This window comes from Prauserella salsuginis (genome assembly GCF_024648885.1).
GTDB classification, from domain to species: domain Bacteria; phylum Actinomycetota; class Actinomycetes; order Mycobacteriales; family Pseudonocardiaceae; genus Prauserella; species Prauserella salsuginis.
Genome location: NZ_JANBBF010000013.1, coordinates 113930 through 344615, shown reverse-complemented (window position 1 = coordinate 344615; position 230686 = coordinate 113930). Strand labels below are relative to the sequence as shown.

The 230686-nt window shown below is 69.2% G+C and carries 224 protein-coding genes, 4 tRNA genes and 1 pseudogene (2 of these 229 cut by a window edge); 74 read left to right on the top strand and 155 right to left on the bottom strand.

What is annotated here, in order from left to right:
- Positions 1–832, top strand: the 3' portion of a protein-coding gene (locus tag LY40_RS21995) for an acyl-CoA synthetase (RefSeq protein WP_183784998.1). It extends 599 nt beyond the left edge of the window; 832 of the gene's 1431 nt are visible here — the last part of the coding sequence; its start codon lies beyond the left edge, outside the window; its stop codon occupies positions 830–832.
- Positions 825–2168 (top strand): carboxyl transferase domain-containing protein, encoded by a 1344-nt coding sequence (locus tag LY40_RS21990; RefSeq protein WP_258938003.1) that lies wholly within the window; start codon positions 825–827, stop codon positions 2166–2168. Before LY40_RS21995 ends, LY40_RS21990 begins: the two co-directional genes overlap by 8 nt.
- A gap of 202 nt (positions 2169–2370) precedes the next feature.
- Here the strand turns inward: LY40_RS21990 and tsaE are convergent, their stop codons facing one another.
- The 5 genes from tsaE to glmS all read right to left on the bottom strand — a co-directional run bounded on the left by tsaE (position 2371) and on the right by glmS (position 8525).
- Positions 2371–2826, bottom strand: a complete 456-nt coding sequence (gene tsaE, locus LY40_RS21985; protein ID WP_372497713.1) for a tRNA (adenosine(37)-N6)-threonylcarbamoyltransferase complex ATPase subunit type 1 TsaE — start codon at positions 2824–2826, stop codon at positions 2371–2373.
- On the bottom strand, positions 2823–3830 hold the full coding sequence (locus LY40_RS21980) for an alpha/beta fold hydrolase (protein WP_258938002.1): 1008 nt from the start codon (positions 3828–3830) through the stop codon (positions 2823–2825). The genes tsaE and LY40_RS21980 overlap by 4 nt, the downstream gene beginning before the upstream one ends.
- Complete coding sequence (alr, locus tag LY40_RS21975; protein WP_183779562.1) at positions 3827–4957, bottom strand: alanine racemase; 1131 nt, start codon at positions 4955–4957, stop codon at positions 3827–3829. The genes LY40_RS21980 and alr overlap by 4 nt, the downstream gene beginning before the upstream one ends.
- A 224-nt stretch (positions 4958–5181) precedes the next feature.
- Positions 5182–6654 (bottom strand): NAD(P)H-hydrate dehydratase, encoded by a 1473-nt coding sequence (locus LY40_RS21970; protein ID WP_258938001.1) that lies wholly within the window; start codon positions 6652–6654, stop codon positions 5182–5184.
- Positions 6655–6659: 5 nt separating this feature from the next.
- Positions 6660–8525 carry a glutamine--fructose-6-phosphate transaminase (isomerizing) gene (gene glmS, locus LY40_RS21965; RefSeq protein ID WP_258938000.1) on the bottom strand — a complete coding sequence of 622 codons (1866 nt, stop codon included), beginning with the start codon at positions 8523–8525 and terminating at the stop codon, positions 6660–6662.
- Positions 8526–8748: 223 nt separating this feature from the next.
- On the opposite strand from glmS, the gene LY40_RS21960 reads away from it, so the two are divergent.
- Positions 8749–9585, top strand: a complete 837-nt coding sequence (locus LY40_RS21960; protein WP_183779568.1) for a dienelactone hydrolase family protein — start codon at positions 8749–8751, stop codon at positions 9583–9585.
- A 6-nt stretch (positions 9586–9591) separates the two neighbouring features.
- Here LY40_RS21960 and LY40_RS21955 read toward each other — a convergent pair whose 3' ends face one another.
- The 16 genes from LY40_RS21955 to eccCa all read right to left on the bottom strand — a co-directional run bounded on the left by LY40_RS21955 (position 9592) and on the right by eccCa (position 30907).
- Positions 9592–10731: a beta-ketoacyl synthase N-terminal-like domain-containing protein gene (locus LY40_RS21955; protein ID WP_258937999.1), complete on the bottom strand. Its 1140-nt coding sequence runs from the start codon at positions 10729–10731 to the stop codon at positions 9592–9594.
- The gene (locus LY40_RS21950; protein ID WP_258937998.1) at positions 10728–11966 is read right to left on the bottom strand and encodes a beta-ketoacyl-[acyl-carrier-protein] synthase family protein; all 1239 of its coding nucleotides are present in this window, start codon (positions 11964–11966) and stop codon (positions 10728–10730) included. Before LY40_RS21950 ends, LY40_RS21955 begins: the two co-directional genes overlap by 4 nt.
- A 2-nt stretch (positions 11967–11968) precedes the next feature.
- Entirely contained in the window at positions 11969–12256 is a 288-nt protein-coding gene (locus tag LY40_RS21945; RefSeq protein ID WP_183779575.1) for an acyl carrier protein, read from the bottom strand.
- A gap of 11 nt (positions 12257–12267) precedes the next feature.
- On the bottom strand, positions 12268–12792 hold the full coding sequence (locus LY40_RS21940; protein WP_258937997.1) for a hypothetical protein: 525 nt from the start codon (positions 12790–12792) through the stop codon (positions 12268–12270).
- Between the two features lie 81 nt (positions 12793–12873).
- Entirely contained in the window at positions 12874–15336 is a 2463-nt protein-coding gene (locus LY40_RS21935) for a WXG100 family type VII secretion target (protein ID WP_258937996.1), read from the bottom strand.
- On the bottom strand, positions 15333–15695 hold the full coding sequence (locus LY40_RS21930) for a hypothetical protein (protein ID WP_183779582.1): 363 nt from the start codon (positions 15693–15695) through the stop codon (positions 15333–15335). The genes LY40_RS21935 and LY40_RS21930 overlap by 4 nt, the downstream gene beginning before the upstream one ends.
- Positions 15696–16091: 396 nt before the next feature.
- Entirely contained in the window at positions 16092–16550 is a 459-nt protein-coding gene (locus LY40_RS21925; RefSeq protein WP_258937995.1) for a hypothetical protein, read from the bottom strand.
- Between the two features lie 32 nt (positions 16551–16582).
- Positions 16583–19570 carry a hypothetical protein gene (locus LY40_RS21920; protein ID WP_258938065.1) on the bottom strand — a complete coding sequence of 996 codons (2988 nt, stop codon included), beginning with the start codon at positions 19568–19570 and terminating at the stop codon, positions 16583–16585.
- A gap of 1 nt (position 19571) precedes the next feature.
- Positions 19572–19877 (bottom strand): WXG100 family type VII secretion target, encoded by a 306-nt coding sequence (locus LY40_RS21915; RefSeq protein WP_183779590.1) that lies wholly within the window; start codon positions 19875–19877, stop codon positions 19572–19574.
- 328 nt (positions 19878–20205) lie between these two features.
- Positions 20206–21549 carry a phosphoglucosamine mutase gene (gene glmM, locus LY40_RS21910; protein WP_258937994.1) on the bottom strand — a complete coding sequence of 448 codons (1344 nt, stop codon included), beginning with the start codon at positions 21547–21549 and terminating at the stop codon, positions 20206–20208.
- 574 nt (positions 21550–22123) lie between these two features.
- On the bottom strand, positions 22124–22594 hold the full coding sequence (gene rpsI, locus LY40_RS21905) for a 30S ribosomal protein S9 (RefSeq protein WP_183779594.1): 471 nt from the start codon (positions 22592–22594) through the stop codon (positions 22124–22126).
- 14 nt (positions 22595–22608) lie between these two features.
- Complete coding sequence (gene rplM / locus LY40_RS21900) at positions 22609–23061, bottom strand: 50S ribosomal protein L13 (protein ID WP_183779596.1); 453 nt, start codon at positions 23059–23061, stop codon at positions 22609–22611.
- Between the two features lie 557 nt (positions 23062–23618).
- Positions 23619–23906 carry a WXG100 family type VII secretion target gene (locus tag LY40_RS21895; RefSeq protein WP_183779598.1) on the bottom strand — a complete coding sequence of 96 codons (288 nt, stop codon included), beginning with the start codon at positions 23904–23906 and terminating at the stop codon, positions 23619–23621.
- A 62-nt stretch (positions 23907–23968) separates the two neighbouring features.
- Complete coding sequence (locus LY40_RS21890) at positions 23969–24286, bottom strand: WXG100 family type VII secretion target (RefSeq protein WP_183779600.1); 318 nt, start codon at positions 24284–24286, stop codon at positions 23969–23971.
- A 374-nt stretch (positions 24287–24660) separates the two neighbouring features.
- Positions 24661–26832: a type VII secretion-associated protein gene (locus LY40_RS21885; protein WP_258937993.1), complete on the bottom strand. Its 2172-nt coding sequence runs from the start codon at positions 26830–26832 to the stop codon at positions 24661–24663.
- A gap of 52 nt (positions 26833–26884) precedes the next feature.
- Entirely contained in the window at positions 26885–30907 is a 4023-nt protein-coding gene (gene eccCa / locus LY40_RS21880; RefSeq protein WP_183779604.1) for a type VII secretion protein EccCa, read from the bottom strand.
- A 283-nt stretch (positions 30908–31190) separates the two neighbouring features.
- On the opposite strand from eccCa, the gene eccD reads away from it, so the two are divergent.
- Both eccD and LY40_RS21870 read left to right on the top strand, forming a co-directional pair.
- Complete coding sequence (eccD, locus tag LY40_RS21875; protein WP_183779606.1) at positions 31191–32585, top strand: type VII secretion integral membrane protein EccD; 1395 nt, start codon at positions 31191–31193, stop codon at positions 32583–32585.
- Positions 32586–32775: 190 nt separating this feature from the next.
- Complete coding sequence (locus LY40_RS21870; RefSeq protein ID WP_258937992.1) at positions 32776–34419, top strand: S8 family serine peptidase; 1644 nt, start codon at positions 32776–32778, stop codon at positions 34417–34419.
- A 696-nt stretch (positions 34420–35115) separates the two neighbouring features.
- Here LY40_RS21870 and eccB read toward each other — a convergent pair.
- Entirely contained in the window at positions 35116–36759 is a 1644-nt protein-coding gene (gene eccB, locus LY40_RS21865) for a type VII secretion protein EccB (RefSeq protein WP_183779610.1), read from the bottom strand.
- 827 nt (positions 36760–37586) lie between these two features.
- Here eccB and eccE point away from each other — a divergent pair.
- A complete protein-coding gene (eccE, locus tag LY40_RS21860) occupies positions 37587–38798 on the top strand; it encodes a type VII secretion protein EccE (RefSeq protein WP_183779612.1) in 1212 nt (403 codons plus the stop codon).
- Positions 38795–39514: a hypothetical protein gene (locus LY40_RS21855; RefSeq protein WP_258937991.1), complete on the top strand. Its 720-nt coding sequence runs from the start codon at positions 38795–38797 to the stop codon at positions 39512–39514. Before eccE ends, LY40_RS21855 begins: the two co-directional genes overlap by 4 nt.
- Positions 39515–39713: 199 nt before the next feature.
- Here the strand turns inward: LY40_RS21855 and truA are convergent, their stop codons facing one another.
- From truA to rpsL, 37 genes are all read right to left on the bottom strand, one after another.
- Entirely contained in the window at positions 39714–40541 is an 828-nt protein-coding gene (gene truA, locus LY40_RS21850; protein WP_258937990.1) for a tRNA pseudouridine(38-40) synthase TruA, read from the bottom strand.
- Positions 40542–40612: 71 nt separating this feature from the next.
- Positions 40613–41179 carry a 50S ribosomal protein L17 gene (rplQ, locus tag LY40_RS21845; RefSeq protein ID WP_258937989.1) on the bottom strand — a complete coding sequence of 189 codons (567 nt, stop codon included), beginning with the start codon at positions 41177–41179 and terminating at the stop codon, positions 40613–40615.
- 68 nt (positions 41180–41247) lie between these two features.
- Positions 41248–42327 (bottom strand): DNA-directed RNA polymerase subunit alpha, encoded by a 1080-nt coding sequence (locus LY40_RS21840; RefSeq protein WP_183779618.1) that lies wholly within the window; start codon positions 42325–42327, stop codon positions 41248–41250.
- 91 nt (positions 42328–42418) lie between these two features.
- The gene (rpsD, locus tag LY40_RS21835; RefSeq protein WP_183646118.1) at positions 42419–43024 is read right to left on the bottom strand and encodes a 30S ribosomal protein S4; all 606 of its coding nucleotides are present in this window, start codon (positions 43022–43024) and stop codon (positions 42419–42421) included.
- A 23-nt stretch (positions 43025–43047) separates the two neighbouring features.
- The gene (gene rpsK, locus LY40_RS21830; protein WP_030532865.1) at positions 43048–43446 is read right to left on the bottom strand and encodes a 30S ribosomal protein S11; all 399 of its coding nucleotides are present in this window, start codon (positions 43444–43446) and stop codon (positions 43048–43050) included.
- A 15-nt stretch (positions 43447–43461) separates the two neighbouring features.
- Complete coding sequence (locus LY40_RS21825) at positions 43462–43653, bottom strand: hypothetical protein (RefSeq protein ID WP_183651247.1); 192 nt, start codon at positions 43651–43653, stop codon at positions 43462–43464.
- On the bottom strand, positions 43653–44030 hold the full coding sequence (rpsM, locus tag LY40_RS21820) for a 30S ribosomal protein S13 (RefSeq protein WP_183779619.1): 378 nt from the start codon (positions 44028–44030) through the stop codon (positions 43653–43655). The genes LY40_RS21825 and rpsM overlap by 1 nt, the downstream gene beginning before the upstream one ends.
- Positions 44031–44276: 246 nt before the next feature.
- Complete coding sequence (gene rpmJ, locus LY40_RS21815) at positions 44277–44390, bottom strand: 50S ribosomal protein L36 (protein WP_005453284.1); 114 nt, start codon at positions 44388–44390, stop codon at positions 44277–44279.
- A 79-nt stretch (positions 44391–44469) separates the two neighbouring features.
- Complete coding sequence (infA, locus tag LY40_RS21810) at positions 44470–44691, bottom strand: translation initiation factor IF-1 (RefSeq protein ID WP_030532868.1); 222 nt, start codon at positions 44689–44691, stop codon at positions 44470–44472.
- Positions 44692–45126: 435 nt separating this feature from the next.
- Positions 45127–45927 (bottom strand): type I methionyl aminopeptidase, encoded by an 801-nt coding sequence (map, locus tag LY40_RS21805; protein ID WP_228726200.1) that lies wholly within the window; start codon positions 45925–45927, stop codon positions 45127–45129.
- Positions 45928–45956: 29 nt separating this feature from the next.
- Positions 45957–46511, bottom strand: coding sequence for an adenylate kinase (locus tag LY40_RS21800; RefSeq protein ID WP_183779621.1), 555 nt, complete (start codon positions 46509–46511; stop codon positions 45957–45959).
- Complete coding sequence (gene secY, locus LY40_RS21795) at positions 46508–47815, bottom strand: preprotein translocase subunit SecY (RefSeq protein WP_183779623.1); 1308 nt, start codon at positions 47813–47815, stop codon at positions 46508–46510. The genes LY40_RS21800 and secY overlap by 4 nt, the downstream gene beginning before the upstream one ends.
- A gap of 590 nt (positions 47816–48405) precedes the next feature.
- On the bottom strand, positions 48406–48849 hold the full coding sequence (gene rplO / locus LY40_RS21790) for a 50S ribosomal protein L15 (protein WP_183779625.1): 444 nt from the start codon (positions 48847–48849) through the stop codon (positions 48406–48408).
- Entirely contained in the window at positions 48846–49031 is a 186-nt protein-coding gene (gene rpmD, locus LY40_RS21785) for a 50S ribosomal protein L30 (RefSeq protein WP_183779627.1), read from the bottom strand. Before rpmD ends, rplO begins: the two co-directional genes overlap by 4 nt.
- Position 49032: 1 nt before the next feature.
- Positions 49033–49674, bottom strand: a complete 642-nt coding sequence (gene rpsE, locus LY40_RS21780) for a 30S ribosomal protein S5 (protein WP_183779629.1) — start codon at positions 49672–49674, stop codon at positions 49033–49035.
- A gap of 34 nt (positions 49675–49708) precedes the next feature.
- The gene (gene rplR / locus LY40_RS21775; protein WP_183779632.1) at positions 49709–50107 is read right to left on the bottom strand and encodes a 50S ribosomal protein L18; all 399 of its coding nucleotides are present in this window, start codon (positions 50105–50107) and stop codon (positions 49709–49711) included.
- A 2-nt stretch (positions 50108–50109) separates the two neighbouring features.
- Entirely contained in the window at positions 50110–50649 is a 540-nt protein-coding gene (gene rplF, locus LY40_RS21770) for a 50S ribosomal protein L6 (protein WP_183779634.1), read from the bottom strand.
- Positions 50650–50665: 16 nt separating this feature from the next.
- Entirely contained in the window at positions 50666–51064 is a 399-nt protein-coding gene (gene rpsH / locus LY40_RS21765; RefSeq protein WP_183779636.1) for a 30S ribosomal protein S8, read from the bottom strand.
- A 79-nt stretch (positions 51065–51143) separates the two neighbouring features.
- A complete protein-coding gene (locus LY40_RS21760; RefSeq protein WP_183646137.1) occupies positions 51144–51329 on the bottom strand; it encodes a type Z 30S ribosomal protein S14 in 186 nt (61 codons plus the stop codon).
- Positions 51330–51332: 3 nt separating this feature from the next.
- On the bottom strand, positions 51333–51902 hold the full coding sequence (gene rplE / locus LY40_RS21755; protein ID WP_183779638.1) for a 50S ribosomal protein L5: 570 nt from the start codon (positions 51900–51902) through the stop codon (positions 51333–51335).
- Positions 51902–52216: a 50S ribosomal protein L24 gene (gene rplX, locus LY40_RS21750; RefSeq protein ID WP_183646142.1), complete on the bottom strand. Its 315-nt coding sequence runs from the start codon at positions 52214–52216 to the stop codon at positions 51902–51904. Before rplX ends, rplE begins: the two co-directional genes overlap by 1 nt.
- Positions 52217–52585 (bottom strand): 50S ribosomal protein L14, encoded by a 369-nt coding sequence (gene rplN, locus LY40_RS21745; protein ID WP_183779640.1) that lies wholly within the window; start codon positions 52583–52585, stop codon positions 52217–52219.
- A gap of 81 nt (positions 52586–52666) precedes the next feature.
- Entirely contained in the window at positions 52667–52948 is a 282-nt protein-coding gene (gene rpsQ / locus LY40_RS21740; RefSeq protein WP_030532882.1) for a 30S ribosomal protein S17, read from the bottom strand.
- Positions 52945–53196, bottom strand: a complete 252-nt coding sequence (rpmC, locus tag LY40_RS21735) for a 50S ribosomal protein L29 (protein ID WP_030532883.1) — start codon at positions 53194–53196, stop codon at positions 52945–52947. Before rpmC ends, rpsQ begins: the two co-directional genes overlap by 4 nt.
- Positions 53196–53615 (bottom strand): 50S ribosomal protein L16, encoded by a 420-nt coding sequence (gene rplP, locus LY40_RS21730; RefSeq protein WP_183779642.1) that lies wholly within the window; start codon positions 53613–53615, stop codon positions 53196–53198. Before rplP ends, rpmC begins: the two co-directional genes overlap by 1 nt.
- A 3-nt stretch (positions 53616–53618) precedes the next feature.
- Positions 53619–54455 carry a 30S ribosomal protein S3 gene (gene rpsC, locus LY40_RS21725; RefSeq protein ID WP_183779644.1) on the bottom strand — a complete coding sequence of 279 codons (837 nt, stop codon included), beginning with the start codon at positions 54453–54455 and terminating at the stop codon, positions 53619–53621.
- Positions 54455–54865 carry a 50S ribosomal protein L22 gene (gene rplV, locus LY40_RS21720; protein WP_183646167.1) on the bottom strand — a complete coding sequence of 137 codons (411 nt, stop codon included), beginning with the start codon at positions 54863–54865 and terminating at the stop codon, positions 54455–54457. The genes rpsC and rplV overlap by 1 nt, the downstream gene beginning before the upstream one ends.
- Positions 54866–54895: 30 nt before the next feature.
- Positions 54896–55177, bottom strand: coding sequence for a 30S ribosomal protein S19 (gene rpsS, locus LY40_RS21715; protein ID WP_075849106.1), 282 nt, complete (start codon positions 55175–55177; stop codon positions 54896–54898).
- A gap of 18 nt (positions 55178–55195) precedes the next feature.
- Positions 55196–56032 (bottom strand): 50S ribosomal protein L2, encoded by an 837-nt coding sequence (gene rplB, locus LY40_RS21710; RefSeq protein WP_183779646.1) that lies wholly within the window; start codon positions 56030–56032, stop codon positions 55196–55198.
- A gap of 14 nt (positions 56033–56046) precedes the next feature.
- Complete coding sequence (rplW, locus tag LY40_RS21705) at positions 56047–56355, bottom strand: 50S ribosomal protein L23 (RefSeq protein WP_183646171.1); 309 nt, start codon at positions 56353–56355, stop codon at positions 56047–56049.
- Entirely contained in the window at positions 56352–57044 is a 693-nt protein-coding gene (gene rplD, locus LY40_RS21700) for a 50S ribosomal protein L4 (protein WP_183779648.1), read from the bottom strand. The genes rplW and rplD overlap by 4 nt, the downstream gene beginning before the upstream one ends.
- A complete protein-coding gene (gene rplC / locus LY40_RS21695; protein WP_183779650.1) occupies positions 57041–57697 on the bottom strand; it encodes a 50S ribosomal protein L3 in 657 nt (218 codons plus the stop codon). The genes rplD and rplC overlap by 4 nt, the downstream gene beginning before the upstream one ends.
- A 31-nt stretch (positions 57698–57728) precedes the next feature.
- Positions 57729–58034, bottom strand: coding sequence for a 30S ribosomal protein S10 (gene rpsJ / locus LY40_RS21690; protein WP_028848712.1), 306 nt, complete (start codon positions 58032–58034; stop codon positions 57729–57731).
- Positions 58035–58404: 370 nt separating this feature from the next.
- Positions 58405–59598, bottom strand: coding sequence for an elongation factor Tu (gene tuf, locus LY40_RS21685; RefSeq protein WP_183779652.1), 1194 nt, complete (start codon positions 59596–59598; stop codon positions 58405–58407).
- A 126-nt stretch (positions 59599–59724) separates the two neighbouring features.
- Complete coding sequence (fusA, locus tag LY40_RS21680) at positions 59725–61824, bottom strand: elongation factor G (RefSeq protein ID WP_183779662.1); 2100 nt, start codon at positions 61822–61824, stop codon at positions 59725–59727.
- An 89-nt stretch (positions 61825–61913) separates the two neighbouring features.
- Positions 61914–62384: a 30S ribosomal protein S7 gene (gene rpsG, locus LY40_RS21675; protein ID WP_183779664.1), complete on the bottom strand. Its 471-nt coding sequence runs from the start codon at positions 62382–62384 to the stop codon at positions 61914–61916.
- Positions 62384–62758, bottom strand: coding sequence for a 30S ribosomal protein S12 (gene rpsL, locus LY40_RS21670; protein ID WP_030532894.1), 375 nt, complete (start codon positions 62756–62758; stop codon positions 62384–62386). The genes rpsG and rpsL overlap by 1 nt, the downstream gene beginning before the upstream one ends.
- Before the next feature lie 532 nt (positions 62759–63290).
- On the opposite strand from rpsL, the gene LY40_RS21665 reads away from it, so the two are divergent.
- The 7 genes from LY40_RS21665 to LY40_RS21635 all read left to right on the top strand — a co-directional run bounded on the left by LY40_RS21665 (position 63291) and on the right by LY40_RS21635 (position 69670).
- The gene (locus LY40_RS21665; RefSeq protein ID WP_258937988.1) at positions 63291–63962 is read left to right on the top strand and encodes a hypothetical protein; all 672 of its coding nucleotides are present in this window, start codon (positions 63291–63293) and stop codon (positions 63960–63962) included.
- A 137-nt stretch (positions 63963–64099) separates the two neighbouring features.
- Complete coding sequence (locus LY40_RS21660) at positions 64100–64435, top strand: type VII secretion target (protein ID WP_183779667.1); 336 nt, start codon at positions 64100–64102, stop codon at positions 64433–64435.
- An 11-nt stretch (positions 64436–64446) separates the two neighbouring features.
- Positions 64447–65598 carry a hypothetical protein gene (locus LY40_RS21655; protein ID WP_183779669.1) on the top strand — a complete coding sequence of 384 codons (1152 nt, stop codon included), beginning with the start codon at positions 64447–64449 and terminating at the stop codon, positions 65596–65598.
- A 264-nt stretch (positions 65599–65862) separates the two neighbouring features.
- Positions 65863–66444, top strand: a complete 582-nt coding sequence (locus LY40_RS21650; RefSeq protein WP_258937987.1) for a YbaB/EbfC family nucleoid-associated protein — start codon at positions 65863–65865, stop codon at positions 66442–66444.
- 380 nt (positions 66445–66824) lie between these two features.
- Entirely contained in the window at positions 66825–67145 is a 321-nt protein-coding gene (locus LY40_RS21645; RefSeq protein ID WP_183779673.1) for an ESX-1 secretion-associated protein, read from the top strand.
- Positions 67146–67147: 2 nt separating this feature from the next.
- Positions 67148–68260 (top strand): WXG100 family type VII secretion target, encoded by a 1113-nt coding sequence (locus tag LY40_RS21640; protein WP_183779675.1) that lies wholly within the window; start codon positions 67148–67150, stop codon positions 68258–68260.
- 3 nt (positions 68261–68263) lie between these two features.
- A complete protein-coding gene (locus LY40_RS21635) occupies positions 68264–69670 on the top strand; it encodes a hypothetical protein (protein ID WP_258937986.1) in 1407 nt (468 codons plus the stop codon).
- Between the two features lie 13 nt (positions 69671–69683).
- Here LY40_RS21635 and LY40_RS21630 read toward each other — a convergent pair whose 3' ends face one another.
- Positions 69684–70364: a haloacid dehalogenase type II gene (locus tag LY40_RS21630; protein ID WP_258937985.1), complete on the bottom strand. Its 681-nt coding sequence runs from the start codon at positions 70362–70364 to the stop codon at positions 69684–69686.
- Positions 70365–70438: 74 nt separating this feature from the next.
- On the opposite strand from LY40_RS21630, the gene LY40_RS21625 reads away from it, so the two are divergent.
- Positions 70439–70978: a CGNR zinc finger domain-containing protein gene (locus LY40_RS21625; RefSeq protein ID WP_183779685.1), complete on the top strand. Its 540-nt coding sequence runs from the start codon at positions 70439–70441 to the stop codon at positions 70976–70978.
- 205 nt (positions 70979–71183) lie between these two features.
- Here LY40_RS21625 and LY40_RS21620 read toward each other — a convergent pair whose 3' ends face one another.
- From LY40_RS21620 to rplJ, 15 genes are all read right to left on the bottom strand, one after another.
- Positions 71184–75095, bottom strand: coding sequence for a DNA-directed RNA polymerase subunit beta' (locus tag LY40_RS21620; protein WP_183779687.1), 3912 nt, complete (start codon positions 75093–75095; stop codon positions 71184–71186).
- 115 nt (positions 75096–75210) lie between these two features.
- Positions 75211–78705: a DNA-directed RNA polymerase subunit beta gene (gene rpoB, locus LY40_RS21615; RefSeq protein ID WP_183779690.1), complete on the bottom strand. Its 3495-nt coding sequence runs from the start codon at positions 78703–78705 to the stop codon at positions 75211–75213.
- Between the two features lie 385 nt (positions 78706–79090).
- Positions 79091–80323: a hypothetical protein gene (locus LY40_RS21610; protein WP_258937984.1), complete on the bottom strand. Its 1233-nt coding sequence runs from the start codon at positions 80321–80323 to the stop codon at positions 79091–79093.
- A gap of 55 nt (positions 80324–80378) precedes the next feature.
- Positions 80379–81245: an Rv1363c family protein gene (locus tag LY40_RS21605; RefSeq protein WP_258937983.1), complete on the bottom strand. Its 867-nt coding sequence runs from the start codon at positions 81243–81245 to the stop codon at positions 80379–80381.
- A 54-nt stretch (positions 81246–81299) separates the two neighbouring features.
- Entirely contained in the window at positions 81300–82562 is a 1263-nt protein-coding gene (locus tag LY40_RS21600) for an MlaD family protein (protein ID WP_183779696.1), read from the bottom strand.
- Positions 82562–83734 (bottom strand): MCE family protein, encoded by a 1173-nt coding sequence (locus LY40_RS21595; RefSeq protein WP_183785006.1) that lies wholly within the window; start codon positions 83732–83734, stop codon positions 82562–82564. The genes LY40_RS21600 and LY40_RS21595 overlap by 1 nt, the downstream gene beginning before the upstream one ends.
- A 38-nt stretch (positions 83735–83772) precedes the next feature.
- Complete coding sequence (locus LY40_RS21590; protein ID WP_258937982.1) at positions 83773–84957, bottom strand: MCE family protein; 1185 nt, start codon at positions 84955–84957, stop codon at positions 83773–83775.
- Positions 84954–85940: an MCE family protein gene (locus tag LY40_RS21585; protein ID WP_183779700.1), complete on the bottom strand. Its 987-nt coding sequence runs from the start codon at positions 85938–85940 to the stop codon at positions 84954–84956. Before LY40_RS21585 ends, LY40_RS21590 begins: the two co-directional genes overlap by 4 nt.
- Complete coding sequence (locus tag LY40_RS21580) at positions 85937–87025, bottom strand: MCE family protein (protein ID WP_183779702.1); 1089 nt, start codon at positions 87023–87025, stop codon at positions 85937–85939. Before LY40_RS21580 ends, LY40_RS21585 begins: the two co-directional genes overlap by 4 nt.
- Positions 87025–88401: an MCE family protein gene (locus LY40_RS21575; RefSeq protein WP_183779704.1), complete on the bottom strand. Its 1377-nt coding sequence runs from the start codon at positions 88399–88401 to the stop codon at positions 87025–87027. The genes LY40_RS21580 and LY40_RS21575 overlap by 1 nt, the downstream gene beginning before the upstream one ends.
- On the bottom strand, positions 88398–89237 hold the full coding sequence (locus LY40_RS21570; RefSeq protein WP_183779707.1) for an MlaE family ABC transporter permease: 840 nt from the start codon (positions 89235–89237) through the stop codon (positions 88398–88400). The genes LY40_RS21575 and LY40_RS21570 overlap by 4 nt, the downstream gene beginning before the upstream one ends.
- Positions 89238–89240: 3 nt before the next feature.
- Positions 89241–89993 carry an MlaE family ABC transporter permease gene (locus tag LY40_RS21565; protein ID WP_221212993.1) on the bottom strand — a complete coding sequence of 251 codons (753 nt, stop codon included), beginning with the start codon at positions 89991–89993 and terminating at the stop codon, positions 89241–89243.
- 32 nt (positions 89994–90025) lie between these two features.
- Positions 90026–91180, bottom strand: coding sequence for an ABC transporter ATP-binding protein (locus LY40_RS21560; protein WP_258937981.1), 1155 nt, complete (start codon positions 91178–91180; stop codon positions 90026–90028).
- Between the two features lie 463 nt (positions 91181–91643).
- Positions 91644–92036: a 50S ribosomal protein L7/L12 gene (rplL, locus tag LY40_RS21555; RefSeq protein WP_183779727.1), complete on the bottom strand. Its 393-nt coding sequence runs from the start codon at positions 92034–92036 to the stop codon at positions 91644–91646.
- A 51-nt stretch (positions 92037–92087) separates the two neighbouring features.
- A complete protein-coding gene (rplJ, locus tag LY40_RS21550) occupies positions 92088–92633 on the bottom strand; it encodes a 50S ribosomal protein L10 (RefSeq protein WP_183779730.1) in 546 nt (181 codons plus the stop codon).
- Between the two features lie 320 nt (positions 92634–92953).
- On the opposite strand from rplJ, the gene LY40_RS21545 reads away from it, so the two are divergent.
- A complete protein-coding gene (locus LY40_RS21545; protein WP_308216679.1) occupies positions 92954–94273 on the top strand; it encodes a hypothetical protein in 1320 nt (439 codons plus the stop codon).
- A 226-nt stretch (positions 94274–94499) separates the two neighbouring features.
- On the opposite strand, the gene rplA is transcribed toward LY40_RS21545, so the two are convergent.
- From rplA to LY40_RS21520, 5 genes are all read right to left on the bottom strand, one after another.
- Positions 94500–95222 carry a 50S ribosomal protein L1 gene (rplA, locus tag LY40_RS21540; protein WP_183779733.1) on the bottom strand — a complete coding sequence of 241 codons (723 nt, stop codon included), beginning with the start codon at positions 95220–95222 and terminating at the stop codon, positions 94500–94502.
- Positions 95223–95312: 90 nt separating this feature from the next.
- Positions 95313–95747: a 50S ribosomal protein L11 gene (gene rplK / locus LY40_RS21535; RefSeq protein WP_183779736.1), complete on the bottom strand. Its 435-nt coding sequence runs from the start codon at positions 95745–95747 to the stop codon at positions 95313–95315.
- Between the two features lie 88 nt (positions 95748–95835).
- On the bottom strand, positions 95836–96759 hold the full coding sequence (gene nusG, locus LY40_RS21530) for a transcription termination/antitermination protein NusG (RefSeq protein WP_258937980.1): 924 nt from the start codon (positions 96757–96759) through the stop codon (positions 95836–95838).
- Between the two features lie 81 nt (positions 96760–96840).
- Positions 96841–97275 (bottom strand): preprotein translocase subunit SecE, encoded by a 435-nt coding sequence (gene secE, locus LY40_RS21525; RefSeq protein ID WP_258937979.1) that lies wholly within the window; start codon positions 97273–97275, stop codon positions 96841–96843.
- A gap of 34 nt (positions 97276–97309) precedes the next feature.
- Positions 97310–97382: transfer RNA gene (locus LY40_RS21520), tRNA-Trp, on the bottom strand.
- A 217-nt stretch (positions 97383–97599) separates the two neighbouring features.
- Here LY40_RS21520 and LY40_RS21515 point away from each other — a divergent pair.
- The 4 genes from LY40_RS21515 (at position 97600) to LY40_RS21500 (ending at position 101382) form a co-directional block, all read left to right on the top strand.
- On the top strand, positions 97600–98832 hold the full coding sequence (locus tag LY40_RS21515) for a pyridoxal phosphate-dependent aminotransferase (RefSeq protein WP_258937978.1): 1233 nt from the start codon (positions 97600–97602) through the stop codon (positions 98830–98832).
- Positions 98833–99008: 176 nt separating this feature from the next.
- Entirely contained in the window at positions 99009–99908 is a 900-nt protein-coding gene (locus tag LY40_RS21510; protein ID WP_258937977.1) for a hypothetical protein, read from the top strand.
- A gap of 170 nt (positions 99909–100078) precedes the next feature.
- The gene (locus tag LY40_RS21505) at positions 100079–100429 is read left to right on the top strand and encodes a GntR family transcriptional regulator (protein WP_258937976.1); all 351 of its coding nucleotides are present in this window, start codon (positions 100079–100081) and stop codon (positions 100427–100429) included.
- Positions 100426–101382: a DUF1648 domain-containing protein gene (locus LY40_RS21500; RefSeq protein WP_258937975.1), complete on the top strand. Its 957-nt coding sequence runs from the start codon at positions 100426–100428 to the stop codon at positions 101380–101382. The genes LY40_RS21505 and LY40_RS21500 overlap by 4 nt, the downstream gene beginning before the upstream one ends.
- Positions 101383–101387: 5 nt before the next feature.
- Here LY40_RS21500 and LY40_RS21495 read toward each other — a convergent pair whose 3' ends face one another.
- The 7 genes from LY40_RS21495 to LY40_RS21465 all read right to left on the bottom strand — a co-directional run bounded on the left by LY40_RS21495 (position 101388) and on the right by LY40_RS21465 (position 107543).
- Positions 101388–101786 carry a MaoC family dehydratase gene (locus tag LY40_RS21495; RefSeq protein WP_183779754.1) on the bottom strand — a complete coding sequence of 133 codons (399 nt, stop codon included), beginning with the start codon at positions 101784–101786 and terminating at the stop codon, positions 101388–101390.
- Positions 101783–102232, bottom strand: a complete 450-nt coding sequence (locus LY40_RS21490) for an FAS1-like dehydratase domain-containing protein (protein WP_183779757.1) — start codon at positions 102230–102232, stop codon at positions 101783–101785. Before LY40_RS21490 ends, LY40_RS21495 begins: the two co-directional genes overlap by 4 nt.
- A gap of 194 nt (positions 102233–102426) precedes the next feature.
- On the bottom strand, positions 102427–103521 hold the full coding sequence (locus tag LY40_RS21485; RefSeq protein WP_258937974.1) for a S1 family peptidase: 1095 nt from the start codon (positions 103519–103521) through the stop codon (positions 102427–102429).
- 249 nt (positions 103522–103770) lie between these two features.
- Positions 103771–103938 (bottom strand): 50S ribosomal protein L33, encoded by a 168-nt coding sequence (gene rpmG, locus LY40_RS21480; protein WP_075848953.1) that lies wholly within the window; start codon positions 103936–103938, stop codon positions 103771–103773.
- A 54-nt stretch (positions 103939–103992) separates the two neighbouring features.
- A tRNA-Met gene (locus LY40_RS21475) sits at positions 103993–104066 on the bottom strand.
- Positions 104067–104276: 210 nt separating this feature from the next.
- Positions 104277–104348 (bottom strand) — tRNA-Thr (locus LY40_RS21470).
- A gap of 357 nt (positions 104349–104705) precedes the next feature.
- A complete protein-coding gene (locus LY40_RS21465) occupies positions 104706–107543 on the bottom strand; it encodes an EAL domain-containing protein (protein WP_258937973.1) in 2838 nt (945 codons plus the stop codon).
- Between the two features lie 292 nt (positions 107544–107835).
- On the opposite strand from LY40_RS21465, the gene LY40_RS21460 reads away from it, so the two are divergent.
- From LY40_RS21460 to LY40_RS21450, 3 genes are all read left to right on the top strand, one after another.
- Complete coding sequence (locus LY40_RS21460; RefSeq protein ID WP_258937972.1) at positions 107836–108867, top strand: GNAT family N-acetyltransferase; 1032 nt, start codon at positions 107836–107838, stop codon at positions 108865–108867.
- Between the two features lie 328 nt (positions 108868–109195).
- Positions 109196–110956 (top strand): aa3-type cytochrome oxidase subunit I, encoded by a 1761-nt coding sequence (ctaD, locus tag LY40_RS21455; protein ID WP_443687892.1) that lies wholly within the window; start codon positions 109196–109198, stop codon positions 110954–110956.
- A gap of 180 nt (positions 110957–111136) precedes the next feature.
- Complete coding sequence (locus LY40_RS21450; protein ID WP_258937971.1) at positions 111137–111622, top strand: DUF309 domain-containing protein; 486 nt, start codon at positions 111137–111139, stop codon at positions 111620–111622.
- 139 nt (positions 111623–111761) lie between these two features.
- On the opposite strand, the gene LY40_RS21445 is transcribed toward LY40_RS21450, so the two are convergent.
- The 7 genes from LY40_RS21445 to LY40_RS21415 all read right to left on the bottom strand — a co-directional run bounded on the left by LY40_RS21445 (position 111762) and on the right by LY40_RS21415 (position 119373).
- Positions 111762–112466, bottom strand: a complete 705-nt coding sequence (locus LY40_RS21445; RefSeq protein ID WP_183779760.1) for a tyrosine-protein phosphatase — start codon at positions 112464–112466, stop codon at positions 111762–111764.
- Positions 112467–112754: 288 nt separating this feature from the next.
- The gene (gene fdhA / locus LY40_RS21440) at positions 112755–113972 is read right to left on the bottom strand and encodes a formaldehyde dehydrogenase, glutathione-independent (RefSeq protein ID WP_183779763.1); all 1218 of its coding nucleotides are present in this window, start codon (positions 113970–113972) and stop codon (positions 112755–112757) included.
- Between the two features lie 288 nt (positions 113973–114260).
- Complete coding sequence (locus LY40_RS21435) at positions 114261–115463, bottom strand: MFS transporter (protein WP_258937970.1); 1203 nt, start codon at positions 115461–115463, stop codon at positions 114261–114263.
- A gap of 369 nt (positions 115464–115832) precedes the next feature.
- A complete protein-coding gene (locus LY40_RS21430) occupies positions 115833–116690 on the bottom strand; it encodes a LysR family transcriptional regulator (RefSeq protein WP_258937969.1) in 858 nt (285 codons plus the stop codon).
- A gap of 20 nt (positions 116691–116710) precedes the next feature.
- Positions 116711–117466: an SDR family oxidoreductase gene (locus LY40_RS21425; protein ID WP_183779771.1), complete on the bottom strand. Its 756-nt coding sequence runs from the start codon at positions 117464–117466 to the stop codon at positions 116711–116713.
- Positions 117467–117649: 183 nt separating this feature from the next.
- Positions 117650–118873, bottom strand: a complete 1224-nt coding sequence (locus LY40_RS21420; protein WP_183779774.1) for an MSCRAMM family protein — start codon at positions 118871–118873, stop codon at positions 117650–117652.
- Positions 118870–119373, bottom strand: a complete 504-nt coding sequence (locus tag LY40_RS21415; protein ID WP_183779778.1) for a carboxypeptidase-like regulatory domain-containing protein — start codon at positions 119371–119373, stop codon at positions 118870–118872. The genes LY40_RS21420 and LY40_RS21415 overlap by 4 nt, the downstream gene beginning before the upstream one ends.
- Positions 119374–119902: 529 nt before the next feature.
- Between LY40_RS21415 and LY40_RS21410 the strand changes: the two genes are divergently transcribed.
- Positions 119903–120562 (top strand): TetR/AcrR family transcriptional regulator, encoded by a 660-nt coding sequence (locus LY40_RS21410; RefSeq protein WP_258937968.1) that lies wholly within the window; start codon positions 119903–119905, stop codon positions 120560–120562.
- Positions 120563–120630: 68 nt separating this feature from the next.
- Here LY40_RS21410 and LY40_RS21405 read toward each other — a convergent pair whose 3' ends face one another.
- The 4 genes from LY40_RS21405 to LY40_RS21390 all read right to left on the bottom strand — a co-directional run bounded on the left by LY40_RS21405 (position 120631) and on the right by LY40_RS21390 (position 123787).
- Positions 120631–121002 carry an iron chaperone gene (locus tag LY40_RS21405; RefSeq protein ID WP_183779781.1) on the bottom strand — a complete coding sequence of 124 codons (372 nt, stop codon included), beginning with the start codon at positions 121000–121002 and terminating at the stop codon, positions 120631–120633.
- Between the two features lie 125 nt (positions 121003–121127).
- Positions 121128–121940, bottom strand: a complete 813-nt coding sequence (locus LY40_RS21400; protein WP_258937967.1) for a glucose 1-dehydrogenase — start codon at positions 121938–121940, stop codon at positions 121128–121130.
- A 78-nt stretch (positions 121941–122018) separates the two neighbouring features.
- Complete coding sequence (locus tag LY40_RS21395; RefSeq protein WP_258937966.1) at positions 122019–122861, bottom strand: helix-turn-helix transcriptional regulator; 843 nt, start codon at positions 122859–122861, stop codon at positions 122019–122021.
- A gap of 143 nt (positions 122862–123004) precedes the next feature.
- On the bottom strand, positions 123005–123787 hold the full coding sequence (locus LY40_RS21390) for an SDR family oxidoreductase (RefSeq protein WP_183779789.1): 783 nt from the start codon (positions 123785–123787) through the stop codon (positions 123005–123007).
- Positions 123788–123900: 113 nt separating this feature from the next.
- Here LY40_RS21390 and LY40_RS21385 point away from each other — a divergent pair, with 113 nt between their 5' ends.
- Positions 123901–124251: a MerR family transcriptional regulator gene (locus tag LY40_RS21385; protein WP_183785024.1), complete on the top strand. Its 351-nt coding sequence runs from the start codon at positions 123901–123903 to the stop codon at positions 124249–124251.
- A 256-nt stretch (positions 124252–124507) separates the two neighbouring features.
- A complete protein-coding gene (locus LY40_RS21380) occupies positions 124508–125140 on the top strand; it encodes an HNH endonuclease family protein (RefSeq protein WP_183779792.1) in 633 nt (210 codons plus the stop codon).
- 103 nt (positions 125141–125243) lie between these two features.
- Here LY40_RS21380 and LY40_RS21375 read toward each other — a convergent pair whose 3' ends face one another.
- Positions 125244–126023 carry an aminotransferase class IV family protein gene (locus tag LY40_RS21375; RefSeq protein WP_258937965.1) on the bottom strand — a complete coding sequence of 260 codons (780 nt, stop codon included), beginning with the start codon at positions 126021–126023 and terminating at the stop codon, positions 125244–125246.
- 583 nt (positions 126024–126606) lie between these two features.
- On the opposite strand from LY40_RS21375, the gene LY40_RS21370 reads away from it, so the two are divergent.
- Positions 126607–127806, top strand: coding sequence for a pentapeptide repeat-containing protein (locus LY40_RS21370; RefSeq protein ID WP_258937964.1), 1200 nt, complete (start codon positions 126607–126609; stop codon positions 127804–127806).
- A 287-nt stretch (positions 127807–128093) separates the two neighbouring features.
- On the opposite strand, the gene LY40_RS21365 is transcribed toward LY40_RS21370, so the two are convergent.
- Positions 128094–128615 (bottom strand): rRNA adenine N-6-methyltransferase family protein, encoded by a 522-nt coding sequence (locus tag LY40_RS21365; RefSeq protein ID WP_258937963.1) that lies wholly within the window; start codon positions 128613–128615, stop codon positions 128094–128096.
- Positions 128612–129691: an NsdA family TPR-like regulatory protein gene (locus LY40_RS21360; protein WP_258937962.1), complete on the bottom strand. Its 1080-nt coding sequence runs from the start codon at positions 129689–129691 to the stop codon at positions 128612–128614. The genes LY40_RS21365 and LY40_RS21360 overlap by 4 nt, the downstream gene beginning before the upstream one ends.
- A gap of 299 nt (positions 129692–129990) precedes the next feature.
- On the opposite strand from LY40_RS21360, the gene LY40_RS21355 reads away from it, so the two are divergent.
- Positions 129991–130200: a hypothetical protein gene (locus LY40_RS21355; RefSeq protein ID WP_258937961.1), complete on the top strand. Its 210-nt coding sequence runs from the start codon at positions 129991–129993 to the stop codon at positions 130198–130200.
- Here the strand turns inward: LY40_RS21355 and LY40_RS21350 are convergent.
- Positions 130197–130547: a GntR family transcriptional regulator gene (locus LY40_RS21350; RefSeq protein WP_258937960.1), complete on the bottom strand. Its 351-nt coding sequence runs from the start codon at positions 130545–130547 to the stop codon at positions 130197–130199. The genes LY40_RS21355 and LY40_RS21350 overlap by 4 nt on opposite strands.
- A 211-nt stretch (positions 130548–130758) precedes the next feature.
- On the opposite strand from LY40_RS21350, the gene LY40_RS21345 reads away from it, so the two are divergent.
- The 3 genes from LY40_RS21345 to LY40_RS21335 are packed head-to-tail and all read left to right on the top strand — an operon-like array spanning position 130759 to position 131749.
- Positions 130759–131028, top strand: coding sequence for a hypothetical protein (locus tag LY40_RS21345; RefSeq protein ID WP_258937959.1), 270 nt, complete (start codon positions 130759–130761; stop codon positions 131026–131028).
- 23 nt (positions 131029–131051) lie between these two features.
- Positions 131052–131273 (top strand): hypothetical protein, encoded by a 222-nt coding sequence (locus tag LY40_RS21340; RefSeq protein ID WP_258937958.1) that lies wholly within the window; start codon positions 131052–131054, stop codon positions 131271–131273.
- Positions 131273–131749: a hypothetical protein gene (locus LY40_RS21335; protein ID WP_258937957.1), complete on the top strand. Its 477-nt coding sequence runs from the start codon at positions 131273–131275 to the stop codon at positions 131747–131749. Before LY40_RS21340 ends, LY40_RS21335 begins: the two co-directional genes overlap by 1 nt.
- On the opposite strand, the gene LY40_RS21330 is transcribed toward LY40_RS21335, so the two are convergent.
- The 4 genes from LY40_RS21330 to LY40_RS21315 are packed head-to-tail and all read right to left on the bottom strand — an operon-like array spanning position 131701 to position 137682.
- A complete protein-coding gene (locus tag LY40_RS21330) occupies positions 131701–132285 on the bottom strand; it encodes a hypothetical protein (protein ID WP_258937956.1) in 585 nt (194 codons plus the stop codon). The two genes, LY40_RS21335 and LY40_RS21330, sit on opposite strands and share 49 nt — an antisense overlap.
- A gap of 2 nt (positions 132286–132287) precedes the next feature.
- The gene (locus tag LY40_RS21325) at positions 132288–134507 is read right to left on the bottom strand and encodes a site-specific integrase (RefSeq protein WP_258937955.1); all 2220 of its coding nucleotides are present in this window, start codon (positions 134505–134507) and stop codon (positions 132288–132290) included.
- Positions 134501–136222 (bottom strand): hypothetical protein, encoded by a 1722-nt coding sequence (locus LY40_RS21320; protein WP_258937954.1) that lies wholly within the window; start codon positions 136220–136222, stop codon positions 134501–134503. Before LY40_RS21320 ends, LY40_RS21325 begins: the two co-directional genes overlap by 7 nt.
- The gene (locus LY40_RS21315; RefSeq protein ID WP_258937953.1) at positions 136222–137682 is read right to left on the bottom strand and encodes a site-specific integrase; all 1461 of its coding nucleotides are present in this window, start codon (positions 137680–137682) and stop codon (positions 136222–136224) included. The genes LY40_RS21320 and LY40_RS21315 overlap by 1 nt, the downstream gene beginning before the upstream one ends.
- 108 nt (positions 137683–137790) lie before the next feature.
- On the opposite strand from LY40_RS21315, the gene LY40_RS21310 reads away from it, so the two are divergent.
- The 14 genes from LY40_RS21310 (at position 137791) to LY40_RS21245 (ending at position 148749) form a co-directional block, all read left to right on the top strand.
- A complete protein-coding gene (locus LY40_RS21310) occupies positions 137791–138219 on the top strand; it encodes a hypothetical protein (protein ID WP_258937952.1) in 429 nt (142 codons plus the stop codon).
- A complete protein-coding gene (locus LY40_RS21305) occupies positions 138219–139418 on the top strand; it encodes a DUF4097 family beta strand repeat-containing protein (protein WP_258937951.1) in 1200 nt (399 codons plus the stop codon). The genes LY40_RS21310 and LY40_RS21305 overlap by 1 nt, the downstream gene beginning before the upstream one ends.
- 42 nt (positions 139419–139460) lie before the next feature.
- A complete protein-coding gene (locus tag LY40_RS21300) occupies positions 139461–139721 on the top strand; it encodes a hypothetical protein (protein ID WP_258937950.1) in 261 nt (86 codons plus the stop codon).
- A gap of 13 nt (positions 139722–139734) precedes the next feature.
- The gene (locus LY40_RS21295) at positions 139735–139923 is read left to right on the top strand and encodes a hypothetical protein (RefSeq protein ID WP_258937949.1); all 189 of its coding nucleotides are present in this window, start codon (positions 139735–139737) and stop codon (positions 139921–139923) included.
- Complete coding sequence (locus LY40_RS21290) at positions 139920–140309, top strand: hypothetical protein (RefSeq protein ID WP_258937948.1); 390 nt, start codon at positions 139920–139922, stop codon at positions 140307–140309. Before LY40_RS21295 ends, LY40_RS21290 begins: the two co-directional genes overlap by 4 nt.
- Positions 140309–140563, top strand: coding sequence for a hypothetical protein (locus LY40_RS21285; RefSeq protein ID WP_258937947.1), 255 nt, complete (start codon positions 140309–140311; stop codon positions 140561–140563). Before LY40_RS21290 ends, LY40_RS21285 begins: the two co-directional genes overlap by 1 nt.
- Positions 140550–140849 (top strand): hypothetical protein, encoded by a 300-nt coding sequence (locus LY40_RS21280; protein ID WP_258937946.1) that lies wholly within the window; start codon positions 140550–140552, stop codon positions 140847–140849. The genes LY40_RS21285 and LY40_RS21280 overlap by 14 nt, the downstream gene beginning before the upstream one ends.
- Entirely contained in the window at positions 140846–141157 is a 312-nt protein-coding gene (locus tag LY40_RS21275) for a hypothetical protein (protein ID WP_258937945.1), read from the top strand. The genes LY40_RS21280 and LY40_RS21275 overlap by 4 nt, the downstream gene beginning before the upstream one ends.
- Complete coding sequence (locus LY40_RS21270) at positions 141157–142296, top strand: hypothetical protein (protein ID WP_258937944.1); 1140 nt, start codon at positions 141157–141159, stop codon at positions 142294–142296. The genes LY40_RS21275 and LY40_RS21270 overlap by 1 nt, the downstream gene beginning before the upstream one ends.
- Positions 142293–144488, top strand: coding sequence for a zonular occludens toxin domain-containing protein (locus LY40_RS21265; RefSeq protein ID WP_258937943.1), 2196 nt, complete (start codon positions 142293–142295; stop codon positions 144486–144488). Before LY40_RS21270 ends, LY40_RS21265 begins: the two co-directional genes overlap by 4 nt.
- A gap of 316 nt (positions 144489–144804) precedes the next feature.
- Positions 144805–145680 (top strand): bifunctional DNA primase/polymerase, encoded by an 876-nt coding sequence (locus tag LY40_RS21260; RefSeq protein WP_258937942.1) that lies wholly within the window; start codon positions 144805–144807, stop codon positions 145678–145680.
- Entirely contained in the window at positions 145680–146993 is a 1314-nt protein-coding gene (locus tag LY40_RS21255; protein WP_258937941.1) for a DUF3987 domain-containing protein, read from the top strand. The genes LY40_RS21260 and LY40_RS21255 overlap by 1 nt, the downstream gene beginning before the upstream one ends.
- A gap of 204 nt (positions 146994–147197) precedes the next feature.
- A complete protein-coding gene (locus LY40_RS21250) occupies positions 147198–147383 on the top strand; it encodes a helix-turn-helix transcriptional regulator (protein WP_258937940.1) in 186 nt (61 codons plus the stop codon).
- Positions 147384–147465: 82 nt separating this feature from the next.
- Positions 147466–148749 (top strand): tyrosine-type recombinase/integrase, encoded by a 1284-nt coding sequence (locus tag LY40_RS21245; RefSeq protein ID WP_258937939.1) that lies wholly within the window; start codon positions 147466–147468, stop codon positions 148747–148749.
- A 121-nt stretch (positions 148750–148870) separates the two neighbouring features.
- Here the strand turns inward: LY40_RS21245 and LY40_RS21240 are convergent.
- Positions 148871–148952: transfer RNA gene (locus LY40_RS21240), tRNA-Tyr, on the bottom strand.
- Positions 148953–149160: 208 nt separating this feature from the next.
- On the bottom strand, positions 149161–150051 hold the full coding sequence (locus LY40_RS21235; protein WP_183779804.1) for a LysR family transcriptional regulator: 891 nt from the start codon (positions 150049–150051) through the stop codon (positions 149161–149163).
- 242 nt (positions 150052–150293) lie between these two features.
- Between LY40_RS21235 and LY40_RS21230 the strand changes: the two genes are divergently transcribed.
- From LY40_RS21230 to rfbA, 5 genes are all read left to right on the top strand, one after another.
- Positions 150294–151544 (top strand): FAD-dependent oxidoreductase, encoded by a 1251-nt coding sequence (locus tag LY40_RS21230; RefSeq protein WP_258937938.1) that lies wholly within the window; start codon positions 150294–150296, stop codon positions 151542–151544.
- Positions 151545–151620: 76 nt separating this feature from the next.
- Positions 151621–152859 carry an MFS transporter gene (locus tag LY40_RS21225; protein ID WP_228725966.1) on the top strand — a complete coding sequence of 413 codons (1239 nt, stop codon included), beginning with the start codon at positions 151621–151623 and terminating at the stop codon, positions 152857–152859.
- Positions 152860–153232: 373 nt separating this feature from the next.
- Positions 153233–153724 carry a YajQ family cyclic di-GMP-binding protein gene (locus LY40_RS21220; RefSeq protein ID WP_183779809.1) on the top strand — a complete coding sequence of 164 codons (492 nt, stop codon included), beginning with the start codon at positions 153233–153235 and terminating at the stop codon, positions 153722–153724.
- Between the two features lie 381 nt (positions 153725–154105).
- Positions 154106–155260, top strand: a complete 1155-nt coding sequence (locus tag LY40_RS21215; protein WP_258938055.1) for a sialidase family protein — start codon at positions 154106–154108, stop codon at positions 155258–155260.
- Between the two features lie 61 nt (positions 155261–155321).
- Positions 155322–156203, top strand: coding sequence for a glucose-1-phosphate thymidylyltransferase RfbA (gene rfbA / locus LY40_RS21210; RefSeq protein WP_183779811.1), 882 nt, complete (start codon positions 155322–155324; stop codon positions 156201–156203).
- A gap of 221 nt (positions 156204–156424) precedes the next feature.
- On the opposite strand, the gene htpX is transcribed toward rfbA, so the two are convergent.
- A complete protein-coding gene (gene htpX, locus LY40_RS21205) occupies positions 156425–157285 on the bottom strand; it encodes a zinc metalloprotease HtpX (RefSeq protein ID WP_183779814.1) in 861 nt (286 codons plus the stop codon).
- A 225-nt stretch (positions 157286–157510) separates the two neighbouring features.
- Between htpX and LY40_RS21200 the strand changes: the two genes are divergently transcribed.
- The 5 genes from LY40_RS21200 to LY40_RS21180 all read left to right on the top strand — a co-directional run bounded on the left by LY40_RS21200 (position 157511) and on the right by LY40_RS21180 (position 161697).
- Positions 157511–158542 (top strand): metal ABC transporter solute-binding protein, Zn/Mn family, encoded by a 1032-nt coding sequence (locus tag LY40_RS21200; protein WP_258937937.1) that lies wholly within the window; start codon positions 157511–157513, stop codon positions 158540–158542.
- 74 nt (positions 158543–158616) lie between these two features.
- Positions 158617–159345 carry a metal ABC transporter ATP-binding protein gene (locus tag LY40_RS21195; protein ID WP_258938054.1) on the top strand — a complete coding sequence of 243 codons (729 nt, stop codon included), beginning with the start codon at positions 158617–158619 and terminating at the stop codon, positions 159343–159345.
- Positions 159346–159353: 8 nt separating this feature from the next.
- Positions 159354–160280, top strand: a complete 927-nt coding sequence (locus LY40_RS21190; RefSeq protein ID WP_258937936.1) for a metal ABC transporter permease — start codon at positions 159354–159356, stop codon at positions 160278–160280.
- Positions 160267–161133, top strand: a complete 867-nt coding sequence (locus LY40_RS21185; protein ID WP_258937935.1) for a metal ABC transporter permease — start codon at positions 160267–160269, stop codon at positions 161131–161133. Before LY40_RS21190 ends, LY40_RS21185 begins: the two co-directional genes overlap by 14 nt.
- 150 nt (positions 161134–161283) lie before the next feature.
- Positions 161284–161697, top strand: a complete 414-nt coding sequence (locus LY40_RS21180; protein ID WP_258937934.1) for a VOC family protein — start codon at positions 161284–161286, stop codon at positions 161695–161697.
- Between the two features lie 365 nt (positions 161698–162062).
- Here LY40_RS21180 and LY40_RS21175 read toward each other — a convergent pair whose 3' ends face one another.
- Positions 162063–163016 carry a dimethylarginine dimethylaminohydrolase family protein gene (locus LY40_RS21175; RefSeq protein WP_372497724.1) on the bottom strand — a complete coding sequence of 318 codons (954 nt, stop codon included), beginning with the start codon at positions 163014–163016 and terminating at the stop codon, positions 162063–162065.
- Between the two features lie 127 nt (positions 163017–163143).
- On the opposite strand from LY40_RS21175, the gene LY40_RS21170 reads away from it, so the two are divergent.
- The 4 genes from LY40_RS21170 to LY40_RS21155 all read left to right on the top strand — a co-directional run bounded on the left by LY40_RS21170 (position 163144) and on the right by LY40_RS21155 (position 168263).
- A complete protein-coding gene (locus tag LY40_RS21170) occupies positions 163144–163590 on the top strand; it encodes an Lrp/AsnC family transcriptional regulator (RefSeq protein WP_183646356.1) in 447 nt (148 codons plus the stop codon).
- A 180-nt stretch (positions 163591–163770) separates the two neighbouring features.
- The gene (locus LY40_RS21165; RefSeq protein WP_183779830.1) at positions 163771–165687 is read left to right on the top strand and encodes a 2-oxoacid:acceptor oxidoreductase subunit alpha; all 1917 of its coding nucleotides are present in this window, start codon (positions 163771–163773) and stop codon (positions 165685–165687) included.
- Complete coding sequence (locus LY40_RS21160) at positions 165684–166748, top strand: 2-oxoacid:ferredoxin oxidoreductase subunit beta (protein ID WP_183779832.1); 1065 nt, start codon at positions 165684–165686, stop codon at positions 166746–166748. The genes LY40_RS21165 and LY40_RS21160 overlap by 4 nt, the downstream gene beginning before the upstream one ends.
- A 156-nt stretch (positions 166749–166904) precedes the next feature.
- Positions 166905–168263, top strand: coding sequence for an NAD(P)/FAD-dependent oxidoreductase (locus LY40_RS21155; RefSeq protein ID WP_258937932.1), 1359 nt, complete (start codon positions 166905–166907; stop codon positions 168261–168263).
- On the opposite strand, the gene LY40_RS21150 is transcribed toward LY40_RS21155, so the two are convergent.
- The 20 genes and pseudogenes from LY40_RS21150 to LY40_RS21055 form a co-directional block, all read right to left on the bottom strand.
- Positions 168260–169123, bottom strand: a complete 864-nt coding sequence (locus tag LY40_RS21150; protein ID WP_183779837.1) for an SDR family oxidoreductase — start codon at positions 169121–169123, stop codon at positions 168260–168262. The two genes, LY40_RS21155 and LY40_RS21150, sit on opposite strands and share 4 nt — an antisense overlap.
- A gap of 522 nt (positions 169124–169645) precedes the next feature.
- Positions 169646–169846 (bottom strand): annotated as a pseudogene (locus LY40_RS26590) (sunset domain-containing protein); the annotation flags it as partial.
- A 2063-nt stretch (positions 169847–171909) separates the two neighbouring features.
- The gene (locus LY40_RS21140) at positions 171910–172938 is read right to left on the bottom strand and encodes a polyprenyl synthetase family protein (RefSeq protein WP_183779840.1); all 1029 of its coding nucleotides are present in this window, start codon (positions 172936–172938) and stop codon (positions 171910–171912) included.
- Between the two features lie 174 nt (positions 172939–173112).
- Positions 173113–174687: an NADH-quinone oxidoreductase subunit NuoN gene (gene nuoN / locus LY40_RS21135; protein WP_183785031.1), complete on the bottom strand. Its 1575-nt coding sequence runs from the start codon at positions 174685–174687 to the stop codon at positions 173113–173115.
- A gap of 6 nt (positions 174688–174693) precedes the next feature.
- Positions 174694–176241 carry an NADH-quinone oxidoreductase subunit M gene (locus LY40_RS21130; protein ID WP_258937931.1) on the bottom strand — a complete coding sequence of 516 codons (1548 nt, stop codon included), beginning with the start codon at positions 176239–176241 and terminating at the stop codon, positions 174694–174696.
- Complete coding sequence (gene nuoL / locus LY40_RS21125; protein ID WP_183779846.1) at positions 176238–178136, bottom strand: NADH-quinone oxidoreductase subunit L; 1899 nt, start codon at positions 178134–178136, stop codon at positions 176238–176240. Before nuoL ends, LY40_RS21130 begins: the two co-directional genes overlap by 4 nt.
- An 18-nt stretch (positions 178137–178154) precedes the next feature.
- Positions 178155–178454: an NADH-quinone oxidoreductase subunit NuoK gene (gene nuoK, locus LY40_RS21120; RefSeq protein WP_183779849.1), complete on the bottom strand. Its 300-nt coding sequence runs from the start codon at positions 178452–178454 to the stop codon at positions 178155–178157.
- A complete protein-coding gene (locus tag LY40_RS21115) occupies positions 178451–179371 on the bottom strand; it encodes an NADH-quinone oxidoreductase subunit J (protein WP_258937930.1) in 921 nt (306 codons plus the stop codon). The genes nuoK and LY40_RS21115 overlap by 4 nt, the downstream gene beginning before the upstream one ends.
- Positions 179368–179934, bottom strand: a complete 567-nt coding sequence (gene nuoI / locus LY40_RS21110) for an NADH-quinone oxidoreductase subunit NuoI (protein ID WP_183779855.1) — start codon at positions 179932–179934, stop codon at positions 179368–179370. Before nuoI ends, LY40_RS21115 begins: the two co-directional genes overlap by 4 nt.
- Positions 179921–181303, bottom strand: coding sequence for an NADH-quinone oxidoreductase subunit NuoH (gene nuoH / locus LY40_RS21105; protein ID WP_183779858.1), 1383 nt, complete (start codon positions 181301–181303; stop codon positions 179921–179923). Before nuoH ends, nuoI begins: the two co-directional genes overlap by 14 nt.
- The gene (locus tag LY40_RS21100; protein ID WP_258937929.1) at positions 181303–183777 is read right to left on the bottom strand and encodes an NADH-quinone oxidoreductase subunit G; all 2475 of its coding nucleotides are present in this window, start codon (positions 183775–183777) and stop codon (positions 181303–181305) included. The genes nuoH and LY40_RS21100 overlap by 1 nt, the downstream gene beginning before the upstream one ends.
- On the bottom strand, positions 183774–185126 hold the full coding sequence (nuoF, locus tag LY40_RS21095; protein WP_183779864.1) for an NADH-quinone oxidoreductase subunit NuoF: 1353 nt from the start codon (positions 185124–185126) through the stop codon (positions 183774–183776). The genes LY40_RS21100 and nuoF overlap by 4 nt, the downstream gene beginning before the upstream one ends.
- A 73-nt stretch (positions 185127–185199) precedes the next feature.
- Complete coding sequence (gene nuoE / locus LY40_RS21090) at positions 185200–185964, bottom strand: NADH-quinone oxidoreductase subunit NuoE (protein WP_183779867.1); 765 nt, start codon at positions 185962–185964, stop codon at positions 185200–185202.
- Positions 185961–187334 carry an NADH-quinone oxidoreductase subunit D gene (locus tag LY40_RS21085; RefSeq protein WP_183779869.1) on the bottom strand — a complete coding sequence of 458 codons (1374 nt, stop codon included), beginning with the start codon at positions 187332–187334 and terminating at the stop codon, positions 185961–185963. The genes nuoE and LY40_RS21085 overlap by 4 nt, the downstream gene beginning before the upstream one ends.
- Positions 187335–187446: 112 nt before the next feature.
- Positions 187447–188205, bottom strand: coding sequence for an NADH-quinone oxidoreductase subunit C (locus LY40_RS21080; RefSeq protein WP_183779871.1), 759 nt, complete (start codon positions 188203–188205; stop codon positions 187447–187449).
- Positions 188206–188214: 9 nt separating this feature from the next.
- The gene (locus tag LY40_RS21075) at positions 188215–188763 is read right to left on the bottom strand and encodes a NuoB/complex I 20 kDa subunit family protein (RefSeq protein WP_183779873.1); all 549 of its coding nucleotides are present in this window, start codon (positions 188761–188763) and stop codon (positions 188215–188217) included.
- A gap of 6 nt (positions 188764–188769) precedes the next feature.
- The gene (locus tag LY40_RS21070) at positions 188770–189177 is read right to left on the bottom strand and encodes an NADH-quinone oxidoreductase subunit A (protein ID WP_258938053.1); all 408 of its coding nucleotides are present in this window, start codon (positions 189175–189177) and stop codon (positions 188770–188772) included.
- 558 nt (positions 189178–189735) lie between these two features.
- Complete coding sequence (locus LY40_RS21065; RefSeq protein WP_183779878.1) at positions 189736–191007, bottom strand: geranylgeranyl reductase family protein; 1272 nt, start codon at positions 191005–191007, stop codon at positions 189736–189738.
- Positions 191008–191315: 308 nt separating this feature from the next.
- Positions 191316–192029, bottom strand: a complete 714-nt coding sequence (locus LY40_RS21060; RefSeq protein ID WP_183779880.1) for a class I SAM-dependent methyltransferase — start codon at positions 192027–192029, stop codon at positions 191316–191318.
- A gap of 168 nt (positions 192030–192197) precedes the next feature.
- Positions 192198–192803, bottom strand: a complete 606-nt coding sequence (locus tag LY40_RS21055; RefSeq protein WP_183779883.1) for a QsdR family transcriptional regulator — start codon at positions 192801–192803, stop codon at positions 192198–192200.
- A gap of 123 nt (positions 192804–192926) precedes the next feature.
- On the opposite strand from LY40_RS21055, the gene LY40_RS21050 reads away from it, so the two are divergent.
- Together LY40_RS21050 and LY40_RS21045 are read left to right on the top strand one after the other, a co-directional pair.
- The gene (locus LY40_RS21050) at positions 192927–193895 is read left to right on the top strand and encodes a phosphotriesterase family protein (protein ID WP_258937928.1); all 969 of its coding nucleotides are present in this window, start codon (positions 192927–192929) and stop codon (positions 193893–193895) included.
- A gap of 114 nt (positions 193896–194009) precedes the next feature.
- Positions 194010–195548: a class I adenylate-forming enzyme family protein gene (locus LY40_RS21045; protein WP_258937927.1), complete on the top strand. Its 1539-nt coding sequence runs from the start codon at positions 194010–194012 to the stop codon at positions 195546–195548.
- Between the two features lie 59 nt (positions 195549–195607).
- Here LY40_RS21045 and LY40_RS21040 read toward each other — a convergent pair whose 3' ends face one another.
- The 6 genes from LY40_RS21040 to LY40_RS21015 form a co-directional block, all read right to left on the bottom strand.
- Entirely contained in the window at positions 195608–196345 is a 738-nt protein-coding gene (locus tag LY40_RS21040) for an ESX secretion-associated protein EspG (RefSeq protein WP_258937926.1), read from the bottom strand.
- 6 nt (positions 196346–196351) lie between these two features.
- Entirely contained in the window at positions 196352–197764 is a 1413-nt protein-coding gene (locus LY40_RS21035; protein ID WP_258937925.1) for a hypothetical protein, read from the bottom strand.
- Positions 197765–197844: 80 nt separating this feature from the next.
- The gene (locus LY40_RS21030) at positions 197845–198492 is read right to left on the bottom strand and encodes a DUF3558 domain-containing protein (protein WP_258937924.1); all 648 of its coding nucleotides are present in this window, start codon (positions 198490–198492) and stop codon (positions 197845–197847) included.
- Positions 198489–198983, bottom strand: a complete 495-nt coding sequence (locus LY40_RS21025) for a hypothetical protein (RefSeq protein ID WP_258937923.1) — start codon at positions 198981–198983, stop codon at positions 198489–198491. Before LY40_RS21025 ends, LY40_RS21030 begins: the two co-directional genes overlap by 4 nt.
- A gap of 224 nt (positions 198984–199207) precedes the next feature.
- The gene (locus tag LY40_RS21020; RefSeq protein ID WP_258937922.1) at positions 199208–200359 is read right to left on the bottom strand and encodes a glycosyltransferase; all 1152 of its coding nucleotides are present in this window, start codon (positions 200357–200359) and stop codon (positions 199208–199210) included.
- A 25-nt stretch (positions 200360–200384) separates the two neighbouring features.
- The gene (locus tag LY40_RS21015; RefSeq protein ID WP_183779903.1) at positions 200385–201503 is read right to left on the bottom strand and encodes a glycosyltransferase family 4 protein; all 1119 of its coding nucleotides are present in this window, start codon (positions 201501–201503) and stop codon (positions 200385–200387) included.
- 319 nt (positions 201504–201822) lie between these two features.
- On the opposite strand from LY40_RS21015, the gene LY40_RS21010 reads away from it, so the two are divergent.
- Positions 201823–202650, top strand: a complete 828-nt coding sequence (locus LY40_RS21010) for an inositol monophosphatase family protein (RefSeq protein WP_258937921.1) — start codon at positions 201823–201825, stop codon at positions 202648–202650.
- A gap of 99 nt (positions 202651–202749) precedes the next feature.
- On the opposite strand, the gene LY40_RS21005 is transcribed toward LY40_RS21010, so the two are convergent.
- On the bottom strand, positions 202750–203220 hold the full coding sequence (locus tag LY40_RS21005; RefSeq protein ID WP_258937920.1) for a DUF3592 domain-containing protein: 471 nt from the start codon (positions 203218–203220) through the stop codon (positions 202750–202752).
- A 250-nt stretch (positions 203221–203470) separates the two neighbouring features.
- Entirely contained in the window at positions 203471–205177 is a 1707-nt protein-coding gene (gene menD / locus LY40_RS21000) for a 2-succinyl-5-enolpyruvyl-6-hydroxy-3-cyclohexene-1-carboxylic-acid synthase (protein WP_183779909.1), read from the bottom strand.
- Between the two features lie 48 nt (positions 205178–205225).
- Between menD and LY40_RS20995 the strand changes: the two genes are divergently transcribed.
- From LY40_RS20995 to LY40_RS20975, 5 genes are all read left to right on the top strand, one after another.
- Positions 205226–206149: a 1,4-dihydroxy-2-naphthoyl-CoA synthase gene (locus LY40_RS20995; protein WP_183779912.1), complete on the top strand. Its 924-nt coding sequence runs from the start codon at positions 205226–205228 to the stop codon at positions 206147–206149.
- Between the two features lie 78 nt (positions 206150–206227).
- Positions 206228–207466, top strand: coding sequence for an AMP-binding protein (locus tag LY40_RS20990; protein WP_258937919.1), 1239 nt, complete (start codon positions 206228–206230; stop codon positions 207464–207466).
- Between the two features lie 328 nt (positions 207467–207794).
- Entirely contained in the window at positions 207795–208667 is an 873-nt protein-coding gene (locus tag LY40_RS20985) for a 1,4-dihydroxy-2-naphthoate polyprenyltransferase (RefSeq protein WP_258937918.1), read from the top strand.
- Positions 208668–209049: 382 nt separating this feature from the next.
- Positions 209050–209478, top strand: coding sequence for an STAS domain-containing protein (locus tag LY40_RS20980; RefSeq protein ID WP_258937917.1), 429 nt, complete (start codon positions 209050–209052; stop codon positions 209476–209478).
- Positions 209475–210212: a GAF and ANTAR domain-containing protein gene (locus LY40_RS20975; protein ID WP_183779919.1), complete on the top strand. Its 738-nt coding sequence runs from the start codon at positions 209475–209477 to the stop codon at positions 210210–210212. The genes LY40_RS20980 and LY40_RS20975 overlap by 4 nt, the downstream gene beginning before the upstream one ends.
- 147 nt (positions 210213–210359) lie before the next feature.
- Here the strand turns inward: LY40_RS20975 and mbp1 are convergent, their stop codons facing one another.
- The 3 genes from mbp1 to LY40_RS20960 form a co-directional block, all read right to left on the bottom strand.
- The gene (gene mbp1 / locus LY40_RS20970) at positions 210360–210608 is read right to left on the bottom strand and encodes a microaggregate-binding protein 1 (protein ID WP_183779921.1); all 249 of its coding nucleotides are present in this window, start codon (positions 210606–210608) and stop codon (positions 210360–210362) included.
- Positions 210609–210757: 149 nt separating this feature from the next.
- Entirely contained in the window at positions 210758–210967 is a 210-nt protein-coding gene (locus LY40_RS20965) for a DUF2795 domain-containing protein (protein WP_183779923.1), read from the bottom strand.
- A gap of 521 nt (positions 210968–211488) precedes the next feature.
- A complete protein-coding gene (locus tag LY40_RS20960; protein WP_258937916.1) occupies positions 211489–211965 on the bottom strand; it encodes a DUF6292 family protein in 477 nt (158 codons plus the stop codon).
- A 578-nt stretch (positions 211966–212543) separates the two neighbouring features.
- Between LY40_RS20960 and LY40_RS20955 the strand changes: the two genes are divergently transcribed.
- Positions 212544–213578, top strand: coding sequence for a baeRF2 domain-containing protein (locus LY40_RS20955; RefSeq protein ID WP_258937915.1), 1035 nt, complete (start codon positions 212544–212546; stop codon positions 213576–213578).
- Between the two features lie 43 nt (positions 213579–213621).
- Positions 213622–214038, top strand: coding sequence for a CBS domain-containing protein (locus LY40_RS20950; protein ID WP_183779930.1), 417 nt, complete (start codon positions 213622–213624; stop codon positions 214036–214038).
- 60 nt (positions 214039–214098) lie between these two features.
- On the opposite strand, the gene cds1 is transcribed toward LY40_RS20950, so the two are convergent.
- From cds1 to LY40_RS20935, 3 genes are read right to left on the bottom strand one after another with little or no spacing between them, the layout of a single operon-like run.
- Positions 214099–215175 carry an L-cysteine desulfhydrase Cds1 gene (gene cds1, locus LY40_RS20945; protein WP_258937914.1) on the bottom strand — a complete coding sequence of 359 codons (1077 nt, stop codon included), beginning with the start codon at positions 215173–215175 and terminating at the stop codon, positions 214099–214101.
- On the bottom strand, positions 215172–215789 hold the full coding sequence (locus tag LY40_RS20940; protein WP_183779933.1) for a DUF4229 domain-containing protein: 618 nt from the start codon (positions 215787–215789) through the stop codon (positions 215172–215174). Before LY40_RS20940 ends, cds1 begins: the two co-directional genes overlap by 4 nt.
- Positions 215790–215792: 3 nt before the next feature.
- Entirely contained in the window at positions 215793–216269 is a 477-nt protein-coding gene (locus LY40_RS20935; protein ID WP_183779936.1) for an Lrp/AsnC family transcriptional regulator, read from the bottom strand.
- A 214-nt stretch (positions 216270–216483) separates the two neighbouring features.
- On the opposite strand from LY40_RS20935, the gene LY40_RS20930 reads away from it, so the two are divergent.
- The gene (locus LY40_RS20930; protein ID WP_183779939.1) at positions 216484–216693 is read left to right on the top strand and encodes a BldC family transcriptional regulator; all 210 of its coding nucleotides are present in this window, start codon (positions 216484–216486) and stop codon (positions 216691–216693) included.
- A gap of 110 nt (positions 216694–216803) precedes the next feature.
- A complete protein-coding gene (locus LY40_RS20925) occupies positions 216804–217013 on the top strand; it encodes a hypothetical protein (RefSeq protein WP_183779942.1) in 210 nt (69 codons plus the stop codon).
- Between the two features lie 135 nt (positions 217014–217148).
- Here the strand turns inward: LY40_RS20925 and LY40_RS20920 are convergent, their stop codons facing one another.
- The 10 genes from LY40_RS20920 to LY40_RS20875 all read right to left on the bottom strand — a co-directional run bounded on the left by LY40_RS20920 (position 217149) and on the right by LY40_RS20875 (position 227167).
- Positions 217149–218624, bottom strand: a complete 1476-nt coding sequence (locus tag LY40_RS20920) for a MinD/ParA family ATP-binding protein (RefSeq protein WP_372497725.1) — start codon at positions 218622–218624, stop codon at positions 217149–217151.
- A gap of 300 nt (positions 218625–218924) precedes the next feature.
- Entirely contained in the window at positions 218925–219917 is a 993-nt protein-coding gene (gene ccsB, locus LY40_RS20915; RefSeq protein ID WP_258937913.1) for a c-type cytochrome biogenesis protein CcsB, read from the bottom strand.
- A 12-nt stretch (positions 219918–219929) separates the two neighbouring features.
- Entirely contained in the window at positions 219930–221690 is a 1761-nt protein-coding gene (resB, locus tag LY40_RS20910; RefSeq protein ID WP_258937912.1) for a cytochrome c biogenesis protein ResB, read from the bottom strand.
- Positions 221687–222445 carry a cytochrome c biogenesis CcdA family protein gene (locus LY40_RS20905; RefSeq protein WP_183785039.1) on the bottom strand — a complete coding sequence of 253 codons (759 nt, stop codon included), beginning with the start codon at positions 222443–222445 and terminating at the stop codon, positions 221687–221689. The genes resB and LY40_RS20905 overlap by 4 nt, the downstream gene beginning before the upstream one ends.
- A 320-nt stretch (positions 222446–222765) precedes the next feature.
- The gene (locus LY40_RS20900; RefSeq protein ID WP_183779948.1) at positions 222766–223386 is read right to left on the bottom strand and encodes a TlpA disulfide reductase family protein; all 621 of its coding nucleotides are present in this window, start codon (positions 223384–223386) and stop codon (positions 222766–222768) included.
- Positions 223383–224012 (bottom strand): histidine phosphatase family protein, encoded by a 630-nt coding sequence (locus LY40_RS20895; protein WP_183779951.1) that lies wholly within the window; start codon positions 224010–224012, stop codon positions 223383–223385. The genes LY40_RS20900 and LY40_RS20895 overlap by 4 nt, the downstream gene beginning before the upstream one ends.
- Entirely contained in the window at positions 224009–225331 is a 1323-nt protein-coding gene (gene hemL, locus LY40_RS20890) for a glutamate-1-semialdehyde 2,1-aminomutase (RefSeq protein WP_183779954.1), read from the bottom strand. The genes LY40_RS20895 and hemL overlap by 4 nt, the downstream gene beginning before the upstream one ends.
- A 156-nt stretch (positions 225332–225487) precedes the next feature.
- Positions 225488–225988 carry a hypothetical protein gene (locus LY40_RS20885; protein WP_183779957.1) on the bottom strand — a complete coding sequence of 167 codons (501 nt, stop codon included), beginning with the start codon at positions 225986–225988 and terminating at the stop codon, positions 225488–225490.
- Positions 225981–226652 carry a transport-regulating membrane protein Mce1N gene (gene mce1N / locus LY40_RS20880; protein WP_258937911.1) on the bottom strand — a complete coding sequence of 224 codons (672 nt, stop codon included), beginning with the start codon at positions 226650–226652 and terminating at the stop codon, positions 225981–225983. Before mce1N ends, LY40_RS20885 begins: the two co-directional genes overlap by 8 nt.
- Positions 226649–227167 carry a hypothetical protein gene (locus tag LY40_RS20875; RefSeq protein WP_183779960.1) on the bottom strand — a complete coding sequence of 173 codons (519 nt, stop codon included), beginning with the start codon at positions 227165–227167 and terminating at the stop codon, positions 226649–226651. Before LY40_RS20875 ends, mce1N begins: the two co-directional genes overlap by 4 nt.
- Before the next feature lie 136 nt (positions 227168–227303).
- Between LY40_RS20875 and LY40_RS20870 the strand changes: the two genes are divergently transcribed.
- Entirely contained in the window at positions 227304–227984 is a 681-nt protein-coding gene (locus tag LY40_RS20870) for a TetR/AcrR family transcriptional regulator (RefSeq protein WP_258937910.1), read from the top strand.
- Positions 227981–228805 carry a class I SAM-dependent methyltransferase gene (locus tag LY40_RS20865; protein WP_258937909.1) on the top strand — a complete coding sequence of 275 codons (825 nt, stop codon included), beginning with the start codon at positions 227981–227983 and terminating at the stop codon, positions 228803–228805. The genes LY40_RS20870 and LY40_RS20865 overlap by 4 nt, the downstream gene beginning before the upstream one ends.
- A gap of 97 nt (positions 228806–228902) precedes the next feature.
- On the opposite strand, the gene hemB is transcribed toward LY40_RS20865, so the two are convergent.
- Positions 228903–229883 carry a porphobilinogen synthase gene (hemB, locus tag LY40_RS20860; RefSeq protein ID WP_183779971.1) on the bottom strand — a complete coding sequence of 327 codons (981 nt, stop codon included), beginning with the start codon at positions 229881–229883 and terminating at the stop codon, positions 228903–228905.
- A gap of 102 nt (positions 229884–229985) precedes the next feature.
- Here hemB and LY40_RS20855 point away from each other — a divergent pair, with 102 nt between their 5' ends.
- Positions 229986–230686 carry the 5' portion of a M20 family metallopeptidase gene (locus LY40_RS20855; RefSeq protein ID WP_258937908.1) on the top strand. The gene runs 424 nt beyond the window's last position, so only the first 701 of its 1125 coding nucleotides appear in the window; the start codon lies at positions 229986–229988; the stop codon falls past the right edge of the window.

Below are 230686 nucleotides of genomic sequence, written 5' to 3'. Positions count from 1 at the left end.
GTGGCACCTCGGCACGTTCTCCACGGCAGCCCTCACCGACGCGCTGGCAGGCGGTGCCACGATGATGTTCGGCGTCCCCACGATGTACCACCGGATCGCCGACGAACTCGACGCCGATCCGGCGCTGGCCGGGGCGCTGCGCGGTGCCCGGCTGCTCGTGTCCGGGTCCGCCGCGCTGCCGGTGCACGACCAGCAGCGCATCCACGCCGTAACGGGCCAGCGGGTCGTCGAGCGCTACGGCATGTCCGAAACGCTGATGAACACCAGCGTGCGCGCCGACGGCGAGCGCAAACCGGGCACGGTCGGTGTGCCGCTGCGCGGCGTGGAGCTCCGGCTCGTCGACGAGTCCGGCACGCCGATCGGGACCTGGGACGGCGAGACCGTCGGCGAGATCGAGGTGCGCGGGCCGAACCTGTTCACCGAGTACCTCAACCGTCCCGACGCCACGGCCGAGGCCTTCCACGACTCGTGGTTCCGCACCGGCGACATGGCCGTCCGCGACGCCGACGGCTACGTGAAGATCGTGGGACGCAAGGGAACCGACATCATCAAGTCCGGTGGTTACAAGATCGGCGCGGGCGAGATCGAGAACGCGCTCATCGAACATCCCGGTGTCGCCGAGGCGGCCGTGACCGGCGAGGCGGACGACGACCTCGGCGAGCGGATCGTGGCATGGGTCGTACCGGCGGGCACCGCGCCGACCGAGGCGGAGCTCGCCGACCACGTGGCACGGCTGCTGACGCCGCACAAGCGGCCGCGGGTGGTGCGGTTCCTCGACCAGTTGCCGCGCAACGACATGGGCAAGTTGATGAAGCGGTCCCTCCATGGCTGACCTGCCCGATTCCGGCCGCGAGGTGATCGGGCTCGTCGCCTCGGCGTTCACCGAACTGCCCGGCACCGACGGCACACCTCCCGCGGAGGTGGACGGGCCCATCGGCTGGCCGGGCTACCACGCGGCATGCGACCGCGCCCGGCAGCGGACCGGCGAGCGCGAGTCGGTCGTGGCGGGCACCGGCGTGATCGACGGGACCGAGGCCGTGCTGATCGCGTTCGACTTCGGCTTCCTCGGCGGTTCGATCGGCCGGCGGACGGGCGACCGCATCGAGGCGGCGTTCGCCTGTGCCCGCAGGACGGGGCTGCCGGTGGTGTCACTGATCGCCACCGGCGGCAGCCGGATGCAGGAGGGCATGCGCGCTCTGACCCAGCTGCAGCGCATCGCGAGACAGGCGGCGTTGACGCGCGGCGAGGGCCTGCCGCAGGTCGCCGTCCTGCGTAACCCAACGACCGGCGGCGGATGGGCGACGCTGGGTGCCGGTGCCGACGTCGCGCTGGCTGTCGGCGGCGCACAGGTCGGCTTCGCGGGGTCCCGCGTGCGGCCGCCCGGTGATGCCGGCGCCTACACCGCGGAGGGACAGTTCGCCGCGGGACACGTCGACCAGATCGTCGAACCGCAGCTGCTGCGCGAGCGGCTCGGGAGGTGGCTGCGGCTGCTCACCGCACCGTCCGCGGAACCGCCGCCCCCGCCTCGCGCGCTGGCAGCGCAGGTGGCATCGGTGGAGCCGCCCACCACCGGCTGGGACGCGGTGCTCCGCGCACGATCGGCCGACCGCCCGGCTGCTCGGTCCTATGTGGAGGACTACTTCGACTGGCGCGAGGACATCCGCGGCGACCGAAGCGGCGGCGTCGACGACGGGGTGCTGTGCGGTTTCGGCCACCGCGACGGCGCCACGGTGGCGTACGCCGCCCAGTGCGGCACGGCGACCACTCCCGCCGGATTCCGCACCGCGGCACGACTGGTGCGGCTCGCCGACCGGCTGGGCATCCCCGTGCTGACGCTCGTCGACACGCCGGGCGCGGCCAACGACTCCGAGGCCGAACGCGCCGGTGCGGGCCCCGCGATCGCCGAGCTGTTCACGGCGGTGGCGTCGGCGACGGTGCCGGTGACGACTCTCGTGATCGGCGAGGGCGGTTCCGGCGGAGCGCTCGCGTTCGCGGCCGCCGACCGCATGTGGATCACCCCCGACGCCTACTTCTCGGTCACATCCCCCGAGGCCGCCGCACGGATCCTCAAACGCGACGCCGACGACGTCCCCGAGACCGCCGACCAGCTGCGCCTGCGCCCGCAGGACCTCGTCGACCTCGGCATCGCCCGCGGCATCGTCGACTGAGCACCCGGAGTCGACAACACGGCGGTTGTTCGCCTGCATCTCGAGGTCCGAGTGCAGAACACGCGCGAGGACACAGCCGCGCCCAGCGCGTGGTTGAAGGGTGGTGGTCGGACGACGGGCGGGAGCAGAACACACGGGTCCGAATGCAGGACACGCGGTGCCGAGTGCAGAACACGCGGGTCTGAGTGCAGGACACGCGGGGTCAGAGGAGGGTGTCGGAGCGGGTCTTCCAGGTTCCGTGGGGTTCGAGGGTGACGGTGCGGGTGTCGTCGGGGTGGCGTTCGATCCGGACGACGAGGCGGTCCTCCGACAGCGGTTCGGCCAACCCTTCGCCCCATTCCACGACGACGGCGGAGGATTCGAGTTCCGCGTCGAGATCGAGGTCGTCCAGTTCGGACAGATCGCCGCCGAGGCGGTAGGCGTCGACGTGTACGAGCGCGATCCCGTCGCCGGGAGCGGGGTGCACGCGCGCCAGCACGAACGTCGGGGAACTGACCCGACCGGAAACGCCCATGCCGTCGGCGATTCCGCGTGTCATCGTCGTCTTCCCCGCACCGAGCGGGCCCGCCAGCAGCACGAGATCCCCCGCGCGCAGCTGCCGTCCCAACGACCGTCCGAATCGGATCGCATCGTCGGCGGTCCTCAGTTCGATGGTCACCGGCGCCACCACCTCGACTTCCGTTTCGCCTGTCCCTGCCCCGTAACACCGGCGCACTGCTGCACCAGGTCGATCACGTGGCTGTTCACCTCGTCCGGCTGTTCCAGCTGCAGCATGTGGCCGGCGCCGGGCAGTCGCAGCAGCGAGGCGTCCGGCAGCTCGGCGACGATGCGCTCGGTGTGCGAGTACGGCGTGATGCGGTCGGCGTCCCCGCCGACGACGAGCGTGTGCACGTGTTTCAGCCCGGCCAGCGCGGCGTACCGGTTGTGGGTGCCGAACGTGTCGGCGAAGCCGGCCAGCTGTTTCACCGACGACACCGCCAGCATCTCCTGCATGAACGACACGACAGCGGAGGGCACGTCGTGCTTGCCGAACGCGAGGTGCCGCACCGCGGTGCGGGTCAGCTGACCGCCAGCGGCGCGCACGAACTCGACGATCCCCGGCTGCCATCCGGCGAGCTCGCCGACACTGCGCGTGAGCGGATTCTTCCGCGACAGCAACGATCTCGGCAATCCGTGACTGCCGACCTCACCGGCGGCGGTGGCCAGCAGTGCGACGCCGCGGACCTGCGAGGCGAACAGTTCCGGAGCCTGTTGGGCGAGCTCCATGATCACCATGCCGCCCATCGAATGTCCCATCAGGACGATCGGCTCGCGGGGCGCGACGGTGCGGATCACGACGTGCAGATCGGCGGCGAGCTGTTCGATCGTGCTGGAGTCGGGGTCGGCGGGACCGGATTCGCCGTGCCCGCGGTGGTCGTAGTACACCTGGCGCACGTGCGGCCGGTCGAGTGCGGTGAGCGCGGCCCGCTGGAAATGCCAGCTGCGCCGCGAGAGCGCGAACCCGTGGACGCCCACCACGGCCAGCTCCGCGTCGCCACCGGAAGGCGTGACCTCCTCGACGATCAACGGCGTGCCGTCCTCGGCGGCGACTCTCGAGACCCTGCCGTCACCCGGCGAACCCAGCACGCCCCCGGGGTCGTGCTGGCCGGCGTCCGCGGTCACGAATCCGCTCCCGTGTACGCGCGCTGCACGCGCGGCCGGTACATGCCGGTGACGATCTCGTAGTCGATGGTCCCGATCTTGTCCGCCCATTCGCGCGCGGTCGGGCCGCCCTCCGAACCGGTGCCGAACAGCACGACGTCAGTGCCGACCTGCGGTTCGTCGTCGCCGCAGTCGACCACGACCTGGTCCATGCACACCCGGCCGACGACGGGCCGCCTGCGCCCGCCGAGCCACACGTCCATCCGGCCCGACAGCGTGCGCGGCACGCCGTCGGCGTAGCCGACGGGCACGAGCGCGACGGTCGTGTCCCGGTCGGCGGTCCAGGTGAGGCCGTACGACACCGATTCCCCGGCCGCGATGCGCTTGGTCAGCACGACGTGCGAGGAGAACGTCATCGCCGGGGTGAGCTGTTCCTGCTGCGGCACGGGGTTGAGGCCGTAGATCGCGATGCCGGGGCGGACGAGGTCGAAGTGCAGGTCCGGACGGGTGAGCGTGGCCGCGGAGTTCGCCAGGTGCCGCAACGGGTTCAGGCCCGCCTCGCGCGCGAGGGCGTAGGCGTCGGCGAACCGCTGGGCCTGCCGGTCGATCGACGGGTGGCCGGGTTCGTCGGCCGCGGCCAGATGCGACCACACGGCGACCACGTCGATGCCCGGCTCCCCCGCTGCGGACTTCACCAGCGCGGGCCACAGTTCGGCGGGGCAGCCGTTGCGCGAGAGCCCTGTGTCGATCTTCAGGTGCACCCGCGCCCGCCTGCCCGTACTCGCGGCGGCGTCGGCCACCCGCGCGAGTTCGGCCACCGACGACACCGACACGTCGATGTCCGCCTCCAGCGCGGGGGTGAAGTCGGTGTCGACGGCCTCGAGCCAACTGAACAGCGGCGCGTCGATCCCGGCCTCGCGCAGGGCGACCGCCTCGGCCATCGAGCACGCACCCAGCCAGGTCGCGCCGCCGCGCAGAGCCGCACGAGCGACCTGTTCGGCGCCGTGGCCGTAGCCGTCGGCCTTGACGATCGCCATCGTCTCGGCGCCCGACCCTGCGGCGCGCGACGAGAGCAGCGCGACGTTGCGGCGGATCGCGTCGAGGTCCACGGTCGCCAGCGCCCGCGCCGGCCGGGTGTGTGCGGTCATGAGTTTCCTGTGCTGCTGTCGAGGGCCGCCGAGGGGCGGCGGGCTGTCGTCCGGAGTGTGCTGTTGCCGGTCAGGGTCGCTGCCCCCGGGTCACTGCTTGTCGGTCACTGCTTGTCGGGTCACTGCTTGTCGGGTCACTGCTGTCGAATGCCGGGTCACGAGTTCGGGACTGCTCGTTCGAGGGTGCGGGCGCGTGGCTGCGGACCGGGGGGCGTCGCCGCGGTTCACGCGTTGCGCGAGCCATCGTCGCACAGTGCGCGTACCTGCCGGATCGCCTCCGGCACGGCCATGAGCACCTGCGATGCCGAGGTCGGGGCGCCTGCCGCCGCGATCTCCCCCGCGCGGGCGTGGACGTCGGCGGCCGCGCCCGCGGCCAGCCACGGGTCGAGCCCCGCCGCGAGCAGTCCGCCGAGGATGCCGGAGAGCACGTCGCCGGACCCCGCGGTCGCGAGCCAGGCACCGCGTGGCCGGTTGACGAGCACCCGCCCTTCGGGCGCGGCGACGAGAGTGCAGTGGCCTTTCAGGAGCACGACGGCGTCGAACCGGCGGGCCGCGTCACGGGCGGCGGCCACGCGGTCGGCGCCGGGGCGGTCGCCGGTCAGGCGGGCGAACTCGCCGTCGTGCGGGGTGAGCACCAGCGGCGTGCCGGGGTCGCGGGCGTCGAGGACCTCGGGGCGCGTGGCGATGAGCGTGATCGCGTCGGCGTCGGCGCACACGGGCACGCCCTGTCCGAGGACGTGGGCGAGGACGTCGGAGCCGTCGCGTCCAGTGCCGAGGCCCGGCCCCGCCGACCACGCCTGCACCCGTCCCGCGTCGCCCACCGACCCGGTCGCGACGACCTCCGGCCACCATGAGCGCACCTCGTCGGCGGCAGGCCCGGCATAGCGCACCATGCCCGACGTCGCCCGCACGGCGGCGCCCGCGGCGAGAACCGCCGCGCCGGGATAGGTCGCCGAACCCGCGGCGATACCCGCCACGCCCTGGGTGTACTTGTCGTCGGCCGGTGCCGGCGCCGGCCAGGCCGCGGCGACGTCGGCGAGGTCGAGCTGCCACAGGTCGGGAGCGCGGCCGTGCTCGGCGCCCAGGGGCAGGCCGAGGTCGACGAGCGTGACGTCGCCGCACCGCCGGGGGTTGAGCACGTGCACGGGTTTGCGCGCGCCGAACGTGACCGTGGCGGTGGCCTGCACGGCGGGCCCGTCGACGGCCCCGGTGTCGGGGTCGACGCCGCTGGGCAGGTCGACGGCGAGCACAGGTGCGGTGACCCGGTCGAACACGTCGGCGGCCGCGGGCCGCAACGGGCCGCGCGCGGAGATGCCGACGACGCCGTCGACCACCAGGTCGGCCCGTTCGATCCACTGTGGAACGTCCGATTCGGACACCACGCGGCCACCGGAACGGCGCAACGCGGCCAGTCCAGCCGCGTGCGCCTTCTCCGGGGCCAGCAGCACCGCACCGACGCCCACGCCCCGCTTGCGCAGGAACGCACCCGCCCACAACGCGTCGCCGCCGTTGTTGCCAGCCCCCACGACCAGCAGCACGCGGCGGCCCGCAATGCCGCCCGTGTGCTCGGTGAGCATCGCGGCGGCCCGCAGCGCGACGGCGTGCGCGGCACGGCGCATGAGCGCGCCGTCGGGCGTGCGGGCGAGCACCTCGTCCTCGGCCTCCCGCACCCCGGCGGTGGTCCACACGCCGCGCACGGCGGCTACTCCACCGTCACGGACTTGGCGAGGTTGCGCGGCTTGTCCACGTCGAAACCCCGGGTCCGCGCGATCTCGGCCGCCAGCACCTGCAGCGGCACGGTCGACACCAGCGGCTGCAGCAGCGTCGACACGGCGGGCACCTCGATGAGTTCGTCGGCGAACGGGCGCACCGTCTCGTCGCCCTCCTCGGCGATGACGATGGTGCGGGCGCCGCGGGCCTGGATCTCGCTGATGTTCGACACCAGCTTCGCGTGCAGCACCGCGCGGCCCCGCGGCGACGGCATCACCACGACGACCGGCAGGTCCTTCTCGACCAGCGCGATCGGACCGTGTTTGAGCTCGCCCGCGGCGAAGCCCTCCGCGTGCATGTACGCGAGTTCCTTGAGCTTGAGCGCGCCTTCGAGCGCCACCGGGTAGCCGACATGCCTGCCCAGGAACAGCACGGCTTTCGACTCGGCTAGCCGCGCACCCAGGTCGCGCACCTGGCCGACGGTCGTGAGCACCTGCTCGACCGCCTTCGGCATGGCTTCCAGTTCGGCGAACTCGCGGCCCACCTCGTCGGGGAACTTGGTGCCGCGGGCCTGCGCGAGCGCGAGGCCGACGAGGTAGTTGGCCGCGATCTGCGCGAGGAACGCCTTCGTCGACGCGACGCCGATCTCCGGCCCCGCGTGCGTGTACAGCACGGCGTCCGACTCACGCGGGATCTGCGCCCCGTTGGTGTTGCAGACCGCCAGCACCCGCGCCTTCTGCTCCCGCGCGTGGCGGACGGCCTCGAGGGTGTCCATCGTCTCGCCGGACTGGGAGACCGCCACGACGAGCGTGTCGCGGTCCAGCACCGGGTCGCGATAGCGGAACTCGCTGGCCAGCTCCACCTCGACGGGCAGCCGGCACCAGTGCTCGATCGCGTACTTGGCGACCAGCCCCGAGTGGTACGCCGACCCGCAGGCGATGACGAACACCTTGTCGATGTCGCGCAGATCCTGGTCGGACATGCGCTGCTCGTCGAGGACGACCCGGCCGCCGGAGAAGTGACCGCGCAGCGAATTGGCGAGCGCCTCGGGCTGCTCCTCGATCTCCTTGAGCATGAAGTACTCGTGGCCGCCCTTCTCGGCGGCCGACAGGTCCCAGTCGACCGTGAACGGCTTGCCCTCGGCGAGCTCGCCGTCGAAGTCGCTGACCTGGTAGCCCTCGCGGTTGATCGTCACGAGCTGGTCCTGGCCGAGCTCGACGGCCTCGCGGGTGTGCTCGATGAACGCGGCGACGTCGGAGGCCACGAACGTCTCGCCCTCGCCGACGCCCACCACCAACGGCGACGACCGGCGCGCCGCGACGATCTGGTCCGGGTGGTCGGCGTGCGTCACCACCAGCGTGAAGGCGCCTTCGAGCCTGCGGCACACCGCGCGGACGCTGGCCGGCAGGTCACCGGCGGTGTCCGGGTCCTTCTCGTAGGCACGCGCGATGAGGTGCGCGGCCGTTTCGGTGTCGGTGTCGCTCTCCAGCTCGACCCCGTCGGCCTCGAGCTCGGCGCGGAGCTGGGCGAAGTTCTCGATGATGCCGTTGTGCACCACCGCGACGCGTTCGGCCGCGTCCCGGTGCGGGTGCGAGTTGCGGTCCACCGGTGGGCCGTGCGTGGCCCAGCGCGTGTGGCCCATCCCGGACGTGCCCTCGAACCTCGGCCGGCCCGCCTCGTCCAGCGCGGCCTCCAGGTTCGCGAGCCTGCCCGCCTTCCGCTCGACCGTCAGGCCACCCGTCCCGTCCAGGACGGCGACGCCCGCCGAGTCGTAGCCGCGGTACTCCATGCGTCGCAGCCCACCGAGCACCACATCCAGTGCGTCCCGGTGCCCGACGTATCCGACGATTCCACACACGCCCTCCAGCGTATCGACACGACACAGCGACGCCCTCCCGGCCGCATCCGACGGGCGTGGTGGCGGCACGGCGGGTGTGCCCCGAAGGGCACCTTCGGGGCGTTGAGTGCCCAAAAGGCGCCCTTCGGGGCATGAACACCGCGATGCCCCGGCCGTGACAATGCGGATCGCGGACCTGTGTCGGCCGTCTCGTCACCGCAGGTTGTCGAGTAATCTGCGCGGCATGGCCAAGGCGAAGCAGTTGCTCGAGGACCTCACCTTCCCGGGACCGCACCACGTGCTGCGCGGTGACCTGGCTCTGGTCGGGTTGCCGGGCGTCGTCTACACGCCGAAGGAGGGCCGCGGACTGCCGGCCGTCGCGTTCGGTCACGGGTGGCTGCAGCCGACCGGCCAGTACCGCGAGCTGCTGCGGCACCTGGCGAGCTGGGGCATCGTCGCGGCCGCACCGTCGACCCAGGGTGGGCCGCTGCCGTCGCACCGGCTGCTGGGCGACGACCTGCTGTCGACGTTGGAAATGATCACCAACGTGCGGCTCGGACCGGGTGCGATCAGCGTCGACCCGGAGAAGGTGGGCGTCGGCGGACACTCGACGGGCGGCGGCTCCGCGGTGTTGACGGCCGCGAAGGAACCGGAGGTCCGCGCGGTCGGCACGTTCGCACCCGCCCAGACGATCCCGTCGGCGTCGACCGCGGCCCAGCAGGTGCGATGCCCCGGACTGCACCTGGCGGCCGAGGACGACCTCGTCGCACCCTCCCTGGGCAATGCCGAGGCCATCGCCCGCGCCTGGGCCGGTCCGGTGCAGCTGCGGACCATGCCGAAGACGTCACACCTGGCCATCACCGAGGGCATGCACTGGAGCAGGCTGCTCGTGCACGGCAAGCCCAACCGGGCGGCGCAACGCACGGTGCGAGCACTGCTGACGGCGTTCTTCCTGACCCACCTGACCGGCACCGACACGTACCGGCCGCTGCTCGACGAGAGCGTGAAGGCCGCCAAGATCGTCGACCTCGAGGAGCAGGACGCCGGTTCCGACAAGGCCGTGACGGCGAAGGCGCGCTGACCCCGGTCAGTACACGCGCAGAAGTCCGCAGCCGACCGTGCCGTCCTCGTCGACGGCGGTCACGAGTGCCACGCCGGGGCGATCAAGCAGGAGCGTGACCTGGAACGGGCCGGCCGCGGCGCCCGTGTCACCGAGGATCTCGCCCGGATCGCGCACGTCGGCCCGAGCGGCGGTGCGTGCGACGGCGTCGCGTTCGGCTCCCGCGAGCGGGCCCGGTGGTCCGGACACGGCGACCGCGCCCACGTCGCCCCCGGTCAGACCCGCGCGATCGAGCGTGCGGCGGATGCAAGCGTCGAGCGCCGCCGCGGGATCGTCGTCGACGTCCACCCGCGTGTCGACGCCCAGCAGTTCGGCCAGCGGGGTGCGGCCGCCGGCCCCGTTCGCGTCGTGGTGGTTCGCGTCCTGGTGGTGCGCGTCGCGGTGGTGTGCGTCCTGGTGGTGTGCGCCGTCACCGGAGGCCGCCAAGGGGTCGTCGGCCGCGGGTTCGAGGAGCAGGACGGCACCGCCCTCTCCCAGTGGGCGGCGGCCTGCGGCAGCGGGCGTCCGCTGGTCGGCGAGCCACTGGCGGGCGGGTCCGTACTCCTCGACGGCGCCGCACAGCACGGCGTCCGCGCGGCCGGTGGCGAGCAGCCGCGCGCCGTAGCGAAGGGTCGACAACCCGGACATGCGGCCGCCCGCGATCGTCGTGTTCGGCCCGGTGAGGCCGTGCCAGATAGCCGTCTGGCCCGCGGCACTGTTCATCAGCGCGAACGGCATGAGCGCCGGGTTGACGCGGTACGGTTTGGAACGTGTCAGCGATTCGCGCGTGAAGTCGAGCTGTGTCTGCGCGCTCCCCGACGTCGTCCCCAGCACCACTCCGGTGACGCTGCCTTCCGGAACTGCGTGGGCGCGCTGCCCGGCAGTGAGCGGCTCCGCCGCGACGGCGACGGCGATGCCGCTGCACCGGTCCATCGACGAGGTGCCCTTCGGTCCGAGGGCCTCGGTGACGTCGAAGTCCGCGGCCACGTGGGCTTCGCCGGGCACCGGATCGCCCACCGGAGTAGGCGGGGGTCTGCGGGCAGGGTCGCCGTACGCCGCGCGATGGGCGGCGGCGCCGATGCCGCACGCCGAGATCGCCGACCACGCCGTGATCACCGCGCCGGTCATGCGGGCCTGCCCAGCACGAGCACGGCGTTGTTGCCGCCGAACGCGAGTGCGTTGTTCTGCACTATGCGCAGCTCGGCCTCCACGGATGTGTTGGGGACGCAGTCGACGGCGCACTCCGGGTCGGTCTCGGTGTGGTTGATCGTCGGCGGGATGAAACCGCGGTCGATGCCGAGTGCGCACGCCACCGCGGCGAGCGCACTCGCCGCACCCATCGTGTGACCGAGCATCGACTTGACCGACACGGTGGGCGGAACGTCACCGTCGGCGCCGAAGACGCCGTGGATCGCACCGCACTCGGTGGCGTCGTTGGCCTTGGTGCCGGTGCCGTGGGCGGAGATCAGGTCGACGTCGCCCGGCGCGACGCCGGCGTCCTCGAGTGCCAGCGCCATGCAGCGGGCGACGCTCTCGCCGTGCGGGGCGACCTGGTGGTGGGCGTCGCAGTTGAGGCCGTAACCGAGGACCTCCGCGTAGATCCGGGCGCCGCGGGCGAGCGCGTCCTCACGGGGTTCGAGCAGCAGCACGGCGCCGCCTTCGCCGGTGTGGATGCCGCGGCGGTCGACGTCGAACGGCCGGCAGCGCTCGGGGTCCACCGCGCCGAGGCGGTAGAAGCCGGTGAACGTCATACGGCACAGCGCGTCGGCGCCGCCGCAGAGGGCGTAGTCGACCTCGCCGGTGCGGATCGCGTCGACCCCGCCGCCGATGGCGTAGTTACCCGCGGCGCACGCGGTGGCGACGGTCGACGTCTCGACGTCGGCGAGCCCCAGGTCACGGGCGACGCCGGTGGCGAGGCGGCTCGCGGGCACGCGGCGCGCGGCGGCCGGGTCGGTGGCCGCGGGGCCGTCGTGGACGAACGCGGCGGCGAGCCGTTCGCCGTCGTCGGAACCACCGTCGGTGGTGCCGATGGACACGAGACCGCGCCGGTCGCGCAGGTCGTCCTCACCGATCCCCGCGTCGTCGACCGCCATCCTGGCCGAGGCGATCGCGAACTGTGCCGCCCTGCCCGCTTCCGCAACGGGTATCCGCCGCAGCCACTGCTCCGGGTCGAACCCGACGACCTCACAGCCGGTGGCGTGGGCGAACCCCGTGGTGTCGAACGCCTCGATCGGCCGCGCCCCGCTGCGGCCCTCCCGCAGCGCACGCGCGTAGGCGTCGGCGCCGGTGCCGATGGACGACACGACACCGACGCCCGTCACGACCACGCGGCGCCGCTCGGCCCGCGAACCCGAACCGGTCACGCCTACGCGCCGGCGACGTCGCCGAGCACGTCGTACACGCCCTGCAGATGCACCAGCCGGTCCAGCTCGTCCTCGTCGATCTCCACGTCGAACTCGATCTCCAGGTGCGACAACAACTCGATCAGCTTCATCGAGTCCGCGCCCAGGTCATCGACGAACCGGTCCTCGAGACCCACCGCATCCGGCTCGGTCTCCAGCACCCGGCACACCAACGCCTTGATCTCCCCTGCACGTTCGCGGACCACAGGATTCGCCACGGCCGGCACACCGGCACTCTCGTCGACATTCATGTCGGGGACGCTCATTTCAGGTAGGTCTCGTTGGAGAAGTCCTCGTCATCCTCGTCATAGGCAGGCGAGGCCCTGCGCACCGGTTGTGCCTGCGGTGCCGACGGTGCGGCCGGCTCCGCCTGCGGAGGTGCCGGGTGCTGGGTGGACCGCTCCGCAGCGTACGTCGGCCGCTCCGCCGTGTAGTTCGGCCGCTCCGCCGTGTAGTTCGGCCGCTCCGCCGTGTAGTTCGGCCGCTCCGCGGGGTAGGCAGCCCGGTCCGTGGCGACCTCCTCGTCCTCGACGTCGAACTGCAGCACGTGTTCCTCGTCCTCCCGCGAGCGCCCGGTGTCGAAACCGCTGTTCGCGCGCTGGCGTTTCGCCAGCTCGATGAGGTGTTTCGCCGACCGCTCGGCGACCTCGCCGCGCCGCGCGAGGTTCTCCGACGCGCGCTGCTTCGCCTCGGCCGCCTTGCGCTCGCGCAGCGCCTGCCGGTCGGCCAGTTCCCGGTTGATCTGGTCGAACCGGGCGAGCGCGGCCGCCGCCCTGCCCTCAGCCATGAGCCTCTCCCGCTGTCATGTCCTCACCTGCCGCCGTGTCACACGCCGCCTGTCGCAGCACACTCACTTGTCGCAGCGCACTCACTTGTCGTAGCGCACGGCGGGCGGGTCGTCGCCGATCGTGCCGGTGATGGCCTGCGGGGACTCCGAGCCGTCGAACAGGCCACCGTCGATGCGGTAGCTCGACGTCCGCTCCTGGCCGCCGCCCTGACCACCGGCGCCGGCGCCGCCCATCGGCGCACCCATCATGCCGCCGCCCATACCGCCGCGGCCACCGCCCGCTCCACCACCGGCGTCACCGCCCGAGGGGGCGGCGGCTGCCGCGGGCGCCCCGCTCGCGGGAGGTGCGGTCGTGCCGCTCGTGCGGGAACCCTCGTCCAGCGGCTGCTGCGGCTCGCCCTCTGCCGAGAACCCGCCGCCACCTCCGCCGCCGACCGAGCCGGCACCGGCGCCGATGGAACCGGCACCCGCGCCGATCGAATCCGAACCGCCCACGCCGCCGGCGCCCACACCGCCGGCGCCTGCTCCGGCTCCCGCGGCGGTGTCGCCGAGGTCACCCGAGATCGACGAGGACGGCGTGAAGTCGCCGGACAGCGAGCCGATCCCGCCGCCGGAACCGTCGTCGAGCCCGTCGAGCGTGTAGGTCGTCGGCTCGCCCTCGCCGTCGTCGACCGTGACCAGCGTCGGGCCGCCGGGGACGTCGGGCCGCTCGGCGACGATCTTCATGTCGCCGTCCTCGATGCGGATCTTGCCGTCCGGGTCGGGCCGGTACACCTTGTCGCCCGCTGCCCCGTCACCGGCGCCGCCGGTGCCCTTCGGACCGAAGTCGCCAGGCTCACCGGTACCGGCCGCGTTGTCGTCAGCGCCGAAGTCGAGCTGGTAGTCCTTCAGCGGGCCCTCGCCGCCGTCGACGGAGATCTCCATCCTGCCGTCTTCGTCGGGCTCGGTGATCTCGAGCTTGTTGTCGCCCTCTTCGACCGTGAGCTTGTCGCGGTCGCCGCCCGGCGTGCCGAGCAAGCTGTCGGGCTCGCCGTCGGTGTCGAGGTCCGCCTGCGGCGTCGTCACGTCCGTGTCGCTGCCGTCGGAGTTGCCGGGGCCGCCGGTGCCGGGGCCCGGCGTCTCGAACTCCGGCATCTCCGGCGATTCGGGGGTCGGGACCTCCGGGGTCGGCGTGGCGGGGGCCCCGCCGCCACCGCCCGACGCGCCACCGCCCGGCGCGCCGCCACCTCCGCCCGGGGTGGACACGCCCGGGCCCGGGGTCGGCACGTTCGGCGTCCCCGCTCCGCCTCCCGGAGTGCCGGCGCCCGCTCCGGGGGTTCCGACGCCCGCGTCGACACCCGGTTGCTGGCCGCCCGGTTGCTGGCCGCCCGGCTGTGCGGGAAAGCCGTTCTCGTACTCACCGAGGTATTCGTTCAGCGTGCCGTAGGCCTGGTCGACGGCTTCCTTCGTCGAATCGCACAGCGACTTGAACGACGCGTACAAGTTCTCGTACAGGTCGACGTTCCACGATTCGCGGATCCACGTCTTGGTCTCGGTGATGACGAGTTCCTTGTTCTCGTCGTTGAGGCCGCAGTCGTCCGCGCGGATCGTGGATTCGAGGTTGGAGCCGCACACCGAGTCGACCCACGCGGCTACCTCGAGTACCTGGTCCTGGTTGTCGAAGTCGCCGCGGGCGAGCTTCATGACTTTCCGTGCGACGTCGGGCGTGGCCTGGCCGACCGTCGGGGTGTAGAGCTGAATGACCTGTTCGGCCTTGTACTTGACCGTGTCGAACACCGTGCGGACGGCGGTCTCGATCACCTCGGATGCCCCCGACAGGTGCTCGATCAGCTCATTCGAGTTCGGCTCGATGTCCTCGCTGTAGCGCTGGTACGACGCGTTCGCCGCGTCGCCGGTCCAGTCGCGGTACAGCGAGTTGAGGTCCTGCTGGGTGCTCTTCTGCAGTTCCTGCAACGTGCCGTGTGCTTTGCGCAGCTGCTCGGCGTCGTCGAGGAACTTCTGGAAGTCGATGCCACCCTGTTCCCAGTAGCGCTCGCGGATGTCCGAGGCGTAGTCGAGCGGACCGTCGATGTGCTGCGAGTCGGCCGGGGCCTCCGCGTCGATCGGCAGGAACTTGTGGAACGTGTCGAGCGCGTCCTTGGCCAGTTCGAGCAGTTCGTCGGAGGTGGTGATGCTCGTCGTCGACGAGGACGACGACCCGGGTGGCTGGGCCTGGTCGAGTTCGCCGCTGTTGTCCTCGAGCTTCGACTCGATCTGACGGCCCCGGTAGCTGCCCTCCTCCGATTCCTCGCGCGCCCGCTCGTAGGGGTCCTTGTCGCTGTCGTAGCCGTCGTAGTTGCCCCACGAGCCGCCGCCGTAGGGGTCGCCGCCGTAGCCCCCGGGGTACGGGTGAGGAGTGACGTTGTACTTCTCGTAGTAGTCCTCGGCGGCATCGTTACCGTCGCCGCTCATGGAGTAGCGGCCGAGAACCGCCTGTTTGGTGTCGGCGGAGACGTACGGATCGTCGAGGATCTCCTTCGTCTCCTCCCAGGTGTACTCGCTCACAGTCCACTCCCCGCCTGGTTGGCCGCCTGCGCCTGCGATTCCTCGGCCGCGCCGTACTGCTGCCCGGCGGCACCGACTGTGCTCGCGAACGACGTCAGCGCGCCGCACATGGCCTGCGCCGCCTCGCCGATCGTCTGAAAGCCCGTGGTGTAGTCACCGCTGAAATCCGTGTGCGCCTTGCCGAATCCGCCCTCGCCGACGTTCGACGTGCCGACGTCGGAAACCTCCTCCTGCGCACTCGCCGCGGCATCGCTGATGCGCGTGGCCTGGTTCGACATCGAACCCTGGTCGGCCGTGTAGCCGTCCGGCGCATTGACCCCGCTCACCGTCGACACCCCCTGGAAATCATCTGTGGTCATCTGCCGCATAGGACGCGAGAAGTACCGGATCGGTGCCGTCGCATCTGCACACGAAATGTACCGGCTTGGGAAGATCGGAGGAACGCGAAACAGCCGCTACCACCCGGAGAGGAACAGCGCCGGCGAATGGTGTGGACGACGCGGGCGGTGTGGGGTGCGCAGGCCGGGTTGGTGACCGGTGCAATGGTGATGCGCTGCGGCGTCGGTGGTGGTGTCGACGGCTGCGGGGTTGACGAGGGCAGGTGGGTGGTGGTCCTGGTGGAGAAACGGCGGCGGCCGACCGGACCGTGGTGATCCGGACGACCGCCGCCGTGCGTGCTGTCGTCAGCGCGTGGTGTCAGCGCGTGGTGTCAGCCGGGTAAGCGCGGCAGGCGGGCACATCGCCTGTGCGGGCCACTAGACGAACCAGTCGCGATTGGCGAAGTCCTCGTCGTCGTCCTCGTCGGTCCGGGGACGAGCGGGAGGCCGGGCCGGTTGGGTGGACTGCTGCGGAGGTTCCGCGACCGGCGGCTGCGGAGTCGGTGCGGTGGGCTGCGCAGGTGCCGGGTCGACCGGCGCCTCCTCCAGCTCGTCGCCGGCAGGACCGAAGTCCATCGTGCGACCGCCCCCGTCGTCCCGCCGCTGCAACCACTCGTTCTTCGAGTTCGGATCCTCGCGGGCTTCCTTGTTGGCGGCGGCCTGTTCATCCAACTCTTTGCAACGCTCCAGGCTTTCCTGCCGCCGCTGCTCGGCCGCTTCAATGATCTCGCGTTCCTGCCGCTCCGCACGCTCACTGATCTCGGCAGATGCCGCTTCGAATTCCGCGCGATTCTCGGCGAGCGCCTCTAGCAGCTCGGGACTTGCGCTCTCGGTCATCGTCGACTGCCTCCTGGTCTATCAGTGTGCCGTTACCGGCTGAACGACACGGCGGACTCGACGCCGTCGCCGATCGTGCCGCTGATGTGATTCCCGGCCACGGCCTCGCCGAACAGATCGCTGACGGCGTTGAGGATGAACTGGCTCTGCCGTTCCTCGTCGCCGCCACCGCCGCCACCTCCGGCGCCGCCCATGCCTCCGCCCATCATGCCGCCGCCCATACCGGCACCACCGGAGCCGCCACCGCGGTCGCCGGAGCCACCAGGGCCGCCGTTGTCGCCGTTGTCGCCGTCACCGGATGCGGCCGCGGAGTCGCCGCTCGGACTGTCACCCATGTCTGCGTCACCGAGGCTGCTGCCGTCCGCCTCGCCGGCACCGCCGCCGAGTGCGTCGTCACCCAGGGATGATCCGAGGCTGGATGCGGGTGCGGTGGAGTCGTCGGGACCGCTCGCGCCGCCGGCGTCACCGTTCGCGTCCGGCTGGTCGGCCGTTCCTGCTGGGCCTGCCTGTGCCGCATCACCGGCTGCAGATCCGGACGCACCACCGTCAGCCGAGTCCATACCGTCGGGCATCGCCGCGGGCCCACCTGCGGTTGGGTCGGAAGCCGCACCGGCCTGCATCGCTTCGCTGCCTGCGTCGACAGCCCCGCCTCCACCTTCGGCGGCGAGGTCTCCTGCCGCCTGCGCCGCGCCGGTGGAACCACCGTCGAGTCCGGGTTCCTGGCCGCCGGCCGCCGGGTCCATGCGTGCGTTCTGGGCCAACATGTCGGTGTCGCCCGGGGCGTCCCCTGCCGGACACAACCGGTCACCACCTGCCTCGGACCCGGCCGTCTCGTCCTCACCGAGGGTGTAGGTGGTCGGCTCGCCCTTGCCGTCGTCGACGGTCACCTTGGTCGGCCCATCGGGTCCGTCGGGCTGCTCGGCCACGATCTCGGTGTCGCCGTCCTGGATGCGGATCTTGCCGTCCTCGTCCGGCGTGTAGACCTTCTCGTCCCGGCCGCCGCCCTGGGCGCCACCGGCCCCGTCACCGGCGCCCTGCGGACCGAAATCCTGCCGACCCTGTTCACCAGGGTTCTGTCCCTGGCTGACACCCGGACCCTGGCCTTGTCCTCCGGATCCCTGGCCGAGCCCCTGATTCTGGCCGCCGGCCGGTGCCGGGCCGCCGTCGGCCGGCCCACCCGGCTGGGCACCTCCGGACGCGTCCTCACCGTTGCCAAAGTCGAGCTTGTAGTCCTTGAGCTGCCCGTTGCCGTCGTCGACGGAGATCCCCATCTCGCCGTTGGCGTCGGGCTCGGCGAACTCGAACTTCTTGTCGCCCTGTTCGACCGTCAACGTGTCGCGCTCGGCAGCGTCCTTGACTGCCTCACCGGTCGCCGGGTCGATCGGGTAAGGCTCGCCGGTCTCCGGGTCGGTTTCGAGCTTGCCGCCCGTGACAAGGTTCTTCCCGTCACCCGCTTCGCCCGGTTTCGGCTGACCGTTCCCGCCCTGACCTGCTTCCCCCTGCGCCTGCTCACCGGCGACAGGGCCACCCCCACCGTCCATTTGAGGCGGCGTGAAACTGCCACCGGCATTGCCTCCACCCCCTCCGGGAGGAGTGGAAGTTCCACCTCCGCCACCTCCAGGCTGCTGATTACCAGCACCACCTGGATCCGTGATGGCCTGAGCGCCAGACCCCTTGCCATCGCCACCCGGGCCACGCTGGCCGGTAAACGCGCCTTCCAGGTCCTTACCAAGCTGCTGAATCAGGGTGGAGTAGTTCTTCTGGATCGCCTTGCCGGCATTACGCCCCTGGTCGTGAAATCCCTTTACCTTCTTGTCGTAACCATTGGCGAAATCCAGAAGCTTCTGCTTCGTATCAGCTTGGGCCTGCTTGATCTTGTCACGTTCCGCGTAGATATTCTCTTCGGTGATCTGGTCGGCGACAACGTAACCGAGTATGGACCCAACCGGCCCAAGCGCCCCTTGAAGCAGCGAAAACGGGCTCGTCAAGAAGTCGCCGATATGGTCCCACATGCTCTTGTTTTCCATCTCCTGGATGGCATTATTGAGCTCGCGCAGGGCGTTGGGAATCTCCTCGTGCGCCTTGATCAGGTCCGCAACCTGTTGCTGGGTGAGACCGGTGATTTTTCCATCACCGTAGACCTGCAGGACGGCCTTGGCATACTCGACTACGTTTTTCTTGTTGTCACCACTTACCGTCTTGATGTTCTCCGGCGCGCGACCCAAGGCTTCCGAGAGCTTGTCGGCGTTGTCGACGATCGCCTTGTTCTGCTGTTGCGCCGCCTGCTTGGCATCGCCGGTCCAGTCCTGGGTACCCTGCCCCCACGCCGTGTCGAGCGACTCCTTCGCCTCGTCAATCGCACTTGAAGCGGTTCCCAGCATGTTCGCGTCCTGACCGAACGCACCGAAGTTCATGCCGCGGAACTCGTCAAGACCCGCGCGAATCTGCTGCGGCGAGCCACCGGTGTGGGTGTACTGACCACTGCCGGGGCCTGAATTCTTGTCCTCAGTCAGGTCTGATTCGACATACTCCGGCTTCTCATTACCCTGACCATCCCCAAGATTCAGCTGCTTTACTTGTTTGTAAAGCGGATGAAAGTTGTCAAAGAGCTTGATTGCCGGATCAACCTCGCCAATGATCTCGTCCGAAGTCTTGAAGCCGCCTTCGTCCAGGTTCTTTTTAGCGTCCTTGATTTTTCCCTTGTTGACGTCGTCAAGACTCTTACGGGCGTTCATAAGGTTCTCGAGCGGAGCCTCTCCGCCCTCTTTGATGTCTTCCGCGTCGTATCCGTACTTGCTCGAATACTTGTCGATCTCCTGATGACTGACCATGCCCGCGTTGGATAGAGCCATCAACATTTGACCACGCTGCTGCGATGAAATGTCTGGATCATCGAGCAGAGTTTTCATCTCTTTCAGCTCTGCGTCTGTGAAAACCGAGTTGGCCATTTGCTGGACTGCCTTGCCGCGAGCTTCGTCACCTCGCAGTCCACTCAGCGCAATAGAGGCCTCGCGGTCCATTTCAGACCCCCTTCTTCGCGATCGACTCGGCGCTGACAGCCTCACCGTCTTCGTACGACTTCGCGGCCTTGCTGAGTTTGTCGCCCAAGTCCCCTACTTGTTCGCCGTACTTTTTGACCGCGGTTTGATACTGCTCAATGGCATCCGCATACTTCTCGGCCGTCTCCGACCAGAGGTTGCCAATCTGTGATTCACCGACTCCGGCTTCGATCTTTTTTCCGGCTTCGCCGAGACCTTTTCCTTCTTGGGTGTAGTTCTTACCCACCTGTCCCAGTTTGCCCGGGTCTACCTTGTGTCCACCGGCCATCGGTTCCTCCCCCTGTTGCGTGGTCGTGCGGGTCGAGCTTGCTCCTCACGGTTCAGACGCAACACGATGACGTCCAGTGCCGTTACAGATGCACAGCGAAACATACCGAATCGGCCGGGTCCACGACACGAGAACAACCACACCAGCCGTGCATGACCTGCACCGCAGGGCCCGACAGCCGGGGAGCGGGTGAGCTCCGGGAGCAGTGCAGCGAGTTGCACGCCCCGGCCAACCGCCAATCGACGTTCAGCCCAGGGTTACGGCACCCGACTACCGCCGGTCGACCGCCCCCGGTCGACCGGCGTCCAGTGATCGGTGTCGGCCGCCTTCACGCCACGGCGGCGACGACTCCCGCCAGCCGGTCGGCGGCGGCCTGCGCCGTGGCCTCGGCCTTCGCCTCGACCATCACCCGCACCAGCTGCTCGGTTCCCGACGGGCGCAGCAGCACGCGCCCCTCCTCGCCCAGCTCGTCGGTCACCGCCTCGACGGCGTCCTTCACGGCCTGCGACGCCGCCACCGCGGCCTTGTCGGCCACCCGGACGTTCACCAGCACCTGCGGCAACCGTTCCATCACCGCCGCCAGCTCCGCCATCGGCTTGCCCGTAGCCGCGGCCCTGCTCATCAGCCGCAACGCCGTCAGCAGCCCGTCACCCGTCGTCGCGTGCGCAGGCAGCACCACGTGCCCCGACTGCTCCCCACCGAGTGCGAACCCGCCGGCCCGCAGCTCCTCGAGCACGTACCGGTCGCCGACGGCCGCCGTGCGCAGCGCGATGTCGTGTTCCTTCATCGCCAGGTGCAGGCCCAGGTTGCTCATCACCGTCGCCACGAGCGTCGTGTGCGCCAACTCGCCGCGTTCTGCCATGTCCAGCGCGAGCACCGCCAGGATCTGGTCGCCGTCCACCAGCCGGCCCGCGGCGTCCACGGCCAGGCACCGGTCGGCGTCGCCGTCGTGCGCGATCCCCAGGTCCGCACCGCAGGCGACGACCGCCTCCTGCAGCCGCTCCGGATGCGTCGAACCGCATCCGTCGTTGATGTTCAGCCCGTCCGGCTCGGCGTTGATCGCCACCACGTCGGCGCCGGCCTTCCGGTACGCCTCCGGTGCCGCCGTCGACGCCGCGCCGTTCGCACAGTCCACGACCACCTTCAGGCCCGACAGCGCGTGCGGCGTCGCCGCCACCAGGTGCGACACGTACCGCTGCACCGCGTCGTCGACGTCGACCACCCGGCCGATCTCCGACCCCGTCGGGCGCACCCGGCCGGGACCGTCGCCCGCGAGGGCCGCCTCGATCTCGTCCTCGATGCTGTCCGGCAGCTTGTGCCCACCCTCGCCGAACAGCTTCACGCCGTTGTCCGGCATCGGGTTGTGCGACGCCGAGATCATGACGCCGAAATCCGCACCCAGGTCGCCCACGAGGAACGCCACGGCCGGAGTCGGCAGCACACCGACCCGCAGCACGTCCGCACCCGCCGACGCGAGGCCGGCAGCCACCGCCGCCTCCAGCATCTCGCCACTCGCGCGCGGATCCCGCCCCACAACAGCCACCGGGCGGTGGGACCGGTCGTGCGCAGCCAACACACCCGCGGCTGCAGCCGCTACCGACATCGCCAACTCCGGTGTCAGCTCACCGTTCGCGAGACCACGCACACCATCGGTGCCGAACAGGCGGGCCATACGTTCCTCCAACTGCCAGTTTCTCGCGTCTCACGACGCTCCCGAGCCCACGGTGGGCACTGCGCGCCGCGCCGACAACTTAGCGACACACGCGCGGGCGATACCGGCGGGTCGCCGATAGCGCTACCGCCGGTGCCCGCACGACGACGTTCCGCACCTCACCCGGCACTCAAACCCGCCGACACTCCGTCGATCGGCAGGCCGAGCCGAACCGGACACCGCGCCGCCACCGACACACCCGCAAGCCGCCGCACCGACACCCCGGCGCACCGGTCACCCCGGCGCACCGGTCACGATCGGCAACCGGCGACGATCGGCAACCGGAGATGCCCGAATGCGCGGTCGAGCGCCGGCGTCGACGGAAGCGCTCCAGGCGCGACACGCACCCGGAGGACGCAACACGCTCCGGAGGCCGCAACACGGCCCCCGGGAAACGCGACACGGCCCCCGGAAAGCGCAACACGCGCCACTCCGGTGCGGACACGCGAAAGCGCCCACCCGTATATCGGATGGGCGCTTTCGCGTGTTGCCGCGCGCGCATGTGACGCACGCGACCGGAAACCTTCGCCGTAGGTCAGCGCTTGGAGTACTGCGGCGCCTTACGGGCCTTCTTGAGGCCGTACTTCTTACGCTCCGTCGAACGCGCGTCACGCGTGAGGAAGCCGGCCTTCTTCAGCGCCGGACGGTCGTCGGCGTCGATCTCGGCGAGCGCACGGGCGATGGCCAGGCGCAGCGCACCGGCCTGACCCGACGGGCCGCCGCCACGCAGGTTCGCGGAGATGTCGAACGACTCCGGCTTCTCGACCGTGACCAGCGGCTCACGGATGAGCTGCTGGTGCACCTTGTTCGGGAAGTAGTCCTCAAGCGGCTTGCCGTTGAGCTTGAACTGGCCGCTGCCGGGCACGAGGCGCACCCGGACGACGGCCTCCTTGCGCCGGCCGACCGTTTGCGCGGTGCCACCGGCGGCACGAGACGGCTTCGGCGCGGCCGGCGTCTCGCTCATCACAGCCGCTTCGGTGGCGGCCTCGGTCTCGGTGCTGGTCACAGGCTGTTCCTCACTCACTTGGTCACCTGAGCGATCTTGGTGATCTCGTGCGGCTGCGGGTTCTGCGCGGCGTGCGGGTGGTTCGGGCCGGCGTACACCTTCAGCTTCTTACCCATGGCACGGCCGAGCTTGTTCTTCGGCAGCATGCCCTTGATGGTCTTCTCGAGCAGGCGCTCCGGCTTGTGGTCCAGCAGCTCGCCGAACGACTGCTTGCGCATGCCGCCCGGGTAGCCACTGTGGCGGTACGCGAACTTCTGCTCGCGCTTGTTGCCGGTGAGGGCGACCTTCTCGGCGTTCACGATGATGACGAAGTCACCCGTGTCCACGTGAGGAGCGTAGGTCGGCTTGTGCTTGCCGCGCAGCAGCGTGGCAACCTCGGTCGCGAGCCGGCCGAGCACGACGTCCTGGGCGTCGATCACGTGCCAGGCACGGGTGACATCGCCGGGCTTAGGGCTGTACGTGGGCAAGGGTCTACCTCGTCGTCAAGATTGCTTGTGGGTACGTGCGGGCTGGGCGCAAACACTCGGCGCGCGCACAGACTACGAAGATACCCGGTCGCTTCGGAGCGCATGGAAGCGGGGTCGGGTCGGCCGGTCATCTTAATGTCGGCGGCCCCGCACGCCGAGGAGGCCGCACCGGCGCGTCGACATCCGGCGCCGACGCATTTTACGTACCACCGCCGGGCCGAGTGAAGCCCCTGTGGCACCTCAACTACGCCGACCCGACCACACCCCTCGACGGCACGCCGGCGCGTGACTGTATTCCGCCCGTCGACCCGCCGGCCACACTTCGACGGCACGACAGCGATGGGAAGACCTGAGGCCCTCCCGCTGGCCCACCACCCTCGACGGCACGCCGACGCGGGGCTGTGTTCGATGCCCCGAAGGCGCACTCGGGCACGCGCCACGCAGCCGATTCCGGAGCCGGTGGCACGCCCACCTCCTCCGGACATGAGAAAGCGGGCCCGGCGTCAGCGCCGGACCCGCCTCAACACAGCGTCGTCAGCTGCTCGGCCGAAGCCGTCTCAGCCGAACATGCCCTTGATGCCCTGCTCCGTACCCTGGTACGAGTCGGCGATCTGCGGCAGCGCGGTGGCGATCTGCGCGAGAACCTGCTTCAGCTCGTCGAGCGAGTTGTTCCAGTTCTGCTGCAGCTCCTGCCATGCCGCCATGGCGTCACCTTCCCACTCGCTGGTGAGCGGGGCCAGGTTGCTCTTCAGCTGCTCGAACAGGGCCTCCAGCTCCGAGCCGGTGGACTTGCAGTCCTCGGCTGCCGTCTGGATTGTTGCGTAATCAACCTTGATTCCGGCCATGGTCTTCTTCCCTCCAGAGAAAGTTTAAGAAATGCGGTGGATCAGGATGTGGGAGCGTCTGCTCAGAGGCCGCCGAGAACGTTGCCGATGTTGCTGATGGCGGAGTTCTGCTCCTCTTCAGCCTGCTGGTACTTGTGACCGGACTGCTGGAGCAGGTCCGCGATGTCCTGCAGCGCCTGGTTCAGCTTGTGGTTCTTCTCGTCGAACGCGGCCATCACGTTCTGGAACGCACCGGCTGCCTCGCCCTGCCAGCCGGCCGACGTGGCCTCGATGTTCGAACGCAGCTTCTGCATGTTGGCGTCCATCTGCCCCTTGGTCTCGGACACGTCCTGGAACGCCTTCTGGAACTGCTCCGGTGTACCTGCAAAACCGCCAGCCATTGGGAATGACCCCCTTCGTAAGTGGTTCGGTCGAGTACTTCCTCGTTCGTACTGACCCTACGACGAAGACCCTGCCACGATCGGTTCCACGATGTCCCACCGGACTGGGAAGTAGTTGCTCCCGTAAACGCAACTGGTTGGAACCAGCAGGAACCGGTCGTGTTTTCGCAGGTCAGAACCATACGTACGGTCATTTGCATTCGTTTTCGAAGGGCCTGCGACCACGGACGGGTTACCGGCGGAGGATCGATTCCCGGGTTCTCCGGCCGTGGTTTGCGAATGCGACAACGCTGATTCGCAAACGCGACTCCCGCAGTTTGCGAACGAGACTCCCGCAGCCGCAGTGCAAGGCCCCTGCAGGCCGCCATCGGGCGTCAGTTGGTGAACTCCAACGTGCCGACGATCTGGTTGCAGCCCGATTCGAGCCGCTGCTTCATCTCCACGACGCGGCATCCGATGCTGACCTGCGCCCTGCCGTTGGCCTGGACGTACCACTTGATGACCACGCCCTCGGACGGGAACTCCTCGTAGTAGATGGTGTCCTTGTCCGCATAGGTGTGGTGCTGGCGGAAATTGCGGTACTTGCCGGGGCTCTGCGCGTTCGCCTGGTCGGCGTCGGCCCGCAGCGTGTCGTAGAGCTGCCGATGCTGCTCGCCCGCATCGAAGTCCTGCTCGATCTGCTGGACGACGACCCGGTCCGAGCCGTCCGAGCCCTCCGGAGCGAACGCGACCCTCGCGCGCTGGGTGTCCTCGAGGACCTTCTCCCAGCCCTCGGGGGCCACGAACGAGTAGGAGAACCGCGCGATCTCCGTACCGGGCGGCCGGTCGTCCCGCAGGAAGAAGAACCAGCCCGCCGCACCGGCCACGAGCACTGTGAAGACGGCGGCCGTCGACCACACCAGCCCGCGACGTTTCCGCTTCGGCCGGCCCTCACCGTCACCGCCGTCGGCGGTCTGCGGGCCCGGCTGCTGGCCGAAACCCTGCGACGGCTGCTGACCGAATGGGCCGTACGGCGCCGACTGCTGGTGCTGACCACCCGGTTGCGGCTGCTGCCCGCTCGGTTGCTGGTGCGGCAGCGGCCCGCTCGGCGGATACGCCTGCGGACGTCCCGGTGCCTGATGGTTCGGTCCCGGCGCTGCGGACGGGTTCGCAGCCGACCGTGCCTGCGGGCCCTGCTGGCCACCGACCTGCTGGTTCGGACCTGCCGGATGTGGTGCCTGCGGATTCGGTCCGCCGTGCCAGCCCTGCGACCGGCCGGCCTGCCGCCCCGGCGCGCCCCGCGGTACCTGCCCCGCTTGGCCGGAACCCACCGGTCCCGAAGCCGGCCTGCCCTGCACGGCCCGGTCCGCCTCGTCCCGGCCGACGACCGTCGTGGTCTCACTGCCACGGCCCGGCAGCGCACCCGGCACGGCGCCGCCGCGGTCGGGGATCACCTGCACCGCCCGCAGCGCACCGCGAGCCACTACCGTTTCCGGCTGGTCGAGCGTCGTCGGCACCACGCCCGTGCGTTCGTGCACCAGCCGGGACATCATCGGGATCCGGCTCGACCCGCCCACCAGGAAGATCGCCGTCAGCTGCTTGGCCCGCAGCTTCGCATCCTCGATCGTCGCGAGCGTCAACTCGACCGCCCTGCCGAGCGGCGAGGCGATCAGTTCCTCGAGCTGCTCACGCGTGACGTGCGCGTCGGCGAACGGCGGGGGCATCGGCACGTCGGTGTAGGCGTGACGCGACAGCGTCTCCTTCGCGCCACGGATGTCCTGCCGGAGCACCCGTCTGCGCCTGCGATCCGCCAGCTCACGGCCCTGCACCAGCTCGTCCCACGCCTCACGGTCCGCTGCGGGCACGAGCGACCCGACGTGCTCGAGCAACGCCTGGTCGATGTCCGCACCACCGAACCCCGGATCACCGCGAGTCGCGAGCACCTCGAACGCCGTCCGCCGCTGCTGCGACTCCGTCCTGCGCACCACGCTGACGTCGATCGTGCCGCCGCCGAAGTCCAACACGGCCAGCGTGTCACCGGGCGTGCCCGTGAACGCGACGGTCTTCTCCGGGTTCTCGCCCTTCGCGGGCGTGTAGGTCGCCGCGTGGAACACCGCGGCCGCCACCGGTTCCGGCACGAGCGCCACCTCGTGACCCAGCCCGGACGCCGCCTGCCGCAGCAGTCGCGTGCGCACCGCGCCCCAGTCGGCGGGATGGGTCAGCACGAGCAGGTCGACATCGGCGTTCGCCGCGAGTCTGCGCGCCTCGCCCACCGCCCGCGACAGCACCGTGCGGACCACGTCGACGACCGGCAGCACCGTGTCGCCCAGCAGCAGTTCGCCTTCGTCGATGCGCCGCTTCGGGGTCGGCTCGAATCGCGCGGGGTCGACCGCGGCCTGGCGTTCCGCCTCCTGCCCGACGAACAGCGTGCCGTCGCTGTGCGCGTACACCGCGGACGGCATGAGCGGCTGGCCGTCGATCACGACGACCTGCGGCTGCCGTTCGCCGATCGCGGCCACCACACAGGTGCTGGACGTGCCGAAATCGATCGCGACGCGAAAAGTCACCGGCCGCCTCCGATGTCAGAGGCGACCGGTGACCGGTCCGACATCGCGGTGATCACTCGGGATTGATCCACGAGACGTGCATGAGCTGCTTGCCCACCTTGCGGCTGACCAGGTTGCCGCGGCCCGGAGGCATCGGCCCGGCCTTGACGTTGCCGAGCAGCTGGCCCTCGTCCTTGGAACCGTTCATGACGATGCCAGGCATCGCCAGCTCCTTGAGCTTGCCGAGGATCGGGTCCATACCGGTCCGCGCAGCACCACCGGTGCGGCGGGCGACGATCATGTGCAGGCCGACGTCCTTCGCCTGGGCCAGGTACTCGCCCAGCGGCCGCAGCGGGTTGTTCTGCTGCGTCGCCACAAGGTCGTAGTCGTCGACGACCACGAACAGCTCCGGCCCCTGCCACCACGAACGGTCCCTGAGCTGCTGCGGCGTGACGTCCGGGCCGGGCAGCCGCTTCTGCATCGACCCGGTGACCTCCTTGACGATGCCTTCGAGCTGGTTGGCCGAGACCACGTACGACAGCACCTGGTCGCCCTCGACGAACCCGAGCATCGTGCGCCGGTAGTCGACGAGGATCAGCACCGCTTCCTTCGGCGTGTACCGGTCGGTGATGCCGCGGACGATCTGCCGCAGCAGGTTCGTCTTGCCGGACTCGCCGTCGGCGTAGGCCAGGAAGTGCGGATCCGCGTCGAAGTCGAGGTACACGGGCGCCAGCTCGTCCTCGTTGACACCGATCGGCACCAGCTTCGAGTCGCGGCGGTTGTCCATCGCCAGCACGTCCTCGTACGGCATGAGCTCCGGCAGCAGCCGCACCTGCGGCGCGTGCGGGCCGTGCCACGCGGCGTTGATCTTCGCGACGGCGTCGCTCACACCCTCACCGATGGTCTCGTCGTCGCTCGACCCGTCGATCCGCGGCAGTCCACCGAGGAAGTGCAGCTTGTCGCGGGTCAGACCACGACCCGGCCTTCCTGCGGGGATGTTCACCGCGGTGCGGCGGTCGATGTCGGACTCCGTCGGGTCACCCAGTCGCAGCTCGAACCGCGTACCGAGCATGTCCTTGATCGCCGGGCGGATGTCGGCCCACCGGTTCGAGGCGATGACCACGTGAACGCCGTAGGCCAGGCCCTGCACCGCGAGCTTCGTGATCTGCGGTTCCAGCTCCTCGAAGTCGTCCCGCAGGGCACGCCAGCCGTCGACGACGAGGAACGCGTCGCCGAAGGCGTCCTGATCCGCGGTGATGTCACCCCGGCGCTTGCGGTTGCGGAAGTCGGCCATCGAGTCGACCTGCATTTCGCCGAACCGCGACTCGCGCTCGTTGGCGAGCGTCGTCAGCTCCGCGACGATCCGGCGGGCCTTGTCCGGATCCCGCCTCGCCACGGCGACACCGCCGACGTGCGGCAGGCCGTCCAGCGAGGCGAGCGTGCCGCCGCCGAGGTCGATCGCGTAGAACTGCGCCTCCTGCGGCGTGTGCGTCAGCGCCATCGACATGATCAGCGTCCGCAGCAGCGTCGACTTGCCCGACTGCGGGCCGCCGACGATCGCGCCGTGGCCCGCGGCACCGGAGAAGTCCGCCCACATCGGGTCGCGCCGCTGCTCGTAGGGACGGTCGACGATGCCCAGCGGCACCTGCAGCTTGCCGTTGCCGAAGAACCCGACCGGGGACAGGCCGCGTTCCTCGGTGGGGTTGAGGTTCGGCAGCAACGTGTCGAGCGAGTTCGGCTCGGTCAGCGGCGGCAGCCACACCTCGTGAGCGGGCGGGCCCTGGCCGACGAGCCTGCCGACGATGACGTCGAGCTCACTCGGCTCCACGGCCTCCTCGGACTCGGGCTGCTGCGGTTCCGGTTCCGGCTCCGGTTCGGGTTCCGGTTCCTTGGGCAGTTCGATGTAGTCCGGCACGAACAGCTGCGGCCGCTTGTCGGCGCGCACGACCTTCGCGCCCGGCGCCGCGGCCTTGATGCCGGCGGGCCGGTACGGACCGGACACGTACGAGGCCTTGAACCGTTCGAGCGTCGACGTGTCGTACTTGAGGTAACCGCCGCCGGGCACCGACGGCAGCTCGAACGCGTCCGGCACACCGATCGCGGCGCGTGATTCCGCGGCCGAGAACGTCTTCAGGCCGATCCGGTACGACAGGTGCGAGTCCAGACCACGCAGCTTGCCCTCCTCGAGGCGCTGCGAGGCCAGCAGCATGTGCATCTGCAGCGACCGGCCCAACCGGCCGATTGCGACGAACAGCTCGATGAAGTCGGGCTTCTCGCTCAGCAGCTCGGAGAACTCGTCGACGACGATGAACAGCGCGGGCAGCGGATCGAGGTCGGCACCGTTCTCGCGGGCCTTCTCGTACTCCCAGACGTTCTTGAAGTTGCCGCCGTTCTTGAGCGCCTCCTGCCGGCGGTTCATCTCACCGGCCAGCGCGTCCTTCATACGGTCGACCAGCGTGACCTCGTCGGCGAGGTTGGTGATGACCGCCGACACGTGCGGTGCCTTGTCCAGACCGAGGAACGTCGCACCACCCTTGAAGTCGACGAGCACGAAGTTCAGCGACGTCGACGAGTGTGTGGCCAGCATGCCCAGCACGAGGGTGCGGAGGAACTCGGACTTACCGGAACCGGTCGCACCGATGCACAGGCCGTGCGGGCCCATGCCCTCCATCGCGGCTTCCTTGATGTCCAGCTCGACCGCCTGGCCCATCTCGCCGACGCCGAACGGCACGCGGTAACGGTCGCGCACCGGGCGCGGCCGCCACGCCTGCTGCACGTCGAACGTCATCGGGTCGCCGGGAATACCCAGCAGTTCGAGCAGCGACGGGTTGGACAGCAGCGGCTGTTCCTCACCGTCCTCGGCGGCCGCCGTGCCGATGCGGTACGGCGACAGCTTCCGCGCGAGCGCCTCGGTCTCGACGAGGCTGAGCGTGTCGGGCGCGCCGAACCACTCGACACCGCCCGCGCTGCGTGCACCGAGCCGCTCGGGCTCGGCGACCAGGCGCAGACCACGGCGGGCGGCGAGGTTGCCGATCGTGTCGGACAGGTCGACCAGCGTGACGCCGACCAGGCCCTCCTCCAGCAGGATCCGCTCCTCGCCGGTGACGTCGGCGTCGTCGAGCACGATCACGATGTGGGGCTGGTCCGGTGGCGGCGTGGCGTTGCGCGAGAACCGCTGCCGGTCGCGCAGCTCCTCCTCCAGCCACTGCTCGATCTGCGCGAGCGAACCGGCCATCATGCGCAGCTGGCCGATGCCGTCCGACAGCGTCGGGTGCTGGCTGTGGGGCAGCCACTTGGCCCACTCCCACTCCGCCTTCGACCGACCGGTCGACGCGACCGCGATGAGCACGTCCTCCGGGCTGTGGAACGTGACGAGCTGCGCCAGCGCCGCACGCGTCAGCCCGCGGACGAGCTCGCGCTCCCCCTGCACGCCGACGGCCGCGAACCCGCGCAGGGTGATCTGCGTCGGCAGGTCCGGGACGATCGAGTGCGCCCGCACGAATCGGCGCAGCGCCAGCGTGGCGATCGGCTCCAGCTCGTCGACGGGGCCGGTCTGCGGCGGCACCAGGCGCGTCGCCAGCCGGTGCGCGCTGCGGCCGACCCGCAGGTGAAGGAAGTCCTGGTCGTTCTGCCTGCGCTCCCACATCCGGCGCGTGGCCGCCATCGACCACAGCGTCTGCGGATCCGGGTGCACCCACTCCAGCGAGGCGCGCTGCTCCTCCATCGCCTCGCGGGCGCGTTCGCGCATCTGGCCGAGGTACCGCAGGTAGTCCTTGCGGTCCTCGTTCATCTCGGCCTTCTTCTGGCCGCCTCCCCCTTTGCCGCCACCTGCGAACATGCCGACCATCGACATGATCATCATCATCGGCATCATCAGCATGAACGGGCTCGGCGCCTGCCCCTCCTGCAGCCGCGGCACCATGATCAGGCCGACCATGCCGAGCATCGCCACGATCATGACGACCGGCAGGATCTTCATCATGATGTTGCCCGGAATTGCGCGGGGCACCTCTGGCGGCGGCTCGAGATGGACCTCGCCGCCCGGCGGGCGGGGCGCAGCAAGACGTGGCGACCGCTTGAACTGCAGCGTGCTCACCGAAAAGACCCCTCTTCAACTCGGCTGATCAAGTCGCCGTGCGACCGGCCACGAGCTGGCCGAGACCACACGGTAGCGAACGAGAGCAACCGGCGATCCACAGACCGGCGAAGTCACTGCCGCCTGGAGCGAATCCGTCCCATCGCGGCGCCGGGTGCGCTAGAAACGGCACACATCCGCAGCTGCGCGTGAGGTAGCCGTAGTCGTCCGGGCGGGCGAACGGTAAGTTCCCGTGCGCGGTATAAGTACCGGGTCAGCGAACATCCAAGTAGGGGGACAACAGGTGGCAACGGGCACGACCGTATTCAGCCGGGTCACGGTGGTCGCACCGAGCACCCGCATCGACGTCGCACTGCCGGCCGACGTGGCCGTTGCGGACCTGATGCCGATGCTGCTGGAGATGGCCAAGGAGGTCTCTCCCGACGGCGGCGCTCGGCACGGCGGCTGGGCGCTGGCCAAGCTGGGCGACGCACCGCTCGATCCGAGCCGCACGCTCGCCTCTCTCGGTGTCGTCGACGGCGAGCTGCTGCAGCTGCGCAAGCGCAACGAGAACCCTCCGCCACCGCTCTACGACGACGTCGTCGACGCCATCGCCGAGGCCGACCCGGACGGCTTCCGGCCGTGGAGCAAGGAAACCGCCCGCAAGATCGGCCACGCCGCGGGCGGCCTGTCGGCCGTGCTCGCCGCGCTGGCGCTGTTCCTCGGCGGCATCGGCGGCTACGCGCTGTTCGCCGCGATCGCAGGCGGTGTGCTGGCCGTCGCGTGCGTCGCGCTGGGCGCCACCCTGGTCCGCGCCTACCAGGCCATCTCGACGGGCGTGCTGATCTCCGCCGCGGGCGGCCTGCCGATGGCGTTCGTCGCCGGGTTCTTCATCGTTCCGCTGGACGTCTCGGTCCGGCCGAACCTGCTGCTGGGCAGCGCGCTCGTGGTCGTGGTCGCCGCCGCCTCGATCATGATCATGGGCACGGGCCTGACGACCTTCATCGCCGCCGCGACCGCCGGCGTGTTCGGTGTCCTCTCGTTCCTCGTCGCCACGCTCGTCGACCACCCGGCGCCCGGCATCGCCGCCGGCACGGCCGCCGTGGCGCTCGGCTGCATCTCCATGCTCCCCCGCGCGACGATCTGGCTCGCGAAGCTGCCGCTGCCGACCGTTCCCGGCACGGCCGACGAGCTCAAGGAAGACTCCGAGATCCCGGACTACTCCGACATCGAGCAGCGCACCAGCTCCGCGCACAACTACATGACGGGCCTGCTCGTCGGCTGCGGTGCCGTCACCGCGCTCGCGGCGATGCTCACCGCGACCTCCGGCGACATCTGGGGCATTCTCACCGGTGCCGTGGCCACGGTCGTGCTGCTGCTGCGCGCCCGCACCTACGCCAACGGCGCACAGGCCGTCGCGCTGCTGGTCACCGGCATGGTCTCCGCCGCAGGCATCCTCATCGGCTGGCTGCAGGGCGCGGAGCCGTTCGACCAGCTGCTGTGGGCGACCGTGGCGTTCGCCGTGATCGCCGCGGGTTCGGTCGTGCTGGGTGTCGTGATCCCCAACCAGCGGTTCTCGCCGCCGGTGCGGCGCACGGTCGACATCCTGGAGGCCATCTGCATCGCGGCGGTACTGCCGCTGGCGCTGGCGGTCATGGGCCTGTACTCGTTCTTCCGCCACCTCGATCTACTCGGCTGACACCGGTGCGGGCGCCGGCCGCCCGCACCGGCACGCCGAACAGGTGCAGCCACAGCGACACGTGCAGGCACGGAAACAGACGTCAAGGGGGTTTCGGGTGCGTTCGGTCGGTCCACACGTCACCGGGTCGAGACCAGCGGGCCGGGTCGGCACCGGTTCCCGGACCGGATCGGCGCGCCGGATCTCGGCGATGCTGCTCACCGCGGCCATCGGCGCCACGACGGCGCTCGTCCCGGCACTGCCCGCGGCCGCCCAGGCCGACAGCTGGTCTCCCCCGCCCGACACCAATCTCCCGCCCGTCGGTTCGCTGAAACTCGACGGTCCGAATGAGACCTACACACGCAACACCGAGTGTGTGCAGGCCGCCGAACTCGAAGAGGCCGACCGCCTCCGGCAGGCACCGTGGGGCCAGCTGTACCTGCGCCTCGAGGAGGCCCACCGCATCCTGGCCGCCGAGGGCAAGCAGCCGGGCGACGGACAGACGGTGACCGTGATCGACACCGGTGTCGAGGACGGCCACCCGTACCTGGCGGGCCCCGACGGCAACAGCAGGGTCAACGGCGTCGGCGAATACGTCCTGAAGGACGGCGGTCCCGGTGTCGTCGACTGCGACGGCCACGGCACCGAGGTCGCAGGCATCATCGGCGCGAACACCCCACCGGACATCGGATTCCAGGGCGTCGCACCGCACGTGCAGATCAACGCGATCCGCCAGTCCAGCCAGTACTACGAGAAGAGCGAGGAGCCGGAGCAGCCCGAACCGGGCGGCGACGGCGGCGGCGACGGTGGTGACGGCGCCGGCGGCGGCCAGGACGGCGGTGACGGCGGCGCAGGCGGTGACGGCGGCGCAGGCGGTGACGGCGGCGGTGGTGACGCCGGTGGCCAGGACGGTGGCGGCGGTGACGCCGGCACCGGCGAGTCGTCGGCCACGGGGACGTCACAGCGGCAGGCCGACAGCGACGAGGGCGCCGGCACACTCGCCACACTCGCGGCCGCGATCATCAAGGCAGCCGACACGGCGCCCGGCAGCGTCATGAACGTGTCGATCAACAACTGCCAGCCGTACTCGGAGAACATCGACGTCGAGAACCAGAAGCTCCAGGCTGCGGTGAAGTACGCGCACAAGGAGAAGGACGTCGTCGTCGTGAGCGCGGCGGGCAACGTCGGCGAGAACTGCCAGCAGAACACCGACTCGGACCCCAGCAAGCTCAACTCGGTCGTCTCGCCGCCGGTGTTCGCCGACCACGTGCTGTCGGTGGCCGCGACCGGCGAGGAAGGCACCGCGCCGTTCAGCATGAACGGCCCGTGGGTCGGCGTCGCCGCGCCCGGCACGAAGATCATCTCCCTGGACCCGGCGGAGGACTCGGACCGCATCGTCAACCAGACGATCGACCCCAGTGGCAATGCGGCCCCGATCGAAGGCACGAGCTTCGCGGCACCGTACGTCTCGGGACTGGCCGTCCTGGTGCGGCAGATGTACCCCGACCTCAACGCCACCCAGGTCATGGAGCGCATCAAGTACACCGCGCACCACCCGGCCACGCCCGACGGCCACGATCAGTACATCGGCGACGGCGTCATCGACCCCGTCGCCGCACTGACCGCCGACGTGCCCACTGAGATGGGCATCCAGCCGATCCAACAGCAGCCGCTGCCCGACGACCTGCCGCCCGCGAACGTGCCCAACTGGACACCGTTCGCCGTGGCCGTCACCGGCTCCGCCGGCGCACTGGTGGCCCTCGGCGTGACGATGTTCGTCGTGCACACCGTGCGGCGCAGGCAGAAGACTGCCGCCCCGTCGGCCAAGGCGCCGTCCTCCGGCTCACCCGGCTGATCCACCAGGGCCTGCCGAACCGGCCGGCCGTGACCACCCGAGCATCCGGCCCGGGCCGCCCCACGTGCGGCCCGGGCCGCTGACTGTGACGAGCCACGTGCCACCGGCTCCCGGATGCGGCGCCGTCGGACACGTCCGAAGCTGCCGGCCCGCGTCCGGCCGTTATCGGGCTCTTCCGGTGTGCCTGGCTTTTCCGGTCTGTGGCGGGCTTTTCCGGTCTGTGGCGCGCTTTTCCGGTCTGTGCCGGGCTCATCGGGGCCGTGCCGGCTCGTGTGCGCCGTGCCGGCGCGTCCTGCCTGCCGGGCTGTCCAGCCCCCGCGACCCGCCCCAGACCTACCTGTGCCTCTCGCCGCCTCCTAGGCGTGCCAAGCACTTCCGGGACGTTCCGGGCCCCATCTCACGCCGCTGGCCCGTTTCCCGCCCCTGGAGGGCGCCTGGGACGCCTCCGCGGCACCGGACGTGACCCGGAAGCCGCCTCCCGCGCTTGCGAGGCATCTCGGCACGCCGAGGTGCTCGCGCTGCCCCACCCTCCGGGCCGCGAGCCCGTCCGGACCGAACCCGATACGACACGACCGTGGCCCCGCGGCTCGGCGAAGCGAGCTCACGGGGCCACGATCACAGCGCCGACATCACGGGGCCGACGACACAGGGCCGACGTCACAGAGCCGACGTCACAGGGCCTTGGACGAGATCAGGTCAGCCGCCTGCGGCGGCCGCTCCGTTCTCGACTCCGGGCGTCCGCACCTGCACCGAGTCGTACGTCTGGCGCACGTCCTGGTAGTTCAGCGAAGAGCCCGCGGGCAGCATCTTCAGGATCGTCTCCGGTGCCGCCTTGAACATGTTCCCGGACAGGCCGAGCCACTCGGCCGTCGTCACGTCCGGGATGCTGTAGCGGATACCGCGGTCGGAGACCAACTGCAGCGGCCCGCCGTCGAACGTCTCCTGCGTGGTCGCCGCGCGGACGACCGCCGCGTGCCCCGGCTGCATGTAGAACTGGTCGACCTGGTTGTAGCCGTCGGGCGCCGGGGTGCTGACGTCGATCGGGTTCGCCCCGTTCGGCAGCGGCGAGGTGTTGTGCACGTACAGCCTCGTGACCGAGTCCCGGGCACGGCCCTCACCCTCGACGCTCCAGCCGAGGCAGGTGTGCGGGGTCAGCTCCTGGTCGACGACCTCCAGGTCACCGGTCACCGGCAGGTGGTCGAGCTCGAGCCAGCCCTGGTCACCCTCGGCCACCTTGGGCGCGCTGGCGATCCCACCGGGCCCGACGCGCCGCGCCGTCGCGGCGTTCTCATCGGCGGCGAGGAGGACGCTGGCCGCACCCTCGTTGATCTCCTGGACGCCCTGCTGCAGCACGACGTAGTAGGTCGTCGAACCCGCGTCCTGGACCTCGAGGACCGATCCGATCCGCGCCGAAGCCACGTCGAAGTCCTGCGGCGAGCTGCCCGCGCCGGGGACGTCGGGGGCGATCAGCTCACCCGACGCGTTCGGGATCGCTTCCAGCAGGCTCGGCGACATGTTGCGGATGCCGTCCTCGCTCAGTCCGAACGCGTTCACGATGGGGTCGTTGGGTGCCATGTTGACCGGCGCCTTCACCGCGTCGCCCTGACCGGCCTGGGTGTCCGCCTGCCGGTAGATCAGGTAGACGGTGCCGTCGTCGCCCTTCGAGGCCTTGGCGAGGATGGCCTGGTTTCGCGGCAGTTCGTCGCGTGAGGAGCCACCGGACTCACCCGCGAGCACCTGGCTCTTGACCACGGCTTCCTGCCGCGCGGTCTGATCGGGCAGCGAACTGTCGTAGTTCAGGTTGTCGCAGACGGCCCACTGCTGGCCGATCGCCTGCTCACCGGTCGGCAGCAGGGGTGGACCGTCCGGAATGCCCCGCAGTCGTTCGCGGCCGATGTCGACCAGCTGCGTGTCGGGCACGACCTGCGGTTCGAGGTCACCGGGTTCGGGCGCCTGCGGCAGCTGTCCCCCGCCTTCGCCGCCCTCGCTGCCCTGCTGGGCCTGAGCCATGCTCAGCAGCTTCGCCGACGCGACGTTGAACGTCGGGATGAGCCGCTTGTCACCGCCCTGCGCCTGATGCACCACGTAGACCTGGCCGGACTGCTCACTGATGACGATGCCGCTGTCGGGCACCTTCGGCGCCGGCTTGAAAATGCCGAACACGAGGAAACCGAGGCAGCCGAGCGCGCCGAGGACGACGCCGACCGTCGTGGCACGTCCATGGGTCCGCATCGGGTCGTGCAGCATGACCGGGTCCTTGCGCACCAGCGCCGACTGCATCCTCCGCAGCACGAACCGGTACGCCTGAACCTGTGACTTTGTTGTCGGTGTTGACGGCATTCTCGCCCCACTGCCTCCCCATCGCGATACGGTCCCGCAGGATAGCCGTGCAGGACCGGCTGGTGTTGGTTTCTACCAACACCCGCTAGTCTGCGACTCCCCGGGATGGCTGTTTCCGCTGCGTGACCGTCACACGCGTCCCGCAGCGGACAAACCAGGCTTCGCCTGCGGCCGACCGGGCACACGCGAGGGACAAGAGGGGAAGAAGCCAGCGGATGTCCGTCACCACTCCACGTTCATCGGGCCCGCCTCCGGGAGGGAGGCCGCAGGGCCCGGGACCGCAGCGCCCGCAGGGACCCGGAGGTCCCGGACGGCCCGGCCCGGGCGGACCCGGTGGACCCGGCGGTCCCGGCAGGCCCGGTCCAGGGGGGCCCGGTGCGCCTGCGGGCCCGAACCGGCCGGCAGGTCCCGGCGGACCGGGGGCTCCAGCGGGCCCCGGTGGGCCCGGTAAGCCGGGTCCAGGACGGCCCGGTCCCGGTGGCCCCGGCGGACCTGGCGGCCCCGGCGGGCCGAACGGCCCGGGTGGTCCCGGTGGACCGCCCAAGCCGAGCGGCCCTGCGGGTCCCGGTGGCAGTCCCCAGGGGCCCGGCGGCCCCGGGGGTCCCGACAAGGGCCCCGGCCCCGGTGGCCCGAACGGCCCGGCGGGTCCCGGTGGGCCGAAGGGCCCCGGTGGCGGCGGGCCGGGTGGCCCCGGCGGTCCCGGTGGGCCGGGGGGTCCCGGTGGGCCCAGCGGTCCGCACGGTTCCGGCGGCCCCGAACCGACACCGCCGGAACCGCCGAAGCCTCCGGAACCGCAGCCCCGGAACGCACCGCCCGCCCGCAAGCGGATGCTCGGTGCGAGCCTCGGCCCACTGCCGGTGATGAACATCGTGCTGATCGAGGTCGGGCTCGCCATCGGGCTGGTCCTGGTGGCGATCAACGAGTCGCTGCTGTGGGTCGGCGCCGGTGTCCTCGGCGTGACGGTCGTCCTGGCACTGCTGCGCTGGCACGGCCAGTGGTTCACGCAGTGGGCCGGCCTGACGTCGCGGTACACGTTCCGCTCGCGCGCCAGGACGGCGACACCGCCGCCTCCGAAGTCCATCGAAACGGTGGCCGACGAGGAGGAGACGGTCATCGGCGACGACGACGTCCGCGTCAACCTGCTGCGGCTGGCGATTCCCGGCCTGGTCGTGGCACACGGCAACGACCACGAGCACTCCGACGTCGGCCTCGCCTGGCACGACGGCACCTGGACGGCGGTGCTGCTCGTCGAACCGACGCCGGCGCTGATCACGCAGGCGGGCGGCGCGCCCAGCCTGCCGCTGTCGGCGCTCGCACCGTGTCTCGAAGACCGCGGTGTGGTGCTCGACTCCATCCAGATGACGTGGCACTGCTACCCGGGCAGCGCCGCACTGCCCTCCGACTCGCCCGCCCTCAGCTCGTACATGGAGGTCCTCGGCCCGCTCCCCGCGGCGGCGCGGCGGACGACGTGGATCTCGCTGCGGCTGGACCCGAAGCGGTGCGCCGCCGCCGTCCAGGAGCGTGGCGGCGGTGTCGTCGGTGCGCACCGCGCCCTGATGGGTGCGCTCTCGCGTGTTCGCAACGCCCTGGAGTCGAACGGGGTGCCCACCCGCCCGTTGGACGCCGACGAGCTGCTCCGCGCCGGCATCTCCGCCGCCGAGCTCACCGGCGTCGTGGGCTCGGGCCAGAAGGTGTCGCTCAAGGAGAAGTGGACGGGCGTCACGGCCGCGGGCATCGGCCACGCCAGCTACGCCATCACCGGCTGGCCCAAGGGCAAGGTCACGCAGAACCTGAACGCCCTGACCAGTGTGCGCGCGCTGTCGTCCACGGTCGGCATGGCGATCTCGCCCGCCGAGGACGAAGGCAAGGTCACCCTGCGCGGCATCGTCCGCGTCAGCGCCCGCAACCCGCGTGAGCTCGACGCCGCCGACCAGCGGCTCGGCACCCTGGCGGACAAGGTCGGCGTCTCGCTGACCCCGCTGCGCGGAAAGCAGACCGACGGACTGGCGGCGACGATCCCGCTGGGAGGCACCGCATGACCCGGCTTCAGGACCCCACCAAGGTCGACGGGGTCGCACCCGAGTTCGTCGCGGACCCGGCGCTGCTCGACGCCGTGAGCCCGTCCGGTGACCGCGGCGGCATCATCCTCGGCTCCGGCCTGCAGGGCGAGCCGCTGACGGTCTCCGCGCTGCGATCGGTGCCCACGCGCATCGTGGTGGTCGGCGGGCTTTACCTGGCGCGGCAGGTGGCGATGCGCGCGATGGCCGTCGGTGCGTGGTGCATCGTCGCCACGGGCCGGCCCGCCGCGTGGCACGTGCTGCAGCAGGCCGCGGGCACGCAGCGGGACGGCCAGCCGTCGCCGCTGGTGCAGATCCGCAGGCTCTCGCCCGTCGAACTGCCACGGCCGTCGGAGGACGCACCGCTGCTGGTCGTCAACGACGGCGGGCCCACACCGCAGGACCTGTTCCCGCCGCGTTCGCCGTGGCAGACGACGGTGTACGTGCTGCCGTACCTGCACCCGCAGGCCACGGCGGTCGCCAACGGCGCCGATCTGGTGCTGATGCAGCGATTGCCCGCGGGACAGGCAGACCTGGCCGCGCAGATCTGGCGACTGCCGCAGCAGATGACCCGTCAGCTGACGACGTTGAAGGACGACCAGGTGGTGGCCCTCGGCCGGAACCTGTGGCGCCCGCTGCGACTCGTCACGACGAACAAGGAGCAGGCGATCCTCGGCCCCATCCGCCGAGGCGACTGACAGCCCGCCGACCACCCTTGGGCGCACTCGTCGAGTGCCCCCAAGGGCACCTTGGTCGCACTCAACGCAACGAATCTTCCCCTCATGCGCCCCGGTCGGCCCGCCCCGCGGTCCCCGTCCTACGAAGCCCGCGGCCCTGTGCGAGGGGACGTTCTGTCGCACTCAACGCAACCAAAGTGCCCTTGGGGGCCTTTTCGCGTCAGAGGGCGTCGCGAACGTTGCGGGTCTGCTCGGCGCGGGCGGCGAGCTCGTCGTCCGGCGGGTAGTCGATCGCGACGAGCGTCAACCCGTGGGCAGGCGCCACCGAGCTGGCGCGCACCCGGCTGTCCAGCACCCGGTGCGGCCAGTCGACGTCGCGCCTGCCGTCACCGACCATCAGCACAGCCCCGACGAGGCTGCGCACCATGGAGTGGCAGAACGCATCGGCCGACACCTCGGCGTGCACGTCGTACTCACCGACGCGACGCCACGTGAACCGCTGCAGCTCCCGCACCGTCGTCGCGCCCTCACGCTGCTTGCAGTAGGCGGCGAAGTCCTGCAGCCCCAGCAACGCCTGAGAAGCCTCCTGCAGGGCGTCGACGTCCAGCGGGCGGTTCCAGGCCAGCGTGTCCTTGCGGCGCAGCGGATCGACGCCCCACGGCGCGTCGGACACCTGGTAGCGGTAGTGCCTCCGGACGGCGGAGAACCGGGCATCGAAACCGTCCGGGGCGGGAGCGACCTCGAGCACGCGCACGTCCGGCGGCAGCAGCCGATTCCACCGGTGGCGCATGCGGTCCAGGTCGGGCAGCCCGCGCTTGTCCACGGTGAGCCTGCGCGACGTCGGCTGCCCCTCGTAGGGCTCCACGTCGACGTGCACGACCTGCCTCGCCGCGTGCACGCCGGCGTCCGTCCGGCCCGCGACGACCACCGACCGCGGCACCGCCGCGCCGGGCGGCTGCGTCGCCAGCGCCTCCTCCAGCGACCCCTGCACGGTGCGCCTGCCGGGCTGCCGAGCCCACCCGGAGAAGTCCGTGCCGTCGTAGGCCACCTCGAGGCGCAGACGAACGAGCCCGCCCTCCCCAGTGGGAACGGCGGGCTCGTTCGATGCGTGACTGCCTGTCAGGCTTCGTCCTTCTTCTCGGCCTCGGCCTTGTCGTCGGACTCGGCGGCCGGGCTGTCGGCCGAATCTGCCGAGTCAGCCGAATCGGCGGAGTCGGCGCTGTCGGCGGAGTCCGCGGACTCGGCGCTCTCAGCGGACTCGGCCTCTGCCGCCTTCTCGTCGGCCGCGAACTTCGTGCCGCGAGCCTTCTCGGCCTCCGAGGTCACGGTCTTCTCCGCCACCAGTTCGATGACCGCCATCGGGGCGTTGTCGCCCTTGCGCGGCAGCGTCTTGGTGATGCGGACGTAACCGCCGTTGCGCTCGGAGAAGTGCGGGCCGATCTCGTCGATCAGCTTGTGCACGACGTCCTTGTTGCGGATGGTCCGCATGATCTGACGCCGGTTGTGCACGTCGCCGCGCTTGGCCTTCGTGATCAGCTTCTCCGCGAGCGGCCGGACACGCCTGGCCTTGGCCTCGGTGGTCGTGATCTTGCCGTGCTCGAACAGCGACGTGGCCAGGTTCGCCAACATCAGCCGCTCATGCGACGGCGATCCACCGAGACGGCGTCCCTTGGTGGGGGTGGGCATCGGTTCTCCTCGTTAGCTCTCAGCCGTGGGACCCGGTGGCCGGCGCGCGCCGGCCACCGTCGTGGGTCCTACAACTGCTCCGTCTCTGCGTAGTCCTGGCCATCGTCGTGGCCATCGTCGGACAGACCACCGGGGACGCCGACGGACATGTCGTCGCCCCAGCCCTCGCCGTCGTCGTAATTGGCGGCCGCGGTCGTCGGGTCGAACCCGGGCGGGCTGTCCTTGAGCGCGAGGCCGAGACCGACGAGCTTCATCTTCACCTCGTCGATCGACTTCGCACCGAAGTTGCGGATATCGAGCAGGTCGGCCTCGCTGCGCGAGACCAGCTCGCCGACCGTGTGAATTCCCTCGCGCTTGAGGCAGTTGTAGGACCGCACCGTCAGGTCCAGGTCCTCGATCGGCATCGCGTAGGCGGCGATGGTGTCCGCCTCCTGCGGCGACGGGCCGATCTCGATGCCCTCCGCGTCGACGTTCAGCTCCCGAGCGAGGCCGAACAGCTCGACGAGCGTCTTGCCCGCCGACGCGACGGCGTCCCGCGGCGTGATCGACGGTTTCGTCTCCACGTCCAGGATCAGCTTGTCGAAGTCGGTCCGCTGCTCGACACGCGTGGCCTCGACCTTGTACGTCACCTTCAGCACCGGCGAGTAGATCGAGTCGACCGGGATCCGGCCGATCTCGGCACCAGCCTGCTTGTTCTGCAGCGCGGGCACGTAGCCACGGCCACGCTCGACGACGAGCTCGACCTCGAGCTTGCCCTTGTCGTTCAGCCAGCCGATGTGCAGATCCGGGTTGTGCACGGTCACCCCGGCCGGCGGCACGATGTCCGCCGCGGTGACCTCACCCGGGCCCTGCTTGCGCAGGTACATGGTGACGGGCTCGTCCTCCTCGGAGGACACCACGAGCTCCTTGAGGTTCAGGATGATCTCGGTGACATCCTCCTTCACCCCCGGAACGGTGGTGAACTCGTGCAGGACGCCGTCGATGCGGATGCTCGTGATAGCAGCACCCGGGATCGACGACAGCAACGTACGCCGGAGCGAGTTGCCGAGCGTGTAGCCGAAGCCCGGCTCGAGCGGCTCGATGGTGAACCGGGACCGGGTCTCGTTGACCGTCTCTTCGCTCAGAGCCGGCCGCTGGGAAATCAGCACTGTTCCTTGTCCTTTCCTGCCGGCGCCCGCCATATGACGCCGAAAGGGATGGCGGAGCGGCGGCGCGGATCTGCCGCGCCGCCGCCGGCGATCACTTCGAGTAGTACTCGACGATCAGCTGTTCCTGCACGGGGATCTCGATCTGCGCCCGCTCCGGGAGCTGGTGCACGAGAATCCGCAGCGTCGACGGCACGACCTGCAGCCAGGCCGGGATCGGACGCTCGCCCAGGGCCTCCTTGGCGGCCACGAACGGCAGCATCTTCGCGGACTTCGGCCGCACGTCGATGATGTCGAACTTGGAAACCCGGTAGCTGGGCACGTTCACGTTCTTGCCGTTGACCGTGAAGTGGCCGTGGCCCACGAGCTGACGGGCCTGGCGGCGCGTACGGGCGATGCCCGCGCGGTACACGACGTTGTCCAGCCGCGACTCGCAGATCTGCAGCAGGTTCTCGCCGGTCTTACCGGAACGCCGTGCGGCTTCCTCGTAGTAGCGGCGGAACTGGCGCTCGAGCACGCCGTAGGTGTGGCGGGCCTTCTGCTTCTCCTGCAGCTGAAGCAGGTACTCGCTCTCCTTGACCCGGCCGCGGCCGTGCTGGCCCGGCGGGTAGGGACGACGTTCGAAGGCCTGGTCGCCGCCGATGAGGTCGGTCTTGAGACGACGCGACAGACGCGTCGCGGGGCCGGTGTAACGAGCCATTTGTGTCTACTCCTCCCCGTTCCTCAGACCCGACGACGCTTCGGCGGGCGGCAGCCGTTGTGCGGCTGCGGGGTCACGTCCTGGATGGTGCCGACCTCGAGGCCGGCGGCCTGCAGCGAACGGATCGCGGTCTCGCGGCCCGAGCCCGGGCCCTTCACGAACACGTCGACCTTCTTCATGCCGTGTTCGGCGGCCTTGCGGGCCGCGTTCTCGGCGGCCATCTGGGCGGCGAACGGCGTGGACTTACGCGAGCCCTTGAAGCCGACGTGACCGGACGAAGCCCACGAGATCACAGCACCGTTCGGGTCGGTGATCGAAATGATCGTGTTGTTGAACGTGCTCTTGATGTGAGCATGCCCGTGGGCAACATTTTTCTTCTCTTTGCGGCGCACCTTCTTGGCGCCGCCACTGCGGGGTGGCATTGGGTGATCTCCTCGTTAGCGCGAGTGCTTCTCGTCGGCGGCCGCGGCGGCTTCCTGCTGCCCGCGCCGGATGATCGTTCCGGCGTCGGAGTACAGCTCGCGCAGCGCCATCGGACGGGCGTACAGCGACTTCGGCGACGTCGCGTGGTTGCGACGCGAGCCGACGCCCGCGCGCATCGCGCGCCGCTTGGTCCGTACGACGGTCATCAGCGGCCCGCCTTCTTCTTGCCTGCGACCGTCTTCTTCGGGCCCTTGCGCGTACGCGCGTTGGTCTTGGTGCGCTGTCCGCGGACCGGCAGGCCACGGCGCCAGCGGAGACCCTCGTAGCACCCGATCTCGATCTTCCGACGGATGTCGGCGTTCACCTCGCGGCGGAGGTCACCCTCGACCCTGAAGTTCTCTTCGATGTGGTCACGCAGCTTCACCAGGTCGTCGTCGCCGAGGTCCTTGACCCGGGTGTCCGGGTTCAGATCCGTCGCGACGGCGATCTGCTTGGCGCTGGTACGGCCGATGCCGTAGATATAGGTCAGCGCGATCTCCAGCCGCTTCTCGCGGGGGAGATCGACGCCAGCGAGTCGTGCCATTGGCGCTTGTGCTCCTTCTGATTCGTCTTCAGGTCTTCTCCCCGACCACTTCCGGGACGACTCGCGTCTCCACCCGCTCTCGCGGGCGGTGTCCCGGCCCCGGCCTGAAGTCCGGGGGTCGGCCCTGTCCGGCTCGTCGCCGGACAGGGCAGGTTCGGGGAGGCTGTGGCCGTCACAGTGTTCCTGTGACGTGCCAGTGCTCTGATGTCACAGTGTCAGGTCACTGTCGACAAGTGGACGAGCTGCTCAGCCCTGCCGCTGCTTGTGCCGCAGGTTGTCGCAGATCACCATGATCCGGCCGTGCCGCCGGACCACCTGGCACTTGTCGCAGATTCGCTTGACGCTCGGCTTGACCTTCACGTCTCCTGCTTTCGTCGTGTCGAATAACCGCGCGCCCTACCGGGGAGGGCACCTCAGGCATCCGCCACGCCCTCCGTGATCACTTGTAGCGGTAGACGATGCGACCACGAGACAGGTCGTAGGGCGACAGCTCCACGACCACCTTGTCTTCAGGCAGGATGCGGATGTAGTGCTGCCGCATCTTGCCGCTGATATGGGCCAGGACCTTGTGGCCGTTCTCCAACTCGACACGGAACATCGCGTTGGGGAGCGGCTCGATCACGCGGCCTTCTACCTCAATGGCCCCGTCTTTCTTCGCCATGTACTCCGCAATTCGTGATTGGTTGAGCGATGGTGCTTACCTGGACTGACGCACGCTCCACGCTGCGTCCGAACACGTCGAGTGGCCGGGAGGATTCCGGAACCGGAAATCCGCACCTGCCCCTGTCGGGCGTCGGAGAACAGCATGGAAGGCACGCCAGCTGTACAGTCTACGCACCTCGTGTCACGACTCCCAAACCGGGGCCGGTTGTGATAGGTGCGTGCGGCAAGTGTGCGCCGCGTGAGTGAACCCCCACCCGGCCGGGGGAGGCTGCACGCCCGGCCGGTTTGCGCATCGTCCGGATCGTGCTTCGTCCGGATTATTCGTGCTCCGGGGCGTTCGTGCTCCGGGGCATCCGGGACGTCGCCACCGAACCGCGACGAGCACCGAGCCGGGAAGACCACCGGCCAGGTACGGCCACGAAGTGCAGCTCGGCTATTCGGCCGAAGCGGACTCCGGAGCCGTGAGCACCCACGGGCCGTCCTCGGTGACCGCCACGGTGTGTTCCCAGTGAGCCGCGCGGGAACCGTCGTCGGTGATGACGGTCCAGCCGTCGTCGAGCTCCACCGTGCCACCGGAGCCACCGGTCAACATCGGCTCGATCGCCAGGGTGACCCCCGGGCGGAGCTCGGGCCCGCGGCCCGGTTTGCCGACGTTCGGCAAGAACGGCTCCATGTGCATCTCGCGGCCGATGCCGTGCCCGCCGTACTCCTCGATCATGCCGTACTCGATCCCGTCGTCGAGGATCTTGCCCAGCGCCTCCATCTCGATGGCGTGCGAGATGTCGGTGAGTCGCGACCCCGGCAGGGCCGCGTCGATCCCGGCCTGCATCGCGGCCTTCGTCGCCGCCGACAGCTTCCCGTCGGGCTCGCTCACCTCGCCGACGGAGATCGTCACGGCCGAATCGCCGTGCCAGCCCTCGAGGATGGCGCCGCAGTCCACCGACAGCAGATCACCATCCGCGAGGACCAGCTCCGACGACGGGATGCCGTGCACGATCTGGTCGTTCACCGACGCACAGATCGACCCCGGGAAACCGTGGTAACCCTTGAACGAGGGAACGGCGTCGGCATCCCGGATCAGCTGCTCGGCCAGAGCGTCGAGCTCGAGCGTGCTCACCCCCGGCTTGGCCGCGTCGGTGACGGCCGCCAGAGTGCGCGAGACGATGAGGCCGGCCGCGCGCATGGCCTCCAGCTCACCACGCGACTTCGTCTCGATCGAACCGCCGCGGCGCATCCACCGCGGCATCCGCAGGCCGAGCAGGTTCACGAGCTCTTGCCGAGCGCGTCCAGCACGCGCTGCGAAACCTCGTCGACATCACCGATGCCGTTCACGGTCACCAGGATGTCGGCGTAGTACTCGAGCAGCGGCGCCGTCTCCTCGCGGTAGATCTCCTGGCGCCGGCGGATGATCTCCTCGGTGTCGTCGCTGCGGCCACGGGCCAGCAGGCGCTCGACCAGTTCGTCCTCGCTGACCTTCAGCTCGATCACGTTGTCCAGCGCCGTGTTCTGCGCCCCGAGCATCTCGCCCAGCACGTCGGCCTGCTTGGTGTTGCGCGGGAAACCGTCGAGCAGGAAACCGGCCTTGGCGTCCGGCTCCTCCAGCCGTTCGCGCACCATCTCGTTGGTCACCGAGTCGGGGACGAGCTCGCCGGCGTCCATGTACCGCTTCGCCTCGAGACCCAGCGGCGTCTCGTTGCCGACGTTGGCGCGGAACAGATCACCTGTCGAGATGTGCGGAACGCCCAGTCGCTCGGAGAGAGAGACCGCTTGCGTCCCCTTGCCCGCTCCGGGAGGACCCACAAGGAGCACACGCGTCATCGGAGGAACCCTTCGTAGTTGCGCTGCATGAGCTGGCTTTCGATCTGCTTCACCGTGTCCAGTCCGACACCGACCATGATCAGAACCGCGGTACCGCCGAGCGGGAAGTTCTGGTTCTGGCCTTCGCCGGTGAGGGACAGGAAGAAGTTCGGCAGGATTGCCACGATGCCAAGGTAGATCGATCCGGGCAACGTGATCCTGCTCAGCACGAAGCGCAAGTACTCGGCGGTCGGCCTACCCGGACGGATACCCGGGATGAAGCCGCCGAACTTCTTCATCTCCTCGGCGCGATCGTCAACGTTGAAGGTGATCGTGATGTAGAAGTACGTGAAGAAGATGATCAGAGCGAAGTACAGCACCATGTGCAGCCAGCTGCTCTGATCACTCAGGTACGTCTGGATGAACTGCGTGAAGCCGCCCGGGTTCTGCGGGTCGCCGGTGAGGTTCACCAGCAGGTCCGGCAGGTACAGCAGCGACGAGCCGAAGATCACCGGAATGACACCGGCCTGGTTGACCTTGATCGGCAGATAGGTCGACGTGCCCCCGTACATCCGCCTGCCGACCATGCGCTTGGCGTACTGCACCGGGATCCGGCGCTGTCCCTGCTCGACGAAGACGACGCTCGCGATGATCACCAGCGCCAGCAGGCAGACGAACGCGAACACCGCAGGCGAGTTCTGGTTCAGGATGTTGGCGCCCTCGGCCGGGATCTGCGCCGCGATGTTCAGGAAGATCAGCAGCGACATACCGTTGCCGACACCGCGTTCGGTGATCAGCTCACCGAGCCACATCATCATGGCCGTACCGGCGGTCATCGTCAGGACCGTGATGGCCAACGTAGCGACGCCGCCGTCGGGGAAGATCGACTCGGTGCAGTTCGGGAACATCCCGCCGCGCTCTGCCAGCGCGATGACGCCGGTGGCCTGGAGGATGGCCAGCGCGATCGTCAGGTAGCGCGTGTACTGCGTCAGCTTGCCCTGACCGGACTGGCCCTCCTTCTTCAGCTCCTCGAAGTGCGGAATGACCACCGTGAGTAGCTGCACGATGATGCTCGCCGTGATGTACGGCATGATGCCCGTCGCGAAGACGGAGAGCTGAAGGAGCGCACCGCCGCTGAACAGGTTCAGCAGCGTGAAGAAACTCTGACCCTCGACCTGCGCCTGACAAGCCTGAACGCTGTTGTACGAGACGCCAGGTGCTGGAATGACCGCACCGAGCCGGTACACGGCCACGATCATCAACGTGAACAGGATCTTCTTGCGCAGGTCCGGCGTGGCGAGAGCCGAGCGGAAGGCGCTGAGCACGCGGGGGACCTCCTCAGGCGTCGCCGGCGGTTCCGGCGAACGGCTTGGCCGACGGTCTCGGACGCCGGCGGGACGACTCACTTCGCTGGCGGACTGGCCAGACGGACGCTTGAAGACAGGGGACGTCCCCAGGCGCCTCGACGACTCTAACAGCCGCTCAGGCTGGCGATTCACCGAGTTGCCGAACTGACCGCAGGCTACCTACGGAAGTTGCGCAGCGGTCCCGCCCGGCGCCGTCGACGCGACGAACGCCACACCGCGCCGCCCGCCGGGCCTCTCGCCGCCTGCCGTCTCCCGACCTACACCGCGGCCGCACGCGCCCTGCCGCGCCCCACTCACTGGGTCCCTCTCACTGAGTGCCGGTCACTCAGCCCCGCGTGTTCGGTCCGCACGCGCCAGGATTCCCGCACGCACGCGGACACCTCGTCACCGCGCGCACGTATACGCACGACGCCGACCGCACTCACACCCGCGGGCCGTCGCCGCCCCGCCACGCCGAGCGTCGGCATGGCACATGCACAACCGGCGCACACACAACAGCGGCCCGCCCGGCTGTTGCCGGACGGGCCGCTGCCGCGAACCTTCGAGCGTCAGAGCGTGGTGGCCGAGCCACCCGCGGCCTCGAGCTTCTCCTTCGCGCTCTTGGAGAACGCGTCGGCCGAAACCTCGAGCTTGACGCCGTCGACGTCACCGTTGCCGAGGACCTTGACCAGGTGGCCCTTGCGGACGAGGCCGCTGCCGACGAGCTCGTCCTTGCCCACCTTGCCGCCGTCGGCGAACACGCGGGCGATGTCGCCCACGTTCACCGGCTGGTACTCGGTACGGAAGCGGTTCTTGAAGCCACGCAGCTTCGGGAGCCGCATCTGGATGGGCATCTGCCCACCCTCGAAGCCGGCGGGCACGTTCTTCCGGGCCTTGGTGCCCTTCGTACCGCGACCGGCGGTCTTGCCCTTCGAACCCTCACCACGGCCGACACGCATCTTCTCGCGCTTGGCGCCGGGGGCGGGCTTCAGGTCATGGATCTTGATGGTCATGAGTTGACCTCCTCCACGCTCACCAGGTGCCGCACCGTGCGAACCAGGCCGCGAACGTCGGGAGTGTCCTCACGTACCACGGACTGGCGGATCTTCCGCAGTCCCAGGGTACGCAGGGTCTCCCGGTGGTTCTGCCGCGTGCCGATCGTACTCTTGATCTGGGTGACCTTCAGCTGCGCCATCTCAGACCTCCTGACCCGCACGCTGGCGCAGCATCCGCGCCGGCGCGACGTCCTCGAGCGGCAGACCGCGACGGGCCGCCACCTCTTCCGGACGGGACAGACCCTTCAGCGCGGCCACGGTCGCGTGCACGATGTTGATCGCGTTGTCGGAGCCCAGCGACTTCGACAGCACGTCGTGCACACCCGCGCACTCCAGCACGGCACGCACCGGGCCACCGGCGATGACACCGGTACCGGCGGAGGCCGGACGGAGCAGCACCACGCCGGCGGCGTCCTCACCCTGAACCGGGTGCGGGATGGTGCCGCCGATGCGGGGCACGCGGAAGAAGTTCTTCTTGGCCTCCTCGACACCCTTGGCGATCGCCGAGGGCACCTCCTTGGCCTTGCCGTAGCCGACGCCGACCTGACCGTCGCCGTCACCGACCACGACCAGAGCGGTGAAGCTGAAGCGACGACCGCCCTTGACGACCTTGGCCACGCGGTTGATCGCTACGACGCGCTCGAGGTGCGGGTTCTTGTCCTGGGCCGCCCCGCCACGGCCACCGTCACGACGGTCCCTGCGGTCCCGGCCGCCACCGCGCTCGCGGTTCTGCTGCTCGCCGGGCCCGCCCTGGCCGCCGGATTGCCGCGTACGTCCCGGCATCAGGCGTTCCTTCCGTTCTCGAACTTGTTCACCATCAGAATTCCAACCCCGCTTCGCGAGCGGCGTCGGCCAGCGCCGCGATCCGGCCGTGGTAGGCGTTGCCGCCCCGGTCGAACACCGCGGACTCGACACCCGCGTTCTTGGCGCGGGAGGCCACCAGCTCGCCGACCTTGGCGGCCTTGGCCTTCTTGTCGCCCTCGACGGCGGCCACGTCGGCCTCGAGCGTCGACGCCGAGGCCATGGTGTGGCCCGTCACGTCGTCGATCAGCTGCACGTAGATGTGCCGGGAGGAACGCTTCACCGACAGCCGCGGACGCTCCGCGGTGCCGAAGATCTTCTTGCGCAGCCGGTTGTGCCGGCGAGCCTTGCTCACGCGGCGACGGGTCGAGACGTCCTTGCCGATCGGCCTGCGCTTCGTAACCGTTTCGCTCATGATCACTTACCCGTCTTTCCGACCTTGCGACGGATGCGCTCACCCTCGTAGCGCAGGCCCTTGCCCTTGTACGGGTCCGGACGCCGCAGCTTGCGGATGACCGCAGCGGTCTGGCCGACCTTCTGCTTGTCGATGCCGGCCACCGAGAACTTCGTCGGGCTCTCCACGCTGAACGTGATGCCCTCCGGAGCCTTGATCAGTACCGGGTGGCTATAGCCGAGGGCGAACTCGAGGTCCGAGCCCTTGGCCTGCACGCGGTAACCGACCCCGTGGATCTCCATCTTCCGCTCGTAGCCTTCGCTGACGCCGACGACCAGGTTGTTCACCAGCGTCCGCGTGAGGCCGTGCAGTGACCGGTTCTCACGCTCGTCGTCCGGGCGCTTCACCACGATCGCGCTGTCCTCGTCGCGCTCGACGACGATCGGCTCCGGCACGGTGTGCTCAAGGGTGCCCTTCGGGCCCTTCACCGACACGTGCTGGCCGTCGATGTTCACCTCGACCCCGGAGGGGACGGTGATCGGCAGCTTTCCAATGCGTGACATTGCCTTGTCCCCTCCCTTACCAGACGTAGGCGAGGACTTCGCCGCCCACGCCGTTGCGCATGGCCTGACGGTCGGTCTGGAGGCCGCCGGACGTCGAGATGATCGCGACGCCGAGGCCGCCGAGAACCTTCGGCAGGTTGTTGGATTTCGCGTACACACGCAGACCCGGCTTCGACACGCGGCGAAGGCCGGCGATGCTGCGTTCACGGTTCGGCCCGAACTTGAGGTTCACGACGAGGTTCTTGTGCTTCTCGCCGGGCTCGGTGCTGTAGTCCGCGATGTAGCCCTCACGCTTGAGGATCTCGGAGATGTTCTCCTTGATCTTCGAGTGCGGGAGCGTCACCTCGTCGTGGTGCGCCGAGTTCGCGTTCCGCAGACGTGTCAGGAAGTCTGCGATCGGGTCGGTCATCGTCATGGTGACCTGTCAACCTTTCTCGCCCTGGTTCCCCGGCGCGGCCGGGGCCTGTGGCGAAGTGGGAGTTATCGGGGCGCCTTCACCAGCTGGACTTGCTCACGCCGGGAAGCTGTCCCGCGTGCGCCATTTCCCGCAGGCAGATACGGCAGAGGCCGAACTTGCGGTAGACCGAGTGCGGCCGGCCGCAACGCTGGCAACGGGTGTAGGCCCGCACCTTGAACTTCGGCTTCCGAGCGGCCTTGGCGATGAGGGACTTCTTAGCCATGGCTCACGCCTCCTTAAAGGGGAAGCCGAGCTTGCGGAGCAGCGCACGGCCTTCGTCGTCGTTGTTGGCGGTGGTTACGACCGTGACGTCCATGCCGCGCGGGCGGTCGATGGAGTCGGGGTCGATCTCGTGGAACATCGACTGCTCCGACAGGCCGAACGTGTAGTTGCCGTGCCCGTCGAACTGCTTGCTCGACAGTCCGCGGAAGTCGCGGATACGCGGCAGCGCGATGTTGAGCAGCCGGTCCAGGAACTCCCACATGCGGTCGCCGCGCAGCGTCACGCGCGCACCGATCGGCATGCCCTCACGCAGCTTGAACTGCGCGATGGACTTGCGGGCCTTGCGCACCTCGGGCTTCTGCCCGGTGATGGCGGCCAGGTCACGCACGGCGCCTTCGATGAGCTTGCTGTCGCGGGCGGCGTCGCCGACGCCCATGTTCACGACGACCTTCGTGACACCGGGAATCTGGTGCACGTTCTTGAGGTCGAACTCCGCGCGCAGCTGGCCCGCGATCTCCTCGCGGTAGCGGACCTTGAGCCGCGGGGTCGGGTATGTCGTCTCTGCGGTCGTCATCAGATGTCCTTGCCCGTCTTACGCGAGATCCGAACCTTCTTGCCGTCCTCGTCGAAGCGGTAGCCGACCCGGGTCGGGTTGCCGTCGGAGTCCACGACCATCACGTTCGACACGTGGATCGGGGCCTCCTGGGTGACGATGCCGCCGGACTCGGCACCACGCTGGTTCTGGGAGATCCGCGTGTGCTTCTTGATCCGGTTCACGCCCTCGACGAGGACCTTGCTGCGCTCCGGGTCGGCCTTGATGACCTTGCCCTTCGCACCCTTGTCCTTGCCCGCGACGACGAGAACGGTGTCGCCCTTCTTGACCTTCATTCAGAGCACCTCCGGCGCCAGCGAGATGATCTTCATGAACTTGCGGTCGCGCAGCTCGCGACCGACCGGTCCGAAGATGCGCGTGCCTCGCGGCTCGTTGTCGTTCTTGATGAGCACCGCGGCGTTCTCGTCGAAGCGGATGTAGGAGCCGTCGGGGCGACGCCTCTCCTTCGCTGTACGGACGATGACCGCCTTGACGACGTCACCACGCTTCACATTGGCGCCCGGGATGGCGTCCTTGACGGTGGCGACGATGACGTCGCCGAGGCCCGCGTAGCGCCGCCCCGAGCCACCGAGCACGCGGATGGTCAGGATCTCCTTGGCACCCGTGTTGTCGGCGACTCGCAGTCGCGACTCCTGCTGGATCACGTCAACTCCTGTATGTCGCGCCGGTTCTCGGGGGTTGATACCGAGCCTGGCGGAACGAATGGGGCTGCTTCTGCCCCCTGATTACTTGGCCTTCTCGCGGATCTCGACCAGCCGGTACCGCTTCGTGGCGGACAGCGGGCGGGTCTCCATCACGATGACGCGGTCGCCCACGCCGGCCGTGTTCTGCTCGTCGTGCGCCTTGACCTTCTTGGTCGAGCGCATGACCTTGCCGTACAGCGGGTGCTTCTTGCGGTCCTCGAGCTCCACGACAATCGTCTTGTCCATCTTGTCGGACACGACCAGGCCCTCACGGACCTTCCGGTAGTTCCGACCGGAGTCAGCCTTCTGTACCGGCTCGCTCATGCGGCACCTTCACTCTCGTCAGTCTCGTCAGGCGCGATCGAGAGACCGAGCTCGCGCTCACGCATCACGGTGTAGATGCGCGCGATGTCCGCGCGGACCGTGCGAAGCCTGCGGTTGTTGTCGAGCTGGCCGGTCGCCATCTGGAACCGGAGGTTGAACAGTTCCTCCTTGGATTCCTTCAGACGCAGCACGAGCTCTTCCGCAGTAAGCTCACGCAGCTCCGACGCAGCAACTCCAGCTGCCGCCATCAGAACTCACCACCTTCACGGCTCACGATCCTGCACTTCATCGGCAACTTGTGGATCGCGCGGCGCATGGCCTCACGGGCCACGGCCTCGTTCGGAAAGCTCATCTCGAACATCACGCGGCCCGGCTTGACGTTGGCGACCCACCACTCGGGCGAACCCTTACCGGAACCCATGCGGGTCTCGGCCGGCTTCTTCGTGAGCGGACGGTCCGGGAAGATGTTGATCCAGATCTTCCCGCCACGCTTGATGTGGCGCGTCATGGCGATACGAGCGGACTCGATCTGCCGGTTCGTCACGTAGGCGTGCTCGAGCGCCTGGATGCCGTAGTCACCGAAGGTGACCTTCGTGCCGCCCTTGGCGGCACCCTTGCGCTTCGGCGCGTGCTGCTTACGGTGCTTGACCTTGCGTGGGATGAGCACGCCTCAGCCCTCCGTCTTCTCTGCAGCGTCCGGCGAAGCCACCTCGGGGGCGCTTGCGGACGCGACGTCTGTGTCGGCCTTGGCGGCACGGCCGGCCTCGGTCGACGTCGGCGTGGTACCGGAGGCACCACCACGACGCCGCTGCGGACGCTCGCGGCGCGGCTGGCGCTCGGCCGCCGCGGCGGCGTCACGCTCGGCCTTGGCCTTCAGTCCGCCGACGAGCTCGCCCTTGTAGATCCAGACCTTCACGCCGATGCGACCGAACGTCGTCTTGGCCTCGAAGAAGCCGTAGTCGATGTCGGCACGCAGCGTGTGCAGCGGGACCCGGCCGTCGCGGTAGTGCTCGGAGCGGGACATCTCGGCGCCGCCGAGACGACCGCTGCACTGCACGCGAATGCCCTTGACCTGCGGCGACCGCATGGACGTCTGGATCGCCTTGCGCATGGCACGCCGGAACGCGACACGGTTGGACAGCTGCTCCGCGATGCCCTGCGCAACCAGCTGGGCGTCGGCCTCGGAGTTCTTCACCTCGAGGATGTTGAGCTGCACCTGCTTGCCGGTCAGCTTCTCCAGCGAACCGCGGATGCGGTCGGCCTCGGCGCCGCGGCGGCCGATGACGATGCCCGGCCGCGCGGTGTGGATGTCGACGCGGACCCGGTCACGGGTGCGCTCGATCTCCACCTTGGAGATGCCCGCCCGCTCCATGCCCGTGGACAGGAGCTTGCGGATCTTGACGTCCTCGGCCACGTAGTCCGAGTACTGCTTGTCGGCGTACCAGCGAGACTTCCAGTCCGTGGTGATCCCGAGCCGGAAGCCGTGCGGGTTGATCTTCTGGCCCACTACCGGCCACCTGCCTTCTTGCTCTTCTTCGCCTCAGGACGGGACTCGACCTCGACGGTGATGTGGCTCGTCCGCTTGCGGATCCGGAACGCCCGCCCCTGGGCGCGCGGCTGGATACGCTTGAGCGTCGGACCGTCATCCGCGTAGGCGTTCTTCACCCACAGCGTGTCGGGGTCCAGGTCGAGGTTGTTCTCGGCGTTGGCCATCGCGCTCGCGAGGACCTTGGACAGCTGGTACGCCGCGGCCTGCGGCGAGTACTTCAGCGTCGTCAGAGCGTCGTTCGCGTTCTGACCCTTGATCAGCTCGATCACCCGGCGCACCTTGGTCGGCGAGTCCCGGACGAAGCGAGCCCGCGCGAAAGCCGTCGGCAGGGTCTCCTGCTCGGCTACCGCGTCGTTACGCGCGTTCATCGTTACTTCCTTCTCTTAAGGTGCGCTGCTTCAGCGGCGACGAGATTTGCGGTCGTCCTTGACGTGACCCTTGAAGGTCCGCGTCGGGGCGAACTCGCCCAGCTTGTGGCCGACCATGGCCTCGGTGACGAAAACCGGAACGTGCTTGCGGCCGTCGTGCACCGCGAGCGTGTGGCCCAGCATGTCCGGAATGATCGTGGACCGGCGGGACCAGGTCTTGATCACGGTCTTCTTGCCCGACTCGTTGAGCGCGTCCACCTTCTTGAGCAGGTGGTCGTCCACGAAGGGGCCCTTTTTCAGGCTACGCGGCATGTTCTTCTACCTCCCTGCTCAGCGCTTCTTCTTGCCGGTCTTCCGGCGGCGGACGATCATCTTGTCGCTTTCCTTGCGACGGCGGGTGCGGCCTTCCGGCCTGCCGTTCGGGTTCACCGGGTGGCGACCACCGGAGCTCTTACCCTCACCACCACCGTGCGGGTGGTCGATCGGGTTCATGACGACACCACGCACCGTCGGGCGCTTGCCACGCCAGCGGTTGCGGCCCGCCTTGCCCCAGCTGATGTTGGAGTGCTCGGAGTTGCCGACCTCGCCGACCGTGGCGCGGTTACGCACGTCCACGTTGCGGATCTCGCCCGAAGGCATCCGCAGCTGGGCGTACGGGCCGTCCTTGGCGACGAGCTGCACGCGGGCGCCTGCCGAACGCGCGATCTTCGCGCCGCCACCGGGGCGGAGCTCGATCGCGTGCACCACGGTGCCGACCGGGATGTTCCGGAGCGGCAGGTTGTTGCCCGGCTTGATGTCGGCCGACGGGCCGTTCTCCACCGTGTGGCCCTGCTTCAGCTTGTCCGGCGCGATGATGTAGCGCTTCTCGCCGTCCGCGTAGTGCAGGAGCGCGATACGAGCCGTCCGGTTGGGGTCGTACTCGATGTGCGCGACCTTGGCGGGGATGCCGTCCTTGTCGTTGCGACGGAAGTCGATGATCCGGTAGGCGCGCTTGTGGCCACCGCCCTTGTGACGGGTGGTGATCTTGCCGCCGGAGTTACGACCACCGGTCTTCGTCACCGGCTTGACCAGCGACTTCTCCGGCGTCGACCGAGTGATCTCGGAGAAGTCGGCCACGCTCGAGCCGCGACGGCCCGGAGTGGTCGGCTTGTGCTTACGGATACCCATGTCTACTCAGTCCCTTACGCGCCTGCGCCGAAGATCTCGATCGGCTTGCTCTCGGGCGACAGCGTGACGATCGCGCGCTTGGTGTCCTTGCGCTTGCCGAAGCCGTAGCGGGTGCGCTTGCGCTTGCCCTGCCGGTTGATCGTGTTCACGCTGATCACCTTGACGCCGAAGACCTTCTCGACCGCGATCTTGATCTGGGTCTTGTTGGCGTCCGGGCGGACCACGAACGTGTACTTGTTGTCCTCGAGCAGCCCGTAGGACTTCTCGGAGATCACCGGCGCGATGAGGATGTCACGCGGGTCGGGGATGGCCACCGAGCTCACTGCTGGTCACTCCCTTCCGAGACCTCGCCGGAGGTCGCCGTCGCCTTCGCGCCCTTGCCCTTGACCGGGCCGGCGAGGAAGGCGTCCAGCGCCGCCTTGCTGAAGACCACGTCGTCGTTGACCAGCACGTCGTAGGTGTTGAGCTGGTCCGCCGTGATCAGGTGGACGTTCTCGAGGTTGCGGGCCGACAGCCACTGCGTTTCCTCGTCGCGGTGCAGGACCACGAGGACGCGCTTGCCGCTCGTCAGCGCGGCCAGCGTCTTCTTGGCCTCCTTGGTCGACGGCGTGTCACCGTCGATCAGGGCGGTCACCGCGTGGACCTGGTCGTTGCGCGCCCGGTCCGACAGGGCACCGCGCAGCGCGGCGACCTTCATCTTCTTCGGGGTGCGCTGCGCGTAGTCACGCGGCGTCGGACCGTGGACGGTGCCACCGCCGGTGAACTGCGGCGCGCGCTCCGAACCCTGACGCGCACGGCCGGTGCCCTTCTGGCGGTACGGCTTGCGGCCACCGCCGGACACCTCGCCACGCGTCTTCGTGTCGTGCGTGCCCTGCCGGGCAGCGGCCAGCTGAGCCACCACGACCTGGTGCATCAGCGGGATGTTCGCCTGGACGTCGAAGATCTCCGCGGGCAGCTCGACGGAGCCGTCTGCCTTTCCGGCCGGGGTCTTCACCTCGATCGTCGCGGTCATGCGGTCACACCACCCTTCGCGGCGCTACGGACGAAGAGAAGGCCGCCCCTGGGGCCGGGAACCGCGCCCTTGATCAGCAGCAGACCGTCGTCGGCACGCACCTGGTGGACCTTGAGGCCCTGGGTGGTGACGCGGTTGCTGCCCATCCGGCCGGACATGCGGACACCCTTGAACACACGGCCCGGCGTGGCGCAGCCGCCGATGGCGCCCGGCTTGCGGTGCGTCGCCTGGTTACCGTGGCTGGCGCCCTGGCCCGAGAAGCCGTGGCGCTTCATGGTGCCGGCGAAGCCCTTGCCCTTCGTCGTGCCGGTGATGTCGACGACCGCGCCGTCCTCGAACACCTCGGCGGTCAGTTCCTGACCGACCTCGTAGGTGTCCGCGTCGGACGTGCGCAGCTCGGCGACGTGACGCCGCGGCGTCACACCGGCCTTGTCGAAGTGGCCCGTCTCCGGCTTGTTGACCTTGCGCGGGTCGATGGCGCCGTAGGCCAGCTGCACGGCCGAGTAGCCGTCCTTCTCCTGATTGCGCACCTGCGTCACGAGGTTCGGCCCGGTCTGCACGACGGTCACCGGGACGACCCGGTTGTTCTCGTCGAAGACCTGCGTCATGCCGAGCTTCGTGCCCAGAATGCCCTTCACTTGCCTGTCAGACATGAGTCTCTTATCTCCGCCGCTCGCCCAACGCTTACTGGATGTTCACGTCGACACTGGCCGGCAGGTCGATGCGCATGAGCGCGTCGACCGTCTTCGGCGTCGGGTCCACGATGTCGATCAGCCGCTTGTGCGTGCGCATCTCGAAGTGCTCGCGCGAATCCTTGTACTTGTGCGGCGAGCGGATGACGCAGTAAACGTTCTTCTCAGTGGGCAGCGGCACCGGCCCAACCACGGAGGCGCCGGTGCGCGTGACCGTCTCGACGATCTTGCGCGCACTCGAGTCGATCGCCTCGTGGTCGTAGGCCTTGAGCCGGATGCGGATCTTCTGTCCCGCCATGGTGGCAGCTCGTTCCTTCGTCTCGTGCCGCTTGTCTGAAGCCTCGCAAGGTCCTTATCGGACCCAGTTGGAGGTTTCCGCACGTCAACGATCCGGCCTCCGGTCCACGCGGTCGGGCGTGTCGCCCTTGTCGCGCAGACGGATCCCGCAGGATCATTGTTGTGCCCTAGGTCTTTGCTCTATGAAGTGATCACTGCCGGAAAGGCAGGCGGATCACTCCCGACTCACATTCGACTACTGCCGCTGTGAGCCCAGGACGCTCGCGCCGGGGCGGCCGATTCCCGTGTACTCGTAGAATCGGCCGCCCCGCGTCGAGCAACCTAAATAGGATGCCATACCGAAATATGGCTCCCGCACCCGGGGGTGCGAATTACTTGTTGATCTTGGTGACCTGGCCGGCGCCGACGGTACGGCCACCCTCACGGATGGCGAACCGCAGACCCTCGTCCATGGCGATCGGCTGGATCAGGCTGACCGAGATCTCGGTGTTGTCGCCCGGCATGACCATCTCGGTGCCCTCGGGGAGGGTCACGACGCCGGTCACGTCGGTCGTCCGGAAGTAGAACTGCGGACGGTAGTTGTTGAAGAACGGCGTGTGACGGCCACCCTCGTCCTTGGACAGGATGTAGACCGAGCCCTCGAACTCCGTGTGCGGGGTCGTGGTGCCCGGCTTGACGATGACCTGGCCACGCTCGACGTCCTCACGCTTGATACCGCGCAGGAGCAGCGCCGCGTTGTCACCGGCCTGGCCGGCGTCGAGCAGCTTGTTGAACATCTCGATCGAGGTCACCGTGGTCTTGGTGGCCTTCTCGCGGATGCCGACGATCTCGACGTCCTCGTTGAGCTTGATCTCGCCACGCTCGATACGGCCGGTGACGACCGTGCCGCGGCCGGTGATCGTGAAGACGTCCTCGACCGGCATCAGGAACGGCTTGTCGACCTCACGCTCCGGGTCCGGGATGTTGTCGTCGACGGCGTTCATCAGCTCGATGACGGCGTCGGACCACTGCTCGTCGCCCTCGAGCGCCTTCAGGCCCGAGACCTTCACGACCGGGGCGTCGTCGCCCGGGAACTCCTGCTCGGAGAGCAGCTCACGGACCTCCATCTCGACGAGCTCGAGGATCTCCTCGTCGTCGACCATGTCGGCCTTGTTCAGCGCCACGACGATGTAGGGCACACCGACCTGACGGGCGAGCAGCACGTGCTCACGCGTCTGCGGCATCGGGCCGTCGGTGGCGGCGACCACGAGGATCGCACCGTCCATCTGGGCGGCACCCGTGATCATGTTCTTCACGTAGTCGGCGTGACCCGGGGCGTCGACGTGCGCGTAGTGACGCTTCTCGGTCTCGTACTCGACGTGCGAGATGTTGATCGTAATACCGCGCTGCTTCTCTTCCGGCGCGTTGTCGATCTGGTCGAACGCACGCGACTGGTTGAGCTCCGGGTAGCGCTCGTGCAGCACCTTGGTGATCGCCGCGGTCAGCGTGGTCTTGCCGTGGTCAACGTGACCGATGGTCCCGATGTTGACGTGCGGCTTGCTCCGCTCGAACTTCGCCTTCGCCACTGGAATGTCCTCCTGGACTGTACTTGCTCGCTCCCGGCGTGGCTGCGCCGATTGCGACTCGATCTGGTCGGTTGTGCGGACCGTAGGGGAGGCCCCTTTTCCGCCCGCTTTGGGTGCTGGTGGGAGTTACTCCCCTGTCGCCTTGGCGATGATCTCCTTCGCGACGTTCGACGGAACCTCGGCGTAGGAGTCAAAGACCATCGTGTAGTTGGCACGACCCTGGGTCTTCGACCGCAGGTCGCCCACGTACCCGAACATCTCCGACAGCGGCACGAGCGCCTTGACGACGCGCGTGCCAGACCGCTCCTCCATGGCCTGGACCTGGCCACGGCGGGAGTTCAAGTCACCGATGACGTCACCCATGTAGTCCTCGGGTGTGGTGACCTCGACGGCCATCATCGGTTCCAGCAGTACCGGGTTCGCCTGCCGCGCGGCGTCCTTGAGAGCCACGGAGCCGGCGACCTTGAAGGCCATCTCCGAAGAGTCGACCTCGTGGTACGCACCGTCCAACAAGGTGAGCTTCAACCCGACGAGCGGGTAGCCGGCCAGCACGCCGTACTGCATGGCGTCCTGCGCGCCCTCGTCCACGGACGGGATGTACTCCCGCGGGATGCGGCCACCGGTCACCTGGTTGTCGAATTCGTAGAGAGCACCATCGCCGGTGGTCAGCGGCTCGAGCTTGACGATCACCCGCGCGAACTGACCGGAACCACCGGTCTGCTTCTTGTGGGTGTACTCGAACTTGTCCACCGTCTTGCGGATGGTCTCACGGTAAGCGACCTGCGGCTTACCGATGTTCGCCTCGACCTTGAAGTCGCTCTTCATCCGGTTGACGAGGACCTCGAGGTGGAGCTCGCCCATGCCCTCGATGATCGTCTGACCGGTCTCGTCGTCCTGGCTGACCCGGAAGGTCGGGTCCTCCTCCGCGAGCTTCTGGATCGCGGTCGAGAGCTTCTCCTGGTCGGACTTCGTCTTCGGCTCGATCGCGACCTTGATGACCGGCTCCGGGAAGGTCATCGACTCGAGCACGATCGGGTTCTGCGGGTCCGCCAGGGTGTCACCGGTGGTGGTGTCCTTCAGGCCCTGAACCGCGTAGATGTGGCCGGCCTGCGCGTCGTCGACCGGGTTCTCCTTGTTGGAGTGCATCTGGAAGATCTTCCCGATGCGTTCCTTGCGCTCCCGCGTCGCGTTCATGACCTGGGTGCCGGAGCCGACCTTGCCGGAGTACACGCGGATGTAGGTCAGCTTGCCGTAGAACGGGTGGACCGCGATCTTCGACACCAGCGCCGCGAACGGCTCCTGCGTCGACGGCTTGCGCTCGGCGGGCGTCTCGCCGTCGAGCAGCGTGCCCTGAACCGGCGGCACGTCGAACGGCGACGGCAGGTAGTTGACGACCGCGTCGAGCATGGGCTGCACGCCCTTGTTCTTGAACGCGGAGCCTGCGAGCACCGGGAAGGCCTCGCGGGCGATCGTCAGCGTGCGGATACCCGCACGGATCTCGGCCTCGGTCAGCTCCTCGCCGCCGAAGTACTTCTCGAGCAGCTCCTCGTCGGACTCGGCGACCTGCTCGATCAGCTTCTCGCGGTACTCCGCGGCACGATCGGCCAGGTCGGCCGGGATGTCCTCGATCTCGTACTGCTCGCCCTTCTTGACGTCACCACGCCAGGTCAGAGCCTTCATGGTGACGAGGTCGACGACGCCCTCGAAGTCCGACTCCGCACCAATCGGCAGCTGCAGCACGAGCGGCTTCGCGCCGAGGCGGTCCTCGATCGTGCCGACGGTGAAGTAGAAGTCGGCGCCCAGCTTGTCCATCTTGTTGACGAAGCAGATGCGCGGGACCTCGTACTTGTCCGCCTGACGCCAGACCTGCTCGGACTGGGGCTCGACACCCTCCTTGCCGTCGAACACGGCGACCGCGCCGTCGAGCACGCGGAGGCTGCGCTCCACCTCGACGGTGAAGTCGACGTGGCCCGGGGTGTCGATGATGTTGATCTGGTAGTCGCCCCAGAACGTGGTGGTGGCAGCCGAGGTGATGGTGATACCCCGGTTCTGCTCCTCCTCCATCCAGTCCATCGTCGACGCACCGTCGTGGGTCTCACCGAGCTTGTAGTTGATCCCCGTGTAGAACAGGATCCGCTCGGTAGCGGTGGTCTTACCGGCGTCAATGTGGGCCATGATGCCGATGTTGCGGACCTTCTTCAGGTCGGTCAGCACGTCACGTGCCACTTGAATGTTCCCCTGTCTCAAGCGTGGGGCCCGGCACTGGCTCGATCATTCACGTCGACCGGGCGTCGGTTTGCTTCAGTGGTGGCGATTCACCAGCGGTAGTGCGCGAAGGCCTTGTTGGACTCGGCCATCTTGTGCGTGTCCTCGCGGCGCTTCACGCTGGCACCGAGGCCGTTGCTCGCGTCGAGCAGCTCGTTCTGCAGGCGCTCGACCATCGTCTTCTCACGGCGCTGGCGCGAGTACGTGACCATCCAGCGGAGCGCAAGGGTCGTCGAGCGACCGGGCTTGACCTCGATGGGCACCTGGTACGTGGCACCACCGACACGACGGCTCTTCACCTCGAGGGAAGGCTTCACGTTGTCGAGGGCGCGCTTCAGCGTGACGACCGGGTCGGTGCCGGTCTTCTCGCGAGCGCCTTCCAGGGCGCCGTACACGATGCGCTCGGCCAGCGAGCGCTTGCCGTCGGTCAGCACCTTGTTGATCAGCTGCGTGACGAGCGGCGATGCGTAGACCGGGTCAGCGATCAGCGGCCGCTTCGGGGCCGGACCCTTGCGGGGCATTAGCTCTTCTCCTTCTTAGCGCCGTACCGGCTGCGCGCCTGCTTACGGTTCTTCACGCCCTGCGTGTCGAGCGAACCGCGGACGATCTTGTAGCGGACACCGGGGAGGTCCTTCACACGACCACCACGCACGAGCACCATCGAGTGCTCCTGCAGGTTGTGGCCCTCGCCCGGGATGTAGGCGGTGACCTCGATGCCGCTGGTCAGCCGGACACGCGCGACCTTGCGGAGCGCGGAGTTCGGCTTCTTCGGCGTGGTGGTGTAGACGCGGGTGCACACGCCGCGCCGCTGCGGGCTCCCCTTGAGCGCCGCGGTCTTCTGCTTGGCAGCCTTGTCCTGGCGGCCCTTACGGACCAGCTGCTGGATCGTGGGCAATGGACCAGCTTTCTCTCGCGTCTGTAAAAGCTTCTGCAGCTTTACTGTGGCTCTGTCTGTGTGTGGCTCTGTCTCCCCGGTCCCCGCGGTCGGGCGTGTCGGCCCGCATCAGGGTCATGATGACCCGTGAACTCCCGTCGAGGTTTCCGGAGTTACGACTTCCGGAGCTCCGATCCACCGTTGTGCTGCAGAGTGCTGCTGACGCGGTCCGGACATGAAAATCCGGCCCGTGAGCACTTCGGCGCACGGAGCAGCCCGGCAGCGTGCCGGGCACAGATGTCAAAGATACCCGCCCGTGCCGACAGCGACGACTCGGGGGTCCCTAACGGCCCCGGCGGCCGGCTACGACGGCGGTGGTCATCGGGTACGGTACCGCGATCACCGCTCGGGTCGGCGTGAGATTCGTGTACGCGCAGACGCGGAGATGCCGACGCTCAGCTTAACGCGACAGGCCGCCGGTTTCGAGCATCTCGGGCCGATCCGCGCGCCGGCACGGGCGGAACGCATCGGAACCGAGGGGAGTCTCAGGGGCATGCATCCGGCGACGTTGATGATCATTCTACTGGGGCTGTGCGCCGTGGGCGCGGTCGTCGCGTTCGCCGTTTCCCGGCGGAACGCGGGCAAGAAAAAGGTCAGCAGGGAGGAGTTCGCCCGCCGAATCGGGGCGGTCGAGCACTACTACGACCAGGGAACTCGGCCCAGCTTCGGCGTCTTCCCGGAGAAGGACCGCGTGACCGGCAAGCCGTTCACCTACGCGGTGGAGTTCCCGTATGCGGGCTACCCCGTCGTCGCAGCCGAGTGGCGCACGGGTGGGGCCAACGTTCAGATGCGATACACCGGCAACATCCAGGTGCCGAGCGGTCTGCCCGCCGACGCCCCGTACCTCATGATCGGCGAGTACATGCGCTACGGGGTCGACCCGGAAACCGGCGGCAGGCTGCCGGCACTGAAAGGGTTCGCCGACGAGCGGCTGCGGGTGCTGTGTCCCGACGAGGCGTTCGCCCGCCGGATCGTCACACCCGAACTCGCCGCGATCTTCACCGCGAACCGGCGCAGTCGCATGATGCCGCGGGTCACGTTCGAGGGCGGCGTGATCCACACGCTGGCCGCGCAGCGGCTCGACCCCGACGGACTGTTCCGGAACGCCGAACTGCTCACCCAGATCGCGCGACTCCTCGCCGCGCAACAGCAACCACCCCGCTGAACGCCGCCCGGCCAGGAACGGCCGTCGCGGCCGTGCCCGCGACCGTCCGAGGCGGGCACGGCCGACGAATTTCCATCCCGAGGGAACCGTTCGCCGGACACGGCGGTCGAAACGGTCAGAGTTTCCAGGAGGCGGGTATGACGGGATTCAACGTCGAGATCGAAGCCCTCGAGGGCTACGGCAACAACCTCAAGTCGTTCAAGGACCAGGCCAGCACCTTCGAAGAGCTCACCGGCCGCGCCGATGTCGGCGATGAGTCGTGGGGCGTCGTCGGAATCATGACGAAGGGCAAGTACGACGAGGCCCTCGCCGAACTGAAGAACCTGATCGACGCGCTCAAGACGGGCCTCGACACGACGTCGGAGAAGATCTCCACGGCCGCGAAGGCGTATCGCGATAACGACGATCAGCACGTCGTGACCCTCGGCGACTACCAGGGCAGCATCGACACGACCGACACCCCGCGGGTCTGAGGAGGACGGCCATGACCGAGGTCAACGACGTCGCAGGCGACATCAGCCTGAACGCGGACAAGGAATCGGGGTTCGGCGACTACGCGATGGACGTCGCCAAGAACACTCCCGGTGTCGAGACCGCCATCAAGGGCGTCGACACCGTCAGCAACTACTGGCAGGGCCTTCCCGACGACCCGGACGCGGCCGACGTCATGCTGCACGGGGCCAACTGCGCCACCGACACGGCGGCGTTCATCGCCGAGTGCGGCACCGAGGCGGCGACTGCGGTGCTCGACCCGGTCGGCTGGCTGGTCGGCCACGGCCTGGACTTCCTGCTGAACCTGATCACGCCGCTGCAGGACGCACTGCACGCCGTCACCGGCGACGGCCCCGCGCTCGAGAAGGCTGCACAGGACTTCCAGGGCATCGGTGACGGACTCGTCGAGTACGCGGACGAGTTCCGGCGGGTCGCCGACGAGGCCCTGGCCGACTGGAACGGTGACGCGGCCGGCGCGGCGAAGAACGCGCTCGCCGACTTCTCCAAGGGCATCGACGGCGTGTCGACCAGCGCGGGCGGCGTCGTGGAGATCCTGAAGCTGTCCTCGATGCTCATGAAGGTCATCGAGGAGGTCATCAAGGCCATCATCACCGAGATCGTCAGCTGGCTCATCGCACTGTGGGTGCCCGCACTCGCGGCCGCGGTGCCGACGGCGGGTGCCTCGACGGCGGCGGCAGGCGCGGCCACGGCGCCGAAGGCGGCCGCCACGATCTCGAAGGTGACCTCGAAGCTGGGCAAGCTGGGCAAGATCCTCGACGACATCTTCGCGTTCTTCCAGAAGTTCGGGTCGACGATGGTCAAGCTGGGCAAGCGGCTCGGCGTCAAACCGAACACCCTCGCGGGCAAGGCCGACGAACTCGCCGAGATCACCACGAACGCCGGCAAGATCGGGAAGATCGCCGCCGAGGCAGGCAAGGCGGGAGCCGGCAAGCTGGCGCAGGAGACCATCGGTATCGACCCGACGAGCCCTCCCGGCGACGATCCGCTCCAGGCTGCCAAGCTCGTCAACGACCACTACGGCAAGCTCACCGACAACACGCAGGGTCTGAAGGAAGCCGCAGACGGCTCGAACACGGGCAGTGGCGCGTCGGCCGAGGAGACCGAGGACAACCTGCGCATGTGACGTCCGCACCACCACGGCCGTCCTCCCCCGACCTTCCGGCGCGCGCTGCGCACCCCACGGCGGTGGAAGGACGGCCGTCTCGCGTCCCGGCCACGACGGTGTCGCGGGCGTACGCTCCGTCCGTGCCCGCCGGCCGGTCGGGCACGATGTGCCCGGGCCACCCCGCTCACGAGCGGCATACCGGGGAAGATGGAACCTGCCGCCCCGGATGAGGCGTCCCATCCCGTAGTCGCCGTCCACACCTTTCGTCGAGGGAGAAGCAACGTGTCAGCTGAGTTCGACCGGCTCGTCGCGGAGTTCGAGAAGTTCCAGTCGAAGATGAAGCACGTCGACCAGCAGATGGCCGGCGTCGCAGACATGCAGAGCGAACTGGCCGAGCTCGAGGCGACGGCCTCGAACGCCGACCGTTCGGTCACCGTCGTCGCCGGTCCGGGCGGTGCGATCAAGGATCTGCAGCTCACCGACAAGGCGATGAACCAGCCGCCGCAGGCGCTCGCGGCCGCCATCAAGTCGACCCTCTCCGAGGCCGTCGCCGAGGCCGCGCGCAAGCAGGCGGGCATCGTCGACAACCACATGGGCGGCATGGGCATCAACGCCACCGACCAGGTCATCGAGACCCAGGCGGAGGCATTCGGCATCCCGGCCGAGGAGCTGCGCCAGCGCATGGCCGAGGAGCAGCCGGTGCGCAAGGAGGTTCCGGTCGAGGAGGAGTACCAGGAGGACTACTCCCGCCAGAGCGTCTTCGGCGAAGAGGACGACGGCCGCGCCGCTCCCCCGCCCGCATCAGGCGGCGGTTCGGCGGGCGACGAGTTCCTCAAGAACCTGTTCGACGAGGACGACCGCTGAGCCGACCTCGCCCACGGCGAGATCGGCAACCGGATCGGCATCGACAACCCACGGCTCCCGGCCCACCGCTCGTGACGACGGCCGGGAATCGCCACCACCCTTTCGAGGCGGCGCTCGCAGCTGGCGGGCGCCGCCCTTTCGGCGTTCACGCCGTCAGCGGCTGACGCATATTCGTCCCGCGGCACGGTCCGGTAGGTGCGGGTGGGTGTCGGCGTACACACTCCTCCGTCCGGCCGACGAGCACCACACGTCCGAGGTCTGCACCGCCGATGGGCACGGTCGGCTGTCGCGTCCGAGACCGAAACGGCATCATGTCCTGGCAGACGCGCGCCGAGCCGCCGCAGGCGCCGCGCGCGACGGCAGGCAACGAGGAGGGGGCCATGAGCGGCTTCGACGTCAATGCGGACGAACTGGATACCTATGCCGGAAAGCTGGGCGGTCAGCGGCAGACCGCGAACCAGATCTCCGGCCTCGTCGACAAAGCCGATGTCTCGAACGAGTCCTGGGGCGTCGTCGGCATCTTCGTCTTCGACAACTACAAGGAGATGCTCGGCGATCTCAAAGACCTGTTCACCAGCCTCGACGAGGGTTTCGCGTCCGGTGAGGACAAGTTCAAGAACGCGGCCAAGGGCTATCGCGACAAGGAGCAGGCCGTGAAGGAACTCCTGGACACGTTCGACATCGACATGGGGGGCAAGTAGCCATGGCGGAGGAGAAGACCGAGGCCGGCGGCGTCGAAATCACGACCGGCGACAAGAGTGTGGGCAAGACGGCGCTCGAGTCCACCCCGTTCGTCGGCGGAGCGCTCAAGACCTTCGAAGCGGGCGGCAAGCTCACCGACGGTGCGGACCCTTCCGAGATCGGCGGGTTGCTCTCCGAGGGCACGAGCTTCATCTCCTCGTGCACCGGCGCGGCGTCGATCGCAGCTGATCCGATCGGCTGGCTGGTCGGGCAGGGCCTGGATTTCCTCATCTCCGTCTGCCAGCCGATCCAGGACGCCATCCACATGGTCAGCGGCGACGGCCCCGCGCTGCAGCAGGCGGCCGACAACTTCAAGGCCATCGGCGAAGGCGTCCAGAAGCTGAGCGACAAGTTCAGTGAGGAACTGAAATCGTCGCTGCAGAACTGGGGCGGCGAGGCATCCGAGGCGGCGGGCACCAAGCTCGCCGACTTCGCCAAGGGCATCGACGGTGTCGCCGGTCAGGCGGGCGACCTCTCGTCGATGCTCCAGATGTCCAGCATGGTGATGACGGTCATCGAGGAGTTCATCAAGGCCATCCTGACGGAGCTGATCACCTGGCTGATCATGATCTGGGTTCCGGCACTCGCTGCCGCGGTGCCCACCGCGGGCGCCTCCACCGCCGCCGCGGGAACGGCCACCGGGGTCCGTGCGGCGAGCACGGGCAGCCGGGTGTCCCGCATGGTCCAGAAGCTGAAGGACGTGCTGAACAAGGTCATGGACTTCCTGCGCAGGATGCGGACCAGGATGGGCAACCTCAAGCAGGGCGTTCGCCAGGCGATGGACCATCGGAGGATGCGGAGCGGTCTGGCCGACCTGGCGGTCAGAGACGGTAGCGCCGGTGCCCGGGAGAAACTACTGAGCAGCAACGGCCTGGTCGGGGAACAACTGCAACAGGGCTTGGGCAGGTCCATGTGGGAAGCGGGCACGGATTCGCTCAAAGACCAGGTCGGAATGGGTCCGAACGGCAAGGGCAAGCTGGTCGGCAATCTCGGCAAGATCGCCGGAGCCGCTGAGGGTGAGGGAATCGGCGAAGACCAGTCGAAGAGCGAGACCGAAGACCACCTGGACATCTGAGGCATGGAAACTCTGCTCAAAATGTGGCCGCTGCTGCTCGGCCTGGCGGCCATCGGCTTCGGCGGCCAGTACCTCGCCACGCGAAAGGACCGGCGGAAGGACGACGTCCACGTCGCCGCACTCCGGGAGATGGCCGCGCCGCTGAACGGCGCCGTGCTGACCCGCGGCCAGGCCGACGGCTGGTCGGCCGCGCTATGGCCGCCGTTCGAGATGACGACCCGTGGTCTGCGCCGGTTCTCGGTGCGGCGCAAGCCGCGATTCGACGTTGCCGTGGAGTTCACCCGCGGCCCGTGGCGGGTGCGCATCAGCGAGGCGTCGATACGCCAGCGGTCGGCCAGCCGCCACGTCAACACGCACTACGAGCACCGCATCGACATCGTTACGGCCGACCTCCCACCTCTCAAGGTCGCCGAGCGGCGGGACACGGACTTGATGGGCAAGCCGCTGGACCCGAACAGCGAGGTAGCCCTGCTCGGCGCCCCGATCATCAAGGAACCGCCTGCCACGGTCGCCCAGCGGCAGGATCATTGGGTTCAGGCCGCGATCTCCGCCCCGGCGAACCAACACCTCGCCGCGTTCACCAGTGACCACGCCGCGGCAGCACGGATGCTGAACGCCCATGCCACGTCGTGGCTGCTCGACCGGCAGCGCAGGCAACCGCACAGATACACGTTCGAATCCGGCCTGCTCTATACCACGTCACCCGGCCGCATCGATCCCTTCGAGGCCACCGAGACCGTCAACACGATGCTCGGACTCCTCGACTGCATCCCGGGAGCGGCACCTGCCGGGGCCGTGGCCGGGGCAGTGACCGGGGCGATGCCTGCTCAGGCGGATCATGCGACAACCGTGCAGGCTCAGGTCGAGGGCGAGAACCACCTGATCGCCGAACCCCCGCCGTCGGCGGCCGAAGTCGACGAACAGAAGTCCTCGCAGATCTCCACCCTGGGCTTCATCGGCATCGCGATCGCCGGGGTGGCGCTGCTGCTCGGACTGTTCGGCTACGGCAGCGTGAACCTGATCAACGGCGTCGCCACGGCGGCCGGACTGACCAAGAGCGTCGACGTGCGCGTCATCTCGGAGCTCGAATGGACCTCCGCCCAGGACCGCAAATCTCCGAACGCCGTCGGCGAGTACACGGTCGAGGGCCGGACACACCAGGTCGGCCTGGGCGGCGGCGAGGTCGGCGACGTAATCGAGGGACACTTCCCGGCACTACCGATCGACTGGGTCGGATTCCCCGACGAACCGATGACGGGCTGGGGGCCGTTCTGGTCCATCGTGGTCGGCCTGGTCTGCTTCGCCTTCCTGGTGCTGCCGTTCATCCTCGCCCGCGGCTCGTCGGCGCAGCCACAGGTCTCCTCCGCACCTCGGGATCCGACACAAGAGCCCACGACGCGACCGGAATGATCGGCCGCCCTGATCACGTGCCGAGCGCCGCGGCGAGTTCGTGGAGTCCACCGAATTCGCCATCGAGGACGTCGGTCTCCGCGGGCGGATCGCCCACCGGACGCGCGACGTAGGCCGTGCGCATGCCGACGGCCCGTGCTGCTCGAAGGTCCCACGCGTGCGCGGCGACCATCAGCACACGCTCCGGCAGGCGGGCCACCACGTCGACAGCCATGCGATAGACCTCCGCCGCCGGCTTGTACGTCCCGGCCTCGTCGGCCGACAGCACCTGATGCCACTGCAATCCGGCATCGGCACTCAGCCACAGCAATGTCGAACGGTCCGCATTGGACAGTCCGATGACCGGCTTTCGCGACGCGATCCGGACCAGCGCGTCGACCGAGTCCGCCCACGGCGTCAGGCTACGGCTTGCCTGAGCCAACCGGTCGACGAGCGCACCATCGGCGATGTTCGCGTCGCCGGCCACCCGTTCGGCCGCTTCTCGATCCAGGGCGGCACTGCTCGCATAGCCACGCTTACCGGCAACGATCCGGTGCTGTTCGCCCTCGATGTGCCGCTGCCACGTCGCCAGCAGCTCGGCGACCCGGTCGTCTCCCGCGTCCGGAACCGCTTCGCGGATCGCTCGCCGGATCCCTCCCGGTTCGTCGACCAACGTGCCCAGCACGTCGAAGACCACCGCATCGACATCCTCCATGCCACCCTCCCACCGTCACCGCTTCAACTGGTGACGATTTTGCGTTCCCCCGCGTCACCGGTCAAGATGGTGACGTGCACTTCTCCTTCGTCAGCGGCGATCCGGCACTCGACCTGGCGGCGACCATCGGGTATCGGCGGACGGAACCCGTCGACCTCGTGCAAGGCCCTGCTGACCTGGAACGATGGGTGCGCGCCTGCGAGGAACTCCCGGCGGAGATCGCGGCAGACCTGGAGAGTTTCGACGCGGCAATCACCTTGCGCGAGGCGGTGTACAGCCTGGCACTCGCACGCACCCGCGGTCATCCGTTCGACCCCGGCGACGTGGAGGTGCTCAATGCCGCCGCGAACGGACCGGCGCTGGCTCTCGAACTGGTCAACGACGGCATGTGCATCACCGGTGGCATCCGTGCTGCGCTGGCCCACGTCGCCCGCAGCGGCATCACCGTGCTCGCCGACGCCACGACTCCGATCAAGGAATGCGCGCGCCCCGAGTGCACCCGCCTCTACCTGGACCGCTCCCGCGGTGCGCGGCGCACCTGGTGCGGCATGGCCGAATGCGGCAACCGCGTCAAGGCCGCCGCCTACCGCGCCCGGCGACGCGCGGCGGGATAGCGCCATCAGCGCGTCCCTGCCGGACGCGACCGTAGCCCGACTGGCTGTGTTTCGGCGTGGACGCCCCTCGCCTGCGACAGCACCGCTGACCAACCGTGCGAACGAAAACAGCCGCGTACGGGAAGGCCGCCACAAGAGAATCGGCCCCACAACAAGAGAAACGGCCCCCGGTCCGATGTGGACCGAGGGCCGTTCTCGCTACTGCTTACCGGAAGTCGCGACCGAAGTCGTAGTCGTCCAGCGGCACCGCGGCACCGGTACCCGTACCGAACACGTCCGGGGTGTAGTAGCCGTCGTCGTAGGACGGGATCGCGTACGCCGCGACCCGGGCCTCCTCGGTCGGCTGCACCTGGATGTTGCGGTACTTGTTGATGCCCGTACCGGCCGGGATCAACTTACCGATGATCACGTTCTCCTTCAGGCCGACCAGGGAGTCGCTACGGCCGTTGATCGCCGCGTCGGTCAGGACCCGCGTGGTCTCCTGGAACGACGCCGCCGACAGCCACGAGTCCGTGGTCAGCGAGGCCTTCGTGATACCCATCAACACCGGGCGACCCGAGGCCGGCTCGCCGCCCTCGGCCACCGCCTGCCGGTTGGTCTGCTCGAAGCGCGTGCGCTCCGGCAGCTCGCCCGGCAGGAACTCGGTGGCACCCGAGTCGATGATCGTCACGCGGCGCAGCATCTGCCGCACGATGACCTCGATGTGCTTGTCGTGGATGCCCACGCCCTGCGCCCGGTAGACCTTCTGCACCTCTTCGACGAGGTGCATCTGCGCCTCGCGCGGGCCCATCACGCGGAGCACCTCGTGCGGGTCCGGCGTGCCCTCGAGCAGCGGCTGGCCGACACCGACGTGGTCGCCGTCGGCGAGCGGACCGTTCGGGCCGACGGCGAGGCGCTGACGCTTCGACAGCTTGTCGAAGACGATCTCCTCGCTGCCGTCGTCCGGCACGAGCGTGATCTTCCAGAACCGCTCGCTCTCCTCGATGCGCACCCGGCCGTCGACGTCGGCGATCGGCGCCTTGCCCTTCGGGACACGGGCCTCGAACAGCTCCGTGACACGCGGCAGACCGGTCGTGATGTCGTCACCGGCGACACCACCCTGGTGGAACGTACGCATCGTCAGCTGCGTACCCGGCTCACCGATCGACTGGGCGGCGACGATGCCGACGGCCTCGCCGACGTCCACCAGCTTGCCGGTGGCCATCGAACGGCCGTAGCAGGTCGCGCACACACCGACCGACGACTCACAGGTCAGCACGCTGCGCACCTTGACCTTGGTGATGCCGCTGGCGATCAGCTTCTCGATCGCCGGGTCGCCGAGGTCGTCGCCCGCGTTGAGCACCACGTTGCCGGAGGCGTCCACCGCGTCGGCGGCGAGGCTACGGGCGTAGGCGCTCGTCTCGACGTTCTGCCCGCGCACGATGCGGCCGTCGCCGAGGTCCTCACCGACGACCATGTTGATGCCGCGGTTCGTGCCGCAGTCGACCTCGCGGACGATGACGTCCTGCGAGACGTCCACCAGCCGACGGGTCAGGTAGCCCGAGTCGGCCGTACGGAGGGCCGTGTCGGCCAGACCCTTACGGGCACCGTGCGTGGCGATGAAGTACTCCGCCACCGACAGGCCCTCACGGAAGTTGGCCTTGATCGGGCGCGGGATGTACTCACCCTTCGGGTTGGACACCAGACCACGCATACCGGCCAGCGACCGGACCTGCGTCATGTTGCCCGCCGCACCGGACTTCACGATCATCGAGATCGGGTTGTCGTCCGGGAAGTGGTCCTCCATGACCTTGGCGACGTCCTCGGTCGCCTGGCCCCACACCTTGACGAGCTCGTTGTTGCGCTCGGAGTGCGAGAGCTGACCGCGCTGGTAGCGCTTCTCCACCTGGGCGGCCTTCGACTCGAAGTCGTCCAGGATCTCCTTCTTCTCCGGCGGCACGAGCACGTCGGAGATGGCGACCGTGACGCCCGAGCGCGTGGCCCAGTGGAAGCCGGCGTCCTTGAGCCGGTCCAGGGTCTGCGCCACCTGCGTCATGGAGTACCGCTCGGCGAGGTCGTTGACGATCGCACCCTGGCGCTTCTTCGCCAGCGGCTCGTTGACGAACGGGTAATCCGCGGGGAGCAGGTCGTTGAACATGACCCGGCCCAGCGTCGTCTCGGCCAGCCACGACTGACCGGGCTCCCAGCCCGCCTCGCGCAGCTTCGGCTCGTCCTCGCGGGAGGGCTGCCGGTCCGTCACACGGATCTTGATCGGCGCGTGCAGGCCCAGCTGCTGCATGTCGAAGGCCATGATCGCCTCGGCCTCGGAGGAGTACGCGTTGCCCGCACCGGTCGCGTTCTCGTCGAGACGGGTGAGGTGGAACAGGCCCGTGACCATGTCCAGTCGCGGCATCGCCAGCGGACGACCCGAGGCAGGCGACAGGATGTTGTTCGCCGACAGCATCAGCACGCGCGCCTCGGCCTGCGCCTCCGCGGACAGCGGAAGGTGCACGGCCATCTGGTCACCGTCGAAGTCGGCGTTGAACGCCTCGCAGACCAGCGGGTGCAGCTGGATGGCCTTGCCTTCCACCAGCTGCGGCTCGAAGGCCTGGATACCGAGACGGTGCAGCGTCGGAGCACGGTTCAGCAGAACGGGGTGGCCACTGATGACCTCTTCCAGCACGTCCCACACGGCCGGCTTCGACCGCTCCACCATGCGCTTCGCCGACTTGATGTTCTGCGCGTGGTTGAGGTCCACCAGCCGCTTCATGACGAACGGCTTGAACAGCTCGAGCGCCATGTCCTTCGGCAGACCGCACTGGTGCAGCTTCAGCTGCGGGCCGACGATGATGACCGAACGGCCCGAGTAGTCGACGCGCTTACCGAGCAGGTTCTGCCGGAAACGGCCCTGCTTGCCCTTGAGCAGGTCGGACAGCGATTTCAGCGGCCGGTTACCGGGACCGGTCACCGGGCGACCGCGACGGCCGTTGTCGAACAGCGCGTCGACGGACTCCTGCAGCATCCGCTTCTCGTTGTTGACGATGATCTCGGGCGCGCCGAGGTCGATCAGTCGCTTGAGGCGGTTGTTGCGGTTGATGACCCGGCGGTACAGGTCGTTCAGGTCGGACGTGGCGAAGCGGCCACCGTCGAGCTGCACCATCGGGCGCAGTTCCGGCGGGATCACCGGCACCGCGTCGAGCACCATGCCGCGCGGGTCGTTGCCCGTGGCCTGGAAGGCCGCGACGACCTTCAGCCGCTTGAGGGCACGCAGCTTCTTCTGGCCCTTGCCGCCGCGGATGACCTCGCGCAGCGACTCGGCCTCGGCGTCGACGTCGAAGTCCTCGGCCAGCTTCTGGATGGCCTCGGCGCCCATGCCGCCGGTGAAGTACTCGCCGTAGCGGTCGATGAGCTCGCGGTAGAGCAGCTCGTCGACGATCAGCTGCCGCGGCTCGAGCTTGGTGAAGGTGTTCCAGACCTCCTCGAGGCGGTCCAGCTCGCGCTGAGCCTTGTCGCGGAGCTGGCGCATCTCACGCTCGCCGCCCTCCTTGACCTTGCGCTTGACGTCGGACTTCGCGCCCTCGTTCTCCAGCTCGGCCAGGTCGGCTTCCAGCTTCTGCGCGCGCTCCTCGATGTCGGAGTCGCGCTTGGCCTCGATGTTCTTGCGCTCCACGCCGATCTCGCTCTCGAGCGTCGGCATGTCGTTGTGGCGCAGCTCCGTGTTCACGCTCGTGATCACGTACGCCGCGAAGTAGATGATCTTCTCGAGGTCCTTCGGCGCCAGGTCCAGCAGGTAGCCCAGCCGGGAGGGAACGCCCTTGAAGTACCAGATGTGCGTGACCGGGGCGGCCAGCTCGATGTGGCCCATGCGCTCACGCCGCACCTTGGCGCGGGTCACCTCGACGCCGCAGCGCTCACAGATGATGCCCTTGAAGCGCACGCGCTTGTACTTGCCGCAGTAGCACTCCCAGTCCCGGGTCGGGCCGAAGATCTTCTCGCAGAAGAGCCCGTCCTTCTCCGGCTTGAGGGTGCGGTAGTTGATGGTCTCGGGCTTCTTGACCTCGCCGAAGGACCACTGGCGGATGTCGTCGGCGGTGGCCAGTCCGATTCGAAGCTCATCGAAGAAATTGACGTCCAGCACTAGTCCGCCCCTCCGGAACGTTGCAATACGAAGAAAGTGTTACGACACATGGCTTTCCTTTGGCCGGCCGCGGGGCGGATCCGCAGTGGAACCGCCCCGCGGCCATGGCGGGCCGTTAACCCTGGACGATCTCGTCGGCGGACGGCGCCTCGTTGCGGGACAGGTTGATGCCGAGGTTCGCCGCGGCGCGCTCGAGGTCCTCGTCGTCGGAGTCGCGCATCTCGATGGCGGCACCGTCGCTGGAGAGCACCTCGACGTTCAGGCACAGCGACTGGAGCTCCTTCAGCAACACCTTGAAGGACTCCGGAATGCCCGGGGACGGCATGTTCTCGCCCTTGACGACGGCCTCGTAGACCTTCACGCGGCCGAGCACGTCGTCGGACTTGATGGTGAGCAGCTCCTGCAGCGTGTACGCCGCGCCGTAGGCCTGCATCGCCCAGCACTCCATCTCACCGAAGCGCTGACCACCGAACTGTGCCTTACCACCGAGCGGCTGCTGCGTGATCATCGAGTACGGACCCGTCGACCGCGCGTGGATCTTGTCGTCCACCATGTGGTGCAGCTTCAGCATGTACATGTAGCCGACGGCCACCGGGTACGGGTACGGCTCGCCGGAACGGCCGTCCAGCAGCGTCGCCTTGCCGTCCTCGCCGACCATGCGCTCGCCGTCACGGTTCGGCTTGGTCGACGACAGCAGACCCATCAGCTCGGCCTCGCGCGCACCGTCGAACACCGGCGTCGCCGTGTTGGTGCCCGGCTCGACATCCAACAGGTCCTCCGGCAGCTGCGCGGCCCACTCGGGGGCACCCTCGACCTTCCAGCCCTGTGAGGCCAGCCAGCCGAGGTGCAGCTCGAGGATCTGCCCGATGTTCATACGACGGGGCACACCGTGCGTGTTCAGCACGACGTCGACCGGCGTGCCGTCCGGAAGGAACGGCATGTCCTCGGTCGGCAGGATCTTGCCGACGACGCCCTTGTTGCCGTGCCGGCCGGCGAGCTTGTCGCCGTCCTGGACCTTCGACTTCTTCGCCACGTACACGCGGACGAGCTCGTTGACGCCCGGGGGCAGCTCGTCGTCCTCCTCGCGGGAGAACACGCGGATGCCGATGACCTTGCCGGTCTCGCCGTGCGGCACCTTCAGCGAGGTGTCGCGGACCTCGCGGGCCTTCTCCCCGAAGATCGCGCGCAGCAGGCGCTCCTCCGGCGTCAGCTCCGTCTCGCCCTTCGGCGTGACCTTGCCGACCAGGATGTCGCCGTCGCGGACCTCGGCACCGATGCGGATGATGCCGCGCTCGTCGAGGTCGGCCAGCACGTCCTCGGAGACGTTCGGGATGTCCCGGGTGATCTCCTCGGCACCGAGCTTGGTGTCGCGGGCGTCGATCTCGTGCTCCTCGATGTGGATCGAGGTGAGCACGTCGTCCTGGACCAGCCGCTGCGAGATGACGATGGCGTCCTCGTAGTTGTGGCCCTCCCACGGCATGACCGCCACGAGCAGGTTCTTGCCGAGCGCCATCTCACCGTTCTCGGTGGACGGGCCGTCGGCCAGCACCTGGCCCTGTTCGACGCGGTCGCCCTCGGTGACCACCGGGCGGTGGTTGAAGCACGTGCCCGCGTTGGTGCGGCGGAACTTGTAGAGCCCGTAGGTCTTCCGCGTCCCGTCGTCGTGCATGACGGTGATCATGTCGGCGGACAGCTCCTCGACCACGCCCGCCTGCTCGGCGACGACCACGTCACCGGCGTCGACGGCCGCGGTGAGCTCGACACCCGTGCCGACCAGCGGCGACGAGGACTGCAGCAGCGGCACCGCCTGCCGCTGCATGTTGGCGCCCATGAGCGCACGGTTGGCGTCGTCGTGCTCGAGGAACGGGATCATGCCGGTCGCGACGGAGACCATCTGCCGCGGCGACACGTCCATGTAGTCGATGTCCTGCGGGTCGATCAGCTCGACCTCGCCGCCCTTACGGCGACCGAGGACGCCTTCCTCGGCGAACGAACCGTCCTCGTTCAGCGGCGCGTTGGCCTGCGCCTTGACGTAGCGGTCCTCCTCGTCGGCGGTCAGGTAGTGCACCTCGTCGGTGACCCGGCCGTCGACGACCTTCCGGTACGGCGTCTCGATGAAGCCGAACGGGTTGACGCGCCCGTAGGAGCACAGCGAGCCGATCAGGCCGATGTTCGGACCCTCAGGGGTCTCGATCGGGCACATGCGGCCGTAGTGGCTGGGGTGGACGTCTCGCACGTCCATGCCGGCGCGCTCACGGGACAGACCACCCGGGCCCAGCGCCGAGAGGCGGCGCTTGTGGGTCAGACCCGACAGCGGGTTGTTCTGGTCCATGAACTGCGACAGCTGCGAGGTGCCGAAGAACTCGCGGATCGCGGCGACGACCGGGCGGATGTTGATCAGCGTCTGCGGCGTGATCGCCTCGACGTCCTGGGTGGTCATCCGCTCGCGGACCACCCGCTCCATACGGGACAGGCCGACGCGGATCTGGTTCTGGATCAGCTCGCCGACCGTGCGCAGGCGGCGGTTGCCGAAGTGGTCGATGTCGTCGGTCTCGACCGGAACCTCGGTCTCGCCGGGCTGCATCGTCTCCTCGCCCGCGTGCAGGCGGACGAGGTACTCGATCGTCGTGACGATGTCTTCCTCGGTCAGCGTGCCGGTCTCGTACGGCAGGTCGATACCGAGCTTCTTGTTGATCTTGTACCGGCCGACCTTGGCGAGGTCGTAGCGCTTGTCCTTGAAGAACAGGTTCTCCAGGAGCGTCTGCGCGCTCTCCTTCGTCGGCGGCTCACCAGGGCGCAGCTTGCGGTAGATGTCCAGCAGCGCTTCGTCCGTGCCGGCCGTCGAGTCCTTCTCGAGCGTCGCGAGCAGCGTCTCGGAGAACGAGAAACGCTCGCGGATCTGCTCGGTCGTCCAGCCAAGGGCCTTCAGCAGGACGGTGACCGGCTGGCGGCGCTTGCGGTCGATGCGCACGCCGACGGTGTCGCGCTTGTCGACGTCGAACTCGAGCCACGCACCACGACTCGGGATGATCTTGACGCTGAAGACGTCCTTGTCCGTCGACTTGTCGATGGCCTGGTCGTAGTAGACGCCGGGCGACCGGACGAGCTGCGAGACGACGACACGCTCGGTGCCATTGATGATGAACGTGCCCTTGTCGGTCATCACGGGGAAGTCGCCCATGAAGACCGTCTGGCTCTTGATCTCGCCGGTGTTGTTGTTGACGAACTCGGCGGTGACGAACAGCGGCGCCGCGTACGTCATGTCCTTGTCCTTGCACTCCTCGACCGAGGCCTTCACCTCGTCGAAGCGCGGGTCGGAGAAGGAGAGGGACATCGAACCGGAGAAGTCCTCGATGGGCGAGATCTCGCCCAGAACTTCTGCGAGGCCACCGAGCGGGTTCTCGTCGCCATCGTTGACGGCGCGTTCGAACCACGCCTCGGAACCGGTGAACCATTCGAAAGACCGGATCTGCACGTCGAGCAGGTCAGGAGTAGCCAGCGGTTCACGGATCTTCGCGAATGAGACCCGCTTCGGTGCTCCTGGAATTCCCGTTGACGAGCGCGTCGAGGTGGTCGCAGCAGTGGCCTGATTCGCGGGAGAGACTGCCAAGATGCGTCCTTCCGGGGACATAAGCGGTTGAGCAGCCGCGTAGCGACGAGCAACACGAACTGTCAAGGGTGCGGTAGTGCCGACCATCCTAGCTACCACGAATGGGCAGCCTGAAAGTGGGCAGCGCAAAGAAGCAGTCTAGCCCGGAAGACGGCGAGTTGTCGAGGGGGCACGCCCAAGACGTGGGGCCCAGCCTCGTTCGCTCGTCTCCGGCTCGCCTCCCGCAAGGCTCGCCATTGCCTGTAAGCGTGAACCCCCGTGAGCGCTGAGTCAAGCATTCACACGCCGGTTGCGCCTGGCGGACGAGTACGAAATAGATCACCTGTGCCCGGCTCTGGACAGCCGGACCACCGGTATGGCAGTCCGGCCGCCGGAGCGAGCCGAATCAGTTCCCGCCCTGCTCACCGCCGTTCTGGCCGTCCTGACCACCCTGCTGACCACCGTTCTGGCCGCCCTGCTGGCCATCTCCCGGCAGCGGCGCGCCGGACGGGTCCTGCGACTGTCCGGGTGCGGGCGCCGGCTGCTGCGCGGCGTACGTGTCGAGGTTGGTCACCTTCCACGTGTCGCCCTGCTTCTGTGTCTCCAGCCACATCGCCGCGCCGCCCACGGCGGGCTGCTCGTCGGACGGCCGCGTGGCCGCCTGGTCGATGAACACCATGACCCGTGCGCGCTCGTCGTCGAGATTGACGACCGCGCTGCGCGTGGCGTGCACCGTGACGACGATCTTCTGCTCCGGCGCGAGCCGCTTGATCTCGCCCATGAGCGCGTCGTACTTCTGCTTGACCTCACCACCGGCCAGCAGCTCGTCGGCGGCCTTCTCGGTCTTGTCGAGGTTGTTGTGGTCGATGGAGAACAGGCGCTCGGCCGCCTTCCCCATCGCCTCCTTCACCTCCGCCGTGGCCGGACCGTCGACCAGTGCGGAGTTCGACGTCGCCGCGCGCGCCTCACTGCCCTTGATCTGGAAGAACACCGCGGCGCCCGCCAACAGCAGGCCCGCGACCACCAGCACCGCGAGCACGGCGTATCCCGGCCGCCTGCGCGAGGTACCGCCCTTGCCGCCCTTACCGTTCTTGCCGCGTGCCGACGTCGCGACCGCGGGCGTTCCCGGCTCTTCGGCGTCGATGCTCTCGGCCTCGTCGAGACTCGCCGGCTTCGCACGCCCGTCGTCCTTGGCCTTCCGGCGCGGCCCCGGCCTCGGCGCCGGCTTCCCCGCGTCCTCGCCGGCGCTGTCCTCGCCGGCGCTGTCACTGTCGGTGCTGTCCTCGCCGGCGCTGTCACTGTCGGTGCTGTCACTGTCGCGGTCACCGACCGGGCCCGTCTCGTCCTCCGGCTCCGATGCCGCCGACGCACCGCGCCCCGCTCGACCGGCGCCACCCGCGTCGCCGGCCCCGGCGGACTGGCCCGCTTCAGCGGCCTCCGCGGTGTCGGTGGTGTCTGCGGCGTCTGCGGCGTCTGCGGCGTCTGCGGCGTCGGTGGTGTCGGTGGTGTCGGCGGCCCCGGCCTGCTCAGATGTCTCCACGTCCTCGGTGGAACCCGGCTTGCGCAGGCCCGCGACCTTGGGACGGCGCGTCGGCGTCGGCCGCTGCTGCGGGGTGGGCTTACGACGGTTCGGTGACACGGTAGGACTCCGTTCTGGGCGCTGCTGCGCGGTTCGTGGGCGCCGGGCGATGCGCTTACTGCTGGCCGCCGCCGGTGACGGGCACGTCGCCGATCTGCGACACCTTCCACGGGCCGTCCTCGCCGTCCCGCGAAAGCTGCACCTCGAGTCGCATGGTCTTCATGCCCTCCTGGTCGCCGCGCTTGATGTCGGCGCTCGCGGCGACGATGGCACTCGCCTTGCCCTCGCGGTCGTTCAGCTCACTGACGGCGACGTCGTGGACGGTCGTGGTCACCTTCGACTTCGCCTTGGTGATCGCCTCGCGATAGGTCTTCTCGGCCTGCTGGATCTGGTTTGCCAGCTCGCCGGTGCTGAGTTCCTTCTGCCTGCTGAAGTACTCGTCCAGCTTCGTGTGGTCGAGTTCGGTGAACGCCGTGACGGCCTGTCCGGCGACGCGCGTGACGTCCTGCCGCTGCGCGGCGACCTCGGCGTCGTCCCCGGTCGCGCTCACCAGCCACCACACGCCGAACACCGCCGCCACGATGAACGCGGCCGTCGCGAACGCGGCCGCACCCAGCAGTGCCCAGCGCGGCGGCACCGACCGGCCCTCCTCGGCCTCGTCCTCGGCCTCGGTGCCGTCGCCCTCGGTGCCGTCGCCCTCGGTGCTGCCGCCCTCGGTGCTGCCGCCCTCGGTGCTGTCGCCCTCGGTGCCGTCGTCGGCGACACCATCGTCGGCACCGCTGTCGACGTCGTCATCGCCGTCGGTGTCGGCCGGCTTCTCCGCCGCCGAGTCGGCGGACGACTCCGCCGACTCCGAGGCCGCCACCGTTTCCGCACCGTCGACGTCGCCGTCCGCGGTCCCCGGAACGTCGGCCCCGGCCGCGCCGGTGCCGTCTTCCGTCTCGCCGGTGGCGCGGGCCTTCTCCGGCTCGTCCGAACTCATAACGCTCCAGGGTATTGCGGTCGTGTCAGCTTGCTGTTTGTCGCCCTGACCGGCTCACGGCCGGGCCAGGCCTGCGAGCTGGTCGAGGCTCGTGATGTCGAGCCCCGGGCTGCCCGCCACGCCGGGGGTGCCGCGCAGCGAGGCCAGCTCCTCCTCGTCCCGCGTCGAGTTCTCCTCCAGCTGTTGCTGGCTCGGCTTGACCGGGACGCCGTGGTACGGCGCGTTCTGCGAACCGCGCACGTTGATCGGGCTGCCGACCGGCTCGGCACAGTACGCATCGCCCTTGGGATCCCGCTCGGAGGTGTCGTTGCCGGGACGGTACTCGTCGGGCGAACGGTAGCCCTTGGTGCATGACGGCGGGTTGAACAGGTTCAGCGCGAGGCCGAGGTGCGCGGTGCCGTCACCGGGTGTGACCGAGTAGGCGCCGCCGGTCACCATCGGGTAGGCGATGAACATCATCTCCAGCCCGTCCTGCCGGGGGACCAGCAGGTTCGACGTCGTCAGCAGATTCGCCGTGAGCGCCGACAGGCCCGGACCGGTCTCGGCCAGCACCCGCTGCACCTGGTCGCCGACCTGCGGAGCGACGTCGACGAGCTTGCGGACGTCGGCGTCGGAGTCCTTCAGCGTCTGCGACAGCTTGCGCAGGTCGCGACTGAACGAGCGCATCGACCCGGCCATCTCGTTCTGCGTGCGCAGCACCTTCGTGCCCGAGTCAAGCAGCTCCACCGTCTGCGGAACATGCTCGGAGGCCACCTTCGTGAACTCCTGCGTGGTGTCCATCAGCTGCTGCAGGTCGCGGCCGGTGCCGTTGAACGCGTCGTAGGACTCGTCGACGACGGTGCGCAGCGAATCGGTCGGCACCGACTTGGCCAGCGACGACAGATCGCCGATCAGTTTCTCCGTCGGCACGGGCGTGGTCGCGTTCCGCGAGTCGATGACCGAACCGGCCTCCAGGAACGGTCCACCGGAACTCCGCGGCTGCAGGTCGACGTACTGCTCACCGACCGCGGACCGGTTCGCCACGACGGCCTTCAGATCGGCGGGCACGGGCGGCGCGTCCGCTTCGATGTCCAGCTCGGCCTCGGTGCCGTCCTCGGTCAGGCTCAGTGGGCCGACGGTACCGATGTTGAAGCCGCGGTAGGTCACCTCGGCACCGGTGAAGATCCCGCCGGACTCGGCCAGCTGCAGCTGCACGCTGTAGCCGCCCTGACCGAAGGTCTCCTCGACGTCGGTGAACCGCACGAGCGCGTACACGACGGCGACCACCGAGATGATCACGAACACCACGAGCTGGATCTTGGTCTTGCGCACCAGCATCAGCTACCGCCCCCTGACAGGCTCTCGAAGATCCCCTCGACGCCCGACGACGACTGTTGCGAGGTCCGCCCGTCCTGGCCCCCGGACTGCTGCGACCCGGGTTGTCCGGACGATTCGCCCAGCGGCAGCGGCGGCGGGTTGTCGCCGGTTCCCTCTCGCGGTGACGTGAGGTTGCCCGGCAACGAGGCGTCCTGGAGCGGGTTCTGCCTGCTGCGGCCGAGGTTGGCCAGCACTTCCTGCAGGTCCAGATCCAGGTCGACGTAGAGGTTGAAGTAGTCGCCCTTGGCGCCCTTCACGGCCTGGTCGGTGAACGGGTAGCTGAGCATCAGTTCGAGCGCCTTCGGCAGGTCCGAGCCCGCCTCACCGAGCTTGCGCAGCACCGGCATGAGCGACTTCAGGTTCGCAACCAGGTCCTCCTGGCTCTGGTTGATCGTCCTCGTCGCGACACCGGACACGCGGTTCAGCGCCTGCAGCATCGTCACCAGCTGGCCGCGCTGCTGCTCCAGGACCTCCAGGCCGGGGCCCAGGTTGTCGATGGCACCCGCGATGCGGTCCTTCTGCCCCTTCAAGTTCATCGACAGCCGGTTCAGACCGTCCAATGCGCTGGTGATGTCGCCCGACTGTGCGTCGAGCGCCGACACCAACTGATTGGCGTTGCGCAGCAGGCCCTTGACGTCCTGCTCGTTGCCGGACAGCGCGGTGTTCAGTTCCTTGGTGATGTTGTTCAGCTGTTCCACGCCGCCGCCGTTGAGCAGCATCGACAGCGCGCCGAGCACTTCCTCGACCTCGACGCTGCGGTCGGTGCGCTCCACCGGGATCGTGTCGCCCTCGGCCAGTTCGGCCTCGGCCGGATCCTGGCCCGGAGGGCTCAGCTGGACGTACTTCTCGCCGAGCAGGCTCGACTGGCGCAGGTTCGCGATCGCGTTGGCCGGCAGTTCGACATCGTTGTTGATCAGCAGCGTGACCTCGGCCGTCCACCCGTCGCGGGCCAGGCCGATCTGCTCGACCCTGCCCACCGACACCTCGTTGACCTTGACGCCGGACTGCGGCACGAGGTCGAGGACGTCGCGGAACTGCACCTTCACGCGGTACGGGTCGTCGCCCAGGTCGGCGCCACCCGGCAGCGGGAGGTCGTACACGCCGGAGAACCCGCAGCCGGACACGGCGAGCATCGTGGCGGCCGCACCCGCGGACAGCAGCTTGCGGAACTTCACTGGCCACCTCCCGAGGACAGCACCTGCTGCGTGATCGGGAGCGGCAGCGGCGGCAGCTCACCGTTGTTCAGCGCGTGCACCGACTGCGCCAACGACGGCAGCGGCACGTTGTTGTCCACGACGTCGGCCACGCCCTGGCACACGTTGCCGACGGCGTCGAGCGCGTCCGGTGTCTGCTTCAGCAGGTTGCACACCATCGTCGCCGGCGGTTGCGTGAGCTCGTTGAGGTTCGCCCTGGCGTCGAGGGTTCCCGACGAGGCGTTGTAGGTGTTGGCGAGGTTCGTCAGCGCCAGCGGACCGATGTCGAGCGTCTCGGCGAGGGCGCCGCGCTGTTCGACGAGCACCCGCGTGACACTCGCCAGCTTGTCCACGTTGGACTTGAGCTTGCCCCTGTTGTTCTCGACGAACCCCTTGACCGAGGTCAGCGCCGTGCCGAGCTGCTTGACGGTCGCCGACAGGTTCTCCCGCTCGCTCGAGAGGTAGCCGCTGATGTCGGCGAGCTGCTGTTCGAACCTGCGCACCGTCTGGTCACTGCCGGCGAGCGTCGTGGACAGCTTCCCCAGGTTCTCGACCGTGGCGAACAGATCACCCGAGTTGCCCGACAGCGTGCCGGAGGCCTTGCCGAGCTCGGTGATCGTGTCGTGCAGCGCCTTACCGTTGCCGTCGAGGTTCTCGGCGGAGGTGTCGAGCAGGTCCGACAGCGAACCGTTCTTGTTGGCGCCGTTCGGGCCGAGCGATTCGGACACCCGGCTGAGGCTCTCGGCGAGCTCGTCGACCTCGAGCGGCACCTCGGTGCGGTCCTGGCTGATCGTCGCGCCCGCGTCGAGCGTCGGACCGCCGGTGTAGGCGGGTGCGAGCTGCACGTACCGGTCCGAGACCAGCGACGGCGCCACGAGGATCGCCTTCGCGTCCGCCGGGATCTGCACGTCACGGTCGTAGGTCATCTCCACGAGCACGCGCTCACCCTGCGGCTCGACGTTCGTGACCTCACCCATCTCGACACCGAGCACGCGGACGGTGTTGCCCTCATACAGGCCGATCGCGCTCGGGAAGTAGGCGCTGACCCGCTTGCTGCCCGCGTCCTTGAGCGTCCACCACAGTCCGCCCGCGACGACGAGCGCGAGCACGATGGCGATCGTGACGCCCTGGGCGAGCCGCTGACCGAATCGAGTGGTGATCATTTGACGTTGCACCCCTCTTCGTTCACCGGACCGACGGACGGGAGCAGGAAGCCGCAGATGTAGTTGTCGAACCAGCGGCCGTTGCCGATCGTGTTGTTGAAGACGCGGACGAACGGCGCGAACTGGCGGATGCCCTCGCTCAACGATTCCTCGTTGCGTTGCAGCATGCCGGTCAGCCGGTCGAGCTTGTTCAGCACAGGGCCGATCTGCTCGTTGTTGTCGGCGACCAGGCCCCGCAGCTGCGTCGACAGCTCCTGACTGCCCTGCAGCATCGTGGTGATGGCCTGCTTGCGTCGCTGCAGTTCACCCAGCAGCGACGAGCCGTCCTCCATCAGCTTCACCAGCTGCTCGTCGCGGCCGGCGAGCGTGCCCGAGATCTGCTTGGTGTTCTTCAGCAGGCTCTTGAGCTGCTGATCGCGCTTGGCGATGGTGTTCGACAGCTTCGACAGCCCGTCCAATGCGCCGCTCATCTCGTCGGGCGTGTCGGAGAACGTCTCGGACAGCACGTCGAAGCTCTGCGCCAGCTGGTCGGTGTCGACCTCGTCGACGGTGCCGGACAGGTCGCGGAACGCCTCGAGCACGTCGTAGGGCGCCGTGGTGCGCTCGCGCGGGATCGTCGACCCCGGGTCGAGCGGGTTCTCCCCCAACGGGTCGAGTGCCACGTACTTCTGCCCCAGCAACGTCTTGATCTTGATCGTCGCGGAGGTGCGGTCGCCCAGCCAGGCGTCGCGCACCTTGAACGACACGTTCACCCGGTCGCCGTCGAGCTCGACGTCGCTGACGTTGCCGACCTTCACGCCGGCCACGCGCACCTCGTCGTCGGGCTTGAGTCCGGCCGCCTCGCTGAACTCGGCCTGATACGTCGTGCCACCGCCGATGAGTGGCAGGTCCTCGGTGTTCAGCGCCGCCACGATGCCGAGCACGATCACGATGATGCCGGTGATCGCGATGGGGATCGGGTTGCGCTTCTGGAAGCTCTTCATTCGCTGGTGCACCGCTCCCTATTGACCGGCGCGATCGGCACGTTGACGGGCTCGGACATCAGCCCCGGGATCCGGACGTCGCCGCTCGCACTGCACAGGTAGAAGTTGAACCACGAGCCGTAGTCAGCGGTCGCAGCCATCCGCTTGGCCTTCTCCGGCAGGAACTGGATGAAGTGTTCGACGACCTGTTCCTGGTCGTTGAGGTTTCCTGCCAGCTCACCGAGGGCCTTGACGTCCTGCTTCAGCGGCTCGCGGCCCTCCTTCAGCAGGCCCGCCGTGGTCTGCGCCAGCCCACCGAGCGCGTCGATCGACTGCCCGATCGGCTCCTTGTCCTTGGCCAGTCCCGACACCAGCTTCTGCAGCCGCACGATCAGCTGGTCCAGCTGCGGCGTGCGTTCGTTGACCGTCGTCAGCACCGTGTTCAAGTTGTCGATGACCTGGCCGATCACCTGGTCCTTCTCGGCGAGCTTCGTCGTCAGCGACGCCGTGTGCGACAGCAGGCTTTCGACCGTGCCGCCCTCGCCCTGCAGGACCTGGATGATCTCGTACGACAGCTTGTTGACGTCGTCCGGCGACAGCGCCCGGAACAACGGCTTGAACCCGTTGAACAGTTCGTTCAGGTCCAGCGCGGGCGTCGTCTGATCCAGCGGGATCGTCTCGCCCGGCTGCAGCGTGCCCTGCGGACTCCCGCCGCCCGGCTGATTGCCGCCGCCCTGGTACGCGGCCTGCTGCACCTCGCCCTGGCCGGCGCGTTCGAGCGCGATGTAGCGCTGGCCGACGAGGTTGCGGTACTTGATCGACGCCTGCACGTTCGCGGGCAGCTCGCGGGCGGCGTCGATCTCGAACTCCACCTCGGCGAGCCTGCGGTCCACGATCTCGACGGAGCTGACCTGGCCGACGCGCACGCCCGCGATCCGGACGTCGTCGTTGGGGATCACCATCGTCGCGTCGGTGAAGCGGGCCTTGTACGTCACGGTGTCGGACAGGTTGATGTTCGCGATGCTGACCGCGAGCACACCCGTGACCAGCACCGTGACGGCGATGAAGGCACCGAGTTTGACCAGTGGTGCGGTGAGTCCGCGCATTATTCGACCGTCACCTCCGCTCCGCGGTACATCGGGGCAATGAGCAGGGAGCCCCAGCCGGGCATCTCGTCGGCGTCCATGCCGAGCCGCGGCGCGGTCAGCTGCGAGATCAGCCGCAGCTCACCCGGCGAACCGGCCGGGTCGCCGCCCGCGATACCGGGAGCGGCGCCGCCGCCACCGTTGTTGTTGTAGCCGCCCGCGTTCGCCTGGTCGTCGGCCTGGCTGAGGCCGTTGTTGGACGAGCGCGCAGGCGGGGGCGCCGTGCTGCCGTCCTTGACGGGCCCGTCCGGTGGGTACTGCGGGAACGGATCCGGCCGCTCGGCGAAGTCGTAGCAGCGCGGGCCGCGGTGGTCGTTCCACTCCGGTTCGTCCTGCCCCGGCTTGTACGGACCGCGGTTGTTGGTGATCTCGATCGTCGCGTGCAGGCCGGGCTCGTTGGTGCCCTTGCCGAACGCCTTGTCGATCCGCGGCACCAGCTCGGCCATCTGCCCGAGGAAGCACGGGTACGACGGCGCGTACTTGGCGAGTAGTTCAGCCGTCGGCCTCGCGGTCTCGCCGAGCTGGATGAGGTTGGACGAGTTCGCCTTCAGCCACGAGTGCAGATCCGTCGAGGCGCCCGTGATGCTGGTGTACATGTTCGACAGCGCCTGCCGCTTCTCCACGATCGTCTTGCTCGTCGTGGTGAAGTTGTCGAGCGTCTGCACCAGATCCGGGGTGACGTCGGAGAGGTTGTGCGAGAACTTCGCCAGTTCCCGCAGGTTCTCCTGCAGCTTCGGCACGTGCGGGTTCAGCTCGCCGAGGTAGCTGCCGAGGTCCGACAGCGTCTGGCCCAGCTGCTCACCGCGCCCCTCCAGCGCCGTCGAGATCGCGCTCAGGGTGGTCGAGAGCTTCTGCGGCTGCACCGCCTGCAGCACCGGCATCAGATCCTCCAGCGCCTGTTCGAGCTGGATGGCGCTCTCGGTGCGGTCCTGCGGGATGACGTCCCCCGACCGCAGTGCCGTCGCCTCGGCGCCGTCCGGGATCTCCAGGTTGACGAAACGCTCGCCGAAGAGCGTCTTCGGCAGGAATCGGGCCGAGACGTTCGCCGGCACCAGGTCGGCGTGCTCCGGGTCGAGGTTCAGCGTCATCTTCGTGGCGCCGCCCGCGACGGGGGTGATCTCGCCGACGTGACCGACGATCAGCCCACGCACCTTCACGTCGGAGTTCTCCGACAGCTGGTTGCCGAGCTCGTCCGCCTCGAGCGTCACCGTGACGTACGAGCTGAAGGCCTTGTTGTAGATCGCCACGCTCAGGGCCACGCCGCCGACCAGCAGTCCGACCAGCAGCAGTCCCAGCAGCCTGCGACGCAGCGTTGCCCACATCCCTGTCGCCGTCATCCCGCGATCCTCACCGTCGTGTCGGTTCCCCAGAGCGCGAACCCGACGAAGAAGTTGACCACCGCGACCGTGACGATCGACAACCGCACGGCACGGCCCACGGCCACACCGACACCCGCGGGGCCGCCGCTGGCCTTGTAGCCGTAGTAGCAGTGCGTGAGGATGATCAAGACGCTGAAGATCAGCACCTTGATGAACGAATACAGCACGTCCTGCGGTGGCAAGAACATGTCGAAGTAGTGGTCGTAGGTACCCGCCGATTGGCCGTAGACGTAGATGACCACGGCCCTGGAGGCCAGATACGACGCCATCAGGCCGATGACGTACAGCGGGATGACCGCGACGAACCCGGCGATGATCCGCGTCGTGACCAGGTACGGCAGGCTCGGCACCGCCATCACCTCGAGCGCGTCGATCTCCTCGGAGATGCGCATCGCGCCGAGCTGCGCGGTGAAGCCGGAACCGACGGTCGCCGACAGCGCGAGACCCGCCACCAGTGGTGCGATCTCACGGGTGTTGAAGAACGACGTGAGGAAGCCGGTGAACGCCGACGTGCCGATCGAGTCCAGGGCCGAGAAGCCCTGCAGACCGACCAGCACACCGGTGAACAGCGTCAGGCCGACCATCACGCCGACGGTGCCGCCGATCATGGCCAGCGAACCGGAGCCGAAGCTCACCTCGGCCAGCAGGCGCAGCACTTCCTTCATGTACCGCCGGATCGTCCGCGGCGCCCACGCGAGGGCGCGCAGGTAGAACGACATCTGGTCGCCGAGATCGTCGAGCGTCTCGAGCGGGCGGTTCGCGATCTTTTTCGCGCGCTGGGTCACGGAGGCCATCGGTCAGCCCAACTTCGGCGGGACGAGCTGCAGGTAGATCAACGTGATGACGACGTTGACCACGAACAGCAGCAGGAACGTGATGACGACGGACTGGTTGACCGCATCGCCGACGCCCTTCGGCCCGGGTGGCGGGTGCAGGCCCCGGTAAGCGGCCACGACGGCGGCGAGGAAGCCGAAGATCAACGCCTTGAGTTCGCCGACCCACAGGTCCGGCAACTGGGCCAGCGCGGAGAAGCTCGCCAGGTACGCACCGGGCGTGCCGTCCTGCAGCACGACGTTGAAGAAGTAGCCGCCCAGCACACCGATGACGCTGACCATGCCGTTCAGCAGCACCGCGACGAGCATGCACGCCAGCACGCGCGGCACGATGAGGCGCTGCACCGCGGAGACGCCGAGCACCTCCATGGCGTCGATCTCCTCGCGGATGGTGCGCGCGCCGATGTCGGCACAGATCGCCGACCCGCCCGCACCGGCGACGAGCAACGCCGTCACCAGCGGCGCCGCCTGCTGCACGGTGGCGAGCACGCTGCCCGCACCGGTGTAGGACTCCGCACCGAGCTGGCTCGCCAGCGACCCGAACTGCAACGAGATGATCGCGCCGAACGGGATCGCCACGAGCGCGGTCGGCAGGATCGTGACGCTGGCGATGAACCAGGCCTGCTGGATGAACTCCCGCAGCTGGAACGGGCGCTGGAAGATGCCCCGGCCGATGTCGAGACCGAGGGCGAACAGCTTGCCCGTCTCCCGCAACATCCCCATGCCGGGGACGGTGGCCGTCCGTGCGCTCATGCCCCGCCTCGCCGCGGTCGCAGCGGCCGGGTCGGTGCGGACTGCTCGGCGCCCGGCCAGGCGGGCGAACCGGGCAGGTCGGCGACCTCGCCCGCGGGCAGATTGCCGCGATGGGCCGGCGTCCGGCCACCTGCGGTGACGGCCGGTTCGGGAATGCCGTAGTGCCTGCGCTCCTCGGGCGTCAGCGAGGCGATGATGCCTTCCCGAGCCGGCTCGGGAAGGGTGTGGAGCACCTGCACCACGCGGTCCTTGCGGCGGATCGCGCCCTGCCGCTCCGGCAGGCCGGGTGTGGGCTGCAGCTGGGGCACGATGCCGCGCACGTCCTCGGTGGACCCGTCGTGGTGGCCCGCGTCGGCCTGCTCCTGCTCGAGCGCCATCTGCGCCGAGTCCTTCTCCTCGCTCATGCCGATCGGGCCGAGTCGGCGGCCGTTGAGGAACTGCTCGACGACGGGCTCGTCCGAGGTCAGCAGCACCTCGCGCGGGCCGAACATGACGAGTTCCTTGCGGAACAGCATGCCGATGTTGTCCGGCACGGTACGGGCGAGGTTGATGTTGTGGGTGACGATCAGGATCGTCGCGTCGATCTGGGCATTCAGGTCCACCAGCAGCTGGGAGATGTACGCGGTACGCACCGGGTCGAGGCCGGAGTCCGGCTCGTCGCACAGGATGATCTCCGGGTCGAGCACCAACGCGCGGGCGAGCCCGGCGCGTTTGCGCATACCGCCGGAGATCTCACCGGGCAGCTTGTCCTCGGCCCCGGACAGACCGGTCAGCTCGAGCTTCTCGAGCACGATGTTGCGGATTTCGGTTTCCGACTTCTTGGTGTGCTCCCGCAGCGGGAACGCCACGTTGTCGTAGAGGTTCATCGACCCGAACAGCGCACCGTCCTGGAACAGCACGCCGAACAGTTTGCGCGTCTCGTAGAGCTTGCGCTCCGAGCACCTGGCGATGTCGACGCCGTTGATCTCGCACTTTCCCTTGTCGGGCTTGAGCAGACCGATCATCGACTTGAGGAACACCGACTTGCCGGTACCCGACGGGCCGAGCATCACCGACACTTCCCCAGGCGGCAGGTTCAGCGTCACGTCACGCCAGATGGCCTGCTTACCGAAGGACTTGGTCAAGCCCTCGATGACCACCTCGGCACCCATCGCACCCTCCCGGAGCGGTTCCGCGGCCGCGGCCGGTGCCCCGCCCGTTCCAGCGGGTGCGCCCGGCGGACCGCACCTCCCGGGAGGTGTCGACCGCCATGTCCGCAGCGTCTTCCTTCTACGAGCAACGACCGAAGCCCGCGTAAGTTACTCACTAGTTCACATCAGGTTCGCGCGCCCGGAGTAATCCCGGACACAGACCGTGTGATGTGGATGTGCAAGGTAACCCACGCCCCACGCACCCGACGACCGCCCACACCCACGAATGTGATGAATGGACACACCCCGTGTGCGCCGTGATCGAATTCCGCCGCAAATTCTTCCGACATACGAAAACGCCCGCCGCCGCGGAATGCCCCGGAGGGCATCTTTGGGATGCCACGAGAACATGAAAAAGCGGGCGGACACCCCGTGGGATGTCCGCCCGCTTTCGCTGTAATCGAAAACGCCGTGAGGCGTCAGATCACTTGAGCGAGACCTTGGCGCCGGCCTCCTCGAGCTTGGCCTTGGCGGCCTCGCCGGCCTCCTTGTCGACCTTCTCGAGCAGCGGCTTCGGGACGCCCTCGACGAGCTCCTTGGCCTCCTTCAGGCCGAGACCGGAGATGACCTCGCGGACGACCTTGATGACCTGGATCTTCTTGTCGCCGGCGTCCTCGAGGACGACGTCGAACTCGTCCTGCTCCTCCTCGGCGGCGGCACCGGCGTCGGCGCCCGGGGCGGCGGCCACGACCTGGGCGGCCGGGGCGGCGGCCGTGACGTCGAAGGTCTCCTCGAACTTCGTCACGAACTCGGACAGCTCAAGCAGCGTCAGCTCCTTGAAGGCGTCGAGCAGTTCGTCCGTGCTCATCTTCGCCATGGTGGCGTTCCTTCCTTGCTTGCGACTCGGGAGTCGGGTGGGTGGTGTCGGTCAGCTCTCGGCGTCGGACGCGGAGCCGGATTCGGACTTCTGCTTGTCCTCGAGCGCAGCGGCGGCGCGGGCCATCTTCGACAGCGGCGCCTCGAACAGCGACGCGGCCTCGGACAGCTTGGCCTTGAACGCACCTGCGGCCTTGGACAGCAGGACATCGCGGCTCTCGAGCTCGGCCAGCTTGTTGATCTCGCTGACGCTCATCGTGCGGCCATCCATGTAGCCGCCCTTGATGACGAGCGCGTTGTTGTCCTTCGCGAAGTTCTTCAGAGCCTTCGCGGCCTCGACCGGCTCGCCCTCGATGAAGGCGATCGCGGTGGGGCCGATGAAGAGCTCGTTCAGCTCCTCGACGCCCGCCTCTTCGGCGGCACGCTTGGTGAGGGTGTTCTTCGCGACCCGGTACTTCACGGTGGAGCCGAGAGCGCGGCGCAGCTCGCTGAGCTTGGACACGGAGAGGCCGGAGTACTCGGTGATGACCGTGGCCGAGCTGTTGCGGAACCGGTCCGCAATCTCGGCGACCGCCTCCACCTTTTCGGGCTTCGCCATGGTCGCCTCCTCTCTTGGCTGGTGACCACTGAGCTTGCCCGCGACTACCCTGGAAACGACGAAACGCCCCGGCGCGCGCGGCGAAATCCAGCGCAGCAGGCTCGGGGCGTCGATACACACGGGTACCCGTGTGGCGATCCTCGTTCCTCCCTGCGCGGGTCGCCGCCCGTTCGGCGGACCTTCGTTCCCGAGGTAGCCCCGGGAAGACCAGCGGTCTTCGGTAGAACCGTCGCCGACTATACGCCCACGTGGCGGCGGCCCCGACACCCGGGTCCGCACACGGCTCCCGCACGCGGAGCGTGAGCAGGCATCATGGGCGCGTGACGGAACAGCGAACCGATCCGGCGAGTGGCGAACCGGACCGGCCCGGCGATTCCCCGGACGCCTCCTCCCCTCCGGAGGCAACCGCCCCGGCCGCTCCCGAAGGTGCGAGCGATGCGTCCGGCGGCGCGCCCACCTCTGAGGAGGTCGCCCGCGGCGGTGGTGTCGTCAGCGGCACGGACGCGGGCGGTGGGACGCCGCCCGCCGGTACGGATGCTGTCGAAGGTACGGGCGCGATCGACACCGCGGCCACGAACCACACCGCGGCCACGAACGACGCTGCTGCCACGAACGACGCTGCTGCCACGAACGACGCTGTTGCCATGAACGACGCTGCGCCGACGCCGCCGTCCGGCACGGACCTCCAGCCGTCGGCCGCCGGTTCCGTCGACACCGCCGGTTCGGCCACCGGTTCCGCCGACGAGGAGCAGCTGCGGCAGTTTCAGCAGTTCCAACAGTTTCAGCAGTTCCAGGAGTTCCTCAAGTTCCAGCAGGCCCAGCAGACCGGGCAGCCGCAGCAGGGCGGTGAGGTCGTGCCCGGAACGCCCGGCGCACCACTCGTGCCGGGCTCGCCGCAGGCGGCCCAGTACCCGCCCGCCCCGTACACACCGCCGCAGCCCCCCGCGGGTCCCGCCGCCGACCACGCGGCGCTCGCCAGCACGGGCGAACGGCTGCCCGAACCGCCGCAGCGCCCGCGCAGGCGCCCGCCGCGATGGCTGACCTGGCTGGGCAAGAAGCTCCTCGGCTGGCTGGTCGCGTTCCTGCTACTGGCGCTCGCCGCGACGTGGGCCTACAACCACTTCTTCGGCAGCGGCGACAGCGATCAGACGACCGAGGAGTACGCCCGCGGGGGCGGCGGTTCGTACCACGCGACCGAACTGCTGGCCGACAATCCGTACTCGGCGGTGCGATCGGTGTACGACGCGATCGCGCAGGCCGATCCGGATACCGGTATGCCCGACGCGGACAAGGCGTGCGGGCGGTTCGACGAGGCGACGCAACAACGGTTCGCCGACAACCTCGGCTTCGGCGACTGCCGCCAGGCCGTGAACGCGCTGCACGAACAGGTCACGCACGTCAACTCCTACGCCGAGTCCATCTATCCGCGCGGTTACCTGCCGACGTCGACGACCGAGCGGATCGACTCCTGCTCGTTCACCGTCAGCGGCGGGCCGGCGCTCGGCGTGTTCACCGTGGACAAGGTGGAGAAAGACCAGTGGCTGATCACGGGACACGAACGCGGACCGGAAACGTGTCCCGGCCAGGCCGCACCGTCACAGCGGCAGCCGTCGGACTCGGCCCCGCAACCGGGTAACTGAGCCCTTTCCCGCGGACGCTCCCCCACCTGCGACGGCCGCGGCGACCGTGTCCGCGCCCTCGACGTTCCCCACGGACGCATCCCGGCTCGGCGCCGCCCCCGGCAGGCGCCGAGGAGCCGGGATGCGGCACAGCGCCCGCGGCCGGGATGCGGCACACATGCAAACGGGGCGGCCCACCCGCAATGGGTGAACCGCCCCGTATCGGCGCTGTGCGTCCGGTGACGCCTCAGGCGTTGGCGTCCTCCGCGAGGAGGTCACGCGTACGCGTCGGGTCGACCGGGATGCCCGGGCCCATGGTCGTCGTGAAGGTGACCTTCTTGACGTAGCGGCCCTTGGCGGCGGACGGCTTCGCACGCAGCACCTCGTCGAGGGCCGCGGCGTAGTTCTCGACCAGCTTGTCCGTGTCGAACGACGCCTTGCCGATGGCCAGGTGCAGGTTCGACTGCTTATCGACGCGGAAGCTGACCTTACCGCCCTTGATCTCCGAAACGGCCTTGGTGACGTCGGGCGTCACCGTGCCCGTCTTCGGGTTCGGCATCAGGCCACGCGGGCCCAGCACGCGGGCCACGCGGCCCACCTTCGCCATCTGGTCCGGGGTCGCGATCGCGGCATCGAACTCGAGCCAGCCACCCTGGATGCGCTCGATCAGATCGTCGGAACCGACCACGTCGGCACCGGCGGCCTCGGCCTCTGCGGCCTTGTCACCGGTGGCGAAAACAGCGACGCGGACGGTTTTACCCGTGCCGTGCGGCAGGTTCACGGTGCCGCGGACCATCTGGTCTGCCTTGCGGGGGTCGACGCCGAGCCGCATCGCGACCTCGACCGTGGCGTCCAGCTTGTTCTTGCCGGACGTCTCCTTGGCCAGCTTCACCGCGTCGAGCGGGGCGTACAGCCGGGTCTGGTCCACGAGCTCGGCGGCCTGACGGTAGGCCTTGCTGCGCTTGGTCATGCTCTGTCCTTACATGCGAAGTGGATCAGTTGTGGTGCGGGCCAGCGCCTGGCCCTTCCACGGTGCGCCTCGAGACGAGGCGGTCGAGACTCAGTCGACGACGGTCAGGCCCATCGACCGGGCGGTACCGGCGATGATCTTGGCCGCCTGGTCCTCGTCGTAGGCGTTGAGGTCGGTCTTCTTGGTCTCGGCGATCTCGCGGATCTGGTCCATCGTGACCTTGCCGACCTTGTTCTTGTGCGGCTCGCCGCTGCCCTTGTCGACACCCGCGGCCTTCAGCAGCAGCTTGGCTGCCGGCGGCGTCTTGAGCTTGAAGTCGAACGAGCGGTCCTCGAACACGGAGATCTCGACCGGCACGACGTTGCCACGCTGGTTCTCCGTGGCCGCGTTGTACGCCTTGCAGAACTCCATGATGTTGACGCCGTGCTGACCGAGCGCGGGGCCGACCGGGGGCGCCGGGTTCGCGGCACCCGCCTGGATCTGCAGCTTGATGATCGCTGCAAGCTTCTTCTTCTTGGGTGGCATTTCCGTTTCCTAGTTCAGCGTTGCTCTCCCCACGCACCTGCCGTGGCGCGGGGGCCTTCCGGCGTGCTCCCGACTGCGGGAGCGGCCGTCAGATCTTGGAGACCTGGTTGAACGACAGCTCGACCGGCGTTTCCCGGCCGAAGATCGAAACCAGGACCTTCAACTTCTGGCCGCCGGCGTCGACCTCGCTGATCGTCGCGGGCAGCGTCGCGAACGGACCGTCCATGACGGTGACCGATTCGCCGACCTCGAAGTCGACCTGCACCGCGGAGCCGGACGACGACGGCGCGGCCTGCGTGTCCGGCGCGGCGGACTCGCCCTTCGCGGCCTTCGCGGGCGCCTCCTTCTCGACCTGCGGCGCGAGGAACTTCAGCACCTCGTCCAGCGTGATCGGCGACGGCCGCGACGTGGCACCGACGAACCCCGTCACACCGGGCGTGTTGCGCACGGCGCCCCACGACTCGTCCGTGAGCTCCATGCGGACCAGGATGTAGCCGGGCAGGACCTTGCGGTTCACCTGCTTGCGCTGGCCGTTCTTGATCTCGGTGACCTCTTCGGTCGGCACCTCGATCTGGAAGATGTAGTCCTCGACGTCCAGCGTCTGCCGCCGGGTCTCGAGGTTGTTCTTCACGCGGTTCTCGTAACCGGCGTACGAGTGCACGACGTACCACTCGCCTGGCAGCGACTTCAGCTCGGCGCGCAGCTGGGCCACGGGGTCGTCGGCTTCGCCCGCGTCGGCACCGGCCTGGTCGGCACTCTCGGCCGAAGCCGCAGCACCGTCGGCGACCTCGGCCGCGTCGGCGTTGTCGTCGGACTCTGCGTTGTCGTCGGCGCTCGCGGCGTCGGCCTCACCGGCGGACTCGTCAGCACCGGCCGTCTCGGCGGTGCCGGCCTCCGCGTGCTCGTCGACCTCTGCAGTCTCGGCGGCCGGCGCAGGCGTGTCGGCGGCCTCGGCCGGGTCCACGTCGGTGGCCGCGAGCACCTGCTCGTCTGAGCCGTTCTCGGAGGTCACTTTCCGTCCTCTCAGTTGATCGCGTGTGTCGTCACGGGCGCGGCGATCCGCTCCCGCCACCCGCGAGGCCTGGCCAAGGCGCTAGTTGCCGAATACGAAGTCGACTCCCTCGAGGAAGACGAAGTCGAGCAGGTAGACCAGGGCGATCATGAAGGCCACGAACACCAGCACAACGCCGGTGTAAGTGATCATCTGCTTGCGGGTCGGCCAGATGACCTTCCGCAGCTCGCCCCAGACCTCGCGAAGGAACCGCACGATCCGGGCGAAGAGCGAATGCTTCTCGGTCTTCTCTTTTGTCGTGCCGCTCCGCTTCGGCGTGGGCCGGTCCTTGCCGGCGGTGGTGCCCTTGCCGGGACCGGAGCCCGCCTTCCCCTTGGGGGCGGACTTGTCCGCCTTGGCGTCACTGCCCGTGCCGGAGGCAGCGCGGCGCCGCTCGCGGCGAGCGGCGGCGGTGTTCGGACGGGAGGCGGAGCTCTTCTGCCCCTCCCCCGGGTCCTTCTCGCCGTCCTCGCTCACGAGCCACTCCTCTGCCTAACCTGACACATCAACGCAGGGGCGACAGGACTCGAACCTGCGACCTGCGGTTTTGGAGACCGCTGCTCTACCAACTGAGCTACACCCCTTCGAACGTTCACGCAGTTCATGCCTCCATCCCATCGCGACCCTTATCCGACCGCGAGAACGAGGGCAGGAACAACCGTCGAACGTTCCAAGTGCAGTAGTCTACGGCAAGGCCGATCGCGCTCTGCAACCGAGGCCCGTTTCACCGCCGACCACTCCCCGCGCACCCGCGTCGCCCCAGGTGACGCGGGACGGACGGGCGCGTGGAAAACTGTAGCCATGGCCACACCTGGAACCACATCCACCCGTCCCCGTTCCCGAGTGTCCGCGCGGATCGCGGGCATCACGCCGTCCGCGACGCTCGCGGTGGATGCGAAGGCGAAGGCGCTCAAGGCCGAGGGCCGCCCGGTGATCGGATTCGGTGCGGGGCAGCCGGACTTCCCCACGCCCGACTACATCGTCGAGGCCGCGGCGAAGGCCACCCGCGAGCGGGTCAACCACGGCTACACCGCCGCGGGAGGACTGCCCGAGCTGCGCGAGGCGATCGCCGAGAAGACGCTGCGCGACTCCGACTTCCGCTGCGATCCGGCCCAGGTGCTCGTGACCAACGGCGGCAAGCAGGCCGTGTACTCGGCGTTCGCGACACTGCTCGATCCGGGCGACGAGGTGCTGCTGCCCGCGCCGTACTGGACGACCTATCCCGAGTCGATCACGCTCGCGGGCGGTGTTCCGGTGCAGGTGACGGCCGACGAGACGACCGGCTACCTCGTCACGGTCGAGCAGCTGGAGGCCGCTCGCACCGAGAAGACGAAGGTCCTGCTGTTCAACTCGCCGTCCAACCCGACCGGTGCCGTCTACCCGCGCGAGCAGGTCGAGGCCATCGGCAAGTGGGCGCTCGAGCACGGCATCTGGGTCGTCACCGACGAGATCTACGAACACCTCGTCTACGACGGCGTGACGGCCGCGTCGATGCCGGCGGTCGTGCCGGAGCTCGCCGACCAGACCCTGATCCTCAACGGCGTCGCCAAGACGTACTCGATGACCGGCTGGCGCGTCGGCTGGATCGTCGGACCCGCGGACGTCATCAAGGCCGCCTCGAGCTTCCAGTCGCACCTGTGCGGCAACGTCTCCAACGTCGCCCAGCGCGCGGCCGAGGCCGCGGTCGCCGGGTCGCTGGACGCGGTGCACTCGATGCGCGAGGCGTTCGACGCGCGGCGCAAGAAGATCGTGTCGCTGCTGTCGGACATCCCCGGTGTCGAGTGCCCGACGCCGGAGGGCGCGTTCTACGCCTACCCGTCGGTGAAGGCGGTTCTCGGCAAGGAGATCCGCGGTGAGCGGCCCGAGGACACGGTCGCCCTGGCCGATCTGATCCTGCGCGAGGCCGAGGTCGCGGTCGTGCCCGGCGAGGCGTTCGGCACGCCCGGCTACTTCCGCTTCTCGTACGCGCTCGCCGAGACCGAACTGGTCGAGGGCGTGAACCGGGTGGCGAACCTCCTCGCCGAGGCGAAGTAGGAACAGAGCAGCGCGAAGTCGAAACCCGGCCCCGGAGCCACCGTCTCCGGGGCCGGGTTGCTGTCCGGGGCCGCCGCCCGTACACAGGCACCGGGCGACCTCCGTGAGCCATACTGATCCCGTTCGACATCTGACAACAGGGGATTGAAGTGGCCCGGCCCCACTGCGCACGGCTGGTGTCCGTGCTCACGATCTGCGCCGCACTGACCGGCTGCACCGGCCTACCCGACCGCGACCAGGAAGTGGAACGCCTGGAGACCGAGCTCGGTTCGATGTCCGGCGTCGACGACGTCTCGACGATCTACTCCAACGACTTCACCGCAGGCGCACGGCTCACCCTCGAACTGACGGTGGAGACGGCATCCGAGGACGAGCTGGCGAATCTCGCACGACGCATCAACGATCTCAAACAGGACCACTTCGAGGGCTACACCCAGACCACGGAGTTTCTCGTGGCGCCGAGGACCACCGCGAGCTTCGGCGCCACCCCCGAACCCGCGCAGGTAGCCGAACGCGCGCAACAGCTCCGGAACGTCCGCGCGGCGGTTCCCGGCACGGAAATCAACTGGTCCCGTACCGAGCTCGCGCTGAGGGATTCTCCCACCGCCACCACGTCGTTGGCTGCCGTACGCAGCGAGTTCGCCGACGAACGGATCCAAGCGACCGTCATCGCCCGCGACGACAGCCCGGTGTGGACCGTCGCGTTCCCCTTCCGCCTACCCGACGAGAAACGCATTCGGGACCGGCTCTCCGGCTTCCACTCCGAGGTGAGCTCCGTGACCGTCGAGGACGGCGCGCTGACCGCACTGACCGTGGAAGTGCGCAGCCCGAGATCCGCGCGCGAGGAACTCGACGCGATCATCGATGCCACGCAACCCACGCCCGAACGCCCGTTGATGCTCGACTGGCACGCACCGGAGCCCGAAGACGCGCCGCGTGAGTTCTCCGGCGCGGTACACGTGGCCGCCTGCAACTATCCGAACTCCGCCGGCGAGGAGAATCCCCGAGACCATTACACGGCCGAGGCGATCGAGCTCCAGCGCCAGCTGCGCGCGGAGTACGACACCTGCCGTTGATCCTCACGCGCTGCCTGTGAACGAACTGCGCGGGCGAACTTCCACGGCCGCTGCGTCGAACACGACCCGATGCCAGACCACGACCTCCCAGGTGCCCCCGTGAACGCCTGGGGACGGTCACCCCGGAGACGCTATCCCAAGTCTGCGTTTGTTCTAGTACAGTTAGAACTATGTTGATCCGCATCGACCCCGCGTCGACGGCCGCCCTGTTCGAGCAGGTCGCCGCGTCGGTCCGGCGCGCGCTGGCGGCGGGCGATCTCGCACCGGGTCAGCAGCTGCCACCCGCCCGGGAAGTGGCGACGTCGCTGGACATCAACGTGCACACCGTGCTGCGCGCCTACGGCGTTCTGCGGGACGAAGGGCTGATCGAACTGCGACGCCGACGCGGAGCGGTCGTCACCGGCGCAGCCGACACCCGCGCGCGACTCAACACCCTGGCCGGAGAGCTGGCCGACGAGGCACGTCGCGTGGGCGTCGACCTCGACGAGCTCACCGAGATCGTGAAGGAGAAGTTCGCATGAGGACAGCCCGGCTCACGCTGGCCACCGCCGGTATCCCATTCGTCGTCCTGGCGGTCGCCTACGTGTTGCGGACGGCGTGGGCCGGCCGCCTCCCCGACACGATCGTGTCGCACTGGGGCACCGGCGGCCCCGACCGCGGGACAGCGCTGACGTCGATGACCGCCTGGACGCTCGGACTGGGCGCCGCAGCGGCGGTCGTCGCGACGGTGACCGCGCTGGTGATGCGGCACCGCGGAGCCTTCGTCCCGCGCACCGCCATCGGGTTCGCCGCCTGGCTCGCGACGCTGCCCGCCGGGGTGTTGATCGCGTCCATGTGGGCGACGCTCGACGTCGCGTCCTGGCAGCAGGCCCGCAGCGCGTGGGGCGCGGTCACGCTGGCGATCGGGCTGAGCGTGGCGGCGGGTGCACTCGCGACACTGCTGACGGGACCGACTCCGCGAGCAGCCATCCCGGAGCCGCGCGACCTCCCCTCGGCCGGCCTCGCGCCGGGCGAGCGCGCCGTGTGGATCGGCGCGGGAACGAACTACCCGATGGCGTTCGCGGGCATCGGGGTCATCGGACTGTTCCTGGTGTTGCAGCTGAGCCTGGACGACCTCGACGTCATGCCGCACGCCCTGATTCTGATCGTCGCCGTCCTCGCACTCGCTGCGACCTGCCGCGTGCGGGCGCGCGTCGACGCGACCGGCGTGACGCTGACGCTCGGACTGTTCAGGTTCCCTCACCGCACGCTGACGTTCGACGAGATCGCATCGGCCCACGTGGAGCAGATGTCCGTGTGGAGCGCCGGCGGATACGGACTCCGCAGGGGATTCGGTTACACGGCGTTCAAGGTGCGCGCGGGAGAGGCCCTGGCCGTCACGCTGACGTCGGGCCACGTCGTCAAGGCCACCGTCGACGACGCCGAGCGGGCGGCGGGCCTCGTCAACGACCTGGTCGCCGCCGAACGCCCCTGAGGCGGCTACGCGCGCACGATCGCCTGAGCCTTGCCGAGCACTGTCTTCCCGTCGAACTTGGCCGTGATGTCGACGCGGGCGGTGCCGTCGTCGCGGACCTCGGCCACCTTGGCCGTGAACTCGACCTCGGCGCCCTCGTCGTCGTCCGGCACGACGACCGGCCGGGTGAAGCGCACACCGTATTCGACGACCCGTCCGGGGTCGCCGAGCCAGTCGGTGACAACGCGCCCGCCGAGCGCCATGGTGAGCATGCCGTGGGCGATGACGTTCGGCAGCCCGACCTCGGTGGCGAACCGTTCGTTCCAGTGGATCGGGTTGAAGTCCAGCGACGCACCGGCGTAGCGCACCAGCTGGTCGCGGGTGACCTGCACCGTCAGCCCGGGCAGTTCGTCTCCGACGTTCACGACTGCTCCCCCCTGACGACGAGCTGGGCGTAGGTGGTGCAGACGGGTTCTCCCTCGTCGGTGGCGACGTCGGCGTGGACGCTGAGGAAGTCGTTGCCCGCACGCACGAAGATGTCGTCGATGTGCACCGTGACCTGCAGCCGATCGCCCGCCCGCGCCGGCCGGTGGTGCACGAACCGCTGATCGCCGTGGACCATGCGGTCGTAGTCCAGCCCGAGTTCAGGGTCCTCGACGACCGCGTTGATGGCACGGATGTTGATGATCGTCAGGAACGTGGGCGGCGCGATCACATCGGCGTACCCGGCACCCTTGGCGGCCTCGACGTCGCGGTAGAGCGGGTTGTCGTCGCCGATGGCGCGTGCGAACTCGGCGATCTTGGCGCGGCCGACCTCGTAGGTCGTTTCGGGCGGGTACGTGCGCCCGATGAATGACGGTTCCAAAGGCACGGCGCAGACTCTACCGGCCGGTGAATCCTTCACCCACTGGACCGAATCGGCCGGCCGGTCCTGCGCACAGAATCGCCCCCAAGGACACCTTCGGCCTCGAACACAGCCACGCGCAAGCGTGCCCTTGAGGATCCGGGCCGGCGGGCGGGAGCCACAGGTGCCCTTGGGGGCGTGAGGAGTTGGCGAAGTATCGGTCAGTTCAGGGACATGCCGTAGGCGGACAGAGCCTCGGTGACGGGCTGGAAGTAGGAGCTGCCGCCGCCCATGCCGGAGGTGATGCCCACGCCGGTGCTGCCGGAGAACAGGCAGCCGCCCGAGTCGCCGGAATCGACCGCTGCGGAGGTCTGGATCAGTCCGTCGACGGCACCCTCGGCGTAGTTGACCGTGACGTCGAGAGCCTGGACGGTGCCGCACGTCAGCTGCGTCGTCGAGCCGCTCTTGCAGATGTCCTGGCCGACCGTGGCGTTGCCGGCCGACGTGATGTCCTGCGTGCTGCCGTTCCACAGCGTGACAGCGCCGGGTGCGCTGCCGGTGTCGTTGCGGATCAGGCCGTAGTCGTTGCCGGGGAAGCTGGCGTCGACCGACGGGCCGACGTTCCACTGCGAGACGGCGCCGGTGCAGTGGCCGGCGTCGAGGATGTAGTTCTGGGAGGAGTCGTTGACGTTGAAGCCCGCAGAGCAGCGACTGCCGCCGCCGGTGATGGCTTCGCCGTTGTAGATGCTCTGCTGCATGCCGCCTGCGACGTGTTCCACGCGCACGGTGTCACCCAGTTTCGCCGCGGCGGCGGTGAGCTTGCGCGCGCCGTCGTCGGCGGCCTTCTCGCCGATGGTCAGCACGAGCTGGTTCGCGGCCGGGTCGAGACCGAGCGAGGTGTGCGCCACGGTGGGCAGTGATTCGAGTTTCGCCCGCGCGGCATCCAGCTGCTCGGTGGTGTGTTCGGCGACCTCGGCGGTGACGCCTGCGGCCTCGGCCGTGGCTGCGGCCGCCTGCGTGGCGACGGTGACGACCGGCTTGCCTGTCGCGTCGAGGTGTTCGCCGACGAGGTCGCCTGCGATGGCGGACCTGACCTCGTCGAGCGTTTCGACGCTCTCCTGCTGGGTCTGGAGCAGGTTCGCGGCGGCTGTCTCGCTGATGCCACGTTCACTCGTCAGTGTGGTGATCGCTTCATCGGCGACGACGTCCGAGTAGCCCTCGATACCCGGGACGGATGCGGATGCGGCCGGGGCGAACAACCCCAGGGCCAGCGCACCCGCGGCGGCGGTGATGGCGCTCTTGCGCGACGTGTTCATGACCGACAACTCACTTTCCCGCAGGGTTGGGATGTGTCACCGAGGAGTGTGAGTTGGCGATCAATCGCCGGGTAGGTCCTTTCGAGGGGATCTTTCTCACTGGGGTTGCGATTGCTCAGAAACTGACAAGTCGTCCCGCGGGATGTGTGTGGTCGTGACAACCAGCCGGTGGGGCCCTGGACACAAAGAACCGCCCTCGCCGGTGTGGCGAGGGCGGTTCGAAGGCTGTCGGCCGGGAGGCCGCTGGAGTCAGCGGGTCTCCTTGTGGGCACGGTGCGTGCCGCACTTGGGGCAGAACTTCTTCATCTCAAGACGGTCCGGGTTGTTACGCCGGTTCTTCTTGGTGATGTAGTTGCGGTCCTTGCACTCCTCGCACGCGAGGGTGATCTTCGGGCGAACGTCGGTGGAAGAAGCCACGGTTTTTCCTCTTTCAACGATGAGTGGGCCACCGCCGTGGCCGTATAGTCCGAGTAGCGGGAGCGGGACTCGAACCCGCGACACCACGATTATGAGCCGTGTGCTCTAACCACCTGAGCTACCCCGCCCTGCCTACCCCAACCTAGCCCAAACCCAGCCGAAACGGACGTTCCTGTGGCGCGCCCCGCACAAGAACCGCACCGCAAACCCGTCCGCCGACTTCAGGTCCGGGGGTCCGGGGGCGAAGCCCCCGGGTGGGGTGTGGGGGCTACGCCCCCACAATGATCAGCGAACGATCCAGGCCGACGCAGTCCGTCGGCAGACCACTCCCAATCGCGAGCCCCTTAACGGGTTCGAACCGTTGACCTTCTCCTTACCATGGAGACGCTCTGCCACTGAGCTAAAGGGGCGTGCTCAACGAGCCTCGAATAGAGTACCCGAGGACCGAGGTCGCTCGAACACGGGGGTGGCGTTCCCTACCGTCGCCGGTGAAACCTCAGGTCAGCCGCCCGGCCTCCGGCGGAGCCCTCGTCGGCATCCGCATCGGCGGAACCCCTCCACGGTGGCGTCTCGGACCGTGACACCCACCGTCGGCCCTGCCGTCGCAGCGACGTCTCCCACGGCCACAGCCGCGGCGATGACCGGCCACAGTCGCGGGACCGGCGTCCGCGCTGCGGCGACGTCATCCCGTCGGCGCACTCCTCCGGCAGCACCGTCACAGCGGCACCGTCACAGCGGCACTGGCGGCACCAGCGCGGCAGCATCCGTCACGTCAGCAGGGTCAGCACCGTTTCGTCGCGATGGCCCGACGAGCGCGCCGTGCGGGCCACCAGCCACGCCTCAAGGCGGTCCTCGGCCAGCGGCCGCGAGATCAGATACCCCTGCGCGACGTCGCAGCCCATGGCTTCGAGCTGGTCGCGGGACGAGTCGTCCTCGACGCCCTCGGCGACGACGGACAGTCCGAGCGAGTGGCCGAGCTCGACGATGGAGCGGACGACGGCGAGGTCACCGAGGTCGCTGCTCATGCCGAACACGAAGCTCTTGTCGATCTTCACCTGGTCCACGGGGAGCCTGCGCAGGTAGGCCAGCGACGAGTAGCCGGTGCCGAAGTCGTCGACGGCGAGTTCGATGCCCAGGTCGTGCAGTTCACCCAGGATCGGCAGCGCCCGCTGCGGGTCGGCCATAACGGCGGACTCGGTGATCTCGAAGGTCAACAGCCGCGCGGGGACACCGTGCCGGGTGAGGGCGTCGGCGACCTCGTCGGCGAAACCCTCGTCGGCGAGGCTGCGCACGGACAGGTTGACGGCGACGGAGATCTCGATGCCCTCGTCGAGCCACCGCCGCACCCGGTCGAGCGCCTGGTCGAGCACGAACGAGGTGAGCGCGCCGACGAGTCCGGTGGCTTCGACGGCGGGCACGAACTCGTCGGGGTTGACCCGGCCGAACTCGGGGTGCACCCACCGCACGAGGGCTTCGACGCCGACGACGTTCTTGTCCGGCAGCGACACCTTGGGCTGGTAGTGGACGCTGACCTGGCCGTCCTCGAGCGCCTGCCGGAACTGGGTGACCAGCTGGAAGCGGCGGAGGAAGATCTGGCCCATGCTCGGCACGTAGCCGCGGACCTCCTCACCGCCGCGGGTCGCGCGCACGGCGACGTCGGCGCGCTGCAGGAGTGCGTCGACGTCGGGGTTGTCGCCGTCGTCGCCCGCCACGTTGCTGCAGGCATAGCCCACCATGGCGTTGGCTTCGACGCTGAGTTTCTCGACGGGATACGGATCGGACGCCTCGGCGCGCAGGCGTTCGGCGACGGCGTGAGCCTCGTCCGCGGTCCGGTCGAGCAGCAGTGCGGCGAACGACGCGCCTTCGAGCCGGGCCAGCGGCACCTCGGGGCCGAGCACGTCGCGGATACGACGGCCCGCGGCGACGACCATACGATCGGCCCAGGCGTAGCCGAGGGCGTCGCTGACGGTGGAATAGACGTCGAGGTCGAGGCGCAGCACGATGGCCTGCGCCTGCGCGTTGGCCTGCGCGGGAGCAGCCGGCTCGGCGACGCGCTCGGCGAGCGGTTCGGCGGCGATCTGGCGGAAGCCGGGCCGGTTGAGCAGCCCGGTGAGCGGATCGTGATACGCGTCGTGACGCAGCGTGGCGAGCAGCCTCCGGTTGTCGAGCGCGGTGGCGAGGTGGCTGGCCATGGTGCCGAGGAGCTGCACGTCGTACTTGCCGAAGCCACGCCAACGGGACAGTCGGTCGTGCGCTTCGACCAGGCCGAGGAGCTGGTTACCGCTGCGCAGCGGTACGACGAGGGCCTCCTGGGCGCCGCGGGCGCCGAGCGCGGCCCTGACGGCGACGTTGCCGTCGGTGAGCCGGAAGTGCCGCACGTTGGCGCCGGGCAGCCGCAGCAGCGGATCGTCGGGCCGGAGCTGTTCGTCCGGCAGGTCACCGCCGACGACGAGGACGTGCATGGGCTCGTCCGGTTCGAGTCGCAGGCGCAGCACGACGCGGCCGGCGGCCAGCTGGTCCTTGATGCGCTCGGCGATGCTGTGCCACTCGTCGAGATCGAGACCCGTTTCGAGTTCGCCCGGTTTGCCCGCGGGCTGAGCGGCGACCTGGTGGTCGGAGCGGGCCACCATGAGGCTGACGTCGAACAGCGCCTCCATGTCGCGCTGTTCCCGCAGCAGGTCGGAGTAGGCCCAGTACAGCGCGACGAGGCCGATGCTCACGGCGACGACGATCGGCCAGGCGCCGGGAGTGCCTTCGATGACGAGGTAGCCGGTCAGACCCGCAGAAGCGTTGACGAAGCCGACCACGAGGATCCGCGCGGCGAGGCGGACGACGGTGCCGATCTGCATGCGCCGCCGCAGCACACGCACCGCGGCCATCGCGAGGATCGTGCTCGCCAGCGGTGCCGCGAGGGTGCCCGCGAGCGCAGCGGGCCACGGCATGCCTCCGGGCTGGCCTAGCGCGGAGGCCACGACGTGGGCGATGGCGAACGCGCTGGTGACCTCGATGAGGAACGCACCGGCGTTGTACAGCACCCGTCCGGTGACGCGGCGCGCGAGCAGGGTCGTGACACCGGCGACGACGTGAGCGGCCAGCACCACTTCGAACGGCGCGACGAAGAAGCCGATGACCAGCGGTATCTCAGTGAAGGAGATCGTCCACGAGATGCCGCTGCGCACGTCGACGTTGACGCCGAGCTGTTCGGCGGCCAGGAACGACACCGCCAGCAGCGGGCCGATCCACCACAGGTGCGCCGAGCCCTCGAACGGCTGCAACTCGGCGACGGAGATGGCGCCGAGGATGCCGACGGCCAGAACGAACGCGGTGTAGAGACGGAACCGGAACTCGTCGCCACGCGTCGCAGGGGTGGTCGACGACCCCGGGGATTCGGGACCGGACCGCTCCGCGGATCGGGACGGGTCGTCGGAACGGGCCGGGTCGTCGGAACGGGCCGGGTCGTCGGAACGGGCCGGGTCGTCGGAACCGGATCGGTCCGCGCGGCCGGGTCCACCTGCGGCGGATCCGGCGGGCTTGCCTGCCTGCGCGCTCGTGCCCGCGGGCGCGCGGCGTGCCTGGCCCATGCCACCTTCCCCTTCCTTGACCATCCGCGTTTCACTCGTCGGCTGGATGTCCCGATACGGACGACAACTGTCCGCGAACGAGGCATAAACCGTACCCCGCACGACGGACAAAGCATCTGATTTGACCACCGTCAGGTCAACTCGGCGTGAGCCCGACATGAACGTAAGGCTTCGTTAACCGCATGCGAGTGATACCCCATCGGCGTCGATCGCGGCCAGTAGCAGCTGCTGATCACCCATTGGATGTCATGATGTGCACTCGGTGAGATACGCCATAGAAGGCGGTCGAGCCACGATGCCTACAGGGAGGTGGGACATGCAGGCACAGCCGGCCCACGACACCGGATCCGACCACGAGGCCGAGCGCGACAGGAACGCCCAGCACGGCAGGAACGGAGCCCGCGGCGGCGCCGATCGCGACACGGCCGTCCTCGACGGCTACGCCGAGCGCATGGCGGCCACGGACCCGCTGCTGCCCACGTTCACGAATCCCGCCGCATCGGCGTCGGCCGTACTGCGGACCCGCGACGGCATCGCGTTCGCCACCCGGTCGGCGGTTCCCCCGCGGTCGATGGGGTCGCTCTGGCGGCCGTTGGTCGAGTACCGGCTGGACCTGCGGGTGGCCGGCAGCGACCCGGGCGCCGCCGTCGACGGGCTGCTTTGCCGGTGGGAGGACCAGCTCGCGGAGGCCGTGTCCTACGACGAGGGGTACGGCTGGGACAGCGCCGCCGTCGTCACGCGGCCGAGCAGGGACACCACGGGCACTACGGCGTTGTTACGCCGCGGATTCGCCGCCACCCGCGTGCTCGCGGTGCGGCCCGCCAACCGGTTGGGGGCCGGCCCGCCCGCCGTACCGGGAGTGCGCATCCGCGCGGCCGAGGAGAAGGATCTGCCCGCCCTGACACGGATGCGCGCCGAACTGCACGCCTACGACGCGCAGTTCGGCGTCGTCACCGCGCGCTCGGACGCGCTCGAACAGCTCACCGAGGACGCGCGCGCCCAGCTCGCGGCCGACAGGCCGGTGCCGCAGCTGTGGATCGCCGAGCTGTACGGCAGGCCGCTCGGGTTCCTCGAGATCGAACTGCCTCCCGAGGCGAACTGGATCGCCGGCTACGTGCACGCCGACCGCGTGGCCTACCTGGCTTCACTGCACGTCGCGGAGGAAGCGCGCAGCAGCGGCGTCGGCTCTGCCCTGGTCGCGCACGCCCACCAGCTGTTCGACTCCGAGGACATCGAGGCGGCGTTACTGCACCACGCGCTGGAGAGCCCGCGTTCGACGCCGTTCTGGTACGCCCACGGCTACCGCCCGCTGTGGACGTCCTGGTACCGGAGACCCGCCGTCGGCTGACACCCAGACCCGCGTGTCCTGCACCCAGACCCGCGTGTCCTGCATTCAGACCCGCGTGTTCTGCGTTCAGACGCGCGTGTCCTGCGTTCGCGTCGACGTGTTGCGGGTTCCGGGAGCCGTAGTCTGCTGACCGCCGCCCCTCACGGGTGCGCCGTCGTCGCCACCGGTCCCGCCGGGACGCCCGCGCGACGACGAAGCGCTGCGATCACGGCCGCGCGAACCTACCGTCGAAAAGGGACCGTCCCCCGCCGCAGGTGAAGGTACTGGTGGAGGTGCCACCGTGACCACGCACTCGGTAACGCCCCCGACCGAGGTGACCCCGACGCGGATCTCCCGCGACGAGCCGCCACCGCGCAAGGGCGGGCTGCGCATGCTCAGCCTCGCGCGCACGACGGACCACAAGGTCATCGGCATGATGTACATGGCCACGTCGCTGGCCTTCTTCATGGCCGGCGGGTTGATGGCCCTGCTCATGCGCGGCGAGCTGGCGCGGCCCGGACAGCAGTTCCTGTCGCCGGAGCAGTACAACCAGCTGTTCACGATGCACGGCACGGTCATGCTGCTGCTCTACGCGACGCCGGTGGTGTTCGCGTTCGCGAACCTGGTGCTGCCGCTGCAGATCGGTTCGCCCGACGTGGCGTTCCCGCGGCTGAACGCGTTCTCGTACTGGCTGTTCCTGTTCGGCGGGCTGATCGTGCTGAGTTCGCTCATCACGCCCGCGGGGTCCGCCGACTTCGGCTGGACGGCCTACGCGCCGTTGTCGCGCGCCCAGTTCTCCGTCGGCGTCGGCGGCGATCTGTGGATCATGGGACTGGTCGTGTCCGGCCTCGGCACGATCCTCGGCGCGGTCAACATGATCACGACGATCGTCTGCCTGCGCGGACCGGGCATGACGATGTGGCGGATGCCGATCTTCACCTGGAACATCCTGTTCACCAGCGTCCTGGTGCTCGCGGCGTTCCCGATCCTGACCGCGGCGCTGCTCGGCCTGTACGCCGACCGCATGCTCGGCGCGCACGTGTTCGACCCCGCCAACGGTGGCGCGATCCTGTACCAGCACCTGTTCTGGTTCTTCGGCCATCCCGAGGTGTACATCGTGGCGCTGCCGTTCTTCGGCATCGTCACCGAGATCATCCCGGTGTTCAGCAGGAAGCCCCTGTTCGGCTACCGGCTGATGGTGCTGGCGACGATCGGCATCACGGCGCTGTCGTTCGCCGTGTGGGCACACCACATGTTCGCCACCGGCGCGGTGCTGCTGCCGTTCTTCTCGCTGCTCACGTTCGCGATCGCGGTGCCGACGGGAGTGAAGTTCTTCAACTGGATCGGCACTCTGTGGAAGGGCCGCATCACGTTCGAGTCGCCGATGCTGTGGTCGCTGGGCTTCATGGTGACGTTCCTGCTCGGCGGGCTGACCGGGGTGCTGCTCGCCGCGCCGCCGATCGACTTCCACGTGCACGACAGCTACTTCGTCGTCGCCCACTTCCACTACGTCCTGTTCGGCACGATCGTGTTCGCGACGTTCGCCGGCATCTACTTCTGGTTCCCGAAGTTCACCGGCAAGATGATGAACGAACCGCTGGCCAAGCTGCATTTCTGGCTGACGTTCGTCGGCTTCCACACGACGTTCCTCGTGCAGCACTGGCTCGGGTCGGAGGGCATGCCGCGCCGCTACGTCGACTACCTGCCCAGCGACGGCTTCACCGCGCTCAACACCGTGTCGACCATCGGCGCGTTCATCCTCGGCGCGTCGATGCTGCCGTTCGTGTGGAATCTGATGCGGAGCTGGCGGTTCGGCGACCCCGTCGAAGCCGACGACCCGTGGGGCCACGGCAACTCCCTCGAATGGGCGACCACGTGTCCGCCGCCGCGGCACAACTTCCACGAGCTGCCACGCATCCGCTCCGAACGGCCGGCGTTCGAGCTGCACTACCCGCACATGCTGGAACGCATCCACGGCGAGGGCCACATCACGTTCACCGGCAAGGTCAAACCCCACGACTCCACGCCGAAACCGGCGTCGAAGCAGACCACGGACGCGGCTGGGTCCGCGGATCCGGACTCAGCAGGACCGGACACCGAGCGGCCCTGACCGAGCCGGCTGCCGACGTCGCGGGCTGTGGCATGGCCGGGGACCGTGGTCGCGGGCCGTGGTCGCGAGCTGTGGTCGCGAGCTGTGGTCGCGGGAAGTGGCCGCGGGAAGTGGCCGCGGGAAGTGGCCGGGGCGAACTCGCCCACGATCGCGCGCGAACGGGCGTGTCAGACTCGGGGCGTGAGTGGACGGCTGCAGCGTGACAGGGACGAGGAAGGCAGGGCGCGGAACGCGCGCCCGCGCGACGGCCTCGGCAGGCCGTTGCCGTACGGAGCGGCGGGTGTCGAGCGAGCGCCGGAGGGTGTGGAGCGCACCCCGGAGGCGACGGTCACCGAAGCACAGGAGCTGCTCGACGACGGCAAACCGTTCCACGCGCACGAGGTGTTCGAGGACGCCTGGAAGTCGGGGCCGGATGCCGAACGCGGATTGTGGCGCGGACTGGCGCAGCTGGCGGTCGGACTGACCCACGCGGCGCGTGGCAACTTCACCGGCGCGGCCTCGCTGCTCACGCGCGGCGCCGAGTCGATCGAACCGTTCACGAGCGAGGCGCCGCACGGAATCGACATCGCAGGACTGTGCGAGTGGGCGACGACCCTCGCCTCCGGCATGCCGGCTCGCACCGAACCGCCCGACGCGTCGACGATCGCCCCGCGCCTGCGCCCGTGACCGTTGCGCCCCTCGGGCCGCGCGTTGCGGATTCCGGAGCCCGTGTTGCAGATCCCAGGGCCCGTGTTGCCGATCCCGGGGGCCGTGTTGCGGATTCCGGGAGCCGTGTTGCAGATCCCGGGGGCCGTGTTGCGCCGCGTCACGCCAACAGGCGGCGGCGCAGGGCCATGAGGTCGGCGTCGTCGGCACCGCCGGCATGCAGCACACCCTCGACATCGAGGCCGGCATGCACGTCGAGGAACGCCTCCCGCGGCGTGGTGCCGTGACGGGCGAGCAGGTCGAGGATCTTCGGCTCGTCGCCCGGTCTGCCGAGCTGCGCCCACAGCGGACGGAGCCGTTCGCGGCTGAGTTCGTAGTCGTCGGCGATCGCGGCACCGGGCACGCCGACGAGGCTGAGCAGGATCAGTACCAGCAGGCCGGTGCGATCGCGTCCGCTCGCGCAATGCACCAGGACGCCGCCCGGCCGGGCGGCCGCCACGGCGCGCACCGCGGTGACGACGAGGTCCGGACGCCGGTCGACCAGCTCGCGGTAGCACAGGGGCGTGGCGTGCAGCCCGGTTTCGGCGTAGTAGGCCCAGAAGTCGTCGCCGACCGGGTCGAGCGGTGCGTGCACCACATCGATCCCGCTCGGCACGACGACGTCGGCGCGTTCGTCGTCGTTGCGCAGGTCGACGACGGTCCGCACCCCGTGTTCCCGCACCGCCTGCCACCCGGCCTCGGTCAACAGCCGCGGTTCCTCCGACCGGACGACCGCACCCCACGTGATCATGCCGCCGTCAGCCGTCGGCAGGCCGCCGAGGTCACGTGCGTTGTAACTGCCTTCCCATCCCACATGTCGTTCCATGCGGAGTGGACGCGTCGCGTCCGGCCCTCGTTGCGCGGCGGGAGTGCCCAGTACGCGAACCACGCGCCAAGCTCACCGGAGCGCCGAGCGGGCGACAGGCGACGCAACGCGGCCCCCGAACCCGCAACACGGCCCCCGGAGGGCGCAACACGGCCCCCGTAAAACGCAACACGGCTTCACACTCACGGCTGGGGTGCGGTCGCGGCGGTCGCATCCGCACCCCAGCCTGCCGAGCCTCCCAATCTGCCCAGCCGCCGCGGCCTGACCGGCCGCCACGGGTCGGGGGTGTCAGGCCGCCGGGGCCATCCCGTGCGGGTCGATGACGAACTTGCGGGCCACGCCGCTGTCGAACTCCTGGTACCCCTGCGGCGCCTCGTCGAGCGAGATCGTGGTGGCGTTGACGGCCTTGGCGATGTCGGCCTTGCCACTGAGGATCATGTTCATCAGCTTCCGGTTGTACTGCTTGACCGGGCACTGGCCGGTGGTCATCGAGTGGGACTTGGCCCATCCCAGCCCGATCCGCACGCCGAGCTGGCCGACCTTGGCGTTCTCGTCGGGAGCGCCGGGGTCGCCGGTGACGTACAGGCCGGGGATACCGAGCGATGCGCCCGCCCTCGCGATACCCATCACGTCGTTGAGCACGGTCGCGGGCTGTTCACCGGCGTCCTTGCCGTGTCCGCGCGCTTCGAAGCCGACGGCGTCGACGGCCGCGTCCACCTCGGGTTCACCGACGATCTGCTCGATCATGTCCGCCAACGGCGCGTCGTTGCGCAGGTCGACCGTTTCACATCCGAAACTCCGCGCCTGTCCGAGCCGCTCCGGGATCATGTCGCCGACGATCACCGCCGACGCCCCGAGCAGTTGTGCGGCGTGTGCGGCCGCCAGTCCGACGGGTCCCGCACCAGCCACGTAGACGGTCGAGCCGGTGCTGACCCCAGCCGTGTACGCACCGTGGTATCCGGTGGGGAAAATGTCGGACAGCATCGTCAGGTCGCGGATTTTCTCCAACGCCTGGTCCCGATCCGGGAATTTGAGCAGGTTGAAATCGGCGAACGGCACCATGACATATTCGGCCTGACCGCCGATCCAGCCGCCCATGTCGACGTATCCGTAGGCCGCGCCGGGGCGTGCGGGATTGACGTTGAGGCAGATCCCGGTCTTTCCCTCGTTGCACATCCGGCACCGGCCGCACGCGATGTTGAACGGCACCGAGCAAATGTCACCCTGGTTGACGAACAGGACGTCCTCGCCGGCTTCCACGACCTCGCCGGTGATTTCGTGGCCGAGACTCTGGCCGACGGGCGCGGTCGTGCGCCCTCGCACCATGTGCTGATCGCTGCCACAGATGTTCGTCGTGACGATCTTCAAAATAGCCGCGTGCGGCGCTTTCTTCTTGATTCCGAGTCCTTCGACAACGTCGCCGGGCAATTCCAGTTTCGGGTAATCGATCGATTCCACCGCGACTTCACCGGGCGACTTGTAAACGACAACGCGATTGTCCGGCATTTGCGAACCCCTTTGTCTGCTGGCCGGTTGGATGCGTATCCACGCATACGTCAACGTAGTAGCGCGGCACGGTGAACACCATTCGGCGAACAACCACTCGGCGATCGCCACGCCGGCCACGCCGCCGCACGGGCGGACCGGCCTGCACGAACGCAGGACACGCGGGTCCGAACGCAGAACACGCGCGAGGGCACAGTCGCGCGCCAGCGCTTCAGTGAGGGGCGGTGGCCGGGCGACGGGCGGGCGCAGGAGACGCGCGCACGACTGCAGGACCCGCGGGCCACGAGGTCACAGGTTCGTGCCGCGCACCGCGCGCCAGGTGAATCCTCCCGAGAGGCCGAGCAGCGCCGCGGTCACGAGGAACACCGACCCGGCGCCCGCCACTCCTGCGATGCCACCCGCGCCGAGCGGCACGAGCACCTGCCCGAGGCGGTTCCCGGTGAGCCGCAGCGACAGCGCCGAGGCGCGGCTGCGCTCGGTCACCAGGCTCACCACCCAGCTCATCGTGAGTGGCTGCCCCACGCCCCAGAGGAACCCGACGACCACCAGGAACACACCGATCACGACCGGGTTCGGGATCACAGGGATCAGCGCCATAGGAGCGGCCGAACACAGCGTCGCGGCCAACAGCATCCACCGCCGCGGCACCACGCGCAGCAGTGCGGGCAGGAAGGTGCGCGCGACGATCGCGGAGCCGGTACGCAGCATCAGCAGCACGGTCACGGTCAGCACACCGAAGCCGTACTGGTGGCCGAGCACGGGCAGGAACGCGGCGAGCACGTCCATCGACGTCAGTACGACGAGGCTGCTGAACATCGCGGGGCGCATACCCGGTGTGGCGAGCATGGTGGGCACCGACTGGGCGGCGCCGTGCTGTTCGGCGCGTGCCCGCTGTGCTCCCACGACGGGCATCAGCAGCGCCGACGGCACCGCGAGCGCGGCCAGCACCGCGAGGGCCAGCAGCCCCGCCGTGGTCGACACTCCGCCGGAATCGCTGCTCGCCGAGGTCACGAGGCCCGCGACGGGCAGTCCGGCCGTCTGGCCGATCGACGTGGCGAGCGCCCAGCCCGCGAAGCGGCGGTCGATGTCGCGGGCGTCCGACAGCAGCGGGATGAATCCCTGCCCCGCGACCGTGACGAGGATCTGTGCGAACCCGAGGAGGATGTTGCCGGCCGCGAGCACGACGAGGTCGGTGCTGAGGGCCAGCACGAGCAACGCCGCGACGGTCGCGGCCACCCCGGCCCGCAGCACGCCGGCGGGATGGCCGTTGTCGACCGCCCTGCCGACCGGCACCGCGACGACGAGCGGCAGCAGCGCGAACAGGGCCGTGATCACCCCGAGCGCCGTGCCGTCGCCGCCGAGCTCGAGCACGCGGTAGGACACCAGCATGCGCGCGGCGTTGTAGGCGGCCTGCGTCAGCAGCGTGCCCGCCCACAGGTGCGGATACCAGCGCGCGGTGCGACCCGACTCCCCCGGCACCGCGGCGGTCACGCTGCCGTCTCGGGCACCGCGTTCCCTGACGTCGCACGCCGGGAGGCCGTCGCCCTGGACGTCACACCCCGGGACACCGCACCTCGGGACGCCGCACCCCGGGACGCCGCCGCGCGGGACACCGCTGACACGGACACCGCCACCCGGCACACCACGGCCCCGGGCTCGCCGCGGTGCGACGGGACCGTCCTGGACGCCGCCGTCCGGTCGGTGCCTGCCCGGCCTGCGTCGGCCACCCGCTCGGCGTCACCGGCCCGATCGATTCCCCGTGTCATCGAGGCCCCCTGCTCATGATCGTGTCGACCCCTGGCGGCCTCAGTATGCGGCGGCGCCCTCCCCGGCTGCGGTGGGGAGGGCGCCGCCGACGGGTCAGCTGACCGATTCGAGGAACGCGTCCCTCGCGTCGGAGGCCGTGTGCTGCGGCCACAGCGCGTGCAGCGGGACGTGGGCAGGGGGCGCCAGTTCCAGCACCCGCACGCCACCGCCCGCGGCGGGTCCCGGTGCCGCGGTGACGAACGCGACACCGCCGGTACCGGTCACGGCGGTGACGGGCGGTGTGCCCTGCACCGGGTTCCGGCGCGTGTGCGGCTCGAATCCCGCGCCACGGCACAGGCCGATGAGCAGGTCCGTGTATCCGGAACGTCCCGGTTCGCCCCAGACGATGATCTCCTGGTCGGCGAGCTCGGAGAGCTGAACCTGGGTGCGGCAGGCCAGCGGGTGCCCTTCGGCCACGGCAACGTGGAGCCGCTGCCGCACCACGAGCGTGCGGGCCAGGCCGCGCGCGGGTGGCATCGCGCGGCACAACCCGAGGTCCAGCTCCCCGGAGAGCAACTCGCGGGTCAGCTCGTCCGGGTACCGCTGGTTGACGCGCGTGTCGCTGCCCGCGGCCGGCAACAGCGCGGTCACCTCGTCACCGGTGACGGCGGGCGTGTGCCCGATGCGCAGCGTCTCGCGCTCGCCGCGGCCGATGCGGCGTGCCCGCTGCACGGCCGACCGCGCGACGCCGTGCAGCACGCGCGCGTCGGCCAGCAGCGCTTCCCCCGCGGGCAACAGCGTCACGCCGGCGGAACCGCGTGCCAACAGGTCGACGCCCACTTGGCGCTCCAGCGCACGGACCGAAGTGGACAGTGCCTGCTGCGACATGTGCAGCCGTGCGGCCGCTCGCGTGAAGCTGCCCTCCTCGGCCACGGCGACGAGGTGGTCGAGCTTGTACAGGTCCAGACCCACGCGTCAGCCTTTCGCAGCGATCAGCGGGTGGTGTAGCCACCGTTCGGGAACATCGTCTGACCAGTGAACCACCAGCCGTCGGTGGCCAGGAACAGGATGATCGGCACGATGTCCTCGATCTGGGTGAGCTGATTGCCCATCGCCTGCGACTTGTGGAACTCGACCCGCTCGGGCGTCTCCTGCGGGTAGAAGAACGGCGTGTCCATCGGACCGGGCGCTACGACGTTGACCGAGATACCGCGGTCGGCGAACTCCTTGGCAGCGGCGCGGGTGAAGTGTTCCAGCGGCGCCTTGCCGCCCGCATAGGTGGAGTAGCCGTCGGTGAACGCGGCGAGCAGCGACGTCCCGAGGCTGATGATCTTGCCGTTGTCGCTGAGCCTGCGCCCCGCCTCCTGGATGAAGAAGTACGCCGCCTTGGAGTTGACGGCGAACATGCGGTCGTACTCCTCCTCGGTGGTCTCCAGGATCGGCTTGCGCAGGACCATGCCCGTGGTGTTGACGGCCACGTCGACCCGCCCGAAGCGGTCGACCGCGGCGTCGAACACGGCGCGCACGTCGGCGACGCGCGTGAGGTCGCCCTGCGCGGTCACGGCTTCGCCGCCCGCCGCCGTGACCTCGTCGACGGTCTTCTCGGCGTCGGATGCGGACGCGTCGCTGTGGTAGTGGACGACCACCTTCGCGCCCAGCTGCCCGAGCCGCCTGGCGAGCAGCCCTCCCAGGTTCTTCGCGCCGCCTCCGAGTACGACCACCTTGTCGCGCAGGTCCGTTTCGGCCATGGTGTGACTCCCTCGTATCGGTTTCGCCGTTGTGACGTCACCGACGCTAGGAGCGCCGCGACGACGAGGGGAAACACGCGATTCGCGTGGGCCCACAAGCGGCGCGGATACCCGGCGGCTCACCTGCGGTTCTCCCGGCGGTTCTCCCGGCGAGGACCGCCGCGCGTGTCCTCAAGCGGGCCTTCAGCCTCCGCGGGGCGACTGCGGCGGCACGGCGGCGAACACCTCGGTGGCCGGGCCGGGGTCGGGATCACCACCGGCCCCTTCGGCCGACGCCGCACGCAGCCTCAGGTCGGCGAGCGTCGCACTCGGCCCGATCGTCTGCACGCACGGCGCCGCGGGCGCGGTCGTCACCGTGTAGCTGCCGGGAGCGACGGCGCCGAACCGGTAGCGGCCGCCGTCGTCGGTCACGGTCGAGCTGACGACGGCGCCGTCGGCACCGCGCAACAGCAGCCGTACGCCGGACAACGGCCAGCCACCGGACGTGACGACCCCGGTGAGGGCTCCGCGCAGCTCCAGTTCCAGGTCCGCGTCGGTGACCGGGCCTTCGTTGAGCGCCACGACCGTCGCGACGGGATCGGCCAGGGGCGCCGCGGCGACCAGCGTGATCTGCGGGGCATCGACGCCCGCGAGGTAGTAGCCACCGTCCTCTCCGGACACGGTGCTGGCGATGACCTCGCCCGCCGCACCGATGGCGGTGACGGTGGCGCCGGGAATCGGCCTGCCGGCGATACGTTCCCGCACCGTGCCGCCGATACCGGACGTCGGTTCGAGCGTGATGTCGAGACGCGACGGCATCGGCCCCGGCGGCACGACCGTCGCCTGTGGACGGTAACCGGCACGCGCGAACACCAGTACGTAACTGCCGGGTTCGAGCCCGGACACGTGGAACACGCCGCTCGCGTCCGTGGTGGCCCGCGCGCACTGCGAGCCGGTGCGGTCGGTGACGGTCACCGTGACCTCGGGCAGCGGACGCTGCCCACCCTGCACGACGCCGGACAGCACCGTCGTCGGCTGCTGTCCGCCCAATGCTCTCGCGCGCATGCCGCGGAGCCCGCTGATGCTGCCGAAGTCTCGGACCATGCCGTCGGCACCGGCCGCGGGCTCGGACTCGCCGGAGAGGCCACTGCCGCCGAGGTCTTCGCGTTCACCGGCGTCACCACGCTCGTCGAAGAGTCCGAGGTCGGCGAGAGTGCCGGACTCCACGGCGTGGTCGTCGGATTCGCCGCCACGGGTGCTCGACTCGTCGTGCACACCGGTGCCGTTCACGCTCGCCCCGTTGTTGCCGGCCCCGTAGCCACCCGATCCGTTGATGCCGCTCCCGTTAATGCCGACGGTGCCCGCACCGAACCCGTTCGATGGCGGTTCCTCCTGCGGCCACTGCGGGTATTCGCCTCGCGCGCTCACCGGGGAGCCCTCCTCGGGAACGCGGGCAACGCGATGTCGTGCCGCTGATCGCCCGCACGGACGACGACCTCCTCGTGCACCGCGGGATGCTCCACGGCGACGAGAGTGAGCGGTTCGGCGGGCAGGCCGTCGAGTACGTATGAGCCGTCCTCACTCACGGTGCTGCCCGTCACGGCGCCGTCGCGGCGGTACGCGGTGACGGTGGTGACGGCGGGCAGTGTCTGTCCACCGTGGGGCGGCTGCCCGGCGTGGGGTGCGGCGGCCTCGGCGTGGAGTACGCGGCCGCGAACCGTGCGGGCCGGCGGCTGTGCGTGGCCAGGTGCGGGGCCCGCCTGCGATTGAGGGACGGGGGCGGGCTCGCCGGCGGCGTGGAGGTCGGGAGCCGTGGCGGGCCGGAACGCCGTGGGGACATCGCGGCTCGCTTCGGCGGGCGTCGCATCCGGCGGAGTGTCCGCCTGCCGTGACTCGGCCGCGGCGGAGCGCCGCTTCCACAACCTCACACGTTCCTCCACAGGTCGTCCCGACTTCCGGCCGCACACCGACCCGGACACACGGTGACGCCGGGCGGTGACGGGCCCGGACACCCGTACCCGGGTTTGCAACATGCAGCGATTCCACCGGATGAGTGACGCGAGTACCGGTATTTACCACCCTTGCGACAGCTAAAGCAACTGTTTGACACGGGACGCGCACGCTCCGGAGGCGGCGCACACCGGGGTGGCGATGTGAGCTTTCCTCTGCTGATCCCGCCGCCACCTGGGCCGACGGCGAACTCTCACCGAACCGACACCGATCCGACACGGGCGCGTGACACGCGAGCACGTCGCGCTACACACAGTCGACCGGCGGAATTCGGACACCGGATACTCACCCACAGGGGGCACGTCTACGGCAGTCACGTCACGATTCGTAACGAACCCCGCTGACCTGGCGTAACGTGTCGGAGATGGCGTTCGTGCCGGGCACGGACGTCGGCGCGGTGCGCGCCCGAAAGGGAGAAACGCGGGAACCTCGGTGAGGGGGTCACGGGTGACGACGTCGGACAACGCCGCCGGGAAAACGGTGCAGCCGCCCGCCACGGGATCGACTCGCGAGATCATTCTCGCCACGGCGGAGCGGCTGTTCGCCGAGCAGGGCGTCTACAACGTGTCGAACCGGCAGATCAGTGAAGCCGCGGGCCAGGGAAACAACGCGGCCGTCCACTACCACTTCGGCACGAAGCACGACCTGATCACTGCGCTGGTCGAACGGCACCAGGATGCGCTCGCCCGCCGCCGCGCTTACCACGTCGCGCAGGTCGGCGACGACCCGAAGCTGCGGGACTGGGTGGCGTGCGTCGTACTGCCGGTGACCGACCACCTCGCAGAGCTGGGCAGGCCGACGTGGTTCGCGCGGTTCAACGCCCAGCTGGTGACCGATCCGATGCTGCATCCGATCCTGGACCGGCGGTTCCGTGCGGATCCGGCCATGGCGACGGCGGTGCAGGGGCTGCACCGGTGCGTGGCGCACCTGCCTCCGGAGGTATGTGCCGAGCGTTCCGACATCACGAAGCACCTGATGATGCACATGGTCGCCGACCGGGAACGCGCCCTGGCGCAGGGAACACCGACACCGCGCGATACCTGGTCCGACGCCGCAACGGGGCTCGTCGACGCGATCGTCGGGGTCTGGCAGGCGCCCGTGAGCTGACCTGCGCGGGGTTGTCCGCAAGGTCCGTGCCCCCGTTCCGGTCGCAGGTTCGACCGGAACGGTGGCCGTCACATCCAGTTGACGCCGTCGCGTTCGTATTCGCTGATGCGGTGGACGATCATGCGGCGCAGCAGGTCCTCGGGGATGTCCTGCGTGTGGCCGATCTTGACGGAACCCTTGCCGGGGTTGAAGTCGCCGAGTTCGGCGTCGAACGCCTCGCGCGTGCTGGGGGTGAAGACGACACTGATGTGCTTGGCGTAGCCGCCGAGCATGAACAGGATCGTGCCGGAGGCGTGAATCCACGCGGGTTCGCCCCACTTGACGGCTTCGGTCGTGCCGGGGGCCGCCTCCCGAGCAAGCTCCCGCACCGTCTCGAGGCGTTGCCGCACCACCGGGTCGAACCTGTCGAGGTACTCGTCGACGCTCTGCGCGCGTGCCATGGACCGACTGTAGCCCCCTCAGCCGTTACGGGGGCTACAGCCGAACGCCACCCACGGCCCCGGAGTCGCGGGCCGCGGGTGGTCACGGCCCGCGCCGCTCGTGGCGACGTCGCCGGAGCGCCCGTTCAGCCGCCGGCAGCGGCGGCGACCAGGCCGCCGTCGATGACCAGGTCCTGCCCGTTGATGTAGGACGCCGCCGGGGAGGCGAGGAAGGTGACCGCGGCGGCGACGTCGTCGGCGGTGCCGAGGCGACCGGCGGCGATCGAACCGACCACGGCCGCGTGCGCGTCGACGTCGACGTTCTCGTGGAACATCGGCGTTTCGATGTAGCCGGGGCTCACCGAGTTGACCCGGATGCCCTTCGGACCCAGTTCGGCCGCGAGCGTGTGCGCCAGGTTGTGCACGGCTGCCTTGGTGGCCGCGTAGAGCGACCCACCGGCCATACCGCGGTGCAGCGTCCAGGACGCGTTGATCACGACCGAGGCATGTTCGGACAGCAGTGGCAGTGCCTTCTGGATGGTGAAGAACATGCCTTTGAAGTTGATGTCCACCGTGCGGTCGAAGTCGGCCTCGGTGATGTCCTGATTCGGCTGGAACGAGGCCACGCCTGCGTTGGCGAAGAGCACGTCCAGTCGGCCGTACCGGTTCCGGATCTCGGCGATCAGCTCGTCGAGGTCGGCGAGGTCGGACACGTCACCGCGCACGCCGAGCACGCGGTCGCCTCCGCCGAGCTCGGTGACCGCGGCGTCCAACCGGGTCCGGTCTCGTCCGGTGATGATCACCCGGGCCCCCTCCCCGAGTAGTTGCCGCGCCGTGGCGAGGCCCATGCCGCTCGTGCCGCCGGTGACGAGTGCGACCGTGCCGTCGAATCGTTCGGTGCTGTGTGTCGCGGTGCTGTGGTGTGCCGGGGTGCTGTGTGTCGCGGTGCTGTGTGTCATGGCTTCGAGTTTTCGCGCAGGGACACGGGGCAACCAGTGCGCATTCAACGTGGGACCGGCAACACCACCCTCGGCGGATCAGGCCGGCGCGGGTGATCGCGTCAGCCGCGCCAGCGGCTCGTCGGTTCCGGTGCCGGGCCGCGGGTTGTACAACTCCAGGTACCAAGCCGGCTGGTCGGCGACCACGAGCGTCGTCGTGTCGAAGATCAGGTCACCGACCTCGGGGTGGTGCACCGCCTTCACCGCCTGCACCGGCACGCCCACTTCGTGCCGGGCCCACAACTCGGCGAATTCTGGGCTGGTGGCGCCGAGTTCGTCGACCACCCGTCCGAAGCCCGGGTCGTCGGGGAAATGCGCCGCGTCGGCGCGGAACGCGGCGACCACAGCCGGAGCCACGGATTCCCAGTGCGCGTGCATGCTGCGGTACCGCGCGTTGCTGAAGAACGAGACGAGGCAGTTGTGGTCGGTGTCGTCGTAGCCGAACACGGTCCGCGTCGCATCGTTGATGGCGAGCAGGTTCCAGGCGCGGTCCCGCAGGATGGCCGGCCGCGGCGACCACGTGTCGAGCAGGTTCCGCAGTTCCGTGGTGACCCCGGAATCGCGCGCCCTGGCGGTGTCGGCAGGTGGGTTGAGCCCGGCCAGCAGGTAGAGGTGTGCGCGTTCGGGTTCGGTCAGGCGCAGCGCCCGGCTGACCGCGTCGAGCACATCGGCAGAGACGTTGATGTCACGGCCCTGTTCGAGCCACGTGTACCAGGACACCCCGACCCCGGCGAGCGAAGCGACCTCCTCGCGCCGCAACCCGGGTGTCCGGCGCCTGCCCGCCGTCGCGATGCCGACGTCACCGGGCGTGAGCCGTGCCCGGCAGGTACGGAGGAAGTCGCGGAGCTGTTCCCGGCGGCCGGCAGGAGATGCGCTGGTCATGAGGCACGGTAACAACGCGGGTCCACGACAAGGCCCGCGTCGCGGACGGTCGTGATGCGAATCGCCCCGTGACAGCGGCATTCAGGGTCATGCGGCATCGACCGTTCCGCTCCGAAACGCCCGCCTCGACCCGGTCGGTGGTGTCAGCCGAGAAGCATCCCGCCGTCGACGACGACCGACTGCCCGGTCATGTAGTCCGCGTCGGCGGAAGCGAGGTAGGACACGACACCGGCCACGTCCTCCGGGCGTTGAACGCGTCCGAGCGGGATCTCGGGGACTGCGCCGGCGATGACGTCGCCCGGCTCGCCGCCCTGCAACGCGACCATCTCGCGGTCGAGGTCGTCCCACATGCTCGTGTGCACCAGGCCGGGCGAGTAGGCGTTGACGACGATTCCGTGCTCGGCCCATTCGAGCGCGGCGGCCTGCGTCAGCGCGCGTACGGCGAACTTGGATGCCGAGTAGTGGCCGACCAGCGCCGAACTCTGGTGCGCGGCCACCGAGGCCGCTCCGATGATCTTGCCGCCGTGTCCCTGCCGGATCAGCTGGCGGGCCGCTGCCTGGTAGGACACGAGCGCGCCGCGCGCGTTGACCGACATCACGCGGTCCCATTCCGCCGTCGACAGCTCCAGCAGCGGCACCGCGCTGACGATTCCGGCGTTGGCCACCATCACGTCCAGGTCGCCGAGAGCGTCGACGGTCGTCTCCACCAGACGTGCCATGTCGGCCTCGTCGGTCACATCCGCAGCGAGCGCATGCGAGAGCACACCGCGGGCGGCGAGTTCACCGGCAAGTTCGTCGAGTTGCGGTTGCGTCGACGCGAGGTCGCTGACCGCGACGCGGAAGCCGTCGTCGGCCAGCCGCCGCGCGACGGCTCGTCCAATGCCTCCGGCCGCGCCGGTCACGATGGCCACCCGGGTGTCGTTCATGCCTGCCTCCACTCCGTCTTGCTCCGTTGGGCGGGCATCACGCTAAAGTCTCACATCAGTGTGAGGGTCAAGTGACGAAAGCAGCGACGAAGGCAGCGACGAAGGCAGTGACGATGCGGATCGGTGAACTCTCCCGGCGGACCGGCGTCAGCATCCGGCTGCTGCGCTACTACGAGGAGCAGGGACTGCTCTCACCCGAGCGAGGGGCGAACGGCTACCGGAACTTCCGCGACAGCGACGTCGGTGCGGTGCGCCAGATACGCACGCTGCTAGCCGCCGGGCTGCCGACGCACACGATCGCCTGGCTCCTGCCGTGTGTGCGCGACGAAGGCGAACGCCTCGTGCTGTGCACCGAGATGGCCGAGGACCTCAGAGGCGAACGCGCTCGCATCGACCGTCAGATCGAGACCCTCATGGCCTCTCGCGAACTCCTGGACGACGTCATCTCCGCCGCACACGACTGAGAAGACGGCGGCGGCGCCGTCGCTGTCGCGGTGCGGCGCTGTCCCGCCCGTCGTCACGCACACCGCGGGGTGAACCCGTCACTCGTCGACACCGCGCGCTCCGGAGCAGCCGACGACAGCTTCGAGCGGGCGCGCCGGGCCCGACATCGTGATCATGCTGACCTTGCTCGCTCCCCCTGTGCCGCGAGGGGGCACGCATGCCGGATGATCATCGCCGGGTTTCTCCGAACGTTCCACGTCCCGCCGAAAGGTTCCGATGAGCACGCGCACCCGCACCAAAGCCCTCGTGACCGCCGTCGTCGCGGTGTTGGCCGCGGGCGGCTACTACCTGTCCGGCGACCTCGACCTCAACGGCGACGACGTTGGCGACGCCGCCGCGACGGGGACGGCGGACCTGTCCGAACTGACGGTCACGCCGGAAGACACGGGTGCCCACTACGACCGCGACGACTGGCCTCATTGGAGCTCGGTCGGCGACGGTTGTGACGCTCGAGACGCCGCCCTGCGCAACCAGGGCCGCAGCATCGACGTCGGCGACGACTGCGACATTTCCGGGGAATGGACCAGTATCTACGACGGCGAAACCGTCACCGATCCGTCCGAACTGGACATCGACCACTGGGTGCCGCTCGCCGAGGTGGCCCGTTCCGGTGCCCGTGACTGGTCCGAGCAGCAACGTGAGGAGTACGCGAACGACCCCGACGTCCTGGTGCCCGTGACCGCCTCGTCGAACCGGTCGAAGGGCGACCAGGACCCGGCGACGTGGTTGCCGGACGAGGACCGCTGCGGCTATGTGACCAAATGGGTGCAGATCAAGCAGCGCTACGAACTCACGGTCGACAGGGCCGAAGCCGAAGCGATCCGAGGAGTTCTGGCCCGCTGCGAGTGACGTCGGCCGTGGCACCCGGTGGCCCGGTGGCGCCCGGAGTCCGAAGTGACCACCGGGAGAGGTCCGAAACCGGGGAGGACCCTATCGCTCCGTAACCGGTCGATCACACGGTTTCGGCGGGAATCTCCAGGTAGACGTCGCGGAGCTGCTGCAGCATCTTGTGCTCGGTCGGCCACTCCGTCGCGTCGATGGCGGCCACGGGCCGGATGCCGGTCGCGGCGTTGGTCGCGAAGGCCGCGTCCATCGACGGCAGGTCGGCGAGCGTCAGCGGCTCGGTCGAGATGGGCTCATCGAGTACCTGGTTGATCAGCGTCATCGTCGTACCCGGCAACCACTCGGAGCGCGGCCAGATGATCCGGCCGTCACGGATGAACCCGACGTTCGAGGTCGCCATCTCCGAGATCGTGCCGTCCGGGTTCAGGAACAGAACGTCGTCGTAGCCCTCGCGCTGCGCTTGGCGCCGCTGGTGCATCGCGCCGAACAGGCCGACGTGCTTCACCGCGGGCAACTCGCGCCGGTAGGACGCTGCTCGCAGGCGCCACGGCGCCGGCTCGGCCGACGACGCCCCACGCGTGGTCACGAGCACCTGCGGCTGCGCGTCCTCCCCGATCGTTCCCAAACCCATCTCGGGGTCGTAGATCGTGACGCGAACGGTCACCGGCTGGTCGAGGCCCTGCAGCGCGTGCCGGACGTACTCGCGCACCCGCTCGGTGTCGAGTTCGGCGCCGAAGAGCGTCCGGCAGTCCCGCGTCAACCGTTGCAGGTGCAGCGAGAGCCCGCGCACACTGCCGTCGTCGACGAGCATCGACGTGAAGTGTCCGTAGTTGGTGAGCGCGAGGGCTTTGACCTGCTCAATCGTTGCGGGGACGCCGTTCAGTTCCATGCCTACAGACTCCCACCGGCGCGTCAGCACCTTGCGATCGCCGGGCACGGTGAGGTGTTCGGCGAGACAGCAGGGCCGCATCTTCCGACCCGAGCTCCATCCTCCCGGTGAGAGGCACAGGTAACCGGGAGCCGACGACAGCCCGGCAGCGCCTGGGCTACGCACCTACCTGGCACGGCGGCATACCGCGACGCTGCCCGCACGCGGCTCGGCAATGGGGGTCCGGGGGTCGCCCCGGGCGGGGTCTGGGGCTGCGCCCCAGAAGACACGACGATGATCGGAAACAGCGAAGGCGCCCCCAGCGACAAGCAGGGGGCGCCTTCGATCGAGTGGCGGGTGAGGGATTCGAACCCCCGAAGGCAGTGCCGGCTGATTTACAGTCACCAGGCGATACCCGCTCTGAACTGCATTTTCTCCTCAAACACGGCCTGCTTGGGGTAGCACTGGGGCCATCGCGGGCTTGCATCGGATGTGGAGCCCACCTGTCGCTGCATCGTGCCTTCCTGATCGTGGCACCCGTTCCGACGGGAGCACACCACCTGAAGCTCGCCTACAGCCCTCAGTTCTTGGGACACTTTGCGTTGTGGAGGAGCAACAGCAAGCGCATGACACCCCGAAACTCCCAGAACTTCGATGGGGCTGGGTCTGGCTGGCGGCGGTTCTAACAGTCATCGCCACGGTCGCGGCGGTCTTGGGGCTTGTATCTTTCGCTCGCAGCGGCGGCGCGCCCCAGCAGGTGACAGCAGAACTATCAGCACTTCGCACGGCCCTCACAATCACGGTCGGCGGCGGCGGCGCTATAGCGCTGTGGTTGGCCGTTCGACGACAACGCTCGTCCGAGCTGCAGCTACACGAGACCCGGCGTATCGAAGGCGAAAGGGGCCGACGGGAAACGGCAGCAGCTGCAGCAAACGAAGAAGACGCTCGCGAGCGCCGCATTACCGAGCTTTACTCAATAGCTGTCGAGCAACTCGGCTCAGAAAAGGCACCAGTCCGCCTTGGAGGAATTTACGCCCTCGAACGCCTGGCTCTCCAAAATGAAGAACATGAGCAAACAATTATCAACGTGCTATGCGCATACCTTCGGATGTCATTCGAAGTGAGCCTGGACGCCGGGACTCTTTGGAAGCCAGAGATTGCTTACTCGCCCACAGACAACGAGGACGTGGATTCTGATGAGCTGCAGGTCAGGATTGCCGCCCAGGAGGCCATTCGGGATATAGTTGCTGCCAACCACTCCGACACCCCCACTGCCGAGGCGAAGATTTTTGTCAACCTTGCAGGGGCCACCCTCGTGAATTTCATGCTGCGCGATTGTACGGTAGCACACCTAGAGTTCTCGTACGCAAAATTTCTCGGAATAACAAGCTTCTATGGGGTTCAAGCCAGACGCTGGACGATTTGCACCTCTGCGAGATTCTTCGGACCTGTCGACTTCTCTTCGTGCGCACTCGGACTCGTAAATGACTTTTCCAGCTGCAGGTTTGACTGGCCCCCGAGGTTTGCAAATACATCCTTTGGCTACGTCAACTTCCTCCAATCAGACTACAGGGAATCTACAGTTGAGTTCTATAATACGACATTCAAAGGGCTCAATTTGAATACGGTACACTACAAAGGAAGTCCGTTTACCCTAGACCAAGAACCAGGCCTATTCCGGTTTCATAACGCCCACGCCGAAAAGGACGCTGCACTGGAGGAAATGCAACCGCCGCTCGGCTGGAAGATGGATAACCGGAAGCTGGTCCGTGACCATGAAGGCACGGCGGTTGGGCTACGTTAACAGTGTTCAGGCCAGCCGATGTTCCCAACTGCTAGCGGGCAACGGTCTGCTACTCGAAGTCCTCGACGGGCGCCACGCAGCGGAAGCCCGTGTCGTCGTCACACATCGCCTCGGCCGCGTCGTTGAACGTCGAGGGTGTGCAGCGCTCGAACGGTGTCGTCCACCAAGCCGCCCTTGAGCTCGCGCCGGCCGGGCTTGGAATCGGTCGAGCGCCACTCCCAGGTGTTGCCGCACAGGTCGTAGACGCCGTCACATTAGGACCACGGGCCCGGCGGCACGACACTCAACTACCCGCGGGGCACGTCACGCGCGACCCGCACGATCCGGGAGACGCTCGGCTGCGGCGGGCTGAAGTCGTCGCCCGTAATCGTCGTGACGTCGCTGACCGTGAACTCCGGTGGAAGCCGGCTGAAATCTGAGTTCTGGCCGGTGGCGAGCACGGCCGTGCGGAACGAGAGCTGCGGTAGCAGGTCGATCAGGGACTCGGTCACGACGTTGGGCAGGTTGCCGATCAGCACGTCGTAGTGGAGTTCCTGGGCGATCTGCAGCGCATCGCCCTGTCGCACGTCTGCGTGTGGCACTTCCCGTCGAAGTGCGTCGATCAGCCGCGTGTCGAGCTCCACGACGGTCAGGCTCGCGCATGGCGGCATGTTGCGCGCGACCGTGCCCGCTCCCGCTCCGACTTCGAGAACCACGTCGCTCGGTCGGATGTCGGCTGCGGTGAAGAGCAGGTTCAACTTGCTCGGTGAGACAAGGAAGTATTGCTCGAAAGCCGGGTCGGCCAAGGCTCGTAGCTCGTCCCTGTTCACAGGACCTCCAATGCATCCGCGTCGTCCAACGCTATGCCCAGCTTCGCGATTCCGGCCTGTATTCCGCCCGGGACCTTTTGTGCCCCACCGGCAATCTTGGCGATCGATTCCCTGAGGAGCACCTTGGTGCGCGTCGACTCAACCTGTGGAATGAGGGGCAGCAACGTGTTGATTGTCTGTTCTGCTTCGCTCCAGGAAGACGCGCTTATCTGGGCCTGTAACAGGTAGGCGCGGTGGAGGTACTGGCTCCGCATCTCGTTCGGGTCAGTTGCTTCAACAGAATGCTCGAATTCCGGCAGCGCCGCGCCACTGGGGTGCAGTGCATCGGTCGCCATCGCCTTGTGCCACGCAAGTTCCCGTTCGTCGATCCACCATGCCCACATCGGATCATCGTCGCGGACACCTTCGAGGTAGAGCGACGTTATTTCCCCAAACAAGGGCAGCGCGCCCGGATCTCCCGCCTGCGCCAGTGCACGGGCCTTTCGGGTGAGGAACAGGGCACGCAGCCGGGGCGAGAGATCGAACCCGTTCAGTACACGATTCGCGAGCTGCAGCGCTTCGTTCGGACGACCCATCGCGCCAGCGTGCATGCTTGCGTTCTGCAGCGTCAGAAGCTCGATACTTCGGTCGCCGGCGAGCTGCGTGTAGTACAACGCCTCTTGGTTCAGCTTGCGTACCAGGTCGTGCCGTTCGGCGTCGTACGCGAGCCAGCCGCCCAACTCCGCGATCTCGCCTGTAACCGCCTGCAAGTCACGCTCGATGCTCGGGTCGTATGCACCGGTGCCCAGCAGGTCTTTGAGTGATTTGAAGTACCGCACGGCCATCGGCACGATGTCGGCCGCGCCGAACCGGTTGTCGAGTGCGACGAGGTGGCTGAGATAGCCGCGGGCGGATTCGAGGAAGGCGTCGTCGCCGTACTCGGCAACGCTCGGCAACGTCCGGGGAATGGCCAGGGGCGCCTGAGCGGGTTCTTCCTCCGCGATACCGAGCGCTGCGGGTGACATCTCGAAGACGGCGCACAGCTCGTCTATCCAGTCGGTCGGCCGCTTCTTACCACTCTTCCAGTCCTGGAACATTCGCTTGATGCTGTCGGGCTTCGGTGGATACCCGGGTTTCATCTCGGCCCGGGCCCTGGAGAGGCGACGACACACCTCCCCCAAGGACCACTCTTTGGCGAGTCGTGCCCGCTCAAGCTTGGACGGTTCATCCCCCAATTTCAGCCCCCTACGTTGACTTTCTGCTGGTCAAGAGGGGGTGACTCGGTACGGCTCCCCAACGAGTCACCCCCTGATCATCTACCTGGCTCGATCGTTCTCGCGGAGTCTTGTTCTCGACGGCGACAACGCCGAGAGACGAACGAAGCAAGGAGAGAACGATGGGCAAGAAGGACCCCCTGCAGGCACTGACTGGCGGCGGAAGCGGCGGCGGGCTGAAGAAGGTCGTCGGGATCGCGATCATGATCGCGCTGTTCGTGATCATCGTGAAGTTCCCCGGTGAGGCGGCCGACTGGGTCGGCGACCTCTGGGACATCGGCGAAGGCGCAATCGACGGCATCGTCAGCTTCATCCGGCAGGCGGCGGCTTAGTGATCGGACCGCTCGATCGCGCTGACTCGCTGCTCCAACGCCGCGAGGTCACTCCGCAGGGTCGATACGGTCTCCCGGAGCTCGGCGAGCGTCTCGGAGCGCTTCTGCTCGGGAAGCGGATCAGCGACGAAAACGCCGACCGAACCACGAGACACGAGCCAGCCTTCCTCTCGGAGGACACCGACGGCGCGCTGCAGCGTGGGCAACGAAACCTCGTATCGGTCGGCAAGGGCCCGGTTACTCGGGAGCTGGTCGCCGGGTGACCACTCGTTGCCGGTAACTATCGCGTCCCGAATTGCGGCGGCGACCCGCTCGAACGGGGCAAGGCCCGGAAGTGCGCTCTCCATGCGCCCAGCTTACTGATTTGACCAACCCTGACCAAAGACTCACTCGGTTGGCCTAACGACAGATTGACCAATGCTGACTAATGTCAACCTTGGTCAACCCAACGGAAGGAAGCGAATGCACACGGCACGGATCACGGACCGGACCGCTCGTGAGGCGGTTGAGGTCGCGGTTGATGAGTACATCTACGCAGCTCAGGAGGAGGAACGAGCGATGGATGAGCGCGAGGAGGTTGACCGGCTGATCGAGGAGGTCGATCGCGAGCTCGCTGAGGAAGAGGAGATGGCCGAGTGGCGGGCGCGGCGCCGGTTCAACGACGCGGCGCGGATTCACCGGGCGCGTCGCCGGGCCGAGCGGGAGCACCTGGCATTGCTGGAACAGCAGCAGGTGATCGCCGGAGTGCCTGGTCAGGGCAAGTCGAGCCCGGAAGCTCTGCGGGCGCTCGTTGCACAGCACGTCTCCGACGGGGAGGTGGCGGCCTGATGCGAGGCATCGAGGTGCGCGGGTTGGCGCTGTTCGCGGCGCTGCAGGCGACGTTTTCGGATGTGCATCCGTACTGCGATCATCTCGTTAGCGCGGCGATCACCGTGTCCAGGAAGAACCGTGTCGAGGTTGCGGTGCCGAAGTCGTGTGCAGCGACCAGGCGTTTCGCAGCTGCCGTGTCTCGATTGTCGCTGCCGATCTCCGTGTCGGAGATCACCCGGTCGGGGACAGCGGTGACGATGTGATGGCCACCGTCGACGAGCTGATGACGTTGGCGACGTTCGCCGCGAGCGGCGTCGTTCTGTTGGTAGGCCACAACTTGGCCGATCACGTGACCGGCCAATGCGATTGGCAGGCCGCGAACAAGGGCGCTCCGAAGCCGGAGGAGGTTGCGGCCGGCGCGAGCCCGCATCGCGGGTGGCTGGCGAACCTGGCGCATGTCGGCCAGTACCACCTTTCCTTGCTCGTACTGGGGTTCCTGGCGTGGCTGGTGTTGCCGTTGCACTGGTCCGCTCCCGGCGTGGTGAGCGCGCTGGCGTGGTCGGCCGGAACCCATGCGCTGCTGGACCGCCGTTGGCCGGTGCGGTGGCTGTTGGAACGCACGGGCTCGCCGGACTTCGCCCGGCTCAACGCGGGCGGCCTGAACGGCATGTATGCGGCTGATCAGGCGCTTCATGGCCTGGCGCTGGGGGTTTCGGCGGTGTTGCTGGCGGTGCTGTAACCGTCGGCCCGCTCACCAGGGTTTCTGATCTTTGCCAATTCCGGAGCGGCGGCGCTAGTGGCGGTCTGCGGACCGCCAGCAGGTGGCAGGGGAACCAGGCGATGGTTCTGGTTCCCCTGCTGCGCAAGCAAGTTGTGCGCGTCGGCCAACTGCCGACGTTGCCGTTGGATGGTGTCGTCGGCCGCGGCGAGCGCGGACAGGGCCTGCCGATGCGTGGCCCGCAGCGTTCGCAGTTCGGCGTGGGTGGCGGCGAGCTTGGTCGTGAGTCGGCTGGTGCGCTCGCGCAGCGCCGCGATCCGTTGTTCGCGCGGGTCGGGCTGGTCACCGGCATCGAGCTGGGCTTGCCGACGGCGCTCGAATTCCTCCTTGAGGTGGCCGTAGGTGCGGTAGAGCGCTGCGCGGGAGATGCCCGCCTCGCGGGCGAGGGTCTTGACGTCGCAGCCGCCGCCGGGCGGGAACTGTCCGGCCAGCAGCCGGTCGATCGCGGCCCGGATCTGCCGTTCGATCCGGTCCCGCTGCGCGGGTGACAGCGGCATGCTCACCTGCTCCCGTCGTCGCCGGCGGCGCGGTCGATCTGGTCGATCACTGCTCGTGCGCGTTGATGTTCGGCCTTGAGCCGGTGCTTCTCGCCGGCGGGGATGCGGCGGCTGTCCAGCAGCTCGCTGGTGTTGTCGGCGATGGTGACCCAGACCGGCCGGTGCTGTGCGTGGTGCGTGGCCTGCGGGCAGCGGGCGCTGTCACACATTCCGGCCAGCGGCGTGCTTGCTTCGGTGACACCAGCGAGCTTGAGGCAGAGCGCCTGGCTGGGGTCATCGAACCAGCAGTAGTTCGCCGCGCCCGGATGCAGGGTGGCGGCCTTGGCCTTGAGCAGCAGCTCGACCTGCCGGTCGCTGTCGACCACGGACGGATTCGCGCGGGCCTGCTCGGCCAGGGCGGCGTCGACGGCGGTGAACGTCTCGACCAGCCGCGCGGCGCCGGGCCCGGCGGGCATCTGCCCGGCCTGGAATTCGCGGAACGCCTCGACGGCCGACCGCAGGTTTTCCTTGGCCGCGGCGGCTTTCCACTCGGCGTGGAACACCGCCTGCGCCCCGTCCGGCCGGTGCGAGTAGCCCTCGGTGGTGCTGATCGAGATGTGTTTGAGCGCCACCTTCGCCGCGATGACCCCGCCGGGGCGTGCGGCCAGCTCGAGCGCGAGCGTCCGGCGCAACGCTCGCAGCGTGACCGGATGGTCCGGGATGGGGGCCAGCCCGAGCCGGCCGCCGCCGGCCGGATCGTTCACCCAGTCCCGGAAGTGGGCGTAGAGGCCGTGCCGGAACGAGCTGAACCGGCCGAACAGCGCGGCGCCGGGCTCGGCAGGGCGCCCGCAGTGCGCGGCGAGACGTTCGGCGAACTCCGCGGCGCGGTATGCCTGCTCGACCACGACCCATTCATCGGGCTCGCCGCCCCAGCGGCGGCCCTTGACGACCTTGCTGTGCAGGTAGTGACGGGCCAGGTCGTCGGCGACCTGCTCGGTGTGTCGTCCGCCGATGGTCAGCTCCATCAGCTCGCTGTTGCGCATCCCGGTCAGCGCGGCAACGGCGATCAGCGCCGCGTTGAAACACAGCCAGCGCAGCCCGTCCAGCTCGGGGCCGCCCTGCCTGGGCTCGCTCCAGGGCACCAGGGTGCCGTCGTGTGCGCGGGCAACCGTGGGCGCGTCGCGACACCACGGCGGGGCCAGGCCCACCTGATCCAGCGCGGCCCGAATCGATGGGCGGACCAGCTCGATCTCGGGCCCGGTCAGCCGCTGGGCTCCGAGCTGGTTGGCCAACGGCGCGAAGTTGACCCGCAGCAGCGGATCCTCCGGGGACCACCCGCGTTCCCGCAGGCGTCGGCGGATGCTGCCGGTGTCCAGCTCGGGCAACGGACGGTTGGGCTCGACGTACTCGCGCACCAGCAGCCGGGCCATCACGCCGGGCAGGACCTGGTCCATGCCCGGCGGCAGGTTCCGGCGCAGCCCGGCGACCCGGTTCCGCTGCTCGGCCACCGTGTTCAGCAGGTCCAGCAGGTGCGGGCCGAGGGTGTCGACGATGTAGAGCGCAGCGGACAGCACCGGGTGCAGCACCTCGTCCGGCAACGGCGGCGTGCTGTTCGGCGGGCGGCAGGGAGTCCCCAGAACCCGTCCCGGCGTGCGCGCGCCCCAGGGTCGGAAGTCGTCGCGGTAGCGGTCGGCCGACAGCAGCGGCGCGTAGTCCGCGATCGACTGGATCACCTTGACGATCGTGACCAGGGTGCGGTTCTTCTTGGCGCGCAGCACATTCCCGTCCGCGTCCTTGATCTCGCTGTAGTCCCGCAGGAACACCTCGACCTCGTGCTGGCCGACCTCGGCCAGGCTGCTGATGCCGCGGTCGGTCAGCCAGTTGAACCAGAACGTCAGGTGGAACAGCCGGGAGTGGCAGGTGCGGGGATGACACGCGGTGCGGCGCGCAGCAGGCAAGATCACGACCCGTTCGTCGGCCGGATGCAGCCAGGCCAGCGCCAGTTCCTTGGCGACGGTGCGCCAGCGCGGGTTGCGGATCAGCCCGAACTGCCAGCGTTTCTCCGCTGCGCGCATCTGCATTGAGGCGTCGGCCCAGCCTTGAAACGACCAGGTGTCCTGCTCGAATCGGGGGCGGGCGGCGCCGGGTGTCCAGCGCAGCCCGGCGAACTCGGCGACGTCGACCCCGGCGAACAGCGAACCACCGGCCACCGCTCCCTCGGGAGGGGACAACGGGGTCACCACGCGGCCTCCTCGGTGGCTTCCTCGGGCCGCAGCGGCAGCTCGGCATCGACGTCGGCGACCTGCTGCCCGGCCTGCTCGATCGCGGCCGGGGCGAAGCGGGGCAGGACCTCGGCCGACAGCCGGTGCGCGTAGGGGCCGAACACGGCGGCGAACTGCTCGCGCGGCATCTGCCGGAACTGGCGGGCGAAGAACGCCTTGAGCCGCAACAGGTTCGGCAGATGCCGGGGCGCGAACACCGCCAGCGGGCAGAGCAGGCAGACCCACGGCCTCGCCGGGCAGGGCTTGCCCTTCGGGCCGTGCAGCCCGACGAGCTGGTCCGCGCAGGCCGCGGTGAACACGTCCCGCTGACCGCCGACCAGTTCCCGCAGCACCGTCTCGTCCAGCACCAGCCCGGCGGCCTGCTCCGGGAACTGCGCGACCAGTTCGACGGTGTCGTCGTCGGTGAGCACCGTGGGGCGTTCGGCCCGGCGCAGCAGGTCGGCCTGCGCGTCGGTGATGATCGCATTCACCGCCGCCTGCTGCGCGGGCGTGGCCACCGCCAGGTAACGGTCGCCCTCGGCCTGCGCGGAGTGGTTCGGGTCGATCGTGGCGTGCCCGGACCAGCCCTGGGTGGCGCGTTCGGCATGGTAGGTGGTGCGGACGCGATGCTTGTGCAGCGTCAACGGCTCCCCGTCGTCGCCGCGCACTTCGTGGTGGGCGATCCACTTGCGCAGCATGCAGTCGCTGAATCCCGGCGGCGCGGCCGTGCGCTGGTAGGTCGCGGCCAGCCAGAACCGATCCCGGACCTCCGGCGCGGCGTGGCCGCGCAGCAGCTCGCTGTGCCGCAGCCACTGCCGCAGCAGCCGACTCGCCCGCGGAGACAACGTCAGGCTCTCGTCGCCAGTGCGGCCCTTGAGGTAGCTCAGCAGCACGGTGTCGTCCCCTGCCCAGTCGATGTCGCCGAGGTCGAGCCCGTCCAGGCCGTCCGGGACGATGCCGGTGTAGGCGCCCAGCAGCAGCCGGTAGGCGATCACCACGTCCATCGCGGGGAACAGGGCGTCCCGGACCTCGGGCAACCCGCCCAGTATGCTGATCCGCCGGATCGTGGTGCCCAGATGCTCAGCCACCGCCGGGCGGCCGACCGGCCCCCAGCGACGCAGCAACCACGCGATGTTCGGCTCCGACCACCCGGCCACCGCCGGGTCGGCGCCGGCCTCGGCGATCGGGACGATCCGCTGGTGGGCTCGCCAGGACTGGCGGATCAGCACCCGGCAGGTGTCCAGCAGCCGGGACCACTCGCCGGGGGTGTAGGGCGGCAGCGGCGTGTTCGGCGGCGGCTTCTTGAAGTTGCGCCCCAGCACCAGATCGCGGGTCTCCGGCGGCAGCACCGGGGCGGCTTCCTCCAGCGCCCGCAGCATCCGCCGGGTGCGGTGCTCGACGCCGTAATGCCCGCGCAGCCAGTAGGCGACCAGCACTGTGCGGCGCAGCTGCGCGGCCCCGCCGATGAACCCCTCGGCGTGCAGCTCGCGCACCATCCGCCGTGCCGTCCGGACGTACTGGGTCGCCGTGCCCGCGCGGGCGATCGGGCCGTGCGGATGCGCCAGCCGCGTCACGCCCACCGCCAGATCCCGCGCCAGCGCCGGGTTCGGCAGGTCGTCCAGTCCCATCGTCAGCGGCTCGTCGCGCGGCAGCCGGAAGGTCACCGCGAGCGGATCGTCCAGCACCCAGGCCGGCATCAGACCTCCTCCCCGGACTCGCCGAACTCGTCGGCGAACTCCGCATCCACCTCGGCGTCCACAGCCGGGTCCACCTGCCCTGCGCGTTGCCCAGCGCGTTCGTATGCGGCCCGGTAGATGCGGTGCACGTCCAAGCGCTTGAGGTAGATCTCCGTTGTGGTCACCGACGAGTGGCCGAGCAGGTCCCGCAGGATCTCCAGCGGGTCGGCCTTGGTCAGGTAGAAGGCGAGCGCGGCGTCCCCGCCCGCCGCGGCCACCAGCTCGGCGGCCCGCTGGTAGTGGCCGGTGACCAGCCGTTCCAGCGTGGCCATCGCGAACGAATGCCGCAGCCGGTGCGGGTGCACGTCCGGGAACCGCGGCTCCACGCTCGCCCGGATGCGCCGCGAGGCGCGGCGGAACACCGTCGCCCAGTCCAGGAACGGCCGACCGCCCCGACTGATCGCCAGCAAACTCGACCCGCCACCAGGCTCGACCAGACGGCGCCGTTCCGCCGGGGTCAACGCCGACCAGGCCGTGCGCCGGCCGTTGACCCGAGCGCCGAACAAGTCCGGCTCGGTCACCACCAGCGGGTCCTCCGGCCGCCAGGACGCCGACGCGGCGGACACGGCCCGCTCCAGCCGCATGTAGGTGTGCACCGCGACCAGGGCGTCGTAGTCGATCCAGGTCAGGCGGGGCCTTCGCCCTTTCGCGGCCAGCTCGGGCACCGGGAACAGGATCGGCACCTCGGTCGGCTCGGACGGCAGCGGCGGCACTTCGTGCACCAGCAGGTGAGTGAACTCCCGCCGGCGCAGCCCGGTGGACAGCACCAGCCGCGCCACTGCGGAGTTGCGGCCCGGATACCAGCCCCGGAACGCCGGGTTCTCCATGCCGTCCGGGGCCAACCCGGCCAGCGACCGGCAGAACAGCTCAGCGAAATCGGCCTGCACGTACTTGATCCCCACGTGCGGCTTCGCCCGCCGCAGCTTCGCGTAATTCCGACGAACCGCCCGCACCCGCTCATCGGTCACCCGCTGCACCACCGCCGTCGTGAACGGCGCGGCCTCGGCGTAGCCCTCGGCCTCGGCCCACTCGTAGAAGGCGGCCACTGCCGTCATCTGCACGCCCCACGACGACCCCGCCAGCCGCTCGGACACCGGCCCGCACAGCCGGCGATCCGCGTACGTCCCCAGCGCCGCCACCAAATCCACCCGACACGAGAAAGGGGAAAGCCCATGCAAACCCAGATGTACCAACCAATCCCGCAATGCCTGCGCGTACACCCGCCAGGTGTTCGCCGCCGGCGCTCCGCTGGACGGCAGCGACCGCAGCCACGCGTTCACCGCACGACTCGGCCGCGGACCCGCCGCGTCCTCGAACTGGAAGTCCTCGTCGATCAGCACCGGCATCCCCTCCGGGATCACCGGGCGCTCGCCCACACCCCAGGGCTGCCAGCCCGTCGACTCGTAGAAGTGCAACAACACGCAGCGCAACCTACGAACGAGACACCCTCACTGTCAGCAGCTAACAACCGTGTCGCGAGCAGCCAACCGACACATCCGCTACACGACCAAGAAGCAGCGCCAAAGATCGTGCAGTCCTCGGCGGATGCCGCGGGTAAGGGCGAGCCGGGCCGCGAGGGTGCCAGGCACTGCGCTCGTCATGTGGCGACCTACACCGCGGGTCAGGCCGCGGCCGGGTGGGCCGTGACGCGGGTACTGGGGCATCGGGTGCCGGTGCGGGCGTGGCTGACCGGCCACGCGATCAACGCCGCCACGCACTACGTCATCGACCGGCGCGAGCCGTTCAAGAAGTTCCTGCGCAGCAAGCTCGCCAACAAGGGCGGCTACCTGGCGCACGCCACCGTGCAGCGCCGGGAGGGCGTCGTTGACGAGGGCGGCCCGGGCACGGCGTTGATGGAGATGGACCAGGCCGCGCACCGGCTGATCTCGGTCGCCGCGTCGCTGGTGACCACGGCGGTGGCGCTGCGCTGCGGCGAGCGTTCGGGGCGGTGGTCCTGATGCGCGAGCAGGAACACGCCCAGCAGGGTGCGGCTCGGTTCGCGGTGGACGCCGCGGCGGGTGAGGTGCAGGTGCGGGCCGGGCAGACCGACACCGCCCGCGTCACGCTCGAACCGCTGACCCCGGGCGATGCTGCTGCGGAGCGGCTGATCGAGCGGGCCCGCATCGACTCGGAGGGCGACCGGCTGTCGGTGCGCCTGCCCGACGACGACGGCGGCAGCGTGCAGACCGTCGGCCCGACGGGCCCGACCTCGATCGGCGGCGGTTCCTACGTCGCGGTCGGCTCGTCGAACGTGGTCAACACGGTGATTCAGGGCAACGGTTCGGTGGTCAACACCGGCGGCGGCACCGTCGTCAACGGCGCGGTCATCTCCGGCGGCTCGACGGTCATCTCGAATGGCCAGGTCATCTCGGGTGGTTCGTCCGGGGTGCGGGTGGTGGCCCATCTGCCCGAGGACTCGGCCGTGAAGCTTTCCGGCGGGTCGGCGAGCCTGCACACCACGGGCGAGTTGGCCAGTGTCGAGGCCGCCACCGTCTCCGGCGGGGTGGAGGTTGACCGGGCCCGCAGTGCGGAGGTGCGCACCACCTCGGGGCGGGTGTCGGTCGCCCACACCGGCGATCTGCGCGCCCACAGCGTGTCCGGCGATGTCGCGGTGCGCTCACTGGCCGGAACGGCCCACGTGCGCAGCACTTCCGGTGACGTGGCGGTGCATGCCACCGACGACTCGACACTCAATGCCCGCTCCACCTCCGGTGACGTGACCGTCTCGGCCCTGGAGGGCGTGCACGTCGACGAGTCGGTCAAGACCGTCTCCGGCCAGGTCCGCCGCCGCACCGTCCCGCGGCCCGCCCCGGCACCGGACCCCACCCCCGCACCCGCGCCGACACGAGGCGCCGACGCGAGTTCCCGTCCGTCTGCTTCTTCTGGAGGTTCTGCCATGACCGGCATTGACGAGGTCCGCGCCGTGCTCGCCGCGGCTGCCGAGGGCAACAGCCAGCACGAACACCTGCTCAACCGGGCCGCCCTGTCCTACGAACTGGCCGCCGCCCACGTCGAGGGCGCCGCCGCGGGCAGCTCGGCCCCGGCCGTGGCCGAGGCCATCACCGGATACCGCGCACTGGCCGAGCAGATCCGCGAACTCGTGGCCCGTTCCGAGGCCATCGCCGCCGCTCTGCACGACTACACCAACACCCTCTGACCACCCGCTTTTTCGCCACACACAAGGGAGAACACACACCCCATGTCGAGCATCGACGAGATCCGCGCACACCTGGCCGCCACCAACGAACAGGCCACCGCCGTACTCGGGCTACTGGCCCAGGCCACCCAGGAACTGGACACGATCCGCGGCCAGATCGCCCAGGCCGCCCAGGGCAGCAACCACCCGGCCATTGCCGAGGCAGGCGGGCTCTACGGCACCGGTCTGGAACAGCTCTCGCAGCTGCAGCCGCTCGTGTCGGCCGCCCAGGACGCCACCGCCACCTACCTGCACAACCTCTGAGGGAGACACCGCCATGGGCAAGAAGAACCAACCGTTGGTGCACCTGAAGAAGCACAAGTCGTGGTGGTCAGGCCGCATCACCGCACTGTGCGGGGCCACCGCCGAAGCCGGTGAGTACGAGACCGAAACGTGGCGGCTGTTCAAGCTGCCCGGTCCGCGCTGCCCGGCCTGCGACCGCATCCACAAGGAGGGCAAGCGATGACCCGCCTCCTGCTCGCTGATGACCCCGGCGCGGCACATCCGACCAAGAACGCCACCGCGCCGGGGCTTCCCAACCAGACACGAACACCTTCGAAGGGAAGGACCCCGATGCTACGCAACCGCACGCCGCACGCGACGACCGACGAGGTGGTCTACACCCCGGAGGCGCTGAACGCCCTGATCGAGCAGGTATCGGCCGCTCGTGTGGCTGAGCGGCTGCGTGAGCGGGCCTTGGCGCACTGGGAACGGGCCAAGTTGTGGGAGCACGCCACCGGCGATGTGGCCGACCCACAGGTGGTCTTCCACGCCGGCGAGGCCGAGGTTCTCGAACTCATGGCCGCGATGGAGCTGCAGCGCGCCGACCTCGATGCGGGACGGAGCGTGTGATGTCGAGCTTCGACGTACTGGCCCGCTACGGCACCGGTGCGCTGCTGCGCTTCGCCGCCGCGGTCGCCCTGTTCCTGGTCCTGCACCTGATCCGCATCCCGCTCGTGCTGGCCGCGCGGGTGCTGGAGGTGGGCATGCGCCGGGCCGACGGGTTCGCCACCCGCCAGGCCAGCCAGGCGCCCGACGGGCCGATCAACCACTTCTTTGCCGAGAACACCACGACTTCCCGGGAGGACACCCGTGTCTACGCCTGACAACACCCACCCGGCCGCCGAGGACGCTGAGACGTGCGAGTGCGGCGCGGAGGTGGTCACCGAGGCTGACATCGACCGTGAGGACGGCATCGAGGCCGTGCAGGCGGTGCTGTTCGCCGCTGCTCTGGCGATGGTGCTGTGGCTGGTCACCCGCGAGACCGCGGGCGGCTGGACCACTCCGTCGCTGGTCGGGCTCGGCGTGATCGCCGGGACCGCGATCTCACCCGTGCTGACGCTGCTGTCGGTGGCTTTCCACGCGACCCGAAGGGCGGTGATCCGCAAATGACCGAGCTGCAGCCGTATCGGCGCGGCGAGCTGACTGTCCACGACGGACGTGAGCACGCGCCGACCCGCACCGACCAGGCCGTGGCGTGGGTGGGCTGGCACATCGCCGAACTGGCCGCGATCGGCCTGCCCCTGCTGCTGGCGGTGACGGTGGCGTGGTGGCTGGCCGGGATTTCGGTGCTGGCCGGGGCCCTGTGGGTCGGCCACGAAGCCACCCGCCGTCAGCGCGGCGACAAGACCGAGGGACGTCCGCTGCAGGCCGTGCCCAGCGGTGACACGTCCGACGTGAACGGGGAGGGGATCGCCTGATGAGCTGGGCAGAACTGCGGGAACAGAAGCGGGCCGACCGCCAAGCCGAGGCCGAACAGGCACGCCTGGACGCCGACGCCGCGGCCGAGCGCCGCATCCGCCAGCAGCAGGCCCGCGCCGAGCAGCAGCGCCGCGAGGCCGAACAGGTCGCCGAGCAGCGCCGCCAGGCGAAGGCCGAGGCTTCCGCGCGGCGGGCGGACCGCTGGCGGGCCCTGCGTGGCTGGGCCGCCGAGCATGTCGTGCGGCTGCTGATCTGGCCGCTGGCGCTGGTCTCGGCCGTGATGGCCGTCCCGGCGATGGCCGAGTACGGGCTGGGCCTCTACGCCGGGGCGACCGGGTTGGCGTTGCCGATCCTGACCGAGCTGGGCATGTGGGCCTTCGCCCTGGCCGTGGAGGTGTCGCGTAAGCGGACGCCGGGCGCGCCGGTGTGGGCGCTGCAGCTGGGCGTGTGGGTTTTCGCCGGGGTGAACTTCACCCTGAACGTCCTGCACGGCCTGGACCGCGGATGGAGCGCGGGTGCGGCGATGGGCCTGGTGTCGGTGGCCGGTGTCATCGCCCACCAACTCACCGTCGCCGGACCGCGCCGCACCCCGGCCGAACGGCGTGAGGCCACACTCGCCCGCCAGGTCGAGCGCAAATGCCTGCGCGTGCGCCGGGCCGCCGTCCGGCAAGCACCCGTGGCACTCGACGAGCACGGCACCGCCACCGTGGTCTACGCCCCGGGCCGCTACGTCCTCACCGGCCACGGCCGCCGGTTGGAATCGGCAATCGACCCGACCCCGGCGGATTCGACGTCGGGCGTGCCGGCCGGTGACCCCGCGTGGGATGTGGCGCTGGCCGATCTGATCGCCGACGCCGAACGCCAGAACTCCGACCACGAGGAATCGACCCCGGATTCCGGGGGTGGCGTGGCGACCCTCGATGTGGCCGGTGACCAGCAGGAATCGAGGGCGGATCGGGGCCCGATCCGGGGCCGCGTGAGCCGCACCCTCGATCAGCTCCGCGCCGAGTTCACCGCCGCGATCGAGGCGGGCGAGCTGGACCCGACGTCGGCCGAGTCGATCCGTAAGGCGCTGCGGTGCGCGCCGAAATACGCCCGCCAGCTCCGCGACGAACACCAGCGAGGTGAGGCCCGATGAGCACCCGAGACGACGAGAACCAGAACGAGAACGAGACCGAGCGGCGGGAGTTGGCGCCGGTGCACTACCTGCCGTCGACCCAGCACGCCGATACCGGCGTGGACGAGTCGGAGGTGATCGAGGGCGAGATCGTCACTGCCGAGCAGTACCGGGAGCTGCAGAAGCAAAAGGCGCTGGAGCGGTACCGCGCCTACCGCCGCGACGCGGTCGTCGTCGGCCGCGTGGTCAAGACCGTCACGACACATCAGCGCACGAAGACGGTCATGCGGCACGCTCTGGCCTACCCGGTCGCCGGCATCGGCGTGACGTGGCGACGGTGGCGCGACACCCACGGCGCCTCCCGGTATGAGCGGCAGATGCGGGCCGCCGAGGCGGCGGGCGATCAGGAAGCGTTGCGGTACTGGCAGGAAGCTGACGTCGCCGAGAAGCACCGTCGCCACGCGCGGGTCATGGACTGGATCAAGGCGCCGGGTCAGTGGATCAAGGCCGGCGTGGTCGGACTTCTTGGCCTGGCTGGGTTTCTGCTGGTGATCGGGTTCCTGCTGTTCGCCAACTCCGGCGACATCGCCGACGTCATCGCCCCGATCCGGGCGGTGGTGGACGCGGTGGCGTTCACCGTGTGGTTCATCGCGGCCTACGGGGTGTTCGGTGTGCTGGGCGGGTCGGCGCTGGGTCTGTTCTACCTGTACAAGCAGGGCCGCGAGCACGCCCAGGTGCCGACCTGGCTTTCCCCGCCGGCCGAGGGCGATGTGATGGACGGTTTGCCGGACGAGAACACGATCCTGAATGCCCTGCACAACCTGAACATTCGCGGGTTCAACCAGGCCGTGAAGGAGGGGTGGCGGATCAAGTTCATTACCCCGCCCACGATCGACGGCAAGGGCTGGCGTGCGCAGGTTGCGCTGCCGCCGGCGTGCCCGGTCGAGGAGATCGTCAAGCGCAAGGCGACCTTGGCGCACAACCTGGTCCGGTATCCGATCGAGGTGTGGCCCACCGAGCCGGAACCGGCCGTGCTCGATCTGTGGGTGGCCAAGCGGGGCGCCCTGTCCGGCCCGGTCGATCCGTGGCCGCTGCTGTCGGACCTCGACCGGGCCCAGACGGATTACTTCGCGGGCGTGCCGGCCGGGATCACGATCAAGGGCGATGTGGTGCGTGGCCGGTTGTTCGAGGCCAACTACGTCTTCGGCGGCATGATGGGCTCGGGCAAGTCCACCCTGGCGATCACGCTCGTGCTCGGGGCGATGCTCGACCCGATTGTGGACATCGACGTCGTGGTCATGGCCGAGAACGCCGACTTCGAGCCGATGAAACCGCGGCTGCGGAGCCTGCACACCGGCGCCGGTGACGAGACCGTCGACGCCTGCATGGACATCCTGACCAGTCTCTACGAGGACTTGTCGGTGCGGGGTTCGGCGCTGCGTGAGCACGACGCCCGCGCGGTCACTCGCCAGATCGCGGCCAAGGACGCGCGGCTGCGGCCGCGGGTCGTGGTGATCGATGAGTGCCAGAACCTGTTCCTCGGCAAGCACGGCAAGGACGCCATCGAGGTCGCCTCGAAGCTGATGTCGACCGCGCGCAAGTACGGCATCACGCTGATGTTCCTCACGCCCGAGCCGTCGAAGGACGCCCTGCCGCGGAAGATCATCTCGGTGGCCTCGAACAAGGCGTGCTTCGCCATCGGTGACCAGAACGGCAACGACGCCGTACTTGGCACCGGCTCCTACAAGACCGGCATCTCCGCGGTCGGGTTGGAGCCCAAGACCGACGAGGGTCCCGGCGACATCGGCACCTGTATGCAGCGCGGGTTCACCGCCAAGCCCGGCCTGCTCCGCTCGTTCTACGTCGACCAGAACGACGCCCACCGCGTCACCCGGCGAGCGATGCAGCTCCGCAACCAGACCGAACTGCCCGAGCCCGAACCCGAGGAAGGCACCCAGCTCGACCCGCTGGCCGACATCGCCGCCGTGATGGGCGACAAGCCCCGGATGCGCACTCAAGAGGTGCTGCAGCGCCTCGCCGAGCACAACCGGGCCGCCTACGGCGAGTGGACGCCCAACCGGCTCACCGAGTACCTGGCCGACTACGACGCCGAGCCCTACAAGTCCGGCGGCCTGATGCAGGTCGCCGCCGACAAGATCCGCGACGCGATCGCACAGCGTGACGACAACGGCGAGTCCGACGAACCGACGTGACCAACTCGCCGGCCGGGGAGGCCACCACATCCGAGGGAGTTCTCCCTCACCGCCTCCCCGGCACCGGCTCCCTGCGTTGATCAGCACGAACAACCACAAGGGAAGCGAGGGAGTCGGCCCAGCACACGGGCCGAAACCCCGGCCAGAACGGCAGTTCAACGCCGCCGGCACGGCTCCCTCCCTGCGACCTCGCACCGGACCGCCGGCGCCCACTTCGACTACCGAACGTGACGACGGAAGGCACTGCGATGACCACGCGCACCCGCGCCACGACGACCACACCGACCGTTCCCAACCTCCGCGGAGGTGATCAGTGATGCACCCGACGGCCTCACCCGCGCTGACCGAGTGGGCCCTGTACTTCGCGGCGATGGGCTGGCACGTGTTCCCGCTCGCCCCGCGGGACAAGCGCCCCGCGATCAAAGCGTGGGAGGGACGCGCGACGACCGAGGTCGAGCGGATCACCCGGTGCTGGCAGGCCGGGGCGTTCAACATCGGCATCGCGACCGGCCCGTCCCGCCTGTTGGTGCTCGACCTCGACACCGCCGACCCCGGCGACACCGACCCCGACGGGACGGTGGGCATCGCGCGGGTGGCCGAGGAACGTGGGGTGCCGCTGCCCGAGACCTACACCGTCGCCACGCCCTCGGGCGGCCGTCACCTGTACTTCGCCCTCCCTGAGGGTGTGGAGCTGCGCAACACTGCCGGGCAGCTTGCCCCGCACGTCGACACCCGCGCCGGAGGCGGCTACGTCGTCGGCCCCGGCTCGACCCTGCCCGCCGGCGGCTACGAGCTCGTTGACGACCGTGATCCGGCGCCGTTGCCGCCGTGGCTGTTGCAGGTGCTGTGCCAACGGCCCGCGTTCGAGGGGCCGGTGCGGTCGGTGCGGGCGGTCACCGAGCCCGGCAGATACGCCGCGGCCGCCCTGCGCGGCGAGTGCGAGGCCGTCGCCGCCGCACCGGCAGGCCAGCACAACGCCGTGCTGTCTCGCGCGGCCTGGCGGGTCGGCCAGCTCGTCGGCGCCGGGCTGTGCGAGCCCGACCACGCCCGCGGCGAGTTGCTGCACGCGGCGCAAACCCTGATCGGCGCCGACTGCGGGTGCACGCCCGGCGAGATCGCCCGCGTCGTTGACGCCGCCCTGACCAAAGGCGCCCAGCACCCGCGCCACGTCCCGAACCGAGAGGCTGCCTGATGTCCATGCCCGCTCGCCCGCTGCGCGCGGTCCCGGATGCCGACGAGTTCGACACTCGCGCGGCTGCCGCCGTGGCTCGCGCGCGGTCGTGGCTGCCGAGCATCGATGACCGCGCGTTCGACTGCTACCTCGGCCACGTGGTCCACAAGATCGCGCCGACCAGCGAGGCCGACCCGGTGGCGATCCTCGGCTCGCTGATCTGCGCGGCCGGGGTGCACCTCGGCGATGGTGCCTACGTCCGCGCCGGCGACGACGTCCACCCGCTGCTCGTGTGGCCGATGGTCATCGGCCACACCAACACCGGCAAGAAGGGCTCGTCGTGGTCGGCAGCCAAACGGCTGATCGCCGAGGCCGACGGCGACTTCGCGGTCAACAACGTCAAGTCCGGCCTCACCTCCGGTGAAGGTCTGGCCCAGCGGTTCGCCCTCGGCGACGAATCGGACCCGGACGCCGCCCCGCCCGATCTGCGGTTGCTGGCGTTCGAGAACGAATGGGGAGGAGTGATGGCCAAGATGAAGCGTGAGGGCAACAGCCTGTCCCAGATCCTGCGCGCCGCGTGGGAAGGCGGCGACCTGTCCACCCTCACCGTCAACGCGCGGGTGGCGCCCAAGTCGCACGTCGGCGTACTGGCCCACATCACGCCCAAGGAGTTCCGCACCAAGCTCTCCGAGGCTGACATGGCCGGCGGCACCTACAACCGCTTCCTGCCCCTGGCCGTGGCCTGGTCTCAGGCCCTGCCCGACAGCCAGGGCGCCGACCCCGGCATGACCCTGTCCCTGGCCGCCGGCCTCGCCGACCGCCTCGACGCCGGCGGCCGGCTTGGCCTGCTCGACTTCGCCGACGACGCCCGCGGCCTGTGGCGCGAGCTCTACCTCGAGTTCAACACCGACGCCCACCAAGAACCCGTCGCCAGCTTCGTCTCGCGCGCCCTGCCGTACTGCAAGCGCATCGCCGGCATCCACGCCGCCCTCGACGGCACCCACGAGATCGGCCTCGCCCACCTCGACGCCGCCGCCGCGCTCGTGCGCTACTCCATCGACTCCGCCCGCGCCCTGTTCCTCGACACCGCCACCCCGGCCAAGTTGCTGGCCTGGATCACCGAGGCCGGCCCCGACGGGCGCACCCGCAAGGACATCACCAAGGACTACTTCGGCGGCAACAAACCCGCCGAGCACATCACCGCGCTACTGGACCAGCTCATCGACGCCGACCGCATCCGCCGCGAACTCCGCAAACCCGCCGGCGGCAAAGGCCGCCCCACCGAGGTCTACATCGCCACCGCCGACCACGACCCCACGAACCATACGAACTAACGAACTAAATCGCTGACCAGCACAAACACCCGAACCCCGCCGCGACTTAGTTCGTACGTTACGAACTAAGTCCCCACCCCACCCCAACAAAACCCCAGGTCAGCGCATTAGTTCGTAAGTTCGTTTCCTCCGTGCACCCAGACAGGAAGGAGTCACCGTGTTCGTCGCCTCCCCCGCCCGCACGCACCTCAGGGAGACCCGCACATGGCTACCCGCCGCTTCCTCACGGTCCGCGAGTTCTGCCACGAGCTAGGCATCGCACCGTCGACGTTCTACGACTGGCGCGCCAAGGGACGCGCGCCGAAGTACATCAAGTTGCCGAACGGGGAGATCCGTATCCGCCACACCGAACTCGAACGCTGGCTCGACGAACGGGAGGTCGCAGCGTGAGCGCCACCTCCTACGACGTCCGCGTCCACTCGATCGAGAGCCGGAAGAACCAGGCCGGCAAAGTCACGAGCCACCGCGTCCGGTGGTCGTCGGCGGCGAGCGATTCGGCGAGTCGTTCAGCAAACGCCCGCAGGCCGACAGCTTCCGGTCGGACCTGAAGGCCGCACAGCAACGTGGCGAAGCGTTCAGCAAGAGCAGTGGGTTGCCTGCGTCGATGAGCGGCGCAGACAAGGACATGACCTGGATCGACTTCGCCCGGGACTACGTGCACATGAAGTGGGCGGATTCGTCCGCCAACCACCGGCGCAGCACCGTGCAGTCCCTCATCCCACTGACGATGGCGCTCGTTCAGAAACCGATCGTCAACGACGCAGGGACTCGGAAGCAGGTCACCGAGATCCTGCGTGCGGCCGGCCGAGCCGAGGAGATGAATCCGCACCTGAGCAAGGCATATGAACGGCTCAACCGGGCGAGCATGCGGGTGCGAGACCTGGAGAATGCCGACGTTGCTCGCGCGGTCCTTCGAGCGATCGAGCAGAAGCTGGACGGCACCCGAGTATCGGCCAATACGTCGCGACTTCGGCGCGTGACTTTGTCGAACGCAGTCCAGTACGCGATCGAGAAGAAACTACTCGCCGCCGACCCGTTCGCCGAGATCCGGACGAAGCGAAGGAAGGCATCCCCGACGACCGTGGAACCGACGTCCGTGGTGAATCCGGTCCAAGCCCGGACCCTTATCAACGCGGCCGGCGAAGTGAACAGCACCGGCAAGAAGCTCATGGCGTTCTTTGCCCTGCTCTATTACGCAGGGTTGCGACCGGAAGAAGCTGTGAACCTGAAGAAGCAGAACCTCTCGATGCCCGCGTCCGGATGGGGCGAGCTACGTATTGAGGATTCCCGCCCAGAGGTCGGCCGAGGCTGGACTGATTCCGGCGAGGTGAGCGAGGAAGGCGCGCTGAAACACCGCGAGGCCGGCGAAAGCAGAACCGTTCCGGTTACCCCCGAACTCACGGAGATGCTGCACAACCACTTGTTCGCGTACAGCACCGCGAGGGACGGCCGGTTGTTCCGCGGTAGCTGGCGGCAGGACACGATGCTCAGCAGCTCCGTCTACGCCCGCACGTGGGCCGCGGCTCGCGCAGCGGTCCTCACCCCTGAGGTTGCCGCAGGCCCGCTCGCGAAGCGTCCCTACGACCTTCGGCACGCTTGTGTCTCTCAGTGGCTCAGCAGCGGCGTGGAGCCGCCGCGAGTCGCCCGGTGGGCCGGCCACAGCCTGTCGGTCCTGCTCCGCGTGTACGCCAAGTGCATCGACGGCGGAGAACAGGCCGCCCGGGAGCGCGTCGAACGCGGGCTACGCGGCTGGTAGCCGTGGGGACGCATTGGGGACAGCCAGCCGGATCGGACCGGATCGAGCCGGAGACAGCCGGACAACATGGAAATGCCCCGGCGACCTGTCTTTCCAGGTCACCGGGGCATTTCCCGATGTGTGGCGGGTGAGGGATTCGAACCCCCGAAGGCAGTGCCGGCTGATTTACAGTCAGCTCCCTTTGGCCGCTCGGGCAACCCGCCGGGTGCCGGCTCCGTGTCCGGCAAGATGACAGCGTACCGCCTGCGCCGGGCGCGTCCGCACCCGGGTACCCGATGGCTGCACCTACCCGATGCGGCCACGTTCACGGCCGCGTCCGATCACCCCACTCACGCATCGTCGGCTTCGCTGGGAGCTGCCGGAGTTGGGTCGGCGAACAGCGCACAGGTCCGTCGAGTCCCGCATGACGGATCAGGCGACGTCCGGCCCATAACGCTCGGTGTCGATCATGACTTCGCTGATGTCCATCACGATCGACCTGGTCGTCTGATGACGCACGAGCCAGGTGCGCATCAAGAAGGGTGGGTCTGTCAGCTGAAGCCATGACCAATCAGGGAGCAATCGAGCGGCGCTCGCCTCGGTGAGCAGTACTGCGTGGGCGTCGGCGGCCAGCGCGCATGCCAACGCGTTCTCACTGAAGTGGGCGAAGTGCCACTCCGGAGCGATGCCGAGGTCGTGGGCGGCGGCGACCAGCCGGTCGTGTTCGGTAGGTACCTGATCACGGGCATGCGCGAGTACGCGCATCCCGTCGAGATCTGCGAGGCGGCAGCCGGTCCGCCCGCGCAGCGCGTGGCCTGGCCGGATGGCCAGCCCGAACGGATCCGCGAAGAGTTCCCTGTGCTGCAGACTCGACGGTGGGGTCTGGTGGACCAATCCGACGTCCAGGTGCCCTTCGCGGACCATGCGGAGCTGAGCGGTACTACTGGCGTCGGTGAACGCGAGTTCCGCCATCGGCACGCGGCGCCGGGTTTCGGCCAGCACTCGCTGCACCCAGCCGGGCGGGAGCCCCGGCGGCAGACCGACACGAACCATTTCCCGTGCGGGGCCCGCGGATTGTGCGACCCGGCGGCAGGCATCTGCCATGCTCAGGATCTGCAGCGCGTGTTCGTGGAGTGCACTGCCGGCCGCGGTAGGGCGCACCCCGGTGTGGATGCGTTCGAACAACGTGGCGCCGAGTTCCTGCTCGAGCTGCCGCAGTTGCCTCGTCAGTGCGGGCTGCGAGATGAGCAGCCGCTCTGCTGCCCGGGAGAGCGAGCGTTCGGTGAACACCGCCGTGAAGTAACGCAGTTGCCTGAGTTCCACCGTGCCTCCCAGTGCCCGTGCCTCCCAGTGCCCGTGCTTCCCAGTGCCCGTGCCTCCCAGTGCCCGTGCTTCCCAGTGCCGGAGTGCCGCTGAGGCGAAGCCAATGACTTCTGACCATCTATAACTTCTGGTTATGCCCGCCCTGTTCAAGCGGTATTGGATATCACCGCCGGCACGGCGTCAAATGTGTCGAGACAGCAGGTCGGAGGCTACCGGCGGCCCCAGCGGACGGGAGGAGCACAGTGGCAGAGGTCGAGCATTTTGACGTCGTTGTTATCGGCGGTGGTGCGGGTGGCGTCGCTGCGGCCGCCGGTGCGGCGCGGGCAGGGGCGCGCGTGCGGCTGGTCGAGCAGTATCCCTACCTGGGCGGTGCGGCGACGATCAGCTCGGTGCTCACGTTCTGTGGCTTCTACGATCAACGCGGCACGCAGGTCGTTGCCGGCATCGGCCAGGACGTGCTCGAACGCCTCCGCGCGCGGGGCGTCTACGAGGAGAAGACGATGGGGTGGACGGGCAACCGCATCGTGCTGCTCGATCTCGAGTCCACGAAGATCGTCTGCGACGAGTTGCTCGCGGACGAAGGCGTGGATGTTCGGCTGCACAGCCGGCTGATCGACGCGACCCGTCACGAGGACGGCATCGCCGAGGTCGAGGTCCATCATCGCGGTGGCCGCGAACGCATCACCGCGGCAGCTTTCGTGGACGCCAGTGGAGACGGTGCGCTGCTGTCGTGCGCGGGCGTCCCGACCCGCGTCGTCCCTGTCGAAGACAGGCAGACGAGCACTCTGGTGTGCCGCTTCGGTGGAGTGGCCCAGGATGCCGACCTGTCCAGGGAAGGCCTGCGTTCCGCGGTCGCGGCCTATAGCCACGAGACCGGGGTGTCATTGGCGCGTGACTACGGCATCGCCGTACACCTGCCGGTCAGCAAGGACGTCATCGCACTGCTCGTCGACGAGCAGGTCGACGCGCTTGATGCAGCGGCGATCAGCAGGGACGAGGCCAGCGCACGGCGACAGGCATGGTTGTATCTGGACGCGTTGCGCAAGCACCTGTCCGGGTGGGCGCAGGCGTATCTCGTGGAGACCGGGCCACAACTGGGCATTCGCGAGAGCCGGCGGCTGGACGGACGCTGCCAGCTGAGCGAGGCCGACGTGCTGCAGGCGGTCAAGCGCCCGCAGGATTCGATCGGTCGTTGTGGCTGGCCGATCGAGGATCACTCGGGGCCGGGCGTCACGAACTACCGGCCGATCGACGGTCGCGGTTGGTACGACATTCCCTACGGAGCGATCCGAGCGCGAGAAACCGACAACCTGTGGGCGGTCGGCAGGCTGACCAGTTCCGACGACGAGGCATACGCTTCGGTTCGGGTGATGGGTACAGCGTTCGCGACGGGACATGCCGCCGGCGTCGCCGCCGCACAGTACAGCCAAGGGGAACGGCACGACATTGCCCGGATTCGCGCCGAGCTGCGTCGTCAGGACGCGCTCGTCTGATCAATCTCCGCGCGGAGTCCTAAGGCGTTCGCACTGAGCTGGTTTCCATCCCATGACAAGGAAGTCTGGAGAATCGATGATGCGCTCGAATCACGACTCCCCGTACCGCTGGGTCGTTCTGCTGCTGTGCTGGGCGGCATTCACCATGACCTCTGTGGACCGGTCGACGTGGGGTCCCGCTTCGGCCGCGGTGAGCGACTCGCTGAACGTCCCGCTCGCCGCATTGGGCATCTTCGCGACGTGTTACTACATCGGCTACGTCGTGGCCAACGCCGCCGGCGGGTTCTGCAGTGACTGGCTCGGCGGTCGACTGACACTGGGAGTGACGTCGCTGGTCGCCGGTGGACTGATGATGTTGTTCGGTTCGACGACCTCGATCGGCGTGGGACTGGCGATCCAGGCTGCACTCGGCCTGTTCGCGGGAGCCGACTTCTCCGCCGGACTCAAGCTCGTCGCCGCCTGGTTCCGGCCTGAAGCGCGGGGTTTCGCTGCGGGCGTGTTCATGACGGCGACGTCGCTCGGCACGGTCGTCGCCAACGCCGTGGTTCCCGGTCTCATCGTGAACTCGGGCTGGGAGACCTCGTACCACCTGTTCGGAGCGGTGACGATCGTCATCGCGATCCTCTGCCTCGCATTCATCCGCAATGGACAGTACGACGGCACGAGCGACGCCCCGGCACGGCGGGCGGTACCCGACGTACGTCCGCTGCGGCGTAACCGCGACCTGTTGTTTCTCGGGCTCGCCGGGTTCGGCGGCCTGTGGGGCACCTACGGTTTCATCACGTGGTCCAACACCCTGATGGTGAGGGGCAACGGCATCGACCCCGTGGACGCGGGAGTGGTGGTGGTGATCTTCGCCGGCGTGGCGATCGCGGCGAAGCCGTTGGTCGGGGTCGTCACGGACCGACTCGGATCCGGCAGGCGGATCCCGATCGCGATCATCCTGGCCGCGTTCGGAGTCACGCTCCTGGTGTTCGGCACGTTGGACAGCTACACCGCGTTCCTCTGGGTGGCGCCCGTACTCGGACTCACGGCGTACGCATACAGTCCGCTGACCGCCGCCATGACACCGACTCTGGTGGGACAACATCTCACCGGCTCGGCGGCCGGCGCGGTCAACGCCTTCTGGCAGCTGGGCAGTGTCGCTGTTCCTGCCGTGGTCGGTCCCATCTTCCAACTCACGGATTCGTTCTACGCCGCGTTCGTCACGCTGGCTGTCGGGCCGCTCATCGGCGCAGCGGTCATGCTGCGGGTGCGAGATGACCGGCCGCGCACCGAGGCCGAAGCATCCGCTGCTCGCCCAAGTGCGGCGTGAAGTATCTGGTGTCGGGCCTTCGGCCGCGCGGCCGAAGGCCCTTCGCCGTCACCATGCCTCACTGTCGCCATGCCGCAGAGCTTGCTGGGACGTCACATCCGGCCCTCGGGTCCCGGGGTCGTCTCGGAGGACGCGCCACTTCCCGCCGACGACGGCGTTGCCGGACGAAAGGGTCCACCATCAGCCCGAACACTCCGAAACCGAACGCCGAGCACACCTCACCGACCGATCCGGCCGATGCAACGCCCACCGGCCCCACACCCCGACCGCGTCACCAACATCCCCGGACCGCACAACTACGCTTACCCGATGTGACTGCGTCGGCGGTCACATCCCGAATACCCCCGGAACCAGACAGCGAGGTGCTTCAGTCGTGGCGGATCCATCGTTCGACGTGGTGAGCAAGGTCGACCGGCAGGAGGTGGACAACGCGGTGAACCAGGCGGCCAAGGAGCTGTCGACGCGGTTCGACTTCCGGGGCACGGGCGCGTCGGTGGCGTGGTCGGGTGACAACGCCGTCGTGGTGGAGGCCGAGACCGAGGAGCGGGTGAAGGCCGCGGTCGAGGTCTTCAAGGAGAAGCTGGTCAAGCGTGGCGTGTCGATGAAGGCGTTCGACGCGGGTGAACCTGCGGTGTCGGGCAAGACGTACAAGGTGTCCGGTTCGATCGTCGAGGGCATCGACCAGGACAAGGCGAAGCAGATCTCCAAGTACATCCGGGACGAGGGCCCGAAGGGTGTCCAGGCGCAGATCCAGGGGGATCAGCTGCGCGTGTCGGGCAAGAAGAAGGACCACCTGCAGGACGTGATCGCGCTGTTGAAGGAGAAGGACTTCGGCATCGCGCTGCAGTTCATGAACTACCGGTGAGGCCGGGCAGGGCACGAGCGGTGCCCTGGGTCGGCGATCGCGACGTCGCCGGCCGTCCGCGGACAACCCGCCGCCGGGCACGGCAGAGCCACCCCGATGCGGGACCCCTGACGAAGGACATCGCTCTGCCGCCCCGGTGAAAAGATCGTGAACCATTGACCATTCTTCACCTGATCGTGTTTGAATCCCCCGGTCGCTGTCGGAGACCGGGGGTTTTTCGTGCACATCCATCCGCCGACCAACCGTCCTGCCAGTAGCCCGACCACCGGACCGGACGGTCCGTCGAGCACCGAGCCGGGCACTCCGTCCGGCGGGCCCGGCGGCACGACATCGGCCGGCGGCCCGCGCGCCTGGCGCCGCGCTGCGCGGATCCGCTCGCACCTGCACCGCGCATTCGCCGTCGCCGCCGCCGCGCTGCTGTGCCTGACGCTGACACCCGCGGTGGCACAGGGCACCGACCGGCAGTTGCTGCACGACGGCTACGGCTCCTACCCGCGGCTCATCCGCACCCAGCACGGCCACGCCGATCACAACGGCCGCATCCTCGCCACGGTCACCAGCAGCGACGAGGCCGGCTACTACGCGCCGGTCTACGAGAGCACCGACGAGGGCCGCAACTTCCGCCAGGTCGGCGAGGTCCGTGACCCCGAGGGCCGCTACGGCAGCGGCATGTGCTGCGGCACGCTGTACGAACTGCCGCGAACCATCGGCCGGTATCCGAAGGGCACGCTGCTGTGGGCGGCCAGCTACCGGCAGAAGGCCCCGCGCGACACCCGCAGGATCGGCATCCGAATCTGGGCGAGCACCGACACCGGGCGCTCGTGGGACTTCGCGGGCGAACCGGTGACGTCCTACGGCCCGCCCGGCGTGTGGGAGCCGGAATTCGACGTGGACGACTCCGGCACGCTGCAGATGCACTACGCCGACGAACGCGGCGAGCGCGAGTTCGACCAGTTCCTCACCCGCCGCTCCACCGACGACCTCGTCGACTGGAGCAGGCCGACCCGCACACTGACGATCTCGCCGTGGGAGGTGCGTCCCGGCATGCCGATCGTGCGCGCACTCCCCGACGGGCGGCACTACTTCAGCTACGAGATCTGCAACTTCGGCGAGCGGTTCTGCGATCCGTACTTCAAGATCTCCGAGGACGGCGAGGACTTCGGTCTTCCGACCGACCCGGGCACGCAGGTCGCCACCCCGCAGGGCCGCCACTTCCGGCACTCGCCGACGATCTCGCTTTTCCCCGGCGGCCCGAACGGCACGCGGGTCCTGCTCATCGGCCAGATCTACGCCGACGCCGACGGCACCCCCAACGCTGGCAACGGCAAGACGATCCTCGCCAACGACGACCCCGGCTCCGGTGAGTGGTACGAGGTGCCCGCACCGGTCGAGGTCGCCGACCCGGTGGACGACCCGTGCCCGAACTACAGCCCGTCCCTGCTGCCGGTCGACGGCGGGGACGCCGTGCTGCAGGCCACCGCGGACCGCGCCGACGACGGCTGTCGGGTCTTCTTCGGCACCGGACCGTCCCGCTAGCCGGTACCCTGATCCCCCGGAAGGCTGAGCCTCTCGGCGGATACGGCATGAAGGGCGGGCGATGAAGGGCATCGTGCTGGCGGGTGGCAGCGGAACGCGGCTGCACCCGATCACACAGGCCGTGTCGAAGCAGCTGCTGCCCGTCTACGACAAGCCGATGATCTACTACCCGATCTCCGTGCTGATGCTCGCCGGCATCCGCGAGATCCTGATCATCTCGACGCCCTCGGACCTGCCGAACTTCCAGCGTCTCCTCGGCGACGGCAGCCAGTTCGGCATCGAACTCTCCTACGCCGAGCAGGCCGCACCGAACGGCCTCGCCGAAGCCTTCGTCATCGGCGCCGACTTCATCGCCGACGACGACGTGGCACTGATCCTCGGCGACAACATCTTCTACGGCCAGGGCTTCTCGCGGACGCTGCAGGCCGAGGCCACGGGGCTCGACGGCTGCGTGCTGTTCGGCTACCCGGTGAAGGACCCGCAGCGCTACGGCGTCGGCGAGATCGCACCGGACGGCACGCTGCTGTCCATCGAGGAGAAGCCGGCGGTGCCGCGGTCCAACAAGGCGATCACGGGGCTGTACCTCTACGACAACCAGGTGGTCGACATCGCGCGCGGGCTGAAACCGTCGGCGCGCGGCGAACTGGAGATCACCGACGTCAACCTGACGTACCTGCGCCAGGGCCGCGCACGGCTGGTCGAGTTCTCCCGCGGGTTCGCGTGGCTGGACACCGGCACGCACGACTCGCTGCTCGAAGCGGGCCAGTTCGTGCAGGTGCTGGAACACCGCACCGGCGTGCGCATCGCCTGTCTCGAAGAGGTCGCGCTGCGGATGGGCTACATCGACGCCGACGAATGCCACCAGCTCGGCGCGAAACTCGCCAAGAGCGGCTACGGCGACTACGTCATGGACATCGCGAAGGCCGCGGGCGCCACCGGCTGACCTTCCGGGGGCCGTGTTGCGGGTTCCGGGGGCCGTGTTGCGCCCGCCCGACCGCCCCTCATGGCCGCGTTACTGCGTGACCGCGTCTCCGGGGTCGTGTTGCGCCCACGCCGACGGGCAGCACATCATGCCCGAGCGCGGAACACGCGGTGCCGAACGCAGGACACGGCGTCCCGGATGCAGAACACGCGCCCCGGAAAGCGCAACACGCGGGGGCGGGGTCAGAGCTGTCGGCGGGCCAGGTCCTCGAGACGGCGGATGCGGTCCTCGATGGGCGGGTGACTGGAGAACAGCCGCGACATGCGCTCACCGGGGCGGAACGGGTTCGCGATCATCAGGTGCGACTGCGACACGAGCTTCGGCTCCGGCGCCAACGGGGCGGCGCTCGTCCCCCGCTCGAGCTTCCGCAACGCCGACGCCAGCGCCAGCGGATCACCCGTCAACTCGGCACCCGAGGTGTCCGCCTGGTACTCGCGCGAACGGCTCACGCTCATCTTGATGATCCCCGCGGCCACCGGCCCGAGCAGCGCCAACAGCAGCATGCCGATCGGGTTGCCGCCCTCGCGGTTGCCGCCGAACATGCCGGCGAACATCGCCATGTTCGCCAGGAAGCTCACCACACTGGCCAGCGCGCCGGCGACCGACGAGATGAGGATGTCGCGGTTGTAGACGTGGGCGAGCTCGTGGCCCAGCACGGCGCGCAGCTCGCGTTCGTCGAGGATCTCCAGGATGCCCGTGGTGCAGCACACAGCGGCGTTGCGGGGATTGCGCCCGGTGGCGAACGCGTTGGGCGCGCGGGTCGGGCTCACGTACAGCCGCGGCATCGGCTGGCGCGCGGACGTCGCCAGTTCACGCACGATGCGGTACATCGCGGGCTGCTGCGCCTGTGACACCGGCTGCGCGCGCATGGCCTTCAGCGCGAGCTTGTCGGAGTTGAAGTAGGCGTAGCCGTTCATCGCCAGCGCGAGCAGCAGTCCGATGATGAGCGCACCCCTGCCGAACAGGCCGCTGATGCCGATGATCAGCGCGCTCATCAACCCCAGCAGCAGTGCCGTCTTGAGGCCGTTGTGGTGCCTGTGCACCGGCTCACCCTCCTCCCGGTCCGCGAGCGGGAACCATCCCCGCGAATGCCGCCACCACATGTGGCCGGCGTACGGTTCAACGTCCGAAGACCCGGCGAAGTTCCACGTCAGCGCGGTGTGAGTCTACTTCGGACGAGATAACGAGCCGTGTATCACGCCACACCGACGGCCGTGTTCGCCTTGTCGTACAGTAGAGTTCGGCGCACCGAAATTCGAGGGTGGAGCATGGACGACACTGGTGACGGGCATATCGCCACTGCAACCGCCGACGAACGCCACCGGCGGGCACAGCGGCGCAGTCGCGCCCGCAAGCGCGACCGGCGCACGCTCGTGACCCTCGGTGTGGTGTTCGTCCTGGCGATCTCCGGCGCCGTCGGCTACGCACTCCAGCCGGTCGGCGCCGTCGGGCCGGTCGGTGGTGACGACCCGCTCCGCCTCGTCACCACCACGACGTTCCTCGACGACACGGTGCGGCACATCGGCGGCGAGGACGTCGAGACCGTGCGGTTGATGGGCCCCGGCGTCGACCCGCATCTGTACCAAGCCAAGGCCGGGGACCTGCGCGAGATGCGCCGTGCCGACGCGGTGATCGCCGTCGGGCTCTACCTGGAGGGCTCCCTGCAGCAGACCCTCGACGAGGTCGGCCGCACGAAGCCGGTGCTGCTGGCGGGCGAGGCGGTGCCGGCCGACGAGTTGTTGAGCCCACCCGCGGATGCGGCGCCCGAGGAGGAACACGACCCGCACATCTGGCACGACCCCGCGCTGTGGACGCACGTCGTCGACGCCGTGGCCGAACGTCTCGCCGAACTCGACCCTGATCACGCCGCCGACTACCGCCGCCGCGGCGCGGCCTACAACGACGAGATCCGCGCCGCGGCCGACGCGGTCCAGCGCACGATCGACCGCATCCCCGCCGACCGCCGCACGCTCGTCACCTCGCACGATGCGTTCCGCTACTTCGGTGACGCGTTCGGCATGGACGTCGTCGCCATCCAGGGCATCTCCACTCAGCAGGAGGCGACGACCGCCGACGTCGCGCGCGTGGCCGAACTGCTCGCCGACGAGAACCTGCCCGCCGTGTTCCTCGAGACGAGCGTGTCGCGGCAGACCGTCGACTCGATGATCGCGGCCGCCCGGCACCGCGGCGGCGACGTGCGTGTCGGCGGTGAGCTGTACTCCGACTCCACCGGCCCCGACGGCAGCTACCTCGGCATGCTGCGTGCCAACGCGGCGACCCTCGCGGAGGGACTGACATGACCGACGACGTACTTGCTCCCGCGGAGGCGGCAGGTGGCACCGACGACGTACTTCTTCGCACGGGAGGCGGACGCATGACCGAACCGGCACTCCGACTGCAGGGCATGAGCGCCTCCTACGGCGGGCGACCCGTGCTGACCGGCGTCGACGTCGAGATTCCCGCCGGCGTGCTCAGTGCCGTCGTCGGGCCGAACGGGGCGGGCAAGTCGACGATGGTCAAGGCGGCGCTCGGGCTCGTGCCGTCGGTGCGTGGGACCGTGCGCTGGCTGGGACAGCCGTTGCGCCGCGTCCGAAAGCGCGTGGCCTATGTGCCGCAGTCCGATGCCGTCGCGAAGGACTTCCCCATCACTGCCGTGCAGGTCGTCGAGATGGGCCGCTACCCGCACCGGGGTTGGCTGCGCAGGCTGACTCCCGCGGACGACGACTGCGTGGCGGGCGCGATGGCGCAGGTCGGGGTCGCGGACCTGGCGGACCGGCCGCTCGACGAACTTTCCGGTGGGCAGCGGCAGCGGGTTTTCCTCGCGCGCGCACTCGCCCAGCGTGCGGACCTCATCGTGCTCGACGAGCCGTTCACGGCCGTCGACGCGCGCACCGAGAAGGCGCTGCTGGAGATCCTCACGAGGCTGTGCCGTGAGGGTGTGTCGGTCATCGCGGTGCACCACGACCTGCGCGAGGTGCTGGACAGCTTCGACCACGCGGTGCTCATGGCGGGCACCGTCGTCGCGGCCGGAGCGCCCGCCGACGTGCTCACCCCCGAACACCTCGAAACTGCCTACGGCATGGCGCCGTTGGCGGCCCGATGAGCGGGACCGTGACCGGCTCGCTGCAGGCCGGGCCGCTCGGCGGACTGCTGGAGTCGCTGCCGTTGTCCTACCCGGACGCCGTGGTGGTCGTCGGCACGGCCGTGGTCGGGTTCGTCGCGGGGCTCCTCGGGCCGCTGGCCGTGCTCCGGCAGCGGAGCATGTTCGGCGACGCGATGAGCCACGGAACCCTGGCGGGCGTCGCGGTGGCGTTCCTGCTCACGGGGGCCAAGGTGCCGGAGCTGCTGCTCCTGGGCGCGGCGATCTCGGCGACCCTCGCGGCGTTCGCCATGATCGCCCTGGAACGCGCGGGGCGGCTGCGGTCGGACGCCGCCATCGGTGTCGTCCTGTCGGTGTCGCTGACGCTCGGCATCGTGCTGCTCACCGGCATCTCCGACAGCGGCAACGCACAGCAGTCCGGCCTGGACGAGTACCTGCTCGGCCAGACCGCCGGCATGGTCGAACGCGACATCGTGGTGGCGCTCGCGGGCGCCGGCGTCGCTGTCGCGGTGGTGCTGTTGGGATTCCGGCTGCTGCGGTCGGCGACGTTCGATCCCGGGTTCACGGCCGTGGCGGGCGTGCGCACGTGGGTCGTCGACGCGGCGAGCACGGGACTGCTGGCTCTCGCCGTGGTGCTCGGCGTGCGCACCGTGGGGGCGATCCTGATGGTCGCGCTGCTGGTCGCACCCGTCGTCACCGCACGGCAGCTGACCACCCGGCTGGCGGTCCTCCTGCCGCTGTCCGCCGTCATCGGGGCGGTGTGCGGCGCGGTCGGCGGACTCGTCTCGGGGCGTGCCGAACTGCCGGCCGGGCCGGTGATCGTGCTGCTCGCGACGGCCCTCGCGGTGCTGTCGGTCGTGCTGGCGCCGCGGCGCGGCGTCATCGCTCGCGCCCGTGCGGGCAGGTTGAGGGAGGAGCGTGGCCGTGTCGCCCGATGACGTGATGATCATCGTGATCGCCGGGCTGCTGTCGACGTCGTGCGCGGTGCTCGGCGGATTCCTCGTGCTGCGCGGCCAAGCGCTGCTGCCCGACGCGGTCAGTCACGCCGTGCTGCCCGGCATCGTGTTGATCTTCCTGCTCACCGGCGAACGCGCCTCACTGTGGACGGTCGTCGGCGCGACGGCGTTCGGCGTGCTGTGCGTACTCGGCTCGGACTGGCTGCGGCGCAGCGGCGTCGTCGAGTCGGACGCCGCGCTTGCGCTGGTGTTCCCCGCACTGTTCTCGCTGGGCATCCTCGGCATCAGCCGGTTCGCCTCGGGAGCGCACATCGACCTGGACTCGGCGATCTACGGCGACCTGACGTTCGCACCGCTGCGCACGATCTCCCTGTTCGGTGCCGACGTGCCGCGGTCGCTGGTGATCACCGGCATCGCCACGGTCGCCGTGGTGGCGCTCGTCGTGGCGTTGTGGCGGCCGCTGCAGGCCGCGTCGTTCGACCCGGCGTTCGCCGAGCTGGCAGGGTTGCGCGGCCGGCTGACCGGCCAGGTGCTGCTCGTCGCCGTCGCCGGGCTGGCCGTCGTGGCGTTCGACAGTGTCGGCGCGATCCTGGTGATCACGTTCTTCGTGGTGCCCGCCTCGACGGCGCGGCTGCTGACGGCGCGGCTCGGGTCGATGCTCGTCGTGGCCGCGGGATGCGGATGGATCGCGTCGGTGGCAGGCCACGGCGTCGCGGTGTCGCTGGACACGTCGATCCCCGGCACGATCGGCCTCACCAGCGGGGCACTGTTCGCGCTCGCGCTGGTGCTCGCACCCCGCCGCGGCCTGCTGGCCCGATGGAAGGCCCGCACCTGACGCGTGTCCTGCACTCAGCCCTGCGTGTCCTGCACTCGGGCGCGCGTGTTCTGCACCCAGCCCCGCGTGTCCTGCACCCAGCCCCGCGTGTCCTGCACTCGTGCACGCGTGTTGCGTTCTCGAGGGACTGTTTTGCACATTCCGGGGACCGTGTTGCGGATTCCGGGGGCGTGGTGGAGCGTGCTACGCGTGCTGCACATCGGGACGGTCGTCATGGGAGCCTCCGACGTCCGCAGAGCCGCCGCATTCTGGAGCGCCGCGCTCGGCTACGCACCGCGCGACGGCGTGGTCAACGACGACTTCGTGGTGCTCACTCCGCAGGACGGCCACGGCCCCGGTATCGCCCTGGACTCGAGCGATTCGCCGGTCCAACTGCACCCACGCGTGCACCTCGACCTCTACGCCGCCGACGCCGACGAGCAGGCGGCCGAGGTCGAACGGCTGGTGTCGCTGGGCGCCTCGCGGGTCGACTGGGATCTCTACCCTGCCGACCCGGACTTCGTGGTACTCGCCGACACCGAGGGCAACCGCTTCTGCGTCATCGACACCTCACACGCCGGGTAGCGCCAGCGCCCGGGTGACGGCCACCCGACCACCCCGACAACGTCTTGAACCGCCGTCGACGACGACCCTTGGCTGCGCGAATGCCGAGTGATCAACTGCTGCTCACGGGGCTGGGGGTCGGCCACGCCGTACGCGACGGTCGACAACCCCTGCTCGGGCTACCTCGTCACGAGCGACGCCACCCGCGTCTGGGTCGACGCGGGCGCCGAGCGAGACCTTCGCGGTCACCCGGACGCAGAACACGCGTGTCTAGGCGGTCGCGCGTCAGCACGGCGGCGGGAGCGGTGGTCAGGCGACGGGCGACGCCCTGCAGAACACGCGTGCCCGAGTGCAGGACACGCACGTCCCAGTGCAGAACACGCGCGTTACTTGCGGATCTCCAGGGTGCAGCACTTCGGACCGCCGCCGGCCTTGCGCAGCTCCGAGATGTCGACGAACCGCACCTCGTAGCCCCGCGCCGTGAGCCGTTCGGCAAGGCCGGTCGCCTCGATCGGAAGGACGACGTGGCGGCCGTCGGAGATTCCGTTGAGCCCGAAGCACTCCGCGTCGGCCTTCGTGGCGATGACCGCGTCCGGGAACAGCCGCCGCAGCACGCGCCGTGAACCCGCCGAGAACGCCTCCGGGTAGTACGCGATCTGCGCCCGGGAACCGACGCCGGCACCGCCTCCTGCCCCGGAACCTGCAACGCGGCCCCCTGGAGCCGCAACGCGCGCCCCGGAATCCGCAACACGGGCCCCCGAGGCTGCAACACCGGCGTCGACCTCCGCACCGGCACCGCCACCGGCACCGGCGTCCACAGGGCCCGCACCGGCGGTGTCTCCGGACAGTACGAACAGCGCCGTGTCGAGGTGGTAGTAGCGCTCGTCGACCAGCTGCAGCGACACGACCGGCACCCCGAGCGCCTCCTGCGCCTCGGCATGAGCGCCGGGGTCGGTGCGGAAGCCGGTGCCGGCGAGCAGCACCCGGCCGGTCCAGACGAAGTCACCCTCGGCCTCGTTGATCTGCCGCGGCATCGTGACGTCACGGAACCCGTTCTCGACGAACCAGCGCCGGAAGTGTTCGGCCTCGGCGGCACGCTCCGGTGCGCGGAACCGCGATCCGAGTACGCGGCCGTCGACGACCGTTCCCGAGTTGGCGGCGAACACCATGTCCGGCAGACCGGGCTGCGGCGGCACCTCGTCGACCGTGTGGCCCAGTTCGCGGTAGGTGTCGCGCAGCGTCGTCCACTGCCGCATGGCCAACTCGGCGTCGACGGGCTGGTCGGGGTCCATCCACGGGTTGATCGAGTACTCGACGGCGAAGTGCCGCGGCGGGCACATCAGGTAGTGGCGGGGTGTCGGGACACGTACGGGCAGCGCGTGATCGCCTGTCATACTTCGAATGTAGAACCGCCTGGTCACGCAAACAATCGACGAAGATTGCGCATCAGTGTGCTAATCATTGCGCATGAACACGTTGGACCAGCGGATCGTTTCTCGCCTCGTCGCCAATGCGCGGTCGAGCTACGCCGAGATCGGCAAGGAGGTCGGACTGTCGGCGCCCGCCGTGAAACGGCGTGTCGACCGGCTGCTCGACGACGGCGTGCTGCGGGGCTTCACGGCGGTGGTCGACCCCGAGGCGCTCGGCTGGGGGACGGAGGCGTTCGTCGAGGTGCACTGCCACGGCAACGTCTCCCCCGGACGCATCCGCTCCCACCTGGAGCCGCTGCCCGAAGTGGTGGCCGCCTACACTGTGTCGGGTGCTGCCGACGCGATCGTGCACCTGCGCGCGTCCGATATCCACCACCTCGAATCGGCACTCGAGCGCCTCCGCGGCCTGGAGATCATCGACCGCACCGTGTCGACCGTCGTCTTGTCGACATTGCTGGAGCGTTCCCCAAATCCAGGCGAATGATTACCCTGAAACATGCGCTTCGCGCACGGGCACCCGTCTCAGGTCGTGGAATCCGGGGGTCATCACTCGTGCACCATAGGTAAGGCAAATCACACCCGTCCGCTCGCCCTGAAAACAACAAGTAATCTCGAAGTATTGCGCGCTGGGCGCGCCAGTCGTCAGAGAGGGATTTCCTGGCCCATGAGCACGAGTGCGAACGGCAGCGCAACAGCCGGCACCGAGGCGCTTTCGGCGTCCCGACCGACAGAGGTCAACCGGCTCGAGCGTGTCGTGATCCGGTTCGCCGGCGACTCCGGCGACGGCATGCAGCTGACCGGCGACCGGTTCACGTCGGAAGCCGCCGCGTTCGGCAACGACCTCGCGACGCTGCCGAACTTCCCCGCGGAGATCCGCGCACCCCAGGGCACCATCCCCGGCGTCTCGAGCTTCCAGGTGCACTTCGCCGACTACGACATCCTCACCCCCGGCGACCGCCCCGACGTGCTCGTGGCGATGAACCCGGCGGCCCTCAAGGCCAACATCGGCGACGTGCCCAAGGGCGGCACCGTCATCGTCAACACCGACGAGTTCGGCAAGCGCAACCTGGCCAAGGTCGACTACGAGTCGAACCCGCTCGAGGACGACTCGCTGTCGGCGTTCGAGGTGCACGAGGTCGCCATGTCGACCCTCACCCAGGGTGCGCTGGCCGACACCGGCCTCGGCAAGAAGGACGCCGAGCGCTGCAAGAACATGTTCGCCCTCGGGTTGCTGTCGTGGATGTACCACCGGCCGACCGAAGGCACCGAGGCGTTCCTGCGCGAGAAGTTCGCCAAGAAGCCCGAGGTCGCCGAGGCCAACGTGCTCGCCTTCCGCGCAGGCTGGTACTACGGCGAGACCACCGAGGCGTTCGGCACGACGTTCGAGATCGCCCCCGCCAAGCTGCCGCAGGGCACCTACCGGCAGATCACGGGCAACACGGCGCTGGCCTACGGCATCGTCGCGGCCGGGCAGCAGTCCCAGCTGCCAGTGCTGTTGGGCACGTACCCGATCACGCCGGCCTCCGACGTGCTGCACGAGCTGTCCAAGCACAAGAACTTCGGCATCACCACGTTCCAGGCCGAGGACGAGATCGCCGGCATCGGAGCAGCCCTCGGCGCCGCCTACGGCGGAGCGCTAGGCGTCACCTCGACGTCCGGTCCCGGGATCGCGCTGAAGGCCGAGACGATCGGGCTCGGCGTGATGACCGAGCTGCCGCTGGTGGTCATCGACGTGCAGCGCGGCGGCCCGTCGACCGGACTGCCGACCAAGACCGAACAGGCCGACCTGCTGCAGGCCTACTTCGGCCGCAACGGTGAGTGCCCGGTACCGATCATCGCCCCGGCCACCCCTGCCGACTGCTTCGACATCGCCCTCGAAGCGACCCGCATCGCGCTGACCTACCGCACGCCGGTGCTGCTGCTCTCCGACGGCGCGATCGCCAACGGCTCCGAGCCGTGGCTGATCCCGGACGTGTCGACGCTGCCCGACCTGTCGGTGACGTTCGCGTCCGAGCCCAACGCGCCCGACGGTTCCGGCGAACACTGGCCGTACCAGCGCGACCCGGAGACCCTGGCCCGCGAGTGGGCGCTGCCCGGCACGGCGGGGCTGCAGCACCGCATCGGCGGTCTGGAGAAGGCCGAGGGCAAGGGCAACATCTCCTACGACCCCGACAACCACGACAAGATGGTGCGGCTGCGCCAGGCGAAGGTCGACGGCATCGAGGTGCCCGACCTCGAGGTCGACGATCCCAACGGCAACGCGCGCGTGCTGGTGCTCGGCTGGGGTTCGACCTACGGGCCGATCGGCGCCGCGGCGCGGCGGGTACGGGCCAAGGGCATGCCGATCGCCCAGGCCCACCTGCGCCACCTCAACCCGCTGCCGGCCAACCTCGGCGAGGTGCTCGCCTCGTACGACCACGTGGTCGTACCCGAGATGAACCTCGGCCAGCTGTCGATGCTGCTGCGCGCCAAATACCTGACCGACATCCAGTCCTACAACAAGGTCGCCGGGCTGCCCTTCAAGGCCGAAGAACTCGAAGGCGTCTTCACCGACATCATCAGGGAGGTCACCGCAGTATGACCGCCACCGACCTGGGCCTGCCCAGCATGGGCGGACTCGATCTGGTCCCCACGACCGACGAGCCGCAGAAGGCCAAGGAGTACAAGTCCGACCAGGAAGTGCGCTGGTGCCCGGGGTGCGGTGACTACATCGTGCTCAACACCATCCAGTCGTTCCTGCCGACGCTGGGCCTCAAGCGCGAGAACATCGTGTTCATCTCCGGGATCGGCTGCTCGAGCCGGTTCCCGTACTACATGAACACCTACGGCATGCACTCGATCCACGGCCGCGCGCCGTCGATCGCGACCGGCCTGGCCACGACCCGGCCGGACCTGTCGGTGTGGGTCGTCACCGGCGACGGCGACGCCCTCTCCATCGGCGGCAACCACCTCATCCACGCACTGCGCCGCAACGTCAACCTGAAGATCCTGCTGTTCAACAACCGGATCTACGGTCTGACGAAGGGCCAGTACTCGCCGACCTCCGAGCCGGGCAAGGTCACCAAGTCGACCCCGATGGGATCGGTGGACACGCCGTTCAACCCCGTCTCGCTCGCGCTGGGTGCCGAGGCCACGTTCGTGGGCCGCGCGATGGATTCGGACAAGAAGGGCCTCACCGAGGTGCTCACCGCCGCCGCGCAGCACCGCGGCAGCGCGGTCGTGGAGATCTACCAGAACTGCCCGATCTTCAACGACGGCGCGTTCGACATGCTGAAGGACCCCGGCGAGGCCGCACAGCGACTCATCCCGCTCACCCCGGGTGAGCCGATCCGGTTCGGCCCCGAGGGCGAGTTCGGCGTCACCACCACCGGGTACGGCGGCCTCGACGTCGGCAAGGTCGCCGACATCGGTGAGGACAACCTCGTCGTGCACGACCCGTCGATCGACGACACGGCGTACGGGTTCGCGCTGTCCCGCCTCGGCGACCAGCACCTCAACCACATCCCGACCGGCATTTTCCGCCAGGTCGACCGCGAGACCTACGACGACCAGGCCCGCGCCCAGGTGCGGCAGGCGCAGGAAGCCAAGCCGGGCGACCTGCAGGCCCTGCTCACGGGCAAGGACACCTGGACGGTCGAATAGCGTCACGGACACGGGCGAGGGCCCCGTCGGCCGATACCGGCCGACGGGGCCCTCGGCTGTCCCGTCGTCGAGCACGCCGCCCGCGTAGAGCCGGTTTCGCCGAAGTGCGGACCGGGAAGGACTCGGGCCGCACACTGACTCGTCGAAGGGGCGCCGATGGCACGAACCCGAGTGGTGATCGTCGGTGGCGGATTCGCGGGCTATCACGCTGCGCAGCACCTGACGAAGAATGTGGATCACGACGAGATCGAGATCGTTCTCGTCAACCCCACCGACTACTTCCTGTACGTTCCGCTCCTGCCTGAGGTGGGATCGGGGATCGTCGACCCGCGCTCGATCACGATCTCGCTGCCGGGAACGCTGCCGAACGTGCGACTGGTCCTCGGGAACGTCACCACGATCGACCCGGATCGGCAGGAACTGTCCTACGACGACCCCGAGGGCAACGCGGACTCGTTGTCCTTCGACCGGCTGGTGCTGGCCGCCGGCAGTGTCAACAAGCTGCTGCCCATCCCGGGAGTGGCCAAGCACGGGCACGGCTTCCGGGGCATCCCCGAGGCGCTGTACTTCCGAGACCACGTGACGCGGCAGATCGAACTGGCGGCCATGACCGACGACCCGCAGGAGCGCGACGCTCGCTGCACCTTCGTCGTGGTCGGCGCCGGCTACACCGGAACCGAGGTCGCCGCGCAGGGCCCGTCGTTCACCGAGACGTTGGCCGCGCGACACCCGGAACTGCGCGATCAGCCGATGCGCTGGAAGCTACTGGACCTCGCGCCGCGCGTACTGCCCGAGCTCGACCGGCGGCTGTCACGCACGGCGGACGATGTCCTCCGGGAGCGGGGAGTCGAGATCCTGACGGAAACGTCGATCACCGAGAGCACGGAGGAAGGCGTCACGCTCAGCAACGATCAGTTCGTCCGCACACGGTCGCTGGTCTGGTGCGTCGGCGTCCGTCCCGATCCGCTCGTGGAATCCCTCGGCCTGGAAACCCAGCAGGGCAGGCTCGTGGTCGACAAACACCTGTCGGTGCCCTCCTACCCTCATGTGTTCGCGTGCGGCGACGCCGCCGCGGTCACCGATCCCCACCACCCGGAACGACTCACCCCGATGACCGCCCAGCACGCCGTCCGGCAGGGAAAGCTGGCCGCCCGCAACGTCCTCGCCTCGCTGGGACACGGAACGTTCGCCGCCTACCGGCACCGCGACCTCGGTTTCGTCGTGGACCTCGGTGCCGGCAAGGCCGCCGCGAACCCGTTGCACATACCGCTCTCCGGGCTGCCTGCCAAGACGGTCACGCGCGGGTATCACCTGGCGGCCATGCCGACCAATCGGCTGCGGGTCGCCATCGACTGGGCTCTGGACGCGGTCGCGACCCGGCCTCGCGTGCAACTCGGGTTGGTCCGCTCCGGAACCGTGCCGCTGGACACGGCCTCCCCCGAACTGCCGGATCTGCGCTCGGAGCGGGCGAACGCCGAGGCCGAAGCGAACCCCGGCGGCGAGGCCCGGTCCTAGCCGGGCATGGTCTCGCCACCGACCGGGGCCAGCACTTCGCCCGTGTAGTACGACGACAGCTGGTTCGCGGCGAAGAACACGTACGAGGGTGCGATCTCGTCCGGGTCCGCGGCCCGTCCCATCGGCGCCTGCTCGCCGAAGTTCTCCACCTTCTCCTCCGGCATCGTGGCCGGGATCAGGGGCGTCCACACCGGACCCGGTGCGACGCAGTTGACCCGGATGCCGCGGTCCATCAAGGACTGGGCAAGCGAATACGTCAACGACTGCACCGCCCCCTTGGTGGCCGAGTAGTCGATGAGCTTCTTGTTGCCGCGCAGGCCGTTCACCGAACCCGTGTTGATGATCGCCGACCCGGAGCCGAGGTGCGGCAGCGCCGCCTTGGTGACCCGGAAGAAGCTGTGGATGTTCACCTCGAAAGTGCGCAACCACTGCTCGTCGCCGATGTCGTCCGGCCGGTCGAAGGGCTCCTGCGTGGCCACGTTGTTCACCACGACGTCGAGCCAGCCGAGTTCGCCGACAGTGCGCTCGACGACGTCCACGCAGTGGTGAGCGTCGCCGAGGTCGCCGCGCAACGTCAGGCAACGGCACCCCTGCTCCCGCACGAGTGACGCCGTGTGTTCGGCATCGCCGTCCTCGGACAGGTACGCCAGCGCCACGTCGGCACCCTCCTTGGCGAAGGCCGCGCAGACGGCTCGGCCGATCCCGGAGTCACCGCCGGTGACCAGCGCGACCTTCCCGGTGAGCAGGCCACGGCCGGTCCAGTCACGCATCTCGTCCCGCGGCTGCGGGTCCAGCCCACCGCTGCCGCCGGGCGGGTCCTGCTGCTGCGGCGGGGGCGAGTCCTCGGGGCTGGTGCTCATGTCTCCTCCTGACGATCGGGACGTCCGACCTGTGCACACGGCGCCTGGCCGTCTCTCGGTGCGGTTCGGCGTGGTCGTCGGTTCCGTCTCCGGATCCGCCTCTGCGCGCGCCTTCCGCACGGCTTCTGCGGCGGCGGACGGGGACGGCGTCTGGATCGGAGTGCGCTCGGCTCCACCATTCCGGATACCCGCGGTGCGGCTCAGGGCATAGTCGATCCGTTTGTCGACCTCCTCGCCGAAGTACTCCTCGATGGCACGCGAGCCTGTCGTACCCATAGCCACGCGGGCGGAAACAGCGCGGACGCATGCTCCCGCGCGACGAGGCCGATACGACGAAGGGGGCCGCCGGAACGTGTCCGGCAGCCCCCTTTCGAAAGCCGCTCCGCCTGGCCCTGGATCAGCAGACGCTCGAGCCTTTCCGCGCCGACGCCGTCGCCGGTTCCGGGTCACAGCGGAACCGGCGACGGCTCGTGGCAGTGGACCGGCGCCTCGCGGTTGCGTTCGCCCCGCGCGTGACCGTCGTCAGGTGAGCGGGCGGAAGCCGACGCGTTCGGCGTCTGCGGGGCTGCGGAACCAGACCTCGGCGACCATGCGCGGGTACTGCGGCGAGGCGTCCGTGACATACCGCAGCGCCGTGACGCTCGCCTTCACCGTGAACTCCGGCGACGGGCTGCCACCGCCGGGCAACGGCATCGCCGAGCCCGGGCCGAACGGACCCGGCCTCGCCTCGGCGTCCGCTCCGTCGGCTCCTCCCGTGTCCGCGCCCTCGGCGGACACGGAGCCCTGAACCGCACCGGCCTGGCCTGCGCCTGCCTCGTGCGCGCCTGCCTCGTCGGAGGTGAGCTGCCCGGACACCGCCTCGTCACCGGTGGGCACCTGCCCGCTCGGCGTGACGAACTTCGTCAGCTGCTGCGATTCGGGCGGTGCCTGTCCGGTCTGGGATGCCACGTCGGTGGCGGGTTCGGCTGCCGGCTCGGACGAGGCCGAGTCCCCCGGCGAGGTCGGTTCGAACAGCGAACCGCTCTGCTGCGCACCCGTGTCCGGCTCCCTGCGGGTGATCGCCCGCATCGACGGCTGGATGGGCTTCGGTGCGTCGAACCCGCCCGGCGGTCGCTGCCGCGGCGTGCGCTTCGGCAGCACATTCGTGGACTCGGCCGGGTCCTCGTCGGGACCCGCACCCGGTCCGCCGAACGCGTACGCGGGCGGATCCTCGGGGTCAGCCGCCGACCCGTTCGACGCCGCGGCTCCAGCCACCGACTCCGCGGCTCCGGCCACGGGGTCCGCCGTGCTTGCCGCCGGCTCCGCAACTCCAGCCGCCGGCTCCACAGTGCCCGCCGCCGGCTCCACAGTGCCCGCCGCAGACTCCGCAGCGCCCGCCGCAGACTCCACAGTGCCCGCCGCGGCCGTGTCATCGGCATCGACGTGGCCGGAAGCCGGGGCTGTTGCTCCGGAGACACCGGCGTCGGGGGCGTCCGCGCCACCGGTGCCGCCGGCCGGGGTCGGTTCGAACAGGCTTCCCGGCCGTTCGGACCGGCCCGTCGCCGGTCCGGAGTCGCTCTCGTCGGAACCGCGGTCCCGATCCCCCGCGGCCGGGTCCTGCCGGCCGGCGCCCGTGGTGTCGTCGACGCCACCGCTCTGGAGGCCACCGCCCTGGAGGCCACCGCCCTGGAGGCCACTGTCCTGGAGTTCGCGGTCCTGAAAAGCACCGACGGGAAGCTCGGTGGTCGCATCGAACGATGTGACGGGCCGGAACGGCGCGCCGAGGTGCAGCGCGGGGTCCGCCGCCGCGGACGTGCCGGTCGGGCCCGTCCCGGGGTCGTCGGCCGTCGCGGGGCCCGTCTCGTTCGCCTCGGACGCACGCGCGTCGTCGGCCTCACCCGTGCCGGACCGGTCGTCCGGGCCGATCAGCCCAGTCGACTCGGACTCGGCCGCATCGGCACCGGCGTCGCCGGGGACGCTGCGCATCTCGTCCGGGTCGAGGACCGACGAGACCGGCGCGTCATCGGCGGCACCCCGGTCGACGGCCATGTACTGCGTCCGGTCGTCGTACCCTTCGCCGAACCGGCCCTCGTCGTCACGGTCCTCGTCGTCACGGTTCTCGCCGTCATAGCCGTAACCGCCATAGCCGTAACCGTCGTGGCCGTAACCGTCGTGGGTGTCGCGCTCGGCGACGCGACGGAGGGCGGCGTCCACGTCGTCGGCGCCGTCCGGCTCACCCGAACCGCCACGGTCGTCGTACCCGGCATCGTCGTACCCGGCATCGTCGTACCGGTCGTCGCCGGCGAAGGCACGGTACGTGTCGGAGTATCCGGCGTCGTGGGCGTGCCGGTCGCCGGAATCACCGGGGATCTCCAGGTCGTCCGGCCGGTCGGCCAGGTCGAAGTCGTCGGCCTGGTCCCCGTAACCGCCACCGGCATAACCGCCGCCCGCGTAGGCGCCGCCGAGGCTGTCACGTTCGAGCCACGACGTCTCGGGCTCCGGCTCACCGGGCACGTCCACATCCGGGCCGCCCCCGTATCCACCGGTGCCGGCCAGGGCTTCGTCGGCGTCGCTGAACGGATCACTGCGCTCTGTCCGCGTCTGCGCCGTACCGGCCGCGCCGAGCGCGGGTTCGGAGATTCGGCGGAGGTCGGCCTCGCGGGCCACGAGTCTCTCCTCGAGGCTCCTGATCTGCTTACGCGCGGGCCGAACCAGGAAAACCCAGGCCAGGAAGGCGCCCAGCACGAAAGCGATCGCGCTGAACACCCAGACCTGCCCGAAAATGGACATTGGTGCGGTGTCCTCCCTCAGTGGGTGCGTGCGACGAGGTAATCGGCGACCGATTCGCAGGCATCCCGCGCCGGAGTCGGCGGCAATGCCTCCAGCTCCGTCCTCGCGCGCTGAGCGTAGCCTGAAAGAGTGGTGCGTGCGCGTTCCAGGCCACGCGATGAACGCAACAGTGTCAACGCCTCGCCGACCTCGGCGTCGTCGGTGATCGGGCCGCTGAGCAGCTCCGTGAGCCGCGGATCGGGCCGGTCCTCGGCGAGTTCGTAGAGCATCGGCAGCGTCTTCACACCTTCACGCAGGTCCGTGCCCTGCGACTTCCCCGACTCGGCCGACGGCGAGTCGATGTCGATGATGTCGTCCGAGATCTGGAACGCCGTGCCGATGAGGTCGCCGAACCGCCGCAGCGCCTCGATGTGCTCCGCCGACGCGTCCGACAGCATGCCGCCGAACCGGCCCGACGTGGCGATCAGCGACCCCGTCTTCTGCCCGATCACGGTCAGGTAGTGCTCGATCGGGTCCTCGCCCTCGCCGGGGCCGACCGTTTCGCGCATCTGGCCCGTGACCAGCTCGCCGAACGTCTCGGCGATGATGCGCGCCGCGTCGGTGCCCAGGTCGGCGACCAGCCGGGAGGCGTGCGCGAACAGGAAGTCGCCGGTGAGGATCGCGACCGTGTTGTCCCAGCGGGCGTTGACGCTCTCCGCACCGCGGCGCATCGTCGCCTCGTCCATGACGTCGTCGTGGTACAGCGTCGCCAGGTGGACGAGCTCGACGGCCGCGGCGGCGGTGACCACGCCCTCGCGCGCATCCTCACCTGCCGTGCCGAACTGTCCCGCCAGCAGCGTGAACAGTGGACGAAAACGTTTGCCCCCGGCTTCCACCAGGTGCCGGGCTGCCTCGTTGACCGCTGCGACGTCGCTGCGGACGACCTCCCGCAGCAGCTGCTCCACCGCGCCCAGACCGCCCGCGAGGTCGGTCAGCAGCGCTTCGTCGTCGATCTGCAGCCCGACTGAGGCGCGCAGTTCCTCGATGGCGCCGTCACGCACTGACACTGCTCGCTCCGCCCTCTCGGCACTGGGTTCCACGGCCGGTTCTCCTCCGGGCGCCGGGTCGGGCGTCCGGTCAAAACCGGCCCCAGCCTACTGGCAAGTCCTCACCGGGCGATCACGCATCAGCCCTGCTCAGACGTGACCGTCGACACCGCCCGCATCACCGGCGCGCCGCGGTCACCCGCCGAGCGCGAAACCACCTGCTCCCGCCCAGTCCAGAGCGAACGTCGGCAGCACGCCCAGCAGCAGCGTGATGATCACGCCCAGCGCGATCGACGCCGTGGTGAACGCACCCGGCACGCTGACCGTCGGCCCGTCGGACGCAGGCTCGGAGAAGTACATGAGCACGACGACCCGAAGGTAGAAGAACGCCGCCACTGCACTGAAGACGAGCGCGATCACCACCAGCGGGGCCATGCCGTCGGACAGCGCCGCCGAGAACACGACGAACTTGCCGACGAACCCGCTGGTCAACGGAATACCGGCCAGCGCGAGCAGCAGGAACGTGAACACGCCTGCCAGCAGTGGCGACCGCTTCGCCAGGCCTGCCCACGCCGACAGGTGCGTCGCCTCGCCGGAGGAGTCCCGCACCAGCGAGATCACACCGAACGCGGCGAGCGTGGTGAACCCGTAGGCGAGCAGGTAGAACAGCGTGCCGGACAGGCCCTCCTCGGTCAGCGCCATCGTGCCGATGAGCAGGAACCCGGCGTGCGCGATCGACGAGTAGGCGATCATCCGCTTCAGATCGGTCTGCGTCAGGCCCAGCACGGCACCGATGGCCATCGAGATGATCGCGACGGCCCACAGCACGCCACGCCACTCCCAGCTGGTCGCCTCGAACGCCACGGTCAGCACCCGCAGGATCCCGCCGAACGCGGCGACCTTCGTGCACGCCGCCATGAAGCCCGTCACCGGCGTCGGCGCGCCCTGGTAGACGTCGGGCGTCCAGGTGTGGAACGGGCCGACCGAGCCCTTGAACAGCAGGCCGACCATCAGCAGGCCGAGACCGGCGAACAGCAGCGTGTCCGAGCGGTCGGTGCCCGCGGACGCGGTGGCGATGTCGGCGAGCTTCACCGAGCCGGCGTAGCCGTACAGCATCGCGAGGCCGTACAGGAAGAAGGCGCTGGCGAACGCCCCGAGCAAGAAGTACTTGACCGCCGCTTCCTGCGACAGCAGCCGCCGCCTGCGGGCCAGCCCGCACATCAGGTACAGCGGCAGGCTCAGCACCTCGAGGGCGATGAACATCGTCAGCAGGTCGTTGGCCGCGGTGAACGCCATCATGCCGCCGAGTGCGAACAGCGCGAGCGGGAACACCTCGGTCTGCATACCGGTGGACTGCACCTGTGCGCGGTCCTGCACCGTGCCGGGCGCGATGCCGGCCTGCGCGACGAACGAACCGCCCGGCTCGACCGACCGGTCGGCGATCATCAGCACCGCCGCGACACTCAGTGCGAGCAGCGTGCCCCACAGGAACAGCGCGGGCGTGTCGATCGACAGCGTGCTCCCCATCGTGACCACGCCGTGCTCGGGTCGTGCGCTCACGTACGCGCCGAGCGCGATCCCCGCCGCGGCGATCGAACCGAGCGTCAGCACGACCTGTCCGGACCAGCGCTGGTGCTTCGGCACGAACGCCTCGATCAGCACCCCGACGCACGCGGCGCCGAACACGATCACCATGGGCAGGATCGCGCCCCAGTCGATCCCCGGGGCTTCGACGGGCTGCAGTTGCTGCGCGAGAAACGGATTCACGATGGCCGGTTACCTTTCCTGCACCGCGGTGATGGTCTGTTCGACCGACGGGTTGACGGTGTCCAGCACGGGTTTCGGGTAGAAGCCGAGCCCGATGATCAGCACCACGAGCGGCGCGAGCGCCGCGATCTCCCGTCCGCCCAGGTCGCGGATCGTCTTGCGGGCGCCCGCCTCCGGGGCCTGCACCGTGCCGGGGCCGGGCGCTGCCGCGAGCATCGCGTCGCCGCGCACGGGGCCGGTCATGATCCGCTGATAGAGCCACAGCACGTAGGCCGCGGCCAGCACCATGCCGACCGTGGCGACGACCGCGTACGCCGGCCGGGTGTCGAACGCCCCCAGCAGCACGAGGAACTCGCTGATGAACGAGTTCGTGCCGGGCAGCGACAACGCCGAAAGGCCCGCGATCAGCAGCATCGCCGCCAGTACCGGCGTCACCTTGGCCATCCCGCCGTAGGCGTCGATCCGGGTGTCGCCGCCGCGGCCCGCGACGATGCCGAGCACCAGAATCAGCATGCCCGTGGCGAGACTGTGGTTGAGCATGTACGTCGCCGACCCGGCCACGGCCTGCTGGGTGAAGGCGAAGATGCCGAGCGCGATGAATCCGAAGTGGGCGATCGACACGTACGCCACGAAGCGCCGCATGTCGGTCTGCCCCGCGGCGAGCATCGAACCGTAGATCACGCCGACGACCGCGAGCACGAGCACGACCGGGGCGAGTTCGGCGCTCGCGTCGGGTGTCATCGGCAGGCTGTAGCGCAGGAAGCCGAACGTGCCGACCTTGTCGAGCACGCCGACGAGCAGCACCGTCACGCCCACCGGTGCCTGGCTCGCCGCGTCGGGCAGCCAGGTGTGGAACGGCACCAGCGGCGCCTTGATCGCGAACGCCAGGAAGAAGCCGAGGAACAGCCAGATCTGCGTCTCGAGCGGCGCCTCGCTGACGACTCCCGCCAGCGTGGCCCAGTCGAACGTGCCCTCGCCGAGTTCGTCGGCGGCCAGTGAGTAGGCGCCGATCGCCGACGCCAGCATGATCAGTCCGCCGAGGAAGGAGTAGAGGAAGAACTTCACCGCCGCGTACTGCCGCCTCGGCCCGCCGTAGCCGCCGATGAGGAAGTACATCGGGATGAGCATGATCTCGAACAGCACGTAGAACAGGAACACGTCCGTCGCCGCGAACACGGCGATCGTCAGCGCCTGCTGCAGCAGGATCAGCGACAGCAGTCCGCCGACGTCCTTGCCCTCCGGCAGTTTGTCGGTCGACCGCAGCAGCGCGATCACGACCGGCACCAGCAGGGCGATCACGGCGATCATCAGCAGTGCGATGCCGTCGATACCGAAGGAGATGTGCACCCCGAACGCGGGGATCCACTCGAGCGACGACACCTGCTGGAGCCGTTCGCCGCCCGGGTCGTAGCTCAGCCACAACGGCAGGATCAGCACGAGCTCCACAATGGACACCGCGAAGGCGGTGATCATGGCCAGCCGGTCGTCGCGGCGCAGGAAGGCCACGGCCACCGCACCGAGCAGTGGCAGCAGGATCAGTGCGAGCAGCCAGGTCATCCGAACCTCACCAACAACAGTGCGCCGACGATCAGGAACGAGCCGCCGAGCATCGACAATGCGTACGAGCGGACGAAACCGGTCTGCATCCGGCGCAGCCGTCCGGAGCCGCCGCCGAACGCCGCGGCGAGCCCGTTGACGGCGCCGTCGACGCCCCGGTTGTCGAGGAACACCGCGGACCGCGTGAGCCACATGCCCGGCGTCGCGACGAGCGCCTCGTTGAGCGCGTTGCCGTACAGGTCCTTGCGCGCGGCGCGCACCGGCCACGACACCCGCTCCGGCCGCTGCACCGGCGTCTCACGACGACCGAACAGCGCCCACGCCCCGAGCACACCGAGCGCCGACACGAGAACCGTCAACCACGGGATCAGCGCGTGCGGCAGCACGCCGTGGTGGCTTTCCTGCAACGCCCCGACCGACGGGCTGAGGAACTCGGCGAGCGTGTCCCCGCCGATGAGCAGCCCACCCGCGGCGACCGAACCGATCGACAACACGATCATCGGTGCCGTCATCGTCGGCGGAGATTCGTGCGGATGGAACTCGCGGCCGTCGGCCGACGTCGTCTCCCGCCAGCGCTCCTTGCCGAAGAACGTCAGCAGCATCAGGCGCGTCATGTAGAAGCCCGTGATGCCCGCGGCCAGCAGCGCCGAACCGCCCAGCACCCAGCCGCGCCAGCCTTCCTGGCCGAACGCCGCCTCGATGATGGCGTCCTTGGTGAAAAAGCCCGACAGGAACGGGAATCCGATGATCGCCAGGTAGCCGAGGCCGAACGTCACCGCGGTGATCGGCAGCTTCTTCGCCAGCCCGCCGAACTTACGCATGTCGACCTCGTCGTTCATGGCGTGCATGACCGACCCGGCGCCGAGGAACAACCCGGCCTTGAAGAAGCCGTGCGTCAGCAGGTGCGCGATGGCGAGCGCGTAGCCGAACGGGCCGAGCCCGACGGCGAGCATCATGTAGCCGATCTGACTCACCGTGGAGTAGGCCAGCACCTTCTTGATGTCGTCGTAGGCGCAGCCGATGATCGAGCCGAGCAGCAACGTGAACGCACCGACGAGTGCGACCACCAGCCTGCCGTCCTCGGTCAGGTTGTAGATCGGAGCGCCACGGGCGATGAGGTAGACGCCCGCGGTGACCATCGTCGCGGCGTGGATCAGGGCCGACACCGGCGTCGGACCCTCCATCGCATCCGGCAGCCACGCCTGCAGCGGGAACTGGCCGGACTTACCGCACGCACCCAGCAACAGCAGCAGCGCGATCGCCGTGACCACGCCCGGCGAGACGTCCCCGATGCCGGCGAACACCGCGTCGTAGCTGGTGCTGCCGATGTGCTTGAACATCAGGAAGATCGCGATCGCGAGGCCGACGTCGCCGACGCGGTTCATCAGGAACGCCTTCTTCGCCGCGGTCGCCGCGGCGGGGCGGTCCGTGTACCAGCCGATCAGCAGGTACGACGCGAGACCGACGCCCTCCCAGCCGAGGTACAGCATCACGAAGCTGTTGCCCAGCACCAGGATCAGCATCGAGGCGACGAACAGGTTCAGATAGGCGAAGAAGCGCCTGCGATCCCGGTCGTCGGACATGTAGCCGATCGAGTAGACGTGGATCAGCGCGCCGACGCCCGTGATCAACAGGACGAACGTCATCGACAGCGGGTCGATCCGCAGTCCGAAGTCGACCTGCAACGCCTCGACCGGGATCCACGACCAGAGCGTCGTGTCGGCCGCCTGGCTCAGCGATTCCGACGCGAACAGCGCCAGCGCGTACACGAAGGACGCCGCGACGGTCGCACAGCCGAGCAGGTGGCCCCACGAGTTCGTGCGCTTGCCGCCGACCAGCAGCACGAGCGCACCGAGCGCCGGGAACGCGACCAGCAGCCACGATGATGCGATCACAGTTTTTTCCCCTTGCCCCTAGTACTTGAGCAGGTTGGTGTCGTCGATGGAGGCGGACCGTCGCGTGCGGAAGATCGCCATGATGATGGCCAGTCCGACCACGACCTCCGCTGCGGCCACGACCATCACGAAGAACGCCATGACCTGTCCGTCGATGTCGGCGTTGATGCGCGCGAACGTGACGAGCGAGAGGTTCACGGCGTTGAGCATCAGCTCGATGCACATGAACACGACGATCGCGTTGCGCCGCACCAGCACGCCGACCGCGCCGATGCTGAACAGCAGCGCCGACAGCAGCAGGTAGTACGTCGGGGTCATGCCTTGTCCTCCGTGGCCGTCACCGCGTCCTCCGTGGCCGTCGCCGTACCACCGGCGGCTTCGCCGTCACCGGCGCCGTCCTCGGGGCCGGCGAGCGCGTGCGTGTCCGGTCCCGCCGCGCGGCTCTCGAGCTGCTTGCGGTGGGCCTGCAGCTGCGCCGTCGGCGTCGATTCGATGAGGTCGGACAGCGACTCCGGCGCGATCGAGCCGTCCGGCAGCAGCGCGGGCGTGGCGACGGAGTTGGACGTCGCGTACACGCCGGGGCCGGGCTTCGGCGAGGGACGTTCGTACTCGCCACGGAACCGCGCCGCGACGAGCTCGCGCTGGCTGCGCCTGCCCTGCTTGGAATGCCGGTCGGTGAACGCGAGGACCATCGCGCCGACGGCCGCGGTGATCAGCAGCGCCGAGGTCAGCTCGAACGGGAACAGGTAGTCCTGGAAGATCACGCGGGCGAGCCCGCCGGCGCCGCCGCCCTCCGGGGTCCACGGGTTCATCGCGGGTGCGGGCGGCACGTCGGCCAACGCGCGGGTGAGCGCACCCGCGAGCACGCCCGCGATGCCGATGCCGAGCACCGCCGCCATGAGCCGCTGGCCGCGCAGGACCTCCAGCACCGAGTCCGACGACTCCCTGCCGACCATCATCAGCACGAACAGGAACAGCATCATGATCGCGCCGGTGTAGACGATGATCTGCGTGAAGCCGAGGAACGGCGCCTGCTGGAGTATGTAGAGCATCCCCAGCGACAGCATCGTCATCACGAGCCACAACGCCGAGTGCACCGCGTTGCGCGCGAAGATCATGCAGAGCGCACCGGCCACCGCGATCGGGCCGAGCACCCAGAACGCGACGGCCTCGCCGGTGGACACCGTCGCGTCGGCCCCGGCCTGAGCCAGCACCAGCGGTGTCTCCGCCCTCATCGGACCGCCTCCTCGGTGTCGGTCTCGACCGTCTCGTGTTCCGGAACACCGCGGCCGCGGGCGAGTTCCGGGCCGTTGACGTAGTAGTCCTGCTCGTCGTCACCGAGTCGCATCGGGTGCGGCGGCTGCTCCATGCCGGGCAGCAGCGGGGCGAGCAGGTCCTCCTTGGTCCAGATGAGGTCCTGCCGGTTGTCGTCGGCCAGCTCGTAGAAGTTGATCATCGTGAGGGACCGCGTGGGGCATGCCTCGACGCACAGTCCGCAGCCGATGCAGCGCAGATAGTTGATCTGGTAGTCCGCGCCGTAGCGTTCACCGGGCGAGTACCGCGCTTCCTCGGTGTTGTCGCCACCCTCGACGAAGATCGCGTCGGCGGGGCACGCCCACGCACACAGCTCGCAGCCGACACACTTCTCGAGCCCGTCGGGATGACGGTTCAGCTGGTGCCTGCCGTGGTACCGCGGGGCGGCGGGCGCGCCGATCTCCGGGTACTCCTCCGTGGCCACCTTCTTGAACATCATCCCGAAGGTGACGCCGAATCCCTTGACCGGATCAAAGATCCCCATGGGACTCTCCTTCCTTCGAGCCTGCGCCGGGCGCACCCGGCGAGCCCGCCGTCGACGGACTCAACTCCGCCTGCCGCTTCTCCTCGGACCTGCGCTTGGCCTCGAGGGCCTTCTGGCGCGGCGTGGTCTCCGGGACCTTCAGGTCCAGCGGGGGCACCGGGTGCCCGCCGCCGGTGGTCGTCACCGCTGCCTCGTCGTCCGGGATCTCCTTCTCCGGGATGAGCAGCATCAGCAGCACGACCACGACGATCGCCACACCGCCGATGATCAGGATCTGGCCGGTGGAGACGCCCTCGGCGTTGCGCAGCGCCCTGACCGTGGCGATCAGCAGCAGCCACACCAGCGCGGCGGGCACGAGGACCTTCCAGCCGAGCTTCATGAACTGGTCGTAGCGGAACCTCGGGAGGGTGCCGCGCAGCCAGATGAAGCCGAACAGGACCACGCACATCTTCGCCAGGAACCACAGGACGGGCCACCAGCCCTGGTTGATCGCGGCGTCGGCGCCGAAGAACGGGAACATGCCGCCGCCGAGGAACAGCGTCGTCGCGAACGCCGACACGATCACCATGTTCGAGTACTCGGCGAGGAAGAACATCGCGAACTTCATCGAGCTGTACTCGGTGTGGAACCCGCCGACCAGTTCGGACTCGGCCTCGGGCAGGTCGAACGGGGCGCGGTTCGTCTCGCCGACCATCGAGATCATGTAGATGACGAAGCTCGGCAGCAGCAGGTAGAAGTACCAGCCGCCGTCGGCCTGTGCTGCGACGATGCCGCTGGTGGCCATCGACTGCGAGTACAGCACCACGCCGATGATCGACAGGCCCATCGCGATCTCGTACGAGATGACCTGCGCCGCGGACCGCAGCCCGCCGAGCAGCGGGTACGGCGAACCGGAGGCCCAGCCGCCGAGCACGATGCCGTACACACCGATCGACGCACCCGCCAGTACGAGCAGCACGCTCACCGGGAGTTCGATCAGCTGCAGCACGGTGGGTTCACCGAAGATCGTCACCTCGCCGCCGAACGGGATCGCGGCGAGGCCGATCAGCGCGGGAACAACCGCGATCACCGGCGCCAGGAAGTAGATCTTCCGGTCGGCCGTGTCGGGGATGACCTGTTCCTTGAACGGCAGCTTGATCGCGTCGGCGAGTGACTGCAGCAGGCCGAACGGGCCCACCCGGTTCGGGCCGGGACGGTTCTGCATGCGGCCGACGATCTTCCGTTCGCCGACGATCAGCGCGACCGTGAATATCGGGCCGATCAGCATGACCACGACGGCCTTCAGCAGGATCAGCCACAGCGGGTCGTCGGCGAGCAGCTCGGCCCGGTTGATCGGTTCGGTGGCAGCCTGCGCGAGAAACGGGGTCATCACCGGTCACCCCCGGCGATGTCGACGACCGCACCGTGCCCGGCACCGAGCGTCGCGCGGAGTTTCGAACCCGGCGAGTTCCCCGGCAACCACACGACGCCGTCCGGCAGGTCCGTGACCTCGACGGGCAGCGTCACCGACCCGCGGTCGGTCGACACCGTCACGTGGTCGCCGAGCCCGTCGGCGGTGGCCTGCGACATGCGGGCGACGACGCGTCGCGCGGTGCCGGCGAGCGCGGGCTCGTCGATCTGCAGCGATCCGTCGTCGATGAGCTGCCGCCACGTCGCCAACAGCGCCTGCCCCGGCCCGGGCGTCGGCGGTGCGACGGACGGGTGGTCCGGTGCCGCCGCCCGCACGCTCGACGCCGGCAGCCGGTCGAGGTCGCCGAGTGCGGCGTCGGGCGTCTGGGTGAACAGGTCCGTGTCCATCTCGACGCCGAGAGTGTCGAGCACCCGGCAGTCCGGCAGCGCACCGGTGCCGTCGAGCGTCACGGTGAACGGCCTGCGGCGACCCTCCCAGTTGACGAACGTGCCGCCCTTCTCGTCCACCGGAGCGATCGGCAGCACCACGTCGGCGTACGGCGTGACGGTGCTCGGCAGCAGCTCCAGTGACACGACGAACCCGGCCGCGTCGAACGCCTTGCGGGCGAGTGCCGGGTCGGGCAGGTCGTCGAGGTCGACGCCGCCGACGAGAAGTCCGTCCAGGTCGCGGGTGACGATCGCGTTCAGCATGCCCGTCACGTCACGTCCCGGCTCCGCCGACAGGGTCCCGGCCTCGAGGCCCCAGTGACGTTCCACCTCGGCGCGGGCGTCGGCGTCGGCAACGGGCCGCCCACCCGGCAGCAGCGTGGGGAGCGTGCCGGCCTCGACGGCGCCGCGTTCGCCCGCCCTGCGCGGGATCCACGCGAGGCGCGCACCGGTGCGTTCGGCCAGCCGGTGCAGCGCTGTAGGCAAGCCAGGCACCTCGGCTGCCCGCTCGCCGACCAGCACGACCGCACCGGCGGAACACAGTGCCTCGTCGAGGTCGGGGGCGTGCTGGGCGATGCCCTCGACGGCGTCCGCCTCGCCGCCGGGCGGGCACGCGAGGAGTTCGCCGAAGGTCTTCTCCACGGCCGGCGACGACCACTGTCCGATGTGGACCACCTTGATGTCGCCCGTACGAGCTCCCTTGCGGAGCCGCAGAAAGACGGCCGGCGCCTCCTCCTCGGGTTCGAACGCGACGCACAGCGCGACCGGCGCCGACTCCAGGTCGGCGAACGTCACGCCGCCGCCCGCCGGACCTCCGTCACGGGCGACCCGGGAGGCCAGGAAGTCCAGCTCCTCCGCCGAGTGGGCCCGCGCGCGGTGGTCGACGTCGTGCGTGCGCAGTGCCACCCTGGCGAACTTGCTGTACGCGTAAGCGTCCTCGATCGTCACGCGGCCACCGGGCAACACCCCGACGCCCTTGCCGTCACGCGCCTTCGTCAGCCCGGCGGCCGCGGCCCGGAGCGCCTCGGTCCACGAGACCTCCTCCAGCTCACCGGTCTCGGCGCTGCGCACCAGCGGCCTGCGGATGCGCTGCTCGGCGTTGGCGTAACGGAAAGCGAACCTGCCCTTGTCGCAGATCCACTCCTCGTTGACGTCCGGGTCCTCACCAGCGAGCTTGCGCATGACCTTGCCGCGCCGGAAGTCGGTCCGCTCCGCACAGCCCGACGAGCAGTGCTCGCACACGCTCGGCGTCGACACCAGGTCGAACGGCCGCGAACGGAACCGGTACTGGGCACTGGTCAGCGCGCCGACCGGACAGATCTGGATGGTGTTGCCCGAGAAGTACGACTGGAACGGCTGCCCGCTCGAGGTGTGCGACGCCGCGTCGAGCACGTCGGCCGTCTCGGCGGTGCCGATCTGCTGATGCGCACCCCGTTCGAGCAGGTCGATGAACGGATCCCCCGCGATCTGGTCGGAGAACCGCGTGCACCGCTGGCACAGCACGCAACGCTCACGGTCGAGCAGCACCTGCGACGAGATCGGCAACGGCTTCGGGAACGTGCGCTTCTTGTCGACGAAGCGCGAATCGGCCCGGCCGTGGGCCATCGCCTGGTTCTGCAGCGGGCATTCCCCGCCCTTGTCGCAGATCGGGCAGTCCAGCGGGTGGTTGATGAGCAGCAGCTCCATCACGCCCTGCTGCGCCTTGTCCGCGACCTCCGAGGTCACCTGCGTCTTGACGACCATGCCGTCGGCGACCGTCATCGTGCACGAGGCCTGCGGCTTCGGCATCGGACGGCCGTTCATCTCCACCTCGACCAGGCACTGCCGGCACGCGCCGGCCGGGTCGAGCAGCGGGTGGTCGCAGAACCGCGGGATCACCGTGCCGAGTCGTTCGGCGGTGCGGATCAGCAGCTCGCCCTGCGGTGCGACGACCTCCTCGCCGTCGATGGTGAGCTTGACGTACCCCTCCGGCACGTCCACATCGGACTTCTCCGGTGCCACGGTCATGCCTGTGCTCCAACCGGTTGCGCGGCCTGGGAATCACTGCCCTGCGCCGGTTCGGGGGACTCGGCCGCCCCCGCCGCCTCGGGCCTGTTCGACTCGCACAGCGCGAGGAACTCGTCACGGAAGTACTTGATACCGCTCTGGATCGGGCTGACCGCGGCGTCGCCGAGTGCGCAGAACGAACGCCCGCCGATGTTGTCGCAGACGTCCAGCAGCGTGTCGATGTCCTGCTCGCTGCCCCGGCCGTCGACCATGCGCTCCAGCACTTGCGCCAGCCAGAACGTGCCCTCGCGGCACGGCGTGCACTTGCCACAGGACTCGTGCTCGTAGAACTGCGTCCACTTCATCACGGCCCACGGGACCGACACCGTCTCGTTGAACACCTGCACGGCCGTCGTGCCCAGCATCGACCCGGCCTCCGCGGCACCTTCGAAGTCCAGCGGAACGTCCAGGTGGTCGGCGGTGAACAGCGGCGTCGACGAACCACCCGGCGTCCAGAACTTCAGCGGAACGCCGTCTTTCATCCCACCGCACATCTCGAGCAGCTCCCGCAGCGTCGTGCCCAGCGGAGCCTCGTACTGGCCGGGCCGCTCGACGTGACCGGAGACCGAGTAGATCTTCGGACCGGGCGACTTCTCGCTGCCCATCGCGCGGAACCACTCGGAACCGCCGTTGACGATCGACGGCACCGTCGCGATCGTCTCGACGTTGTTGACCGTCGTCGGCGCCGCGTACAGACCCGACGCCGCGGGGAACGGCGGCTTCAGCCGCGGCTGGCCACGACGGCCCTCGAGCGAATCGAGCAGCGCCGTCTCCTCACCGCAGATGTATGCGCCGGCGCCCGCGTGCACCGTGATCTCCAGGTCGAATCCCGAGCCGAGGATGTCGTGCCCCAGGAAGCCAGCCTGCTTCGCCTCGCGCACCGCCGCGTACAGCCTCCGCATCGGGTGCAGTGCCTCGCCGCGGACGTAGATGAAGCAGTGGTGCGAACGCATCGCGTACGCCGCGATGATGCAGCCCTCGATGAGCGCGTGCGGGTCCGCCATCATCAACGGGATGTCCTTGCACGTGCCGGGCTCACCCTCGTCGGCGTTGATGACCAGATAGTGCGGCTTGTCGTCGTTCTTCGGCATGAAGCCCCACTTCACGCCCGCCGGGAAACCCGCGCCACCACGACCACGCAGGCCCGCATCCTTCACCATCTGGATGACCTGCTCCGGCGAGGCGCTCAGGGCCTTCCGCACCGCGGTGTAGCCCTCGAGCTTCTCGTACGTCTCCAACCGCCACGACTGCGGCGACAACCACCGCTTCGTCAGCACCGGCGTCAACGGCGCCTTCTCCGAGGTACTCATTTCGCCTCCACCCGTGTCCTGCGGGACACCCGCACCCGGTCGGCTCCATGAACAATGAGTGCGCGATGGTCGTTCATTTCGCCTCCACCTCCGGCATCGGCACGTCCTCGGGCGCCGGCGGGGCCGTCCAGTTGCGGTCGGCGGCCAGCTGGGCGCCGCGCACCGTCTCGACCGCCTGCGACGGTCCGTCCACTTCGGTCCAGAACTCGTCGTCGTCATCGGGCAACAGGCCGGCGAGTCGCCGCTCGACGGTCTTGAAGTCCGACAGCGGAGCACCGCGCGTCGGATGCGGCTTGTCCCCGCGCCGCAACGCGTCGACGAGCTCGACCGCGCTCTGTTCGGTCTGGTTGTCGAAGTACTCGTAGTTGACCTGCAACACCGGAGCCAGGTCGCACGCGGCGAGGCATTCGGCGTGCTCGAGCATGAGCGAACCGCTCTCGCCGGGCGTGCCCGCGACCTCCTCGTGGCCGAGCGGCGCGCCGTCGGAACCGAGATGCTCCTGGAGTCGCTTGTAGATCGCGTCGCCGCCCATCGCCGCGCACAGCGTGTTCGTGCACACGCTCACCAGGTGCTCGCCGCACGGCTTGCGCTTGTACATCGTGTAGAACGTCGCGACGGCCGCGACCTCGGCTTCCGACAGCCCGAGCTGCTGGGCGCAGAAGGCCATGCCCTCCTGACTGACGTGCCCTTCCACGGACTGCACCAGGTGCAGTAGTGGCAGCAGCGCGGACCGCGACTGCGGGTACCGCGCGATCAGCTCCCGCGCGTCGGCGATCGTGTCCTCGCCGAACGTGGCGCCCGTCCTCGGGGCACCGCCGCCGGTGGTGTCGCTGCTCATCGGTCCACTCCCCCCATCACCGGGTCGATCGACGCGACGGCCGCGATGACGTCGGCGACGAGGCCGCCCTCCGACATCGCGGGCATCGACTGGAGGTTGACGAAGCTCGGTTCGCGCACGTGCACCCGCATCGGCCGCGTACCGCCGTCGGAGACGAGGTGGAAACCGAGTTCGCCGCGCGGCGACTCGACCGTCGAGTACACCTGGCCCGGCGGCACCCGGAATCCCTCGGTGACCAGCTTGAAGTGGTGGATCAGCGACTCCATGGACTGGCCCATGATCTTGCGGACGTGATCGAGCGAGTTGCCCATGCCGTCACTGGAGACCGACAGCTGCGCGGGCCAGGCGACCTTGCGGTCCTCGACCATCACCGGACCGGGCTCGAGCTTCTCGAGGACCTGCCGGATGATCCGCAGCGACTGGCGCATCTCCTCGACGCGCAGCAGGTAGCGGGCCCAGCAGTCGGCGTCGGTCGACGTCGGCACCTCGAAGTCGAACTCGTCGTAGCAGGAGTAGGGGTCGGTCTTGCGCAGGTCCCACGCCACACCGGCCGACCGCAGCACCGGACCGGTGATGCCGAGAGCCAGGCACGCGTCGAGCGGCAGGTAACCCACGCCCTTGAGCCGGTTCCGCCAGATCGGCTGGCCGGTGAAGAGCTTGTCGTAGAGCGGCAGCCGCTCGTCCATGACCTTGCAGAACTCGGTGACCTTCTCGACGAAGTCGTCCGGCATGTCCTGCGCCAGCCCGCCGGGCCGGATGAACGCGTGGTTCATCCGCAGGCCGGTGAGGTGTTCGAGCAGGTGCAGCACCTCTTCCCGCTCGCGGAAGCCGAGCGTCATCGCCGTCGTGGCGCCGAGCTCCATACCGCCGGTGGCGATGTAGACGAAGTGCGAACCGATGCGGTTGATCTCCATGAGCAGTACCCGCAACAGCTGCGCACGGCGAGGAACCTCGAGTTCCAGCAGCTTCTCCACCGCAAGGCAGTAGCCCATCTCGTTGAACAGCGGAGACAGGTAGTCCATGCGCGTCACGAACGTGACGCCCTGCGTCCACGTGCGGTACTCGCAGTTCTTCTCGATACCCGTGTGCAGGTAGCCGATCACCGAACGGAGCTGGGTGACGGTCTCGCCCTCCATCTCCAGCACCAGGCGCAGCACGCCGTGCGTCGACGGGTGCTGCGGCCCCATGTTGATGACCATGCGCTCGTCGTGCGAGGCATCGGTGAGCACGTCGTCCCAGTCACCGCCGCTGACGGTGTAGACCGGCCCCTCGGTGGTCTCCCGCGGCTCGGCGTACGGGGCGCTGTCCGACCCCTCCGGAGTCGTGTCCGTGCCGGTGGACACGTCGGCGATGTGGTCGCTAGTGGTCATTGCGCCTCCATCGGGACGAATGCGGACGGTGCTCTCCGCGCCTCCAGCGGGAGCACGTACTTCGGCGGTGTCCTCCGCGCCTCCAGCGGGAGCACGTACTTCGGCGGAAAGATCACGAGTACGACCTCCGGGTTTCCGGCGGCGGGATCTCGGCGCCCTTGTACTCCACGGGGATGCCGCCGAGCGGGTAGTCCTTGCGCTGCGGATGCCCTTCCCAGTCGTCGGGCATGAGGATGCGGGTCAGCGCGGGGTGGCCGTCGTAGACGATGCCGAACATGTCGTAGGCCTCGCGCTCGTGCCAGTCCGCCGTCGGGTAGACCTCCACGATGGACGGCACGTGCGGATCGTCGACGTCCATCGTGACCTCGAGGCGGATACGGCGCCGATAGGTCATCGACAGCAGGTGGTACACCGAGTGCAGCCGCTGCGGCACGTCCTCGCCGTAGTCCACACCGGACACCGAGCTGCACATCTCGAAGCGCAGCCCCTCGTCGTCACGCAGCACGCGGCACATCGCGACGAGGTGGTCGCGGTCGACGTAGAAGGTGATCTCACCGCGGTCGACGGTCACCTGCAGGACCGCCTCGGCCGGAATTCCGTTCTCCCCGAGCGCGGCGTAGAACTCGTCGGCGAAGTCGTCGAACCAGCCGCCGTAGGGACGTTCCGCGGGCGGGGGCGTGTACGCGGGCAGGCGCAGTCCGCCGTACCCCGACGTGTCACCGCTGCCGGAAACACCGAACATGCCCCTGCGCTCGTGACCGGCGACCACGCGGGCCGGTTCCGAACCCCACGGTTCGAGACCGGACTCGGCGCGTTCGGCGCTGGAGTTCTCCCCTCCGGTCCGGGGGTTCTGCGTGTCCTCGTCAGCCATGGCCTCGCCCTACTTCTTCGCGTACTTGATGGACGACGGGACGATCTCCGTCTCGGCACCGCTCTCGGCGCGCAGCTGCGCACGGCGGGCGTTGATCGGTTCGTCCTGCACCTTCGCGTGCAGCTTGAGAATCGCGTCGAGCAGCATCTCGGGCCGCGGCGGACAGCCGGGCAGGTACATGTCGACGGGCACGATGTGGTCGACGCCCTGCACGACCGCGTAGTTGTTGAACATGCCGCCGGACGAGGCGCACACGCCCATCGCGAGCACCCAGCGCGGCTCGGCCATCTGGTCGTAGATCTGCCGCAGGACCGGCGCCATCTTCTGCGTCACCCGGCCCGCGACGATCATCAGGTCGGCCTGCCGTGGCGTGGCGCTGAAGCGCTCCATGCCGAACCGCGCGAGGTCATACCGCGACCCGCCGCTGGTCATCATCTCGATGGCACAGCACGCGAGGCCGAACGTCGCCGGCCACATCGAGTTCTTGCGCGCCCAGTTGACGACGCCCTCGAGCGAGGCCAGCAGGATTCCGTTGGGGAGTTTCTCCTCAAGACCCATGGCGCATCAGTTCCAATCCAGGCCGCCGCGGCGCCACACGTAGAAGTCGGCGATGAAGAACGTCGCGATGAACAGCGCCACCGCGCCGAGACCCCACAACCCGAGCGCGTCCGCGGCGATGGCGTACGGGAAGAGGAAGACCATCTCGATGTCGAAGAGGATGAACAGCATCGCCGTGACGTAGTAGGCGACGGGCATCCGGCCCGCGCCGGCGACCGGCTGCGGCGACGGTTCGATCCCGCATTCGTAGGCGGCCGTCTTGGCCTTGTTGTAGCGACTGGGCCCGACGAGCGGGCCCAGCAGCACCGAGAAGACGCCGAATGCGGCCGCGAGAACGATCAGCAGCACGAGGGGCAGGTAGATCCCGATGTCGGCGGCCGCTTCCTGGGCCAGTACCTGCCCGCCGGCCAGCACCTGATCGGCCGGTGTCTCGGTGAGACCCGGGCCTGCCGGCGCGTGCTCGGCCGGAACCCGGGTCGCCGAAGCGAATCCGGCCGGCGCGAACGTGACGTTCACTGCGGGCACCATCCTTTCCGCGGCGTTGCGTTCGGACGTGTTGGGGCTGACGGTCCGCCGGCGGACGTGACCCGGGCTACGGCCCCGACCACGGCGTCGGCGGTGCAGATCACAGCGATCTGCGTGGTCGTGCGTGCGCCCTTCGTGGCACGTCACGCACTGACGTCGTGAAATCGTTCACAAGCACTCCGTCGTGGTTGTGAACCGCTTCACAAAGCATGGGGTCAGTGTAGGACGCGAGTCACACGCTGTCGCTAGCCCCCGCCACATCCCCGGCATATAAGGCAAACCTAAGTCGACGCCCTGCACAACGTCCGCCCCCATGGCCGCACCTGCCATCACCAGCACAAAAGGAACACCGACGGCAGCGGCCATGTCGATCATGAAAACGGACGTGATCTATCACACGTGTCACCCCTGCTCGCGAGTTCGCGGCGCGGGGCTCAGACAGTCGGTTCAGGCAGTCGGTGTGACGCGCGAGGCGGCCGCGATGATGCGGTCCACCACGTCGCCGCCCTTCGCGTCGTAGCAACCCGACAAGCCCTTGTAGACGAGCGGAATGATCGGGTTGACGCGCAGTCCGTACTTCGTTGCTGCGCGCATGACCTTCGGTTTGCCGATGAGCTTGGCGAACGTGTTGCCGAGCCGGTAGTAGCCGCCCATCAGCTCGGCCACGGCACGCGGATAGCCGGCGAGCGCGCGTTCCCGCGACGGTCCCTCCGGCCGGGCCAGCGCCTGCACCACGTGCTCGGCCGCCAGCTGCGCGGACTCCATCGCGGCCGAGATGCCCTCGCCGTTGAACGGGCTGACCATGCCGCCCGCGTCGCCGAGCAGCAGCAGCCCGTCCCGGTAGTGCGGCGTGCGGTTGAAGCCCATCGGCAACCCGGCGCCGCCGATCTTCCCGACGGCGTTCTCCTCGCGATAGCCCCATTCCTCGGGTGTGCCGTCGAGCCACGAGCGCAGCAGCTGCCGGTAGTCGATGTTGCGGAACGACTTCGACGTCGACAGCATGCCCAGCCCGACGTTGACCGTGCCGTCCCCGAGCGGGAAGGCCCACCCGTAGCCGGGCAGCAGCTTCGGGTTCGCCGGGTCCGCGCGGTCCCACAGCTCGAGGTGGCCTTCGATGTAGTCCTCGTTGTGGCGCGGGCTCTTGTAGTAGCGGCGGACGGCAACGCCCATCGGACGCTTGTCGCTCTTCTCGATGCCCACCGACAGCGCCAGCCGCGCCGACACTCCGTCGCACGCGAGCACGAGCGGGGCGCGATAGCTGACCGGCTGTTTGTCGGGACCCGCCTTGCCTTCCACACCGATCACGCGTCCGGTGCGTTCGTCGGTGAGTGCACCGGTGATCGTGGTCCGCTCCTGCAACCGCGCGCCCGCTTTGACCGCGGTCTGCGCGAGGAGTTCGTCGAAGTCGTGGCGGGTGCGCGCGACACCGTACGGTGGGTAGCTCGTCAGGTCCGGCCAGTCGAGCTGCAGGTGCAGGTCGCCGGTGATGATCCGCAGGCCCTTGCTGTACGTCCAGCCCGCCTCGGGGCTCATGTCCAGGCCGAGGTCGATCAGTTGCTTGACCCCACGCGGGGTCAGCCCGTCCCCGCAGACCTTGTCGCGGGGGAACGTGGTCTTCTCCAGCAGCAGCACGTCCACGCCCGCACGGGCGAGGTACGTGGCGACGGTCGATCCCGCGGGCCCTGCTCCGACGACGATGACCTCGGCATCCTGAGTCATGGTTCCAGTCTTACAGCCGTGCGGAGCACGGCATTGGGGGGTGGTGGTCGGGCGACGGGCGGGAACAGTCGCGCGGAGCGCGGCGTTGAGGGGTTGGTGGTCGGGCGACGGGCGGGCCAGCCGTGCGGAGCACGGCATTGGGGGGTGGTGGTCGGGCGACGGGCGTGTCACCCCGGAAACCACAACGCGCAACACAGAACCCTGGAACCGCACCACGCGCCCCGGGAACCACGACACCGGCCCCGGGAACCGCGACACGGGCCCCGCAATGCTTAACACGAGTCCTGCCACGCAGGGGCCAGGTCGGGTTACGAGAGCTCCGGGAGCTGCTGCGACTCGGGTTTGCGGGCCCGGTGGATGGCGACGGCGCCGAACGTGAGGTTGAGCCATTCGACCTGCGTCCAGCCTGCCGAGGCGATGACCTCGCCGAGTGAGCGCTGGTCGTACCAGGTCAGCATCGATTCGGCGAGGTAGCCGTACGCCTCGGGGTTGGAGGCGGCGCGACGGCCGAGCCAGGTCAGCAGCCGCAGAACGATCTTCCGGTACACGAATCGGATCGGCGCGAACGTCGGCGTGGACACCTCGCAGATCACGAGCCTGCCACCGGGCTTGACGACCCGCATGATCTCGACGAGTGCGGCCTTGGTGTCGACGAAGTTGCGGAGCCCGAAGGAGATGGTCACGGCGTCGAAGGATTCGTCGGCGAACGGCAGGCGGAGCGCGTCCGCTGCGATCATCGGCAGGCCCCGGTCGCGGCCGTTGCGGAGCATCTCGAGGGAGAAGTCGGCCGCGACGCACCAGGCACCGTCGCGGGCGTACTCCTCGGTGGACACGCCGGTGCCCGCGGCCAGGTCGAGCACCCGCTCGCCTTCGCGTGCGTCCAAGGCTCCGGCCGTGGTGGTCCGCCAGCGCCGGTCGAAGCCGAACGTCATCACCGAGTTGGCACGGTCGTAGCCCGCGGCGACACCGTCGAACATGGCGGCGACCTCGCGAGGGTCCTTGTCCAGCGACGCACGAGACATGGTTCGAGAGTAGGGGGCCACGCGGAGCGTGTCTCCTTGGGTGGCGGTGGGAGACGGGCGGGCGTATGCGGCCACGCGGAGCGTGTCTCCTTGGGCGGTGGTGGGAGACGGGCGGGTCTGGGCCCGGGTTCTGGGGCGCGTGCGGCGTATCCGCCGAGCGCCCGTGGTCTACGGAGTGCGCGGCGGGATGCCGAGCAGGGCGGCGGCCAGGTTGAGCGCGGTGTCGATCTCGGGCTCGGGCTTGCCGAGCAGCGGTGCGTAGAGGTGTGCGTCGCACATGCGGATGATGGCCTGTCCGAGGACGTCCGGTGGCAGCGTCAGTTCCAGCCTGCCCGCGGCGTGTTCCTGCGTCAGCAGCTCTGCGACCAGCCGCGTCGACGTGTGTTCGACGGGCCCCGGCATGAGCGCGACGCGGACGAACAGCAGCGGCTCCCGCTTCGACAGCGCTTGCAGCGGCGCCGCGTCGGACACGGCGCGCATGAACCGCCCCAGCACGGCGAGAACGCGGTCGGCTCCGGTTTCGGCCGCGGCGACCCGGGCGGCCGTGCGCTGAAACGTGAGCTCGGTCTGTTCGGCCAGCACGGTGGCGATGAGTTCTTCGCGGTTGCCGACCAGCCGGTAGAGCGTGGATCGGCCGATGCCGAGCTCGGTGGCGAGTGCGGACATGTCCAGCGGTGAGCAGGCCAAGTAGTGACGCGTCGCGGCGTCGACGACAGCGCGTCGGCTCAGCTGGGTGCCGAGGCGTGCGCCCGACCGGTTCTGCAGGTCGCTCATGGAGCGAGTATGGGACAAACCTTGACTGTGTGTCACTGCCAGGACAAACTTGCCGACTGTCCCGATGTGATCCGCGATACATGATCCGCGGTGCATCGTGCGCTTCAACGAGGAGGCATTCAGATGACGGAGGTCCCGAGCGTCCGCGGTCCGGTACCCGTCGATCGGCTGGGGAACACGCTCATGCACGAGCACGTGTTCGTGCTGGGCGAGGAGATGCGGCAGAACTACCCGAACTATCCGAACCGCTGGGACGAGGACCGCCGGGTCGCGGACGCGGTCGACAAACTGCAGCAGTGCAGGTCCCGCGGAATCGACACGATCGTCGACCCGACCGTGATCGGCCTCGGCCGTTACATCCCGCGCATTCAGCGGATCAACGAGCAGGTCGACATCAACATCATCGCCGCGACCGGCTTGTACACCTACAACGACGTCCCGTTCCAGTTCCACTACACCGGTCCGGGGCTGCTGTTCGACCGGCCGGAGCCGATGGTCGAGCTGTTCGTGACCGACATTCGCGAGGGAATCGCCGAAACACGGGTCAAGGCGGGGCTGTTGAAGTGCGCGATCGAGGAGCAGGGCCTGACCCCGGGCGTGGAACGCGTGATGCGGGCGGTCGGGCAGGCACACGTCGAGACGGGCGTGCCGATCACCGTGCACACCAACGTCCACACGCAGTCGGGGCTGGTCGCGCAGAAGGTGCTCGCCGAGGAGGGCGTGGACCTGAGCAAGGTCGTCATCGGGCACTCGGGCGACAGCACCGACCTGGACTACCTGTGCGCGCTGGCCGACGCCGGGTCGTATCTCGGCATGGACCGATTCGGACTGGATGTGCTGCTGCCGTTCGAACAGCGCGTCGACACCGTGGCCGAACTCGCCAAGCGCGGCTATACCGAGAAGATGGTGCTCTCGCACGACGCGTCGTGCTTCATCGACTGGTTCTCCGAGGAGGCGAAGGCGGAGACGGTCCCCAACTGGATCTACACGCACATCAGCGACGACGTGCTGCCGGCGCTGCGTGAGCGCGGGGTCACCGACGAACAGATCGACACGATGCTGGTGCGGAATCCGCGGCGGTACTTCGAATGAGCCCGTCGGACGAGATTCGCACGAGGCGCGCGCGACCGTACGAGACGTGGACGACGCGGGATCGCGACGGCGTCGCCGGCAGTGTCGGGTTCTGATCGAGGAGGGACAGCGACGATGACTACCCGTCCGGCAGTGATCGAGATTCCACGCAGCCACAACCCGTTCCCGACCGACGGTGTGTCGCGGCGCGACGGTGAGCCGCACTACGACGACCTGCCGGCGACCCTGCTCGACCTGCTCAGGGCGCAGGTCGACACGCGCCCGGACAGCGAGGCCGTGGTGGAGCTGGGCGCGGAGCGGCTGACCTACCGGCAGTTGTGGGACCGCGCATCCCGCGTGTCCGGAGGACTGCGGGCGCGCGGTGTCGGCCCGGGTGACCGCGTGGCGGTTCGCTACGCGGCAGGCACGAACTGGGTGCTGGCGTTCTGGGGAGCGGTGATGGCGGGCGCCGTGGCGGTCGCTGTCAACACGCGTTCGGCGCAGCCGGAGGTCGACTTCATCCTGTCCGACTCCGGAACGGCGGTGGACCTCGCAGGCGATGTGCCGCTGCCGGACGGCGAACCGTACGTCACCGAGTATGCGACGGCCGACGACGTGGCCGCGTTGTTCTACACCTCCGGCACGACCGGCAAGCCCAAGGGAGTGCCGACCACACACGAGGCGTTCGTGACCAACGCCGAGAACATGGCTCGCGGCCTCGGCGTCCCACGCGACGTGGGCGAGGAACTGCGGACGCTGATCTCGGTGCCGCTGTTCCACGTGACGGGCTGCAACTCGCAGTTGCTGACCGCCGTCCACCTCGGCGGCACCGCGGTCATCATGCCGTCGCTGGACGTCGGGGAGCTGATCTCCGCCGTGTCGGAGGAACGCATCTCGCTGCTGGTCACCGTGCCAGCGGTGTACGCGTTGGCGCTGCGGCACGATGCGTTCGCCGGCGCGGACGTCTCGGGCGTGCGCTGGGTCGGTTACGGCGGTGCGCCGATCGAACCCTCGCTGGTGGCCTCGCTCAAGCGGGCGTTCCCCGGCGCGCAGGTGTTCAACGGGTACGGCATGACCGAGACGGCGTCGCTCATGACGATCCTGCCCGATAACGAAGCGGTCGATCACGCCGACTCGGTGGGGTACGCGGTCCCATCGGTCCGACTGGGCATCGCACCCGTCGGCGACGACCCCACGGTGGGCGAACTGGTGGTGCGCGGCGCCAACGTGACCCGTGGCTACTGGAATCGCCCCGAAGCCGATGCGGCGACCATTGTGGACGGTTGGCTGCACACCGGCGACGTCGTCCGAGTCGACGACGCGGGACGCGTGCACATCGTCGACCGGATCAAGGACATCATCAACCGGGGCGGCGAGAACATCTCCAGCATCGAGGTCGAGGCCGCGCTGGCGGCCGCACCCGGCGTCGCCGAGGCCGCCGTGGTCGCCGTGGCCGACGAGGTGATGGGTGAGAAGGTCGGCGCGGTGATCCACGGCAGCGGTGAGCGGATCGACGTCGACGCGGTCATCGAACACTGCCGCGAGCAGCTGGCCGAGTTCAAGATCCCGCAATACGTGGTGGTCTCCGACCAGCCGTTGCCGCGGAACCCCGGCGGCAAGCTGATCAAGGACCGGTTGCGCAAGGACGTCGAATGGGGCGATCCCCTGCGGTGACGTCCCCGAGGACCGTGGCACGGACCCGGCGGCCCCGCCGCCGAGGTCCGACCTCCCGGTCAGGGCAGCGACTGCCAGGTCGCCAGGAACGTTTTCGTCAACGTGCCGGCATCGCCCGGCAGGCAGTGGAGTCCACCGCCGGGGTCGGCGAACGTGACGACACGTCCCCGATCCCGGATGTCGATGACGGTGAACGGTTTACTGCTGCGGTAGCGGCCGTCGGACATGCGGCCCCCGACGTACACCTGGTGCACGCCCAGCCGCGGTGCCTTCATCGCGTCCTCGAGCTGCTTTTCCGGGCTCTGTTTCGCGGCGAACATGTCGTGGTTCTCGTCGCGCTGCGCGAAATCCTGTTTCGTGGTGTGCAGCGGTGGGATCGACGCGGGCCGGAATTCGGGAAGCTCGGAGAGAAAACCGTCGATCAGGTCGTTCTCGCCGGCGGTCGCGAGCGTCACCAGGTCACCGTCCACTTGCACCCCGACGGTCACGCCACCGCCGGACGCGGCGGCGAACCGGACTTTCCCGCGGGCGGTTTCGCTGTAGCAGTACAGGTCCCGGATCGGTGAATTGAGCACCCGCAGTGCGACGCGGAATTCCCGGGTGGGCGTTTCACCCTCGGCGAGTCCCAGTTCTTCCAGCACGCGGAAGCATTCGCGGTTCGTCTCGCCCGTGAGATCCATGGGCACGTACTTCGTGCGCGCGCCGAGAACCGGGTGGGTGTCGCCGAGCCCTTCGAGTTCCCACACGCGCAGCAGGGTCTCCCGCCGAATCACGACGGGGCGGTGCAATACGGCCATGCCGGGTCACTCGCCGATGGTGGGCGGGGTGACGACGTGGCCCGTGACCGGGTCGCGCAGTACCTCGCCCTCGTCGGTCAGCGTGAACGCCTCGTCGGTGTCGGCGAGGTACTTGCGCTGGTGTTCCTCGTCGTCGCCGCCCTGGCCGCCGCGGCCCGCGCCGCCCATGCCGCCCATCATTCCGCCGCCACGACCACCGGCGCCGGCACCCGAACCACCGCCCGCGGCGGCCGCCCCGCCGGAACCGGTCGGGCCGAAGCCGCCGGGGGACGCGCCGGTCATCTTGCCCGAACCCGGTGCCGCACCGGAGCCGGGCGCGCCGCCGCCACCTCCGGCGCCTGCGCCGGAGTAGCCACCCGCGCCACCGGAATAGCCGCCCGCGCGTCCCATGCCGGGCGCCGAGAACCGTCCGCCCGCGCCTCCGCTCGACGAACCGCCGGGGCCGAACCCACTCGTTCCCGGTGTGCCCCTCGGGCCGAACCCTGTCGGGCCGAAGCCCGTGCCGGGGCCGCCACCGTTCGGGCCGAAACCGGTGTTGCCCGGCGCACCGCCGGGGGCGTTCGGGGACGGATAGTTCGCCGCGGGCGGGGTCACCGTGCTCGGCGGCGTGTAGCCGGAGGTGCCGGTGTTGTCGTTCGGCGAGTTCGGGCCGGTCGGCGACTGGTATCCGCCACCGGGCGGGACGGACGTGCCACCCCGCTCCGGACCACCGCCGACCGAACCGTCGTAACCGCCGGGACGACTCGTGTCGCCGCCTTCACCGGAGCCCGGAATGTCGATGACTCCCGAGCCCGAGTCGGAGCCGGAGTCGGAGCCGCCACGCTCCATGGACCCGAAGTCGCCGCCGAGGTCCTTCATCTGCCCGAAGTCGGCCTGCATGTCGTAGGCGGACCGGTGGATATTGCCCTCGTAGCCGGAGTACATCGACCGGGCGGCCTCGACGTCGGCCTTGTACTTGTTGGCCGCGTCCTCGGCGTCGGTGTCCCATGGCGTGATGGTGTCCCAGGCGCCCGTCTCGGGCTCCTTGGCCGGCACGTCGGGAAGCCGGTTCTTGATGTCCTCGAACTGCCCCGAGTTCGTTCCGAGGTGGTCAGAGTTGCGCTGGTAGATGTCGGCCGCGTCCTGCGTCACCTTGATGCTGGAACCGATGGCCTGGGAGGCGGCGTCGGCGCCTTCCCCGGACCAGGAGCTCTCCAACGACTGGAGCATCTCCCGCCCCGCGTTGGCGGCCTCCTCGTTGCCGGCTGCGACGCCGAACATCTCCTCGGCCGTGGTCTGCCACTTCGCCGCGTCCCCCTCGCGGACACGGCGCACCAGCTCGTGCAGGTCCATCGACCCCGAGAACGGGTTGACCTGCTCCAGCAGGATCTTCGCCTTCTGGTCGGCCAACTCGTCCTGGGGTCCGAACAACTTCCCCATCGTGTTCCCCCTGTGCCCCGCAGTCCTGCTACGTCCCGCGGCAATCCTCACTACGCGGCATCATGCCAGATTCGTACGGTTCAGGCTTTCGCCTTCAGATTGCCCACGACCCGATCCATCACGGTGCGCGCAGCCTCGCACGGATCGTCGCCTTGTTCAGCGCTATCAGTTCCGATGGTCAGGCTCATGACCAGGCCGTACTCGTCAGCCAAACCGACGAACGTATTGCAGTTGCGCTTCTGCCCGTCATCCCAGTACTGGGCCGCGGGAAAGCCTCCGATCGGACCGATCTCGGCGAAGTTGTCCACCTTTGGTTTGCTATTGGCGTACACCGCGCTCAACCCTTGGCCAACATTGACGTCGTAGTTCAGCGTGAACCCCGCCATAGCGTCGTCATTCGACCAGCTACATCCCGGCCCAAGGTCCTGCGAATCATCATCCTTGCTCGTGACTGCGTCGCCGAAGAAATTCTTGGCCTGCGCCTTCGTCAGCGCATCGGTACACGGATCACCGTCGAGGACAGACTTCGGAAGCGGGTTCGTGACGGCAGGCGCACCGCTGTGCGGCAGTTCCTGGCCGCCGTCCGCAGCACTGCTCGGTGCGGCGGACGCGGTCGAGGAGGGACTGGAGGGCTCGGGCTGCGCCTGGCCGTTGGACTCACCGCCCGAACACGCCGTCGCCACCATCGCCACGGCGGCCAACGCCGCGGACCTGACCAGGTACCTCAACCGAACATCCCTCCACTGGACTTCTTCGCGTCCTTACCCGCCTGCTCGTCCACCTCGTGGTACACGTCAAGCGCCTTCTGCAGCTTCTCGGCGATATCGGTATAGCGCTGCCACTGGGCCTTCAGCGCATCCGAGCCCAGCTCGAACATCCCCCGTGCAACCGACTGAAACGCCAGGCTGGCCGTGTCCGTGGCGGGCGGGTCGCTGTGGATCAGTGTCCCGGCTCGTTGATAATTTTCACGCATCTGGTTCGCGATCCACTTGCCTTTGCGGACCATGCCTTCGGCGGTCTCCGGGTCCATCATGAATCCCCCGGCGACCGCTCCCGAGGTCACTGCGCCCATCGCCCAGCCGTCGGCGGTCGCGGTGCCCTTGGCGCCCTTGACCGCGAAAGTCGCTTGATCCCAGAACCCGCCGTCCTTGGTGCTGCCGCTCGCACTGGCTTCGGCGCCGGCGAACGCAGCGGCGCCCACGTTGTCGCCCTCGGCCATGACGGACCCTCCCCCGTTGTTCACGTCAGGTCGTGCGGCGGCCCAGCGTAACGGAACGCTGACCGACCGGGGCCGGAATACCGGATATCGCGACCGGAACCACACGGGCCGCGTACCCACCTGCCGTACCTTCGACGGCTGTTCCGGAGGCACGTTCCGCGGCGCGGCCCGCACCACTCGATCAGCCCACCAGTCGGACCACCGCTCAGACCACCGGTCGCGCCTCACGCGGAGGTCAGGACACGCAGCATGCCGTCGACGGAGCGGGGCCAGGTGAACTCCTCGGCCCGTGCCCTCGCCAGCCGTCTGCGCACCGGCTCCGGGCTGCCGAGCAGGCCGGTCACCGCGCCCGCGAACGCGCAGGCGCGGTCGGCCACGGCGGCGCCGCAGCCCGGTTCGACGATCTCCCGCAGCGCCGACGACTCGGACACGACCACCGGCGTGCCGGACGCCAACGCCTCCAGCGCGGCCAGCCCGAACGTCTCGTGTGGCCCCGGCGCGAGCGACACGTCGGCGCTCGCCAGCAGCCGCGCCACGTCGTCGCGCCGCGGGAGGTGACCGAGGAACCGCACGGGCAGCCCGCGCGCACGGCGTTCCAGAGCTCGCCGCCGCGGACCGTCCCCCGCGATCACCAGCCGCACGTTCTCCCCCGACTCGGTCAGCTCGGCCACCGTGTCCACGCTGCGTTCCACGTGCTTCTCGGGGGACAGGCGTCCGCAGTGGACGATGAGCGCGTCGGCGCCCGCCGCCAGGTCGCGCCGCCATTCGCCGTCCCGCCGGTCCGGGGTGAACGTGGCCAGGTCGACGCCGAGCGGCACGCGCCGCACGTTCGGTGCGCCGATGCGGTCGAACTCGCCGCGCGCGAACGTCGTGGTGCACACGACGGTGTCGTAGTGACGCGCCATGCGACGGTTCGCGGCGTCGGCGACCCGCTCGGCCAGCGGCCGCGGCAGCAGGAACTGTTGCAGCAGGCGGTCGAGTCGTTCGTGTGAGATCACCACGCTCGGCACCTGGTGCTCCCGTGCCCACGCGCCCATGCCGCGCAACGTCAACCGGTCCGACACCTCCAGCAGGTCCGGCTGGAGCTGTCGCAGCAGCGTACGCACCCGCAGCGGATCGACGGCCCGGTAGCCGCCGGTGCCCGGGATCCGCGGTGCGGGCAGCGTCAGCCTGCGCACCCCGTTCGGCAGGGTCGTGTCGTCGTGGCCCGGCCCCGGCACGACGAGCGTCACGCGATGTCCGCTGGCGACGTAGCCCGCGCCGAGGTGGTGCAGCGCCGTGCGCAGGCCGCCGGAGCGTGGCCCGTAGAAGTTGGCGAGCTGGACGATGTGACTCGACCCTGCCGCTGCGAATTCCCGGCAGCTGCCACCGGCCACGACCACGCGCATCCCCGGGCGGCCCTCACGCGGCTCGCAGGATCTGGCCGCGAACCGCGTCGTAATGGCCCGTCAGTTTCCGGCAGACGGCGGGCCACGTGCGGCCGAGCACCGCGGCCCGGCCCGCCTCGCCGAGCCGGGTGCGCTGCCGCCGATCCCGCAGGTCGTCGATCGCGCCGGGCAGCACGCGGGTGAACGCGCCGTGGTCGGGAGGGAGCAGATACCCCGTTCGGCCGTGGTCGACGAGGTCGCGCGGGCCGCCCGCCGCGGGCGCGATCACGGGCAGGCCGGAGGCCATCGCCTCCTGCACGGTCTGGCAGAACGTCTCGTGCGGTCCGGTGTGGACGAACACGTCGAGGCTCGCGTAGATGCGGGCGAGCTCGTCGCCGTACCGCACCCCGAGGAACGCCGCATCGGGCAGCGCCTCCCGCAGCGACTCGTGCTCGGGCCCGTCCCCGACGATCACCACCCGCACCCCGGGAACGTCCGCCAGCGCGGTCAGCCTGCCGACCTCCTTCTCCGGGGCGAGCCTGCCGACGAAGCCGACGAGCAGTTCGCCGCCGGGTGCCAGCTCGGCGCGCAGGCCGGGGTCGCCGTGGGCCGGGTCGAACCGTTCGACGTCGACGCCCCTGCCCCAGCGGTGCACCCGCGGCACGCCGTGCAGCCGCAGCTGGTGCGCCGAATCCGACGACGGCGCCAGCGTGCGGTCGGCCCGCGAGTGCAGCCTGCGCACCCACCGCCACGCCGCCCTGGCGCCGAGCCCGAGGCCGTACGCCTCGGCGAACCCGGGAATGTCGGTCTGGTACACCGCCACCGTCGGCACGCCGAGCCTGCGGGCGGCCGCCAGCCCCCGCGCGCCCACCACGAACGGCGAAGCCAGATGCACCACGTCCGGGCCGAAGGCCGCCAGCGCCGTCAGCACGGTTCGGGTGGGAACGCCCACCGGCAACGTGTTGACCACGGGCAGGTCCACCGCGGGCACCCGCACCACGGGCGCACCGCAGTACTCCTCCGGTCCGGCACCCGGTGCGACAACCAGCACGTCGTCACCGCGGGCCGTCAGGTACTCCACGACCCGCAGCACGGAGTTGGTCACGCCGTTCACCTGCGGCAGGAAGCTCTCGGTGACGATGGCAACGCGCACGGCCCCAGCGTCGCCTGCCCCGACGGCCGTCCCACTACCCGCGCGTAACGCGCCGTGGAACGGTCGCCGAACACTGTCGCCGGTGCCGTATCGCCGGAGTGAGCCGTCGAGAGGGGAGCGAGCAGTCGCGAGGGGAAGATTCGGGGCGTTCAACGCCCCCAAGGGCACCCTCGTGGCGTTCAACGCCACCAAGGTGCCCTTGGGGGCTCCCGCGGGAGCTCCCCACGCCCTTCCCCCGGTCGAGTCGTCGTCGGATCGCGAGCGGGGTGTCATCTGCACGTCGCATGCAGGACACTCGCGGCCGCCACATTGAAGCGGCATGACCCTCTCGTCCCGAACGCTGCGCCCGGTCGACCCCGGCCTGCTCTCCCAGGCTCTGGAGGTGGCGGGCAGGCTCGCCACCGATGCCACCGACGTGATCACCGCGACGGCGGGCCGCGGCGCACGGCCGACCACGAAGGAATCGCCGTTCGACTGGGTCACCGACACCGACCGCACCCTGGAACGGCACACCCGGCGGGTGCTGGCGGCGGAGTTTCCCGACATCCCCGTGGTCGGCGAGGAGTACGGCGACGACACGGGATCGGAGGACGCCGAGTACCGCTGGGTGGTCGATCCGGTGGACGGCACCGCCAACTATGTGGCGGGCATCCCGTGGTGTTCCTACAGTCTCGCGCTGGTCGACGCGGACGGCCCGGTCGTCGGCGTGGTGGCGGATCCGTACCGCGGACAGATCTACACCGCGGGACGCGGACGTGGGGCACGCGCCAACGGCTCGCTCGTGCGGGTGCCGGGACGCACCCGCACGGCGGGGTCGATCGTGTGCACGGAGCTGAGCGGCGGCAGTGCGTGGCCGGGCCTGTCAGGGTTCCTGGAGAGCGCCGCGGCCGCGCACACGGGCACGCGCGTGCTCGGCTCGTCGGCGCTGGCCGTCACCCAGGTCGCGCTCGGCCACGCGGTCGCCGCGGTGCTGCACGGGTACCGCGAATGGGACGTCGCGGGCGCGCTGGGGGTGGCCGTGGAGGCGGGCGCCGTGGTGCTCGACCGCCGCGGCAGCGGTGCGACCCTGCCGCTCGACGGGGTGCTCGTGGCGGCACCGGACGTGGCCGACGAGGTCCTCTCCTGGTGGTCGGGCTGCCAGGACTGACCGCGCGGCACTCGGCCGGAGCGTGCCCGGCGCCGGGCACGGCGATGCAGGCGAGGACCGGCGTAACAGGACCGAGAGCGACAGGCCGGGACTGACAGGTCAGGCCGCGGCCTGCCTACGGCGGCGGCGCGGCATGATCCGGCCGCCCGCCTGCCGCCGGAGGAACCACAGCAGCGGCCCGGCGACCAGCCAGGTGAACAGCGCCGTCGTGCCCGTCGGCAGCAGCGTGAGCACCCACGTGCGGCCCGCGACCTTCACCAGGTCCGGTTCGGTGGTGTCGTACTCGACGCGCACGAGCTGTCCCTGGCTCAGTCCCTCCGGGTACAGCACGCCGAGGTCGGGGTTGTGCGATTCGCCGTCGGGGGTGTCGAAGCGGATGAGGGTGCGGTCCCAGGTGACCTGTTCGACCTGCGCGACCGCGGCCCCGTGGTTCTCGGCGATGTCCCGGTCATTGACCCACGCGCCCGCGGACAGGACGGCGCATTCGAGTGTGATCAGCAGCGCGAGCCCGAGCACGGCCCACGCGCCGATGCGCCACGCGCGTTGCCTGCGCGGATCGGAAGGGGTCACGGCACGTGATCCTAGTTCTCCCGCCAGCCCGTCTTCCTCCACCACCCACGCCGAGAGACGACCACCACCGGCTCGACACCCACCGGGGCCACGCGCCCCCGACGTCGGGCAGCGACGGCGGCCGTGGGCGCACCTGGTGGTTGCCCCCAGGGGCACTCTGGTTGCGTTGAATGCAACCAAAGTGCCCTTGGGGGCGCCCTGCCGCACGCCCGGTCGGCGTTCCACAGGTCGTTGCACACGCGGTACCGGCTCAGCGGGAGACGGCCGCCGTCACCGCTTCCCGCAACGCGGCGTGCAGATCGCGGTGACGGCTGCGGTCGGCTCGCACCTCGATGACCCGCAGGCCCGGTTCGGGGGCCAGCGCGGCGCGGAACTGCTCGAGGTCGTCCGCCGTGCGGTGGGGCACGCCGTACGCGGCGCACAGTGCGGCGAGGTCGGCACCGTGCGGGGTGCCGAAGATCCGCTCGAACCCGTCGCGGTGTTCCGGCGCGCCCTGTTCGAGCAGCGAGAAGATGCCGCCGCCGTCGTCGTTCACGACGATGATCGCCAGGTCGGGGCGGTCCTCGGCGGGGCCGAGGAGCAGGCCGTTGCTGTCGTGCAGGAACGTCAGATCACCGAGCAGCGCGTACGACGGCCCGCGGTGTACGCAGGCGGCGCCGATGGCGGTGGACACGGTGCCGTCGATGCCCGCGACTCCGCGGTTGCGGTGCACCAGCACGTCCGGTCGCCTGCCGCCGACGAGCGCGACATCGCGTGCCGGGTTCGACGAACCCACCACGAGCAGCGAATCCCGCGGCAGGCCGTGCACCAGTTCCTGGGCGACCCGCAGCCCGCTGGGCCACGGCTCCCGGCCCAGGGTGTCGCGGACCGCCTCGACGGCCGCCGCGTCCGCACACTGCCAGCGCGCGAGCCACTCCGGGTCGGACGGTTTCGTCGGCGCGTCGAACCACTGCCCCACCTGGCGCACGTTGTGAGCGGGCGCCGGCCAGTCCGAATCGGGACGGACGAGCAGCACCTCGACGGCCGGGTCCGACAGCAGCCGCTGCACCTGGCGGAACACCGTCGGCCTGCCGATGCACAGCACCTGTTCCGGTTTGTGCTCGGCGAGGAACTCCTCGACGCCGAGCAGCCACGGACCGCCCGGGATGGCCGTGTCACCGCCCAGGCCGAGCCCGCCGGTCTCCGACAACACGGGCCAGCCGTGTTCGGCCGCCCATTCGCTCGCGGCGTGCACCCCGGCGTCACAGGCGATCACCAGCCCCTGCCGCGCCGACGGCACGACGAAGGACGGCAGGGCGCCGTACTCGGGCAATTCGGTCCACCGCGCGCCGCGGGGCCTGCCGTCCAGCGGTTCGTACCACTCGGCGCCGCCCGCGACACCGCCCGCCGCGCCGCCACCGCCGTCGTCGGCGTCAGGCACGAGCGGTTCGCGGAACGGCACGTTCAGGTGGACCGGACCGCACCGCCACTCGCCGTACGCCGCGTTCCAGGCGCGGCAGATCTGACTGCGCCAGTAGGCGTTCTGCCCGGCGCGGCGTTCGGCCACGGCGAGTTCGTCGAAGTAGCGCACCGCGCCGCCGTAGAGGTGCTGCTGGTCGATGACCTGGTTGGCACCGGCCGCGCGCAGTTCCGGTGGACGGTCGGCGGTGAGCACGATCAGCGGCACCCCGGCGCGGTCGGCCTCGAGCACCGCGGGATGGAAGTTGGCGGCGGCCGTACCGGAGGTGCACACGAGGGCGACGGGACGTCCGGTGCGCGCGGCGATCCCCAGCGCGAGGAATCCGGCGCCGCGTTCGTCGATGCGCACGTGCAGCGTCAGCTTGCCCGCGGCCTCGGCGTCGGACAGCGCCAGCGACAGCGGTGCGTTGCGCGATCCGGGACACAGCACGACGTGCGACACGGTGTTGCGCACCAGCTCGTCGACGATGACCCTCGCCTGTGCGGTGGAAGGGTTCACGTGCGAGCCCCCTCGGCTGTACGGGTGGAACGGCCTATTGTCCCAGGCGTGCATGACACCCAGGTATCCGAACTGTTCGACCCGGCTTCGTGGACACCCGTCGAAGGGTTCGACTTCACCGACATCACCTACCACCGTTCCACCGAGAGCCGCTCGGGCAAGCACGTCGTCCGGGTGGCGTTCGACCGCCCGGACGTGCGGAACGCCTTCCGCCCGCACACCGTCGACGAGCTGTACCGCGCGCTGGAGGACGCCCGGACCAGCTCCGACGTCGGTTGTGTACTCATCACGGGCAACGGCCCGTCGCCCAAGGACGGCGGCTGGGCGTTCTGCTCCGGTGGTGACCAGCGTATTCGGGGCCGGGCCGGGTATCAGTACGCGAGCGGGGAGACGTCCGACACGGTCGACCCGGCGCGCGCGGGCCGGCTGCACATCCTCGAGGTGCAGCGGCTGATCCGATTCATGCCGAAGGTCGTCATCGCCGTCGTTCCCGGCTGGGCCGCGGGCGGCGGGCACTCGCTGCACGTGGTGTGCGACCTCACACTCGCCTCGACCGAACACGGCCGGTTCAAGCAGACCGACGCCGACGTCGGGTCGTTCGACGGCGGGTTCGGCTCGGCGTACCTGGCGCGGCAGGTCGGGCAGAAGAAGGCACGGGAGATCTTCTTCCTCGGCGAGGCGTACTCCGCGGACGATGCAGAGGCGATGGGCGCGATCAACAAGGCCGTGCCGCACGCCGAGCTCGAGTCGACCGCCCTGCGGTGGGGGCTGAAGGTGCTCGGCAAGTCGCCCACGGCCCAGCGCATGCTCAAGTACTCGTTCAATCTGATCGACGACGGTCTCGTCGGTCAGCAGCTGTTCGCCGGCGAGACGACACGGTTGGCGTACATGCAGGACGAGGCGGTCGAAGGCCGGGACGCGTTCCTCGAGAAGCGCGACCCCGACTGGACCGACCACCCGTACTACTACTGACGCGCGGGCTCACCGTTCACCCGGCACGGGCGGTGCCGGGTGAACACGGTCCGCAGCGGCGCGGCCTACGCTGGTGCGGTGCAGGTCGTGTTCACGGACGGTTCGCCCGCATCGGTCGCAGCGCTCGACGAGGCGTTGCGCAGCGCACTCGACGGCGGCGAGACGTTGCTGCCGCTGGACCCGCGCAGTCCGAGAGCCGAGAGCCTGCGCGAGGCCATGGCCCCCGGCGAACCGGTCGAACCGGACACCGCGGTGATCATCCCCACGTCCGGGTCGACGGGCGAGGCGAAGGGCGTACTGCTGTCGGCGTCGGCGCTGCTGGCTTCGGCGCGCGCCACGCACGCCAGGCTCGGTGGCCCCGGCCGCTGGCTGCTCGCCACTCCCGCGAACTACGTCGGAGGACTACAGGTCCTCACGCGCGCACAGCTCGCGGGCTGCCCGCCGACGACACTGGACATCGCGGGCGGCTTCCGCCCCGACGCCTTCGTTGCCGCGACCGACGAACTGCTCGGCGCGCCCGGCCCACACTCCGAAGGGCCGTACTACACCGCACTCGTGCCGACCCAGCTCGCCCGGCTGCTCGCCGCGGGCCCCGACGCCGTGCACGCCGCCGCGGCCTACGACGCGATCGTCCTCGGCGGCGCCCGGCTCGACGACGAACTGGCCCGGCGCGCGGCGGACGCGGCCGTGCGGGCCGTGTCGTCGTACGGCATGAGCGAGACGGCCAGCGGCTGCGTCTACGACGGGTTCCCGCTGGAAGGCGTGTCCGTCCGGCTGGGCGACGGCGACCGCATCGAGCTCTCGGGCGCGACGCTGAGCCACGGCTACCGCCTGCGCCCCGAGCTCACCGCGCACGCGTTCACCGCCGACGGGTGGCTGCGCACCAGCGACGTCGGCTCGTTCCACGACGACGGCGCCCTCGTCGTCCTCGGCCGGGTCGACGACATGCTCAACACCGGCGGTGTGAAGGTGCCCGCGGCCGGTGTCGAGGCGGCGCTGACGGCCCACCCGGAGGTCCGCGCAGCCTGTGTCGTGGCGCTGCCGGACGCCGAGTGGGGACAGCGGATCGCGGCCGTGATCGTGCCGGAACCCCGCGAGCCGGGCCCCGCCCAGCCGGCAGCCGGTGATGAGGCGCCCGGCGACCGGACTGGCCGTGCGCAGCCGCGCGACGATCTCGACGAGCAGCTGCGTGCGCTCGTCCGCGAACGCCTCGGCCGTGCCGCCGTGCCGAAGCTGCTGCGGCAGCTGCCGGAACTGCCGCTGATCGGCCCGGGCAAGGTCGATCGTGCCGCCGTCCGCGCCGTCTTCGACGACTGAACCGACTGGAGCGCTACGGCTTCCGGATGCTCGTCGACCCTGCCGACCGCTCGCTGTCCTCCGGCCCGCTCGACGACGGGCCGCTCGGGAAGGCGCATCAGAGTCGGCTGGGGACGTCGGGAACGCGGATTCGCGCTGCGTGAGGTCGGACGATCATGACCGTACGCGCCGGACGGCGTTCCAGCAGAGTTGGCGATGGCCGGGCTGAGGGAGGGCGCTGAATTGCCCCCAAGGGCACTTTGGTTGCGTTGAATGCAACCAAAGTGCCCCCGGGGGCTACGCCCGGCCTGCCGATGGCGCGGCATACGGCTCGCGAAAGAATGCGGTCATGGCGACAGTCGCACAGTGGATCGAAGGCGCACGTCCGCGCACGCTGCCCAACGCCGTCGCACCCGTCCTGGCCGGCGCCGGCGCGGCGGCGCAGCTGGGGGCATTCTCGTGGTGGCGGACCCTGCTGGCCCTGCTGGTCGCGCTGGCTCTGATCATCGGCGTGAACTACGCCAACGACTACTCCGACGGCGTGCGCGGCACCGACGCCGACCGCGTCGGCCCGCTGCGGCTGGTCGGTTCGGGCGCGGCACTGCCGATCCAGGTGCTGACGGCCGCCGTGACCTGCCTCGGGGCGGCCGCGGTGTTCGGCCTGGCCCTGGTGATCGCGACGGGGCACTGGCGCCTCCTACTGCTGGGTGGCATGTGCCTGGCCGCGGCGTGGTTCTACACCGGCGGGCGCAGCCCGTACGGCTACAAGGGCTTCGGCGAGGTCACCGTGTTCGTGTTCTTCGGCCTGGCCGCCGTGCTGGGCACCGTGTACGTCCAGGCGTCCACGGTGAGTTGGGAGGCGCTGGGATGCGCGGTCGCGGTGGGGGCGCTGTCGTCGGCGGTGCTGGTGGCCAACAACCTGCGCGACATTCCGACCGACACCGAGTCGGGCAAGCGGACCCTGGCGGTGCTGCTCGGTGACACGCGTTCGCGCTGGCTGTACGTCGCGTTGGCCGCGGTGTCGGTCGTGGTGACGGTGGCTCTCGGGCTGGCGCATCCGCTGGCGTTCATCGCGCTGGCTGCCGTGTTGCTGTTGGTCAACCCGGTCCGGGTGGTCGCTGGTGGCCGCACCGGTCTGGACCTGGTCCCGGTGCTGCGCGATACGGGTCTGGCGATGTTGGCGTGGGCCGTCCTCGCCGGAGGGGCCCTCGCTTTCGCGTGAGCTCGCCGCCTTCGGGGCGGCAGGGACCGGCCGGAATCGGTTCGTCCCAGCCGCTCCTCCTTTAGCCACGCCGCGCGCACCCACCCGGCCTCGACGTCGGCCGCCACCCGGTTGTGAATGCGGTATAATAAGCGGCACGGTTGAAAACGCCAGCCGGCTCACTACCCATTGCGGGTGGCCGCTGGCGATCTCGTACTAGATGTTCGGACGGCCCAGCACTCGGACGGCCCAGTGTTCGAAGGGCCCAGTGTTCGAAGGGCCCAGTGCTCGGACGGCCCAGCACTCCGACGGCCCAGTGTTCGAACGTTCCAGTGTTCGAACGGCCCTGTTTTCGGACGACCGGCTCCGCGGCTGCCTGCCAAGGTATCCGAAAGGAGACTTGTTGTCCGTATCCATCTCGGGAGGAAACGCCTCGTTTCCGCAGTCGGCCGGCTCGTCGGTGCCGCCCGCTGTTGACTCCGAACCCCGTGGCCGGGACGTAGTCCGTCTCGAAGGAGAGATCGACCAACTCTCCGTCACGGCAGCTGCCGACACGATCTTCAGCCGTCTCGACGAAGCGGCCGGCCCACTGGTCGTCGACCTGAGCGCCGTCAGCTTCCTGTGCGTCGACGGTCTGCGCATACTCGCGCAGGCCGCCGACCGTGCAACGTTGCTGGGCATCGAATTGCGCGTAGTCTCGGGCGGTGCGCGTGCGGTCGAGCGCGGACTACGCGCTGCGCAGCTCGAGCACCTGCTCGCGGACGACTCGTCCTCCGACAGCACGACCGCGCAGAACGGTAGTACGGCAGTGGCTGGAGGACCACGAGGATGAACGCACCGGACAGCGCGAACGGAGAATCCGCTCCGACGACTGTCGCCGACATGGTCGCGGGACTGGGGACGCTGCCCAGGATCATGCTCAGCACCGACGCGATCGACGAGGTGATCTGGAAGACCGCCACGCTCGCCGTCCGAGCGGCCGACGACGTCGACGCGTGCGGGGTGACGGTCGTGCGCGACGGTGGGCCGATCTCCATACTCCGCGCCGAGGCCGAGTACTCCGATTTGGAGGAGCTGCAGTACTCCGCGGAGGACGGCCCGGCGATGCAGGCGATGCGTGATCGGGAACCCGTCCTCGTCACTGACATGGACAGCGAACACCGCTGGGGTGACTACCCGGGCCGGGCGGCCGCACGGGGCGTCGGATCGTCGATGTCCATCCCGCTGATCGCCGGCGACCAGGTACTCGGCTCGCTCAATTTCTACGCCAAGCGCGACGAGGTGTTCGGCCCGTCGTTCATTCTCGGTCAGCTCGTCGCCGACCTGGCCGCGAGCGCATTGTGGTGCCTGCTCAAGCACGCCGACAAGCAGGAACTGGGTGACCAGCTCGAACAGGTCCTCACCTCTCGTGAAGTCATCGACCAGGCCAAAGGAATCCTCATCGCGCAACAGGGTTGCGATGCCGACGGCGCTTTCAAGCTGCTGCGGCAAGCCAGCCAGAACCGCAACGTCAAACTCCGCGACATTGCCGCCGAGGTCGTCCGCAGCCAGACACAGCAACGCTGATGTGCCCGGCAGCGGCGCCGACGCGGCCGTGTTCGCCGCCCGGCTCCGCGACATGCCGGCGCCAGGCGAGGCCCGGGCCCGGCGTCGCCGCCGGCGTGTGTCGGTTACCGCCGCCGGTCCGCTGACCGGAGCCGACGGCGGTGACCGCTACTTCTCGTCCTGCTCGCGCCGTTCGCGGGTTTCGCTCTCGGCGGCCCGCTGCCGGGCCTGCTCGGCCTCGGCCTCCTTGCGCTCGGCCTCCTGCTGTGCCTGTCCCTTCTCCCGCTGTTGCTGCCCCTCGCGTTCCAGCGAGTCCTGGCCCGCCACGGTGCCCGCCGCTTGCTTGAGGCGGCCCTTCACGGATTCGACGGCACCTTTGATGCCGTCGGCCTGGTCGCGGTCACGGTTCTCCACCATGATCGATACTCCTTTCGTCGGGCCGGACGCCGCTCGACGCCCGGTGGGTCAGCGATCGGTGCTCGCGGCAACAGCCGAGACAGACCTCGACGTGTCGCTGCTCTCTCCGCAGCACCCCGCGCCGCGGAGAGCGGAATTCCACACGGACGTCAACCGGACGTCTGCTCGGGCCGCTGGGGCACGGCCCTAGCCACCTCGTCGCCGTTTCCGTAGTCGCGCTCGGGCAGTGCACGCAATGCCCGCAGGGTCCGTGGATCGGCGTCACGTTCCTGGGCGTAGGCCACGAGGGTTTCCTTGTCGGCCGGAAACTGCACGCCTTGAATGGCCTTGCGTACCCGGCGGTCGTCTGCATCGGTCATCGACCCTCCTCTTGTCGGTGTCGGTGTCGGTGTCGGTGTCGGTTGCGGTGTCGGGCAGTGGGCTGACGTCGCAGTGCTCGACGAATTCCGGACGTACGAATCCCTCCTATCCGCGTAGTGATCCCTTCCACAGCAATGATCCTTTTCGGACTCATCGCGAAATGACACGATCACGGCATTCGAGAAACGCTGGGGTATTCCGTAACCGCAGGGATTCCGTAGTCGCAGGGAGTCCGCAGCCGCTCGGGCCGGCGGCCCGACAGCGTGAACCGCTGCCGTAGTGCGATCGCGTTCCCGTCCACAGCAGACGAGTGTGTGCGCTGTCCGGCGCACCACTGCAGGAAGCTGCTACCCGGAGACCAGGGCTCGGACACGGTTAAGAGATCGGACACGGATAAGAGACGAGCGCAGGTACAGTATCGCAATCAGAAAACGCGGCCGTACGGCGAACGTCGTCCGTCTTCCGAAAACCCCCGCCAGCTGGCCGCGAAGCATTCAACTGACGCGCTGTTGTCCATAGATTACCACCGGAAATCGGTGGTGCAACCCGCTGCCACGCTCGCACCGCTGTCGACCGCCGTGCAGCTGACTCGGCGCAATCCCTGGCACGACTCCGCAGAGGCGTAGCGCTCCAGCTGCCGTCGAAGATCCGGACAGTCCAGTTCGGACGGTGATGCCGACCCGACAGGGACGCCCGCGAACGCCTTCTTGACGAAGGCGACCACATCACCCGGAGACGGAAGCAGTGGGGCGCCGCGATAACTCAAGGCGAGCACTGTGGCCGCACCACCGTATTCGACACCGACCGCCCAACCGTGGCTCGCATTCCACACCAGCGCGGCATCGCGGTCCGGTACCCACGGCAGTCGGTTTTCCAGGGCCACGTAGGCGCGCGCTCCGACATCGAGCTCACACCAGGTCGACTCCGGGCCGAGTCCGAGACCCGCCGCCACCGCGTGGATGTATCTGCGCAATCCCCATTCAGCGCGGGGTTCCATCGACGCGCTCCTCTCCAGCACATCGATGACGGGACCCCGGGAGCTCCACCTGAGCCGAACCGAACGGTATCCCGCATCGATACTGTTCCGATCCAGCTGGTGTTCCACTGGTGGATTCGAGATTACCCGATTCCGCGTATCGCTCCCACGATCCACTCAGCGCGTTGTCGACGTAGCGCGCTCGCTTGTCGGCATCTACCCGTGAATCGATCGGCCGGGTTCGGCGGTTCCGGCGGGCGACGAGGACCGCGACACCACCGGTCATTCCCTGCACGCCGGAGGACCCGTCGCGCCAGAGGCGCGAATGCTTTACGGTCGGAGTTAGATCCCCGCGCGGTCGAAGCGTGCGCCGCGCACCGCGGGACCCGGCACATCCGGCACGTCCGACAAGCCCGGCACATCCGATAAGCCCGGTGCGGTGCGGTCCGCGAGCCCGGCCAGGTCGTGACGCCCGGACGGTGAGCGCAACTCCCGATGCGCACGGCACTGCCGATGCGCCACTTCCCGCGATGTCCGATCGACGTTTGCATCCGCCCTTTCTCGGGTACCAATCGGCCCTGACACGTATGGAGGCTCGCATGAGGTTGGCCGCGCTGCGGCACGTGTACGAACAACCCGGACCGTTCGCCACGGTCTACCTGGAGGGCCGCTCCCCTGCGGAGGACGCCAGAGAGCAGACGCGGCTGCGTTGGCGCGAGTTGCGCGAGCGGCTGCATTCCCAGGGTGCGGCGGAGAGTGCGCTCGAGGCACTCGACGACGCACTGGCGGCCGCGCTCTCCGGGGAAGAACAGGCAAACGGGAGAATACTGGTCGCGAACGAGGACGGCGTCACGTTGCACGCGCGTTGGGACGCGGCACTCGGAACCGGCGACGGCGCCGTCTGGCAACAGCTTCCCGACCTGGGTTCCTACGTGCGCGAGCACGCACGTGCGATTCGGGAACTCGTGGTCACGGCAAGCCAGAAGGGCGCAACGGTGCGCCAATTGGTGATCGCGGAACAGCACGAACCACGTGAAGTACGTGCCGACGACATCGAGGGCAGCGCCAACGAACAAGTGCACAAGCCGCGGGGCCAAGGCGAATCGCACGGCCGGATCCAGCGCCGTGCCGACGAAGCGGCCAGTCAGAACGCGAAGGACGTCGTCGAGCGGCTGCGCAAGATCAGCTCGAACTTCCAACCGCACGCCCTCGTGCTGGCCGGGGAAACCCAGGGCCGCCAGGCAATCCGAGCCGAACTGCCCGACGAACTCGGCGACATTCTGTCCGAAACGGACCGTGGCGGTGACGGCGCCAAGGAGTCCGACAGTGCGCTCACCGACGAACTCCTTGCCATCGCCGAGAGGACGAGCGAACACAACGCCAGTCAGCGCAGCGAGCAATGGCAGGCGGCGTTGGCACACGAGCTCGCCGCACAGGGCGCACAGTCCGTCGCGCGCGCGGCTGAAATGGGCGCGGTCGAGACACTCCTGCTCGAACCCGGCAGGGAGGCCACCCGCGAGGCGTTCCTACTGAAGACCTGCAGCGACACCGACGCAGCCGTCGACCTGGTGGCCACGGGCACCGAGCTCGACGCGGGCGTGGGCGCGATCCTGCGCTACCCCGTCAACTTCTGACAACACCGGCGGCGGCGATGCGAATCGCAGAAAGGAGATAGCAATGCCGACGGCACGAGAAATCATGACCAGCGGCGTCGAATGCGTCGACACGGACCAGACCGCGGCGGACGCCGCGCGGCTGATGGCGCGGCACCGCGTGGGTGCCGTGCCGATCTGCGGTCCGGACAACAAGCTCAAAGGAGTCGTCACGGACCGCGACATCGCCGTCAAGGTGGTCGGCCAAGGCAGGGACGCCGGAACCTTCCCGGCCGGCAACCTCAATCAGGCGGAAGCGGTCACGATCGGCGCCGACGACTCCGCCGACGAAGTGCTGGCGACCATGACCCGGCACCAGGTACGGCGACTCCCGGTGATCGACAACGACCGGCTCGTGGGGATGATCAGCATCGCGGATGTCGCCCGCGCGTTGCCGCAGGACGCCACCGGCGAACTGGTCGCAGCGCTCTCCGCCGAGTGAGCGTTCACGGCTGATCTCGGTCTCACTGCCGCCGAGGCCCCACTCGCGGGCCTCGGCGGCCTACGGGAAGCGGCCCGTGTCCAGGAAGCGATGCAGGGCGGCGAGGTGCGGTTCCAGGTCGAAACCCTGCTCGGCGATCCAGCCGTCGTCGTAGTAGGTGTTCGCGTAGCGCTCGCCCCCGTCGCAGAGCAGTGTCACCACGCTGCCGCGTTCCCCCGCGGCGAGCATGCGCGCGATGACCGTGAACGCGCCGTGGAGGTTGGTCCCGGTGGAACCGCCCGCCCAGTGCCCGGTGCGTTCCCGCAGGAACCGGATCGCCGCCATCGACGCCGCGTCGGGCACGCGGATCATGTCGTCGATGATCTCCGGCACGAACGACGGCTCCACCCGCGGTCGCCCGATGCCCTCGATGCGGGACGGCATGCCGGTGGCGTAGTCGCGGGCACCGGTCTCCCAGGCTCCGTAGAACGCCGAGTTCTCCGGGTCGACGACCGCGATGCGGGTGTCGTAGCGGCGGTAACGCGCGTAACGGCCGAACGTGGCGCTCGTCCCGCCCGTGCCCGCGCCGACGACGATCCACGCGGGCACCGGGTGCCGCTCCAGTTCCAACTGGGCGAACACGGATTCGGCGATGTTGTTGTTGCCCCGCCAGTCGGTGGCCCGCTCGGCGTAGGTGAACTGGTCCAGGTAGTGCCCGCCGCATTCGGAGGCGAGCCGTTCGGCCTCGCTGTACATCGCGACGGGGACGTCGACGAAGTGACACCGCCCGCCGTAGAACTCGATGAGGTCGATCTTCTCCTGGCTGGTCTTGCGGGGAACGACGGTGACGAAGTCGAGTCCGAGCATGCGCGCGAAGTACGCCTCGGACACGGCGGTGGATCCGCTGGAGGCTTCGATCAGCGTCGTATCCGGGCCGATCTGCCCGTTGACGAGCCCGTACAGCACGAGCGAACGGGCGAGGCGGTGTTTGAGCGAGCCTGTCGGGTGGACGGATTCGTCCTTGAGGTACAGGTCGATGCCCCACTCGGGCGGCAGCGGGAAGACGTGTAGGTGCGTGTCGGCGGAGCGATTGGCGTCGGCCTCGATGATGCGGACCGCCTCGCGCACCCACTCCCGATGCGCCGGTGCCGCGGTCACTCGCGGGTCCTCTCGCCTGCCGGATCCTCGCCTGCCGGACCCTCGTCGGGTCCGTCCTGCTGGGCGCCGTCCTGAGAGGTCTCACCCTGAGAGGCCGCCCTGTCGTGAGAGGCGTCGTCCTGGGAGGCGTCGTTCTCGGAGGCCTCGTTCTCGGAGACGCTGCCCCGCGAAGCGCCGTCCGCTGTGGCCTCACCGGCGGAGCCGGCTGCGTCGGCGTGGTCGGCTGCGTCACCGTTCCCGCCGCGGGCTTCGGCGTCGGCGGCGTCCTCGGTGTCGGCGTCCTCGTCTGCGGTCACGGCGGAGTCGTCGGCCGGTGCCGGTGCGACGCGCTCGCCGCGCAGCTCGGCGCGCAGCCGGGCGCGTTCCCTGGCGCGGTGCTTGTTCCGATCGGCGAGCCCGGCCGTCACGCGGGCGTTCAGGCCACGAAACAGCAGCATGCCGAGCGGCAGGCCGACGACCAGGGCAACGAGTACCGACACCAGCAGCGGCACCCCGACGACGGTGAGCAACGCGGCGATCGCGGCGACGAGCACGAACCGTGCGAGCAGGTACAGCGTCAGGTCGCGGCCCAGCCGTGACGGGGCCGAGGCGGCCGAGGATGCTGGTGCGTTCACGTTTTACGAGGTTACGCCGTCGTCGTCGGCGTCGAGTAAACGGTTGTTGGGCCTGCCCTCGAAGCGGGTGGACAGCACGACGGTGGTGCGGGTCCGCGCGACACCGTCGATCCTGCGGAGCCTGCCGAGGGTGTGTTCCAGCTCGTCGACGGTCTCCACACGCACCTTGACGACGAAAGCCTCGTCACCGGCCACGGCGTAGCAGCTCTCCACCTCGGCGAGGCCGACCAGTTCGTCGGCGATCTCGTCGTTGGAGCCGGTGTCGGTGGGCTGGATGCCGACGAGAGCGGTCACGCCGAGTCCGACGGAGCGCGGGTCCACCGTCGCGTGGTAGCCGGTGATGACACCCGCGGCCTCGAGTTTGCCGACCCGCTCGTGCACCGACGACGGCGACAGTCCCACGGCCCTGCCGATGTCGGCGTACGTCGCCCTGCCGTTGTCCCGGAGGGCGGCGATGATCTTGCGGTCGAGACGGTCCACGCGGCCACGTTAAAGCCCACCTCACACGAGGCACCCCTCCGGGTTCGACCCGGCAACACCACGACCTGGGAAAATGTCCGAACCGGCCCGTTTGTCCATTACCTCCTCTTTACTCGGCAAACACCGTTCGAGTACCCGAAGGGCGGAGTGCAACGATTGCGGAACAGTCCTGCATCTGGACAGACATCAACGGTGGTTCAAAGGAGGCGGATTCGTGACCGCAACCACAGGAGGACGGCTGCTCACCCCGGGTGAGGTCGCTGCGTTGTTCCGCGTGGACCCGAAGACGGTGACGCGCTGGGCCACGGCGGGCCGGATCGGTTCCATTCGCACCCCGGGCGGACACCGCAGGTTCCGGGAGGCCGAGGTCAACGAGCTGCTCGCGGAGCTGACCACCGACCCCGACGGACCACAGAACTCCTGAGGTTCTCCTCGCCGGGAACGCGCCCGCCGTGTCCGGACCGCCCGTTGCGGACCGGCTACTGCCGCGGACACGTTAGGCTGGTGGTAGTCAGCCCATGGGAAGGAGCGGGCATGTTGTATTTGCTCGCGGTGGTCGGCGCCATCACGATCTCCGTCGTGGTGTGGCGATTGCTGAGCCAGGAGCGCGTCGGCGCAGGAACCCGGCCGAACCGCGCCAACCCGGTCGCGCCGGACGACGACCCGGAATTCCTGCGAAAGCTCGGCGAACAGAAGCCGAAACGCCCCGACCCCCAGCGCCCCGACGAGGACGACACCAAGTAGCTGCAAGCGCGTCGGCCGCGGTCACTGTTCATTCGGACAGGGCCGCGGCCGACGTCGTTGTCGGCATCCGGCACCGCGGGAGGCCGCGGTCTTCACCGCGCCACGGGTGCCGCCACCCCGCGCGGCGCTGACGGCTCAGTGGGCCATGCGGTCCATGGTGAACCCGTCAGCGACGGTGGCCGCCAGTTCCAGCAGCGCCGTACGGGTGGCCTTGTCCAGTCGCTCCAGATCGATCTCGGCGCCCTCTTCGAGGTGCGGGTCGAACGGCACCTTGACCACCCCGCGCGTGCGGGCCGAGAAGTGCGCCGTGAGCTTGTCGAGATCGACCGATCCGGACTTCGGGCGCACCGAGTTGATCACTGTGATCGAGCGCTGCACCAGCTCGCCGTAGCCGTGCGCGTCGAGCCAGTCGAGCGTCGCGGACGCACTGCGGGCACCGTCCACCGAACCCGACGACACGATCACCAGCGAATCGGCGAGGTCGAGCACACCCTTCATCGCCGAGTGCATCAGTCCGGTGCCGCAGTCGGTGAGCACGATGTTGTAGAAGTGCTCGAGCAGATCGACGGCCCTGCGGTAGTCGTTCTCGGAGAATGCCTCCGACACGGCCGGATCCTGCTCACTGGCGAGGATCTCGAGCCTGCTGCCGCCCTGTGAGGTGTACGCCCGCACGTCGCTGTACCGCGTGATGCGGTCGGCGTCCCGCAGCAGATGACGCACGGTCGCGGTCGTCTCGATCGGGATCTTCTGCGACAGGGTGCCGCGGTCGGGGTTGGCGTCCACTGCGATCACCCGGTCGCCGCGCAACGACGCGAACGTCGATCCGAGTGTCGTCGTGGTCGTCGTCTTGCCGACACCGCCCTTGAGACTGAGGATGCCGATCTTGTAGCAGCCGCGCAGCGGCTGCTGGACCCGCGCGGTCAGATCCCGCTCGGCACGGTCCGCCGGGCCTTCGCCCGGGTTGACGAGCTTGCCCGTGCCGACGTACAGCGCCTTGCGCCAGCCGGACCGCGGCGGCCGCTTGGTCTGCCTGACCAGGCTGTTGCCCGCCAGGTCGGCGGGACCGCCCTGTGCGGAACGCTGCGGCTGCGGCAACGGCGGCAGCCCCTGCTCCCCCGGCTGCCCCTGTGGCACGGCCTGCGGGTGCTGCCCTTGCTGTGCCTGCTGCGGGTGCTGGGCTTGCATCGGCTGCTGCGGCGGGGCCTGCTGAGGCTGGCCCTGTTGCGGCTGCACCGGCCTGCCGAACTGGCCCTGCTGTCCTTCGAAGTACCGCTGCGCGTAGGACTCCCGCGGCGCCTCCGGCGGCTGCGCGTACTGCGGCGGCTCGTATTGCGGCTGCTCCGGTTGCGCATGCTCGGGGCGAGCATGGTCGTAGTGCGGCTGCCCCTGAGCCGCCTGCTGCGGTGCCTGCGGAGCCTGCTGTGGCGGGCGGCCGTGCGGCGCGTCGTGCTGGGCGAACTGGGAGTATTGCGCGTACGGGTGATACGCCGCTGCGTGCGCCTGCTGACCGTCACCGGCGGTCTGGTCCGGGGTCAGCGGCGGCAGGTTCGGGTCGTACGGCTGCTGGGCCGGGTAGTGCACCGCGGGCTGGGTCTCCTCGGCCGACGGCATCTGACCGCCCTGCGGAGCCTGCGCCTGCTGACCCGGCGGCGGGCTGACGCGCTGCGTCACCTCGGGGCTGTCCGGCGCACTCATCGGATCCATGGGCGCCGGATCCATGGACGCCGGATCCATTGGCGCCGCGGTGGAATCGGTGGCATCACCCGCCACATCCGCGGCGTCGCGGATGTGGTGCGCGCCATGAGGCTTCTGCGGTTCCTGCCCGTTGGGGTCGTTCGCTGCGGTCACCGCTTCAATCCTTCGCATGGTCGTCGTACCAGGTGCGACGCTACCCGGCACTCGACGGTTCCGTCAGCCAACTCCCGCGTACGAGTGGAGCCCGGTGGTCACGAGATTGACGAAGAACAGGTTGAAAACCGTCACTGCGAAACCGATCACATTGATGACCGCGGCACGGTTCCCGCGCCAGCCGGCCGTCGCGCGGGAATGCAGATAGGCGGCGTAGACGATCCATGCGATGAACGCGACCGTCTCCTTCGGATCCCAGCCCCAGAACCGGCCCCATGCCGCTTCGGCCCAGACCGCGCCGCACAGCACGCCGAAGGTGAAGATCGGGAACGCGAACACCGTCGTCCGGTACGCGATGCGGTCGAGCACGTCCTTGGCGGGCAGTTTCGCCGCGAACTTCGCGAACTTCTCCGGGTTGCTCTCGTTCCGCGCCTTGACCAGGTAGAAGATGCTCGCGACGCCGGGCACGAGGAACACGCCCGAGGACGCCGCGGCGGCCGCCACGTGGATGATCAGCCAGTACGACTGGAGCGCGGGCTGCAGCGGCGCGGCGACGGCGTAGAGCCACGTGCCGCCGATGAACATCAGGATCACGTTCGGCAGCAGAACGAACATCGACAGGTGCCGCACCGGGTGCTTACGCAGCAGCACCAGCCACGCCGCGACGGCGACGAAGCACGTGATCATCACGTACTCGTACATGTTGCCCCAGGGCACACGGTTCGTCGCGAGCCCGCGAAGCACGAGTGCCGAGGCGTGCAGCAGCAGCCCCAGCACGGTGAGCGCGACGCCCATGCGGCCGAACCGCTCCGCCCGCGTCGGTGCCGCGCCCGTGTTGTCGGTTCCGGAGGTCGTGTTGTCGCTTCCGGAAGCCGTGTAGCTGTTCCCGGCGCGGGCGCCGACGAGTTCACGGCTGCGCGTGCGCTCGGCGGCCTGCTTGCCGCGTCGGCCGAAGGACTGCTCGACGAGGAAGAACACCATCGCCAGGATGTAGATGACGACGGATGTGGTGTACGACCAGTCGCTGTACTGCGACAACGTCTCGTTTACCGGCATCTCCAGGCCCTTCTACTTCCGGCCGAGGAGTTCTGCCGCGATGCGCGTGAACTCCTCGCCGTACCCGGCTTGATCGGTGCGGGCGAGCCCGCCCACTTCTACTACGGTACGTCGTTCATTGGTGCCGGTCCCACCCGCCGCTGCGTCGTCGGCCTCGGTACCGGTCGCGGTGTCACCAGCGGCGTCCTCCACCGCGGTGTCACCAGCGGTGTCCGCCACGGCGGTGTCATCCGCGGGGACTCCGCGTGCCTGCGTGCCGGCCGGGTCGTCGTCACCGCCCACGGGAGTGGCGCGCACCCACAGCCTGCGCCGCTTGATGAACAGCGACGCCCCGAGCCCGGCGAACATCACCACCGCCGACGCCAGCACCCAGTTCTGCAACGGGTCGTGCGAAACCTGCAGCGACACGAACCGCTCGACGCCGTCGAACCGCACCGTCGTGCCGTCGTCGAGGGCGAGCGACTGGCCGACCTCGAGGTTCTCGCGTGCGACGCGTTCAAGCCTGCCCGCGTCCACCATCGACTGGTCGACCTCGAAGATCGACTGCCCACGTCCCGAATCGACGCCCAGGTCGCCCCGCATGATGTCCACCGCGACCGTCGGGTCCGTCAGTTGTGGCCCCGCCGACGAAAGGATCTTGCCGTGCATCGACGGTGTCGGCGCGAACAGGCCCGTCACCGCGAGCTGCCGTTCCCGGCGTTCGGCCGGGTCCGTGATGCCCGGCTCCTCGAACTTCGTCGCACCCTCGGACAGGAGCGTGGTCTCGTCGACCGGCCGCCACTGGATGGTCTGCGTCCGGCTCTGCCCGTCGGGGAACGTCACCGTGAACGTCGGCGCATAGCCGTGGCCGAGGAGGTACAACCGGTCGCCCGCGGTGCGCAGCGGCTCGTTGACGGCCAGGTCGTACGGCTGCCAGTCACCCTCGGCGAGATCGTCGCCCGACTGGAAGTCGATGCCGGCGTTGTAGGCCACGGGCTGACCACGCTCGAACTCGGCGTGGAAGTCGTTGACCCGCACGCAGAACGGGTTCAGCTGGGTGCCGTCGACCTGCAGCCCCGGTTCGAACGAGTCGAAGTTGTAGATACCGGCGTTGCAGAACTCCGAACCGTCGGCCAGGACGATGACCTGGCCCTCGTACGAGTACAGCGCCCCGCCCGCGAACGAGATGATCACGCCGAGCATGCCGAAGTGGAACAGCAGGTTGCCGGTTTCGCGCAGGTAGCCGCGTTCTGCGCTGATGCTGCGGGCGCCGCCCGCCTCCTCGCGTTCGGTCAGCCGCCACCCGCGCAGGCGCTTGCGCGCGGCGGCCATCACGGCGTCGACGTCGTCGGTGGTCTCGGCGCGGTCGTGGTGCGGCAGCCTGCGCAGGTTGCGCGGCGTCAGCACCGGCTTGGAGCGCATGCTGCGGATGTAGTCCGACGTCCGGGGCACGAGACACCCGATGATCGACACCATCAGCAGCAGGTAGATCGCCGAGAACCAGACACTGGAGTAGACGTCGAACATCTGCAGGCCGTCGAGCAGACTGCCCCACCAGCCGTGCTCGGCGAGGTAGCCGTTGACGTTGCGCTCGTTGACCGACCGCTGCGGCAGCAGCGCACCCGGCAGCGCGGCGACGGCCAGCAGGAACAGCAGGATCAGCGCGGTGCGCATCGACGTCAGGCCGCGCCAGGTGTTGCGGACGAACGCCCACGCCTTGCGCAGCGGTGTCGCGCGGTAGGAGGGCGTGGGGTCGTCGGCCTTGTCGGTCCGCTGGGGCGGCGCTGGGGTCACAGGGGCAACCTCGTGTCGGTGATGAAGGCGTCCCGCAGCCACGACGTGAGCTCCATCCACAGCCCCGTGACCAGCATGATCCCCACGACGAGCAGCAGGGCGCCGCCGAACAGCTGCACGCGCCTGCCGTTGCGGCGCAGCCACGCCGTCGCGGAGACGGCCCACTTCGTGCCCGCGGAGATGAGCAGGAACGGCAGGCCGAGGCCGATGCAGTACACGAGCACCAGCACGAAGCCGCGCGCGCCGGTGCTGCCGCTGGCCGCGGAGATCGCGAGCACTCCCGACAGCGTCGGCCCGATGCACGGGGTCCAGCCGAGGCCGAACACGGCGCCCAGCACAGGCGCGCCCCACAGGCCCGCGCGCGGGACGTGGTGCGAACGCACCTCCCGCTGCAGTCCGGGCACCAAGCCGAGGAACACGAACGCCATGAAGATCGTGATCACACCGCCGACGCGCTGCAGCGTCTCGGCGTTCACGAGCAGCGCGTCGGCGAGCCAGACGAGGCCGCCGACACCGGCGGTGAACACCACGGTGAAGCCGAGCACGAACAAGGCGGTCGCCCCGACGACGGGACGTTTGCCGCGTTTCGGTGTGTCGGCGGCTTCCTCGGCGTCGACGGCAGGGGCGTCGGAGCCGACCAGTGCGGCGAGGTAGGCGAGGTAGCCCGGGACGAGCGGCACCACGCACGGTGAGGCGAACGAGATCGTGCCCGCGAGCAGGGCCACGGCTGCGGCCAGCAGCAGCGGCCCTGACATCGCCAGCTCGGTCGCGTTCACGACACCCAGACTAGGGAATGGGGTCGGTGTTAAATCGCCGCCCCCTGTCTCCACCTGCGAGAATGCGGCGCCCGTCACTATCGCCGACCCGGGGCCACGCGATCCGGCCCCCACCGGGATCAGCGAAGGGTGGACGCACCGCACCGTGGGAGCACGGTCGCCCGCCGTTGGCGGGCGGTGGCCGGAAAGCCGGGCGGGCACAACATGGCCCCCGGAATCCGCAACACGGCCCCTGTAACCCGCAACACGGTCCCTGTAACCGGCAACACGGTCCCCGGAGTCCGCAACACGGCGGCTGCCTACGAGCCGCGTTCCTCCGCCAGGTCGCGGACGACAGGGAGGATGTCGTCGGCGAGCAGGTCGCGCAGGTAGACCGCGGCGACGCGACCCTGCCTGTCGACGATGATCGTCGACGGGACGACGTTGCGCGGATATCCCGTCAGCCCGATCAGCGACCGCCCTGACGGGTCGTAGATCGACGGGTACGTCAGGCCTCGGTTACGCATGAAGTCCTGCGGCGCCGACCGGTCGAAGTCGCGCACGTCGATGCCGAGCACCCGCACGCCGTCGTCCTTGGTCTGTTCGTACACCTTCTGCAGTTCCGGCGCCTCGGTGCGGCACGGCCCGCACCACTGACCCCAGATGTTGATGACCAGCACCTTGCCGTGGAAGTCCTCGCTGGAGATCCGCTTGCTCTCGTCGAACAGATCCTCGCCGCTGATCTCCGGCATCTCCTGCCGGTCGGCGCCGGTGTAGGTGATGTCGGTCTTGCCGCCGGGGGCGACGAAGTTGAACGAGGCCGTGTCTGCTGCGGCACCGTCGCCCGTGCTGCAGCCGGTGAGGGCAAGGCCGCCGACCAGCACCGCGGCCGCCAGCCGCGTGCCGAGCGACCTGCGGTTGCTGCCGCCGCGCCCGCTCATGCGCCGGTCACCGTCGGGTCCGTCGCGCCTGCGGGTTCGCTGTAGACGATGTCCACGAGCTCCTCCTCACGGAACACGAGACTGGTCAGTGAAGCCAGCGAGCACTGCCGGGCCCGCGGGTCGTGCCAGAGCCGTTTGCCTTCGAGGAACCGGCGCACGGTCCAGATCGGCAGCTGGTGCGACACGCACAGCACCTCGCCGCCCTCGGCTGCGGCCCGCGCCCGGTAGACGGCACCGAGCATGCGGCGCGCGATGTCGACGTACGGCTCACCCCACGACGGCACCACGGGATTGCGCAGCTTCGGCCAGTGCTTCGGGCTGCGCAACGCCCCGTCGCCCACGCTGACCCGCATGCCTTCGAACACGTTGTCCGCCTCGATGAGGCGTTCGTCGGTGACGACGTCGAGCCGGTGGCCGCCCGCGATCGGTGCGGCCGTCTCCTGCGCGCGCTGCAGCGGCGAGGCCACGACCCGCACCAGGTTGTGGGGCTTCAGCGCCTGCGCGACGGTCACCGCCTGCTGCCTGCCCCGCTCGGACAGCCCGTAACCGGACAACCTGCCGTAGAGGATGCCCTCGGGGTTGTGAACCTCACCGTGCCGCAGCAGGTGGACGACCGTGCTGGTCATACCCGCTCCGGCGGGGTCGCCGATGCGGCGGCGCGGGCCGCTGCGGGTGCGGCCGCCTCGATGACCTCGAAGGCCGCGTCGTCCATCGCGGAGTTGACGAACCAGGCCTCGAACGCGCTCGGCGGGCCGTAGACCCCCGCCTCGAGGAAGGCGTGGAACATCGGGCCGTAGCGCCACGTCTCGGTGGCGGCGACCTCGTCGAAGTTCGTCGGCTGCCGGTCGCCGAAGAAGACGGTCACGAGGTTGCCCGCCTGCGACACGGTGTGCGTGACGCCCTCGGCCGACAGGGCGTCGCCGAGGATCGAGGCGACCCGCCCCGCGTTGGTGTCGAGCTTCTCGTAGACGGACGCGTCGGCGTGCTGCAGCGTCGTCAGGCCCGCGGCCACCGCCACGGGGTTACCGGCGAGCGTGCCCGCCTGGTAGACGGGCCCGAGCGGCGCGAGCTTGGCCATCACGTCGGCGCGGCCACCGAACGCCGCCGCGGGGAGCCCACCTGACATGACCTTGCCGAACGTGTAGAGGTCGCCCGCGACGCCGTCGAGGCCGTACCAGCCCGCCGACGACACGCGGAAGCCCGTCATGACCTCGTCGATGATCAGCAGCGCGCCCTCCTCGTGGGCGATGTCGCGCAGCGCGGCGTTGAACCCTTCGACGGGCGGGACGGCACCCATGTTGCCCGCGGCGGCCTCGGTGATGACCGCGGCGATGTCGCCGGGATTCTCGGCGAACACCTTCCGCACGGCGTCGAGGTCGTTGTACGGCACGACGATCGTGTCGGCCGCCTGCGCACCGGTGACACCCGGCGACGTCGGCAGGCCCAGCGTGGCCACACCCGAGCCCGCCTGAGCGAGCAGCGCGTCGACGTGGCCGTGGTAGCAGCCCGCGAACTTGACGATCTTCGCGCGCCCGGTGAACGCGCGGGCCAGGCGGATCGAGCTCATCGTGGCCTCGGTGCCCGAGTTGACAAGGCGCACCTGCTCGACCGGCTCGACGCGGCGGATGATCTCTTCGGCGAGCTCGACCTCACCGGTGGTGGGCGTGCCGAACGACAGGCCGTGCGACGCGGCCTCGCGCACCGCCTCGACCACGGCGGGATGGGCGTGCCCGAGGATCATCGGCCCCCACGAGGACACGAGATCGACGTAGCGGTTGTCGTCGGCGTCCCACAGGTAGGGACCGTCGGCCTTCACCACGAATCGCGGGTCACCGCCGACGGATGCGAACGCGCGCACCGGGGAGTTGACGCCACCGGGGGTCGCCGCGGCGGCCCGCCGGAACCAGGACTGGGACTTCTCGACCGTGCTCTTGCCACCTGTCACGTCCGCCAGTCTCGCAAAACGGCCGCGGCCTGCGACGACTGCCTCCGGCGGGAGTGACCGCGGGCATGCTCCCGAGCGACCGGGCGGCTCGGTGTGCCTGCCGGTGGGACTCGGGCTTGGACCGCGGACGGGCTCCCGAACGGGCGCGTGTGGTGTTCAGTCTCGTGCGCGGGCCGCGCGCCCGGCACCGCCGCTTTCCGCACCGTCGCGGTCCCCTTCGGGACGGTCCGGGTCGGGAACGTCCGCATCGGGGTCCGGCTGCTTACGCTTCTTCGGCTTCTTGCCCTTGGCCGCGACGCCGAGCATCACCTGGCGGACGGCGTCGATCACCAGCACGGCCGCCAGCGCTCCGAGCGCGACGGCCAGCGCGATCCGGTCACCCTCGTAGACGCGTGAGGTCAGCGCACTGCCGTCGTCGAGGCGGACGGTGACCTCGCGGATCGCCGACCCCCACAGCGGGAAGGCACCCCACACGGCCACCGCGGCCACGACGAGTTCGACGACGGCGACGACGATCCGCCACGGCTGGTGCAGCCTGCCGCGGCCCGCTCCGGCCCTACGGCGGCCCCGTGGCCGGGGCGCGCGCGGCGCCGCGGACGCGGCCGGCCCGGCCGGCGCGGCGGAGTCGGTGGCGGTGCGATCCGCGGATTCAGTCACGGCGTGAGTTTCGCATGGCCGTCCGCAACGCTGCCGTGAACGTCTCCGAGTCCTGCGACCACGCCTGCACATGCTTGCGGCCCACCAGCTTGAGTCCGACGGCCTCGTACCGGCGAGGCACGGTCTGGCCACCGCCGAGCACGCGGGTGCCCAGCTTGGGCTCGCGGGTGAGCACCGAGGCGATGTCCGCGATCGGCAGCGTCTCGGTGCCCTGCACCAACTCGGTGTCGGTGACCCGGACGCGCAGGAACTTGCGGCGAGCGAACACCCAGAGGCCGTTCAGCCACAGCAGACCGACGCCGGTGATGATCCACATCAACCAGTGCGGCGGCTGGCCGAGGATCAGCTCCGTGACGAACCCCAGCGCGGCCAACGCCGGACCGAGCCCGAGCCGCCACAGCGTCGCGCCCGGTTCTTGGTAGTGAACCGTGACCTCGTCAGGGACTGCAGCTGTGTCCTCGGCGCGTGTGTCCTCGGCGGCCGTGCCCTCGGCTACCGAGGACACGGTGTCGGAGTCATCGGTGCCCGAGTCATCGGTGTCGGAGTCCTCGGCGTCGGCGGTGTCGGCGGTGTCGGCGGTGTCGGCGGTGTCGTTGTCCCCGGCGCGTGTCCCCTTGGCGGCCATGTCCTCGGCGCGTGTGTCCTCGGCGTCGTTGCCGGTCACGGGTTCTTGACCACCCTCGGGAAGTACGGGTCGACGCTGGGTAGGTACATCAGCGATGTGCCGCCGAGTGCGAGCAGCACCGCGCCGATCACCGTGTAACCACCACCGAGCAGCGAGAACAGCGCGATCACGACGACGAGCACGGTCACGACGGTGCGCGCGGAACGGGTGCCCTGCCGCGCCTTCCAGGCGAACAGCACGATCAGGCCGCCGACCGCGGCCGCCCCGACGACGAGTGCCCACAGCATCGATTCGACACCTGCAGCGATCTGGGCATTGGTGACGTTCTCGTCGGTGTTCTGCGAGATCAGTTCCTCGGTGAGCGCGTCCTTGTCGAGCAGCTGCAGCACGAAGGCCAGGACCAGCACCACCGCCGCGGCCACGATCAGGCCGAACCCGACGTTGACGGGCTTCGGCGGCTCGGGCAGCTCCCGGTCGGGGTCGCCGGGCAGGTGCGGCGAGGGCGGCAGACCGCGTGCCCGCCGTTGGTCGTCGCTTTCGTCGGCTTCGCTCATGCCCCCAAAGAGTAGGGGCCGCGGAGCGGCGCATTGGGGGGCGGTGGCCGGGCGACGGGCGGGCGACTGCGGCGACTGCGGCGACTGCGGCGACAATACAGTTGAATGGGATACTGGTCAGCCGTATTGTCGACATGTGGTTCAAGCCGATGAAGCGGTGGACAGACCGCCGGGCGACCTGACGGCGCGCGCCAGGATCCGCGACGCGGCGCTGACTCAGTTCGCCGAACGCGGTGTCGCGGGCGCGACCATGCGGGGCATCGCCGAGGCGGCCGGCGTCTCACCGGGCCTGGTGCAGCACCACTTCGGGTCGAAGGAGGCCCTGCGGCGCGCATGTGACGACGCCGTGGTCGACGCGTTGGGGCACCGGTTGGCGGCCGCCGCCACGGCCGGTTCGCTGGTGGAGTCGGGCCTGCTCGCCGAACTCCTCGCCACGAGCGGCCCGCTGTTGCGGTACTTCGCCCGCGCCACGGTGGACGGGTCACCTGCGGCCGACACTGTCTTCGACCGCCTCGCGGCGGGTACCGCGGAGTTCCTCAGCACCACGTGGCCGGACCGGTTCCCGCCGGATTCGGCGGCGGCGAACAGTGCCGCGGCGGTGATGACGGCGATGCACGCCGGCACGGTCGTCCTGCACCGGCACATCGGGCGCCACCTCGGCGTCGATCCGCTCGACCGTGCTCACCCGCATCGGATCGGCGCGGCGATGTTCGACGTCTACGCCGCCATGGCCGACTTCGCGGCCTCGCCGACCGGGGAGCGGATCCGCGCATCCACCGCCGAGTACCGCACCGACGACCGGGGAGGCGAGCCGTGACCCTCGTGTCCATCGACCACCTCACGCCGATGCAGAAGACACTGCTCATCACGCTGAAAGGACGGGCGGTCGACAGCCAGGGCGCCAATCCTCTCCTGGGCGACGCGCTCGCCACCGACGTGCTCGGCCGGCTGGATTACGACACCGGCTCGGTGAAACTGATGGCGGGCGTTCCGGAAGCGGTCGCCATCCGCAGCGCGATGCTCGACCGCGCGGTCGCCGGGTTCGTCCGCACCCATCCGGACGCCGTCGTCGTCGAGCTCGGCAGCGGACTGGAGACGCGCCGGTTCCGCGTCGACCCGCCGCAGACCGTCGACTGGTACGACGTCGACTTTCCCGAGGTCATCGAGCTGCGGGAACGGCTGCTTCCGGACCGGGACGACGCGCACGGCGTCGGCGTTTCACTGCTCGACACGCGCTGGACCGACGGGATTCCGCGGGACCGGCCGACGATCGTCGTCGCCGACGGGGTCGTCGGATTCCTCACCGAGGAGCAGAACCGGCGGCTGCTGCCGCACATCACCGATCACTTCGCGAGCGGCGAACTGATCTTCAACGCCTACAGCACGCTGGCCGCCCGGATGGCGGGCCGATACCTGCGGACGGTCGGCATGCCGCCGGACTACCGCACGTTCGGTATCGGCGATCCGCAGGACGTCGTGGCCCTCGCGCCGGAGTTGACCTTCGTGGAGGAGCAGTGGGGCGATGCCGCACCGGAGCGGGAGCGCCTGCCGCTGGCGTACCGGCTCATGGCGCGGACGTTCGCCCGCTGGCCCGCGCAGGCCCGCCGCGGCGCCTGGATCGTCCGCTACCGCTTCTGATCACGTCGCACCCCCGCAACACCGCTGGCGCCCCCAAGGTGCCCTTGGGGCAGCCGCCAGGACCGCGAATGTTGCAGCTCCGCACCGGTGCGGTGGTTCAGTCGAGCCAGGTGGCGGCTTCCGCTGCCCAGTACGTGAGGATCATGTCGGAGCCTGCGCGGCGAATCGAGGTGAGCACCTCCAGGATCGTGCGCTCGCGATCGACCCAGCCGCTGGCGGCCGCGCCTTCGATCATCGAGTACTCGCCCGAGATGTTGTACGCCGCGACCGGGACCGACGAGATCTCCGACGCCGCCCTGATGACGTCCAAATAGGACAGCGCAGGCTTGACCATGATCGCGTCGGCGCCCTCGGCGAGGTCGAGTTCGATCTCGCGGCTCGCCTCGCGGATGTTGGCCGGGTCCTGCTGGTACGCGTTGCGGTCGCCCTGCAGCTGGGAGTCGACGGCCTCGCGGAACGGCCCGTAGAACGCGCTCGCGTACTTGGCCGAGTAGGCCAGGATGCTCACGTCGCCGAATCCGCCGTCGTCGAGCGCACGGCGGATCGCGCCGACCTGTCCGTCCATCATGCCGCTCGGCCCGAGCCAGTGCGCACCCGCGCGCGCCTGGGCCAGCGCCATCTCGGCGTACCGTTCGAGCGTCGCGTCGTTGTCGACCCGGCCGGCGTCGTCGAGCACGCCGCAGTGGCCGTGGTCGGTGAACTCGTCGAGGCACGTGTCGGCCATGAGGACCGTGTCGTCGCCGAGATCGGACCGCAGGTCGCGCAGCGCGACGTTGAGGATGCCGTCGTCGTCGGTCCCACCCGAACCGACGGCGTCGCGTGTGGACGGAACGCCGAACAGCATCAGCCCGCCGACACCCGCCTCGACGGCCGTCGCCGCCGCGGCACGCAACGAGTCCCTCGTGTGCTGCACGACGCCGGGCATACTGGAGATCGGCTTCGGCGCACCCGCGGCGTCGGCCTCCTCCGAGACGAACATGGGCAGGATCAGCTGACGCGGGCGGATCGTCGTCTCGCCGACGAGCCGGCGCACGGCCGGCGTGGTCCGCAGCCTGCGTGGACGATGCTCGGGAAACACATCGACACCGTACTCCCGCGCGTGCGCCTACCCTGACGGCGGCAAGATCCCCGGCCCGCCGGCCCGGCGGGACCGACACCGCCCCAGCGGAAGGACATCGTCATGAGCCCGGACGTGCTGAGCCTGACCCGAGAACTCGTCGCCGTCGACACCATCGATCACGACGAGAGCCGCACCCTCGCCGTGGTGGCGCCGCACCTGGAGGAGGCGGGCTTCGACGTCCGGACCGTCGAGCACGAACCGGGCCGCGGCACGCTGATCGCCGAGTGGCACACCGATGCGCAGACACCGCCGCTGTGCCTGTCCGGGCACGTCGACACGGTGCCGCTGGGCAGCGCCGAGTGGTCCCACGACCCGTTCCGCGCCGAGCCCGACGGCGACCGGCTGTACGGCCGCGGCACGACGGACATGAAGGGTGGGGTGGCCGCGATCGTGTGCGCGGCGATCGGTGTCGCGACGTCGACTCGCGCGCCGCGGGCTGGGCTGCGCCTCGTGCTCACAGCCGCTGAGGAGACCGGCTCGCACGGCGCGCGGGGCGCCCTCGACGTGCTGCGCGGCAAGCCGTCGGGTCCGCTGCTGATCGCCGAACCCACGGCGGGCGCCGTCTTCCACGGGCACAAGGGCGCGCTGTGGTTGTCCACGCGGGCCGAGGGCGTGACGGCCCACGGGTCGATGCCGCACCTGGGCGACAACGCCGTCTACAAGCTGGCCCGTGCGGTGGGAACGTTCGAACGGTTCGCCTTCACCAAGCAGGCGCATCCGGCGATGGGCGCGCCGACGCTGAACGTCGGCACCTTCCACGG

Bases quoted from the DNA above. Each gene is read 5' to 3' on its own strand.
- LY40_RS20950 (WP_183779930.1), top strand. From the start codon at position 213,622: ATGCCGACGGCACGAGAAATCATGACCAGCGGCGTCGAATGCGTCGAC.
- rplR (WP_183779632.1), bottom strand. From the start codon at position 50,107: ATGAGCGAAACGGTTACGAAGCGCAGGCCGATCGGCAAGGACGTCTCG.
- LY40_RS21200 (WP_258937937.1), top strand. From the start codon at position 157,511: ATGGACGACACTGGTGACGGGCATATCGCCACTGCAACCGCCGACGAA.
- LY40_RS21335 (WP_258937957.1), top strand. From the start codon at position 131,273: ATGGCCACCGTCGACGAGCTGATGACGTTGGCGACGTTCGCCGCGAGC.
- LY40_RS21760 (WP_183646137.1), bottom strand. From the start codon at position 51,329: ATGGCTAAGAAGTCCCTCATCGCCAAGGCCGCTCGGAAGCCGAAGTTC.
- LY40_RS21170 (WP_183646356.1), top strand. From the start codon at position 163,144: ATGAACACGTTGGACCAGCGGATCGTTTCTCGCCTCGTCGCCAATGCG.
- LY40_RS21890 (WP_183779600.1), bottom strand. From the start codon at position 24,286: ATGGCTGGCGGTTTTGCAGGTACACCGGAGCAGTTCCAGAAGGCGTTC.
- LY40_RS21035 (WP_258937925.1), bottom strand. From the start codon at position 197,764: ATGGGGAAGTTGTTCGGACCCCAGGACGAGTTGGCCGACCAGAAGGCG.
- map (WP_228726200.1), bottom strand. From the start codon at position 45,927: ATGCGCCGCGGCGGTTCGATCGAGACGAAGTCGCGTGGTGAGCTGGAG.
- fdhA (WP_183779763.1), bottom strand. From the start codon at position 113,972: ATGCCGGACAATCGCGTTGTCGTTTACAAGTCGCCCGGTGAAGTCGCG.
- rpsK (WP_030532865.1), bottom strand. From the start codon at position 43,446: ATGCCACCCCGCAGTGGCGGCGCCAAGAAGGTGCGCCGCAAAGAGAAG.
- eccE (WP_183779612.1), top strand. From the start codon at position 37,587: ATGCTCGGTGCGAGCCTCGGCCCACTGCCGGTGATGAACATCGTGCTG.
- LY40_RS21275 (WP_258937945.1), top strand. From the start codon at position 140,846: ATGACCGAGCTGCAGCCGTATCGGCGCGGCGAGCTGACTGTCCACGAC.
- LY40_RS21925 (WP_258937995.1), bottom strand. From the start codon at position 16,550: ATGACCGAGAGCGCAAGTCCCGAGCTGCTAGAGGCGCTCGCCGAGAAT.
- nuoH (WP_183779858.1), bottom strand. From the start codon at position 181,303: ATGACCCCGTTTCTCGCGCAGGCTGCCACCGAACCGATCAACCGGGCC.
- LY40_RS21945 (WP_183779575.1), bottom strand. From the start codon at position 12,256: ATGAATGTCGACGAGAGTGCCGGTGTGCCGGCCGTGGCGAATCCTGTG.
- LY40_RS21290 (WP_258937948.1), top strand. From the start codon at position 139,920: ATGACCCGCCTCCTGCTCGCTGATGACCCCGGCGCGGCACATCCGACC.
- rpsE (WP_183779629.1), bottom strand. From the start codon at position 49,674: ATGCCGGGACGTACGCGGCAATCCGGCGGCCAGGGCGGGCCCGGCGAG.
- LY40_RS21955 (WP_258937999.1), bottom strand. From the start codon at position 10,731: ATGACCGGCGCGGTGATCACGGCGTGGTCGGCGATCTCGGCGTGCGGC.
- LY40_RS21515 (WP_258937978.1), top strand. From the start codon at position 97,600: ATGGCCACACCTGGAACCACATCCACCCGTCCCCGTTCCCGAGTGTCC.
- rpsG (WP_183779664.1), bottom strand. From the start codon at position 62,384: ATGCCCCGCAAGGGTCCGGCCCCGAAGCGGCCGCTGATCGCTGACCCG.
- alr (WP_183779562.1), bottom strand. From the start codon at position 4,957: ATGACCGCACACACCCGGCCGGCGCGGGCGCTGGCGACCGTGGACCTC.
- LY40_RS21585 (WP_183779700.1), bottom strand. From the start codon at position 85,940: ATGAAGAGCTTCCAGAAGCGCAACCCGATCCCCATCGCGATCACCGGC.
- LY40_RS21855 (WP_258937991.1), top strand. From the start codon at position 38,795: ATGACCCGGCTTCAGGACCCCACCAAGGTCGACGGGGTCGCACCCGAG.
- LY40_RS21915 (WP_183779590.1), bottom strand. From the start codon at position 19,877: ATGGCCGGTGGACACAAGGTAGACCCGGGCAAACTGGGACAGGTGGGT.
- rplK (WP_183779736.1), bottom strand. From the start codon at position 95,747: ATGCCACCCAAGAAGAAGAAGCTTGCAGCGATCATCAAGCTGCAGATC.
- rplV (WP_183646167.1), bottom strand. From the start codon at position 54,865: ATGAACGCGCGTAACGACGCGGTAGCCGAGCAGGAGACCCTGCCGACG.
- LY40_RS20920 (WP_372497725.1), bottom strand. From the start codon at position 218,624: ATGCCGTCGGCCGAGGAGACCCAGCCCGCGGTGCACTACCCGGCCCAG.
- LY40_RS21640 (WP_183779675.1), top strand. From the start codon at position 67,148: ATGGCGGAGGAGAAGACCGAGGCCGGCGGCGTCGAAATCACGACCGGC.
- rpsS (WP_075849106.1), bottom strand. From the start codon at position 55,177: ATGCCGCGTAGCCTGAAAAAGGGCCCCTTCGTGGACGACCACCTGCTC.
- LY40_RS21060 (WP_183779880.1), bottom strand. From the start codon at position 192,029: ATGTCTCGTGCGTCGCTGGACAAGGACCCTCGCGAGGTCGCCGCCATG.
- LY40_RS21380 (WP_183779792.1), top strand. From the start codon at position 124,508: ATGAGCACGCGCACCCGCACCAAAGCCCTCGTGACCGCCGTCGTCGCG.
- LY40_RS21385 (WP_183785024.1), top strand. From the start codon at position 123,901: ATGCGGATCGGTGAACTCTCCCGGCGGACCGGCGTCAGCATCCGGCTG.
- LY40_RS21870 (WP_258937992.1), top strand. From the start codon at position 32,776: ATGCTGCTCACCGCGGCCATCGGCGCCACGACGGCGCTCGTCCCGGCA.
- rpmC (WP_030532883.1), bottom strand. From the start codon at position 53,196: ATGGCGGCAGCTGGAGTTGCTGCGTCGGAGCTGCGTGAGCTTACTGCG.
- rplQ (WP_258937989.1), bottom strand. From the start codon at position 41,179: ATGCCCACCCCCACCAAGGGACGCCGTCTCGGTGGATCGCCGTCGCAT.
- LY40_RS21930 (WP_183779582.1), bottom strand. From the start codon at position 15,695: ATGACCACAGATGATTTCCAGGGGGTGTCGACGGTGAGCGGGGTCAAT.
- nuoI (WP_183779855.1), bottom strand. From the start codon at position 179,934: ATGGGGATCTTTGATCCGGTCAAGGGATTCGGCGTCACCTTCGGGATG.
- LY40_RS21345 (WP_258937959.1), top strand. From the start codon at position 130,759: ATGGATGAGCGCGAGGAGGTTGACCGGCTGATCGAGGAGGTCGATCGC.
- LY40_RS21960 (WP_183779568.1), top strand. From the start codon at position 8,749: ATGGCCAAGGCGAAGCAGTTGCTCGAGGACCTCACCTTCCCGGGACCG.
- LY40_RS21825 (WP_183651247.1), bottom strand. From the start codon at position 43,653: ATGACCGTCGTACGGACCAAGCGGCGCGCGATGCGCGCGGGCGTCGGC.
- rpsM (WP_183779619.1), bottom strand. From the start codon at position 44,030: ATGGCACGACTCGCTGGCGTCGATCTCCCCCGCGAGAAGCGGCTGGAG.
- LY40_RS21375 (WP_258937965.1), bottom strand. From the start codon at position 126,023: ATGGAACTGAACGGCGTCCCCGCAACGATTGAGCAGGTCAAAGCCCTC.
- LY40_RS20985 (WP_258937918.1), top strand. From the start codon at position 207,795: ATGGCGACAGTCGCACAGTGGATCGAAGGCGCACGTCCGCGCACGCTG.
- LY40_RS21360 (WP_258937962.1), bottom strand. From the start codon at position 129,691: ATGTTCCAGGACTGGAAGAGTGGTAAGAAGCGGCCGACCGACTGGATA.
- rplX (WP_183646142.1), bottom strand. From the start codon at position 52,216: ATGAAGGTCAAGAAGGGCGACACCGTTCTCGTCGTCGCGGGCAAGGAC.
- rplF (WP_183779634.1), bottom strand. From the start codon at position 50,649: ATGTCACGCATTGGAAAGCTGCCGATCACCGTCCCCTCCGGGGTCGAG.
- LY40_RS20875 (WP_183779960.1), bottom strand. From the start codon at position 227,167: ATGAGCGAAGCCGACGAAAGCGACGACCAACGGCGGGCACGCGGTCTG.
- LY40_RS21505 (WP_258937976.1), top strand. From the start codon at position 100,079: ATGTTGATCCGCATCGACCCCGCGTCGACGGCCGCCCTGTTCGAGCAG.
- LY40_RS21320 (WP_258937954.1), bottom strand. From the start codon at position 136,222: ATGCCGGCCTGGGTGCTGGACGATCCGCTCGCGGTGACCTTCCGGCTG.
- ccsB (WP_258937913.1), bottom strand. From the start codon at position 219,917: ATGCCGGTAAACGAGACGTTGTCGCAGTACAGCGACTGGTCGTACACC.
- LY40_RS21080 (WP_183779871.1), bottom strand. From the start codon at position 188,205: ATGGCTGACGAGGACACGCAGAACCCCCGGACCGGAGGGGAGAACTCC.
- rpsH (WP_183779636.1), bottom strand. From the start codon at position 51,064: ATGACGATGACCGACCCGATCGCAGACTTCCTGACACGTCTGCGGAAC.
- LY40_RS20925 (WP_183779942.1), top strand. From the start codon at position 216,804: ATGTTGTATTTGCTCGCGGTGGTCGGCGCCATCACGATCTCCGTCGTG.
- LY40_RS21305 (WP_258937951.1), top strand. From the start codon at position 138,219: ATGCGCGAGCAGGAACACGCCCAGCAGGGTGCGGCTCGGTTCGCGGTG.
- LY40_RS21350 (WP_258937960.1), bottom strand. From the start codon at position 130,547: ATGGAGAGCGCACTTCCGGGCCTTGCCCCGTTCGAGCGGGTCGCCGCC.
- LY40_RS21500 (WP_258937975.1), top strand. From the start codon at position 100,426: ATGAGGACAGCCCGGCTCACGCTGGCCACCGCCGGTATCCCATTCGTC.
- LY40_RS21150 (WP_183779837.1), bottom strand. From the start codon at position 169,123: ATGAGCACCAGCCCCGAGGACTCGCCCCCGCCGCAGCAGCAGGACCCG.
- LY40_RS21400 (WP_258937967.1), bottom strand. From the start codon at position 121,940: ATGACACACAGCACCGCGACACACAGCACCCCGGCACACCACAGCACC.
- LY40_RS21260 (WP_258937942.1), top strand. From the start codon at position 144,805: ATGCACCCGACGGCCTCACCCGCGCTGACCGAGTGGGCCCTGTACTTC.
- LY40_RS21300 (WP_258937950.1), top strand. From the start codon at position 139,461: ATGTCGAGCATCGACGAGATCCGCGCACACCTGGCCGCCACCAACGAA.
- rplJ (WP_183779730.1), bottom strand. From the start codon at position 92,633: ATGGCGAAGCCCGAAAAGGTGGAGGCGGTCGCCGAGATTGCGGACCGG.
- LY40_RS21600 (WP_183779696.1), bottom strand. From the start codon at position 82,562: ATGCTGGTGCGCAAGACCAAGATCCAGCTCGTGGTGTTCGTGATCATC.
- LY40_RS20955 (WP_258937915.1), top strand. From the start codon at position 212,544: ATGAGGTTGGCCGCGCTGCGGCACGTGTACGAACAACCCGGACCGTTC.
- LY40_RS21010 (WP_258937921.1), top strand. From the start codon at position 201,823: ATGACCCTCTCGTCCCGAACGCTGCGCCCGGTCGACCCCGGCCTGCTC.
- rpsJ (WP_028848712.1), bottom strand. From the start codon at position 58,034: ATGGCGGGACAGAAGATCCGCATCCGGCTCAAGGCCTACGACCACGAG.
- LY40_RS21465 (WP_258937973.1), bottom strand. From the start codon at position 107,543: ATGGTCAAGGAAGGGGAAGGTGGCATGGGCCAGGCACGCCGCGCGCCC.
- LY40_RS21065 (WP_183779878.1), bottom strand. From the start codon at position 191,007: ATGACTCAGGATGCCGAGGTCATCGTCGTCGGAGCAGGGCCCGCGGGA.
- LY40_RS21560 (WP_258937981.1), bottom strand. From the start codon at position 91,180: ATGGGTGCCGAGGTGGTCATCGAGGGCTTGACCAAGTCCTTCGGTAAG.
- rplD (WP_183779648.1), bottom strand. From the start codon at position 57,044: ATGACCGCGACGATCGAGGTGAAGACCCCGGCCGGAAAGGCAGACGGC.
- LY40_RS21255 (WP_258937941.1), top strand. From the start codon at position 145,680: ATGTCCATGCCCGCTCGCCCGCTGCGCGCGGTCCCGGATGCCGACGAG.
- LY40_RS21050 (WP_258937928.1), top strand. From the start codon at position 192,927: ATGACGGAGGTCCCGAGCGTCCGCGGTCCGGTACCCGTCGATCGGCTG.
- LY40_RS20900 (WP_183779948.1), bottom strand. From the start codon at position 223,386: ATGAGCGGGCGCGGCGGCAGCAACCGCAGGTCGCTCGGCACGCGGCTG.
- rplA (WP_183779733.1), bottom strand. From the start codon at position 95,222: ATGACCAAGCGCAGCAAGGCCTACCGTCAGGCCGCCGAGCTCGTGGAC.
- nuoK (WP_183779849.1), bottom strand. From the start codon at position 178,454: ATGACCCCGACGTACTACCTGCTGCTGTCGGCGCTGCTGTTCAGCATC.
- LY40_RS21395 (WP_258937966.1), bottom strand. From the start codon at position 122,861: ATGACCAGCGCATCTCCTGCCGGCCGCCGGGAACAGCTCCGCGACTTC.
- LY40_RS21920 (WP_258938065.1), bottom strand. From the start codon at position 19,570: ATGGACCGCGAGGCCTCTATTGCGCTGAGTGGACTGCGAGGTGACGAA.
- LY40_RS21040 (WP_258937926.1), bottom strand. From the start codon at position 196,345: ATGGCCGTATTGCACCGCCCCGTCGTGATTCGGCGGGAGACCCTGCTG.
- LY40_RS21250 (WP_258937940.1), top strand. From the start codon at position 147,198: ATGGCTACCCGCCGCTTCCTCACGGTCCGCGAGTTCTGCCACGAGCTA.
- eccB (WP_183779610.1), bottom strand. From the start codon at position 36,759: ATGCCGTCAACACCGACAACAAAGTCACAGGTTCAGGCGTACCGGTTC.
- rplO (WP_183779625.1), bottom strand. From the start codon at position 48,849: ATGACCATCAAGATCCATGACCTGAAGCCCGCCCCCGGCGCCAAGCGC.
- LY40_RS21165 (WP_183779830.1), top strand. From the start codon at position 163,771: ATGAGCACGAGTGCGAACGGCAGCGCAACAGCCGGCACCGAGGCGCTT.
- rplL (WP_183779727.1), bottom strand. From the start codon at position 92,036: ATGGCGAAGATGAGCACGGACGAACTGCTCGACGCCTTCAAGGAGCTG.
- LY40_RS21425 (WP_183779771.1), bottom strand. From the start codon at position 117,466: ATGGCCGAAACGGACCTGCGCGACAAGGTGGTCGTACTCGGAGGCGGC.
- LY40_RS21445 (WP_183779760.1), bottom strand. From the start codon at position 112,466: ATGGAACGACATGTGGGATGGGAAGGCAGTTACAACGCACGTGACCTC.
- rpsD (WP_183646118.1), bottom strand. From the start codon at position 43,024: ATGGCTCGTTACACCGGCCCCGCGACGCGTCTGTCGCGTCGTCTCAAG.
- LY40_RS20905 (WP_183785039.1), bottom strand. From the start codon at position 222,445: ATGTCAGGGCCGCTGCTGCTGGCCGCAGCCGTGGCCCTGCTCGCGGGC.
- infA (WP_030532868.1), bottom strand. From the start codon at position 44,691: ATGGCGAAGAAAGACGGGGCCATTGAGGTAGAAGGCCGCGTGATCGAG.
- LY40_RS21265 (WP_258937943.1), top strand. From the start codon at position 142,293: ATGAGCACCCGAGACGACGAGAACCAGAACGAGAACGAGACCGAGCGG.
- LY40_RS21940 (WP_258937997.1), bottom strand. From the start codon at position 12,792: ATGGCTGAGGGCAGGGCGGCGGCCGCGCTCGCCCGGTTCGACCAGATC.
- LY40_RS20965 (WP_183779923.1), bottom strand. From the start codon at position 210,967: ATGACCGATGCAGACGACCGCCGGGTACGCAAGGCCATTCAAGGCGTG.
- rplE (WP_183779638.1), bottom strand. From the start codon at position 51,902: ATGACGACCGCAGAGACGACATACCCGACCCCGCGGCTCAAGGTCCGC.
- LY40_RS21605 (WP_258937983.1), bottom strand. From the start codon at position 81,245: ATGAGTTCGGACGAGCCGGAGAAGGCCCGCGCCACCGGCGAGACGGAA.
- LY40_RS21660 (WP_183779667.1), top strand. From the start codon at position 64,100: ATGACGGGATTCAACGTCGAGATCGAAGCCCTCGAGGGCTACGGCAAC.
- LY40_RS21800 (WP_183779621.1), bottom strand. From the start codon at position 46,511: ATGACGCGTGTGCTCCTTGTGGGTCCTCCCGGAGCGGGCAAGGGGACG.
- LY40_RS21565 (WP_221212993.1), bottom strand. From the start codon at position 89,993: ATGTTGCGGGAGACGGGCAAGCTGTTCGCCCTCGGTCTCGACATCGGC.
- LY40_RS21630 (WP_258937985.1), bottom strand. From the start codon at position 70,364: ATGGAGGATGTCGATGCGGTGGTCTTCGACGTGCTGGGCACGTTGGTC.
- LY40_RS21595 (WP_183785006.1), bottom strand. From the start codon at position 83,734: ATGCTCGCCGTGTCCGGCTGCGGGTTCTCCGGCGTGTACGACCTCCCG.
- LY40_RS21055 (WP_183779883.1), bottom strand. From the start codon at position 192,803: ATGAGCGACCTGCAGAACCGGTCGGGCGCACGCCTCGGCACCCAGCTG.
- LY40_RS21460 (WP_258937972.1), top strand. From the start codon at position 107,836: ATGCAGGCACAGCCGGCCCACGACACCGGATCCGACCACGAGGCCGAG.
- LY40_RS21175 (WP_372497724.1), bottom strand. From the start codon at position 163,016: ATGTGCCCGCCGCGGCACTTCGCCGTCGAGTACTCGATCAACCCGTGG.
- LY40_RS21285 (WP_258937947.1), top strand. From the start codon at position 140,309: ATGTCGAGCTTCGACGTACTGGCCCGCTACGGCACCGGTGCGCTGCTG.
- LY40_RS21270 (WP_258937944.1), top strand. From the start codon at position 141,157: ATGAGCTGGGCAGAACTGCGGGAACAGAAGCGGGCCGACCGCCAAGCC.
- LY40_RS21485 (WP_258937974.1), bottom strand. From the start codon at position 103,521: ATGAACACGTCGCGCAAGAGCGCCATCACCGCCGCCGCGGGTGCGCTG.
- LY40_RS21295 (WP_258937949.1), top strand. From the start codon at position 139,735: ATGGGCAAGAAGAACCAACCGTTGGTGCACCTGAAGAAGCACAAGTCG.
- LY40_RS21405 (WP_183779781.1), bottom strand. From the start codon at position 121,002: ATGGCACGCGCGCAGAGCGTCGACGAGTACCTCGACAGGTTCGACCCG.
- LY40_RS21115 (WP_258937930.1), bottom strand. From the start codon at position 179,371: ATGAGGGCGGAGACACCGCTGGTGCTGGCTCAGGCCGGGGCCGACGCG.
- LY40_RS21025 (WP_258937923.1), bottom strand. From the start codon at position 198,983: ATGGCCGAGGGCGACAACGTGGGCGCCGCTGCGTTCGCCGGCGCCGAA.
- LY40_RS21195 (WP_258938054.1), top strand. From the start codon at position 158,617: ATGACCGAACCGGCACTCCGACTGCAGGGCATGAGCGCCTCCTACGGC.
- rpmD (WP_183779627.1), bottom strand. From the start codon at position 49,031: ATGGCGCAGCTGAAGGTCACCCAGATCAAGAGTACGATCGGCACGCGG.
- LY40_RS21045 (WP_258937927.1), top strand. From the start codon at position 194,010: ATGACTACCCGTCCGGCAGTGATCGAGATTCCACGCAGCCACAACCCG.
- LY40_RS21160 (WP_183779832.1), top strand. From the start codon at position 165,684: ATGACCGCCACCGACCTGGGCCTGCCCAGCATGGGCGGACTCGATCTG.
- LY40_RS21130 (WP_258937931.1), bottom strand. From the start codon at position 176,241: ATGACCTGGCTGCTCGCACTGATCCTGCTGCCACTGCTCGGTGCGGTG.
- LY40_RS21075 (WP_183779873.1), bottom strand. From the start codon at position 188,763: ATGGGTCTTGAGGAGAAACTCCCCAACGGAATCCTGCTGGCCTCGCTC.
- LY40_RS20960 (WP_258937916.1), bottom strand. From the start codon at position 211,965: ATGGAACCCCGCGCTGAATGGGGATTGCGCAGATACATCCACGCGGTG.
- LY40_RS21390 (WP_183779789.1), bottom strand. From the start codon at position 123,787: ATGAACGACACCCGGGTGGCCATCGTGACCGGCGCGGCCGGAGGCATT.
- nuoF (WP_183779864.1), bottom strand. From the start codon at position 185,126: ATGAGTACCTCGGAGAAGGCGCCGTTGACGCCGGTGCTGACGAAGCGG.
- LY40_RS21655 (WP_183779669.1), top strand. From the start codon at position 64,447: ATGACCGAGGTCAACGACGTCGCAGGCGACATCAGCCTGAACGCGGAC.
- rpsQ (WP_030532882.1), bottom strand. From the start codon at position 52,948: ATGAGCGAGCCGGTACAGAAGGCTGACTCCGGTCGGAACTACCGGAAG.
- glmM (WP_258937994.1), bottom strand. From the start codon at position 21,549: ATGGCCCGCCTGTTCGGCACCGATGGTGTGCGTGGTCTCGCGAACGGT.
- rplC (WP_183779650.1), bottom strand. From the start codon at position 57,697: ATGTCTGACAGGCAAGTGAAGGGCATTCTGGGCACGAAGCTCGGCATG.
- LY40_RS21575 (WP_183779704.1), bottom strand. From the start codon at position 88,401: ATGACGGCGACAGGGATGTGGGCAACGCTGCGTCGCAGGCTGCTGGGA.
- mbp1 (WP_183779921.1), bottom strand. From the start codon at position 210,608: ATGGTGGAGAACCGTGACCGCGACCAGGCCGACGGCATCAAAGGTGCC.
- LY40_RS21635 (WP_258937986.1), top strand. From the start codon at position 68,264: ATGGAAACTCTGCTCAAAATGTGGCCGCTGCTGCTCGGCCTGGCGGCC.
- LY40_RS20975 (WP_183779919.1), top strand. From the start codon at position 209,475: ATGAACGCACCGGACAGCGCGAACGGAGAATCCGCTCCGACGACTGTC.
- LY40_RS21330 (WP_258937956.1), bottom strand. From the start codon at position 132,285: ATGCCGCTGTCACCCGCGCAGCGGGACCGGATCGAACGGCAGATCCGG.
- rplB (WP_183779646.1), bottom strand. From the start codon at position 56,032: ATGGGTATCCGTAAGCACAAGCCGACCACTCCGGGCCGTCGCGGCTCG.
- LY40_RS21990 (WP_258938003.1), top strand. From the start codon at position 825: ATGGCTGACCTGCCCGATTCCGGCCGCGAGGTGATCGGGCTCGTCGCC.
- LY40_RS20895 (WP_183779951.1), bottom strand. From the start codon at position 224,012: ATGACCAGCACGGTCGTCCACCTGCTGCGGCACGGTGAGGTTCACAAC.
- rfbA (WP_183779811.1), top strand. From the start codon at position 155,322: ATGAAGGGCATCGTGCTGGCGGGTGGCAGCGGAACGCGGCTGCACCCG.
- LY40_RS21155 (WP_258937932.1), top strand. From the start codon at position 166,905: ATGGCACGAACCCGAGTGGTGATCGTCGGTGGCGGATTCGCGGGCTAT.
- LY40_RS21085 (WP_183779869.1), bottom strand. From the start codon at position 187,334: ATGACCACTAGCGACCACATCGCCGACGTGTCCACCGGCACGGACACG.
- LY40_RS21895 (WP_183779598.1), bottom strand. From the start codon at position 23,906: ATGGCCGGAATCAAGGTTGATTACGCAACAATCCAGACGGCAGCCGAG.
- LY40_RS21665 (WP_258937988.1), top strand. From the start codon at position 63,291: ATGCATCCGGCGACGTTGATGATCATTCTACTGGGGCTGTGCGCCGTG.
- LY40_RS21355 (WP_258937961.1), top strand. From the start codon at position 129,991: ATGGGCAAGAAGGACCCCCTGCAGGCACTGACTGGCGGCGGAAGCGGC.
- LY40_RS21570 (WP_183779707.1), bottom strand. From the start codon at position 89,237: ATGGCCTCCGTGACCCAGCGCGCGAAAAAGATCGCGAACCGCCCGCTC.
- LY40_RS21100 (WP_258937929.1), bottom strand. From the start codon at position 183,777: ATGACCGTGGCACCGGAGAAGTCCGATGTGGACGTGCCGGAGGGGTAC.
- LY40_RS21580 (WP_183779702.1), bottom strand. From the start codon at position 87,025: ATGCGCGGACTCACCGCACCACTGGTCAAACTCGGTGCCTTCATCGCC.
- nuoE (WP_183779867.1), bottom strand. From the start codon at position 185,964: ATGAGCAGCGACACCACCGGCGGCGGTGCCCCGAGGACGGGCGCCACG.
- LY40_RS21590 (WP_258937982.1), bottom strand. From the start codon at position 84,957: ATGATCACCACTCGATTCGGTCAGCGGCTCGCCCAGGGCGTCACGATC.
- LY40_RS21225 (WP_228725966.1), top strand. From the start codon at position 151,621: ATGATGCGCTCGAATCACGACTCCCCGTACCGCTGGGTCGTTCTGCTG.
- LY40_RS21645 (WP_183779673.1), top strand. From the start codon at position 66,825: ATGAGCGGCTTCGACGTCAATGCGGACGAACTGGATACCTATGCCGGA.